The sequence below is a fragment of the Arachnia sp. genome, from assembly GCF_057238465.1.
In genome coordinates, this window is the sequence record NZ_DBHHFZ010000002.1 from 150,734 (window position 1) to 362,836 (window position 212,103).

Below are 212,103 nucleotides of genomic sequence, written 5' to 3' on the forward strand. Positions count from 1 at the left end.
AGTCCCGGCCCGCCGAGCGAGATGGTTCGGTTTCCCGCCGCAGCGGGAATCAGACGAGGGCCTCGGCCACGTGCTGGGCCAGTTTGGGAACCGGCACGTAGCGCGTGAGCTGGGTGATGTGGCGGGGTTCGAGTTCGGCGATGCTGGAGACGCCCAGCAGTTTCATGGTGCGGACCAGTTCCTCCTGCAGGATCGCGATGGCGCGGTCGACTCCCGCGCGTCCGCCGGCCATGAGACCGTACAGGTAGGCGCGACCGATGAGGGTGAAGTCAGCACCCAGCGCCATGCAGGCCGCGATGTCGGCACCGTTCATGATGCCGGTGTCCACCATCACGGCGGCGTCCCTGCCGATTTCCCGGACCACGTGCGGCAGCAGATGGAAGGGCACCGGGGCGCGGTCGAGCTGGCGGCCACCGTGGTTGGACAACAGGATGCCGTCGACGCCAGCGTCGACGAGTTTCTTGGCGTCGGTGACGGTCTGTACACCCTTGATGATGATCTTCCCGTCCCACATACCACGGATGACGTCGAGATCCTGGTGGCTGATGGTGGGATCCATGGCGGAGTCGAGCAGCTCCCCCACCGTGCCGCCAGTGGAACTCAAGGACGCGAACTCCAGCTTCGGGGTGGTCAGGAAGTCGAACCACCACCAGGGGCGCGGCAGGGCGTCGAGCACGGTTCCCAGGGAGATCTGCGGCGGGATCGAGAAACCGTTGCGCTTGTCGCGCAGACGAGCGCCCGCGACGGGGGTGTCGACGGTGAACATCAAGGTGTCGAATCCCGCCTGCTTGGCCCGTTCCACCAGGCCGTAAGAAATCTCCCGCTTGCGCATCACGTAGAGCTGGAACCAGTTCCGGCCCAGCGGATTGGTGGCCTTGACCTCCTCGATGGAGGTCGTGCCGAGGGTGGAAAGCGTGAACGGGATGCCCGCGGCCCCGGCGGCCCCCGCCCCCGCGATCTCGCCCTCGGTCTGCATCAGGCGGGTGAATCCGGTGGGAGCGATTCCGAACGGCATGGACGATGGTCCGCCGAGGATTTCGCAGGAGGTGTCGACGTCCTCCGCGGGGTGGAGGATGTCTGGATGCAGTTCGATGTCCTCGAAGGCGTGACGAGCCCGGCGGAGGGAGAGTTCCCCCTCCGCTGCGCCGTCGGTGTAGTCGAAGGCAGCTTTCGGGGTGCGGCGTTTGGCTATCTTCCTCAGGTCCCAGATCGTCAGGGAGTCCTGAAGACGCCGCTTCTTGGCGTTCAGGGTTGGCATCTTGAAGTGCAGCAGGTCGAATATCTCACTGGGCTTCGGGAACTGGCGCTTGACCATGAAGACCTCTTCCTCGGGGCTGGTTGCTCTATCGCTTGCGGCAACGCCCTCTCGACATCACCGCCGGAATTTATGGTAATCAAATATAGCGTAATTCACTGAGGGTGGCCTCCCTGGCCCGACGCCCTGCCCCTCCGCAACAGTGTCGTGACCTTCCGCGGGAACCGCCGCACGGCATGATGGCATCGGAGAGGAGACCACCAATGACCGGACAAGAACCGACGATCGCCATCACGGGGGTCACGGGGAAGCTCGGCGGTGCCGTGGCGAGCGGACTGCAGGACCTGGCTCCGCGGCTGAGGCTGCTGGTGCGCGACGCCGGCAGGGCGCCCCGGCTCGAAGGGGATGTGGCCGTGATGGAATACGGCGACGCGGAGGCTTCCCGTAAAGCATTGACCGGGGTTGACGTGCTCTTCATGGTTTCCGCCGGTGAGAACCCGGACCGGGTGCGGCAGCATCAGGTCTTCGTGGAGGCCGCAGCCACCGCGGGGGTCGGGCACATCATCTACACGTCCTTCCTGGCGGCCGCCCCGGATGCCATCTTCACCTTGGCCCGTGACCACTGGTACACCGAGCAGCACATTCGCGAATCGGGAATGGCGTGGACCTTCCTGCGTGACTCGTTCTACCTGGATTTCTTCCCCGAGATGGTGGACGAGCAGGGGGTGATGCGCGGCCCGGCCGGTGATGGCCGCGTCGGCGCGGTCGCGAGGCAGGACGTGGCACGATCGGCCGTGGCGGTCCTGCGCGACCCGTCATCCCACGCGGAGCGCACCTACGACATGACGGGCCCAGAGACGCTCTCGCTCAAGGACATGGCCCGGATCATCGGTCAGGCCCGGGGACGGGAGGTCACCTATCGGGAGGAAACCGTGGAGGAGGCCTACGCCTCACGCGCCCACTACGGTGCCCCGGCCTGGCAGGTCGACGCCTGGGTGTCCACCTACACCGCGATCGCATCCGGGGAGCTGGACGTGGTCTCCGACAGCGTCCGGGCCCTGACCGGGCGGTCTCCTCTGAGCATGGTGGAACTTCTCGGGCAGGGCCGACCCGGTTGGGCCCGGCTCCCGTGAAGCTGGGCTGGGGCTGTGAAACAGTGGGGCCATGCAGAACCCACTGATCACTGTTTCCCGGCTGGCGACCCTGCTCGATCAACGAGACGTCACCCTCCTAGACGTCCGGTTCGCGGGGCCGGGAAGTTCGGGCGGCCGGGAACAATACCTCGCGGGACACATCCCCGGGGCGGTTCTGGTGGACATGGACACGGCGCTGGCCTCCCCCGAGGCCGACACGGGCGGGCGGCATCCGCTCCCCAGCCCCGCGGCCTTCGAGGCCGCGATGCGGGCCGCGGGGGTCAGCAACGACCGGCCCGTCGTGGTCTACGACAACTGGAGGTCCATGGCCGCTGCCCGGGCGTGGTGGCTTCTGCAGCACCACGGGCACCGTGACACATTCGTCCTCGACGGCGGTCTCGGGGCCTGGCTGTCCGCCGGTCTTCCGGTGGAGCAGGGGCACATTTCTCCGGCGCCGGGGGATTTCCGGCTGGGGAACAACCCTTCCTTCGCGGTGCTGGATGCCGATGGGGCGGCTGGGCTCGTCTCGGCCGGGGTGCTCCTGGACGCCCGCCCCGGGGACCGTTTCCGGGGTGTTGGTGAAACCGTTGACCCCGTGGCGGGGCACATACCCGGGGCCCGTTCGCTGCCCGCGCTCGAACTCGCCGACGAGCACGGATTCCTGCTGCCGGCCGGCGAGCTGCGGGAGAGATTCGAGGCCCTCGGCGCCGGTGAGGGCAGGGTCGGGGTCTACTGCGGCTCCGGTATCCAGGCGGCACACGTCGCCCTGGCGGCGATGGTCGCGGGGCTGCCGCTCCCGGCCCTCTACCCGGGGTCGTGGAGCGACTGGATCACCGATCCGACACGCCCCATCGCCACCGGGCAGTGAACCCCGCAACGCTTCCCGCGGCATTTGGCCGGCAGAATCGCAGCCCGCGACGACAGCGCACGGCGCCGGCGCGACCCGGGTTCTGTCCGGTCCGAGGGTCTCAGCGCGACCTCGGAGTTCCGCTCCAGTGGTTCACTACCGATTCCTGTGTTTTTCCCTGGCCCGGATCTCCATGTGGATGGGTGAACCGACGAACCCGAATTCCTCGCGGAGACGGCGTTCGATGAAACGCACATAGGTGGCGTCGAACTGGCCGCTGGTGAACAACGCGAAGGTGGGTGGGCAGTTGTGCGCCTGCGTGCCGAAAAGGACGCGTGGCTGTTTGCCGCCGCGCACCGGGTGCGGGTGGGAGGCGGTCAGGCGTCCCAGGAAGGAGTTCAACCTGCCGGTGGAAATACGCGTTTCCCAGCCCTTTGCCGCAGCCTCGATGGCCCTGCTCAGCTTGTCGACGTTGCGTCCGGTCAGCGCCGAGATGTTGACCGTTGGCGCCCACCGGAAGGCCACCAGATCGCGTTCCATCTCCCGCTCCAGGTAGCGGCGGCGTTCCTCGTCGGTGAGATCCCACTTGTTGAAGGCGATCACCAGGGCCCGGCCCGTTTCCTCGACATTGGTGAGGATCCTCAGGTCCTGGTCGGTGACCGGGGTCGAGGCGTCGATGACCACCACGCAGACCTCCGCGCGTTCGATTGCGGTCTGGGTGCGCAGGCTGGCGTAGAACTCGTGCCCCGAGGCCTCCCTGACACGTTTGCGGATACCCGCGGTGTCAATGAGCCGGTACGTCGTCCCGCCGACATCCACGATCTCGTCGACGGGATCGACGGTGGTTCCGGAGACATCGGAGACCACCGCCCGCTGCTGCTGGGCCAGCTTGTTCAGCAGCGAGGACTTGCCCACGTTCGGTTTCCCGACGATCGCGACCCGGCGCGGCCCGCCGATCTCTTCAAAACTTTCCCGGGGAGCTTCCGGCAGGACCGCGAGCACCGCGTCCAGGAGATCACCGGAGCCCCGGCCGTGCATGGCGGAGACGGGGTACGGCTCCCCCAGCCCCAGGTTCCACATGGTGGCGGCCATGGCCTCGTGGCGCTGGTCGTCCACCTTGTTCGCGGCCAGCACCACGGGTTTCCTGGAACGTCTGAGCACCTTGACCACGGCCTCGTCCTCGTCGAGGGTGCCCACGGTGGCGTCGACGACGAACAGCACCGCATCAGCCATCGAGATCGCGAGCTCCGCCTGCTCCGCGATCTGCTGCGCCATGCCCTTGGCGTCCGAGACCCAGCCGCCGGTGTCGACCAGCACGAACTCGCGACCATTCCAGTTCGCGTCGTACGAGACACGGTCACGGGTGACGCCCGGAACATCCTGCACCACGGCCTCCCTGCGGCCCAGGATGCGGTTGACCAGCGTGGATTTGCCGACGTTCGGACGCCCCACCACCGCCACCACGGGCTTGATCGTGGATTCCTCGCTCATGCTTCGCCTCCTATCGCGGACCAACGCATCATCGTAGCTGCCCACCCCCAAATTCCGGTGTTCCGCTACACTGGTGGCGCCCTGTTCCCGACGAAAGGCCCGGAAATGACAGGCTCGCTGCACCGCTGACCCCGCGCTGCACCGTAGAGCCAGTTCCGCGCTCCGGTTCGGCGCATCCAGCCGTTCCCAGGAGCCCCCATGCCTTCGTCCATCGTTTTCTCCGGCGTCTCCTACGCCTTCAACCACTCCCCCGCGCCCCTGCTGCACGACCTCGACCTGACCATTCCGGCGGCCCGGGTCGGTGTCGTCGGACGCAACGGTTCCGGCAAATCCACCCTGCTGCGGTTGATCTCAGGGGATCTGCAACCGACCGCGGGCACCATCACGGTTCCCGGCAGGACCGCCCGGCTGCCGCAGAACCTCCTGCAATGCGGCGAACACACCGTCGCCCAGCTCCTCGGGGTCGATGCCCGGCTCCGTGCCCTGCGCGCCATCGAGGCCGGAAGCATCGCAGAATCCGACTTCGAGCTCGTGGGGAACGACTGGGACGTCGAGGCCCGCTCGCTGGCCCTGCTGGCGGCCCGTGTTCCCGGCCTGTGTGGTGAAGATCTGCTCTCCCGCAGGGCCGAGACCCTCTCGGGAGGGGAACTCGTATTGGTCGCCCTGGCCGGACTGGAACTGGACGGGGCACATGTCCTGCTCCTCGATGAGCCGACGAACAATTTGGACGCCACCGCCCGGACAAAGCTGTACGACTGGATCCGGGGATGGCGCGGCGGGCTGGTGGTGGTCAGCCACGACGTCTCCCTGCTCCGCCTGATGGAGATGATCGTGGAGATCCACGACAGCACCGCTACCGTTCACGGCGGCAACTTCGATGCCTACCGGGATCAGCTGCGAACCCAGCAGGAGGCCGCCGAGCGGGCCGTCAGAACCGCCGAGCAGAAGCTGCGGGCCGAGCAGCGGGAACGGATGCGGGTGCAGGTGGCGACCTCCCGCCAGGACCGCAAGGACCGGCAACGGTTCACCACCATCCGGCAGGGTCCGCGGCTGTCCGATCCCGAGTCCAAGTCGAGTGCCGAGGGGCGCCGGAGCCGGGCGAACAAGCTGGCGGCCCGGAAGGTCGACGAGGCCCGGGACGCGCTTCGAACCGTGGAGAAATCCGTTCGCCGCGAGCAACGGATCAACATCGATCTCCCGGAGCTGAGATCGACACGGAGCAGGAGACTCGCGGAACTCGTCGGCTCCAACCAGAACATCCACGTCACCGGTGGGATGCGGCTGGGGCTGGTCGGTGACAACGGCGTGGGAAAGTCAACCCTGCTCGGCCGGATGGTGCGGGAAGCGGTCTCCGGCCGGATCGGTTTCCTGGACCAACGCCTCGAGCTGGACGATGAGCTCCCGGTGATCGAATGCGTCAAACGGGGCTGCCCATCGGCCCCACCCCACGAGATCCACGCCCGGCTGGCCCGGTTCCTGCTGCGCGGAGACGTGACGGAACGTCTCGTCGGCGCCCTGTCCGGGGGTGAACGATTCCGGGTGGCGCTGGCCCGGGTGTTGCTCGCCGATCCCCCGGTGGAGTTGCTGGCGCTGGACGAACCCACCAACAACCTGGACCTCGAGAGCATCGATGCTCTGGTGGATGGCCTCACCACCTATGCGGGAGCTCTGGTGGTCGTGAGTCACGACACCGATCTGCTGGGGCGCCTCCGTCTGGACCGGGTGGTGGAGTTGTCGCGGGACGGTGAACTGCACGACCGGGATGGTGTGGTGTCATGACCGCGACCGCACCCGGGCTCCAGCCCTGGTGGGCCAGTGCGCGATCGATCCGCGATGACGTCGCCGAATGTCTGATCGTGGCGACACCGGCACGGCCCTGCGATTGCTCATCGACGGCGTCAACCGCAGCCCGGAAAAAACCGACGACGTCCGCTCACCAGAATCCCCGCAGCGGGCCGCCGCGATTCACGACCGGCTGTTCGGCGGGAGCGCCATCGGATACCTGCCCGAGAACGAGGTGCGGTACGCGGCGGAGCTGGTGCCGGCCCGGATTCAACAGTCCTGGGCCGCGTTCTCCACGACGTGAAAAGCCGGTTCCTCGTAGGGGTGTGCCCGCCGCAGGGCGGCTACGACGGTGGCTCGCAGGCTTCTCGGGAAGGTGACCTCCACTCGGTTCTCCGCCACCATTTCCAGGTCACCGACCTTGCCGATGGTGGGATCGGCCCCCTCCAGGGGCCGGAACCGGCCCGTCCCTGAGGCCACGAAGGCACAGGAGTCGTAGTTTCCGATGTGTCCGGCCCCGACCGTGAAGAGGGCCTCCAGCACCTGGTCGGTGTCCGGGATGGGCACGTAGAACACGAGAACGTCGAGGGGCTCACGCATCGGCACCAGTTTCAGGATCTCCGCCACGACCTCGTCGAGTCCCAGGTGCGTGGAGTCGATGACGCTCACCCCGTCGGCCGCTTCGGTGAAATTGGAGACCGTGGAGTCGTCGCGGTCCCGTCTGAGGATCGAATCCGTCACCGTGACCTGATCGACCCGTTCCCCCAGCTCCGCGGCCCGCCTCCCGACGCGCGCCTCCGCGTCGGCGGTCAGCAGCACCCGCACCTCGGCGTCGGGGGCCACCACCGTGGTGATGTCGCGTCCCTCCACGACCATGCGGCGGTCGTGTTCCGCGATGATCCGGCGCATGCGCTCGATCAGCACCCGGCGCACCTCCGGGACGACGGCCACCGCCGAGACGATCGCGGAGATCTCCGGTTTCCTGATTTCCTCGGTGACGTCGCGACCGTTGATGTACACGCGGGGCGCATCCGGGTTCGTGATCATCCGCAGGTCTGCTGTTCTTGCCAGCTCCCCGATCCCGGTTTCATCGTTGCGATCCAGACCCTGCCGGGCGAACTCGCAGGCCACGGCCCGGTACATGGCTCCCGTGTCGAGGTAGGCGAGCCGGAGCTTTTGCGCCACCAGTTTCGCGGTCGAGGATTTCCCGACCCCGCTCGGCCCGTCCAATGCGATCACCAGTTCATCCATCAGATTCCCTCCCGGTCCAACCAGGCCCGCCAGCCGCGCGATTCCAGGTCCTCCCGGAACCGTTCCGCCTGGGGGCGTTCCACGGAGATGGACAGGTAGCCCACCTCTCGGACAGCGTCATGGGTCAGTTCGAAATCCTCCACGTTGAACCCGAAGTCACCGACATCGCCGAACAACCGGGTCAGCGCGCGCGGCTCGTCGGGGATCTCGACGGTGACCACCGCGAGTTCCTTCGGCGCCTGCCCGTGCTTGCCACGTAACGCCATGGCGCCGTGCTGTCCGAGGGCCAGGAAGGCCTCAAGGGGTTCGGCCTGGTCGAGCACCCCGATCAGGTACTCGAGGTCCGTGGCCACCTCCTTCAGTTCCCTCCGGATGGCCGCGGAGTTGGTTGTGATGATCTGCTGCCACAGTCCCGGATCGGAACCGGCGATGCGCGTCACGTCCCGGATGCCCTGCCCCGCCAGGATCAGGTTCTCCCCCGGCACCCCGCGCAGGTGCGAGGCGGTGAGGATGCTCATCAGATGCGGCACGTGACTGACTTGGGCGACGGCCTCGTCGTGGAGATCCGCGTCGAGCTCCACCACCCGCGCCTCACAGAGACGGGCCAGCCGGTGGACCAGGGCAATGTCCTCGGGGCTGTTGCCGGCCTGCGGGGTGATCACCCAGGTGCGATCCGTGAACAGTTCGGCGGAGGCGGTCAGGGGTCCGGTGAACTGGGAACCGGCCATCGGGTGGCTGGGCACGTACCTTTCGGGATTCTCGCTGGCGGCCGTCACCGCCCGGATGATGGAGGATTTCACCGATCCGACATCGGTGATCACTGCCTCCGGGTGACGCTCCAGCATCCGCGTCACGACCTCTGCGATCGTCGCCGGGGGCGAGGCCACCACAACGACGTCGACCGGTTCGTCATCCGTGGCCACCCGTCCCGCCCCCAGCCCGGCGGCGACCCTGGCGTGTGAGGAGTTCAGGTCCTCCAGCAGGACATCGGCCCCGGCCCTCGTCAGGGCCATTCCGAGCGAGGAACCGATCAGGCCGGTCCCGACGATCCTCACCCTCATCGGTCGGACTCCGGCATGTTCAAAGGCCGCGGCCCCTGGTAGTCGGGTCCGTAGGCCCCCGGTGCGGGGCGTCGTTTGCGGATCGGTGCGCTGACCCCGGGGGCGAGGCGGCGGGAGAGCACCAGGAAACCGGTGTGGGCGGAGGTGCCGTGGCCGGGGCGGATCGCCAGGCCCTCGGCGTGCCAGTCGCGCACCGTCGTCTCGGTCGCGGTCGGTTCGGTGAAACCACCGTGGGCACGGAAGGTGTCCATCACCCGGCCGAGTTGCGTGGTCGTCGCGACGTAGCAGCAGATCACCCCGCCCGGGATGAGCCGCTCCCCCACCGCGTCCACGCACTCCCAAGGAGCCAGCATGTCCAGGATGGCGCGGTCGATGGGTTCGTCCGCTATCACATCCACCAGGTCACCCACGGTCAGTTCCCACGCGGGATGTTCCCCGTCGATGAAGTTCCGGACGTTCCTGCGAGCGACGTCGGCGAACTGCTGCCTGCGTTCGTAGGAGTGCAGTTTCCCGCCGGGACCGATGGCCCGAAGCAACGCCAACGACAGGGCTCCCGAACCGACCCCCGCCTCCAGGACCCTGGCCCCGGGAAAGATGTCCGTCCACATCACGATCTGGGCGGCGTCCTTCGGGTAGACCACCGCCGCTTCCCGGGGCATCGCCACCATGTATTCGTTCAGCAGGGGCCGCAGCACCAGGTATTCGGTGCCGCCCACGGAGCGCACCGTCACCCCCTCGGGACCGCCGATCAGGTCGTCGTGCCTGACCGCCCCCTTGGTGGTGTGCCAGACAGCGCCCTCCTTCAGAACCACTGATTTCCTTCGCCCCTTGGGGTCGGTCAGCGTCACCCGCTCCCCCACCACGAGCGGTCCGGTCCGGACCCCCGACAGATTCACCACTGGCTCCTCCAGATCTTCTCCAGGCCCGCGAAATCCAGGCCCCTCAGTCCGCCCTCGCGCAACACCCTTCGCGGCGCCGCCCCGGGACGCCCCAGCAACGGCACGGCCAGGACCACCGCCCCTGTGGCGGATGCCGCGTCGGTTCCCGGCACCGAATCCTCGATGATGACAACCTCCTTGGGTCCCACCCCCAGACGCCGCATGGCCTGGAGGTATCCCTCCGGATCCGGTTTGGGATTCTTCACGTCATCCCCGTCGACGATGAACTCGAACTCGGGCACCACCCTCGCGATCACAGACATGATCCGTTTGTTGCTGGAGGTGCACATGGCGCACGGCACCCCGTGGGCGCGGATGTCGGTCAGCAGCTCGCGGGCGCCGGGCAGGAACGGGATCTCACCCGCCTCGAAGCGGGCGCAGATCCGCGCGTGCAGTTCCTCATAGGCCTGGGCGACGGTGATTGCACCCGCGCAGGACTCAGAGATCCGCTGCGCCGTGACGGCCGCGGGCTCCCCGATCTGGGCCCTGAACTGCTCCTCGGGCCACGCTGCGCCGTGCCGGGCGAGCATGTCCTTCTCGTGTTCGATCCACATCGGTTCCGAATCGACCAGGGTGCCGTCGAAATCCCACAGCACCGCACGCAGTCGTCGCTGTTCCATGATCCCTCAGTTGGCGTTGAAGTACTTGGCCTGCGGATGGTGCACCACCATCGCATCGGTGGACTGCTCGGGATGCAGCTGCAGCTCCTCGGAGAGCTCCACCCCGATGCGTTCGGGTCTCAGCAGGGCCACGAGCTTCCTCCGGTCCTCCATGTTCGGGCACGCCGGATAGCCGAACGAGTACCGCGACCCGCGGTAGGACTGGTCCCGGATGGCTGCGTCCACCGTGGATTCCTCGGCGGCGAAACCCAGCTCCGTGCGCACCCGGTGGTGCCAGAACTCGGCGAGGGCCTCGGTCAGCTGCACGGAGAGGCCGTGCAGTTCCAGGTATTCGCGGTAACGGTTGGACTCGAACAGCCGCTGGGTGCCCCTGGCGACCTCGGCGCCCATGGTCACGAGCTGCATCTCCAGCACGTCGGGACCGAGTTCCCGGGTCTCGTCCGCGTCGCGGAAGAAATCGGCCAGGCAGAGCCGGGAATCGCGGCGCTGCCGGGGGAAGTCGAAACGCGTCAACTCCCGGGACGGATCGTCCGGGTCCCCGACGATGAGGGTGTTTGCCTCGCTGTGGACGGGGAAATAGCCGTAAACCACGGAGAAATTCGCCAGTTGTTCGGTGGTGATCCGGTCCAGCCACATCCGCAGGCGCGGCATGCCCTCCGTCGCGACGAGCTCCTCGTAGCCCGGGCCGTCCTTGACGGGTTTGAGTCCCCACCTACCCAGGAAGGTGGCGCGGTGATCGAGCCACTGGGCCACATCCGCGACGGGCAGCCCCTTGACCACCCGGGTTCCCCAGAACGGTGGGGTTGGCACTTCGATGCGGCGTTCCACGTCGTCGGAGCGGCGGGTGTCGACCTCCTGCTGCTCCACCACCTCGACCTTCTTGTAGCGGCGTTTCTTGGGTTCCGGGAGTTTCGCGCCCGGCACTCCCTGTTTCACCGCCATCACGGCGTCCATCAGGGCGAGCCCCTCGAAGGCGTCCTTCGCGTAGCGCACCTCCCCGTCGAACATGTCGTTGAGGTCGTGTTCCACGAAGGCTCGGGTCAGCGCCGCCCCGCCCAGCAGCACCGGGTACTTCTCCGCCAGGCCGAGGCGGTTCAGTTCGGCGAGGTTGTCCTTCATGACGAGCGTGGACTTCACCAGCAGACCCGACATGCCGATGGCATCCGCCCCGCTGGCCTCGGCGGCGTCGATGATGGCCTGGATCGGTTGTTTGATGCCGATGTTGATGACGGTGTAGCCGTTGTTGCTGACGATGATGTCGACGAGATTCTTGCCGATGTCGTGAACGTCACCCCGCACCGTGGCGAGCACCAGGGTGCCCTTCCCGCTGCTGCCCTCGACCTTGTCGATGTGCGGTTCGAGGTGGGAGACAGCGGTTTTCATGACCTCTGCGGACTGGAGCACGAAGGGAAGCTGCATCTGCCCGGAGCCGAAGAGCTCACCGACCACCTTCATGCCGGCGAGCAGGTCCTCGTTGATGATGTCGAGGGCCGCCTTCCCGGTCAGGGCCTCGTCCAGGTCGGCCTCGAGCCCCTTGGCCTCCCCGTCGATGATGCGGCGCTGCAGCCGCTCCGCCAGGGGCAGGGCGGCCAGTTCGGCGGCCCGGGATGCCCGCACGGAGGCGGCGGTGACCCCTTCGAACAGTTCCAGGAAGCGGGTCAGCGGGTCGTAGCCTTCGCGGCGGCGGTCCCAGACCAGGTCGAGGGCCACCTCCCGCTGCTCCTCGGGGATGCGGTCCATCGGGATGATCTTCGCCGAGTGCACGATGGCCGAGTCCAGTCCGGCGGCGACGCATTCGTGCAGGAACACCGAGTTCAGCACCATCCGGGCCGCGGGGTTGAGGCCGAAGGACACGTTCGAGACCCCGAGCGTGGTTCGCACCCCCGGGTAGCGGCGTTTCAGTTCGCGGATGGCCTCGATGGTCTCGATGCCGTCGCGGCGGGTTTCCTCCTGCCCGGTGGCGATCGGGAAGGTCAGGCAGTCGACGAGAATGTCGCCGATGTCCATGCCCCAGGTCCCGGTCAGCTCGTCGATCAGGCGCGAGGCGACCCGCAGCTTCCACTCGGCGGTGCGGGCCTGCCCCTCCTCGTCGATGGTCAGGGCGACCACGGCGGCGCCGTGTTCCGCCACCAGCGGCATGACGCGGGCGAAACGGGAGGTGGGGCCGTCGCCGTCCTCGTAGTTGACGGAGTTGATCACGCAGCGCCCGGCGAGTTTCTCCAGGCCCGCCTGGAGGACCTGCGGTTCGGTGGAATCCAGCACGATCGGCAGCGTCACGGCCGTGGACAACCTCCCGGCCAGCTCATCCATGTCGCTGATGCCGTCGCGGCCGACGTAGTCGACGCACAGGTCCAGCACGTGTGCCCCGTCGCGCGCCTGCCCCTTGGCGATCTCCACGCAGTCGTCGGTGTTCCCGGCCAGCATCGCCTCCCGGAAAGCCTTGGAACCGTTCGCGTTGGTGCGTTCCCCGATGTTGAGGTAGCTGAGGTCCTGGTGGAACGGCACCTCCACGTACAGCGACGAGCAGGTTCGCTCCGCCGTGACCTCGCGGGGACGCACCTCGCGGCCCCCGAACCGTTCCGCGAGCAACCGGATGTGGTCCGGGGTGGTTCCGCAGCACCCGCCGATCACACACAACCCGTAATCGTCCAGGAAGGTAGCCAGGGCATCCGCCAGCGCCCCGGGGCCGAGCGGGTAGACCGCACCCTCCGGGGTCAGTTCGGGCAGGCCCGCGTTGGGCATGGTGCCGATGCCGCAGGACGCGTTGCGCGACAGGTACCTGAGGTGTTCGCTCATCTCGGCCGGCCCGGTGGCGCAGTTCAATCCGATCACGTCGACGCCGAGAGCCTCCAGGGTGGAGCGGGCCGCCCCGATCTCGGAGCCGAGCAGCATGGTGCCGGTGGTCTCGACGGTGACGTTGACCAGGATCGGCAGATCCACCCCGAGCCTGGCCCGGGCGCGTTTCGTGGCGATCACCGCTGCCTTGGCCTGCAGGAGGTCCTGGCAGGTCTCGATCTGCACGGCATCGATGCCACCCGCGATCATGGCCTCCACCTGGGCCTGGTAGGCGTCGCGGATGTCGGCGAAGGTGATGTGCCCCAGGCTGGGGAGTTTCGTCCCGGGACCGACCGAGCCGAGTACGAAACGCGGTTTGTCGGTGAATCCGTCGGCGGTTTCCCTGGCGATGCGGGCCCCGGCCCCGGCCAGTTCCGCCAGGCGATCCACGATGCCGTACTCGGCGAGCGCGGCCAGGTTGGTGCCGAAGGTGTTGGTCTCCACGCAGTCGGAACCCGCCTCCAGGTAGGCGCGGTGAACCGCCGAGACCACATCGGGCCGGGTGATGTTCAGGACCTCGTTGCAGCCCTCGAGGCCCTGGAAGTCGCGTTCGAGGTCGAGATCGCCCTGGGCCTGCAGCATGGTGCCCATGGCCCCGTCGGCCACCAGGACACGGGAGTTCAGCAGGTCACGAAGTTTGGTCACGGCGGGTCATCCTACCCGCCGCGCGCCAGCCAGGCCTCGATCAACTGGCGCGCCAATGAGACAGACCCGGGAAGAGCGAGTTCTCCCCCCGCCACGGCCCGCCGCAGTTCCTCTCTCGTGTGGAAGGCACCCCAGGAGAGCTCCTCGCCGTCGAGGTTCGGTTCCGTGCCGTCGGTTCTCGCCTCGAAACCCAGCATCAGGGAACGCGGGAACGGCCAGGGCTGGGTTCCGAAGAACCCGAGATCCCGGATCATCAGACCGGTTTCCTCACGTATCTCCCTGTGACAGGCCTGTTCCGCCGATTCCCCCGCTTCGATGAAACCGGCCTGCACGGAGACGCGATTCTCCGGCCAGCCCCGGGCATGCGTGAGCAGCAGGCGGTCGGAGGGATCGGTCACGGCGAGTATCACCGCGGGATCGGTGCGCGGAAAAAGTTCCCTGCCACATTCCGGGCAGCGGCGTGCGGTTCCCGCGCGGTCGTGGACGGTGGCCGCCCCGCACCGGGGACAGCCGGGGTTGCTGCGGTGCCACTCGTAGAGGGCAGTCGCCATCATGGCGAGCTGGGTCTGGCCCGGGGGAAGGTCGAGGGCACGCAGATCCGTCCCTCCCTCACCGTCGTTGCGCGCCCACCAGATGTGGCCGTCCAGCCGGCCCAGCAGCAGGTCGTCCGGTCTCCGTTCGCCGTCGAAGGTCTCGGAGACCAGTTCGCCATCCGCCACGGGGATCTCCAGCCCGGGGCCGAGCCTGAGGCACCGGGACAGCGGGTCGCGGGCCAGTTCCGTGAGTGCCTGCTCGTGGCCGCGTGAGTCCGCGAGCCGGTCCAGGGCCGCCCGGGTGTTCCAGTGGTTCACCCCTCGAGATTATCCGCTTCCCCGGCCGGCTCCCCGTCATCCCGGCCGCCCGTGGATTCCACCTCCGGTGTGGGGTTTTCCCGATTGTCGGTGATCGTTTCCTCGTGCTCCACGGCAGGGCACTCGTCCCCGGGCGTGTCGGTGACCTCCGAACCGGCGGTTTCCTCCGTCTTTTCCGTCCCCGCCGCGACCGCGGCCTGGTGGAGCCGGGCATCGCGGCGTCCGGCCAGCCAGAGATAACCGATCACGGTGACGACACCGCCACCGGACAGGAACAGCCACCACGGGAAACGCGGCAGGTCGGAATCCCGCAGCGCCCTGTCCACCTCGTCCTGGGGAGGTGGGATCACCCGTTCCCCGGTGACGAGGATCCGGTGGGTGTTGACCCCGAGCGGGGTGCAGGTGACCAGTGTCAACAGGTCGCGGCCCTCCTGCGGGTACAGGGCCTCCTGTTCCTCGGGCGCCACCACCTGCGTCTGGCGCACCTCGTAGACCAGCACCTCACCCATCACCTCGATGGTGAAGGTGTCGCCGGCGCGCATCCTGTCCAGGTTGGTGAACATGGTGGCCTCGGCGAGGCCGCGGTGGGCGGTGAGGACGGAATGGGTGGACTCACCGCCCACCGGGAGGGATGTGCCCTGCAGGTGCCCGGCGCCGCGGAGCAGCGTCAGGTCGGAGGTGCCGTGGTAGACGGGAAGGTCGACGTCGATGCCCGGGATCCGGATCCGGGCCATGAGCTCCGCCGGGCCCTTGAGCAGTTCGTGGTATTCGTTGTCGGCGGTCTCCCCGGCGCTCCGGGGAATGTTGGTGTTCGGGGCGAGGATCGCTCCGGATCTGAGTTTTTCGTTGTAGGCCTGGGCATCCGCCAGGGCCTCCCCGGCCGCCGTCTGTCCGGTTTCGTTCCCGGTCGCCTGTCCCTCCCGGCGCAGCGAGTCGTTGTAGGTGTCGATCAGCTGCGACTGCTGGTACTGGGAGAGCCACGAGGCGGCCGGGGTGTAGCTGAGCAGCACGATCCCCGTCAGCGCGCACAACGCGGCCAGCCACGTTGCAAGGCCCGGCCTCCAGCGTCGTGGACGCCGACGGGGATGTGATGTCACGGTTTACCGGTGTCCTTTCAGGCCTGCCTGCGACGGGTGGCCGCGCGGCCGATGATCATCACCGCGCCACCGATCACCAGCAGCCCGATGCCACCGGCGGCCAGGGCGACCTGACCGATGCCACCGGTCAGGGGCAGCTGGGGAACGGCCTGTTTGGTGTTGGCGACCGGTTTGTAGTTCTTGCCGGCGGAGGTGGGCTGTGCCGGGGTCTCGGTCACACCGGCCTCGACGGTGACCTGCTGGGTTTCGGCTTTGACGTAGCCCGCGGGGGCCTCCGTCTCGACCAGGTAGTAGGTGCCCGGCCGCACCACGGGGAAGAGGAGCTTGCCGTCGGGCCCGGTGGTCAGTTCCGCGAGGGCGATGTCCTGGTCCGGGCAGGCCTCGCTGGTGCAGAGCTTGAACTTGGCCCCGCTCAGGAAACCCTCGTTGCTTCCGTCGTACTTGTAGACGGTGAGCTGACCCCAGGTGGTGGTGGCGCTTTTCTCGGCCGAGTCGGTCCCGTTGATGGTCACCTTGGCCTTGTTGGTGAAAACCCCGTTGGTGGCCTGCGACACGTCGGTGACGTCGGTGATCAGGGTCAGGACCACCTTCTGTCCTCCGTTGGCCTTCAGTTTCGTGATGCCGTCCGGGGTGAAGGTGCAGGTCAGGTTGCCCGTGCACGAGTAGTCGTTGCCGTTCACGAATTGGGGGCCGTCCTTGAGACCGAGCGTGACCTGGCTGTTGTCGAGGGTGAGACCCGCCGGCAGGGTGTCGGTGATGACGTAGCTTGTGATCTCGGTGCCCTGACCGCTGCGCGGGATGTCGGCGGTGATGGTCCATTTCACGTTGTCGCCGTTGTACTTCGCCTGAGGGATCGAGTCGTCAACGGTTTTCTCGATGCCCGCCACCGAGTTCTTCGGGTACACGTGGACGTCGTAGTTCCACTGGTTGTCGTCGGTGTAGTAGGGCAGGGTGACCAGGAACGGTTTGCTGCCGAGCACGACCTTGGTGTCGGGGGAACCGGTGTTGGTCTCGATCACCAGGTAGAGCCCGAGATCAAGGCCCTGCCAGTTCGCGATGCCCCCGCCGGTCGTGGTGATGGCCGAGATCTCGGTGGAGGTGTGACCGCCGACGACGGTTCCCGTTTCCGGGGCCGTCAGGCCCTTGGCCGCTTCCCAGCCGCCCGGGGTGGCCAGGTCGATGTCGTTCACCTTGTAGAGCGTGAACGTGACCCCGTCGATCGGGGTGCATCCGATTCCTGCTTGTTCCTTGCCGTTCGCCGGCGTCCCCGGGGTGTCGGGTTGGACGCACTTGTGCAGCGTCAGGTTCGCCTTCTGGTTCGGATTGATGTTGGCCGAGTCGGCGTGCGCCGGGGTCGTGAGCCCCAGCAGGCCGACGGCCAGCGCCGCGGCCAGCGACAACAGCCGCCTGCCGGGCTTGTTCCGAGTGGTCATCTGATTCCCTCCATCTGTTTTGTCGAGTTCCTCGACGGTTTCGCGTGTGGCCCCGTTCGGGTCACGGGATCACTAGTGCTTGTTCCTCCGGCGGCGTTTGAGGAGGACCAGCGCGGCTGCGACGATCAACAGGCCACCCCCCAGGTAGTGGTAGATCTCGCTCGGTGTGCCCCCGGTCAGCGGCAGCACCGGGACCGGAGAACGGGTGTTCTCGAACGGGTCCTCCACCGTCTGGTGCAAGGCCTGCGAACCGATCTGGAGGGTTTCCTCCCGTGTGGTCAACAGGTAGCCCAGCGGCGCGCCGGTCTCCATGAGTGTCCAGGTGCCCCACGACAACCTCTCGACCCGGAACGAACCGGGTTCGGGATCCCGGTCGGGTCCCGCGCAGCTGCCCGGAGCGACGCAGTCCGTGATGTCGGTGATGGTCGCCCCCGAGGCATTCGTCAATTTCCAGACGGAACCGGCCAGCGGGATCGTCGTTCCCGATTCCGTCTTCCGCCAGGAGATGGATCCCGGCAGGCGATCGTTGGGGATCGCGCCGATCTCGAGAGGCTCGGATCCGGTGTCGGTGCTGCTGAGCCGGATGATCTGCTCGGAGAGGTTCGACAGCGTGTACCCGGGTGGTGGCGTGACCTCGGTCAGTGTGTGCTCCCCCCATTTCAGTTCCTCCAGCAGGAAGGAACCCGCCCCGGGATCCTTGTCCGGTCCCGTGCACAGGCTGCGATCGGCGGCGACGCAGTCGGTGATCACCAGTCCGCCGGGGGCGGTGGGACCTTTCAGTGTCCACTCGGATTCCCCGATCAGTTCGCCGGTTTCGCTGTCGGTCTTGGTCCATTTGGCGGAGGCGGGTTTGTCCTTGTTGACGAGTTCCACCTGGCTCCCACCCACGGCGGTCAATCCGGGGTTCAGGAACTCGTATCCCTTCATGACCTCCGGAGCCGCCTTTTCCTTGAACTGGAAGGATTCCCCTACTGGCACCACGAAGGTGTTCGCGTCGGTGACGGCGGTGTTCCCCGGGACGACGCGTTCGGTGTCGCCGGTTTCGCCACCGAAGTTTCCGGTGGCGGTCAGCGTCCAGTCCGCGGCGTTCGGGGCCGGGTCGTAGTTGTTCTGGAAGGTTTTGAGCAGCGACATCAACTGGTACTGCTCGGCGGCGCAGGGGTGCTTCGTCACTCCGTCACGTCCCTCGGCGGTGCGGTTCTCGCAGGTCACGTTCGTCGCCGGGGTGGCAACACCCGCCTGTCCCCAGGCGACGTTGCGCAGGTCACGGTCTCCCCCGACCTTGAGGCGCACCCGATAGGTCAGGGTGAGTGTCTCGTTGGGGGCCAGCGTGCCCCGCCAGGAGATCCTGCTCTTGTCCGGGTCGAAGATCACGTCACCGCGTCTGCTGTTCCCGACGGTTGCCTGCAGGGAGTTCGTGATCACGGTGGCGTCGTCGACCACCCCGCTCAGGTCGTCGAAGACGTAGGCCGGGCTGGTGTTGGTGAAGGGGGTTCTGCTCGGGTTCTTCGCGGTGACGGTGTAGGTCACCTCATCGCCCGCGAATTTTTTCCCGGCCAGGGCGTCGGAGGCCTTGGAGATCTCGAGTTCGTAGGTGCTGATCTGCACCTTGTGGTCCTCTACCTCCCCGGTGACGGTCAATCCCGTGGGGCTCGTCAGGGAATCCGCCGTGGCGGCGGCACGCAACCGCAGGTAGCTGTTCCCGGTGGCCGCATCTCGCGGAATGGTCCAGGTCAGGGTGGCGCTGCCCCCGGCGCACTGCACCGTGTCGGATGCCTCCTCCCGGTCGAAGACCCCGTTGCGGTTCCAGTCCACCCAGCCACGGTTGTGGCCGCGGCCCGTGCAGACGATCTCCTGGGTGGCGGTTCCCCCGCCCTGCATCACGTGGTAGAGCGGTGTTTCCGATATGGCGTCCTCGTCGTTCGGGCTGGTGGGGTTCTTGTCGTCCTGGGTGCCGTCACCGTTCACGGGGTTGACCGGTTCGGGGTCTATGCGTCTGCCCAGCATCACTTCGGGGTTCCTGGGTGGCCATGCCAGTCTGGTGCTGAAGGCATCGGTGGTGCCGTCGGGAAGTGATGAAGCGTTCCAGCCCGTCAGGTACTGCGCGGCCGCGGCTCCGTAGCTGATGGGGGCATCGCCGTAGTCCAGGTTGATGATGGCGCCCACGGCTACTGCCGCTTGTCCCTGACCGAACATTGTGATGGTTGCCTCGGAGACGTTGCTGGCGGCCATGGCGACGGTGGGGCCGGTGTTGGGACAGGTCACGCCACCCGGGAGAAGCGTCAGGGTTCGTGATCCTCCCGATGTGCTCTGCTGGGCCAGCGTCGTCGATGTGCAACCGGTGTCGCGGATCCGATCCAGGACCCGCCACTGGGCATTGCTGCTGGTTTCCACCTTGATGTATTCGTCGGGATTCGGATCGCTGGACTCGGCATCGGCCACGACCATTCCGTCCACCGGGACACGCTGCCCTCCCGCGGGGAAACCCGGACCGGAAACGATGGCCGAACAGGAAACCTTGAAACTGACCGTGGTCTTGCTGTATTTGGTGTGAATGGCGCTGGTCATCTGGTTGTTGGTGCCCGTGCCACCACGGTTGTACAGGTCGTCCAAACCGTCCTTCCGCCAGCTTCCCGCGGTCCAGACATCCAGTGTGGTGTTTTTATTGTATCCGTACCCATTGCCGGAATCCGGTTGTGACAGGGTGCATTCGAGGGCGATCGTCGTGCTGCCGACCTTCGTGTACTGGGTTTTCGTGAGTCCCGAAGCAGGGATGATGTCGCCCTTTTTCCCCCACTCGGCCCAGACCACGGAGTTGACGAAATAACCCCGGCCGCCGGTGGCGTAGTCGGCCTGCGCCGGCCGCGGGATGAGAACAATGCCGCCCACGGCCGCGACAAGGGCGGCGAGCATGCCGAACACGATGCGCTTCAGCAAATTCATGGGCGCCTTTCCGGCTCGGCATCGAACATTGTTCGGAAAATGACGGAATACCCCATGTGACAGAGTTGATCCCCCCAAACTCCTCGGTGAGCATAAATCCCGATCAACACCTCTGTCAATCGTTGCCGACCCGCCCGGTTTGAGGTCACCGGCAGGGCCAATAGACTGGAGGGATGCAGCACCCCCGGCCCGAGGACCTCAAAAACCCGGCCGTCGTGATCGCCTTCAGCGGCTGGAACGACGCGGCCAACGCGGCCAGCGACGCGTTGCTACACCTGATGGAGCACTACCCCTCGTCCGAGCTCGAGACCATCGACGACGAACACTACTTCGACTTCCAGGTGACCCGTCCGATCCTGCGTCGTTCCCCCGACGGACCCTGGATCCAATGGCCCCACATCACCCTCCAGCGGGTGCGCCTCCCGGAACGGGACCTGATCATCGTGGTCGGTCCCGAACCCAACCAGTTGTGGCGCAGCTTCTCCCGTGAGCTGGTTCAGCGGTTGAAAAGCTACGACCCGTCGATGGTGTTGCTGCTGGGAGCCATGCTCAGCGACACCCCGCACTCGCGTCCCCTTCCCGTCGCCATGTACACCTACGACTCGCAGCTGAGGGGCAGCCTCGCCATCGAGGAACTCACCTACGAGGGGCCGACCGGCATCACGGGCGTGGTCAACCAGATGCTGATCGCCGAGGGATTCCCCAGCGCATCCATGTGGGTCTCCATTCCCCACTACGTAGCCACTCCCCCGAACCCGAAAGGCCAGCACGCCCTGCTCAGCCGCATGGAGCAGGTCCTGGGTGCCAGCCTCGGGGCCGGTGACCTGCTCGGTGAGGCCGGCAAGTGGGTGCAGGCCGTGGATGAGCTGAGCGCGGAGGATCCCGACGTGGCCGAGTACATCGAACAACTGGAGGAGGCCCGCGACGCCTCCGATGTGGAGGGAGCCACCGGCGACTCCATCGCCGCGGAGTTCGAACGCTACCTCCGCGACCGGGGCAACGAACCGGGCTGATTCAGCAGTGCCGCGCGGAGTCGGCCAGCTCGCGCAGCTCCCGCACCATGGCGTCCGGATCAGGGGCGTTGTAGACCGCGGAGCCGGCCACGAAGGTGTCGGCACCCGCCTCGGCGCAGCGCCCGATCGTTTCCACCGAGACCCCGCCATCGACCTGCAACCAGATCGGGCGATCCCCGATCAGTTCCCGGGTCCGGCGGATCTTCGGCAGCACGAGGTCAAGGAATTTCTGCCCGCCGAAACCGGGTTCGACGGTCATGAGCAGCACCATGTCCAGTTCGTCGAGCATCTCGGCGTAGGGCTCGATCGGGGTGGCGGGTTTGAGGGCCATCGACGCCCTCGCCCCACGGGCCCGCAGCTCCCGGGCCAACCGGATCGGGGCGTGGGCCGCCTCGACGTGGAAGGTCACCGACTCCGCCCCCGCCTCGGCGTAGGCCGGGGCCCAGCGGTCCGGGTCTTCGATCATCAGGTGAATGTCCAGGAGTTGATCGGTCACCTTGCGCAGGCATTCGACCACGGGAAGCCCGACCGTCAGGTTCGGCACGAAATGGTTGTCCATGACATCCACGTGCACCCCGTCCGCCCCCGGTATCCGTCCGATCTCGTGGGAGAGGTTTGCGAAGTCGGCGTTCAGGATGCTCGGGGTGATGCGCATGCCCGAAGCCTAGCGATGTTCAGGATGTGCCACGAAGCAGCGCCAGGAACATGGCGTCGGTTCCGTGGCGGTGGGGCCACAGCTGCACGTACCCGCCCCGGGCGGCGCCGGGCACCTCGGGAAGCAGGGCTGCTGCATCCAGCAGTTCCAGCTGCGGGTTGCTGTTCAGGACCGCCTCGACGATCGCGGCGGTCTCATCCGCGTGGGGTGAGCAGGTCACGTAGGCGATCACTCCCCCGGGAACCAGCAGCCCGGTGGCGGTTTCCAGCAGGGCGCGTTGCAACGAGACGAGTTCCGCCAGGTCGGCCGGTGTGCGGCGCCACCGGGCCTCGGGGCGGCGACGCAGCGCCCCCAGGCCGCTGCAGGGGGCGTCCACCATGATCCTGGCGAAGGGACCGTGCTGCCTGACCGGTTCCGGGTCACGCCCGTCGGAGCAGATGACGCTCGCCGTTCCAGGTGGGTAGACCGCCAGGGCCTGTTCAACGAGTTCCGCACGATGCGCGGCCACCTCGTTGGCGACGAGGTGCTCCCCCCGCTGCCCGGCCAGCCCCGCCAGGAGAGCGGACTTCCCACCGGGACCGGCGCACAGATCCAGCCACGGCCCGCTCGGCGCCTCCACCCGGGTCAGGGCCAGGCACACCAGTTGCGAACCCTCGTCCTGCACTCCGGCCCGGCCTTCCCTGACCGCCGCCAGGTCGCCCGGAGCCCCGTCGAGAACCGCCCCGAACGGCGAGTACACGGTGGGGACGGCGGGAGCGAGTTCCCCGACCTGAGCGAGTCCGGGACGCACCACGAGGGTTGGTCTCGGCGCCAGGTTGTTGGCCTCCAGGGCCTGGGCGAGTTCGTTTTCCGGGAGCACTTTCTCGTAGGCCGCCACGATCCAGCGGGGATGATGGGTCATCACCGCCAGCCTGCCGGTCTCGTCGAGACCCGCGCTCAGCAGCTCCACCCATTCCTGGAGGTCGTGCGCGGCGATCCGGCGCCCGACGGCGTTGACCAGGCCGGTGACCCGCTGCCCGACGGTTTCGCGGGCCAGTCCCACGGTGGTGGCGACGGCCGCCCGCGCGGGCACGGCCATGCTCAGTGCCTGATGAGAGAGCAACCGCAGCAGGTCCACCACCGCGGGTTGCATGGTTTTCAGGCCTCGTCCCGAAGCGGACTCGATGATCGCGTCATAGGTGCCCCGCATGCGGCAGGTGCCGGCCACGAGTTCCGTGACGAAGGCCGCGTCCCTGGTTTCCAGGCCCGCCCGGGTAAGCCTTTTGGCGAGCGCCAGATTCGCGTAGGCGCCCTCGCCGCTCACCTGCCTCAGCACGTCGAACGCGACCCTCCGGGGAGACACACCCCCGCTCACACGAGCCTCCCCGAGGCGGCACCGGAACGGGCCCAGTCGATGGCCGCCATTCGCCGTTTGCCCGGGGCCTGGACCTCCAGCAGCTCGAGAACACCGTCACCCGCTCCGACGAAGACCTGGCGTTTGGTCACGTGCAGTTCCCCGGGCGCCGGGATGAACTGGACATCGGCGAGCCGCGCCCGGTACAGCTTGAGTCGTTTTCCGTTCAGCTCGCACCAGGCCCCCGGGTCCGGGGAGCAACCGAGGATGTGGTTGCGGACCTCGGCCGCCGGCCGGGTGAAATCCACCCGCGCCTCCTCCACCGTGATCTTCGCGGCCCGGGTCACCCCGACGGTTTCCTGGGGCACGGGGATCTCACCCGCCTCGACGGCGTCGATGGTCTCGACGAGCTGGGCGGCCCCCGAGACCGCGAGCAGTTCGAGCAGCTCCCCCGCTGTGGCCTCCGGCATGGGGCGGGCGGCGATCCGGTAGACGTCCCCCGCGTCGAGTTCCCGGACGATGCGGAAACAGGAAGTTCCGATCTCGGTATCGCCGGCCATCACGGCCCGCTGCACCGGGGCCGCTCCCCGCCACCTGGGCAGCAGGGAGAAATGCAGGTTGATCCAGCCCTGGGCCGGGATCTCGAGGACCGAGGTGGGCAGCAGGGCACCGTATGCGACCACCGCACACACATCCGGGTTCAACTCCCTCAACCGGGACCGGAACTCCGGGTCCCGGGGATGGCCGGGTTTGAGGACCTCGAGCCCGAGTTCCGCCGCCCGGATCGCCACCGGCGAGGGAGTGAGCCGGCGTCCCCGGCCCGCCGTGGCGTCCGGCCGGGTGACCACCGCCACCACCTCGTGTCTCGAACCCACCAGGGCCTCGAGGCTCGGCACGGCAATCCCGGGGGTGCCCGCGAACACCAGTTTCATGGTTTCCTCCTCACGTGAGGGTCATCGGGTCGACCTGCAGGAACAACCGGCCACCCTCCTTGCGGGCCGACCGGATGGCGGCCGCGTGTTTTACCGCCCTCACCAGTTCGCGACCCTTCTCCAAGGGGCAGCGCAGCAAGGACATGGCCTCCGGATCGGGATCCTCCCGCACCAGGGTGGGCCCCAGCACCTCGGCTCCGGTGAACGGGTCGTTGTCCAGGAAGGCCGCCACCGCATCCGGGTCGCCACCCACCTGAACCGCCTTGACGGCAGGGGGCAGGCCGGCCGCGGCGCGATCGGCCAGTTCCCGGGCGGCGAATCCCCCGGGGTCGGCCCGGAGCAGCGCCTGAACCACGGGGTCCTCCGAGGGACCGACGATCAGGATCCCGCCCCCGTCGAACGCGGGTCGCACCAGACAGGCCACTTGGCACCAGCGGCGCAGGGTTTCCTCACCAACCCGCAGATCCGCGCGGGACAGGGCCAGTTCCGCGTCGAGGATCAGGGCTCCCGCGTATCCGCCCGGGACCGCGGGCTCCCCCCCGGGGGTGGCGACGACAATCGCCGGTTCCCCCGATACCCCGGAACGGATCCGTTCCGCCGAGGAGTTCATCACCCGTACCCCGGGAAAAGCCTTCCCCAGTTCCTCCGCGGTGCGTTCCGAACCCGCGATCGGGGCCCGCAACCCGGTGGCATGACAGCGGGTGCACTCGAACCTGACCGGGGTGTGTCCGCACAGGCGGCAGAGCAGCCGGTCCCGCGACGGCCGGATCAACGGACCACCGCACCTGGGGCAGGTCGCCCTCCCCCGGCAACGCTGGCAGCGAAGACCCGAGGAATGCCCGGCCCGGGCCACTGAGACCAGCACCGGCCCGGAGGCCAGCCGGATCCGCAGGTGTTCGAAGGCCTGGCGGGGAAGCCGCATCCGGGTCCCACCGGGATTGCTCGCCTGGGTTCCGGGCACCGACCGGAGCGCCGGGCCGATGCGGCGCATCTCCCGCGGCGGCAGGGCCAGTTCCCGGAGCCATTGACGCTCGATCAGCCCCTGCGCCTCGCAGGAGCGGGCATGTGAGGCCAGAAGCAGCGCGCAGCCTTCCTGAACGGCCCGGATCATCGCCACCGAACGCACATGCGGGCGGGGGAACCGTTCGAAGCAGTGCCCCTCGTTGCCGTCGTCAACCACCACTATCAGGCCAGGGTCGGACAGGGGGGCGAAAACCGCCGACTGGGTTCCCACCACGACCCTGGCCCGGCCGCGCGAACACGCCAGGTAGTTCTCGTAACGCAGCCCCCTGCTGAGTTCCCAGCTGAGCCGCGCCACACAACCCTGCCCCAGAAGCCGCTCCAGCCGGGCGGCGCCGGCCTCCATGCCCCGGATCGTCGGGAACAGGACCAGCGCCCCGCGTCCCGAGGCCAGGGTTGCCGAAACGGCCTCCAGCACCCCTCCGGTGAGATCCCCCGGCGGGCCGGCGACGCACGGAACCTGCCAGAAGGCACGCGGAGCGCCACCTTCCGCCAGTGCTGTGAGCAGTTCGGAACCTCCCGGGAAACCCGGCAGGATCTCCGCCGTTCCCCCGGGCCCGGGAACCGGCCAGGCACGTTGTTCCTGCTTCTCGATTTTCGAGTGGCGGGGCGGGATCGCCAGGCGCGCCACATCCCACCAGGTGCCCGCATAGTGGTCGGCGACCGCCCGGATCAGCTCAAAGAGCCCCGGGGTCAGGATCCGTTCCGGGGAGATCACCGAACGCAGATCGGCCAGTTTCCCGTCGGTCTCCGGGTCACCGACGGAAACCAGCCAGCCATCCACCACCTGCCCGGCGAAGGGCACGGTGACCCGAACCCCCGGGCGGGCTTCCTCGAGGAGTTTCCCGGGGATGCGGTAGTCGAAGAGACGATCCAGATGCGCGAGCGGGACATCGACCGCCACCTTGGCGACCTGTTCGGCGGCCGGAACCTCGAACAGCGTGGCCGACACGCTCAGCCCTTAACCGCCCTCGCCAGCGCCTCCGCGCGGTCGGTGCGCTCCCACGTGGCGTCCGCCTCGGTGCGTCCGAAATGCCCGAGGGTGGAGAACTGCCGGTAGATGGGGCGCAGCAGGTCGAGGTCGGCGATGATGCTGGCGGGCCGCAGGTCGAAGGTGGTGTTCACCGCTTCCACGATCTGCTCGTTGGGTACTTTCCCGGTTCCGAAGGTGTTCAGGTGGAAACCGACCGGGTGGGCCCGGCCGATGGCGTAGGCGACCTGGACCTCGCAGCGCTCGGCCAGCCCGGAGGCCACCACGTTCTTGGCCACCCATCGGGTGGCGTAGGCGGCGGAGCGGTCCACCTTGGAGGGGTCCTTGCCGGAGAACGCGCCTCCGCCGTGCCGGGCCATGCCCCCGTAGGTGTCGACGATGATCTTGCGTCCCGTGACTCCCGCGTCACCCATCGGGCCGCCGATGACGAACTTCCCCGAGGGGTTCACGAAGATCCGGGGCGTGGCCCCGTCGTATCCGTGCTCCCCCAGCACGGGAAGGATGACCTCGCGGGTGATCTCCGGGGTCATCACATCCGTCAGGGAGACCCCCTCTTCGTGTTGCGTGGAAACCACGACGGTGTCGATTCCGACGGGTTTGCCGCCCTCGTAGCGGACCGTGACCTGGGTTTTCCCGTCGGGACGCAGATAGTCGAGCACCCCCTGCTTGCGGACATCGGTCAGGCGGGCCGCGAGCCTGTGGGCCAGGTGGATGGGCAGGGGCATCAGCTGCTCGGTCTCGTCGCAGGCGTAGCCGAACATCAGCCCCTGGTCACCGGCCCCCTGACGGCTGGCAGCGTCCCCGTCCTCGTGGTTGCGGACCTCCAGGGAATCGTTCACACCACCGGCGATGTCGGGTGACTGGGAGCCGATGGCCACCGTAACCCCGCACGACGCCCCGTCGAAACCGACCCGGGAACTGTTGTAGCCGATCTCCAGGATGCGTTGCCGAACCATGGTGGCCACATCCGCCCACGCGGTGGTGGAAACCTCACCGGCGACCACCACCAGGCCGGTCGTGATCAGGGTTTCGACCGCCACCCGGGCAGCCGAGTCCTCCGCGAGGAGAGCGTCCAGGACGGCATCGGAAATGGAATCGGCGATCTTGTCGGGATGCCCTTCGGTTACCGACTCGGACGTGAACAGGCGGCTCAATGCTGAGCTCCTTCCCGGGGTGTGTTGTGAGGATCAGGAGGGGGAATTGGCTTCGAGCTCTGCGAACGGGTCCACGAAGGTGAAGGCCGGGTCGGCCTCGGCGGCGGCGCGTTCGGCGGCCTCGGCCTCCGGGTCGATCTGGGTGTACTGGAGCAGGTCGTCCTGCAGTTCGCGCAGGGCGACGGAGAGCGGTTTCTCCTGGGGCGCGACGCTGACCAGAGGACCGACGTTCTCCAGAAGTCCCTCACCGAGCTGGGAGTAGTAGGCGTTGATCTGCCTTGCCCGTTTGGCTGCAAAGATCACCAGCCGGTACTTTGAATCCACCTTCTCCAGCAGATCGTCGATCGGGGGGTTGGTGATGCCTTCAGGATTGGTGCTCAAGATCTACCTCTGCAGAGTCGAGTGATGGCTTGCGGTCACAAGCCCATCAAGACTATCAAAGCCTGGGCGGTGTTCTCGATCCGATCATTCACGACCACGAAATCCGCTTCCTCCCGGGCCTCCAGTTCCACCCGGGCCGTCGTGAGCCTGCGTTCCACCTGGGAGGCGTCCTCGGTGCCCCGGCCCTCGAGACGCCTGACGAGTTCCTCCCACGAGGGTGGCGCGATGAACACGAGCTTCGCTTCCGGGAGGTTCTGCTTCACCTGCCGCGCACCCTGGATGTCGATCTCCAGGAGCACGTCCCTGCCCGAGGCGATCGCATCGCAGACGTCTCTGCGGGGTGTGCCGTAGCTGTGTCTGCCGTGAACCACCGCGTGTTCCAGCAGCTCACCGGAAGCCGCCATCTCCCGGAATCTGTTCTCGGACACGAAGTGGTAACTGATTCCGTCGATCTCCCCCGGCCGTGGCTGCCGGGTGGTGAGGGAAACGGGAATGTGGATGCCGGGGCGTAGTTCGCGCAGCTTCGCACACACGGTGCCCTTGCCGACGCCACTGGGACCGGAGATGATCCAAACCGAGGGTTGTCTGGGTGAACGCACCCGACGATCCTAGAGGCTACGCAAAAGGAAGATGGCGCAGCGAGGACCGTCATGTCGGTACCTCACCACGCCACCCCCTCCTGACGTGAACTCCACAGAGCCCCTGGGGCCGGCTAGGAGAAGAGCTCCTTCAACCGGTCGATCTGATGTCGCCCCAGACCGCGGATACGACGGTTCGGGGCGATGTCGAGGCTTTCCATGATCTCCTGGGACCGCGTCATCCCGACGCGGGGTAGGGCGCGCAGCAGATCCACCACTTTCACACGGGAAAGGACCTCGTCCCCCGTCGCCCGGTCAAGAGCCTGGGGAAACGTGAGGGCACCAGACTTGACCTGATCCTTGAGCTGCGCCCGGGCGCGCCTCGCCTCCGTCGCTGCGGCACGTGCTGATTCGAGCTGTTCAGTGCTCAGTTGCGGAATGGCCATCGGTCCTCCTTCGTGGATAAGTGACCGGCCTAGCGGGGGCTCATGCCCCTGCTTGACAAATCTACCCTTCTTGTGTTCCCGATACTTGAAGAACTGAAAAATCGATGGCCCGGAGAAGGTCACGGTTTCATCAACGACACCTTCTCCAGCAGCCTCGTGGCCCGGGTGTGGAGTTCGTCACGGCCACCGCCGATCACCTCACGGCTGGCGGTCGGCAGCACGTGTTCCAGAGCCGGTCCGAAAGTTGCCGCCAAACCCTCGACGGTGCCGCCCTGGGCGCCGATGCCGGGCGCCAGGATCGAGGCGTTGAAACCGGAGAGGTCGCAGCCCAGGTCACTGTGGGTGGCGCCCACCACCAGCCCGATCGCGTGGTCCCGGCCCGGGTTGAGTTCGGTGATCTCGTCGATCACCACCTGGGCCGCGTGATGCTGGATCCTCGTTCCCTCCGGATTGGAGGTGCGCGCCAGCACGTAAACCCCCCTGCCCTGCGCGACGGCCAGGTCGATTGCCGGAAGCAACGCCCCCACCCCGAGGTAGGGGCTGAGTGTGACGGCGTCCGCCGCCAGTGGTGAGCCTTCCCCCAGGTAGGCGGTCGCGTAACCGGTCATGGAGGAGCCGATGTCGCCCCGTTTGATGTCCAGCAGGCTGATGGCACCGGTCTCGCGGATGTCCGCCAGCACCCGTTCCAGCACCGCGACCCCTCGGGAGCCGAAGGCCTCGAAGAAGGCCGACTGCGGTTTGAACACCGCGATCCGCTCCCCCAGTTCCTCCACGATTCCCCGGGCGCAGGCCTCGAGCCCTTTCACATCCGTCGGCAATCCCCAGGCGGCCAGCACCGATGGCATCGGGTCGATGCCGACGCAGAGGTTCCCGCGTCGCCTGACTGTCTCTGAGAGTCTTCTCGTGTAGCTCATGCGCACCTCAGGAGGTCGTTGAGACCCCGCACCAGGGCGGGGCCGGCATAGATGAATCCCGTGTAGATCTGGAGCAGTACGGCCCCGGCCTCGAACATCCGCATCCCGTCGCGCGGCGACATGATGCCCCCGACCCCGATCACGGGAAGGTCGGTGGCGGAAACCACCCGTTCGACGAACGCCAGGGCCTTGCTGGTCAAGGGGGCTCCGCTGAGTCCCCCCTCCTCGCCGGCGAGGTGTCTGTCCTCCGCGGCCAGGCCATCCCTGCTCAGGGTGGTGTTGGTGGCTATGATTCCCGCCGCGCCGCAGTCGTTGATCACGGCGAGGGTCTCGGTCAACCGGCCGGGTTCCAGGTCGGGGGCGAGTTTCACGAAAACCGGAACGGGATCCGTTCCCTGTGACGCCGATTCGACGATGCAGCCGAGTAGCTGTTCCAGTTCCTTCGCGGCCTGGAGGGAACGCAACCCGGGGGTGTTCGGGCTGGAGACGTTCACGGCGAAGTAGTCGGCGTGGTCCCGCAGCGCATCCAGGGAGGCCAGATAGTCCGAGGCGGCGTCCACCAGCGCGATGGCCTTGGTCTTGCCGATCGAGACGCCGAGTGGGATGCCGAGTCTGCGGTTGCCGCGCTGCACCCCGAGCTTCAGGAGCCGGTCCGCCAGGGCATCGGCACCGCGATTGTTGAACCCCATCCGGTTGATGACGCCCTGCGAGGCCCTGGCCCTGAACATCCGAGGCCTGGGGTTGCCGGGCTGTGCCTGTCCCGTGACGGTTCCCAGTTCCGCGTGACCGAAACCGAATCGCGCCCAGGCCGCGGCGGCCACCCCGTCCTTGTCCAGTCCCGCGGCCACCCCGACCCGGTTCGGGAACTCGATTCCAGCGACGGTCACGGGGTTGGCCACCTGGGCGGAGCGGGTGGCGGGCACGTGGCCGAGCCAGGAGATCATGGCCTCGTGGATCGCCTCCGGATCGCCCCCGGCCCAGCGGAACAGGATCGGTCGCAGCAGCTTCTGGTAGGCGGCCAGCTCGGCACGGGTGAACAGGCTCGTCACGACCGGGCCGCCCAGTCCTGGAGGGAACGGACCTCGAGATGTCCGGCCCGTTTCGATTCGATGCTCTGCACGATCGCCGCCATCGTCGGGACCGTGGTGATGCAGGGGACGTCGGCCAGGATCGAGGCCGCACGAATCAGGTAGCCGTCCTTCCGCGGGTTCGTGTCGGCGCTGGCGCCCTGCGGGGTGTTGAAGATCAGGTCGATCCCGCCGTCCTTGATCAGGTCGACGATGGAGGGGGTGGCGTCCCCCTCCACGCGCTGGCTGAGTTTCATCACCTCCTGCACGGCGACGCCGTTGCGGCGCAGCACCGAGGCGGTCCCGGAGGTCGCGAGGATCCGGAACCCCAGGTCCGCCAGGCGTTTGATCGGCCAGATGGCGTGGCGTTTGTCCCGGTTCGCGATGGAGACGAACACGGTTCCCTCGCTGGGAACCGGGAACCCGCCAGCGCTCTGGGTTTTCGCGTAGGCGGTGCCGAAACTGAGGTCGAGGCCCATCACCTCACCCGTGGAACGCATCTCGGGGCCGAGGAGGGTGTCCACGAACGCCCCCGAGGCGGTGCGGAACCGGTTGAACGGCATCACGGCCTCCTTGACGGCCACGGGAGAACCAGGACGCATGTCGGTGCCGTCCCCGGTGGGCCTCAGCATGCCCTCGCCGCGAAGATCCCGGATCGAGGCCCCCAGCATGATCCGTGCCGCGGCCTTCGCCAGCGGGGTGCTGGTGGCCTTGGAGACGAAGGGAACCGTCCGGGAGGCCCGCGGGTTCGCTTCCAGCACGTAGAGAATGTCCGATTGGAGGGCGTACTGGATGTTCAGCAGGCCTCGCACCCCCACTCCCTCGGCGATCAGGCGTGTGGAGTTCCGGATGCGTTCGATCATCTCGTCGCCCAGCGTGATCGGCGGCAGCGAACAGGCGGAATCCCCGGAGTGGATCCCGGCCTCCTCGATGTGTTCCATCACCCCGCCCAGGTACAGTTCCTCACCGTCGTACAGGGCATCCACGTCGATTTCGACGGCGTCGTCGAGGAACCGGTCCACCAGCACGGGGGCACCGTCGCTGACCTCCGTCGCCCCGGCGATGTAGCGGTCCAGGGCGGCGTCGTCGTAGACGATCTCCATTCCGCGCCCGCCCAGCACAAAACTGGGCCGCACCAGCACCGGATACCCGATCTCCGAGGCGACCTGTTTGGCCTGCGCCGCCGATGCGGCCATTCCGTGTTTCGGGGCGGGCAACCCGGCGTTCGCCAGCACGCTCCCGAAGGCGCCCCGGTCCTCGGCGAGGTTGATGGCCTCCGGTGAGGTGCCGACGATCGGCACCCCGGCGTTCTTCAGGGTCTGTGCGAGTTTCAAAGGGGTCTGGCCGCCGAGCTGACAGATGACACCCGCCACGGGACCGGCCAGGGTTTCGGCGTGGTAAACCTCCAGGACATCCTCGGCGGTGAGCGGTTCGAAGTAGAGCCGGTCCGAGGTGTCGTAGTCGGTGGAGACGGTCTCCGGGTTGCAGTTGACCATGATCGCCTCGTACCCGGCGTCGCGCAGCGCCATGGTCGCGTGCACGCAGGAATAGTCGAATTCGATTCCCTGGCCGATCCGATTGGGCCCGGAACCCAGGATCAGGACGGCCTGTTTGGTGCGGGTCGGCACCTCCGACTCCTCCTCGTAGGTGGAGTACAGATACGGGGTGAGGGCCTCGAACTCGGCGGCGCAGGTGTCGACGGCCTTGTAGACCGGACGGATGTCCAGGGCCCACCTGAGCTGCCGGATGACGCTCTCGTCGAGTCCCCTGAGCCGTCCGATCTGGACATCAGACAGGCCGTGGCGTTTCGCGTGGCGCAGCAGCTCCGGGGACAGGTGGTCGGCTTCCCGCACCTCGACGCCGACCTGCTGGATCAGGGCGATCTGGTCGAGGAACCAGGGATCGATCCGGGTGGCCTCGTGGAGCTGCTCCACCGTTGCACCAGCGTCGAGGGCATTCATCAGTTTCAACACCCGCCCGTCGTGCGGGCGTTTCAGCTCGGTCAGCAGGGTTTCCAGGTCCCGGTCATCCTGCCCGAGCCAGAACCCGGTACCGGTCTCGGTGGAACGCATGGCCTTGCCCAGGGCCTCGGTGAAGTTGCGGCCGATGGACATCACCTCCCCGACCGATTTCATGTGGGTGGTGAGGGTGGAGTCCGCCACCGGGAACTTCTCGAAGGCGAACCGGGGAACCTTGACCACCACGTAGTCGAGCGCGGGTTCGAAGGACGCGGGGGTGACCCGGGTGATGTCGTTGGGGATCTCGTCGAGGGTGTATCCGACCGCGACCTTGGCGGCGATCTTCGCGATCGGGAAACCGGTGGCCTTGGATGCGAGCGCGGAACTCCGCGAGACGCGGGGATTCATCTCGATCACGATCATGCGGCCGTTGCTCGGGTTGATGGCGAACTGGATGTTGCAGCCACCCGTGTCCACCCCGACCGCGCGGATGATCGCGATCCCGACGTCACGCATCCGCTGGTACTCGCGATCCGTCAGGGTCATGGCCGGGGCCACCGTCACGGAGTCACCGGTGTGGACACCCATCGGGTCGAAGTTCTCGATGGAGCAGATGATCACGACGTTGTCGGCCTTGTCCCGCATGACCTCCAGCTCGTACTCCTTCCAACCGAGGATCGATTCCTCGATCAGCACCTCGGTGACGGGGCTGGCGGCCAGGCCGGTTCCTGCGATCTGCCGCAGCTCCTCCGGGTCGTGGGCGAACCCGGAACCGACTCCTCCCATGGTGAAGGAGGGACGCACCACCACCGGATAGCCGAGCTCGTCGGCCGCGGCCATCACCTCTTCCAGGCTGTGGCAGATCCGGGAACGGGCCACCTCGGGGGCGCCCCCGGGAATGTCGGTCAGGGATTCGACGATGGCCTTGAACTGTTCCCTGTCCTCGCCACGCTGAATCGCCTCGAAGGAGGCGCCGATCAGTTCGCAGCCGTACTTCTCAAGAACACCGTTCTCGTGCAGTGCGACGGCGGTGTTGAGCGCGGTCTGGCCGCCCAGGGTCGCCAGGAGGGCGTCGGGGCGTTCCTGGGCGATGACGCGTTCCACGAACTCCGGGGTGATCGGTTCTATGTAGGTGGCGTCCGCGAAGTCGGGATCGGTCATGATCGTGGCCGGGTTCGAGTTGACCAGAACCACCCGGAATCCCTCGGCCTTCAACACCCGGCAGGCCTGGGTGCCGGAATAGTCGAACTCGCAGGCCTGGCCGATGATGATGGGGCCGGAGCCGATGACGAGAATCGAAGAGATGTCAGTTCGACGGGGCATGGCTCTCCTGAGGTGACTCGGTGGGGGTGAGGATCCGGTTCTCGTGCCGCTCAGCGCGCATCCCTGCTCCTCATGAGGTCGGCGAAGCGGTCGAAGAGGTGGTTGGCGTCGTGCGGCCCTGCCGCGGCCTCCGGGTGGTACTGGACGGAGAATGCAACCAGTTTCCCGTCCCGGTGCAGTTCGAGACCCTCGACGACGTCGTCGTTGAGGCCCGTGTGGGAGACACTGGCCTGCCCGAACTCGGTGTCCACCACCCGGTCCAGGGGGGCATCGACGGCGAACCCGTGGTTCTGCGAGGTGATCTCGACCTTCCCGGTGGTGCGGTCCAACACCGGCTGGTTGATGCCCCGGTGACCGAACTTCAGCTTGTAGGTGCCGAACCCGAGGGCGCGCCCGAACAGCTGGTTGCCGAAGCAGATCCCGAAGTACGGGATGCCCGCGGCGAGCACCTGCCTCAGCACGGCCACCGGGCCGTCGGCCGTGGCCGGGTCGCCGGGACCGTTGGAGAAGAAAACCCCGTCGGGTTCCAGAGCGGAGATCTCCTCGAAGCTCGTCAACGCGGGCAGGATGTGCACCTCCATGCCGCGGGCCGCCATCTGCGCAGGTGTCATGCTCTTGATACCGAGGTCCACGGCCGCCACGGTGAAACGCCGCTCCCCCACCGCGGGAACGATCCTGGCCTCGGGTGTGGAAACCTCACCGCACAGGTCGGCGCCCGCCATCACGGGCTGCTCCAGTACCTTGGCGCGCAGCCTGTCCGGGTTCAGTTCGCGGGTCGAGATCCCGACCCGCATCGCCCCCAGAGAGCGGATGTGCCGGGTCAGGGCCCGGGTGTCGATGTCACGGATCCCGACGATTCCCTGGTTCGCGAGCTCCGCGTCGAGGCTTCTGCGGCTGCGCCAGTTCGACGGCCGGGGTGCCGGGTCGCGCACCACGTAACCCGCAACCTGGATCCGGGCCGATTCGTCGTCCTCGTCGTTCCAGCCCGTGTTCCCGATGTGCGGGGCGGTGGCCAGCACCACCTGGCCCCGGTAGGAGGGATCGGTCAGGGTTTCCTGGTAGCCGGACATCCCGGTGGAGAAGACCAACTCCCCGAAGGTCTCCCCCTCCGCGCCGAAGGATCTTCCAAGGAATGAACGCCCATCCTCTAGAACCAGCAGCGCGGGAAGGGAATTCATGATCGCTCCAAATCAGGGGTCAGGAGTTTGTTTCTTTGATTGACAGGGCCTTGCTGAGCAGGCCGTTGAGGAAGCCGGGTGAACCGTCGGTGGACAGTTCCTGCGCCAGCCGCACCGCCTCGGCGATGATGACGGGCCCGGGGGTGTCGGTGTGATCCATCTCGAAGACCGCGATCCTCGCCAGGTTGCGGTCGACGGCGGGCATGCGTTCCAGGGTCCAGGATTTGTCGAGAGCGGCCGAGATGCGCGCATCGATCTCATCCTGGTGTTCGGCCACGCCGTGAACGATCCTCGTGGTCAGTTCACGCACGGTGATCGCGGTCAGGTCCCTGGCCTCGATGAACGTCTCGACGATGCCCCGGCCTCGCAGCTCGGCGGCGTAAAGGATGTCGAGAGCGACTCGCCGAGCCTTCGTCTGGGTGCCGTAGCGGACTGTCTCAGCCATTCACCCGGGAGATGTAGGACCCGTCGCGGGTGTCGACCTTGATCTTCTCGCCCGTGGTGATGAACAGGGGAACCTGGATCTCCTTGCCGGTTTCCAGGGTGGCGGGTTTGGTGCCTCCGGTGGACCGATCCCCCTGCAGGCCGGGTTCGGTGTAGGTGATCTCGAGTTCCACGCTGGCGGGCAGTTCGATGAAAAGGGGAATACCCTCGTGCATGGCCACGGTAGCGGACTGGTTGTCGAGCAGGTAGAAGCGGGCCTCACCCACCACATCGGCGGAGATGTGGACCTGGTCGTAGGTGGTGTTGTCCATGAACACGTAGTCCTCACCGTCGAGATAGAGGTACTGCATGTCCCGGCGGTCGATGGTTGCGGTGTCCACCTTCGTGTCGGAGTTGAAGGTCTTGTCGATGATCTTGCCCGAGAGCACGTGCTTCAGTTTCGATCGCACGACGGTGTTGCCCTTGCCCGGCTTGTGGTGCTGGAACCACTGCACCTGCCACAGCTCACCGTTCAGGTCGAGCACCATTCCGTTCTTGAGATCATTGGTGGATACCACGCCTGTCGCCTTTCCGACTCTGTTTGCACGGGCCGTCGCGGAATCTTACCCGAGCCCTACCCCCGCCCGGAAACCACGGCATAGGACTCGGCGAGTTCGCTCTCATCCGGGTTTTCCAGGATCACCGGCCGCCCCTGGGCGGCGAGTCCCACCAGGCGCAGGTCGTCGCCGCGGGACTTCTTGTCCAGGCTCATGAGACGACGAAGCCCGGGCCAGGCTTCCGGGTCGTGGGTGACGGGCAGGCCGAGCGCGCCGAGCAGCCGGGAATGATCAGCGGCCAGGGCGGCATCCAGCCCCAGCAACCGCCGGCTGACCTCCGCGATCCAGACCATGCCGATGGAAATGGCCTGGCCGTGGCGCAACCGGAACCTCTCTTGCGCCTCGATGGCATGCCCCATCGTGTGCCCGTAGTTCAGGGCCTCCCTGCCGACGATCCCCCCGCGGGAGGTGCGTTCGGTCAGGTCCGTGGCCACCACCCCGGCCTTCACCGCGACGGCACGGCCCACGAGTTCCGCGAAGGTCTCCGTGGTGACGTCCAGGGCGCCACGAAGATCGGAATCCACCAGCCGCAGGATCTCGGCATCCGAGATGAAACCGCACTTGACCACCTCCGCCAGCCCGGATGCCACCTCCGCGCCGGGTAGTTCCCGCAGCAGGTCGAGGTCGCAGATCACGGTCCGTGGCTCGTGGAAGGCGCCGACCAGGTTCTTTCCCGCCGCCAGGTTGATGCCGGTCTTCCCCCCGACGGCCGCATCGACCATGCCGAGCACGGTGGTCGGGACGCTGATGAAACCAACCCCACGAAGCCAGCTGGCGGCAACGAAACCCGCGAGGTCGGTGGCGGTGCCACCACCCAACCCGACCACCAGGTCACTGCGCGTGAACCCGGCCGCGGCCAGCTCGTCCCAGCACCTCGCCAGCACCGCGGGGGTTTTGGCGGCCTCGGCGTCGGGAACGGTGATCGTGGTCACCCGTCGGTCCGGGCAGCGTCTCCGGACCCGTTCAGCGAGGACCTTCAGGGGCTCGGGAACGATCACCGCCACCCGAGCGGCATCGCCGAGCGATTCACCGAGTCGTTCCAGCGCGCCGGGGGCGATGTGCACCTGGTAGGGGGCGACGCGGCTGTTCACCGGCACGATCACGGCTGTCTCCTGGTCTCGGCGAGTTCCGCGGCGATCTCCTCGGGGTCACGCCGGTCGGTGTTGACGCGGGTGGTTGAAACCGCCTCGTAGACGGGGGTGCGTTCCCGGAGCAGCTCTATCAGCCTTCCCCGGATGTTGCCGAGCGACAGCGGCCGCGCGGTGTTGAGCCCGATGCGGCGGGCGGCCTGCTGGATGGAAACCTCCAGCCAGATGACGTCGTGCCCCGCCAGGGCATCGCGGATCCGGGGGTTCATGACCGCTCCCCCACCCAGGCTCACGACCTCCCCGGTCTCCAGCAGCTCGAGGGTGGCCGATTCCTCCAGGGCACGGAAACGGGCCTCACCGTCATCCGCGAAGATCTCGGCGACGGGTTTGCCCACCACCTCCTCGATCCGGGCATCCACGTCGACGAAGGACTTCCCGAGCAGGCCTGCGAGTTCCGCCCCGACCGTGCTCTTTCCCGCTCCGGGGGCGCCGACGAGCACGATGCTCACCGCCGCACCCCCAGGCCGCGGGCAGCGACATCGGCGAGGTAGGCATCCCGGTTGCGGCGGGTCTCCGCGACGGAGTCGCCGCCGAACTTCTCGAGGGCCAGTTCCGCCAGCACCAGTGCGGTGACGGCCTCGGCCACCACCCCGGCCGCCGGTACCGCACACACGTCGGAGCGCTGGTGATGGGCCACCGCGGGTTGCCCCGTCGAGACGTCCACGGTGCGCAGCGCCCGGGGGACGGTGGCTATCGGTTTCATCGCGGCACGCACCCGGAGCACCTCGCCGGTGGACATGCCGCCCTCCACACCTCCTGCGTTGTGGGTGGCTCGTGCGATTCCTTCGCCGGTGGGGAGGATCTCGTCGTGTGCTGCCGAGCCGCGGCGCCTGGCCAGCTCGAAACCGTCACCGAACTCCACCCCCTTGATGGCCTGGATGCCCATCAGGGCCCCGGCGAGCCGGGAATCGAGGCGGCGATCCCCCTGGATGTGGGAACCGAGACCGGGGGGCAGACCCCACACGACCACCTCGACCACCCCGCCGAGGGTGTCTCCCGCCTTGCGGCACTCCTCCACCTCCGCAGCCATGGCCACCGCCGCATCCGTGTCGAAGCAGCGGGTGGGGTCGGCGTCGATGGCCGCGAGGTCCGCGGCCCCGGGCAGATCGGTGCGTCTCGCGCGAACCCCGCCGAGTTCGACGACATGGCTGACGATGCTGACCTCCAGCGCCTGGTCGAGGAAGGCCGCGGCCACCGCGCCAAGCGCCACCCGCGCCGCGGTTTCACGGGCCGAGGCGCGTTCCAGGATGGGCCGTGCCTCGGGGAAGACGTATTTCTGCATCCCGGCCAGGTCGGCGTGGCCGGGTCTGGGTCGGGTGAGAGGGGTGTTTCGGGCCTGGATGGCGAGCCGTTCGGCATCCACCTCACCGGGCGCCATGACGGTCTCCCACTTGGGCCATTCCGTGTTCCCGATCATGACGGCGACCGGTGAGCCGAGGGTTTCACCGTGCCGGAATCCGCCCAGCAGGGTCACCGCGTCCGCCTCGAATTTCATGCGTGCCCCGCGCCCGGCCCCGAGCCGCCTCCTGGCCAGGGCGGCTGAGATCTCGGGTTCTCCCACGCGAACATGGGCCGGGATGCCCTCCATCGTCGCTATCAGGGCCTGGCCGTGTGATTCCCCGGCCGTGAGGTAACGCAGCATGGGGGCAATTGTGTCAGCTGCGCCGACGGGCTTCGAGTTCGGCCGTGGCGGCGGACAGAGCTTCCTGGAAGCCCAGCTCGCATCCCGTCAGGAGCCGGAACTGGTCCACGGCCTGCCCGGCAAGCAGCTCCAGCCCCGTGATCACCGGCTGATCGGGGTCGGCAGCACTGGCCAGGGGTGTGGGCCAGGGATCGTAGACGGCGTCGAACAGCACCTCGGCCCGTTCGGCCCAGACACCGGCCCACTTCTTTGTCGCGGAGGTCGGAACGGTGCTGGCCAGCAGATCGACGTCGCGGAACGAGGCGTCCATCGGCTGCGCGGTGATGTCGATCCCGAGGGCGATTCCCAGCTCACACAGCGCCGCGGCCCGGGATGGCACACGGGCCAGCACCGTGACTTCCCGAACCGACAGACCCGACAACGCGACCAGCAGGGAACGCGCGGTGGCGCCGTTGCCGACGATGACCGCCGTGGAAATGCCCTCCAGACCACGATTCCGCCAAGCCTTGATGAACCCCGGCACGTCGGTGTTGTACACACGGGGTTCGTCGCCCAGGAGAATCGTGTTGCCCCCTTGGACCATGAGGGAGATCGAGTCCGGTTCGCCCAGCCCGAGCAGGTCCTTCTTGTGGGGTGCCGTGACGCTCAGCCCGACCCATCCGGGATCCGTCAGGGATGCGACGAACTCCGGCAGCGTTCCGGGAGCGACCCGAATCGCCTCATAGCTCCAGTCGAGGCCATTGGTCCGGTAGCCCGCGCGATGGATCGCCGGGGACAACGAATGCTCAACCGGATCCCCGATGACGGCACAGCGCATCAGACGCAACGCCCCTGATGTGACTGGCACCACTGCTGGAACAGTTTCACGTTCTCCGCGTGACCTGCCTCGTCATTCGAGTACCTGGTCTCGCCGGTGTCCAGGTCGACGGTGGTGAAGAACAGGGATTCCTCGCCGCTCGGCGCCAGGGCGGACTCGATGGCGGCCTGTCCCGGGTTCGATATCGGTGTTGGGGGCAGGCCCTTGACCTTGTAGGTGTTGTAGGGCGAATCCGTGGCCCGGTTCTCCGGGGTCGTCGTGACGCGGTTGAACTCCCCGATCGCGTAGTGCACCGTGGAGTCGAACTGCAGGGGCATGTTCTTCGCCAACCGGTTGTAGGCCACCTGCGCAATCCTGGGTCTGTCCTCCGCGCGTGCCGCCTCCTTCTCCACGATGGATGCGACGATCAGGACCTCGTACGGGCTTCTGCCGATGTCCTTGGCGCGGGCCTCCAGACTGATGGCGCCCGTCACCTTGCTGAACTGCTCCACCTGCTGTTTCAGGACTCCGAGCGCGGTCACCGGCTCGGCCACCTCGTAGGTTTCCGGGAAGAGGAATCCCTCCAGTTTTCCGTCACCACCTGCCCAGTCGGGCAGCTTCAGTTCGCTGGACTTCGACGCCTCGGTCAGCTGCTCCTCGGTGAGCCCCAGTTCCTTGGCCAGGATCTCCCACTGCTGCGCCTGGACCCGTCCCTCGGGGAGAGTCACCTTCAGGGCCACCCTGTTGGCCGGGTCAAGCAGCATCTTCAGAGCGGTTTCGGCCGGAATCTCGCTGCGCAGCCGGAAACGCCCCGCCTGGAGCTTGGAGTCCGATCCCGTCTGGCGCCCGACCACCGAGCGGAAGGTGCGGGTGGATTTGATGACGCCGCTTTCCACGAGCACGTCGCCGATCTGCGTGACGGTGGCGTCCTTCGGGATCACCACGACCACCTCGTCCTTGCCATCACCGATGTAGTCGCTCTCGGTCCGCCAGGAGACCCAGGCCTCGTGGGCCTTGTGGACGACGAACCAGCCGCCTCCGAACAACACCACGGCCGACAGCAGAACCGCGAACGCGCTGCGGGCGTGATACCCGATTTTGCGCCAGTCCGGTTGACCGTCGTTGTCGACGAAAGTGGGACTCACAGATCCTCCTGTTCCAGTGGTTCCCCGGCCAGCCGACCGGAGGCCGTTTCCAGGTCCAGTGCGCGCTGCAGGATCTCCACGGCAGCGGCCTGATCTATGATCCGCCGTTGCTGCCGGGAGTTGCGGCCCGCTCCCCCAAGATTACGTGACGCCCCTGCCGTGCTCATCCGCTCGTCGACCAGCCTGATCGGAACTCCCGGTACCGCCGCTGCGAGCAGGGAAGCCCTCTCGACCACGAACAATGCCGCGAAGGAACGCTCCCCCGACAAGGTCAGGGGCAACCCGACGTAGACCACCTCGGGTTCGTACTCCTCGATCAGTTCCCTGAGCCGTTTCATTTCCGAACCGTTCGCGCGAACCGTTTCGACGGGGTAGGCGAACGAGGTGCGCGGATTGCTGGCCGCGACGCCTATCCTCGCCTTGCCCCAGTCGATCCCGAGGCGTCCCAGCTCAGCCACGATCAGTCAACATCGCCTCGACTGCGGAGATCGCCTGCGGGGCCGCCGCCGGATCGGAACCACCGCCCTGGGCGAGATCGTCCTTGCCGCCCCCCTTGCCGCCCATGGCGCGGCAGGCCGCGGAGATCAGCTGGCCGGCACGGATGCCCAGTTCGCGGGCCGCCGCGTTGGTGGCCACCACACCGGCCGCCTTCCCGTCCCCGCCGCCGAACAGCGCCACGACCGCGGGTTCCGTTCCCAGCCGTTCCCGGATGTCGAGGGCGAGGGTACGCAGGTCGCCGCCGGCGATGCCGGGCAGGGACTCGGCCACCAGCCTGACGTTGCCGACCGGGCGCGCCGCTGCGGCGAGTTCGCCGGAGCGGGCCAGCAGCTTCTCCGCCTGGAGCGCGGCGATCTGTTTCTCCGCCGACTTCAACTGGCCGAGCAGTTTCTCCACCCGTTCCGCGAGCTGCTCCGGCTGCACTCGGAGGCTGTCGGTGAGGGTGGCGACGAGGGCCCGTTCGGCGGCGAAACGTTCGAACGCGTCCTGAGCGACGAGGGCCTCCACGCGGCGCACCCCGGATCCGATGGAGGATTCGCTGAGCAGGTTCAGCACCCCGATCTGGGCGGTGTTGGCGACGTGGGTGCCGCCGCACAGTTCCCTGGACCAAGGGCCCGCGAGCTCCACCACGCGCACGATCGACGGGTATTTCTCGCCGAACATGGCCACTGCCCCCATGGCCCTGGCGTCCTCCAGTTTCATCTGGCTGGCGGTCACGTCGAAGGAATCCCGGATCGCCTGGTTGGCGCGTTGCTCGACCTCCAGTCTCAGGGCCTCGCTCATGCCGTGGGTCGCCGAGTAGTCGAAACGCAGGTAGCCCGGTTTGTTGTAGGAACCGGCCTGGGTGGCGGTCTGGCCCACCAGCTCCCGCAGCGCGGCGTGAACGATGTGGGTGGCGGTGTGGGCCTGCGATGCGGCGTGCCTGGCCGCAGGGTCCACGGCGGCGTGCGCCACCGCCCCCTCGCCGAGCTCGCCTAGCAGCTGCACCCGGTGCACGACCAGGCCCGGAACCGGACGCTGGACGTCGAGCACCTCGGCGGACCAGCCGTCGCCGGTGATCCGTCCCGCATCGGAGTCCTGACCACCGGATTCGGCGTAGAAGGGGGTTTCGGCCAGCACCAGTTCGACGACCTGCCCGTCGCCGGCGGAGGTGACCACCCGGCCGTCGGAGACGATGCCGATCACCTTCGTCTCGTGTTCGAGTTCCCGGTATCCGACGAAGGGGGTTTCGTGGCCCTCTCGAATCTCCTTGTAGGCCTCGAGGCTGGTGGCCCCGCCCTTCTTGGCCTTCGCGTCGGCGCGGGCCCGTTCCTTCTGCTGGCGCATCAGTTCGGTGAACCGGGCACGATCCACCCCGAGCCCCGCCTCGGCGGCCATCTCGAGGGTCAGGTCGATCGGGAAACCGTAGGTGTCGTGCAGCTGGAACGCCTCGTCGCCGGGCAGTTCCTTCGCCCCGGTCTGCCTGGCGCGTCCCACCGCGAGATCGAAGATCTGCGTTCCGGCGGACAGCGTGCGCCGGAACGAGGTCTCCTCGTGTTCGCTGATCTCGGCGATCCTCGCCCAGGAGTCGTTGATCTCCGGGTAGGAGACGCTCATCACGTCCCGGCTGACGGGCAGCAGCTCACCGAGAACCGGGGCGTCAACTCCCAGCAGCCGCATGGCTCGGATGGAGCGGCGGAGCAGGCGCCGCAGGACATAGCCGCGGGCCTCGTTGCCGGGGGTGACGCCATCGGTCATCAGCATCAGCGAGGAACGTATGTGGTCGGCCACCACCCGGAACCGCACGTCGTCATCCGGGTCGGCCCCGTATCTGCGTCCCGAGAGTTCCGCCACCTTCGCGATGACCGGGTAGACCTCGTCCGTCTCGTACATGTTCGCCACGCCCTGGAGCAGGTAGGCGATGCGTTCCAGGCCGCTGCCGGTGTCAATGTTCTGCGTGGCCAGGGGTTTGACCACGTCGAATTTGTCCTTGGCGGTGACGTTGGTGATCTCCTCCTGCTGGAAGACCAGGTTCCAGATCTCCAGGAAACGGTCCTCGTCGGCCTCCGGCCCGCCGTCGGGACCGAACTCGGGTCCGCGGTCTATGTAGATCTCGGAGCAGGGACCACCCGGGCCGGGCACCCCCATGTGCCAGTAGTTGTCCTTGCAACCACGCTCCTGGATGCGGTCGCGCGGGATCCCGGCCTTCTGCCACAGGGCTATGGTCTCCTCGTCGCCGTGCAGTGCGGTCACCCACACCTGGTCGGGCCGAAAACCGAGACCACCGTTGTGGATCTCGGTGGTGATCAGTTCCCAGGCGTAGTTGATGGCGCCTTCCTTGAAGTAGTCGCCGAATGCGAAGTTCCCCATCATCTGGAAGAACGTGCCGTGCCGGGTGGTCCTGCCCACATCGTCTATGTCCAGGGTGCGCACACACTTCTGAACCGAGACCGCGCGGCGGTAAGGGGTGGGTTCCTCCCCCATGAAATAGGGTTTGAAGGGCACCATCCCGGCGTTGACGAACAACAGGGTGGGGTCGTTGTAGAGAAGCGATGCGCTCGGCACGATGGTGTGGTCGTGGCGCGCGAAGAAGTCGATGAACCGGCTCCGGATCTCGGAGGTTTTCATTGGTGGGTTTTCCTTGGAGTTGATGGTTTTCAGGCCTTCCGGGGCATGTCGAGTTCCTCGCGGAGCTCGGCTTCCTTCTCCCGCATCGCGGTGGTGAAGGTGGCGCGGAACTCGCTGAATTTGTTCACGGCCTGCTGCCCGGAGGCCTCCACGCGTTCGGCCACCCCCTTCGGGGTGAACTGGTGCAGCCATTTGCGGCCGCGGAGCACCAGCACCACGGCCACGGCGGCGCCGACCAGGACCCAGAACAGGCGCCTCACTTCTTGCGTCCCTTCAAAGCGGTCCGCAGACCGTGGACGATCGCCGCGCCGCGAACCAGAGGGCCGCCCAGGGTGGCCGCGAACAACTGCGACAGGTTGGCGGCGTGTTCGCTGACCACGGTGGCGTGTCCGGAGACGCGGGCCACGTCGTCGGTGACCAGGGAAAGTTTCTCCAGTTCGGCATTGGTGCTCTCGACGGTGCTCTTCAGCTCCATCAGGACGGGAACTGAATTGTGTCCGAGGTCACGCACCGCGATGCGGACCTCGTCGAGAGCTCGGCCGGCCTTGATCAGAGGGACGGCCGCCAGGGCCACGAGGACGCAGAGAGCAATGGCTGCGAGCAAACCTGCCAGCTCACCGACGGACATTTGAGGTCGCCTCCTTGAATCGAAGTATCGCCGTAACTCTAGCCGACCCGTGTCCTCAACGGCCCAGCAACTTTCGAACCGCCGCCATGCGCTCGGAGATGGCCGCCTCCGCCCCGTGGCCGGTCGGCTGGTAGTAGCTGGCCCCCGCGAGGTCGTCGGGAAGGTACTGCTGGGCCGCCACCCCGGAGGGCAGGTCGTGGGGATAGACGTACCCCTCACCGTGCCCGAGGGCCTTGGCCCCGGCGTAGTGGGCATCCCTGAGGTGAGCCGGAACCGCCCCTCCCCTGCCCGCGCGCACATCGGCGACGGCTTTCTCCAGAGCCATGTAGGCGGCGTTGGACTTCGGGGCGGTGGCTGCGGCCACGGTGGCGTGGGCGAGGGTGATGCGGGCCTCCGGCATCCCCAGCAGCTGCACCGCCTGGGCCGCCGCGACGCAGGTGCCCAGCACCCCGGAGGCGGCCATGCCGATGTCCTCGCTGGCCGAGATCATCAGACGGCGCGCGATGAATCGCGGGTCCTCCCCCGCCTCCAGCATCCGCGCCAGGTAGTGCAGGGCCGCATCCACGTCGGAGCCGCGCACGGATTTGATGAAGGCGGAGATCACGTCGTAGTGCTGGTCGCCGTCCCGGTCGTAGCGCACGGCGGCCCGGTCCACGGCGTGGGCGAGCACCTCGGGGGTGATCTCCCCCAGCCCGAGCGCCTCAGCGGAGGCCGCCGCCTCCTCCAGGTAGGTCAACGCGCGGCGGGCGTCCCCGCCTGCCAGGCGCACCAGGTCGTCCCGGGCCGCATCGGCCAGGGAGATGGCGCCCGCCAGGCCCCGTTCGTCGACCAGCGCGCGGGAGACCAGGGCCGCGATGTCGGTGTCGGTCAGGGGTTTGAGTCGCAGCAGCAGCGAACGCGACAGCAGAGGGGAGATCACGGAAAAGCTGGGGTTCTCCGTGGTCGCCGCGATCAGGGTGACGATCCGGTTCTCCACCGCGGGCAGCAGCGCGTCCTGCTGGGTCTTGGAGAAGCGGTGCACCTCGTCGATGAACAGTACGGTCGAGATACCCCGTTCCAGCTCCCGCCTGGCCGCATCGAGTTCGGCGCGCAGTTCCCTGACCCCCGCGGTCACCGCCGAGAGTTCGACGAACCGGGCCCCGGATGCCCTGGAGACGATGGATGCCAAGGTGGTCTTGCCGACTCCCGGTGGCCCCCACAGGAAGACACTCATCGGCTGTCCCGCGACCAACCGGCGAAGTGGCGCACCCGGGCCGAGCAGGTGCTGCTGCCCGACGAGTTCATCCAGGTTCGCGGGACGCATCCTGACGGCCAACGGCGCCCCCTCGCCGCGGGCGTTCCCCAAGGAACCGCCCGCCCCGGTGGGCACGGGGTCGGGGTTGCCGAACAGGTCAGGACTCACACGAATTACAGTAGCGGGAGATTCCGGGCTCCTGCCGTATCATTTGTTTGCTCTTGACGTCCCTGCATCCGCGGAGTTCGAATGCCACAACCACTCGGGGACCGGTTCAGTGTGCGCCGGAGGGTGGCGACCATCGTCACCCTCGGCCTGTTGACCGGGCTCGGCCCGTTCACCATAGACCTGTACCTGCCCACCTTTCCAACCCTCAAGGCCGACCTGGCGATCACCGATTCCCAGGTTCAGGTGACCCTCTCGGCCACCACCCTGGGGTTCGCTCTCGGGCAGTTCGTGGTCGGGCCCCTGAGCGACCGGCTGGGACGCCGGCTCCCGTTGATCGTGGCGGCCAGCCTGCACGTGACCTCGTCGGTGCTCGTGGCGGTGGCACCCAACGTCGTTTTCCTGACCACCATGCGGGTTCTCCAGGGGATCGGGGCGGCGGGCGGGGCCGTGGTGTCGATGGCAATGACCCGGGACCTGTTCGCGGGGAGGCGGCTGGTTGTGATGCTCTCCCGGCTGGCGCTCATCAACGGACTGGCCCCCATCATTGCTCCTCTGGTGGGTTCTTGGATGGTCACGGTCATGAACTGGCGCGGGGTTTTCTGGGCGCTGGCCAGCTACGGTGCCGTTCTGCTGGTGCTGATCCTGTTCCTGATCGTGGAGACCCGCCCGCCCGGTGAACGCACCGCGGGTGGTCTCGCACCGCTCCGGGCCGCCTACCGGCGGGTGCTGGGCGACAGGGTGTTCGTCGGCATCTGGCTGACCGCCTCCTGCTGCTTCGCCGGTTTGTTCTCCTACATCTCCACCTCGTCCCTGCTGCTGCAGGAAACCTTCGGGCTGCGCGAGACCGAGTTCGGTGTCGTGTTCGCCATCTGCTCCGTGGGGGTCTTCATCGGGGTGCAGCTGGGAAGCCGCCTGGCTGCACGTTTCGGCCCGCAGAAGGTGCTGGTTGTCGGTACCGCGGGAATGGTCGTCGCCGCCTCGGCGTTGCTGGGGCTCGACGCGATGCGCGGCGGCCACATCCCCTTGATACCGGCGATGTTTGCCTACACCCTGACCTTCGGGGCGTGCAATCCCGCGGCCCAGGTGCTGGCGCTGCAGAATCATCGCGCGGACTCGGGGGTGGCCGCTTCCTTGATGGGGGCCCTGAACATGACCCTCGCCGCCGTGGTGGGGCCCGTCATCGGTCAGTTCGAACTGACCTCGGCTGCGCCGATGGCGATCGCGATGCTCTGCTGCGCCACCGCCGCTGCGCTGTGCCTGTGGCTGATCGCCCGGCCGAGACAAATCGAGTTCGCGCTGTGAGGCGAGGATTCCCCCCGGTCCTGCTGGTGTTGATGGCAACCACCTCGGTGCAGATCGGTTCCTCCCTGGCCAAGGGACTGTTCGCCGTGACCCCACCGCAGGTGGCGGCCTGGTTGCGCATCCTGTTCGCCGCCGTGATCCTGGGCATCGTGTTCCGCCCCACCCTGCGCGGCCGCAGCCGGGAGCAGTGGCTCTCGGCCGCGGGATACGGGGTTGCGCTCACGGGCATGAGTACGATCTTCTACCTGTCGATCCAGCGCATTCCCGTCGGAATGGCGGTGACCTTCGAGTTCCTGGGTCCGTTGACCGTCGCCGCGTTCGGTTCCAAACGCAGACGTGACCTGATCTGGGTGGCTCTCGCCGCCCTGGGGGTGGTTCTCCTCGGGATCAGCCCGGCCCCGCTGGAACCCGTGGGCGTGGCTCTGGCTCTGCTGGCAGGGGCCTGCTGGGGCGCCTACATCCTGCTCACCCCCACCCTGGGTGCCCGTTGGGAGGGTTTCTCCGGGTTGACCGTGGGATTCTGGATCGGGGCCATCCTGCTGCTTCCCGTGACCCTGGCCACGGCCGCCTCGGGCGAGTACTCCTGGGCTCTGGACCCGGGTGTCTGGGGCATGGGCGTGGTCCTTGGTCTGCTCAGTTCCGCCGTCCCGTTCCCCTTGGAGATGCGGGCCCTGCAACGCATGTCCCGGGCCACCTTCGGAGTCCTGACGAGCCTTGAACCGGCGGCCGCCGCGCTCGTCGCCTTCCTGCTGCTGGGCGAACAGCTCGGAGCCTTGGAACTGGCCGCCATGGCGCTGGTGATCCTCGCGAGTGTCGGATCCATCCGGAGCTCCGCGGAGGGCAAAAGCCCCGATAGCAGCTGAATGAGCCTGGGGAATCTCCCTGAAGAACGGTGCCGGGCCCGCCCGGGTTGCTGTTCTCGGAATTTCTGTGAAGAACCTGCTCCTCCCGGATGAGGACGGCAGTTCCTCGGCGAGTTCCGGCACCGAGTCAACAAAACCCGGCAGGCCGATACGGGTGACCTTCGGGAAGTGATGCAGCAGCGACGTGGAAGGCCGGGGTCTCAAGAACTCGACCCGGTGGGCGAGGCGAATCCACCCGGCCCACCGGAACCATCATCAGCCGACACACCCGATTCGTCAGCGGCCGTACCTCACGATTCCGCTTTTTCCTTCCGCGGTTTGGCATCGACCCCGGCCTCCCTGCGCTGCTGGGCGGTGATCGGGGCCGGCGCAGCGGTCAGCGGATCATAACCGCCACCCGACTTCGGGAAGGCGATGACCTCGCGGATCGACTCCGCGCCGCTGAGCAGGGCGACGATCCGGTCCCACCCGAAGGCGATACCGCCGTGCGGCGGAGCGCCGAAGGCGAACGCGTCCAACAGGAAACCGAACTTCTCCTGGGCCTGTTCCTGCGTGATGCCCATCACCTTGAACACCCGCTCCTGCACGTCGCGGCGGTGGATACGGATGGAACCACCGCCGATCTCGTTGCCGTTGCAGACCAGGTCGTAGGCGTAGGCGGTGGCCTCACCCGGATGTTCGTCGAAGCTGTCGAGCCATTCGGGTCTGGGAGAGGTGAAGGCGTGGTGCACGGCGGTCCAGGCCCCCTCGCCGACGGCGACATCACCCTCCGCCTTGGCCTCGGAAGCGGGTTTGAACAGGGGCGCGTCAACCACCCACAGGAAACTCCAGGAGCCCTCCTCGATCAACCCGCAGCGACGGGCGATCTCGTCGCGGGCCGCACCCAGGAGGTTCTGGGAGGCGGTGCGTTCCCCGGCCGCGAAGAAGATGCAGTCACCGGGTTTCGCCCCGGTGCGTTCCGGCAGCGCGGCCAGTTCCGCATCGGAGAGGTTCTTGGCCACCGGCCCGCCCAGTTCCCCCGACTCGGAGACGGTGACATAGGCCAGGCCCTTCGCGCCGCGCTGCTTCGCCCATTCCTGCCAGGCATCGAACTGGCGTCGCGGTTGCGAAGCGCCGCCGGGCATGACCACCGCGCCCACGTACGGAGCCTGGAACACGCGGAACCGGGTCTCGGAGAAGACATCGGTCAGTTCCGTCAGCTCCAGGTCGAAACGCAGATCCGGTTTGTCCGAGCCGTAACGGTTCATGGCGTCGGCGAAACTCAGGCGCGGGAAGGGGGTTTGCAGTTCGATCCCCTTGATGGCCCAGATCTCCTTGACAATGGCCTCCCCCAGTTCGATCACATCCTCCTGGTCGACGAAACTCATCTCGATGTCGAGCTGGGTGAACTCCGGTTGCCGGTCGGCGCGGAAGTCCTCGTCGCGGTAGCAGCGGGCGATCTGGTAGTAGCGTTCCATCCCCGCCACCATCAGGAGCTGCTTGAACAGCTGCGGGCTCTGCGGCAGCGCGTACCAGGAGCCGGGATTGAGCCGGGCCGGCACCAGGAAGTCACGGGCCCCCTCCGGGGTGGAACGGGTCAGGGTGGGGGTCTCGATCTCGACGAAGTCGCGTTCCCCCAGCACCTTCCGGGCAGCCTGGTTCACCTTGGAACGCAGCCGGAGCGCGGCGGCCGGTGCTGGCCGCCTCAGGTCCAGGTAGCGGTGTTTCAGACGTGCTTCCTCACCGACGGTGACGCGTTCGTCAATCTGGAAGGGCAGCGGCGCCGAAGGGTTGAGCACCTCCAGCTCGGAGATCGCGACCTCGATCTCCCCCGTCGGCAGGTCCGGGTTGGCGTTGCCCTCGGGGCGGATCTCGACCACGCCGGTGACCTTGATGCAGAACTCGTTGCGCAGGTCGTGTGCGCCGGAGGAGTCCAGCACCTCGTCCCTGACCACCACCTGGGCGATGCCGGAGGTGTCCCTCAGGTCGATGAACGCGACACCGCCGTGATCACGCCGCTTCGCCACCCAGCCGGCGAGCACCACCTCTTGACCCACGTTCGCGGCCCTCAGCTCACCCGCGTGGTGTGTGCGCAACATGCAGTTTCCTCTCTAGTTCCGGCTGCATGGACGGTGCAGCCCGCCAGCGACGAATCCTACCCGGGAAGGTTCGCCACGTCGTGTTCCCTTCCCGGGTCCTCCGGTCCCGTTTCCGGGTGATCAGCCCCGGATCACCCGCGGAGCGGCGTCCTCGACCGGTGGCAGCCAGGCATCCGGGTCGGCGGGCAGCTGCTCCCCCGACCGGATGTCCTTGACCGAGTCGTCGAGATCCGCGCCGAACCAGACGAACGGGATTCCCCTGCGTTCGGCGAACCGGATCTGGCGCCCGAACTTGTCCGCCTTCGGGGCCACCTCGCAGGCGATGCCGCGTTTCCTCAGCCTGCGCGCCACGGCTATCGCCCGGTCCCGGGTCTCCTCCGAGTCGACGGCCACCAGGACCACCGAGGGGACGCTGCGGGTCACGGTCAACACTCCCCTGCCGATGAGCGGGGCGAGTATCCGGGTGATGCCGAAGGAGTATCCAACCCCGGGGAAGGTCGTTTTCCCGTCGCTGGCCAAGGAGTCGTAGCGGCCACCCGAGGCCACGGAACCGAGCTTCTCCGAACCCAGCAGCAGGGTTTCGTAGACGGTACCCGTGTAGTAGTCGAGTCCCCGCGCGATCCTGAGGTCCGCCACCACCCGGCCCGGTTCGGTTCCGCGCGCGATCCGGATGAGCGATGCGAGATCCGCCAGGCCCTCGTCCAGCAACTCGTGGGTGACACCCAGGGAGCGCACCTGATCGACGAAGGACTCGTCGTCGGCGCTGATCCCCGCCAGGGCGACACAGGCGCGGGCCTGGGATTCGCTCAGCCCCACCTGCTCGGTCAGCAACTCGACGACCACATCCGGCCCCACCTTGTCGTACTTGTCGACGCGCTGGAGCACGGCTGCGGTGTCCTCGATCCCGAGGCCCCGGTAGAACCCCTCCGAGAGTTTCCGGTTGTTGACCCGGATGCTCACCGGAGGCAGGCCCAGGTCGCGGTGCAACCTCCCGAAGACGTCCAGGGCAACCAGGGGGATCTCGGCATCGTGGTGGTCCGCGAGCCGGTCCCGACCGACGATGTCGATATCGGCCTGGGTGAACTCCCGGTAGCGCCCCTCCTGCGGGCGTTCACCACGCCAGACCTTCTGCACCTGGTAGCGGCGGAAGGGAAAGTTCAGGTGCCCGGAGTTCTCCAGCACGTAGCGGGCGAAGGGCACCGTCAGGTCGAAGTGGAGGCCGAGTTCGTCCGTCTCCTCGGCCTGGGCGTGCAAGCGCCTGACGACGTAGATCTCCTTGTCGATCTCCCCTTTGCGGGACAGCTGGTCGAGGGGCTCGACGGCCCGGGTCTCGATGGGAGCGAAGCCGTGGAGTTCGAAGGTGGAGGTGATGGCGGCGAGCACCTGATTCTCCACCAGACGCCCGGCGGGAAGGAATTCGGGGAAACCAGAGATCGGTTTGGGGCGTGCCATGACTCAGTCCTTCAGGAAATCGGCTTGCAGGTAGGGGTTGTGGAGTTTCTCGGCCCCGACGGTGGTGGGTTCCCCATGACCCGGCAGCAGCACGGTCTCGTCGGGAAAGGCCTCGATGATTCCCCGCAGGGTGGCGCGCATCTGCTCCAGGTTCCCTCCGGGCAGGTCGGTGCGCCCGATGGTGCCCCGGAAGATCACGTCCCCGGTCAGCAGCACCTTCCCGGTCGCATCACCGACCTCCAGGAGCGTGGATCCGGGGGTGTGCCCGGGGGCGGCGTGGGGTCTGACCTCGAGTCCGCAGGAGGTCCGGAAGGTCTCGTGGTCCCGGAGATCCTCCGGAAGAGCCAGCTCGTCCTCGCCGATCAGCTGCCGGATCAGCGGCACCAGCCCGGGTCCCAGCCCCGCGGAGGGCCGGGAGAGCATCCCCTGGTCGGCCTTCGCGCACCGGACGGGAACATTCCACACGGCCGCCAGGGTGGCGGCGTCGCCGACGTGGTCGAGGTGTCCGTGCGTGCACAAGATGGTCTCCGGGGACCAGCCGAGCCGGTCCAGGGCCGCGGAGACCGGTTCGGATCCCGTCACACCCGGATCGACGACGAGGCACCCGCTGCTGGCCGGGTCGGCCGCGATTAGATAACAGTTGGCGGTCCATGGGGAAACTGGGATGGTCTCGATACGCACCCGCCCACTGTATGGCAGCGATCCCGGGCTCGCACGGGGAGGCGCCACGGAACCTCACACCCAATCTGTCCCCTGACGGGTTTGCCCGCTAGATTGTGTGCATGAGCCAACAGCAAGCGCCCTCGGACTTCGGTCGCGTCGATCCCGACGGCACCGTCTACGTCCGTGTCGGTGACACAGAAAGAAGTGTCGGGCAGATCCCCGACTCCACCCCCGAGGAAGCCCTGGCGTTCTACACGCGGCGCTACGAGAACCTGGCCGCAGAGGTGACGTTGCTCGTTTCCCGCGTGGAAACCCAGACCATGTCCCCCGAGGAGGCGCGCAAGGCCATCGCCACCGCCCGCACAAACGTCACGGAGGCCAACGCCGTCGGTGATCTCGCGGCCCTCACGGCCCGGCTGGATACTCTTGAGGAGTTGCTCCCGGCGCAGATCGAGGCACGCAAGGCGGCTCGTGCGGAACAGAACGCGAACACCATAGCCGCCAAGCAGGCGATGGTGGACGAGGCCGAGTCCCTGGCGAGCGGCAACGACTGGCGCCACGGTGTCGACCGGTTCCGGGAACTCCTGGAGGAGTGGAAGGCCCTTCCCCGCGTCGACCGCACCACCGACAACGAACTCTGGCACCGCTTCAGTTCGGCCCGCACCCAGTACACGCGCCGCCGCAAGGCCCATTTCTCCGAACTGAACGCCCGGCGCGACGAGGCGAAACGCCTGAAGGAGCAGATCATCGAAGAGGCCACCCCGCTGGCCGAATCCACCGACTGGGGCCCCACTGCGGGTGCTTTCCGTGACCTGATGGCCCGTTGGAGGGCCGCCGGATCCGCGCGGAGGGCCGATGACGAGTCGCTGTGGGCCAGGTTCCACGCCCTGCAGGACCAGTTCTTCAACGCCCGTTCCGCTGCCCAGCACGCCGTGGACGGTGAGCAGGCCGAGAACCTCGCGGCGAAGACCGCGCTCCTCGAGCAGGCGGAACGAGACCTCGCCGGCGTGACGGATGTCAACAACGCCAAGAACACGCTTCGCGAGTTCCTCTCCAAGTTCTCCGAGATCGGGCACGTGCCCCGGGCGGCCATGCGGGACCTCGATTCGCGGGTCAGGAAACTCTCCGACCAGGTCGGCGAGTTGGAGGCCGAGCGTTGGCGCCGCACCGACCCGGAGGCCCGCAAACGCGCCGAGGACACCGTCGCCTTGTTCCAGTCGCAGGTGGACAAACTCACCGGGGACCTTGCAGCGGCGGAGGAGGCGGGTGATTCCCGCAAGGCCAAGGACGTGCGCAAATCACTGGAGACCTACGCCTCCTGGCTGGACCAGGCCAAGCAAACCCTCCAGGACTTCCAGGACGCGTGAGCGGATGCCGGTTCTGGTGTCTCCCCGGGCACGGGGAAGCACCGGAACCGGTGTTCCGGGTCAGGAATTCGTGCGGAAGGCGTCGTAGACCCCGGGAACCCGGCGCACCTGCTTCAGGACGTGGTTCAGGTGCCTGGGGTCCGGGGACTCGAAGGTGAGCCGCCCGGAGAACTTCTTGTTGCGACCCGAGGTCAGCGTGGCCTCGAGAATGTCGACGTGCAGGTCCGAGATCACCCTGCTGACGTCAGCGAGCAGCCCCGCCCGGTCGATGCCCTCGACCTGGATCGTGACTGGGAACTGCCCGCCCTCCGCTTTGTCCCAGGCGACCTTCACCAGGCGCTCAGGGGTTTCCTGCAGCGCGGGAACGTTCGTGCAGTCGCCGCGGTGCACCGAGACCCCGTCGGTCCGGGTGACGAAACCCGTGATCTCATCCCCCGGGATGGGATGGCAGCAGCGCGCCAGTTTCACGGCCATGGTCGAGTCGCCGTCCACCAGCACGCGGGGTTCCGTGGTCGCCCGGGGACGCCTCCGGGAGTTGCGCACCCCCTCGTCCTCCGTGATGGTGTCGACGGCCTCGTCCTCACCCCCGACGAGTTCTATCAGATGGGTGACCACGGACCGGGCACCGACCTGCCCCTCCCCTATCGCCTTGTAGAGGCTGGAGACATCCGCGTGGCGCAGCTCGTTGGCGACGGCGGTGAGGTTCTCCAACGTGAGGAGACGCTGCATCGGCAACCCGGTGCGCCGAAGCTGCCTGGCCAGCATCTCCTTGCCGTCCTCGATCGCCTCGTCGCGCCGCTCCCGGGAGAAGTACTGCTTGATCTTCTGGCGGGCCCTGCTGGTGGCGACGAACCCGAGCCAGTCGCGGCTCGGACCGGCGTTCGGGGATTTCGAGGTGAGAATCTCCACCTTGTCGCCCTGGACGAGTTTTGTCGACAACGCCACCAGACGGCCGTTCACCCGGGCACCGATGCAGTGGTACCCGACCTCCGTGTGCACCGAGAAGGCGAAGTCGACCGGGGTCGCCCCGACCGGGAGGGCGTTCACCTCACCCTTGGGGGTGAAAACGTAGATCTCGTCGGAGTTGATCTCGAACAGCACCGAGTCGAGGAACTCCGTGGGGTCCTCGGTTTCCTTGCTCATCACACCGAGCTGGTGCATGGCACGCAACCCGGCTTCCTCGGGGGTGACCCCGTCGCGCAGGTTCTCCTTGTACTTCCAGTGCGCTGCGACGCCGTACTCGGCCCGGCGGTGCATCTCGTGGGTGCGGATCTGCAGCTCGACGGGTTCTCCCCGGTCCCCGAGCACGGTGGTGTGCAGGGACTGGTACATGTTGAACTTGGGGTTCGCGATGTAGTCCTTGAACCGGCCCGGGATCGGCTTCCACTTGGAGTGCGCAACCCCGAGCACGCCGTAGCAGTCCCGCACGTTGTCGACCAGCACCCGCAACCCGATGAGGTCGTAGATGTCGGCGAAGTCACGGCCCCGGACCATCATCTTCTGGTAGATCGAGTAGAAGTGTTTGGGGCGGCCGTAGATGGTCGCCTTGATCTTGTTGTCCGCCATCAGCTGCTTGAACTGCGCGATCAGGTCCCGCAGGTAGCGTTCCCGTCCCGGCGCCTGCTGCGCCACCAGATCCGCGATCTCCGAGTAGACCTTGGGTTCGATGGCCTGGAAGGACAGATCCTCCAGTTCCCACTTCACGGTGTTCATGCCCAGCCGATGGGCCAGCGGAGCGAAGATGTTGAGGGTCTCCGTGGCGATCCTGACCTGTTTGTCGGGGCGGAGGAAACCGATGGTCCGCATGTTGTGGAGACGGTCCGCGAGTTTGATCACCAGGACCCGCACCTCCTCGGAGGTGGCCATGATCATCTTCCGGATGGTCTCCGCCTTGGCGGTTTCCCCGTAGGTCACCTTGTCCAGTTTCGTGACCCCATCGACCATCCGGGCCACTTCGTCGGTGAACTCCTCACGCAGCTGATCGAGGGTGTAGTCGGTGTCCTCGACGGTGTCGTGCAGCAGAGCGGCGACCAGTACGGGTTCGGTCATGCCCAGCTCTGCGAGGATGGTGGCCACCGCCAGCGGGTGGGTGATGTAGGGATCCCCGGATTTGCGTTTCTGCCCCCGGTGCAGCTGTTCCGCAGTGCGGTAGGCGCGTTCGATCAGTGACAGATCGGCTTTCGGGTGGCTGGCCTTGATGATCTTGAACAAGGGATCGAGCACGGCGGAACGGGGCCTGACCGCCCCGAGCCGGGCCAAGCGATGCCGCATTCGCAGTCGCGGTTGCTCCGGTCCGCTGGTCAGGCGTTGCAATGCTCCTTGTTGCGTCACCTGCTCAGCCATGGTGAAAGTTTAGTGCTATTGGAGCAGATACCTGAGTCAGTCATCGGTGTCTCGCAGCTCGGGTCGTTCCGCGCGACGCACGACGATCAGTTGATCACCGGTTTGGATCCTGGAGGCCGTGGAATCGTAGAAACGCCGCAGCGTGCCGTTGCGGATGATTCCGATCACCTGCTCCCCCTTGACATCGTTCGGGGACTGCCCCACCTCGCTGGGTCTTGCCTGCCTCTGTTGGACCTCGAGGCCCGTCCCGGCGGTCAGCAGGTCCTGGATGATGGCGCCGAGTTCCGGACCGACCGCCGACAGGCCCAGCAGGCGCCCCACCGTGTCCGACGAGGTCACCACGGATGTGGCCCCGGACTGGCGGACCAGGGCGACGTTGTCCTTCTCGCGGACGCTGACGATGATGCTGGCCCCGGGGTTGAGCTGCCTGGCGGTGAGTGTGGTGAGGATGGCGGCGTCGTCGCGGGACAGGCAGATGATGATCTTCCGGGCCTTGGACACCTCGGCCCGCCGCAGCAGATCGCGGCGTGTCGCATCCCCCAGGAAGGCGGCCAGCCCGTCGAGGTTGGCCTCGTTCACCGCGACGTCATTGCTGTCGATGACGACGATCCGGTCGTCCGGTTCCCCGTGGCGACGAAGGGTGTTGATTGCGCTGCGGCCCTTCGTGCCGTAGCCGATCACGACGACGTGGTTGCGCATTTTCTGCCTCCACTGCAGGTCACGGATGGCGCGGCTGCCCTCGTCAGCCAGCACGGCGATGGTGGTGCCGACCAACAGCACCAGGAAGCCGACGCGCATCGGGGTGATGAGGATCGCGTTCAGGAGCCGGGCGTGTGGGGCGAGGGGGGTGATGTCGCCGTAGCCCGTGGTGGTCATGGTGACCGTCGAGTAGTACAGGGCGTCGATGAAACTGACCCCGTCATCGCGGATGTTGTCGACGTAGGAGTCGCGGTCCAACCAGACGACGAGGGTGCTGATCATCAACAGCACGAGCGCCAACAACCCGCGTTTCCCGAGTTCGCGCAGCGGCCGCACCTGTGGACGGGGCATGCTCACCATCGAGGTGGCATACCCCTTGGGGACCCGCTTCCTCAGCCTACCCACGGCCCTAGCTCGTCAGAACCGCCGAACAACTGCTGATGCCCTGACCGGCGAGCCGTTGCCTGCCCCCGAGGGCGGTGAGCTCGAGGAGCACGCTCACGTGCACGAGTTCAGCGCCGAGCCGTTTCAACAAAGCTGCCGTGGCCGCGACGGTGCCGCCGGTGGCGAGCACGTCGTCCACCACGAGCACGCGCGCCCCCGTGACGAGGGCGTCCGCGTGCATGGTCAGGGTCGCGGTGCCGTATTCGAGGTCGAAGGACTCGCTCAACACGGGACGCGGTAGCTTCCCGGGTTTGCGGACCGGCACGAAACCGGCCCCGAGGGCCAGGGCGACGGGGGCGGCGAAGATGAATCCCCTGGCCTCCATTCCGACCACCACGTCAATTGCCTCGGGGGCCGACGCCACGATGGCGTCAACCGCCTGCCGGAAACCCTCGGGGGAGGCCAGCAGCGGGGTGATGTCCTTGAAGACCACCCCGGGTTTGGGCCAGTCCGGGACGTCCGCGATCAGGGAGGAAATCAGGTTCATCGCCTCTGACGCTTCCTCTGCTCGCGCGACAGGTTGCTGCGCTGTTGCCTGCGCGTTCCCGAGGAGACGACGGTCTCGGTCTCCGATGCTTCCTCCTCGTCGCCGGCTGTCTTCCCGGAAGGTCTGCGTTCGGCCTTGGCGGCCGCACGTTCGGCCTTGCGGGCCAGCGATGCGCGGTGGGCGATCTGGTCGGGTTCCCGTTCCTTCATCTGCACCAGCAGCGGGGTGGCGATGAAGATGGAGGAGTAGGCGCCGGCGATCATGCCGATGAACAGCGCCAGGCCGAGATCGGCGAGGGGGCCGCTGTGGAGCATGGCGCCGCCGATCAGCAGAGCCGTGACCGGCAGGATCCCGATCAGGGTCGTGTTCAGGGACCGGATCAGCACCTGGTTGATGGCCAGGTTGGCGGCCTCCCCGTAGGTCTTCCTGCTCTCCTTCAGGTTCTTGGTGTTCTCCGAGACCCGGTCGAAAACCACCACTGTGTCGTAGAGCGAGTAGCCGAGGATGGTCAAAACACCGATGACGGTCGCCGGCGTGACCGTGAAACTGCTCAGGGCATAGATTCCGACGGTCACCACCAGGTCGTGTGCCAGGGCTATGACGGCCGCCAAGGACATCTTCCAGTTGCGGAACCAGAAACCGATCAGCACCATGACGAGCGCGATGAACACCCCCAGGGCTATCAGGGCCTGGCGGGAGATCTGCTCACCCCACGAGGCACCGATCGCGGTGTAGGTGACGTCCTCGGGTTTCGCGTCTGCCAGTTCGGCGATGGCGGCGCGAACCGAGACGGTCTCCTCGGGGTCGAGGGAGCGCGTCTGGATCCGCACGGCGCTCTCCCCGAGGGAGAAGACCTGGGCCTCCAGGTTCTTGACCTCGAAACCGGCCACCTTGGTGCGTACGTCGTCCACGGTGGTCTCGGTGACGGGAAGCGCGACCTGGAAGTCGGTTCCACCCCGGAAGTCGATGCCGAGCGCCAAACCCTTGAAACCCACCGCCAGGAAACAGATGGCGAGCACCACGGCCGAGAACGTGTACCAGAACTTCTTGTGGCCGACGAAGTCGTAGGAGATCTGACCCGTGTAGAAACGGTGGGCGAGCCCGTGTTTGGTGGACATCAGGCCTCCTTGGCGCGGTGGGTGCGGCGGCTGCGACGGCCCAGCAGGGATTCCCGGCTGACGCCCATGTGGCTGGCGTCGAGCCCGGAGAGCCGGTGCCCCTCACCGAAGAACTTCGTGCGGCCCAGCAGCTGCACGAGGGGTTTGGTGAAGAAGAAACAGACCGCCAGGTCGAGCAGGGTGGTCAGGCCGAGGGCGAAGGCGAAACCTTTCACGCCGCCGACCGCGAGGATGAACAGGACGATTGCGGAAAGGATCGAGACCATGTCCGCAACCAGGATCGTCGGTCTGGCCTTGACCCAGCCCGTCGTCAGGGCGGATCTGAGACTTCGCCCGTCGCGTATCTCGTCACGGATGCGCTCGAAGTAGATCACGAAGGAGTCAGCCGTAACGCCGATCGCCACGATCGCACCGGCGATGGCCGGGAGGTTCAGGGTGAATCCCATGGCCTCGCCGAGCACCACCATGGATGCGTAGGTCGCGAGCGCGGCCACACCGAGGGAGCCGATCACCACGAGCCCCAGCCCACGGTAGTAGGCGAGGCAGTACAGGATCACGAGTGCGAGACCGATGCCGCCTGCGAGCAGCCCGATGCGGAGCTGTTCACCGCCGAGCGTGGGAGACACCGTCTCCACCTGGGAGGGTTCGAAGTTGAGGGGCAGCGCACCGAATTTCAGGATGTTCGCCAGTTCGGCCGCGGACTCCGCGGTGAAGTTGCCGGTGATCTGGGCCTGGCCGTTGGTGATTGCGGTCTGGACCCGCGGCGCGGACTGAACCACGCCGTCGAGCACCACCGCGAACTGGTTGGCGGGTGCCTGTTTGGAGACCATGGCCGTGGTCATCTGGCTGAACGTGCTGGTACCCGCCTCGTCGAACTCGAGGGTGACCACGTGGGAAACCTGCCCCTGCGGAATCCCGGAACTGGCCCTGACGACGCGCTCACCGATGATGGCCGCGGGTCCGAGGAGGTACTTCATCTGGCCCGTCGGGTCGCAACCCACCGTGGTCCTGTCCAGTCGGGCCTCGATCTTGTCGTTGCACTTGAACTCGTTGAACGCGTTGGTGTCCTGCTCCGTGGCTTCGTAGCCCAGGACCTCTTCGACGCTCAGGATGTTCCCGACCTCGCCCGGTTCCGGGGTGGGGGTGGGCAGGCCCGGCAGGTTGGGATCGGTGTTCTGCTGTCCAACATGACCGGTGCGGAGCACGGGACGGAAGGTCAGCTGGGCGGTGCTGCCGATCAGCTTCACCATGTCGTCGCGCTGGACGTTGGGAGCGGAGACGACGATGTGCCTGTCACCCGAGGTGGTCACCGAGGCCTCGCCGATTCCCAGCCCGTCGACACGCTTCTGGATGATGTTCTTGGCCAGCTCAAGCGAGTCCTTTTCGACCGTCGAGTTCGTCGCGGTCAGGGTGATGGTCATGCCACCTTGCAGGTCGAGACCGAGTTTCGGGGACCAGGTGCCTGCGGATGCCATGATCCCGAACATCGCGCCGATGGCGAGCAGGAAGATGAACAGCCTCAAACCGGGCCGGGGTTTACGGGATACCGTTGCCATACGGGCTCGATTCAGTGTTTCTCGGAAACGGGCTCTTCGGTCGCGGCGGTGTCCTCCGGCTCGGAGGGATCAGCACCGTCCACGCTCTCCTCGTTCTCCTCACCCTTGGTGGTCTCCTCCACCTCATCGGTGAATTCGAACTCTTCCTCATCGTCCTTCGCGACGCGTGCAATGGCCTGCTTGAGGATGGTCACCTCGACACCGGGAGCCAACTCCACGATCGCCTGCGTGTCGGCGACGTGGGAAAGGGTGGCGAAAACACCGGAGCTGAGAATGACGCGGGCTCCGGGCTGCAGCGCGTCGATCTGGGACTGATGCTCGCGCATGCGCTTCTGCTGGGGCCGGATCATCAAGAAATATGCAGCGCCCACGAAAACGACGAGCATAAGGAGCATTTCCATCTGTTCATTCCTTAACGAGGCGGTTGGCGGGTTTGCCGTGGGTCAGGATAGCTCACTCGAACAACGAAGGCTCACCGGCCGGAGGACGCAGACCGAGATGCCGCCAACCCGCGGCGGTGGCGATCCGGCCACGCGGGGTGCGCATCATCAGGCCCTCACGGATCAGGAAGGGCTCGGCCACCTCGGAGACGGTCTCGGTTTCCTCCCCCACGCTGAGCGCCAGGGTGGACAGGCCGACGGGACCTCCGTTGAACAGGGTGCACAGGTTGCGCAGCACTCCCCTGTCGAGCCGGTCCAGGCCACGTTCGTCGACCTCGTAGAGTTCCAGGGCGGCCCGGGCGTGTTCGAGTTCCACCTCCCGGTGTCCCCCCACCTGGGCGTAGTCCCGGACCCGGCGCAGCAGCCGGTTCGCGATCCGGGGGGTGCCGCGGGACCGGTCCGCGATCTCCTTGGCGGCCACCTCCTTCAACCGGATCCCCAGTTTCGTGGCCGAAGCCGCGACGATGCCGGCCAGATCGGCGGCCTCGTAGAACTCCAGCTGCGCGGTGAAACCGAACCGGTCCCGCAACGGCCCCGGCAGCAGACCCGCCCGGGTGGTGGCCCCGACCAGGGTGAAGGCGGGCAGGTCTATCGGAATGGCAGTCGCACCCGGTCCCTTGCCGACCACCACATCGACCCTGAAGTCCTCCATGGCGAGGTAGAGCATCTCCTCGGCGGGGCGGGCGAGCCGGTGGATCTCGTCGAAGAACAGCACATCCCCCTCGTCGAGGCCCGAGAGTATCGCCGCCAGGTCACCCGCGTGCTGGATCGCGGGGCCGGACGAGATGCGCAGGTTCACTCCGAGCTCCGCGGCGATGATCATCGCCAAGGTGGTCTTCCCCAGTCCCGGAGGGCCGGACAGCAGCACGTGGTCCGGGCTGCTGCCCCGGTGCCTGGCCGCGGCCAGGACCAGACCGAGCTGGTCGCGGACCCGGGGCTGCCCCTCGAACTCGCTCAGGCGCTTGGGCCGCAGGGCAGCCTCGAAGTCCTTCTCCTCGGCGCGGCCGACGGGATCCACCTCAGAGAAATCCACGGTCTCCTCCTCAGCGTCTCGCCAGCGATCCGAGGGCCGCCCTCATCAGTTGGGCGACACCGGCGCCCTCCTCAGCCAACTCCGCGACGGCATCGCACGCGGTCCCGGCCTCCTTGGCGGACCAGCCGAGCCCTTGGAGACCCTCCACGACCTGGTCACGCCACGATTCGTTCGCCACCCCGGGGCTCGTGGTCTCCGGTTCCGCATCCCCCAGGGCGAGCAGACCGGCCTTGTCCTTGAGCTCCAGCACCAGTTTCTGGGCGCTCTTGTTACCGATCCCGGGCACCCGGCACAAGGCACGCAGGTCACCTGCGAGGATTGCCCGTTTCAGGTCTCCCGGTGACAGCACGGAGCAGATGGCCAGGGCGAGCCTGGGCCCGACCCCCGATGCGCTCTGCACCAGTTCGAAGGCCTCCCGCTCGGCATCGCTGCCGAAACCGAACAGCGTCAGCGAATCCTCTCGCACGACCAGGGAGGTGTGGATGGTTCTCGTCTCCCCCGGGCGCAGCGCGGCGGCCGTGGCCGGTGTGCAGTGCCCGCGGAAACCCACCCCCGAGACATCGATCACGAACCAGGCGGCCCCCGCGGCCGTCACGGTACCCGTCAGCTGGGAAATCATCGTTTTCCTCTCGCGGCCGCGACCAGCGCCGCATATCGATTGGTGTGGCCGCCCCGCCAGGCATGACAGACGGCCAGGGCCAGGGCATCGGCCGCGTCCGCCGGCCTGGGAGGCGCGTCGAGCCTCAGGATCGTGGTGACCATGGCGGTCACCTGGGACTTGTCGGCCCGTCCCGAGCCGGTGACGGCGGCCTTGACCTCGCTCGGGGTGTGGAACGTGACGGGAAGCCCGCGCCGGGCCGCGACCAGGGCGGCGACCCCCGCGGCCTGCGCCGTGTCGATCACGGATGTCGTGTTGTGCTGGGCGAACACGCGTTCGATGGCCACCACGTCGGGGGTGTGTTCGGTGAACCACCGTTCGAGTCCGGCCTCCACCTGGAGCAGCCGGTGGGCCACGTCCAGGTCCGGGCTGGTGCGCACGACCCCGACCGCGATGAAGACGGGGGGACGCCCCACGGCGCCTTCCACCACGCCGATACCGCAGCGGGTGAGGCCGGGATCAATCCCCAGAATGCGCTTTTTCTCGAACATCAGTTCGGATTATAGACGATCAATCCTCGGATTCGAGGGCCGCCGCCACCTCCGGGGTGAGGTCCAGGTTGGTGAAGACGTTCTGCACGTCGTCGGAGTCCTCGAGGGCGTCGATGATGCGGAAGATCTTCTGGGCGAGCTCCACGGTGTCGACCTCCTGGTCGAAGGATGCGACGAACTGCACCTCCGAGGAGTCGTAGTCGAACCCCGCCGCCTCAATGGCCTTGCGGACCTCCACGATGTCGCCGGGATCGCAGACCACCTCCCAGGCCTCGTCCTCGTCATTGACCTCTTCGAGACCCACCTCCAGGGCGGCCTCGAGCAGGTCGTCCTCCGTGACCTCCCTGTCCTCCTGCTGTTTGGGAACCACGACGACCCCCTTGCGGGCGAACAGGCGCTGCACCGACCCGACATCGGCCATGGTGCCGCCATTGCGGGTGACCGCGACACGCACGTCCGAGGCGGAGCGGTTCCGGTTGTCGGTCAGGCATTCGATCAGGATCGCGATCCCGGAGGGCCCGTAGGCCTCGTACATGATCGTCTCGTAGTCGGCGCCACCGGATATGGCACCGGAGCCGCGTTTCACCGCACGGTCGATGTTGTCGTTGGGGACGCTGGACTTCTTGGCCTTCTGAATGGCGTCGTAGAGCGTCGGGTTGCCGCTCGGATCCCCGCCGCCCAACCGGGCCGCCACCTCCACGTTCTTGATCAGCTTGGCGAACAACTTGCCGCGTTTGGCGTCAATGACCGCCTTCTTGTGCTTGGTCGTCGCCCATTTGGAGTGTCCGCTCATGCATCCCGCCCTTCGGGTAGAGGTCAATTTTGCTTGAGCGAGCTTATCTCAAGCAGCCGGAATGCTCTTTCCCAACAGGGTCACGCTGTCGCGTTCCTCGTATCCCAGCACCCGGTGCAGCCAGTCCGCGACGGCACGGTTTCGGGTGTCCACCCCGATCCCCGCGGCGGGACAACCCGAGTCGGCCATCGAACGCAAAGACCGCGCCAGCAGGGCCTCGGCAACCCCCTGGTGCCGGTGCGCCCTGGCCACGCCCAGCCGGTCGCACCACCCCTCCATCACGCCGTCCAGTCCCGCCGCGTCGTCGGTTCCCGACAGGCAGTACCCGACCACCTCATCGCCCTTGACCGCGACCCATGACCAGTCGGCGCGGAAGGTTCCCTTCGCCAGCGATTCCGCCCATGCGTCTTCGTCGATCCGGGCGCTGAAGCACGAGTTGTGCAGCTGCAGCACCTGGTGGCTGCGTTCCGGGGTGAAGTTCTCGAAGACCAGTCCGGGAATGTCGTGCGGCCTGGGCAGGTCGAACAGTTCCCTGTGCATGTCGAAGAAGTAGCGTTCCGCCAGGAAACCCCGTTGCAAGAGCAGGTGGCGCAGGCAGGTCTGGTCCGCCTCCACGTAGGAACCGAGCCAGATCGGTTCCCCGGGGTGATGTTCGTCACGCCAGGCGAGCGCCCGTTCCTCCTGCCAGGCCAGCAGCGCCCGCCCGATTCCCTGGTACCTGTGGGTCGGATGAACCCCGCCGAGCAGGAAAACCTTCGCGGGATGGCTTCCCGGTTCCGGGATGTTCCATCCGAAGGCCGACAGGTTCCCGTAGGAGTCCCAGCCGCCGATGGCATCCCCGACCGTTATGGTCTGCGCGGCTCCCTCGATCACCCGATCGGTGGCGGGCAGCACGAGATCGTCCAAGGCCTCCAGCTGGGCCCTCAGGGAGAGCAACTCATCCCAGTCGTCGGGAGTTAGGAGACGCCAGGTTAGATGGTTCTCGATGTAGAGTTCCACTGCTCCTCCCTCACCCGTTGTTCTTCCAGATGCGGCGGCCCCGGTCGGGACGCGGCGCCGTCTGCTGCCAGAGCCTGCGCCAGCGGGGCATGGGCTCGCCACTTGCCATGGGGGCGTGGCTCTGAACCGCCCACCAGGAGAGCTCCCCACTGTGGAAAAGCGCCCCGACCGCGCCCTGCACCACCTCGGTGGCCTCCTTGATCGACTGGCCGCGAACATACACGGGCGAGCCGAAACGCACGGAGACCCGGGGTCTGCGTTGCAGGGCGAGCCTGAGCACCTCGTTCAGTTTGAAGGTCCCGACGATCGCCACGGGAATGATCGGCACTTTGTGTTCGGTCGCCAGTTCCGCGGGCAGCGTGGTGAACTCCCCCACCCCGCCGTCGACGAGCGAGGGCTCCGAGAAGACCACGATGCTGCGTCCCTTCGCCAGCGCGCGACCGACACCCCGGTTGGTCGTGCGCAGCCTCGCGGGGAGCACGGCCCTCAGAACCTGCCAGTCGAGGACCCCCTGCTCGTTGACGGCGAAGATGACCGGTCCCTCCAGTCCCTGCAGCGAATCGAGCCCCGCCACCTGGTATTCCAGGCGCCAGGTCAGGGGGTTGAACAGGTCCGGGGTCTCGCTCAGGTCCGAGCGCGCCAGGCGGTCACGCCGCCGCCCCGCCGGTTCCGGGGCGCCGGCCGGGCGGCGCCGAACCAGCCCGAACCCCGTCCGGGCGAACCCCAACATGTCCGAGAACCAGGTGATCACCGCGGCTCCCCGAAGATCCGTCCGGGCCCGTGCAGGTAGGTGGCGTCCTCCCGGTCCCCGGTGATCTGCCGGGCCAGTTCGAGCGCGTCGTCCAGGGTGGTTGCGGCCCGCTGCCCGAGGACGCCGGTGGTTTCCCGGTCGGCCCCCACCCAGATGACGTCGGCCAGCCGCTCGGTGGCGCGGCGGATCCCGTACCAGGTGTGGAAGACGGCCAGCGGATGCCAGGCGTTGTGGTCGCGGTAGAGCTTCAGGTACCAGTCGTCCGCCAAGGCCTGGCGTTCGAATCGTTCGTGGATCTCGGCCGGTTCCCTCGTTGCGGGCAACACCTTGGTGAAGAAATCGGCGGCCGGGGCGAGGGTCCGGTTCGGGAAGACCCGGCTGAGCGGGTGGAAGGCGATCAGTATCCCGCCGTCGCGCAGGAGGGAATGCTCCGCGTCGGCTCCCGCGTTGCGCAGCGCCTGGTGGGTTGCGTTGACGGGCGAGCCCACGGGGTCCCCCGGGTCGAAGCCGCCTCCCCACACCGAGGTCATCAGGATCCCGGTGCGTGGCGCAGCAACGGCATTGGCCGCCCGCCACACCTCGGCGGCGCGGCTCGCCACCTGCTCCGGATCGCCGCCGACCACGTCGCAGAGCTCGTAGTCCGCGCGCGGTGCCGCGTAGAGTTTCTGGGTTCCCTGCCGGGGCAGGAGCGCGGCGAACTGGCGTGCAGTGGCGTAGGCGACCTGTTCCGGAAGCCGCCATTCCCACTCGCAGTGGTTCAGGAAGCTCAGGTGGCGCCCAAGGTAGGGCTGCCCGAGCACCGCGGTGACGGAGAAGACGGGAATGGCCCTGTGAATGGCCGCGGCGACCTCCCGGCACGCAGATTCGCCGCCACCGAACCCGCCGATCCGGTTGATGGTGGCGAGGTCCGTCGTCCCGGTCGCGAGCAGCCTTCGCTCCCCGGGGCCGTGGCAGACATCCACCGAGACCACCAGGTCCGACTCCGCGATCCGCGCGTTCATCTTTACCGGTTCCCCGGACAGGGTGGCCACCGTGACCAGGTCCTCCGAGGTCACGTCGTGGCTGGTGATCCTGCCCTCGGGCAGGAAGGAAGTGGCCACCCGGTCGCCGAGGGCCTCGACGATTTCCTGACCACCCCACCGGGGTCCAAGACCACCGGCCACCACGATGGCGACGTCATCCACCCGCGCCCTGGCGGCGTGTTCGAGGACACGTTCGACGATGCTGCGTCTGATGTCGAACCGCATGCAGGGTTGCACCGGGTCGACGTTTCCCACCACGACGGTCAGCTTCATCCCTGGGCGCAGCAGCCCAGCCAGGGGGGCGCTGTCGACGGGGTTGGCGAACGCCCCCTCCACCAGCGCGACGGGGTCGGAGGAGGGCACGGGCTGCGGCGGGTAGATCACGCCGGTCCCGGTGGGGAAACGCCGCAGGCTGATGTTGCCGCCTGCGAGGGTCAGCAGCGGCGGGGTGCGTTCGTCGACCTTCAGGACGAAACCGGGACGGGTCACGACGGCAGCTTCCATCTGGGCTGCAGCGCGTGGGAGGGCCAGTCGATGATCGACCAACCGGATTCCTTGGCGGCACGCATCAGGCCGATGTCCGGGCTGACCGCGACGGGATTGCCGACGGTGCGCAGCATCGGTAGGTCGACGTGGCTGTCGGCGTAGGCGAAGGAGGCCGGCAGGTCGATGCCGTGGAGGCCCGCGTAATGGGTGAGCCACGCGGCGCGGGAGTCCCCCACCATGGGGGGACCGGTCAGGAAACCGGTGCACACCCCGTCCGCGTCCGTGGCCAGGTCGGCGGCGACGATGTGGTCGAAGAGCCCCTCGAAGGGCCTGGTCAGGGGGCGGATGACGCCGGTGAGCAGGATCGTGGTGTGCCCGGCCTCCCGGTGTTCGCGAATGCGCCGGACCGCTTCGGGGGAGGTCCGGTCCAACACGAACGGGGTCAACCGCTCGTCGACGAAACGTTCCAGCTCGTCCAGTCTGGCTCCTTCGTAGCGGCGGTACACCTGCCGCAGGAAAACCCCGCGGTCCTTGCGTTCGGCCCCCAGGTAATTGGGCAGCTGGGCGGCGACCTTCATCAGCTCCCCCGCGCGCTGCGTCAGGGACAGCTCGGGGAGCCGCAGCCACAGGTAGGTTTCGATGACGTTGGTGGTCATCACCGTGCCGTCCAGGTCGAAGGCGGCCAGCACCGTCCCGGGCTCGGTGGGTTTGAGGCTCCGGTAGGTGGCGGAATGGGCCTTGCGGCGGCGCCGGGCGGCCTCGAGGCGGCGCACGGGGTCCGTGATCGCCGGGGCGTGCACGTTCTCCACGTAGTGGGTCCAGTCGAGGTTGCCCGAGTCGAACCCGAAGGTTTCGCGGTCATCCTCGTGGAGGCTGTTGTGCAGCGCCAGGGTGCAGTCGTCGACGAAGTGCAGTTCGGATTGGAGGTATTCGCCGTAGAGACCCAGGTACCTGTTGAGGAAGTCCAGCTGTTTGGCCGTCTTGTCGAGGGCCCGGGCGGCGGCACGGGTCTTCTTGCCGCGCGGGGCGAAACTCAGCAGGCGATTGCCGATCGCGACCCCCTTCTCCGCGAACCAGAGTTTGCGTTCCACCGGTTCCGGTCCGGGGAAGTTCCACGTGGCCAGCTGGTGGGATCCCTGCCCGTCCCGGTACGGGTGACGGGAGAAGTAGGAGCGGATGTGTTCGTAGATGCCGCGGAAGGTCAGGGGGTTCCTTGCCCCCGACGAGCAGTGGTAGAACTCCGGTTCCCCCACCTTCGGCTGGGTGGCGCACACCGCGACGATGGTGTTGACCACGTAGTCGCAGGGGATGATGTCGATCACTGCGTCCGGGGAGGCCGGGAACTCGGGCAGTTGCCCCCGCCCGTAGGCCAGGATGATCGGGTCGGCCATCTTGAAACCCTCGATCCATCCCGGATACGGGTATCGCAACGACGACTCCACGATCGCCGGGCGGACGATGGAGACCTGCATGTCGCGGCACAGGTCCGCGACGACCGCTTCACCCATTGCCTTGGCGAAGGTGTAGACGTCGGTCCAGCCCAGCGAACGGGCCCGTTCCGTTCCCGCGGCCACCAGTTCCTTCTTCACCCAGGCGAGCCGCCGCCGTTCGGTGTCCTCGCTGGTGGTGAGGTACCCGGCGCGGCGGTGCAGTTTCTCTGCTTCCTTGCGCAGCGCCGTCAGCTGCTCGGATGTGCGGGACCGGGCCTCGACGATGTCGGCCATCGCCAGCGCCGCCCGGGTCTCGGCCTCGTAGTCCACATCGTGGGGATGGGCGGCCTCCGGGATCGGTCCCCTGCGGCGCCCCGCCGTGTAGGCCGTCGAGATGTGGACGTAGTGCGGGACGCGCACCAGGTTGCCGTTCTCGTCGGAACAGGAATCGCGGAATCGTTTCAGCAGCGCCTTGACGCCGAGCACGTTGGTCTTGAACGCCGCATCGATGGGCGGGTCGAAGGAGACGTCCCCTGCGCAGTGCACCAGCACGTCGATGTCGCGCGGCAGTTCCGGGGCGTCCGGGAGGTCACCCTCGATCACATCGACGCGCGCGGCCATCAGTTCCTCGACGGAACCGGCCTCGGCGACGACATCCTTGAAGATTTTCTTCTTCAGCAGCGAGGCGACCCGTTGGGTGGCGGACAGGGAACCCTTGCGGCGCACCAGCACTGCGGTGGTCGTGTCCGGGCACTCGGTGAGGAATTTCCAGAGCATCTGTTCGCCGATGAAACCGGTGACACCGGTCATGGCGATCTTCTTGCCCGCGAGCAGTTCGGCGATCCGTCCGGTCAGCAGCGGCGGGGTGTGGAGACGGGTCGACTCCGAGGCTCCGAAACTGGTGCGTGGCGCGGGGCTCATGCCACCTCTCCGATCTGCTGCGGGCCGGCGACCTCGATGGCCTCGGCCAGGGTGAATCTGCCGAGGTAGAGGGCGGTGCCGACGATGGCCCCCTCCACGCCGTCACGGGTGAGCTCCCGCAGGGCACGCAGATCGTCCAGGGTGGAGATGCCACCGGATGCGATCACGGCGGCGTCGGTGCGGGCACAGACATCGCCCAGCAGGTCGAGGTTCGGTCCGGTGAGCATGCCATCGGAGTTGACGTCGGTGACTACGAAACGCCGGCACCCGGCCGCCGCCAGCCGGTCGAGGGTCTCGACCCACGGCCCCCCCTGCGTGGTCCAGCCCCGGGCGGCGAGCCGCTCCCCACGCACGTCCAGGCCGATGGCTACGCGGTCGCCGTGGGTTTCGATGATCCGTTCGCACCACTGGGGCCGTTCCAGCGCGGCGGTGCCGATGTTGACCCTGCGGCACCCGGTGCCGAGGGCCCGCTCCAGGGACACGTCGTCCCGGATCCCCCCGGAGAGTTCGACATCCACGTCCAGCCTGCCGATGATCCCGGCGAGCAGGTCGGCGTTGGAGCCGCGCCCGAAGGCGGCGTCGAGATCGACCAGATGGATCCAGGACGCCCCCTCCTCCTGCCATCTGAGGGCCGCGGACAGCGGATCCCCGAACTCCTTCTGGGTGCCCGCCACGCCTTGGACGAGTTGGACGGCCTGGCCGTCCTGGACGTCCACGGCGGGCAACAACTGCAATGCTTCCACGACGCGAACCCTACCGTGAAGCCGGCCTGTGGGACAGAGAACCATCAGCAGGGGTTAAAAGCCCAGGAGGTCCTAGTCGAGTTCCCCGTCAGCGAAGTGGATCTCGGGAACGTCAAGGCGTCCCAGGGCCGCTCTGAGGCCCCGTTCCTGGGAGTCGAGGTCGAGGACATCCTCCGGGGGGACGTGGATGAAACCGCATCGCGGCCCGGGTTCCCGGGGCAGGGTGGCGGCCTCGTGCAGCATCAGGTAGAACAGCGCGTTGCAGGCGTAGCTGCCGGCGCTGAGGGACAGCTCCCCGGGTACCCCGGTCTCCTGCACGGCACGCAACATGGCCTTCACGGGCAGGGTGACGAACCGGGCGGCGGGGCCGTCGGGAACCACGGGCAGATCCACGGGACGCTCCCCGGCGTTGTCCGGGATGCGGGCGTCGATCAGGTTGACGGCCACCCGTTCCAGGGTCAGTCCCGTTGCGCGGCCCGACAGTCCCAGGCACACCACATGGGTGGGTTGATGCTCCGCCAACAGCTCCGGAACCAGTTTCCGCAGCGCCTCGAACTCCACCGGCAGCACCGCGGTCACCGCATCGGCCCCGAGCCTGGCGGTCAGCTCCGCGGAGGGATTGCGGTCGGAGCCGCCGAAGGGTTCGAATCCGGTCACCAGGGTTTTCACCGGGTCAGGATATTCCCACCCCACGATAGGGGTGGTTCACCGGGTGCCGACCATATGCCGGTCCTGCACCCCGCTCCCATCGGCAGTCCCCATTGCCGCCCACCGGGTCCACGCGCCGTGGGTCCTGTGCAAGAGTGGGAACATGAACCACCAGAAACTGGAACCGCTTCCCCCAGAGTTGCTGGAACGGGCACGCTCCGCCCGCAGGGTCCTGGTGTTGACCGGTGCGGGCATGTCGGCGGAGTCGGGGGTTCCCACCTTCCGTGACGAGTCGGCCGGGCTGTGGGCCCGCTACTCCCCCGAGGCGATGGCCACCGAGGAGGGCTGGCGCGCCGATCCCGAACTGGTGTGGGCCTGGTACCTGTGGCGCATCGGGATCGTGAATTCCACCTCCCCGAACGCGGGGCACGAGGCGCTGGCCCGCTGGGCGGGTCTGATCGGCGAAGGGCTTCCGCTGCAGCGCGTGGACATCGTCACCCAGAACATCGACGACCTCCACGAGCGGGCTGGCTCAGCGGTGCTCGCCCACCTGCACGGCAGGCTCGACCGTTTCCACTGCATTGATTGCGGTCTTCCCGGCCAGCCTGACCTGTCGATGGCCTCCAGGGAACCGGTCCTGCACGTCCCACCCTCCCCGTGTGAATCCTGCGGGGGTGACCTCAGGCCTAGCATCGTGTTCTTCGGCGAACCCTTGGACGCGACCGACATCGACGCGTCCGTGGAGGCCGCCCAGCGGGCCGACCTGACCCTGGTGGTGGGGACCTCGTCGATCGTCTACCCGGCAGCCGCCCTGCCGGGGCTGGCGGCACGCGCTGGGTCGTTCGTGGTGGAGGTCAACCCGAATCCCACCAGCCTGGACTGCGACCTGCACTGGTGCACCACCGCGGCCATCGGATTGCCTCAGCTGGTGGATCAGCTGGCGGCCTGAGGGTTTCGCGGATCCAGCCAGTTGCGCAGCAACCGGGCGCCGGCCCTCCCGGATTTCTCGGGATGGAACTGGGTGGAGCAGACGTTCCCGCGTTCCACGGCGGCAACGAAGGGAACCTCGTGGGTGGCGGTGGTCACCAGGGTGCCGTCGGTTCCCGACATCCGGGTCGCTGCGTAGCTGTGAACGAAGTAGAACCGCTCGTCCTCGATGCCGGCGAACAGGCGGCTGCCCGGGGGAACCTCGACGCGGTTCCAGCCCATGTGTGGGAGCCTGCGGGCCGCCAGGGGCTGCACTGTTCCCGGCCAGAGACCGAAACCGGGGGTGCGGATGCCGTGTTCGGTGCCCTCCTCGAAGAGGATCTGGTGCCCCACACAGATACCCAGCAGTGGTTTCCCGGTGGGCAGCCAGTCCGCCAGGAGTTCCACTCCCCCGGCCGCCCGCAGCCCCGCCATACAGGCGGCGTAGGCCCCGACACCGGGAACCACCAGCGCATCGCATCCCGCCAGTTCCCGGATGTCCCCGGTCAGCACGACCCTGCCCCCGGCCGCCGCCAACGCCCGTGCCGCGGAGTGCAGGTTGCCCGAGCCGTAGTCGAACAACCCCACCCGGCGGTTCAGAGCGCCCCCTTCGTGGAGGGCACATCCACGACGCGCGGATCGAGGGCGACGGCGTCGCGCAACGCACGGGCCAGGGCCTTGTACTCGGCCTCGACGATGTGGTGCGGATCGCGGCCCGCGAGAAGCCGAAGGTGAATGCACAGGCCTGCATTCAAACCAAGGGACTCGAAAACGTGGTAGGTCATGGAACCCGCGTAGGCGACACCCGAGCCGCCGATGCGGGCGTAGGCCTGTCCCTCGGGCTCGCCCGAGCACACCACGTAGGGGCGTCCCGCCACGTCGACCACGCAGTGCGCCAGGGCCTCGTCGAGGGGCACGGTGGCGTCCGCGTAACGCCGGATGCCGCGTTTGTCCCCGAGGGCCTCGCCCAGCGCCTGGCCGAGCACGATCGCGGTGTCCTCGACGACGTGGTGCCCATCGATGTGCACATCCCCGCTGGCCTGGATGTCGAGGTCGATCAGGGAGTGCCTGGACAGCGCGGTGAGCATGTGGTCGTAGAAACCGACCCCGGTAGAGATCCGGCTCAGGCCGGTTCCGTCCAGGTTTAGGGTGACGGTGATCTCGGATTCGCTGGTGATCCGGGACCTGGTTGCGGTGCGGCTCATGAATGACGTCCTTCCGGATTGATCTCGGCGAGTGCCCGTTTCAGGGCCGCCATTTCCCGGGGGGTGCCCGCGGAGGCCCGCAGGAACCCCTCGGGTCCGGTCTCGCGGATCAACACCCCGCGATCCAGCAGCCCCTGCCACACGGCGTGGCGGTTCTCGAAGCGCCCGAACAGCACGAAGTTCGCCTCCGAGGGCACCACCTCGTAGCCGTGGCCCCGCAGCCAGTCCTGGAAGGCCCGGCATTCCTCGGCCAGCTCCTCCACCCGGGCCAGCAGTTCGTCCCGGTGCGCGAGGGCCACCCGGGCCAGGACCTGGGTCTGGAGGCTCAGATGGTAGGGCAGCCGCACGATCCGGCAGGCGTCCACGACCTCCGGAGCGGCCGCCAGGTATCCGACGCGCCCACCGGCCATGGCGAAGGCCTTCGACATGGTGCGGGTGATCACGAGTCCGGGATGCCGCGCCAGCAGCGGCAACGCCCCGGGGGTGCGGGAGAACTCCTGGTAGGCCTCGTCGACCACGACGATCGCATCCGTGGCGGAACAGATCTCATCGATCACCTCCGCTCCGGTGCAGGTGCCGGTCGGATTGTTCGGGGTGGTGATGACCACCACGGTCGGGGCGTGGCGTTCCACGGCGGAGAGCACCAGGTCGGCGTCCACGGTGAAGTCAGGGTTGCGGGGCTCGGTCACGTAGCCGGTGCAGGTGTTGCGCGCGTACTCGGGATACATCGAATAGGTGGGGGTGAAGGTCAGCATCCTGCGGCCCGGCCCTCCGAAAGCGGTCAGCAGCTGCCCCATGATCTCGTTGGACCCGTTCCCCACCCAGACGTTGCGGGCGGTCAGGCCGTTGCCGAGGTAGGAGGCCAGGTCCTCGCGGAGCGCCACCGCCTCCCGGTCCGGGTAGCGGTTCATCGTCGCGGCGGCCTCCTGGATGGCCTCCCCCATGGCCCGGCTCAATTCACCGGAGGGCGGATAGGGGTTCTCGTTGACGTTGAGGACCACGGGCACCTCGATCTGCGGTGCTCCGTAGGGTTCCTCCCCCACCAGGTCATCCCGGAGCGGCAGGCCTGCGAACCTGCTCATCGTCTCGTCCTGACCGTGATCGCCGCGGCATGCCCGGGCAGGTCCTCGGCCAACGCGAACCGTTCGATCCCGTCGGCGATTTCGGCCAGGGCCTGCGCCGAGTAGTCGATGACGTGCACGGTGCGCATGAAGGAACGCACGCTGAGACCCGATCCGTGGCACGCGCAGCCCGCGGTCGGCAGGACGTGGGTGGAGCCGGCGGAGTAGTCACCGAGGCTGACGGGCGAGTGGTCGCCGACGAAAATGGCGCCGGCGTTGCGGATCCGGGCGGCAACTTCTCCGGCGTCGCGGGTCTGGATCTCCAGGTGCTCGGCGGCGTAGGCGTCGGCCACCTCCACCGCCTGGTCGAGGTCGCGCACCAGCAGCACCGCCGATTGCTGACCCGTCAGCGCGGTGCGGATCCGTTCCCGGTGTTTCGTGACCGCCACCCGGGGTTCCAGCTCGGCCGCCACCCGGTCGGCGAGTTCCGGGGAGTCCGTGATCAGGACGGATGCGGCCATCGGGTCGTGCTCGGCCTGGGAGATCAGGTCGGCGGCCACGTAGGCGGGGTTCGCGGAGGAATCGGCGATGATGGCTATCTCGGTGGGTCCGGCCTCGGAGTCGATGCCGACGATTCCCCGCAGCAGTCGTTTCGCAGCCACCACGTAAATGTTCCCGGGGCCGGTGACCATGGCGACGGGTGTGCAGAGGCCGGTCACTCCGTGGGCGAACATCGCGATTGCCTGGGCCCCGCCGACTGCGTAGACCTCCTCGACGCCGAGCAGGTGGCACAACGCGAGGATGTTCGGGTGCGGCCAGCCACCGAAACCGGCCTGCGGCGGGGATGCGACGGCGATCTCCCGGACGCTGGCCACCTGGGCGGGAATGACGTTCATGATCACGCTGGAGGCCAGGGGGGCGAGTCCACCCGGAACGTAGAGACCGACCCGTTCGACGGGGATGTTGCGCAACCCTACCCGGGCGCCCTCGGCCAGCACCGCGGGGGCGGGGTCGGAATCGCGTTCCAGGGTTTCGGCGACCGCGCGGCGACGCCGGATGGATTCCTCGAAGGCCTCCCGAAGCTCAGGGGCGAGCTGCTCGGCGGCCTCGGCCAGCACCCGTTCCGGCACTCGGAAGGATTCGGGAACCACGCCGTCGAAACGTTGCGAGCACTCGGTGAGCGCCTCGATTCCCCGGTCACGAACCGCGTCGCACACCCCCCGCACCGCGTCCATGGCCCCTGCGACGTCCAGCGCCGCCCTGGGAACGTGGACGCGGTAGTCGCCATCGACGCTTGTCAGGTCAACCGTTCTAAGCACGGTCGGTCAGTCTACCGCCGCGATTCTCCGGGGTTCCGGCGGTGGTACCGGAACGGAGGACGGTGGTTCGGGCCAGAATGCGGCGAGCAGCATGACGGGGGTGATTGCGCAGAAGGGCCCCACCAGCAGGGCGGACATCGAGCGCAGGGTGAGATCGATGGGCACGATCTCCCCGGCGGACGCGGCGGCGAGACGGGAATCGAAGCTCGGGGGCAGGATCCACATTCCGCCCAACCAGGTGAGCAGGCAGACCACCAGCGCACCGCCGACGGCAGCCACGCAGACCCACCACCCGCGGTCCTTGAACCACCACCAGGAGATCAATCCGATCGCGAGCCCGCTCACGGCGGCGAGCAGGACGAACAGCGCGTCCGTGGAGAACACGTCCGCGAGGCCTCGTTCCGACAGGCTCGCCCCGAGTTCCTGGGACACCAGGTAGCCGGGCCGGTGGGCGAGACCCGCCCAGGCGAAGGCGCACAGCGTGGCCAGGCCCAGCAGCACACCGAGGAATTGGAGCACCCGCCACAGCAGGCGGGGCAGGGCGCGGGAGGGATGGGCTTCAGCCATTCGCCGCTCCCCTGCCGAAGGACACCGCGCTCGGTCCCAGGAGCGCTTTCAGGTCCGCGAACAGCGGCGAGCTCGGGGTGACGTGGAAGCCGTTGCCGAGCCGGAAGGTGGTGAGCCGGTCGCCGTTGCGGAGCTGCAGGTGCACCTCCGCCGATCCGGGATGCTCCGACAACACCTGTTTGAGGTTACCCACCACCCTCGGGGTGCAGCGCACCGTCGGCAGGGTCAGCACCACCGGTCCCAGGCCGCCGTCCGCGCTCACCTGCGGGGCGTTCACGTCCTGGGCCCGCATCCGCGCCCGGTCCTCCGAGTCCTCGACCACACCCTTGACCGAGACTATGGTGTCCGGGGCCAGGTACTGGGCCACCACGTCGTAGACCTTCGGGAAGACCGTGACCTCAATGCTGGCCTCCAGGTCCTCCAGCATGAGGACCGCGTAGAAGGCACCCTTCTTGTTGACCCGCCTCGTCACCGAGGTGATGAGCCCGCACACGGTGGTCTCGCCCCGGAATCCGCCCTCCGCGGCGAGGCTCGAGACGGAGTGTTTGCCGTGCTGGAGCAGCACGTGTTCCAGGCCGTTGAGCGGGTGATCGGAGACGTACAGTCCCAGCATCTCCCGTTCGAAGGCGAGCTTCGTGCGCTTGTCCCATTCGTCCAGGTCGGGGATGGGCTGCTTGTCGAGACCTCCCTCGTCGCCGCCATCACCGAAGTCCCCGAAAAGGTCGAACTGGCCGTGTTCCTCGTTCTTCTTGAGTTCGATGACCGAGTCGACGGCATCCTCGTGGACGGTCATCAGCGACCTCCGGGTGTGGCCCAGTTCGTCGAACCCGCCGGCCTTGATCAGCGACTCGATCACCCGCTTGTTGCACATCAGCAGGGGCGCCTTGTCGAGGAAGTCCTGGAAGTCCTTGGCCTTGCCCACCCGGGCCCGTTCCGCGGTCCACGCGGAGACCACCTTGTCGCCGACGTTGCGGACGGCACCCAGCCCGAAACGGATGTCCTTGCCGACCGGGGTGAAGGCGATCTCGGAGGAGTTGACATCGGGCGGCAGGACGTGGATCCCCATGCGCCGGCACTCCGCCAGGTAACCGGCGGACTTGTCCTTGTCGTCGCGGACCGACTGCAGCAGCGCCGCCATGTACTCGGTCGGATAGTTCGCCTTCAGGTAGGCGGTCCAGTAGGAAACCACCCCGTAGGCGGCCGAGTGGGCCTTGTTGAAGGCGTAGTCCGAGAACGGCAGCAGAATGTTCCAGAGCACGTCGATGGGTTCCTGGTTGAACCCCCGCTCCTGCATGCCCTTGCTGAAACGCTCGTAGTGGGCATCCAGCTCCGCCTTCTTCTTCTTGCCCATGGCGCGGCGGAGCATGTCGGCGGCACCCAGCGTGTACCCGGCGAGCTGCTGGGCGATCGCCATCACCTGCTCCTGGTAGACGATCAGACCGTAGGTCTCCCCCAGGATCGGTTCGAGGGCTTCGGCGAGCTCCGGGTGGATCGGTTCCACCTTCTCGCGCCCGGTCTTGCGGCGCGCGTACTTGTTGTGCGAGTCGGCCCCCATGGGGCCGGGACGGTAGAGCGCACCGACGGCGGAGATGTCCTCGAAGCAGTCGGGCTGCATGGAACGCAGGAGCTGCCGCATCGGGCCACCGTCGAGCTGGAAGACCCCCAGGGTGTCGCCGCGCTGCAGCAGGTCGTAGGTGGCGGGATCGGTCAGCGGAAGATCCTCCAGCACGATGTCGATGCCGCAGTTGATCTTGATGTTGTTCACCGCGTCGGCGATCACCGTGAGGTTCCGCAACCCCAGGAAGTCCATCTTGATCAACCCGAGGGATTCGCATCCCGGGTAGTCGAACTGGGTGATGATGGCGCCGTCGGATTCCCGTTTCATCACCGGGATGACGTCCTGCAGGGGGGCGTTCGACATGATCACCCCGGCGGCGTGCACGCCCCACTGGCGTTTCAGGCCCTCGATTCCCTTGGCCGCCTCGACCACGGTTTTGACGTCCGGGTCCGAGTTGTAGAGGTCACGGAACTCCTGGCCCTCGGCGTAGCGTTTGTGTTCCGGGTTGAACAGCTCCGGCAGCGGAACTCCCTTGCCCATGACATCGGCGGGCATGGCCTTGGTGATCCGCTCCCCGACGGCGAAAGGCATGTCCAGCACCCGGGATGCGTCCTTGACGGCGGCCTTCGCCTTGATGGAGCCGTAGGTGACGATCTGGGCCACCTTGTCGGAGCCGTACTTGTGGGTGACGTACTGGATCACCTCGCCGCGACGGCGATCATCGAAGTCGATGTCGAAGTCCGGCATGGAGACGCGTTCGGGGTTGAGGAACCTCTCGAACAGCAGGCCGTGTTCGAGGGGGTCGAGGTCGGTGATGCGCATGGCGTAGGCGCACATGGATCCGGCGCCCGATCCGCGTCCGGGACCCACGCGGATGCCGTTGTTCTTGGCCCAGTTGATGAAGTCCGCGACCACCAGGAAGTAGCCGGTGAATCCCATCTTGGAGATGATTTCGGATTCGAACCTGGCGCGTTCGATGACCTCGTCGGGAATGCCGTCGGGGTAGCGCTGGTGGAGTCCCTTCTCCACCTCCTTGTGGAACCAGGAGTCCTCGGTTTCGCCGGCGGGACAGTCGAAGCGGGGCATGTAGGTGCCGATGCCCTCGTCGAAGACGGTTTCGATGCGTTCCGCGATGGCGAGGGTGTTGTCGCAGGCCTCGGGGATGTCCTTGAACAGGGCCCGCATCTCCTCGGGGCTCTTGAGGTAGTAGCCGGAACCGTCGAACCTGAACCGGTCGGTCTGGGCCTTGCGGGAACCCGCCGAGACGCACAGCAGGGTGTCGTGGGCGTCGGCGTCCTCGGCGTGCACGTAGTGGAGGTCGTTGGTGGCCACCAGGGGCAGGTTCAGGTCCTTGGCGATGCGAAGCAGGTCGTTTCGCACCTTTCTTTCGATCGACAGGCCGTGATCCATCAACTCGACGTAGAAATTGCCCTCCCCGAAGATGTCGCGGAACTCCGCCGCCGCGGCCCGGGCGTTTTCGTACTGGCCGAGCCGGAGGAAGGTCTGGACCTCACCCGAGGGGCAGCCCGTGGTGGCGATCAGTCCCTTGCCGTATTCGTTCAGGAGCTCCCGGTCGGCGCGGGGCTTGTAGAAGAACCCCTCCAGGGAGCTCCGGGAGCTGAGCTTGAACAGGTTGTGCATGGCCTCCTTGTCGGAGGCCCACATCGTCATGTGGGTGTAGGCGCCCTTCGAAGCGACGTCGTCGCCGGTGCCGTCACCGAACTGCACGCGCTTGCGTTCGGTGCGGTGGGTGCGGGGGGTGAGGTAGGCCTCCAGGCCGATGATGGGTTTGACGTCATAGTTCTTGGAGGCCTTGTAGAACTCGTAGGCTCCGTAGAGGTTCCCGTGATCCGTGATCGCCAGCGCCGGCATGCCCATTCGTTCCGCGCCCTTGAACAGGTCATGGACGCGCGCGGCGCCGTCGAGCATCGAGAACTCCGTATGGCAGTGCAGGTGCACGAACGTATCCCCCACTGCTGCTCCTTCCATCCGACCCGAACGGGCACCAACCCTACCCCCGGATGCGGATCGGGACCGCAAAGGTGGGTGGGAAGCGCGTAAGCTGATTCCCATGCCCCAACCGGACCACCTGCGCTGCTCGGACGCGGATCGCACTGCCATTGAACAGTTGCTGACCGATGCCTACTCCGACGGCCGTCTGACCCGTGAGGAACACGACGAGCGCCTCAACAGGACCTGGGAGGCGAAAACCTTCGGGGATCTGCGGGAGATCACCACCGACCTGGTGCCCACCGATCCCCAACCCGCTTCTTACCTGGTGGAGAGAACCCGGGACGACCGGTCGCGTGCGCTGGTCGATCCTGCGGGGGCGGGACCGGGAAGCGAGAACATCGTCGCGATCTTCGGGGACGCGAAACGGGGCGAGGGCTGGCGGGTGCGCGCCAACACCCACGTGAACACGGTCTTCGGTGATGTGAAACTGGACCTGACCAAGGCCGTGTTCGATTCCTTGTCCTCCCAGTTGAACGTCATGGTGGCCATGGGCGACGTGGTCCTGCGGGTGCCCGCCGGGGTCAGGGTCCGCAACGAGACCGCCTGCATCTTCGGTGACGTGAAGGTGGCTGGTCTGGAGCCTGACGGAAACGGCCCGGAGCTGGTGCTGACCGGTTTCTGCATCTTCGGGGACGTCAAGGTGTACGGCCCGAATCACAAATCTTTCTTCAAGAAGTTCAAGGAGTTGCTCTGAAACTGTCGGGCCAGCCCCACCCCGGGTCTCGGGCCAGCGGGATGGGAACACGGCCCGCCGGGGTGAAGAGTGAAACCATGAACACGACATCCACCTTCCGTCCCCCGCTCGCGGGTACCATCGCCTACCTCCTGCTCGGCTGGCCCATCATGTTGTTCGCCTTCGTGATGGTCGTGACCTTCACTGCACTCGGGATCGGTACGGCCGTCATCTGGGTTGGCCTTCCCATCCTGGCTTTCGCCCTACTGATGGCCCGCGGCTTCGCCACCATGGAACGACATGTCCAGGCGGGACTCTTCGGACGCGAACCGGCAGCACTGCACTACCGACAGCGCCGGGAGGGGGATTCCTGGTTCAAGGCGATGCTCAACGTCATCGCCGACCCCCAATCATGGCTCGATGTCCTGTGGGTGTTCGTGGGATTCATCACCTCGACGATCACGTGGTCGCTGGCCTTGGTTTGGGCGGCTCTGTGCACGGGGCCGGTGACAGGCCCCATTCTCGCCCTGCTGGCCGAGATCTTCCACACGAATGGCGGCGGTCTCGCCTATCTCTACTGGGAGATCTCGGGTTTCACTCCCATGTTGAACACGACCCTCGTGAGAATCCTCGATGGGGCCATCCCCATAGTGGTCGGGTTGCTCGCCATCAAGCTGGCGCCACCGGTGTTCCGCGGACTGGCGTGGTTGCACGGCTCGGTGGGCGATGCCCTGCTGAACCTGAGGGCCCGCAACAATGCCCGGATCACTCAGCTCCGCGACTCCCGGGCCGCGGTGCAACGCGCCGAGACCGGGGCCCTGCGGAAACTGGAACGCGACATCCACGACGGCCCGCAGCAGCGACTCGTGCGACTCAACATGGATCTGGCCCGCACCCGCAGGCAGCTGGACCAGGACCCGGAACGGGCCCGCGAGCTGCTGGGGGAGGCCATGGCCCAGACCCAGGAAACCCTCGCCGAGCTGAGGCAGCTGTCCCGCGGCATCGCACCGCCGGTGCTGGTCGACCGTGGGCTCGAGGCCGCCATTGACGAAACCGCTGCCCGTTCCGCCATCCCGGTGACCGTCTATTCCAGCATCCCCGGGAAACTACCCGATCACGTCGAGCAGGCGGCCTACTTCGTGATCTCCGAGTCCTTGGTCAACGCCAACAAACACTCCGGGGCCACCGCTGTTGATCTGATCACCGCGGTCCAGGACGGTTGGCTGTACATCACCATCACCGACGACGGCATGGGCGGCGCCTCGACGGCCAAGGGCCACGGCCTGGCCGGTCTGGAGGAACGTCTCCGGGGAGTCGACGGAAGGTTGTCCATCACCTCCCCCACCGGGGGGCCGACCAAGATTGAGGCGGTGATCCCTTGCGGGTCCTGATAGCCGACGACTCGGTCCTGCTGCGAGAGGGCCTGGCGTTGATCCTGGGCGACGGCGGTCACGAGGTGATCGCCGCCGTCGGGAGCGGAACCGAACTGGTGCCCCGCGCGCTGGAGTTGCGTCCCGAGTTGATCATCACCGACATCCGCATGCCCCCGTCGAACACCGACGAGGGCCTGCGGGCCGCCGTCGAGATCCGCAGCCACTGGGGTGAGGCCCCGATCCTGTTGCTGAGCCAGTACGTCGTGGCCGCCTATGTGCAGGAGCTGCTCGCCGACGGCGGCACCCACCTCGGCTATCTCCTCAAGGACAGGGTCGCCGACATCGACACCTTCCTGGAGGCTGTGGATCGTGTTGCGGAGGGCGGTCTGGTTCTCGACCCCGAAGTGGTGGCGCAGGTTCTGGGGCGTGGCCGCAAGGCCGACCCCGTCGCCCAGCTGAGCTCCAGGGAAAGAGAAGTCCTGGGACTGATGGCCGAAGGTCACACCAACGCCGGCATAGCGAAACGCCTGGTGGTGACGGAAGGGGCGATCGAGAAACACACCCAACGCATCTTCTCCAAGCTCGGGCTCCACCCCGACCCGGGTGTTCACCGCCGGGTGAAGGCCGTCCTGACCCTGCTCTCCAGTTGATCCCCCGCCCCGCGGAGGCTCGAGAATTCAAGAAACTCGAAGTTCACTCACAGCTATCCCCGGGTTCACCCCGACCGAGAATCCCGCCGCTGTTTCGCCGGCCCTGGTCACATTCGTCCGTGCTGGGGAGCCAGCAAACTTCAGCAAGGTCGGCAAACAAGCGGTAGGTCAGCATGAATCACCTCTGTACCTGCCCCTGGACTCGTCTCAGGAGGAGAAGAAGGTCTTCAGGCTGGTCTCGGGGGCATCCTGCAGGTCGGAGGGAATGCTGAGGGTGACCTCTTGGGTCTCATCGGAGGTCATGTCCACCTTCAAGTCCATTTTCGCCTTCTTGCCCTGAACGGTCACATCGGCGTTCAGTTCCATGGTGAAGTTCTTCATCCGGTGGGTGTTCTTGTCGACGGTCAGGGTGAGCAGGCAGTAGCTGTTCGACAACTCATCGATCCGGCCGCCGGATCCGCTCCGGTTCAGGATCTTCATCAGCGATTCGTGTGATGGAACCAGTTCCACGACATAGGTTCCGTTGTCCTCCTTGGCACCTATTTTCTCCGGGTTCTCCGCATACATCTCCACCGACGCCATCGAGGATTCCTGCACCTGCCCCAGGAGATCCTGTATCCCCTCCTCGGAGAGCACCTCCTGGCCCCGTTTGCTGCCGGAAACCCCGTTCTCCAGCCGAGCGTAGGCGTGGTATTCCTTTTCCTCCTGCTGGAAGAGCACATAGAATTTGGCGGCGTTGCTCTTCCCGGCGCCGGCCGAAACCTTGATTTCGGCCGCGACCTCACTCATTCGCTGTTCGCCGGATTGTTTGGAGTCCAGGCTCATGTTCAACGTCACGGTTGTGCCGTCCATCGACGTGTCGAGCACGGTGTTCATCTTCACGGTTTGATCGTGATCGGGGATGAGCTGCTCCGATTCCCCCTGGTTCAGCGCCCTGCTCAGGATGTCCTGGGCGTCGAGAGCGGGATCGGATTCGATCTTTGGCGCCGCCCGCCCGCAGCCAGCGGTGACGAGCGCCGCACAGATCAGGACTGCCAGAAAACAACGCCGCACCATGGGTGAACTCCTTCGTTCCGTCGGCCGCTGGTCAGCCTACAACACGGAGAGCTCACCGAAGGCCTGCAGCGGCCCGCCCGGGAACCGCCGGCCTTCATTCGTCCTGCCCGGGTGAGGCGCTGACGGGTCAGCTCCCAACCGCGGAACCCGGCGGCGCGGATTCCCCGGCCCGAGCCCGAGACCGGTTTCGATGACGAACCACCCCGAACGGGATCCGGCGCCGCGGATCGTCCTCAGCACCGACCCCGACCGTTTCGTGAGCCGGGGCTGCGGGGTCCCGGTCATCACGCACGTGTTCCCATCGCCCCCCGCAAGGGTGGCCGTCCGGTCAACGGCCCTTCCTGACACCTTCCAGGAGTTCCGCCGCCAGGGCGCCCAACCTTTCCAGGTCTCCCGGCATGTCCGCCCCGTCACTCGCCAGGCAACGCACCAGGGCGGAGCCGACGATGACCGCGTCCGCGTAGGCACCGACCTCCGCGGCCTGGTCACCGTTGCCGACCCCCATGCCGACACCGACCGGCAGCCCCGGGTCGATCTCCCGGGCTCGGGCGGCGATCACCGGGGCGGCCAGCGAGGTGTTTTGGCGCACACCGGTCACCCCCATGACGCTGGTGGCGTACACCCAGCCCCGGCAGGCCGCCATGGTCATGGCGATGCGCTCCGGGGTGCTGGAGGGGGCGATCAGGAAGATCCTGTCGAGGCCGTGGGCATCGGTGGCGGCGATCCATTCGTCGGCCTCGTCCGGGGTGAGGTCGGGGGTGATGACGCCCGCTCCCCCGGCGGCGGCCAGGTCACGGGCGAACGCATCGGGTCCGTACTGTTCGATCAGGTTCCAGTAGGTCATCACCACCGGGATCTTGCCGCACGAGGCGACGGTCTCGGCGGCGGTGAAGGCGTCACGGGTGCGCACCCCCCGGGCGAGGGCCCTGGTGGTGGCGTGCTGTATGACAGGGCCGTCGAGGAAGGGATCGGAGTAGGGCATCCCGATCTCCACCATGTCGGCCCCTTCGCACAGGACGCGGTAGGCCTCGCAGCTCTTCGCGACATCCGGGTAGCCGACCGGCAGGTAGCCGACGAAGGCGGCCCTCCCCTGGGCACGGCAGGCGGCCAGGGTCTTGCCGGAGATCCCCAGACGGGTGGGATCCGTGAAGTTGCTCATTCCATCTCTCCCACGACTCGATCGGGTTCACCGGACATTCCGAACCACTTGAAGGCAGTGGAAACGTCCTTGTCACCCCGCCCGGACAGGCACACAAGGATGCGGGGGCGTGTTCCGGGTTGCTCCCCGGTCAGTTTCAGGGCCAGTCGCCTGGCACCCGCGACGGCGTGCGCGGACTCGATCGCGGGAATGATTCCCTCGGTCCGGGTCAGCAGCTGGAAGGCGTCCATCGCCTCGACATCGGTGACGGGTTCGTAGCTGGCCCTGCCGGTCTCGGCCAGCCAGGCGTGTTCGGGGCCGACCCCCGGGTAGTCGAGTCCGGCGGAGATCGAGTGCGATTCCATGGTCTGCCCGTCCTCGGTCTGGAGCACGAAGGTGCGGGCGCCGTGCAGCACCCCGGGGCGGCCTGCACCGATCTTCGCCGCGTGACGCCCGGTCTCGATGCCCTCACCCGCGGCCTCGATGCCGAGCAGGTGCACGGATTCGTCGGGGATGAAGTCGGCGAACGCGCCGATGGCGTTGGAGCCACCGCCGACGGCCGCCACCACCCAGTCGGGGAGGCCGCCGTGTTCCTCGAGCATCTGGGCGCGGGCCTCGGTGGAGATCACCCGCTGGAGCTCCCGGACCAGGTAGGGGAAGGGGTGCGGCCCGCCGACCGTCCCGAGCAGGTAGTGGGTGTTCTCGACGCTCGACACCCAGTCCCGCATCGCCTCGTTCATCGCGTCCTTCAGGGTGCGGGAACCGGATGCGACGGCGTGGACCTCAGCTCCCAGCAGTTGCATCCGGGCCACGTTGAGGGCCTGGCGTTCGGTGTCCAGCTGCCCCATGTAGATGCGGCACTCCAGTCCGAGCAGGGCGGCCGCCGTGGCGGTGGCGACGCCGTGCTGCCCGGCCCCGGTCTCCGCGATCACGCGGGTTTTCCCCATCCGTTTGGTGAGCAGCGCCTGGCCGAGCACGTTGTTGATCTTGTGCGCGCCGGTGTGGTTCAGGTCCTCGCGTTTGAGGAGGATCGTGGCGTTCCCGCAGTGCTTGGAGAAGTTCTCGGCCACCGTCACAGGGGTCGGTCGGCCCGCATAGTTGCGTTGCAGGCCGGCGAGTTCGGCCCGGAAGACCGGATCGGCCCGGGCGGCCTGGAACTCGGTGTCCAGCTCCGCCAGGGCTGCGTGCAGCGCCTCCGGCACGAACGTTCCGCCGAAGCGGCCGAAATGGCCTCGGGCATCGGGAAGTGCGGTCATGCGCAGCAGCCTACTGGTTCCCGCAGGCGTGGAGATCGCCTTTCCAAATCGCCGAGATTCATCGATGCCGCCCCGGTTCCTGTTCTCCTGCGACGGATCACTCGGTCCGGGCCGTCCCCCCGGTCCGCCGGAGAACCAGAACCCACCGGTCGGCACGGTCAGTCGATCGAGGCGAACTCCTCCACGGCGGCGCGGGGATCACCGTGAAGAACCAGTGCCTCCCCGACGAGGATGGCGTCGGCTCCCTCCTGACGTACCCTGCGGGCGTCGTCGAGGCTGAGGATCCCGGATTCGGCAACCTTGACCCGGTCGTCGGGGATGAGGGATGCGAGTTTCCCGAACTGGTTGAGATCCACCCCGAGGGTCTTCAGGTCCCGGTTGTTGATCCCGATCACCTCGACCCCTGCGTTCACGGCCCGTTCCACCTCCTCCTCGGTGTGGGTCTCCACCAGCGCGGTCATGCCCAGCGCGTCGGTCAGGTCCAGGAAGGCCCGCAGCTCCACGTCGCTGAGGGCGGCGGCTATGAGAAGCACCAGGTCGGCGCCGTGAACCCGTGCCTCGTAGAACTGGTAGGGATGCACCATGAAGTCCTTGCGGAGCAGCGGGGTCTCCACGGCCTCGCGGACCGCCTCGAGATCCGTCAGCGAGCCGTTGAAGCGCCGTTTCTCGGTCAGCACTGAGATCGCGGCTGCTCCCCCTGCGGCGTAGTCGGTGGCGAGTGCCGCGGGATCCGTGATCTCGGCCAGGTCCCCCTTGGAGGGCGAGCGGCGTTTCACCTCGGCCATCACGGCCAGCCCGGGGGCCCGCAGGGCGGGGACCACGGGGCGCGCCGGTGGCACCTGCCGCGCCAGCTCGAGCAGTTTCTCGAAGGGCTGATCGGCTTGGCGAACGGCCAGATCCTCTCTGACCCCGGTGATGATCTCGTCGAGCACGGTCATGCGGTTTCTCCCAACTTTGCAGCGCGGCGGAGCGCGGTGATGACGGCGGCCGCCTTGTGTGAACACTCGGCGTCCTCTCTCCCAGGAACGGAGTCGGCGACGATGCCCGCACCCGCCTGGACGTGGGCGATGCCGTCCTTGAGCACAGCGGTGCGGATCGCGATGGCGACGTCCGAGTTGCCTGCGAAGTCGAAATAGCCGACCACGCCGCCGTAGAGACCACGGCGGCTGACCTCCAGTTGATCGATGATCTCCATGGCACGCACCTTCGGCGCCCCGGAGAGGGTGCCCGCGGGGAAGCAGGCCAAGGTGGCGTCCAGCGCGGTGCGTCCCTCGGCCAGACGTCCGCTGACTGCCGCTTCCAGGTGCATGATGTGGCTGTAACGGTGGATCTGCATGAACTCGTGGACGGTGACGCTGCCCGGTTCGCAGATCCGCCCCAGGTCGTTGCGTCCGAGGTCCACCAGCATCAGGTGCTCGGCCCGTTCCTTCGGGTCCGCCAGCAGTTCGGCGGCCAGTTCCCGGTCCTCGAACTCGGTGCTGCCCCGCGGCCGCGAACCGGCGATGGGCCGGGTGGTGGCCAGGCCGTCCTGGACCGTCACGAGAGCCTCGGGGCTGGAACCGATGACCGCGAACCCGGGCAGCCGCAGCAGGTAGAGGTAGGGGCTGGGGTTGGTCAGCCTGAGGGCCCGGTAGACCTCCAGCGCATCGGATTCGGTGGGCACGTCGAAGCGCTGCGAGACCACCACCTGGAAGGCCTCCCCCGCTTCGATCTCGGCGATGGTGTCCCGAACCGCCTGCTCGTACTCGGCCGGGGTGCGTTGCCGCCTGACCTCGAGGTCGGCCAGGCCGTCGCGCGCCGGTTCCACCAGGGAGGGGGCCGGCTCGGCGAGCCGCCCGGCCATTTCCTCGATGCCGACCAGCGCCTCGTGATAGGCCCGTTCCACACCCTCGTCGGTGCCGTCGTAGTTGATGGCGTTGAAGATCAGGTGCACCTCGTGTGTTCTGTGGTCCAGCACCGCGACCTGGGAGGCGAGCATCATCACCAGTTCGGGAAGCCCGAGGTCGTCGATGCAGGTGTCCGGCAGCTTCTCCAGTCGCCGCACCACGTCGTAGCCGAGATAGCCGACCATCCCGGCGTGGAACGGCGGCAACCCCTCGGTGGCCGGGGTGGCGAGTTCGGCGAGGGTCTGGCGCAGGACATCGAGCGGGTCGCCGTCACCGATGCCGGTCAGTTCGCGGCCCAGCCAGACGGCCTTCCCGCCGCGCTCCGTGAGGGTGGCGGCGCAACGCACCCCGACGAAGGAGTACCGGGACCACACCCCCTCCGATGCGGATTCCAGCAGGAAGGTTCCTTCACGCGCCCCGCACAAGGTGGCGTACAGGCCGATCGCGGTGATGTGATCGGCCAACAAACGGGCGTGGACGCTGATCACACGGCGGGTTCTCGCCAGCTCCGTGAACTCTGCAAGGGTTGGCGAGATTTTCAGCATTCGACGTCACTTCCGGTCAGCTCGGTGAAGAAACAGCTTGGATTGCCCGTGTGGCAGGCGGCCCCGGTCTGTTCGACGCGCAGCAGCACGGTGTCACCGTCGCAGTCCAGATGAACGGAGACCACGCGCTGGTGGTTGCCGGAGGTTTCTCCCTTGACCCAGTAGATCTGACGGCTGCGGGACCAGTAGGTGGCCCGGCCGCTCGTCAAGGTGCGGGCCAGGGCTTCCTCGTCCATCCAGGCCAGCATCAGCACCTGCCCGGAGGCGACGTCCTGGGCGACTGCCGGAACGAGCCCGTCGGAGTTGAACCGCACCCGGGCGGCCACGTCCTCACGCAATCTCATGGAGCCATTCTTCCCGCAACCTCTTGGCCTGACCAACCCGAAAGGCCGTGGAGGGGTCACAGAAATTCCGAGACCCCCGCAGAGTTCCGACCTTGCGAACCCCGTCAGTGATGCGGGAGCCGAGGTCGGCAGGTCGTGGTCGGATTCGTGAGGCCAGGCATCAACGAATGCCCCTCCCGGAGGGATCGGTGGGGTTGGGTTTCGGGCGGCGGGTCAACCGGGCCAGGACGAGAACGCCCCACGCGACCAGGATCACGGATGCGAGGACGATGCCCGCAACCGGGGGGAGAAACCCCAGGACGACTTCCTGGCCCCGCGCGCTCAGGCAGATGATCAGCAGGGCACCCGCCAGGGTCCCGATCAGCCAGCCCGCCAGGTACAGGGGCGTGTCGCCAGGGCTTGCGGTGGTGGCAGGAGTGAAGGTTCGGGCGTAGTCCCGGGGGCTCCCGAAGGCCTGCCGCGGCGAGGTGCCACTGTCGGCGGTGTGGGATTCGACGGTCCAGACGGCCTCCTGGACCTGTTTCTCGTCAACGCCCCGGATGCGAAGGTGGCGTGCGAGTTCTGCCGTGTACTTGTCCGTTTTCTCATTCATCGTGGTCGGCCTCTCTGCCAAGGATCCGTGTCATCGACCGGGACAGTGCGTCCCATTGGGTTCGTTGCCGGACCAGGAGCTCCAGGCCGGCCTGCGTCAACTGGTAGTACTTCCTTGCCGGGCCCCGTTCGGCGGTCCGCCAGCTACCCGTCACGAGCCCCTTGGTCTCCAGGGCCCGCAGGGCCGGGTAGAGAGTTCCCCCGGGGATGACACCCCAGCCGTGTTTTTCGAGTTCCTGTGCGATGCCGTACCCGTGGAGGGGGCGGCGGCCGAGGATTCCGAGGATCGCCGCTGGGAGCAGGCCCCGTTGCCACTCCGGGGGCCATGCACTGGTTGCCATGCAACCAGTGCACCACCTCACTATGTAGATTGTCAATCTATTTCGAAACCAAATCTTCTTGGTTGTTGTCAACGGGGACACGGAGGCGCGGGCCGGCCCACCCCGCTCACGGACGGCCCGGGTGGCCCTCGCCGACAAGTTGCGTTTCGGCGGTGAATTTGCCATGCTTCTCCGCGGCGTCAAGGAAGGCGCCGGGCCCGGTTCACCGGGTGAGCGAGAGGTTGGATCATGAGGGAAAAGCAGTTCGGTCGCGGCACCGCGGCGCGTCTACTGCGTCCTGCCGCCTCAACCCGTCCCACGAACTCCGCGCAGTCCCGCTGAGTTCCGGGGCACGGAGCCCTCTCGCCGGTTTTCTCACATGCCTCGTCTCCGAGAGGTCTCTGGTTGCCCCTGTCAACATTTCGAGGCCCCGCGGATGGGTGCTGCCCATCACGGATCCTCTCGATTCAGGAGAACCATCATGTCCATCTACCCGGTGCCGCTGAGCGGCACCGTGAACACCCTCATGTGGGCCGACGAGACCGACATCGAGGAGCCCGCGATCAGGCAGCTCCGCAACGTCTCCGCCCTTCCGTGGACCCACGGGCTGCGCGTCATGCCCGATGTCCACTACGGGAAGGGAGCCACCGTCGGATCCGTGATCGCCATGCACCAGGCAGTGGCTCCCGCCGCGGTCGGTGTCGACATCGGCTGCGGCATGACCGCGGTGCGCACCAACCTGAGTCCTGACCGGCTTCCCGACGGTCTCGGCCGGCTTCGCCGCACCATCGAGCGGGGCGTCCCGGTCGGGAACGGGGCGCACAGGGATCACTCCCCCACCATTGACCGGCACGGCAGGCTGAAGCGCCGGTTCAGGGAGATGCGGGAGGGTTTCGAGTCGCTGCAGGCCCGCAGGCTCGCGCGTTCCTTCAGGAAGCTCGAGATCAAGGCCGTGAACCAGATCGGCACGCTGGGTGGCGGCAACCACTTCATCGAGCTGTGCGCCGGGGACGACGACCGCATCTGGGTGACCCTGCACTCCGGCTCCCGCGGCATCGGCAACCGGCTGGCGCAGGAACACATGGAGGTCGCCCAGTCCCTCACCCACAACAAGGGCCTGGTGGACCGGGACCTGGCCGTGTTCCTGAGCCACACCCCGCAGATGGAGGCCTACCTTCACGACCTGTGGTGGGCGCAGTCCTACGCGCTGCTCAACCGTGACGTGATGCTCGCCAGCATCTGCGACGACCTCTCACGGCACATCCCCCGGATCGCCTTCGAGGATCCGATCCGCTGCCACCACAACTACGTGGCCGTGGAGACCTACGACGACCTGGAACTGATCGTCACCCGGAAGGGGGCGATCCGGGCAGGAAAGGATGATCTGGGTGTGATTCCCGGCTCCATGGGAACCGGCTCGTACATCGTGCGGGGGCTCGGCAACCCGGCCTCCTACGAGTCGGCCTCGCACGGCGCGGGCCGGAGGATGTCGCGGAACCAGGCCAAGCGGCGGTTCACCGCCGAGGACCTGGCCGAGCAGACCAGGGGAATCGAGTGCCGCAAGGATCCCGGCGTGATCGACGAGATCCCGGCCGCCTACAAGGACATCGACGAGGTGATCCGGGCGCAGTCCGATCTGGTCGAGGTCGTGGCAAGGCTCCAGACCCTGCTGTGCATCAAGGGCTGAAGCGACCTCACCTCGGATGCCATCCACCGAGGCGGCTCATGCCCCGAGCCCGTAGGCTTGGGGCATGAGCCTTGCTTCCCGGCAGCGCGAGTCGCTGTGCGATCTGATGTCCGAACTCGGGCCGCTGGCCCCCACCAGGTGCGACGGCTGGAACGTCGGCGACCTGGCCGCGCACCTGTGGATCCGGGAACACAAACCGGCTTCGCTGCCCGGGATCGGTTCGAAACGGTTCGCCGAGCTCACCGGACGTATCCAGGTCGAGGCCCTGCACTCGAAGGGATTCCCGGCCCTGGTCAGGGAGCTGCGCCGCCCGGGTTGGGTGATGCGCCCGCTCGACGGCATCGTCAATGCGGTGGAGTTCTTCATCCACCACGAGGACGTGCTGCGCGCGAACGGCCGGAGCCAGCACCTCACCGACAAGGATCAGGCGGAGTTGCTGCGCACCGCCCGGGTGCTGGCATTCCGGGCGCAGCGCGCCTGGGGTGGGCAGCTCATCCTGGTTCCCACCATCGGTGAGGTCATCCGTCACGGCAGGGGAAACCGGCCGCTGCGTCTCGCCGGCCCACCCTCGGAGTTGCTGCTGTTCCTGACGGGCAGGGAAGCCAACATCGAGATCACGGCCGAACCCGAGACCGTCGAGGAGTTCCGGAAAGCCGTCGGCGGCCTGTAGCGGCCCGGGCCCGCCCGGTCAGGTCAGTTTCTCCATCAGCAACTCCCGGACCCGGGCGGCATCCGCCTGGCCCCTCATGGCCTTCATGACCTGCCCGATGAGCGCCCCCACCGCCTGGTGCTTGCCGCCGCGGATCTTCTGGGCCACATCCGGGTTCGCGGCGATCACGTCCTCGACGGCCGCGCTCAGCGCGCCGTCGTCGGAGACCACCTTCAGGCCACGCGTGGCGACCACGTCGCCGGGCCTGCCCTCGCCCGCTATCACACCGTCGAACACTGCGCGCGCCAGTTTGTCGGTCAGCTCTCCCGCATCCACCATCGCCTGGGTTTCCGCGACATCGGCCGGGGTGACGCCGAGCGCATCCAGTTCGACGCCGGCCTCGTTGGCCCGGCGGGCCAGTTCGCTCAGCCACCATTTCCGGGCCGACTGCGGGGAGGCCCCCGCGGCCACCGTCGCCTCGATCAGGTCCAGGGCCCCGGCGGCCACGACGGCTGCCATGGTCCTGGCGTCGATGTCCCATTCCTCGGCCAGGCGCCTGCGACGCTCGGCGGGGGGTTCGGGAAGCGTGGCGCGCAGTTCCTCGATCCATTCCGCGCTGGGCGCCACGGGCACGAGGTCCGGTTCCGCGAAATAGCGGTAGTCCTGCGCCTCCTCCTTGGAGCGGCCGGGGCTGGTTGAGCCGTCGCCCTCGTGGAAGTGCCGGGTTTCCTGCGTGACCCGTCCCCCGTCCGCGAGGATCGCGGCCTGGCGTCGCATCTCGAAGGTGACGGCCCGTTCGATGGAGCGCAGCGAGTTCACGTTCTTGGTTTCGGTGCGGATTCCCAACTCCGCCGATCCCCTGGGAGCCAGCGACACGTTCGCGTCGCAGCGCAGCGAACCCTGTTCCATGCGCACGTCCGAGACGTCGAGGGCGCGCATCAGATCACGCAGGTGGGCGACGTAGGCGCGCGCCACCTGCGGGGCCTTCGCCCCGGTGCCGAGGATGGGCCGGGTGACGATCTCGATCAGCGGCATGCCGGCCCGGTTGTAGTCGATGACGGAGTGATCGGCCCCGTGGATGCGTCCCGTCGCCCCGATGTGGGTCAGTTTGCCGGCGTCCTCCTCCATGTGAGCGCGTTCGATCTCGACCACGAAGCTCTCCCCGTCGACCTCCAGTTCGACCCGGCCGTCGAAGGCGATCGGTTCGTCATACTGGGAGGTCTGGAAGTTCTTGGTCATGTCCGGGTAGAAGTAGTTCTTCCGCGCGAACCTGCCCCACGGCGCGATCCGGCAGCCGAGCGCCAACCCGATGCGGATCGCGGATTCGACGGCTTTCGCGTTGACCACGGGAAGCGCACCCGGCAGGCCGAGGCACACGGGGCAGGTCTGGGTGTTCGGTTCCGCCCCGAACTCGGTGGAGCAGCCGCAGAACATCTTCGATTTCGTGTTGAGTTCGACGTGCACCTCCAACCCGAGCGCCGGGTCGTAGTTCTCGATGACCTCGTCGAAGTCCATCAGGTCCGTCATCACCACACCGCCCTTGTTCCGTCGAGGGGTTTCGCCCGTTTGAGCAGCGGCCCCTCCAGCCTGTCCTCCAGGGTTGCCTCGATGAAACCACCCACCCGGTAGAGCCGGTCGTCGGCCAGCGGGGGTGCGATCACCTGCAACCCGACGGGCAGTCCCTCCTCGCTCAGCCCGACGGGGAAACTCGCCGACGCGTTGCCTGCGAGGTTCGACGGGATGGTGCACAGGTCCGCCTTGTACATCGCCATCGGATCGCTGGTGCGCTCCCCCAGCCTGAACGCGACGGTGGGTGTGGTGGGTGAGACCAGCACGTCGCACTCGGCGAAGGCCGCCTCGAAGTCGCGGGCCACGAGGGTGCGGACCTTCTGGGCGGATCCGTAGTACTGGTCGTGGTAGCCGCTGGAAAGGGCGTAGGTGCCTATGATGAGCCGGCGTTTGGCCTCGCGTCCGAAACCCTGTCCTCTGGTGAATGAGGTGACTGCCTCCATGTCGCGGGACCCGTCGTCGCCTAGCCGCAGCCCGTAGCGCACCGCGTCGAAGCGCGCGAGGTTGCTGGACAGTTCCGCAGGCATGATCAGGTAGTAGGCGGCCAGGGCGTATTCGAAGTGCGGGCAGGACACCTCGACCACCTCGGCACCGCCGTCGCGCAGCCACTGGACGGCCTCGGTGAAGCGGGTCTCGACGGCGGCGTCGTAGCCCTCACCGCCGAGCTCCTTGACCACGCCGATCCTCAACCCCTCGACCTCGCGGCGGCGCGCCGCCTCCACCAGCGGGGGCAGCGGCTGCGCGATGGATGTGGAATCCATGGGGTCGTGGCCGCCCATGGCTGCGTGCAGCAGCGCGGCGTCCAGGACGTTGCGGGTGACGGGGCCGGGCTGGTCCAGGCTGGAGGCCATCGCCACCACCCCGTAGCGCGACACCCCGCCGTAGGTGGGTTTCACCCCGACGGTGCCGGTCACGGCACCGGGCTGGCGGATGGAACCGCCGGTGTCGGAGCCCAGGGCGAGCGGGGCGAGGCAGCCCGCCACCGCGGCGGAGGATCCTCCCCCCGAGCCGCCGGGAATCCGGTCGAGGTCCCACGGGTTGCGGGAGGGACCGAAGGCGGAGGTCTCGGTGGAGGATCCCATCGCGAACTCGTCCATGTTGGTCTTGCCGAGGATGATCAGCCCGGCCTGTTTGAGGCGCGCGATGACCGTCGCGTCGTAGGGCGGGATCCAGCCCTCCAGGATGCGGGAACCGCAGGTGGTGGGCATCCCGGTGGTGCAGAAGTTGTCCTTCACCGCGATGGGGATTCCCGCCAGCGGGCCGAGTTCCTCACCTTTGGCCCGGCGGGCGTCGATCGCGGCCGCGGCGGCCAGGGCGCCTTCGGCGTCGACGTGCAGGAATGCGTTGAGGGCCGGGTCAACCGCCTCGATCTGGTCGAGATGGGCGCGGGTCAGTTCGACGGAGCTCACCTCGCCCGCCGCGAGCAGGTCGGCTTGTTCGTGGGCCGTTCGTGTGATGATCTCGGTCACGGCTCAGTCCTCGCTCAGGATCCGGGGAATGCGGAAACGGTCGTCCTCGACGTCGGGGGCTCCCGCCAGCACCGCCTGCTGGGGCAGGGATTCGCGTACCCGGTCGGGGCGCATCACGTTGGTCAGCGGAAGCGCATGAGTCATGAGGGGGACGTCATCGCCCGCCACCTCGCCCACCCGGGCCACGGAGCCCAGGATCACTTCCAGTTCGGGGGCCAGTTCAGCGCATTCCGACTCGGTCAGTTCGAGCCGGGACAGCGCTGCCAGCCGCGCCACCTCCTGAGGGGTCAGGGCCACGGTTTCTCCTAGTTGGTCTGCAATCCCGCTGCCGCGGGCGTGGCCAATCCTAGCGCCGGAACCTCTCGAGAAGGGGTTCGTAGTGTTTGCAGACCGCTCGCCGGTAGCCGTTCACGTCCCCGGCCTCGGCTGCCCCGAGGATCTCCGTGTGCGCGCCGGGCAGGTCCGTCACGGTGCCCGGTGGGAGCTTCGCCAGTGTCATGGCCTGGACATCCCAGAAGGCCGCGACCAGGTCCGCGATGATCTTTCTGCCCGCGCGGCGCATGAGGGTGACGTGGAAGCCACGGTCCAGCTCCGCGAAGGATTTCTCCTCCCTCCTCGCCTCGGCGATCTGGTTGACCAGCCGGTGGAGTTCCTCGTCGCCGGTTCCCCGCAGCGCGGAACAGACCTGCCCGGCCTCACCCAGCTCGATTCCCCGCCGCACCTCGACCACCTCGCGGAGCGCCTGTTGGTTCTCCCCGGGGAGCATGTCGATGCGGAAGGCCAGCGTTTCCACCAGGGGATGGAGGGTGACGTTCCCGACGAAGGTTCCCCGGCCGTGCTGAACCTCGACGATGTCCAGGCTGCTGAGGGTCCTCACGGCCTCCCGGACCGAGCTCCGGGAAACACCGAGCCTGTCGCACAGGTCGGATTCGCTGGGCAGGCAGTCACCGGGTTGAAGCCCGTTGGTCGTTATGAACTGTTTGATCCGCTCGACGGTCTCCGTTGCCCTGGTCACCCCTGTGCGCGGGCGGCGCTGCCCGTCTCCCAATCTCCGCATTCAATTTCCTGTCCACGGCCCCCAGAAACAACCAGAGAATTGGGGAAGATCGTAACGGAATCGGCTTTGAACCCTCCAGGCACTCCCCTCCAAGCCGTTTCGGTCCCCCCAGGGGGACAGTTGTCGCCGACGGGGTGCGCAGGAAACCGGCCGCGGGATCCCATGGAGTCATGAACACGACAGAAATGACGCCGGCTCCGGCCCGGATCGATCCACGCGGAGCACGCTGCCCGCACCCGGCGAGGAACCTGGTGGTCACCACGGAGGCATTGACCAAGTCCTACAAGGATTTCAACGCGGTGGACGGAATCAATCTGCAGGTCCCCCAGGGTGGTGTCTACGGTTTCCTGGGCCCGAACGGGGCGGGAAAGTCAACGACGATGAAACTGCTCCTGGGCCTGGTGAAACCGACATCGGGAAGGATGAGTGTGCTGGGTCATCCGGTGGGAACCGGGTCGCCGCTGCCATCCGGGGCCATCGGGTCGCTGATCGAGGGGCCGTCGTACTACCCGAGCCTGTCGGGCAGGGAAAACCTCACAATGCTCGCGGACTACCTGGGATTGCCCGGGCCCCGGGTGCAGCACGCACTGAAGACGGTCGGCTTGACGGGTCAGGAGTCCAAACTGGTCAAGCGGTACTCGATGGGCATGAAACAACGCCTGGGATTGGCGATGGCGTTGCTGGCGGATCCGCGACTGATCCTGCTGGATGAGCCGACCAATGGTCTGGATCCGGCCGGCGTGGCCGAGATCCGGCAGCTGATCGTGGCCCTGGCCCGGCAGGAGGGGGTGACCGTGATCGTCTCCTCCCACATCCTGTCGGAGATCGAACAGATGGCTGACTCGGTGGGCATCATCTGCGCCGGAAGATTGCGCTACCAGGGACCGTTGTCGGGGTTGCGGGACGAGGGGGTCATCGAGTTCACGGTCGCCGATCCCGCCGGGGTTTCCGCCCTGTTGAGGGCGCACCGGATCGGGCATCGGGTCACCGGTGGCGTCATCCGCACCCCGATGCTCCCCGACCCGCTCGTCGGGGACCTGGTGACCCGGATCGTCCAGGCCGGCCAGACCCTGTTCCGGGTCCAGACGGTTCGCAAGAGCTTGGAACAGGCCTTCCTGGAACTGACCGATCCCCTCGCCGGACAGGAGGTACAGCGATGACCGCCGTCGGCATGGAGTTCCGCAAGATGAAACGCAAACACTACTGGCTCATGGCCTCCGGGGCCATCGCGCTTCAGCTGCTCTGGCTCGCAGCCATGACGCTCAAACGCAGCACGGGCGTGGTGGAGGCGCGCCTGATGATTCTGAGCCTCACCGAGCCCCTGTACCTGGGACTGCTGCTGATGCCCATCGTCGCTGCCCTGCTGGCCTCCAGGCTGGTCACGCTCGACACGGAGGAACGCATGGATCAGCTGCTCACGGCCTTCAAGCAGCGGGCGGCCACACGGTTCACGGCGAAACTGGTGGTTGGTTCCGCGAGTATCGCGGCAGGTGAGTCGCTTTTCATCGGGCTCCTCGCTTCTGCCGGGCCGGGGCTCGGGCTGAGGAGCGACGCAGGATATCAGGAAGCGCTCTGGCCGGGGCTGGTTGTGCTGCTGGCGGCCTCGGTGGCCACCGTGGCGGTGCAGCTGGCGTTGGCGGCCTGCCTGGAGAAGCAGGCGATCGGCCTGGGGGTGGCAGTCGTGGCCGGGATCACTTCTTCGGCCCTGCCCTTCATGGATCTGGCCCCGCTGGGCTGGGCGCTGCCCTGGGGGCTGCCGGCCGCGGCGAATCCGGTGAGCACGCAGCTGCTCAGACAAACCGGGATGGAAACCGCGCTCGTCGCCCATCCCTGGGTGAACGCGCTCGGGGCGGTTCTCGCAGCCGCCGCCTGGGTTTGCATCTCCCGGTCTGTCGTCAAATACAAGGAGAATCACCGATGAGCACCAAGACAATCGACCGTCTTCCCACCGGGCACCGGAGACCGCCCCGGCCCCGCCCCTCGGTGCGGGCGGCCTGGCTGTGGGAGAACCGCAAGGCCTCAAACCTCTGGTACTGGCCGGCGCTGGCCCTGCTGTGCGCGGTCGGTCTGCTCTCCGGATACGCCCACTTCATGGAGTACCGTGCTGAGTTCTTCGCCCAAGGGGCCACTTGGGCCGTCATCTGGGGGCAGGGTTCGTTGATGTCGTCGATGCTCTTCATCCCCTTGGTCATCGGCGCCTTCACCGCCCAGAGCGCCGCCGGTGAGCACGAGGGCCGGAACTGGCAGCGCATGTCGGCCTCCGGGCTGGCGGGCGCCATGGTCGCGGGCAAGTTGTTGCACACCGCGCAGACGGCGTTGGTGACCGCTCTGGTGTTCCTCACCGAGTTCGCCGTCACCGGGTTGCTGCTCGGCTTCGACCCGGCGGAACTCGGCCCGTACCTGGCCCGCGTCGTACCCGTCGCCCTGTCGGTTTGGGTCGTCGAGGTGTTCGTCATGTGGGTCGGGATCATCGCGAGTTCCTTCGCCGCGATCATGAGCATCCTGCTGCTGACCACCATCGGGGGATTCGTCCTGAGCCTGGCGGCTCCGTCACTGGCCGGTCTGTATCCGCTCTCCCTGATCACCTCGGCCTTCGCCTCCCGCCAACCCGATAGCATCACATCCGTGGGTTCCATGCTGGTGGCCGGTGCCATAGCGGTGGTCTGGGTGGTGTTCTGGACGAGTGCGCTGCTGCGCAGGATCACCCGCACCCCATGAGCGCGCCGCAGCCGCCCGTGGCCCCGAGGACCTTCATCGATCAGGTCGCCGGGGCCTGGCACGCCAGTTCTGAACCCGTCTGGATCGGCGCCGGCATGATCGGTTTGTTCCAGTCCTTCATGACCTACCGGCTGCTGGATCTCAAGGGCGCGGGAAGCGTGCTGCCCGTCCCTTGGTGGGTGGCGTTCACCGCGATCAGCATCGCCTCCTTGTTGTTCCGGCGCCGCTGGCCGCTCGTCACGGCCGTCACCACCGGTCTGGTCCTGCTGACTGCGGGCCTCGTGCTGGCGGGGGCCCACAGCTACTACGCCCTTCCCATGCTGATGGGCGCCTACGCCCTGGCCTCCCGGGCCGGTGTCCTTGCGTGTTGCACCGGGATCAGCACGGCAGCCGCATGCCTGATCATCCCCGAGGTTCTCGAGGGCGGACCGAACGCGGGTTTCGCCGGCGGGACGATCTCGTCATTGTTCGTTCTCACGGCCGTGGTCGCCGTGGCCCTGACCTTCCGGGCGCGCCGTGACCTGCTGCGTCATCGCGACGCCGAACTGGCGGCACGGGCGCGGCAGAGTCAGCTGACCGATCAACGCGACGCCGCCCGCCGCCAGGCGCGGATCGCCGCCGAGCTCCACGACAGCGTCGGCCACGACCTGACCGCCATCATCGCCCTGTCCGAGGGGCTGCGGGAGACCACGGGGAATCCCGTACTCGAGGACGCGATCGAGACCATCAACGCCCTGGCCCGGGAGGGACTGGCAGATACCCGGCGCGCCGTTGACGCGCTTCATCCCGCATCCCCCGCCGACGAGTTCCTGGCTGCGACGACCACCCGCACCTGGGATGATCTCGATCCGCTGCTGGCGACCGCCCGGCGGGCCGGCCTGGCCGTGGCATCGACCAGGACCGGCACACGTCCCGCCGATCCGGCCCTGGCCGGGCTGGCCTTCACGATCGTCCGCGAGGCCCTGACCAATGTCATGCGCCACGCCGCGGACGCCACCCGGGTCACCGTCGCGATCGACCACACACCGACCGCCACGACGATCACCATCACCGATGACGGCCGGACAGAGGGTCCGGGTGCACCCGGCCACGGCCTGGCGAACCTGACCCGTCTCGTCGCATCCCGCGGCGGCACCCTGACCGCGGGGGTCACCGCCGGCGGCTGGTGTCTGCGCGCCGTCCTGCCCGAGGAGCGGCCATGACCACGACGGTGATGATCGTCGACGACCAGCGGGCCACGCGCATGGGGCTCGCCCTCATGATCGGCAAGGCCGATGATCTCCGGGTGGTCGCGCAGGCCGAGAACGGGCGGGACGCCCTCGACCAGCTCGCATCCCTCGAACGGCAGCACATGCCCCGGCCCGACGTGGTCCTGATGGACGTCCGGATGCCGGTCCTGAACGGCATCGACGCCACGGCCGCCATCACCGGAAACCATCCCGGTGTCAAGGTGCTGGTGCTGACCACCTACGACCAGGACGACTACGCCTTCGGTGCGCTCGGGGCGGGCGCTTCCGGTTTCCTCCTGAAGGACACCCGGACCGCTGATCTTCACCAGGCGCTCCGGGCGGTCGCCGCGGGCGACGCGATCCTCACCCCACGCATCACCCGGCAGCTGCTCGAACGACACATGCCGCACTCCACCACCCCGCAGCAGCGCGCGGCGCAGGAACGCCTCGGGCAGTTGACCCCCCGGGAACGCGACGTGGCGGGGCTCGTCGCCCAAGGAATGACCAACGCGGAGATAGGTGAGCGGCTTTTCATCCAGCCCGAATCCGCCAAGAAAACCGTCACCCGGATCCTGGCGAAACTCCAGCTCCGGGATCGGGTGCAGCTGGTGATAATCCTGCGCGATGCGCAGTCATCCCGCTGATTCCGCCCGATTCGGGCCACATGATTCCATAGAGTTGTGACCATGAACCAAGCTCTGGTCACAGATGGTCTTCTCAAACGTTTCGGTCCCAAGGTGGCCGTGGACAACCTGAGCCTTCAGATCCCCCAAGGGCATCTGTTCGGCCTGGTCGGCCCGAACGGCGCGGGCAAGACCACCGCGATGTCCATGATCTGTGGCCTGCTCCGGCCCGACTCCGGAACGGCCATGGTGCTCGGCAACGATGTCTGGTCGGATCCGGTGACCGCCAAGAAACACATCGGGGTGCTGCCCGACGGGGTGCTGCTGTTCGATCGCCTAACCGGCTCCGAGCTGCTCCGCTACAACGGCCGGTTGCGTCGTCTCGCCCCCGAGGTCGTCGAGGAACGTTCGCGGGAGCTGCTGAACGTGCTGGATCTCGCGGATGCCGCCGACAAACTGGTCGCCGACTACTCAGCCGGCATGACGAAGAAAATCTCGCTGGCCAGCGCCCTGATCCACGCCCCCAGGCTGTTGATCCTCGACGAACCCCTCGAAGCCGTGGATCCGGTTTCCGGCCAGGTCATCCGCGACCTGCTGCGTGACTACGTGGACGGTGGTGGCACGGTGCTGCTGTCCAGCCACGTCATGGAGCTGGTGGAGAGCATCTGCGACGGGGTCGGGATAATGGCGGCCGGGCGCATCCTGGTCTCGGGCACCGTGGACCAGGTCCGGGGTGACGCGAGCCTTCAGCAGAAATTCGTGGAGCTGGTCGGTCAGGGACGGATGACCGGGGAGGAGACGCTGCAATGGTTGCGCCGCTCGTCGCTGTGAGGCTTCGCTCCCAGCTCTCCTCTCTCAGGAGCAGCCCGTGGGCGACGGTCGGATACCTGCTGCTCGCCTTGATGATGCTGCCGCTGTTCATCGGCCTGACCGTGGGACTGGCGTCCCTGGGGCATCTGCCCGATGCGCGTTCCCCATTGATGCTCGCGGCGGGCGCCACCCTGGTCCTGGTGTGGACCTTCGGGTCGGTGTTGTTCTTCGCCATGGACGATTCCGTGTCCCCGCAGCGCCTGGTGTTGTTCCCGCTCCGGTCCCGTGATCTGGTGGCTCCCCTGCTGGTCTCGGACCTGTTCACCCTACCGGGGGCCTTCACCCTCCTGGTCTGCTGCGGTTTCGTGATCGGCTGGGCCACCGACCCGCTGCTGGCGGTCGCAGGTATCGCGTCCACGGTCCTCGGCGTGGTGACGGGAATGCTCGCCGGCCGGATCCTGGTCACCGCCCTGTCGCACTGGCTGGCCGCCCGCAGGAGCCGGGATCTCTTGTACGTGGTGCTCCTGCTCGGCCTGATCGCGGTCAGTTGGGGTATCCCGCTGCTGGGTCGCGGAATGTTTGCTCTCGGCATGAACTGGGAAACCGTCGAGATGTTGGGCGGCGCCACCGGCTGGACCCCCATGGGCTGGGTCTGGAGCTTGCCCGTCGACCTGGCGGCTGGGCAATTCGGGTTGGCGGCGCTGCGCCTCGCCCTGGCCCTGGTGCTGCTCGCGGCGATGACCTGGTTGTGGTCCCGGCAGCTGGACCGGGCCCTGACCAGTCCCCTGCCCAGCGCCGGCAGCGGCGCCGAGACCGTGTCCTCGCCCTGGCTGGACCGCTTGTTTCCCCCGGACCCCGCCGGGGCCATCGCCGCCCGGAACCTGCGGTATCTGCGACGCGACCCCCGCAGATTCACCTCGGTGTTGGTGATCATGGCCACGCCCTTCTTCGTGGTTTTCGCGAACATGGTCCGGGACGAGAAACTGACCCCCGAGTTCCTCTGGTTTGTGGTTGCCCTGGCCGTCTGGCTGGGAGGCATCGGTACGTTGCAGGACACGCCCATGGACGGTTCGGCGTTGTGGCTGCACGCGGTCTCCGGGATCCGGGGTTTCGAGGACCGGTTGGGTCGTCTCATGGCGACTTCCTTGACCTACGGGGGCACGTTCGCGCTGACCACGGTGCTGGCCTCGGCACTGCTGGGGGCGTGGAATGTTTTCCCGTTCGCCTTCGGGCTGGGCCTGGGCGCCCTGATCGCCAACCAGGGAATAAGCCTGTTGATCAGTTCCTTCCTGAATGGAACCGCTCCCCCGCCGGGCACCAATCCGTTCGCCAGCACGTCGAAGGGGCAGGGGGCGGCTTTTCTCGCCAGCATGCTCCAGATGATCGGGTCGGTGATCCTGTTGCTGCCGGTGGCGCTGATGGTCTTCGCTTCCTATCGTTTCCCGCTGCTCGGCTGGGTGTTCCTGCCGGTGGGGCCGGTACTGGGTGTCCTGGCCGCCCTGGGTTTGATCTCCCTGGGTGGGCGGCGGCTGGACCTGACTTGGCCGGAGGTGTTGAAGGCCGTCACCTACGAGAAGTAAGCGCTGGCCGCGTCCCCGGTGAGCATCAGGTAGAAGGTGCGGGCCAGGAAGAACACCCCGACGGCCAGGCCGATCGCGATCATCGGAACGAGCACCCGGGCCCATTTCTTCCAGCGGGTGGAGGGCACCATTTCCGGCCCCCACTCCCCGACCCGGGGCTGTGCACGAAGCGGAGTGGGTCCGTTCAGGTTGAGGTCGGAGAAGAAGCGCACGGACAGAAGTCTAGGGGTTGTCCCGGTGCAGGGCCTCAGCGGCGAGTGCGCCTGCCCTCCGCAGCGAGGCCAGCTGGCCCGGCACGTCCGTCACCTTCCAGGAGGCCATGCCGCAGGCCGTGGTGAGCAGCACTCCGGAGTCGACGCTCGGGGTGGGAAGCTCCAGGGGACGCAGCACCCGCAGGGTTTCCCGGACCAGTTCGTCAACTCCCTGGACGCGCCCGGCCGCGGTTTCGACGACCCCCAGGGCCAGGTTCCTTCCCGCCTGCGCCCACTGCACCAGGGCGTCGATCTCCGCCGGTTCCCGGAACAGCCGGGTGTCGACGGCGGCCGCCGCGAATCCCGCGCGTTCCGCCACCGGCAGCCAGTTCCCGGGGGCGCAGCAGTGCAGCCAGGCGCCATCCGCCAGGGGTTTCAGGGCACCGACCAGTTCCGGAACCTCGACGCGGCGGTGTTTGCCGAAACCGGAGGCCGTGGGAATGGTGCCGGCACTGACGGCCATCAGCGCTGGTTCGTCGAGCTGCAGCAGCACCTTCGCCCCCGGGATGCGGCGCCGCAGCTCCGCCCGGAGCCGGAACCAGCTCTCGGTCAGCGCCTGCGCCAGTTCCCTGCGGGCCCCGTGATCGGCCAGCAACCGGTCTCCCCGGGGGCGTTCCACCGTGGCCGCGAGGGTCCACGGCCCGGCCAGCGCGACCTTCAGCACACCGTCGAAACCCTGGAGCAGTTCCTCGGCATCGTCCAGGTCGTGGCGCCATCGGGCCTTCGCCCTGCGATGATCCGCTCCGGGCGCGGCGGTCAGGCGCCACCCGGCGGGTTGGATGTCGAAACCGAGGCCGTCGATGATCCCCAACGCCCTGCCGGTCATCTCGGATCCCACGCCCCGCGCGGGCAGTTCTGGGAGGGGAAGCACCTCCGGGAGGGCTTCCGTCATCGCGGCCAGGGCCCCGCGGAAGTCGTCCCCGGGCAGGGAACCGGCGGCGGTCACACGCATCATGAGGTCTCGCTGATCGTCGCGGAGCCGACCACCCGGGTGGCGTCGAAGAACACCATGGACTGTCCCGGCGCCACCCCTCGGGTCGGTTCGTCGAGTTCCACCCGCACCTGGTCCTCCCCGGTGGTGGTGATGGTGGCGGGCAGCGCCGCCCCGTGGGCCCGGTACTGCACATGTCCCCGCCAGCTTCCGGGCACCCTGCGCTGGGTCCAGGTGAGGCGGATGCCCGTGAGGTGGGTGACCAGGAGTGATTCCCCGGGGCCGACGACCACGCGGTTGTCGGCGGGTTCGATCCGCAGCACGTAGCGGGGGTTGCCGTCCGGCGCGGGGACGCGCAGATCGAGTCCCTTGCGCTGCCCGATGGTGAAACCGTGATGTCCCCTGTGTCTCCCGAGTTCGTTTCCGGCGCGGTCCACGATCGGCCCCGGGGTTTCGCCGAGATGGGCCCTCAGGTAGCCCTGGGTGTCGCCGTCGGGAATGAAGCAGATGTCGTAGGAGTCGGGTTTGTCCGCGACCCTGAGACCCAGCGAGTGGGCCTCCGCCCGCACCTGTGGTTTCGGGGTGTCGGCGAGCGGGAACAGGGAGCGGCGCAGCTGGTCCTGGTTCAAAACACCGAGCACGTAGGACTGGTCCTTGTCCGGGTCGGCGGCGCGGTGCAGTTCCAGTTCCGACCCGTTGTCAACGACCCGGGCGTAGTGTCCCGTGGCGACGGCATCGAAGCCGAGAGCGAGTCCCCGGTCCAGCACGGCCGCGAACTTGATCTTCTCGTTGCACCTGAGGCAGGGGTTCGGGGTGCGGCCCGCACGGTACTCGGCGACGAAGTCGTCAACCACCTCCGTTTGGAACTGTTCGGAGAAATCCCACACGTAGAAAGGAATGTCCAGCAGGTCGGCGGCGCGCCTGGCGTCGTGGGCGTCCTCCAGGGAACAACAGCCGCGCGACCCCTCCCGGTAGGGCTGCGGGTTGCGGTTCAGCGCCAGGTGCACACCCGTCACGTCGTGTCCGGCGGCGACGAGGCGCGCCGCGGCGACGGCGGAGTCCACTCCGCCGGACATGGCTGCCAGTACCTTCATCTCCCCTCCTCCGGATCTGCGGCCGAAGAATTCTACCCGGCCGCCCGGGCCCGTTCCACGGCCACCGGCAACACCTCGCGAAGCCGGGCGATGTCCTGCGGGCCGCTCGTGTGGCCGAGGGAGAACCGGACCGTGGCCATGGCCTCGTCCTCGGGGGCACCCATCGCCAGCAGCACCTCGCTGGGCCGGTACACCCCGGCGCGGCAGGCGGAACCCGCCGAGGCGTGGATGTCCTCGGCGTCCAGCAGGAACAGCAGGTCCTGGGCCCGCAGCCCGGGGAAGGTGACGTTCACGACGTGCGGAGCGCAGTTCTCACCATTGATGCGCCCCCCGCAGTCCGACGCGATCGCACGAATCCGTTCCTGGAGCGCGGCGAGTCTTCGGGACTCGGTCTCGAGTCCCGCCACGGCCGCCGTCGCGGCAGCCGCGAAGGAGGCCGCCAGGGCAACCGGGGGCGTGCCGGAACGCAGACGCCCCTCCTGCCCGCCGCCGAGCCCGATCGGCGCCGGGGTGATGCCGCGCCGCACCGCGAGGGCCCCGATTCCGACAGGGCCGCCGATCTTGTGGGCGGAGACGCTCATCAGGTCCAGGTTCATGGCGTGGAAGTCCAGTGGTATGTGCCCGAAGGCCTGCACCGCGTCGCTGTGGCTCCACGCGCCCGTCCTGGAACTGGCGGCGACCAGGCCGTCGAGGGGCTGGATCACCCCGGTCTCGTTGTTCACCCTCATCACGGAGATCACGGCCACTTTCTCGTCCACGACCTCCCATGCCGTGTCCTCGACGAGGCCGTCGTTTTTCACCGGAAGCACCTCGGCCCCCCTGCCGCGGGCCTCCTGCACGGCCGGGTGCTCGACCGCCGAGATCAGGCTCCGTGGCCTCCCGGGCCGGGCCGCGAGGGAACCCAGAATGGCGATCGAGTCCGCCTCCGATCCCCCCGATGTGAAGATCACCTCCCCGGGGTGGGCGCCGAACGCCGCCGCCAGTTCCTCCCGCGCCTCCTCGAGGCGGCACCTGGCCCGCTGCCCCGCGCGATGCTGGGATGAGGGGTTCCCGACCCGTCCGAGCTCGGTCAGCAGCGCTTCTCGTGCTTCGGGGCGCATCGGCGAGGTGGCGGCGTGGTCCAGGTAGGTGCTCACCGGTTCACCATAACCATCCGCGGCTCCGGTCAAGCTCCTATCGCGCGGGGATTTCCGCGAGATCAGACGACATGTGGCAAAATGGTCCGGCCCTCGGGGCGGATGCCCACCGGGGGCCGGAAGGCGAAACATGTTCATTGAGCCGCTCGACACCAGCCGCCTGGGAGCGAAGGTCGAGAAGGACGGTGTCAGCTTCGGTCTGTGGGCCCCCCGCGCCAAACGCGTGGAGCTGTCGCTCGTGGACCTGATGAAGAACCAACGAAACGTGGAGATGAAGGTGGACGACCAGGGAATCTGGCACGCCTTCGTTCCCGGTATCGGTGAGGGACAGGAGTACGGCTACCGTGTCCACGGGGACTGGGACCCGAGCCGCGGCCGGCGTTTCAACCCGGCCCGGCTGCTGCTCGACCCCTACGCCCGGGCCGTTACCGGCGGCGTGGACTACCGGGGGCCGATCCACGACCACCTGGCGCACGACGATTTCCGTCCCGATGCCACCGATTCCTTCGGGGCCGTGCCGCTCAGCGTCGTCGTGGCCGACACTCCTCCGCCCCCTCCGGTGGCGGGCGGCAGGCGTCCGATGGCCGAGTCGGTCATCTACGAGATGCACGTGCGCGGTTTCACGAAGTTGCACCCGCTGGTTCCCGAGCACATGCGCGGCTCGTACGCGGCCCTGGCCTACCCGGATGTGATCTCCTACCTGCTGGACACCGGCATCACGGCGGTCGAGCTGCTGCCCATCCACCACTACGCCTCCGAGCCCTTCATCGCCTACAAGGGATTGCGCAACTACTGGGGCTACAACACCCTCAGCTATTTCGCCCCGCACGCCTACTACGCCACCAGAGGCACCCTCGGGAACCAGGTGACGGAATTCAAGGCCATGGTCGCCGCCCTCCACGAAGCCGGCATCGAGGTGATCCTCGACGTCGTCTACAACCACACCGCTGAGGGCGGGCACGAGGGACCGACGCTTTCCATGCGCGGCATCGACCACGCGGGCTACTACCGCCTCACCGATGACCTGAGGGACGACTACGACGTGACCGGCTGCGGGAACTCGGTGAACTCCTCCACACCGATGGTCCGGCAACTGATCATCGATTCCCTGCGCTACTGGGTGGAACACATGGGGGTTGACGGATTCCGTTTCGACCTGGCCCCCACCCTGTTCCGCAACGGCCAGCACCATTTCGTCCATGACCATCCCCTGAAACAGCAGATCGACTCCGACCCCGTGCTCGCCGGGGTGAAGCTGATCGCCGAACCCTGGGACATCGGCCCCTACGGGTACCAGCTCGGCAGTTTCGGTCTCGGCTGGTCCGAATGGAACGACCGGTTCCGCGATCACGTCCGCGACTACTGGAAGAGCACCGTCCACGGGGTCCAGGAACTCGCGACCCGGCTGTCCGGTTCCTCCGACGTGTTCCAGCGCAGCGGTCGTCCCCCACAGGCCTCGATCAACTTCGTCACCGCCCACGACGGATTCACGATGCGCGACCTGGTCAGCTACGACGTGAAACACAACTCCGCAAACGGTGAGGGCAACCGCGACGGCAGCGACAACAACCGTTCCTGGAACCACGGTTTCGAGGGTGACAGCGACGATCCCGCCATAAACGACCTGCGGGCCCGGCAGGTGCTCAACATGCACGCCACCCAGGTTCTCGCGACCGGAACCCCCATGATCCTCGCCGGCGACGAATTCGGGCGCACCCAGAAGGGCAACAACAACGCCTACTGCCAGGATTCTCCGCTGAGCTGGGTGGACTGGACCCCCGATCCCCGCTGGCAGGCGGTCCGGATCCGCCTGGCCGATCTCCTGCACCTGAGAGCGGAGCATCCCCTGCTGCGCCCCGACCGCTACCTGCACCACACCGATGTCATCAACGCACACGGGGAGAACCTCGGACGCGTCGACCTCACCTGGCTCAACGACCACGGCACCCAGATGACCGAGCAGGACTGGTGCGACGGTTCCCGCCGCCTGTTGGGCATGTACGTCTCCGACGAGGCGAATGCCTTCCTGACGTGGTTCCACTCGGGGGCCGAGCCCATCGATGTGACCCTTCCCGGCCTGCCCTGGGCCGCTCAGCTGAGGATCATCTGGCATTCAGCGGGACCTGATGAGCTGTCAGCCGATGAAATGTCTCCCGGTTCCGTGCTGAGGGTCCCGGGGCGTTGCGTGGTGCTGATGCGCTGTGACGTGCCGACCACCGCTGCCGAGCTGCTGGGCATGTCCCCGGTGCTCATTCCCTGAGCCCCGGGACACCACCGGGCAACAGGCACGGAAAAGCCCCCGCGGGTTCTTTCTCCCGCGGGGGCTTTCCGATTCCGGGGGCGTGCCGGTGGGGCGTGGGCTGGTCCCCGCCTGCACGGCCCGGCTCACCTGATGACGGCGGACAGCCCCATCTCGGAGTCGCTGGCCAGCAGCGGATGCGAGGGCACCATGCGGGCCAGGCAACCGATCTGTCCCGCGTAGCGAGTGGGGATCTCGGCGACGAACCGGGTCACCCCGTCGGCCTCCCCGACGGGAACCGTCGGGTACTTGCGGATGTCGTGGAGCCTGTCCTCGTTGTCGACATCGCCGAAGATCAGCTGCACCGCGACGTCCTCGGCCCTCAGGGCACCGAGCCGGACGTCGACGGTCGGACGCAGGACGGTGCCGGTTTCGAGCTGCCCGATGACACCGACGTCGAGGCCGACGACCTGGGCGGTGTGCCAGTCGCGGCGGACCCGTTCCTTCCACTTCGCCAGGTCGGCGGCGACGTCGTCATCGTTCCGGGCGGCGAGGGAACGCGCAGCCGGGGTGTAGTAGTCGGTGACGTAGTCGCGGACCATGCGGGAGGCGAGGATCTCCGGGCCGAGCTCGGAGATGCAGTCGCGCATCATCTTGAGCCACTCGGTGGGGTTGCCGTTCGCGTCGAGGGTGTAGAAGCGTGGGATGATCTCGTTCTCGATGATCGAGTAGAGGAACTCGGCCTCCGCGGCGTCACGCTCGGCCTGGTCCGTGATGCCCTCCGCCGAGGGAATCTCCCAACCGAACCTCGGCGAGTACAGTTCGTCCCACCAGCCGTCGCGGATGGACAGGTTCGCGGCGCCGTTGAGGGCTGCTTTCATGCCGGATGTGCCGCAGGCCTCGTAGGGGCGCAGCGGGTTGTTGACCCACACGTCGCAGCCCGGGTACAGGGGACGCGCCAGGGACATGTCGTAGTCGGGCAGGAAGACCAGTTTTCCGCGCACGTCGTCCTGGTCGGAGAACTGCACCATCTGCTGGATCAGCGACTTGCCGATGTTGTCGGCGGGGTGGGCCTTGCCCGCGATCACGATCTGGATGGGCGTGGTGGGGTGGTTGAGGAGGGCCTTCAGGCGCTCCGGGTTCGACAGCATCAGCGTCAGGCGCTTGTAGGAGGCGCCGCGGCGGGCGAAACCGAGGGTCAGGACCCGCGGGTTCAGTGCCTCGGAGGTCCAGTCGGCGGGGATGCCCCGGGCCTTGCAGGACTCCGCCAGGCGTTTGCGCGCCATCTGGATCATGGAGGAACGAAGCTGCCGTTTCAGGCCCCAGAGGGTGTCGTCGTCCACTTCCTGGATGGCGGCCCAGTCGTAGCCGTCGACGACCGTGCTGGCGTCGTCGGTGTGCGCCTTCAGGATCTCCAGGAGCTCCGGGTGGATCCAGGTGCGGTGGTGGACGCCGTTGGTGACGGAACCGATGGGCACCTCGGTGGCGTCGAAGTCCGGCCACAGGCCGTTGAACATCTCCCGCGAGACCTCGCCGTGAAGCTTGGAGACACCGTTGGCGCGTTGGCCGAGCCTCAACCCGAGGACGGCCATGTTGTAACGCGACGGGTCGCCGCCGTGGTAGGTCTCGGAACCGAAGGACATGATGGCATCCAGCGGCAGCCCGGGATCGAAGTTCGCGAACTGGTGCTCCACGAGGCTCTTGTCGAAACGGTCGATTCCCGCCGGCACGGGGGTGTGGGTGGTGAAGACGGTTCCGGCGCGGGTCAACTCGATGGCAGTGGGAAGGTCATGCCCATCGGCCAGGTACTCGCGGATGCGTTCGAAACCGAGGAACCCGGCATGGCCCTCGTTGCAGTGGTAGACATCGGGCTGGGGACGACCGGTGATCTCGCAGTAGCGGCGCAGTGCCCGGACACCACCGATGCCAAGGACGACCTCCTGCGCGAGACGATGCTCGGTGCCGCCGCCGTAGAGCCGGTCAGTGATGTTGCGGGCCTCGGGGTCGTTGTCGTCGCGGTCGGTGTCGAGCATCAGCAGCGGGATGCGGCCGACGGAGGCCACCCAGATGGAGGCGAAGACCTCCCGCCCGGAGACCTCCACGCTGATCTCCTGCGGGTTCCCGGCGGAATCCAGCAGGCGGGCCACGGGCATTTCGTTGGAGGGCAGCACCGGGTAGCGTTCCTGCTGCCACCCGGAGGCGTTCAGCCACTGCCGGAAATACCCGAACCGGTAGAGAAGGCCGACCCCGATCAGGGGCAGGCCGAGGTCGGAGGCCGCCTTCAGGTGGTCGCCGGCGAGGATTCCCAGGCCACCCGAGTACTGGGGAAGCACCTGGCTGACGCCGAACTCGGCGGAGAAGTAGCCGATGCCCGCGGGCGCTCCCTTGTTCTCGGCGGCATAGCGCTGGAACCACAGGTCGGCGGAGAGGTAGTTGACCAGATCGTCGTGGAGGAGACCCACGTTACGGGCGAAGACGTGGTCGGCCGCGAGCTGCTGGACCCGTTCGGGACGCACCGCGGACAGCAGTTTCACGGGGTCCTCTCCCACTTCCTCCCAGAGTTTCGGGTCGATTGCCCGGAAAAGATCCCGGGTTTCCTGATGCCACGACCAGCGAAGATTCTTCGCCAGCGCATCGAGCTTCGCGATGCGTTCGGGCAGCACAGGATGAACGGTGAATCGTCGGAATGCACGCACGAGCATAAATTACATTGACTCACCCCGGCACACGAAACCCTGAAGAAGATAGGGTGGTTCCTGTGAACCACCCCACACCAGCCAGAGCACACCTGCGACGCACCGAAGGCGGTTTCGGCCGCATCCCGGTAACGGGGGTTTCCCCCGTGATAGCCGACGGCGCCTACCCGGTAAAGGCCGTGGCGCATGAACGAATCCTGATCAGCGCGAACGTGTTCCGCGAGGGCCACGACGCCGTGAACGCATCGGTGATCCTCACCGCCCCGCACGGAACCCAGCGCCGGATCGACATGACCCAGGTCGAACCCAAGGGGCTCGACATCTGGCAGGCCCATGTCCGCATGGCGACCGAAGGGGACTGGACCTTCCGCGTCGAGGGCTGGTCCGATCCCTGGGGCACCTGGCGCCACAACGCGCTTGCGAAGCTGCCGCTGGGCATGGACGTGGAATTGCTCTGCCTGGAGGGCCGGGAGCTCTTCCACGAAGCGGCCGAGACCGCCGAGCAGTCCCGTGTGATGGCGGCATCCCACCTGCTACGCGCCGCGGCCGAGGCGCTGAACCCAAACACCCCCGTCAACGAGATCGAGGATCTGATCAACTCGCGTCCCATCGAACGCGCCATGGCGCGGTTCGGCCCCCGGGAAGCGATCTCCGCCACCCAGGAATACCCGATCCGCGTAGAACGCCGCCGCGCCCTCTACTCGTCCTGGTACGAGTTCTTCCCGCGCTCCCAGGGGGCCATGCGCGACGAGGAGGGCAACTGGATCTCGGGTGGTTTCGACTCCTCGCACTCGCGTCTCGAGGCGATCGCGGCGATGGGTTTCCACGTGGCCTACCTGCCCCCGATCCATCCCATCGGTTCGGCCTTCCGGAAGGGGAAGAACAACAGCCTCGACCCGACCCCCGACGACCCGGGGTCCCCGTGGGCCATCGGCTCTCTCGACGGCGGGCACGACGCCATCCACCCCGACCTGGGTGACCTCGAATCCTTCGAGCGGTTCGTCGCGAAGGCGAAATCCCTCGGACTGGAGCTGGCCCTCGACCTCGCCCTCCAGGCCTCCCCCGACCACCCCTGGGTGCAGGAACATCCCGAATGGTTCACCACCCGCCTGGACGGGACCATCGCCTACGCGGAGAACCCGCCCAAGAAGTACCAGGACATCTATCCCCTGAACTTCGACAACGACCCCGAGGGCATCTACCAGGAGGTGCTGAGGATCGTGCGGCTGTGGATCGACCGCGGCGTGACGATCTTCCGGGTGGACAACCCCCACACCAAACCCGTGGAGTTCTGGGACTGGTTGCTGGAGCGGGTGCACGAAACCAACCCGGAGGTCATCTTCCTGGCCGAGGCCTTCACCAAACCGCAGATGATGGCGGCCCTCGGTAAGGTCGGTTTCCAGCAGTCGTACACGTATTTCACCTGGCGTGTGGCGAAGTGGGAGCTCACGGAATACCTGACGGAGCTGAGCCGGGACATGGCCCCCTACTACCGGCCCAATTTCTTCGTCAACACCCCGGACATTCTGCCCTTCCACCTGCAGTCCGGGAATCCCGCGATCTTCGCCATCCGCGCGATCCTGGCCGCCACACTATCGCCCTCGTGGGGCGTCTACTCGGGTTTCGAGCTGTTCGAGCACACCCCCCTGGCCCCGGGACGTGAGGAATACCTGAACTCGGAGAAGTACGAGTACCGCCCACGGGACTTCACCGAGGAACCGAACCTGAACCTGCTCCTGGGGACCCTGAACGGGATCCGCGAGAAGCACCAGGCCCTGCAGCAGCTGCGCGACATCCACTTCCACCACGCCCCCCACGACTCGGTGATGGCCTACTCGAAACACGACGGGGACGACGTCATGCTGATGGTCTGCTCACTGGATCCGGACAACACCGTGGAGTCCGAGGTCTACCTGGACCTCCCGGCCCTGGGGCTTCCCCCGGGAGCTGCCGTCGAGGTCCACGACGAGCTGTCGGGCGACACCTACATCTGGGGTGAGAAGAACTGGGTTCGCCTTTACCCAGGCAGGCCCGCCCACATCTTCCACGTCACCTCACGCTGAACCATGAACCGCAACCACGACCCACTGCTCGGGGCGCTCTGGAAGCTGGCCGAAAATGCCCGGTGGTTCTCCGGGCGTTCCCGCGGCGGGGTTCCCCGCCAAGTAGAACTCACCGACTGGTTCCGGCCGCCGGGAGAAGCCGGCCCCGGGCTGCGAAGCGCCCTGCTGGAGGTGGCCTACCCGACGGGGGAAACAGAGAGGTACCACGTGCCACTGGCCTTCCACGCCGCCGGGGACTGCCCCACGGAACCCTTGGCGCGCATCGAATTGGAAGGAACCGGTTTCGATGTCGCGGAGGTCGCGGACGAACCCGCCGCGATGACCGCGCTGCTCGACTGCCTGTCCTCCGGCGCACCGGGTTTCGTGGCCACCCGGGAGGTTCCCTCCGGGCTCCCGGGCCGCCGCTACCGCGGGGAACAGTCGAACACGTCGATTTTCTTCGGGGACCTGATCGTCGGAAAGATCTTTCGTCGCATCGAGAACGGCCCGAACGTCGATGTCGAGATGCACCGGGCCCTGTCCGGTTCCGGTGCGGTGGCGGAGCTTTTCGGCTGGTGGGAGTGGCGTGGGGCGCACCTCGGGGTGTTCCTGGAGGCGCTGCCCGATCCGCGCGACGGGTTCGTCGAGGCCTGCCGGGCCGCCGGGACCGGAACTGGTTTCACCGAGCAGGCCCGGGAACTGGGCCGCCAGCTGAACCGGGTGCACGACCTTTTGGCCAGTCGTTTCCCCACCGGCAGACTGCACGGGCGGAAACTGGTGGCCCAGTTCCGGGCACGACTGGACGCCGCCGCATCTGAGGTTCCGCTGCTCGAGAGGTTCCGCGGCCCGGCGCTGCGGGCCTACTCCGTCATCGAGGAACTCGAGTTGCCGATCCAGCGCATCCACGGGGACTGCCACCTCGGTCAGGCGCTGTCGACCCGGAACGGCTGGCGCTACGTCGACTTCGAGGGCGAGCCCATCAAATCGTTGCAGGAGAGACGCGAACCCGATTCCCCGCTGCGGGACGTGGCCGGCATGTTGCGCTCCTTCGACTACGCCGCGGCCAGCGGAGGCGCCCCCGAGGGCTGGCGGGACGATGCCCGGGCGGCCTTCCTGGAGGGTTACGACGGCACCGCCGGAATCCTGGCGGAAGCCCTGCTCGCCTACGAGGTGGACAAGGCCGTCTACGAGACGGTCTACGAATCCCGGAATCGCCCCACTTGCCTCCGTATCCCGGTAGATTATCTGACAGGCATCGAGTCTTGAGGAGCTGACAATGGCGCATGATCCGTTTGGCGGGCTGACCGGCTGGGACCTGGAAGGATTCCACAACGGTGGCGACACCGAACTTTGGAAGCGTCTCGGCGCCTTCCAGTGCACGGTCGAGGACGACGAGAGGGGGCCCATCGAAGGCGTCAGGTTCGCGGTCTGGGCGCCCAATGCTCGCGCGGTGCAGGTGATCGGTGACTTCAACTGGTGGACCGGCGACCCGATGCAGCTGATTCCCGGTTCCGGGGTGTGGGGCACCTTCATCGAGGGACTCAAGGAGGAAACGCTCTACAAGTTCCGCATCCAGGGACCCGACGGTGTCTGGCGGGAGAAGGTGGATCCGATGGCCCGGTTCTCCGAGCAGGCCCCGGCCAACGCCTCGATCGTCTACGAGTCGAAGTACGTCTGGTCCGATGACGAGTGGATCGCGAAACGGGAGCAGTCGAAGCTCTACAAGGAACCGATGAGCATCTACGAGGTGCACCTCGGCGGTTGGCGGCGCGGCAAGAGCTACCTGGACCTGGCCGAGGAACTCGTCTCCTACGTCAAGTGGCAGGGCTACACCCACGTCGAGTTCATGCCCCTGGCGGAGCACCCGTTCGAACCGAGCTGGGGCTACCAGGTGACCGGTTACTACTCCCCCACGAGCCGTTTCGGCAAACCCGACGATCTGCGTTTCCTGATCGACAAGCTCCACCAGGCCGGGATCGGTGTGATCCTCGACTGGGTGCCGGGACACTTCCCGAAGGATGACTGGGCTCTGGGTCGTTTCGACGGTACCGCCCTGTACGAGCACGCCGACCCCCGTCAGGGCGAGCACATGGACTGGGGAACCTACATCTTCAACTACGGCCGCAACGAGGTGAAGAGCTTCCTGGTCTCCAACGCCTTGTACTGGCTGTCCGAGTTCCACATCGACGGCCTGCGGGTCGACGCCGTGGCCTCCATGCTCTACCTCGACTACTCGCGCGCCGAGGGCCAGTGGGTGCCGAACAAGCACGGGGGTCGCGAGAACCTGGAGGCCATCGACTTCCTGCGCTACGTCAACCGGCACATGTACGAACGCCATCCGGGGACGATGATGATCGCCGAGGAGTCCACCAGTTTCCCGGGGGTCACCAAACCCGTCGACAAGGATGGGCTCGGTTTCGGTTTCAAGTGGAACATGGGCTGGATGAACGACACCCTGCGCTATTTGGCGCTGGATCCGGTCTACCGCCAGTACGAGCACAATCTTTTGACGTTCGCGATGGTCTACCAGTACTCGGAGAACTTCATCCTGCCGATCAGCCACGACGAGGTCGTGCACGGCAAGGGTTCGATGATCAACAAGGTGCCCCAGGACGACTGGCGCAAGTTTGCCACTCTTCGCGCCTTCTACTCGTTCATGTGGAGTTTCCCCGGCAAGCAGCTGATCTTCATGGGTTCCGAGTTCGCCCAGCGCCCCGAGTTCAACGAGGCCACCAGCCTGGAGTGGTGGGTCACGGAACTCTGGGGTCACGGAGGCCTGCAGCGACTGTTCCGCGACCTCAACACGATCTACCGCGACAATCCCCCGCTGTTCGAACTGGACAACGCCCCGGAGGGTTTCACCTGGATCAACGCCGACGACAGGGGGCACAACGCCTTGAGCTGGGTGCGCAACGACTCCCGGGGAAATCACGTGGCCTGTTTCACCAATTTCTCCCCCGAGCCGCTGCGTGACTACCCCGTCGGGCTGCCCATCGACGGCGAATGGGAGGAAATCCTGAACACGGACTCGGAGGCCTACGACGGCTCCGGGCAGTTCGGCAACCTGGGTGTGGTCACCGCACACGACGAGCCGTGGGGACATTTCCCGGCCAGCGCCGAGGTGACGATCCCCCCGCTGGGTTCGATCTGGTTGCGGCGCAACGCCAAGTGAGCGACTTCAGGGTCCAGGTGGACATCGTCGGCGGGGTGGGCCAGCTCCGCTGGGAGGAACAGGTGGTGGACGCCGCCACTCTGGAGCGGGCGGTTTCCCTGGCCGCCGACGACGCCATCCTGGCCCACGACCTGCGACGGTTGCAGTGCGACATACCGGCCACTGACCGGGCCGCCATGGTCGCGCTGCACCGCTGCGGTTTCCGGCGGGAGGGCAGGTTGCGTTCGGCCCTGCTCACCCCGTCGGGGCGCTTGGTGGACGTGCTGATCTACGCCCGGCTGGCCGTGGATCCGGTCTACGGCCCGCACGGTTTCTCCGGGGTGATGAACTCGGTGCTGCCGACGAAACGCGTCATCGCCCACGTCGTCTTCCGCGACGAGACCGGCCGGGTGCTGCTGACCGAGACGACCTACAAGGACGACTGGGAACTCCCCGGCGGGGTGGTGGACCCGGATGAGTCACCCCGCGCGGGGGGCCGCCGCGAACTGCTCGAGGAAATCGGCCTCGACATCGATCCCGGTGAGCCCGCCATCACCGACTGGATGCCACCCCACCTCGGCTGGGGCGATGCCATCGAGTTCATCTACGACGGCGGTGTCCTGCCCGGCCCGGTCGCCCGCCGCATCGCTCCCCGGGACCGGGAACTCAAGGCGATCCACTGGGTCCCACGCGAGGAGCTCCCGGACAGGGTCAGCGAGTTGTCGGCCCGGAGAATCAACCTGCTTCTCGACGGTTACCGGGGTGCCACGGAGAACGGGATGCGGATTCCCTGATCGGGTGGCCGACACACCACCCCTTACCTTTTCGCAAAAGATAGGGTTGACTTACCTTGCCCGAATCCGGCAACCGCATAGGAGAACCGTGAGTATCCCGAAGACCCGTCTGTTACCCGCCTTGGTCGCCCTCGTGAGCGTGAGCATCGGCCTCACCGCCTGCGGCGGCGCGAACTCGCAGCCGAGCGACCCCGCCAACGCCTCACAGTCCGCCGGGGCGACCACCGTGACCATCCAGGACAACCGTGGCTCCGTGACCGTCCCGGTGCCCGCCAAGAGCGTCATAGTCACCGACAACCGCCTGTTCCAGCCCCTCCAGGAATGGGGGGTGAAGCTTTCTGCCGCCCCGCAGGAGATCATCGCGAAGGGATCCCCGTACAAGACCGACAGTTCCATCGTGAACCTCGGGGACCACCGGGAACCCAACATGGAGGCCGCAGTCGGGGTCCAGCCCGACCTGATCATCAACGGGCAGCGTTTCAAGGACAAATACGACCAGTTCAAGCAGCTGACCCCCGAAGCCGCTCTCGTGGACATCGACATCCGCGACGAGAAGGACGAAAACGGGAAGCCCAAGTACAAGTTCGACGAGGAGTTGAAACGCCAGGTCACCGTGGCCGGGGAGATCTTCGGCAAAAAGGACGAGGCCGCCAAGCTGGTGAGCGATTTCGACGCCTCGATCGCCCGGGTGAAGGCCGCGTACAAGCCGGGTTCCAAGGTGATGGCCGTCATCGTCTCGAAGGGCAAGGTCAACTACGCGGCTCCCGGTTCCGGGCGCACGCTCGGGCCCGTCTTCGAGATCCTCGGTCTCACCCCCGCCCTGGAGAGCCAGGGCAGCAGCGACCACCAGGGCGACGAGATCTCCGTCGAGGCCATCGCCCAGTCCAACCCGGACTGGATCCTCGCGATGGACCGCGACGGCGCCATCACCGCCGAAGGGGAAACCGTCACCCCGGCCTCCGAGGTGATCGCGGGTTCCGCTCCCCTGCAGAACGTGACGGCAGTCACCAAGAAACAGATCGTCTACATGCCCGCCGACACCTACCTCAATGAGGGCATCCAGACCTACACCAAATTCTTCAACGACATGGCCGACGCCATGGAGAAGCCTGCGTGACCGAACCGAAAACCGCCGGGGACGAAACCGACAGCCGAGTCCCCGGCGGTGTCACATCCCGGCAACGACTGTTCACCGCTCCCCTGCTGCTGGGTCTTCTCGGGCTCCTGGCACTGACCGTGCTGTCCCTGCTGGTCGGTGTCTATGACGTGTTCGGTTCCCCGGACGGCGCCTACATCTTCGCCCTGACCCGCATTCCCCGCACCGTTTCCCTGCTGCTGGCGGGCTCCGCCATGGCCATATCGGGCCTGGTGATGCAGCAGATCTCCCAGAACCGTTTCGTCGAACCAACCACCACCGGAACCACCGAGTGGGCGGGTCTTGGACTGCTCTGCGTGCTGATCCTCTACCCGGAGGCACCTTTGATGGTGAAGATGGTGGCCGCCATCGTCGCCGCCTTCGGGGGCACGATGGTGTTCTTCCTGGTTCTGAGGCGCATCCAGTTGCGTTCCGCGATGATCGTCCCGATCGTCGGCATCATGCTGGGCGCGGTGGTCGGCGCCGTTTCTTCCTACCTGGCGCAGGCCACCAGCATGCTCCAGACCCTGGGGATATGGTTCCAGGGCTCGTTCTCCGCAGCGATCCAAGGACAGTACGAACCGGTGTGGGCCGTGGTGATCGTGGTCATCGGGGTCTTCCTGGTGGCGGACCAGTTCACGATTGCTGGTCTCGGAAAGGACGTCGCGACAAATGTCGGGCTCGATCACCGGAAGGTCGTGCTGCTCGGCACCGGAATGATCGCGGCGGTCACCGGCATCATCACCGTGGTGATCGGCAACCTTCCCTTCCTGGGATTGGTCGTCCCGAACATCGTCTCCCTGCTTCGGGGCGACAATCTGCGTTCCAACCTGCCGTGGGTCTGCCTGACCGGGGCCGCGATGGTCACGGCCTGCGACATCGTGGGCCGCCTCGTGATCATGCCCTTCGAGGTTCCCGTCGGCACCATCCTGTCGGTGGTCGGGGCGTTCGTGTTCGCCTTTCTCCTGTTGAGGAGGCGGAGAAATGCCTGAGACGATGACGCGCACAAGGCATGGCGCCTTCGCCGGTCCCCGGGAGGCGCGGCGCTACTGGGCCGCCCTGGCGGTCCTGGTCCTCCTGGCCCCGGGCGTCTGCTACTGCATTCTCGCCTGGCACAATCCCATGCCCGTGGGCTCGCCCGGTTTCTGGCGGATCGCCCAGGTGCGAGCCACATCCGTGGCCGTGATCCTGGTGGTCGCCTGGTGCCAGGCACTGGCGACGGTCGCCTTCCAGACCATCACCAACAACCGGATCATCACACCCTCGATCATGGGTTTCGAGTCGCTGTACCGCCTGCTCCAGACCAGCATCGTGTTCTTCTTCGGCATCACGGGGTTGACCAGCATGGACAGCACGGGACAGTACCTCATGCAGGTCGGGCTCATGGTAGCCCTGGCGGCGCTGCTCTACGGCTGGATGCTTCGGAACGAGCGCGCCAACATCCACCAGACGCTTCTGCTGGGCATCGTCATCGGGACGGGACTCGGCGCCCTGTCCACCTACATGCAGAACCTCCTGAACCCGTCGGCGTTCGACATCCTGAGTGCCAGGCTCATCGGCAACATCTCAAATGCCGACGTGTCCCAGCTGCGGGTCGCGATTCCCCTGGCCCTGGTCGCTGGTGGATTGCTGCTGGCGATGTCACGAACCCTCGACGTGCTGGGGCTGGGACGCGACACAGCCATCGGCCTGGGCGTGGATCACCGCCGCAATTCGCTGGTGATCCTGATGTTGACGGCGGTGTTGATGGCCGTCAGCACCTCGCTGGTCGGCCCCATGTCGTTCCTCGGTTTCCTGGTGGCGATGACCGCCTATCAGCTGTCCGACACCCACGAGCACCGGTTCGTCCTCCCGATGGCGTGGCTGGTCGGTGTGGTGATCCTCGGTGGCGCCTATTTCACCCTGCGGCACATCTTCTACGCCACCGGCTCCGTGGGCATCATCATCGAGGCGGTGGGTGGCACCTTCTTCCTCATCCATCTACTGAGAAAGGGACGGCTGTGATCCTCGTAGACTCGGCCCTGAAAACATACGGCTCCACGACGACCATCGGTCCCTTGGAACTCAAAATCCCCAAGGGCGGCATCACCGCCCTGGTGGGTCCCAACGGGGCCGGCAAATCCACGCTGCTGACCATGATCGGGCGCCTGCTGGGAATGGACGCCGGCACCATCGAGGTGGCAGGCATGAACGTGGCGACGGCCAAGTCCAAGGACCTCGCCAAGGTGCTGTCCGTGCTTCGTCAGGAGAACCATTTCGTGACCCGGCTGACGGTTCGCCAGCTGGTTGGTTTCGGTCGTTTTCCCCACTCGCGGGGACGCCTGGGCGTCGAGGACATCGAGATCATCGAGCAGGCCATCTCCTTCCTGCGCCTGGAGGAGATCGCGGACCGTTTCATCGATGAGCTCTCGGGGGGTCAGCGGCAACGCGCCTACGTGGCCATGGTGCTGGCCCAGGACACCAAATATGTGCTGCTGGACGAGCCCTTGAACAACTTGGACATGGCCCATTCCGTGCAGATGATGCAGCACCTGCGCAGGGCCGCGAAGGAACTGGGACGCACGATCGTGATCGTGCTGCACGACATCAATTTCGCCGCCACCTACGCCGACACGATCATCGCCATGAAGAACGGGCAGGTGGCGGCCAGCGGCAAACCGGAGGAACTCTTCCGCGAGGAGGTTCTGACGGGGATCTTCGAGACCCCGGTGGAGATTATCCCGGGGCCGCACGGACCCGTGGCCGTCTATTTCTGATCCCGGTTCGGGCGAAGGCTCGGATACCGGCGGCTTCAGACCAGCCCTACACCCTCGATTGTGAAGAGCCTCGAAAGGGACTTCACGGCTGATGCTCCAGTTCTGGAAACTGGTGGGTGACATCACCTATATTCACACCCGGGAAGGATTCGTGTACCTGGCAGGCCGTGATGGGGCCACTCTGCTCAAAAAGAATTGTTGGCTACGCCATAGCAGGGACACATACGAACCGAATTGGTCCAAAACTCTCTGGAAATGGCGGTTCGGAACTGCCATCCCATCAAGGGTATGACGATTTTTCATGTCGAGTCCGGGGATTGCAGTACGCGTCCACTGACTACACCGCCACCATGAACAAATATAGCATCCACTGCTTCGGTGGGAAGAAGCGGCGTGTACCACGTACAGCGCAGCAGCAGATATCATTCAACGCCACCCGCGCAGGAAAGAAATCGTCAACCAGCAGGATCTACCGCACCAGAAGAAAAGCAATCAAAGAGGTGACATCATGGATTGAACACTGACTGCGATCAGACCAGGCTTCATTCCTCGCTCGGGTACCGCACCCCGAACGAAGTCCATCAAGACATGGGGGGAAACCAAGACGGCAGCCTAAACCATAATCCAAGTTTTTCACTACCGTCCATAAAACCTATAGCAGTCCACGACACTAAATGACTCAACTCAGGTGACGATGAGCGAATGCTAACCCCATCGGGACGCGCTACGCCTCGATATCTGATCTACCTGATTCGGGAAACAGGCAACGGATGCATGGAGGAAGACATAGCCGTGACCATTGCCAAGTCAACGTTGCACAGGCGCGCATTACGAATTAGCTGAAATGCGCTCAGCTGGCGGACTGGATGACATCTCGGTCTCCACGCGGTTGGCCCAAGTCGATCGTGGTCGTGCTGGTAAGGGCGATCGCCGGGCAATTGACACTTCCTGGAAGTGCACCCTGCATCAGATCGATGGTGATGTCATTTGTGGTTTCAACAACCGTTGCATGAATGCCGGTGCATGACGCAGGCCCTGACAGAAAGGTGACCTCAATGGTGGTGGGTGCGGTTTCTCGCCACGAATCCCAAGCGAGCGGGGTGGGCGATTGTAAGTCGTCGCGTGAGCTCATGACCTGAGGCGCAGCGCTGCCACTTTGAAGGGGGTGCGTGGCGGTGGACCCTGCATCCGGGGAGGTTCTGGAACATGAGCAGCCTGAGGAGGAAGACGCGATCATCATGATCCCAGTGATTGCTCCGATAGCCGTGGTCCACCGCCTGCGCATTACCAGTCCCCGTTCGTCGCGTCTTTCATCGCTTTCATGTCATCGGTAAAGTAGGGGGCCCAATTCTGTCCAGTTCCGGGGGACCACGACGAAGTCACAGATCTGACGTAGCCGAGCCCCGATGCGTTGCTAAATTCATGCAGCCAAGGTCCTCCTGACGCACCTGGGCCGAATGCGCAACCGTTGATCGAGACCCAGTGATCCGATCGAAAGGTGGTGCCCCAGCAAGCCCACATGGTGTATCGTCCGTCTGGGTTGGTTTTGTTGCTCGGGTATCCGAATATTGACACGTCGAAGGCATACGAGCCGTTCCAGCGCATTCCGTGACCGCCGACCGCGTCAACAATGCGTTGACCGTTGTCTCCGCCATTGTTCAGCGTGGCCATACCGACATCATGGGTGTAGTAGTGATTACTGATCCACACGTTGAAGGCGCGCAGTGTATGCACTGTCCAGATCCCCACCGGATCGGGGTCGGCGTTGCGCTTGTCATAGTTGGGAACAAAAACGACATTCTGCATCCATGCACCATTATCATAGACGCAGTGGCCCGCCGTGATGATGACCCGCTTGGTATCCGTGTTCAAGGCGGAGGCAGAACAGTATGCATTGCCCGTACCGTAGCCGTTGAAGAACAGCTTTCCGTTCGTGTTCGGGAAATTCGTCACTGGGGTTGCTTGGGGAGTGATCCCCATGCTGGAGTCGGAAGCGAGGACTGTTGTCTCTGAACGCATTTCGGAAGGTGACACCTTCAGCGGTTCGGCTGGGGGCGTTGACCCCTCGGGACCGGTTGGGGTGCCGCCCATCGATTCCTCAGCGGTCGGGGTCGTAGAAGGCTCATAGGGGACGGCAGAAGCAAGACGCTCCGGCGTCCAGTAGGCGAGGACCTCCTCATCTTGGGCGGTCAGATCGGCTGCTCGGTCATCAGGTGAGGAATCGGGGCTGATGATCTCGGCAGACCGTCCAAATGTGGTGGGGGCCACAACAGCTGTCGAGGGACTGGTAGCGCCATCTGGTTCCTCCGGTGAAGGCGTAGCAAACGCTGGCGTCGCTGCCGAGGCAAGTAGGATGGCCGCTGAGGCAAAGGATGCGAGGGAGAGATTTCGGGATGCTGTCATGTCAATACCTCCGGGGTAGAAGGTCTTAGTGGGGTGGATGTATCACCTACTCGCTGATGGGGATATTCATTTCGTGTGCCCGATAGGGGCATAGCATGCCCGACTACACGAGAACCCTACGACAGCCATGCAGTGCTGGGCAACCCCTCGACTTGACTCATCTAGAACCTTCGCCTGGGCGGGGGCGTTGCCTCACGTGTTTTCTCCAGCTGCTGGGGTCGTTGCCTCGCGTGGGAATCTCCGACTGGGCATGATCGAACATGGAGTTGACGATGAGTCAGCGGCAGGCCGTGACGAAGAAAGAAGGCGCTGACGTATCGCAGTGCTGACCGGGCGGGCAAGACCCGTATCTTGGACGAGTTGGTCGACTTGACCGGCTGACACCGTGACTATGCCCGCGCAGCGCTGCGTCAGGCGCTGGTGGCCAAACCGGTACGGCCCCGCAAGCCGCGTGCCAGGGTCTACGACGATGACTTGCTGCCGGCTCTGGTCCGCTGCTGGGTGTTGCTGCGGGCCCCGGCAAGCGAGATCCTCGCGCCGTTCATGCCAGTGTTGGTGCCTCTGCTGCGGGCCGAGGGGGAGATCACCATCCCTGATGCCCAGGCCGACCTCCTGACGCGGATCTCAGCAGCCACGATCGACCGGATGCTCGCCAACCAACGATCACGGATGACGTTGCGGGGCCGCACCCATACCAACCCCGGATCGTTGTTGAAACACCAGATCCCGATCCGCACCTTCGCGGACTGGGACGACGCCACACCAGGATTCGTGGCCATCGACCTAGCCGCCATCGCCACCGGCTGGACCATCAACCGATCGGTGCCCAACCGGGCCCGCCGATGGATTGTCGAGGCCATCGACCACGCCGCCGGGCAGTCCCCGTTCCCGATCCGCGGTATCGACTCCGACAACGGCAGCGAATTCATCAACCACCACCTGCTTCACTACTGCGAAACCCGCAAGATCACCTTCACCCGAGGCCGCTCGGGCAAAAGAACGACGGCTGCTACGTCGAGCAGAAGAACTGGGCCAGAGTCCGCGAACTGGTCGGCTACTACCGCTACGACACTGCCGCCGAAATGGACCCGCTGAACCAGATATGGACCCTCGACGACGCGTTCGGCAACTACTTCCTGCCCAGCCTGAAGCTCAAATCCAAGCATCGCAACGGAGCCAAGGTCGTCAAGAAATACCACCAAGCCGCCACCCCACACCAATGACCCCTAGGGCGTGTTGCTAAATGCTTTGGTTGGGTAGTCGGGTGATCCTTGAGGGGTGTTGCGAGATGTCATCACGGACGAGGTCTGGGAGCTGATCCGGGACGTATTCCCGCAGGTGAGGACGCGGGGTCGTCCTGCGGTGGATCGACGCATGGTGGTCGAGGCAACCGCGTGGCGGTTCCGTACGGGATCGGCGTGGCTGACCTTTCACTGCTAGCCGGGCGTGTCTACGAGCCAGGCTCGATCAGTATCGATGTCTCGCCCACCCGGACCAGTAGACGATATTGCGCTCCTTCATGGACGCGAGCTGGGGCAGGATCTCCGGGGAATGGGTCAGCAGGAACCTGAAACCCTCCGGTGCTCCTTTCAACGCCCGGTCGAGGTGGGCGTGATCGGTGTAGGCGTCACCTGCCCCCACCAGGGTGAAGCTTCCGAACTCCCCGGTGATCACCTCGTGTTCGTTGTCGATCAGTTTGATCCCGTGGCGGGCGTACAGCTCGATCAGCTGCGGCAGGTCCTCCGACCAGTGGTCGTGGTTTCCCAGGACCGCGTACATGGGGACTCCCAGTTCCGAGAGCCGGGAGAACAGTTCGTGGAGCGGGTCGAGGGTTTCGTTGCGGGTGTTCAGGGTGTCCCCCGCGATGACGATCAGGTGCGGTTCGGCCTCACGCACCCGGGTCACGATGCTCGCCAGCTGGGCGGGGTCGTCGCGCACGTGGATGTCGCTGAGCTGCATGATCCGCAGTTCCCCGGTCAGCTTGTCCGTGACGGTGGTCTCGGTGACCAGCCGGGTGGTGTGCACTTCCCGGCACACCTCGGCGGCGACGGCGGCAGCCACGCACGCTGTGATGGCGAGTGCCCACGCCAGCCGTCTCCGCGAAGATTTCCCGCGTTCAGGCATGGGCGGCCCGGTTGAGCGCCGAGAGGATGGCCTTCATGGATGCGCTGGTGATTGACGGATCCACCCCGACTCCCCAGAACACCTGCGCATCGTCCCCGGTGCCGAGTTCGCACTCCACGTAGGCCGCGGCCTTCGCATCCCCCCCGGATTCGAGGGCGTGTTCCGAGTAGTCGAGGACCCGCACCCGGGCCCCCGTCTCCGCCAGGGCGTCGACGAAGGCGGACACGGGTCCGTTGCCCTCGCCCTCCACCTCGATGTCGCGGCCCGTGGGGTCGTTGATGGTGGCGGTGATGCGGAACTGCCCGTTCTGCGACGACGAGCCCGCGGAGGTGAGCGCCCAGGCCCCCTCTGACAGGTACTCGGACGAGAAGATCTCGACGATGTCCTTCGGGGAGAGTTCGCCGCCCTGGGCGTCGGTGCGCTGCTGCACCACGCGGCTGAACTCCATCTGGAGGCGGCGCGGCAGTTCCATCTTCGCCTCGGTCTTCATCAGGTAGGCCACCCCGCCCTTGCCGGACTGCGAGTTCACCCGGATCACCGCCTCGTAGTTCCTGCCGACGTCGTGCGGGTCGATGGGCAGGTAGGGGGCCTCCCATTCGATCTCGGTGACGGACTTACCTGCTGCTGCGGCCTGTTTCTCCAGGGATTCCAGGCCCTTCTTGATGGCGTCCTGATGGGATCCGGAGAAGGCGGTGTAGACCAGGTCCCCCGCGTACGGTTGACGGGGGTGCACGGGCAGGCCGGTGCAGTACTCGACGGTGCGGCGCACGTGATCGATGTCGTGGAAGTTCAGCTGCGGGTCGACACCCTGGGTGTAGAGGTTCAGGGCCAGCGTCACCAGGTCGACGTTGCCGGTGCGTTCGCCGTGCCCGAACAGGCAGCCCTCCACCCGGTCTGCTCCGGCCATCTGTCCCAGTTCCGCGGCCGCGACGGCAGTTCCCCGGTCGTTGTGCGGGTGCAGCGAGACCACCACGAACTCCCGGTTCTTGACGTTGCGGCAGAAGTACTCGATCTGGTCGGCGTAGGTGTTCGGGGTGGAACGCTCCACGGTGGCGGGCAGGTTGAAAATAATCTCGCGGTTCTGATCCGGTTGCCAGATCTCCGCCACGGCGTTGCACACCTCGACGGCGAAATCCGTCGGGGTCTGGGTGAAGATCTCGGGGCTGTACTGGTATCCGAACTCGACCTCATCCAGGTATTTGTCCGCGTATTTCATGACCAGCTCGGTGCCCCGCGCGGCCAGGTTCACGCACTCGGCCTCGTCGATGCCGAAGACCACCCGCCGGAACAGCTCGGCGGTTGCGTTGTACATGTGGATGGTGGCGCGGTGCGCCCCGATCAGGGACTCGGCGGTCCTGGCGATCAGATCCTCCCGGGCCTGGGTCAGCACCGAGATGGTCACGTCCTCGGGTACGTGACCGCCGGTGATGAGCTGCCGGACGAAGTCGAAATCGGTCTGGGATGCCGACGGGAAGCCGATCTCGATCTCCTTGTAGCCCAGGGCGACGAGCAGTTCGAACATCCGCATCTTGCGGTTCGGGGTCATCGGGTCGACGAGGGCCTGGTTGCCGTCGCGCAGATCGGTTGACAACCAGCGGGGTGCTTTGGTGATGCGTTTGGTGGGCCAGGTGCGATCCGGCACCACCACCGGTTCGAAGGCGCGATAGCGCCCAACGGGCATGGTGGTGGGGGTCTGCACGGGTTTGGGCTGGATGCGGGTCATTGGTTTCTCCTTGCTGGATGACAGCCAGGCACACGAAGGCTCCGCAGCGAGGAGGCTGGCCGGTTCAGAACTGGGCCCCGCCGCGGCAGCGAAGGAGAAGGAATCGCTCTGCCATGCCTGGAAGCCTACTAGAAACCGAGCCTGTTCAGATATTTCGTGTCACGCTGCCATTCGCGCAGCACCTTGACGTGCAGGCTCAGGTGGACCGGGGTGCCCAGCAGCCGGTTGATCTGGAGACGGGCGGCCGTCCCGATCTCCCGCAACCGGCTTCCCTTGTGTCCGATGATGATTCCCTTCTGGGAGTCACGTTCCACGATGATGGATGCGAACACGTCCAGGAGGGGTTTGTTCTCGGGACGGTCGGGGCGTGGCAGGATCTCATCGATCATCACCGCTATGGAGTGCGGAAGCTCGTCACGCACCCCTTCGAGGGCGGCCTCCCGGATCAGCTCGGCGATCAGCGTCTCCTCCGGTTCGTCGGTGACCTCCCCGTCGGGGTAGTACATCGGTCCTTCCGGCAGCAGGCGCAGCAGCACGTCACGAACCGTGTCCACCTGGTCGTTGTTGATCGCGGAGCAGGGAACCACCTCGGCCCACTGGATGCCTAGCTCGTCCGCTAGCGCCGAGATGTCCACCAGGTGGGAGAGCACCCGTTCCTTGCTGACGAATCGGTCTTGGTTGCCAACGCCACCAGCAGGGGACGGTTGGACAGCTCGGCGATCTGCGAGACGATGTAGCGGTCGCCGGGACCGATCCGCTGGTCGCAGGGCAGGCAGACGCCGACGATGTCCACCTCGGACCAGGTTTCACGCACCAGATCGTTTAGGCGCTCCCCCAGCAGGGTGCGGGGACGGTGCAGCCCGGGGGTGTCGATCAGCACCAGCTGCCCCGAGTCACGGGTGACTATGCCCCGCACCACGTGCCTGGTGGTCTGGGGTTTCGAGGAGGCGATCGCGATCTTCTGACCCACCAGGGCGTTGGTCAGGGTGGATTTTCCCGCATTGGGCCGCCCGACGAAACAGGCGAAGCCGGAGCGGAACGGCTGGTCAGTCACTGATTTCCTCCTTGTCCTCCTGGGATTTCTCTGGGGCGAGACGCACCAGGACGGTCCCTATCTGGTGGCGGCGCCCCACGGCGCGGTCAGCCACCATCTCGATGCCTTCATAGGTGATGCTCGAACCCGGGATGGGAACCACGTTGAGGAGTTTCGCCATCAACCCGCCGACGGTGTCGACCTCCTCGTCATGCAGCGGGATGCCGAACAGCTCACCCAGCTCATCCACGGGCAACCGGGAGCTGACCCGGTAGTGCCCGGGTTCCGGGAGTTCGGCGATGGCGGGGATCTCCTGGTCGTACTCGTCGACGATCTCACCCACGATCTCCTCGACTATGTCCTCCATCGTGCACAGGCCCGCGGTGCCGCCGAACTCGTCGATGACGATCACCAGGTGGGAGTGCCGCAGCTGCATGTCGCGCAGCAGCTCCGAGGCGGGTTTTGAGTCGGGCACGAAACTGGCCGGGCGCATCAGGTCACCGACGGTTTCGTTGCGTTCCGCGTCGGGGTAGTCGTAGATGCGCCTGGTGACGTCCTTCAGGTAGACCACGCCGAGCACGTCGTCGATGCCGCCGTCGCCCACCACGGGGATGCGGGAGAAACCGGATCGCAGGGCCAGTGACAGCAGCTGCCTGAGGGTGCGGTCCCTGGGAACCCAGACCATGTCGGTGCGCGGGACCATCACCTCCTTGACGAGGGTGTCGCCCAGCTCGAACACCGAGTGGATCATCTTCGATTCACGCGCCTCGATCACCTCGTTCGCCTCGGCGATGTCGACGAGGTCCCGAAGTTCGGCCTCCGATGCGAACGGCCCATCCGAGAACCCGCGCCCGGGGGTCAGCGCGTTCCCGAGCAGGATCATCAGCTGTGCGACCGGCCCCAGCACCGTGGTCAGCAGCGAAACCAGGGGCGCGAAGGACCTCATGATCCGTTCCGGGTGCTGTCTCCCGATCGTTCTCGGGGCCACCCCCCACAGTATGAAGAACACCACCAGCAGGATCGTCACGAGCGTCACCAGCCGAGGTGCCGTGCCCTCGATGTTCTGGAAGACCACCAACGCCACGAGCGCCATCGCCGTCGCCTCGAAGGACATCCGGGTGAACATCACGGCGTTGATGGAGGGGGCCGGGTCCTGGGCTATCAGCCGGATCCGCTCAGCCCCGCGCGCCCCCGATTCGACCAGTTTCTCGGCCCTTCCCCGGGAGAACCCCGTGAGGGCGGTTTCGACGGCGACGAGCAGGGATGCGACGATCGCGCAGACGAGTGCACCCGTCAGTTCTATCCACTGGGACTGGAGCATGTGGAGGTGATCAACCAACCTTTGAAAGGAAACGCTTGGGCAACCAGTCTAGTGGCGGTCCGCGGCTGGGTCGCCCGGCGCGCTGTCACCTGTTTCCCGGTCGGTCGCTCCGGCGGTTGTTGCGGGCCACCTCCCAGGCGGCGATGATCTTGTCGTTGAGGCCGAACATGACGGCCTTCTCCTCCGGTTCGGCGTGGTCGTGCCCCAGCAGGTGGAGCAGGCCGTGGATCAGGAGGTACTCGGCCTCCGCCGCCGGCTCCCGGCCGTTCTCGGCCGCCTGCCGGGCGGTCACCTGCGGGCAGAGCACGATGTCACCGAGCAACCCGAGGGGTGGTTCCTCGTCCTCGGCGGGTTCCCGCAGCTCGTCCATCGGGAAACTCATCACGTCGGTCGGGCCGGGTAGATCCATGAAACGCTGGTGATACTCGGCCATGGTGGCCTCGTCCACCAGGAGAATGGACAGATCCGCCTGGGGATGGATCCGCAGGCGGCTCAGGGCGAACCGGGCCAGGGCCACCAGACCCAGCTCGTCTGCCTGAACCCCGGATTCGTTGTTGATGTCGATCATCTGCCGCCCCTGCCCTGTTGGATGCTGTCATAGGAATCGTAGGCGGCAACAATCCTGCCGACCAGCCGGTGACGCACCACGTCGCGGGCGGTGAGGGTACAGAAAGCGATGTCGTCGATTCCGTCGAGGATCTCGGTCACCTGCCGCAACCCGCTGCGCACCCCGCCGGGAAGATCGATCTGGGTGATGTCACCGGTCACCACCACCTTGGATCCGAACCCGAGCCGGGTGAGGAACATCTTCATCTGCTCCGAGGAGGTGTTCTGGGCCTCGTCCAGGATGATGAAGGCGTCGTTGAGGGTGCGGCCGCGCATGTAGGCCAAAGGCGCGACCTCGATGGTGCCGGAGGTCAGGAGTTTCGGCACCGAGTCGGCCTCAACCATGTCGTGCAACGCGTCGTAGAGGGGGCGCAGATAGGGATCGATCTTGTCGTTCAGGGTGCCCGGCAGGAATCCCAGCCGCTCCCCCGCCTCGATCGCGGGGCGGGTCAGGATGATGCGGCTCACCTGTTTGGACTGCAGGGCCTGCACCGCCTTCGCCATGGCCAGGTAGGTCTTTCCGGTGCCCGCCGGACCGATGCCGAAAACCACCGTGTGCCGGTCGATGGCGTCCACGTAGCGTTTCTGGTTGAGGGTCTTGGGCCGCACGGTCCTGCCGCGAGCGGAGATGATGTCGGCGGTGAGGATCTCGGAAGGTTTCAGGTCCTCGGCAGCCAGGTTGATCACCCGCTCCACGGTTTCCTCGCTCAGCCCCTGGCCGGTGCGGATTATGGTGATGAGTTCCGTCAGGATCTCGACGGCGGAGGCCACGTCCTCCGGTTCCCCGGTCACCGTCACCTGGCTGCCACGAACGTGGATGTCCGCGGCGAGCCGGTCCTCCAAAACCTGCAGGAAGGCGTCCCGGGGACCGAGCAGCGTCACCATGTCGATGGAGGCCGGGACCGCGATCACCCGGCTCGCCCGCTGAATTTCGTCTCCCACAGATTCCCTTTCACGACCCGGACGACCCGAGCCCATGGCGATCCAGCTTAGATGCTCCGGGCGGGAACCGGTCGGCCGGGTACCCGGACCCGGCCGACCGGTCTCGGGTCACCCGGCCCGGAAGGCCGCCCAGGCCGATTTCAGAACGTCGGCAGCCACCTGGAGTCCTTCGATGCGTCCGAGTTCGGTGTCCTCGTGCTCAATGTTGAGGCACATGTCGGGATCCACGTCGTGGAGGGCCCGGATGAACTCGGTCCAGTAGGCCACGTCGTGTCCCTTGCCCAGCGCGACGAAGTCCCACGACGAGTCCTTCGGCCACTCGTTGGCCCATTCGTCGCCGCCGAGGTTGACCCGCGGTTCCTCCGGGGACAACCGGCGGAACCCGTTGTCCAGGACGCCGTTCAACCTGGCGTTCTCGACATTGATCCGGACGTCCTTCGCGGCGGCGTGGAAGATCAGCGGCCCGAGCTCACGAACCACGGCCACCGGGTCGGCCTGCTGCCAGAACAGGTGTGAGGCATCCATCTCGACCCCGATGTTCGTCGCGCCGGTCAGCTGCACCAGTTTGCGGATGTCGCGGGCGTTGAACACGAGGTTCTGGGGATGCAGCTCGAGCGCCACCTTGACCCCGTGGTCCCCGGCGAGCTGGTCGATCTCGCTCCAGAACCTGGCGGCGATCTCCCACTGGTAGTCGAGCACGTCGAGCGCGGCCGAGTTCCAGGCGTTGACGATCCAGTTCGGATAAAGGGTTCCGGGCTCACCACCGGGCAGCCCGGACATGGTCACCACCCGGTTCTGCCCGAGCGCGGCGGCCGCCCGGATGGAACGGCGGACGTCCTCGGCGTGCCTGTCCCCGATGACCGGATTGGGGTGGAGGGGGTTGCCGTTGCAGTTGAGGCCCGCGATCTCCACCCCGGTGCCGTCGAACCTGGCCAGATAGGCCTTCGCGGCCGCCGGGTCGGCGATGATCTCATCGATCTCGGGGATGTGCACCGGGGGCAGGAAACCGCCGGAGTTGATCTCGATGCCGTTCAACCCGAGATCGGCGATCACCTTGACCGCATCCTCCAGGGGACGGTCGTGCAGAATCGCGTTGTAGACGCCGAGTTTCACAGGTTCACCTGCTTTCCGTTGTCCGCGGCCGAACGGGCGACGGCCGCGAGGATTTCCATGTTGTGGACGCCTTCGTCGAAGGACGCGTTGCGGGGCAGGGATTCCTCCTCCGGGATTCCCGCGACCTCCTCCAGGAAGGCCCGGGCCTGGTAGGTGAAGCCCTCGTTCTGGCCGAAACCGACACCGGAGACGTCGATCGGCATGCCGCCGGCCACGTAGGGGTGGTCCGCTCCGAGGTTCACGGTGCGGTAGCCGTTGCTGCCGGGATGCTCGTCGTTCAGGTACAGGCGGACCTGTGAGGGCGTGTCCTGGTGGAAACTGGCGGCACCGTTCTCGCAGAACACCTCGAAGGCGAGGCCGTTCGGGTAACCGGCCGCGACGCGGGAAGCCTCGAGGCTGCCCCGGACCTCCCCGAAGAACGCGGTGAAGGTGGCGTAGTCGTCGTTCTCCACGGTCTCCTTCCGGTCGGAGACGGCGGCCAGTCCGTGCCCGACCACGGCCCCCAGGGGCACGGGACGTTCCTTGATCGTCGTGGCGAAGGCCCCGCCGGATACGGCCGTGATCTCCCCGCAGAGGAACTCGGACAGGTAGGTCAGGTGGCTGCCGACGTCAGCGAGCGCACCGGAGCCCATCGGGCCCTTGTAGCGCCAGCTCATCGGCGCCATCGGGTTGCAGCCGTAGTCGCACCAGTAGCGACCCGAGAAGTGCAGCACCCTGCCGAGGGTCCCGTCCCGGATCCAGTCCCTGATCGCCGCCACACCGGGCTGGCGCCGGTAGGTGAGACCGATGCGAGCAACCGAGGAGGCCTCCCGGGCCAGGTCGGCCATTTTCCGCGCCGAGGCCAGGGTGTCGGAGAGCGGTTTCTCGCACAGCACGTGCTTGCCGGCCTCGAGGAGCCCCCTGACCACCTCGAGGTGCAGGCTGTTCGCGATCACGACGCTGACCACCTGGATGTCGGGATCATCGGCGATGACCCGCCAGTCCGTTCCGCTGTGTTCGTAGCCGTAGCGTCGGGCTGCCGCCCGCCCGACCTCGGCGTTCACGTCAATGATGGAGACGTAGCGCAGGTCCGGGAGCGTGGATTCGTAGAGCGTTGGCGCGACCCGGTAGGCCGCGGCATGGGCCTTGCCCGCCATACCGGCTCCGATGACAGCGATTCCTATGGTCATGCATCCTCCTCGATCACTACTTGGAGCGCTCCAAGTGGTTTGAGTGTAGAATCCTACGAGCGCTTCGTCAACGCCCGAGAAGGAGAAAGATGACCCCGCCGTCATCCACGCCCAGGCCGACCATCTACGACGTGGCGCGTGAGGCCGGGGTCTCGAAATCGCTGGTCTCCCTGGTGCTGAACGACTCCCCCCTGGTTGCCGAGGCGAAACGGGAGGCGGTCCGGAACGCGATCCGGAAACTCGGTTACCGGCGCAGCCAGGCGGCCTCCTCCCTGGCCAGCAACCGGACACGGACCATCGGCCTGGTGATCGACGACTTCCGCAACCCGTGGTTCGTCGAGCTGCTGAACGGCCTGCGCACCACGATGGGACCACACGGTTTCCACGTCGCGGTGAGGGAGCACTTCACGCTGGACGGCACCACCATGAACGCCGTCGACGGGTTCCGCGACACCCAGGTCGACGCCCTGGTCGTGGCGGCGGAACCGGGACGGGACTTCGAGGACCTGGGTGTTCCCACGGTGCTGGAGGGCACGCGGTGCAACACCATCGAGGGGGCCGACCTGATCGGCAGCGACCAGGCCCGGGGAGTGAACCTCCTGATGGAACACCTGCGTTGCCTGGGACACGAACGCATCGGCCACGTCACCGGTGCCGGTGGCTCCGCCGACATCCGCCGCAGGGCGTACTCGGATTTCATGGAATCGGCGGGCCTGGAGCCCCTGATCCAGGGATTCAAGAACCCGACCAATGAGGAGGGCGGTTATCTGGGAACCACCGAGCTGTTGCGGACACATCCCGGGTTGACCGCGGTTTTCGCGGCCAATGACACCATGGCCCTGGGGGCGCGCGCCGCGCTGCGCGAAACCGGATACGAGGTCCCGGGCGACATGTCACTGATCGGCTTCGACAACTCACAGCTCGCCCGGAGCCGTTTCCTGGACCTCACCACCGTGGACAATCACGCCTTCGATGTCGGAGTGGCCTGCGCCGAGGCGTTGCTGCGCCGGATCGCCGACCCCGGCGCCTCCCCGGGGCGGGTCACCATCCCGACCAGCCTGGTGGTTCGCACATCGTCAGCGGCACCCAGGACGCGCCGGAACAAAGGAGCCGAACCGCCGGTCCCCACCGTGGGGCAATGACCGGCGGGGAGTCCGGGAACAGCGACCTCGCCGTGGCTGTCCCCGATCAGAAATCGTCTTCCTCGTCCTGATCGTCACGGATGATGTGCATGGCGGCCTCCTCGGCGCTCGCCGCCCCGCCGGCGAACCCGACGTCCACACCGAGTGTGTCCTCACCACCCGAGCCCTGCACCCGCATCAGCCGCCCCGCGCGTTCCCGCCCGACCTGACGATCCTCCCCTCCCGGATTCCACGGCGTGTCGTCGCGGACGACCTCCGGTTGCTCCTGACGGATACGTTGCTCGATGGTCTCCCCTCGCTGCATCTCCGCGAGCGTGTTTCCGAATCCCTGGCCCACCGACCACCGTTCGGGGGCGGTGTAGCCCTCATCGAGCACATCGTCCACGCCGCGGTTGATCAGGGAGTCCCCCTCCTGCAACTGATCCAGCTGCTCGGCTTCCTCGGGAACCTGGGTGTTTAAGTCGACGATGTCTTCCATGAACCAATACTGCCACCACTACGCCTTCAAGACGTAAACCGCATTTGAACTCATCCCCCGGCCGCGACGTAAGATTCCACGGTGACCCAGCCGGATACCTTCTCCCGCGCCCGCGGCAACTACGACCTTGTGGTGGCGTTGTTCGTCTCGCTGCTGCTGATCTCCAACGTCGCCGCCACCAAGCTGATCGCCTTCGGCCCCGAGTGGTCGCCAGTCGGGCTGCCGGTTCTGCCGATCATCACCGACGGTGGAGCGCTGCTGTTCCCCCTCACCTACGTGCTGGGCGACGTCCTGGCGGAGGTGTTCGGGATGCGAGGGGCGCGGCGTGCCATTCTCCTGGGTTTCGGGGTCTCGCTGCTCGCATCGCTCACCTTCCTGGCGGTCGGCGCCGCCCCTGCGGCACCCGGCTACGAGAACCAGGACGCGTTCGTCGCCGTCCTCGGTTTCGTCCCGCGCATCGTCGCGGCCTCCCTGGTGGGATATCTGGTCGGGCAGTTCCTGAACGCCTGGGTGCTCGTGAAACTGAAGCAGCGGCGGGAGAAAGGTGGCCTGTGGAAGCGCCTGTTGGGCTCCACCGTGGTGGGTGAGGCGGCCGACACCACCGTCTTCTGCCTGATCGCCTTCGGCGGGCAGATCGACGGCGGCACCATGCTGAACTACATCGTCGTCGGTTACCTGTTCAAGGTCGGTGTGGAGGCCGCTCTGCTGCCGCTCACCTACCGGGTGATCAGCCTGGTGCGCAGTCACGAGCCCGAACTCACCAGGGTTTGAGGAACCACCTCAGCCCAGGCCCTCACTCTGCCGGCACTGCTCATAGCGGGCGCACAGATGTTCGATGGCACCCGGCCGAGCCCGCTCCAGCGATCGCCATTGCCCGACCCATTTCGTGAATTCCCGGCGGGTGCGATCAGCTCATCCTGCCGAGGTGGAGCAGTCCCAAACTCGTCTTCGGCGCACCTGGTTTCCTCAGTACAACACCGTCACTGCCTTTTCCGGGCGCTGTAGCGGCCCATGAACTCGCTGCGGAAGAGGTCGAACTCACCTGCCTCCAGGCTGGCGCGGATCCGGTCCACCAGGCGCACCGTGAAACGTTCGTTGTGGATGGTGGCCAGGGTGGAGGCCAGCATCTCCTTCGCCTTGAACAGGTGGTGGAGGTAGGCACGGGTGTAGTGGGTGCAGGTGTAGCAGTCGCAGCCCACCTCCAAAGGTTCGAAGGCACGCCGGTTCCTGGCGGTGTTCACGTTGTACCGCCCATCAGCGGTGTAGATGGCGGCGTTGCGGGCCACCCGGGACGGATTGACACAGTCGAAGGTGTCCGCCCCGAAGGACACGGCCTCGAACAGATCCTCGGGTTCGGAGATCCCGAGCAGGTGCCGGGGCCGGTCCTCGGGAAGTTCGTCGACCATCCATCCGATGATGCGCCCCAGGTTCTCCTTCTCCAGCGCCCCGCCGAGCCCGAACCCGTCGAACCGGGAACCATCCACCTCGAGGGCCGTCAGGTCCGCGGCCGCTCTTTTGCGCAGGTCCTCGTACTGGGCGCCCTGGATCACCCCGAACAGGGCCTGGTAGGGCTTTCCGACACGTTCCTCGGTCAGGCTGGCGTGGGCCCGCAGGCACCGGATCGCCCACCGGTGGGTGCGCGCCACGGAGGCCTCCTGGTAGTCGCGGGTGTTCATCAAGGTGGTGAGTTCGTCGAAGGCGAACATGATGTCCGCGCCGAGCTGGTGCTGGATGGTCATCGAGACCTCCGGGGTGAACCGGAGGCGGTTGCCGTTGAGGTGGCTGAAGAAGGTGACGCCGTCCTCGTCGACGTGCGCGCGCCGCGTCTTTCCCTCGGCTATGACGTCGTCGCCCACGAGCCCCTTGGTGTCCATCGCCAGCACCTTCTTGAAACCGGCGCCGAGACTCATCACCTGGAATCCACCCGAATCCGTGAAGGTGGGGCCGGGCCAGTTCATGAAACGCCCGAGCCCACCGGCCTCGTCCACCAGGTCGGAACCGGGTTGCAGATACAGGTGATAGGCATTGGCCAGCAGCGCCTGGGCGCCGAGATCGGCCATGGCCTCCGGCAGCACCGCCTTCACACTCGCCTTCGTTCCGACGGGTATGAAGGCCGGGGTGCGGATGTCGCCGTGGGGGGTGTGGATCGTGCCGGTACGCGCCCGCCCACCGGAACGCACAGCCACTTCAAATCCGAAACTCACCGGGCAAGGTTACCGTTGGCGCATGCCCTTCACCGCGCTGATCCTGAACCCGATCCATCCGGGAGCGGCGATGGCGGCACGAGAACTGGGAGCTCTGGGTGAGGTCCGCACCTACCCGACCACCCCCGACTCCCCCGGACCCGAACAGGTGGTGCAGGCCCTGTCGGAGGGGGCCGGTTCCGTGGTCGTCGCGGGCGGGGACGGTACGCAGCGGCTCGTCGCAGGGGCACTCGCGGGCACCGGGGTGCCCCTCGGGATCCTCGCGACGGGCACCGCCTGCGTCTACTCCAGGAATCTCGGGATCCCCCGCGGCCTGGCGGGTGCGGCCCTGGCCATGACGGGCGTCCCCCGCTCCTTGGATCTCGGATGGGCGAGTCTCGATGGTGGCTCCCCTGAACCCTTCCTCGTGGCCACCGGCATGGGGCGGGATGCCGAGACCCTCCTCGGGGTCCGGAACAACTTGAAGCAGCGGCTCGGCTGGGTTGCCTACATCCGGGCCGGGCTCAGGACCATGGGACGCCGCAGGTTGCCCCTGCGGATAAACGGGCAACCGATCGAGGCGTGGACCGTTCTGGCGGGCAATGTCGGGAGGGTTCCGACGGCCTCCCTCTTCCCCGGGGCGCGCCCCGACGACGGGAGATTGCACGTCATGCACCTCGGGGTTGACGGCTGGCGGGACTGGTGGCCGGTGCTGTTCACGGGAGTGACCCGTTCCCGCCGTGACATCGGCAAACTGCTCCGCTGGGAGACGGCCCACGTACTCATCGGGTCGGACATCCCGAGAGCCGTTCACCTGGACGGTGACCTGCGCCCGGCGGCGTGTTCACTGGAGGTGTGGATCGACCCCGGGGCCCTGCGGATTCGTTGCCCGGCAAACGTTGATTGATGCCATTCCCGGTCAGGACACCCCGGGTGGGAAGGGATTCCGCTCCGCGTCATGTCCCCGGGTGTGGCGGTCCGGATGTCGAGCGGCAGTTCTCGTGGACCGGAAATGAATTCTCAGCGCTCCCCCAGAACCGTGAGCTGCCCGAGGGCGATGGCCCCCGCCGTGGAGGTGCGCAGCACGCCGTCGCTGATCCGCACCGGCACCGCCCCCGCCTGCTGGAAACGTTCCAGCTCATCCGGGCTGATACCTCCCTCCGGGCCCACGACCAGCAGGATCTCTCCCGCCTCGGGGAGGTTCACACGGGACAGGGTTTTCTCCGCCGACTCGTGCAGGACCAGGGCGAGTTCCGCCGCCCTGATCCGCTCCGCCACCCTGGTGGTGTCTGCGGCCGAGACCTCGGGGATCCGGAACCTCCTGGACTGTTTGGTGGCCTCCCGCGCGGTGGCGGCCCAGCGCCCCAGGGCTTTCGCCCCGCGTTCCCCCTGCCAGCGCACGATGGAACGCGACGCCTGCCAGGCGAGGATCTCGTCCACGCCCAACTCGGTCATGATCTCCACCGCGAGTTCCGAACGGTCGCCCTTGGCCAGCGCCTGGGCGACCACGAACCGGTGGGCCCGGGGAGGCGATTCCAGGATCTCGGTCACCTCGACCGCCAGGCGGTTCTTCTCCGCGGCGACGACGTGCCCACGCACGGCCCGTCCCGCGCCGTCGGCCAGCAGCACGCTTTCCCCCGGCCTCGTGCGTTTGACGACCACTGCGTGCCGGGCCTCGTCCCCGGTCACCTCCACGATCCCGCCGATCCGCACCTGGTCGAACCGCGCGAGGAAGAGCGCGTCGCTCACCCGAAGGTTTCCTTGAACCAACCCCTGACGCCCTTGTGACCGGGATGTTTCGCCTCCACCGTGGTCTCGTCGCGCAGCTCGGCGAGCTGGCGCAGCAGGTCGCGTTGTTTCTCGTCCAGTTTCCGTGGGGTCTCGACGACGATGGTGACCCCCAGGTCACCCCTACCGCCCCCGCGCAGCCTGGGCACGCCCCGGCCCTTGAGCGGGATCCGGGCCCCCGACTGCGTCCCGGCCGGCACGTCGACGGTGACCTTCCGGTCCGCCTCATCCGAGCCCTCCCATTCGGCCTCCAGGGTGGCCAGCTCGACGCTGGTGCCCAGAGCGGCAGCGGTCATCGGCAGGGTCATCACCACTTCGAGGTTGTCACCGTCACGGCGGAACCGCTCATGCTCGGCGACGACCAGCTCGACGTACAGGTCGCCGGCGGGACCGCCGCCCCGGCCCACCTCGCCGCGGCCCTCCAGGTGGATCCGGTTGCCCGTCGACACCCCCGCCGGGATGCGCACGGAGATGTCGCGGGAGCTGCGCACCCGCCCCTCCCCGGAGCATTCCCCGCAGGGATTGGGGATGATCGTCCCGAAGCCCTGACAGGTGGGGCACTGCTGCGCGGTGCGGATGTCCCCGATGAAGCTGCGCTGCACCGTGGTCACCTCACCCTGGCCACGACACGTGCTGCAGGTCACGGGTCTGGAACCGGCCTCCCCACCCGATCCCTGGCACTTGGGGCACACCACGGCGGTGTCTATCCTGACGGACTTCGTGCATCCGAAAACCGCTTCGTGGAGTTTCAGACCGGCCCTGACCAGCGCGTTCTGGCCCTGCTGGACCCGGGACCGGGGGCCCCGCCCGGCGGCCTGCCCCCCGAACATGGCGTCCATGATGGTGGAGAAATCGAATCCGCCGAAACCCGCGCCTCCGAAACCACCCGCTCCCCCGACACCGCCGCGTCCGAGCGGGTCGCCACCCTGGTCGTAGACGGCCCGTTTGTTGGGATCGCTGAGCACCTCGTAGGCCTCGCTGAGTTCCTTGAACTTCTCGGCGGCATCCTCACCCTGGGCCACGTCCGGATGCACCTTCATGGCCTTGCGGCGGTAGGCCTTCTTGATCTGCTCAGTCGTGGCGTCCTCGTCGACCCCGAGGATGTCGTAGTAGTCCTTGCTCAATGCTCAGCCTTCCGTGAGGATACGGCTCACGTATCGCGCCACGGCGCGTACGGATGCGATGGTGGAGGGATAGTCCATGCGGGTGGGGCCGACCACCCCGAGTGAGGCGGCGCGTTCGCTGCCGACCGAGTAGCCCGTGGCGACCAGGGATGTCGATTTGAACCCCTCAGCGGTGTTCTCGGCCCCGATCCGCACCGTGACGTCGTCGCTGGCGGCCTCGTCGAGGAGGCGGAGCAGCACCACCTGTTCCTCCAGCGCCTCCAGCAGCGGACGAAGCCCCGTGGTGAAGGAGTGTCCGGCGAGATTGGGCACGCCGGCCACCAGGACCTGGGCGGTGGGCTCGGCCCCGAGCAGCTCGAGGGCGACGGCGAACACCGGGTTGAGCTGGGCGCGCCGTGCCGGGTCGAGCTCATCCAGGGCGACGACCATGCGGTTCGCGGCGTCGGCCGCGGTGTGACCGATGGCGGCTTCCCTGAGCCTCAGGTTGGCCAAGTGCACCGCCTCCACATCCAGGCCGGGAAGCTCCAGGAGCTGCTGGTCCACCCGGCCCGTGGAACTGACCACGATGACGAGGAGCCGTCCCGGGGTCAGCTGCACCAGTTCGGCGTGGGCGATGGTGCTGCGTTGCGTTGAGGGATACTGCACGATCGCGACCTGGTGGGTCAGCTGGGCCAGCAGACGGACGGTGCGGGCGACCAGGTCGTTGACATCCAGGGCGCCGGCCATGAAGGCGTTGATCGCTCTCCGCTCCGCCGCCGAAAGCGGTTTTATGGTGGCGAGCTTGTCGACGAAGAGCCGGTAACCCTTGTCGGTGGGGATGCGCCCGGCGCTGGTGTGAGGCTGGGCGATGTAGCCCTCCTCCTCGAGGACGGCCATGTCGTTGCGTACCGTCGCCGGGGAGACCCCGAGCTGGTGTCGCTCCACGAGGGCCTTGGAACCAACCGGTTCCCGGCTTGCCACGTAGTCCGTGACGATGGCGCGCAGCACCTGCATCTTCCGCTCGTCGAGCATGGTCACCTCCTCATTGGCACTCGAAGCATGCGAGTGCCAGTGTAGAGCACGCCGGAGGATCCGGCCCGCAGCTGTAATCTCGGCCCATGAACAAGTCGTCCATCGGTGCGTGGCAATCCGTGAGCCCCGCCATCCACCTCTGTGTCCTCCAGCCCCACGGGGTGAGCGTAGGCCTGGTCGCCGGTGAACAGCGGGCCGCCCTGATCGACTGCGGTTCCACCCCCGAGCAGGGCGCGGCGCTGCTGGAGCAGGCCCGCGGCCTCGCCGGGGTGCCCGTCAGCCACGTGGTGGTCACCCACCCGCATCACGACCACTGGTTCGGCCTGGCAGGGATGGTGGGGATCACCTCAATCGCCCACGAGGACCTGCTCCGCGACCCGGAGGCCGAGGTACTGGATGCCGCGGCAGCCATCGAGCTCTCGCGGCTGCCGGCACCGGATGAGACGTTCTCCCTGGCGAAATTCCTGGACCTGGGGGGTGTTCGTCTCGAGATGCTCCATCTGGGTCCCGCGCACACCCGGGCAGACATCGTCGTGGTGGTTCCCGGGGAGGATGTCATTTTCATGGGCGATCTCATCGAGAGCGCAGGCGATCCCCAGTTCGGGCCCGCCTCCGATATCGGCAGCTGGCCGAAGGTCCTCGACGACGTGATGGGGGCCTCCACCGAGACGACACGTTTCGTTCCCGGGCACGCCCCGCCCACCGGGGATGCGTTGACGGTGGACCGGGAGTTCTGTTTCCGGCAGCGGGCCGAGATCGCCATGGTCCAGGGTACGGTCGAGAACCTCGTGTACCGGGGTGTGGCGCTGGAGGATGCCCTTGGATCCGCGGACTGGCCCTTCGGTGAGGACACGATGCGGGTCGTGTTGCCCCTGGTCTACCGGGGGTTGGCCGAGAAGGGGATCGTGCCCAGGCGGCACCTGCCGCTGGTCTGATCAGCCGAACATCCCGGCCAGACACCGGTGGGCGGTCTCCCAGACCCCGGGGTCGCGGGCGACCAGCAGGCCGCTGGCCTCGCTGGCCGCCGTGTAGTCGGTGCCGTCCATGGTCCTGGAAACCCCGCCGCTCTCGACCACCATCAGCGATCCCGCCAGATGGTCCCACGGCATCACCTTGGTGTAATGGATGAAGTCGAGTTCCCCGTGCAGCACCCTCGGGTAGTCGAACGCGCAGGCGAAGAGGGAACGGACCACCGGGGAAAGTTCACCGTCCCCGGTGAACCCCTGGACGTGGGTCTTGGACGAGGCCCCGAGAGGTGGCCGGTCGTGTCGTTCCGGGGTGATCGGCTCGTCGTTGAGGCGCACCCCGGCGCCCTTCTCGGCGACGTACCCGCGACCGGTTCTCGGCTGCCAGATCCATCCCCGGGTGGTGATCCCGTTTCGGGTCTCAGCCAGCATCACCCCGTGTTCCTGGCGTCCCTCGACGAAATTGCGGGTTCCGTCGATCGGGTCAATGACGAAGGCATGCTCGGCTCCGGGAAGTTTCCGGCGCAGCTCCGGGTTGGCGAACACCGCCTCCTCCCCGATCACCAGGGCGTCCGGGTGGATCCGGCGCAATGCGGAGGAGAGGAGGTTCTCGGCCTCCCTGTCCGCGATGGTGACCAGGTCATCCGGCGATGTCTTCGCCTCCACGTCCGCCCGCTCCAGCGCCCGGAACCGGGGATTGATGACCTCTTCGGCGGTCTCCTTGATCAACTCCAGGATGGCTGCGGTGTCCATGGGGCCACACTATCCAAGGTCGAGGTGATCCTGCGTGACGAAATCGATCAGCAGTTCCATGCGCTGGTTCAGCTGGGGTTCGAGATCACGCCAGGTCCGCACCCGGGCGAGCATCGCCCGCCACGCCCGCGCGATGTCGGCCTGGTCGGCGTGGGGCAGGCCCAGGGCCTTGAGGGTCCCCTTCTTGAAGTCCTGGTCCCTGGGAACCTGCGGCCATGCCTTGCGCCCGATGCGTTCGGGTTTGATGGCATGCCAGATGTCTATGAACTCGTGTCCGGTGACGAACACGTGGTCGCGGTATCCGGCTCGGGCCACCTGTTTCGCGATCCGTGATTCCTTGCTGCCCGCCACCAGGTGGTCGACCAGCACCCCCAGCCGGCGCCCCGGACCGGGGTTGAACTCGGCGACGATGGCGGGCAGATCGTCGATGCCACCCAGATATTCCACCACCACCCCCACGTGGCGCAGGTCGTCGCCCCAGACCTTCTCCACCAGTTCGGCGTCGTGGCGTCCCTCGGCGTAGATGCGGGACGGCAGCGCCACCCTCGCCGGTTCCGGGGTTTCCGATGCCCGGGACCCGGAGGCGGTGTAGCGGGGTTTCGGGGCCGCGGTCCGCAGGGGTGGGCGGAGGGCCACCGGTTCCCCCTCGAGCAGGAATCCCGGTCCGAGGGGGAAGCTGCGTTTCTTCCCCTTGCGGTCCTCCAGCACGACGATGCCGTTCTCCCAACCGACCACGGCCCCGCAGAAGTCGTCGAACTCGACCACGAGATCCTTCTCGACGGGAACGTCACGGGTTTTCTTCAGGTGGGCCCTCTGCCAGCCGGGGCGCAGCACGTCGTCACGGTACCGATCCATTCGCCACACGATAGACGCGGCGGGCCCCGGCCGCGTCTGGACACGACCGGGGCCAGGGGGTTCTGGGTTCACCGGAGCGAGATCCTGCGATTCCAGTTGTGGACCATCCACGGGATGAAGGCCGCAGCAAGAACCACCATCGCGACCACCCAACCGAGGGGGATGATGTTGTTCTCCTGCACCTGGTAGGCGTGCAGCGTGTCCACGAGACCGAGTTCCAGGCCCCCGCCCGCATATGTCAGACCTATGGGAAGGAAGATCGCCCCGAAGCACAGGATGCTGGTCACCAGATAGCTGGCGATCCAGGCCAGAATCGGCCCCACGAAGCCGAGCCCGGCCAGTTTCGGATCGCTGCCGATCGTGGCGGCGAAGTAGAACGTGACGAGGTAGAACCAGCCCAGGAACAGGGCCAGCAGCACCACCAACACCCATTGCCACCAGGGCAGCAGCTCACCCAGCGAGGCCAGGAACCGCGGGATCGCCTCCTCCATGGCCGGCCCGTCTCCCTGGAAGACCGGGCCGCCCAGGTAGGCCATCGCGAGCGAGGCCAACACCGTCCACGCCAGGGCGATCACCTGAACCGCGGCACCCCAGACCAGTCGCGCGCCGAGGATCGCCGAACCCCTGACCGGGAGGCTGTGGGTCAGGTATCCCATCCTCCCCCAGGATGTGCGCCAGAAATCGACCGCGAGGACCAGCTGGACGAAGGGCCACATGCCCCCGACGAGGAAGAGGCCGAAAACCCCGAACACCACGGAAACCACGGGAACATTGAGATGGGTCAGGAATCCCGATCCCAGCAGCACCAGGGTGCCCACGCCGAGGATCAGGCCCACCATGGGGCCGGTGCGGAGGACCTCGTGTTTGATCAGTGTGCGGACCATGAGTAGACCTTTCGGAAGAGCGCGTCGATGGACAGCCCGTGTTCGGCGCGGAGATCGTCCACCTGCCCGGTCAACAGGACCTTGCCGTGGCGCATCATGACGACGGCGTCGAGGACCGCTTCGAGATCGTGGATGAGGTGGGTTGAGATGAGGACCAGGGCGTCCGCCTCCAGGTTGCGCACGATTCCCTTGAGGATCACGTCTCGCGCGGCCGGGTCGACCCCGGAGATGGGTTCGTCGAGCAGGAAGACCCTGGCGTCGCGCGACATGGCCAGGGCGATCTGTGCCTTCTCACGCATGCCCTTGCTCATCTGCTTCAGTTTCATGTCCTCTGCGAGGCCGAAGAACTTGATCATGTCGCTGGCCTTGTCGGCCCGGAAATCCGAGAAGAAGTCCGAGAACATCTTGATGCACTGCGAGACGGTGGCCGAGTCCTTCAGATAACTGGCATCGGGCAGGAAACTCACACACGCCTTTGTTTCGGGACCCAGTCGCCTGCCCGCGATCCTCACATGCCCGGCGTGGTCCTGCATGACCCCGGCCAGTACCTTCAGCAGCGTGGTCTTGCCGCATCCGTTCTCCCCGAGCAGACCGACGACCTGCCCGCCCGCGAGTTCCAGGTCCACACCCGCGAGCGCCGGGACCGGCCCGAAGTTCTTGTTCAGGCCGCGGACCTCGATCAGTGGCCCGTTGCCCCTGGGGCCGCCCTCATTCATTGCTGGTTCCACCTTTCTGTGATCAGTGCCACGGCTTCGGCCTCGGTCAGCCCGAAACCCTTCACCCGGGTTGTGAACTCGTCCGCCGCTCCCGCCGCCAGGTCGCACCGGAGCCGGGAAATGCGTTCCGCGTCATCGGTGATGAACCGCCCCACCGCTCTCTCCGAGCGGCACAGGCCGTCGCGCTCCAGCTCGGCGAGGGTTCGCTGGACGGTGTTCGGGTTTACCCCGAGTTCGACCGCGAGCTCCCGGACCCCGGGGATCTGCTTGCCCGGAGGCCATCTCCCGATGACGATCCGTCTGGTGAACTCCTCTCGGAGCTGGAGCCAGATCGGGCGACTGGCATCGAAATCCATGCATCCTCCGTCTTGCCGTATTAAGTGCTTAATACACTAGCACAGCGGTGGTGTGAGTCAAGTCACCGGGACCGACGCACGGCGCCGCCCGGACAGGGGCGCGGCGAAGCCGGCTCAGGAAACGCTGGGGCGGATACTCAGCTGCTCGATGGTGGCGTTGTCCGGGGTGTCGACGGCCAGCCGCACGGCAGCCGCCACCGATTCGGGCGCAACGTAGCGCGCACCGTCGTAGTGTTCATTGCCCATTGCCGCCTGCAGCTCACGCTGCATGTCGGTGTCGGTCCGCCCCGGATGGATGGAGCAGACCCGCACCTTTCCGCGCATCTCCTCGCGCAGGGCGTCGGTCAGCGCCCGCAGGGCGAACTTGGATCCGGCATAGACTCCCCCGCCGGGGCTCGAGAAGAACCCGGCCCCGGAGTTGATTGCCACCACGATCCCCCGGGTGGCCTCGAGGGCGGGCAGGAGAAGACGGGTGAGATCGGCGACGGCGAACACATTCGTCTCGAAGACCTCGCGCCAGAGCGCCCGGGATGCGGTTCCGATGTCGTTCGAGCGCCCGATGCCGGCGGAGTGGACCAGCACGTTCAGCTGTCCGATCCCGGCACAGGCCGCGGCGACCGCGTCCTCGTCCGTCAGATCACAGGCGAAGGGCGCCGCGTCATCCAGTTCGGCGACCAGCTCCCCGACCCGGGTGGCGTCGCGGCCACCCACCAGGATCCGGTGCGTCGAGGAGAGCTCGAATGCGATGGCACGGCCGATGCCGCGGGTTGCTCCGGTCACGAGGGCTACAGGGCGATTCATCATGAAGAGAATCTACTTCAGGCACATGAGTTTCAGTCCCCCCTCGGCCTTCCGCACGGTCAGCCCCTGTCCCCATTCGAGGCGCAGGAAATCGCGTTCGATGCCGTCTCCGAAGACCACGAGGGCGGAGCGGGCCGAGAGCTCCAGCCCCTCCCCCTCCGGGAGCAGCCCTGCGGTGAGGGATGTGCCGGTGGTCTCCGACGGCCAGGCCTCCCGCACGAAATAGGCGAGTTCACCGGAGGTGGCCCCCGGCAGGCCGAAACCGGGGCGGTTCTGCCCCCACAGCGATGCCAGCCATCCGCCGGCACCGGTCCCGGTCCCCACCACCACTCCGGAGGAGGACTGCGTCTCCGCGCGTTTCCCGATCCTGAGGTCGTAGCGCGCCGACTGGTGGCCGCGGTCCCCGGCGAAGATCTCATTGAGGGCCCGGAGCCGCTGCCCGTCGTCGACGATCGCCTCGACCATCGTCCGAACCTCGGTTTCCGGTCTGGTTCGACCCGCCAGCAGGTCCCGCAGGTCCCCGGGCGAGTGACGGCACAGGACCCCCGGCGTGCCCGGGCCGATGCCGAGCACCGGCTGGTCGCGCAGGTATTTGCTGACATTGGGAATCAGGCCGTCCTGCCCGACCACGACCACCAGGTCATCGGGTTCGAAGAGGAACCGGGAGAGCTGCCCCCGCTCGACCTCCGCGTGACGCCACTGGGCCGGGACCGCGTTCGAGACGGCGTCGAGCGTTCGCCGCTGCGCCTCGTCGGCGGCCCGCAGGGCCTCGATCCCCAGCCCACGGCCGCTCAGGAAGAACTCGACGGCACCGAGCGTGGAGTGAACCTCGAGCAGCTCGGCCAGCCGGGTGCGCCGATGCACGACGACGAGGCGCGGCGCGCTCATCCCCGGACCTCCGCGAGGAGCTTGGAAACCCCGCCGGCGAGCAGGTCGGGGGTGAGCGTGAGCGAGTCGATCCTCGGCAACGCGGACAGCACCTCCGGGGCCACGGCGGCCAGCACCGCGGCCGGCTCCCCTGCGGAGAACGCCGCCAGCCTGGCCTGGAGGGCGGTGTTCTCCGCCTCCGCCATCCGGGTCACCTCACCGGCCCTGGCCTCGGCCATCAGGGTGACCTCGTCGGCCTCGGCCTCCACCCGGAGTCGCCTGTTCGCCGCTTCGGCCTCGTTGCGGAGCCGGTCGCGTTCGAGTTCCTGTTCGGTGCGGCGGCGTTCGTTCATTCCCTGGAGTTCCACGAGCTCGGCCTCGCGGCGGGCCAGTTCGGTGCGGTTGTTCAGTTCGTTCTCCTTGATGGCCCGCTCCCGGTCGACCGCCTGCGCCCGCCGGTCGTAGGTGGCGCGATCCGCGTCCGCCTGCGCCTCCTCCCGGATGCGGGTCTGGAGGGCCCGTTCGAGCTCCTCATCAGCCCTGACCGCGACGACACGGACTCCGATCACCTCGATGCCGGCGCCACCGAGCTGGCCTTCCCCGGTCAGACCCTCGGCGATCGCGTCGCGAACCAGCCGCAGCCCGTCGTCGAGGATCGTCCTGAGGGGTTCCCGCGCCGCCACTTCCGCCGCGAACTGTTTCGCGGATTCGGCGAGGCGGTTCTGCAGGTTCTGCAGGGGCTGGCCGGTCCATTCACCGGTTCGCTGGTCGATCTCGAAGTCCACCCTCCGGGCGGTCAGCTCGGGGGCGGCGATACGCACGGTGAGCGCGGTCTGGACGCTGACCTCCTGGCGGTCGGAGGTGGTGACCCGGAAGATGTTCCCGAACTCCATGTCGTCGACCGGCACCTCGGAGAGGCTGGTGTCGAGCGGGCGGAACCAGAACGAGGCCCCTGCGCCGCGGTTGACCAGTTTTCCGCGCCTTCCCTGGAAGAGCGCCCTGGTGGCCGAGCTGGTGGCGTGGGAGAAGAACGGGTAGCGATGAATGGTGGCCATTGGAACCTCCTGATTTAATGTGCTTCTGACAATAAAGACTTCTGGAGATCCTGTCAATTTGACGTTAATCTTGGTGCATGGAACTTCCCGTCATGACCGTCGCCGTCGACATCGTCGTGCTCACCATCGCGGACGGTCGTCTGCAGGTGGCCCTGGTCGAGCGGGGCATCCCCCCGTACGAGCGGAAACAAGCCCTGCCGGGCGGTTTCGTCCTGCCCGAGGAGTCGGTGATGGACGCGGCCCGGCGCGAGCTGGTGGAGGAAACCGGCCTGGGTCTCGACGCGACCCACCTGGAACAGCTCGCCACCTTCGGCGAACCCGGGCGCGACCCGAGAGGCCGCGTGGTCTCGGTCGCCCACCTCGCTCTGGCCGCATCCCTCGGCGGCCTGACTCCCGGGTCGGATGCGTCCGGGGCCCGCTGGTGCCCGGTCGATGACCTGCCCTCCTTGGCCTTCGATCACGACGAGATCCTCCGGACCGGGATCGAACGCGCCCGGGCGAAACTGGAATACACGACGGTGGCGACCCGGTTCTGCGGACCCCGGTTCACCATGACCGAGCTGCGGCGGGTCTACGAGGCGGCCTGGGGCATCGAGGTCGACGCCCGGAACTTCTCACGCAAGGTTCTGGGCTCGCGGGGATTCGTCATCGAGTGCGGAACCCGCAGCGGCGGTCGAGGAAGACCCGCTGCCCTCTACCGCGCAGGAACCGCGGGCGGCCTCCACCCCCCGATCATGCGTGAGGGGTGAGGGATCGCACCCGTGAAGCACTCTGGCCGGGTCCTGTTGGGTTTTGATCTCGCCCCGATCCATGGCCGCTGGGCCGAGCAACACCCGTGACCCGGTTGGGGACGCCGGCTTCCCGGCGCCCCCCCCCCCCAATCAGACCGGGTCATTTCTTCCAGGGCGTTACGAACTTGTTGGCGGGTCGACCCTCCACGGCCGCGTTGAGTTCCGCGGCCTTGGCGCCGTCGATCTGCTCCCGGATGATGTCCGCGTGTCCTGCGTGCCGGGCGAACTCCGCCAGGTTGTGGACGACGAGGTAGCGCATGGTCGCCTCATCGGATTCGTTGCGTCCGTACCAGGGAGCGGGCGGGACCTGCACCACCTGATCCAGATCGGTCTCCTCCACCAGCTTCAGGTACTGTTCGCAGAGCCTGTCGTAGTCCTCGAGGAGCGTGGTGAGATCCTCATTCTCGTCTGGGGTGAAACTGGCCATGAAGTCCTCGTAGCCGGGCTTCGCGTCCAGGACACCGGCCGCCGCGAGCCGGCTGCGCAGGACGTAGGAGCAGTGCTTGATCACCCCGGAGACGGAGAACACCGAGGCCAGGGGTTGCCGCCGGGCCTGTTCATCGGTCAGCCCGTGAGCGGCGTCCCGGACGGCCTGCAGCTGCACCTGCAGGTAGTTTCGCAGCGTGGTGCGTTCATCGTGGATGGCCGGGAAGTACATGTTTCCTCCTGTTTGATTCGGTCGACACCAACGTTGCCGCACAATCCGGACAGATCCTGTCCGCTACCCGTGCGAGGCTTGGGTCATGAGCGAGATCACCCACCGGGTACTGCGGCTGCTCGGGCTGCTCGAGTCCCGCTCCACGTGGACGGGATCCGAGCTGGCGGAACGGCTCGGGGTCACGCAGCGAACCGTCCGGCGTGACGTCATCAGGCTCCGGGAGCTCGGCTACCAGGTGGACAGCGTGCAGGGTCTGGACGGTGGGTACCGCATGTCGGGTGGCCGCGCCCTGCCCCCGCTGGTGCTCGACGACGACGAGGCCATCGCCTTGACGGCTTGCCTGAGGATGGCCGCCATGGACGGCAGGGACCAGATCGGCGAGGCCGCGCTGCGGGCCCTGGCGAAACTCGACCAGGTTTTGCCCGCGCGGATTCGTCCCGAGGTCGCGGCGGTTTCGGATGCCGTGACGACGTTGCCAGCCACCCGCCCCGGGATTTCCTGGCGGCCCCTGGCGGCGCTGGCGAAGGCCAAACGCGATCACTGCTTGGCGCGGATCAACTACGTGCGCGGCGACGGGGAGGAGTCCGAGCGGGATGTCGAACCCGCCCAGCTGCTCACCCAGGCCGGGAAGTGGTACCTGATCGCCTTCGACCGGTTGCGTGCCGACTGGCGGATCTTCCGGCTGGACCGCATGAACCGGGTGCGTGTGCTGACCTTCACCTTCACTCCCCGCACCCCACCCAGCCCCCGCGACATGCTGCTGGGCCGCCGCCCGGACCACTGGCCGCATGAGGCGGTGGTGACGCTCACCTGTCCCGCACGGGTCCTGAAGGAGAAGATCCCGGGACGCCATTTCGAATTGTTGGAGGAGCACGACGGGGTTTCGACGCTGCGGGTGGGGGCCGACGACCCCGACCACATGGCCTGGCATCTCGTCGGTCTCGCGCGCTCGCTGGGAGCCGAGCTGCGCGTGGTTTGCGGCGACTCCCTGCGAACCGCCCTGGCGGGCCTGGCCGCGGAGTTCGCCAAGGCCGCTCAGTCGAGCAGCCGCAGCACCACCCCGTCGGCCAGGAGCCGGCCACGCAGGGTGAGCGCGAGCCGGCCATCCGCCACGACACCCAGCCCTTCGGCGACGATCCCGTCGACCCGGGCGGATTCGGTTTCGGTGAGCACCCCCAGGGGCAGCCCTTCGGCCAGCCGGAGTTCGAGCATCACCCGCTCCACCCGGCGATCCTCCGGAGACAGCGCCTCTCTGCCCTGAGCCGGGGTGTGGCCGTTGGCCAGGACGGCCGCGTAGCTGCGCGGGTGTTTGCGGTTCCAGAACCTGACTCCCCCGATGTGGCTGTGGGCACCCGGCCCGATGCCCCACCAGTTCCCGCCCCGCCAGTAGGCCAGGTTGTGCCGGCAGCGCGCCGCCTGGCCGCGGGCCCAGTTGCTGGTCTCGTAGTTGCGGAATCCCAGCGCCGTCAGGTGTTGCTCGGTCATCAGGTATTTCTCGGCGAGTTCGTCGTCGTCCGGCATCGGCACCTCTCCCCTGCGGACCCGCATCGCCAGGCGGGTTCCCTGCTCCACGATGAGGGAGTAGGCGGATACGTGGTCGACGGGTGCCGCGGCCACCGCTTCGAGGCTCTCCTTCCAGTCGGCCGTGGATTCACCCGGGGTCCCGAAGATCAGGTCCAGGCTGATGTGTTCGAAGCCTGCCTGGTGGGCCCAGCGTGCCGCATCGATGCCGCGTCCCGGGGTGTGTGCCCGTTCCAGGACCTCCAGGACGTGCGGCACCGCTGACTGCATTCCCAGCGATATTCGCGTGAAACCAGCTTCCCTGAGTCGTCGGAGGTATTCCGGGGTCACGGTCTCGGGGTTGGCCTCGGTGGTGATCTCGGCGTCGCGGGCCAGGCCGAAACGCTCCCGGACGGCGTCCAGGAGCCGCGACAGCTCCGCCGCCGGAAGCATGGTCGGGGTGCCGCCGCCGACGAAGACCGTGTCAGCCTCGGGTGCCCCGTCCCCGAGAACCCGGGCGGCCAGATCGATCTCCTGCAGCGCCGCCGTGAGGTAGTCGTCCGTGGACATGCCCCGCAGCTCGGATGCGGTGTAGGTGTTGAAGTCGCAGTACCCGCAGCGGCTGCGGCAGAAGGGAACGTGCAGGTAGACGGAGAACGACCGTTCCGGCAGCTCGGCCAGCGCGGAACCTGGCAGGGTCCCGTCGGGGGGCACCGGGTCTCCGGCAGGCAGCTGATTGGCCACCGGGAAAATATACAGTGCTCAAATTCCCTCCCCTGCCCCAAACCGGGGGCGTTTGGTGAAAGACTTTGGGCATGAACCTGACTCGTCGAAGCGTCCTCGGATTTGGCGGCCTCGCCGCGGCGGCCGCCCTCAGCGCCTGTGGCTCCAACACCGGGCTCGGCGGCAAAGAGTCGTCGGGTGGCGGCCCGACCCTGACCCAGTGGTACCACCAGTACGGGGAGGAAGGGGTGAAGGAGGCAGTCGAACGCTACGCCGCCGAGTACACCGCCGCGAAAGTCGATGTGAAATGGAATCCCGGTGACTACGGAAGCATTCTCGCGGCCCAGTTGCTCACCAACGACGTTCCCGATGTGTTCGAGGTGGAGCAGGGCGGTTCCCTCGACATGATCCGTTCCGGGCAGCTGGAGGACCTGACTGCGCTGATCGCCCCGGTGCGTGATGACTTCAACGAGGCCGTCATCAAGCGTTTCACCTTCGACGGGAAGATCCACGGCATCCCGCAGACCATCGACATGCAGCTTCTCTATTACCGGCCCTCCCTGCTGCAGGCCGCGGGGGTGGCCGCCCCTGCGACCTTCGATGACCTGGTGAAGGCGGCGAATGCCGTTGCCACCTCGGACATGGGTGGGTTCTTCGCCGGCAACAAGGGCGGGGTGGATGTGCTGGGGCCTCTGCTGATCTGGGCCTCAGGCCACGACCAGCTCGATGCGGAACGCACCGCCGCGGCCTTCCTGACCGATGATTTCTACACAGCCCTCTCCGCCTACAGGGACTTCTACCAGTCCAACGGATTGCTGAAGGCCGCCTCGGCCGAATGGTTCTCCGGTGCCGCCTTCATCAACGGCGAGACGGCGATGCAGTGGGGTGGTTTGTGGTCACTGCCCGAGATCATCGCCGCCCACGGCGACGACGTCGGTGTGCTGCCGTTCCCCGCCATCGGCGCGAAGGGACGGGTCGCCGTGCCGTTCGGCGCTTTTGGTTCCTGCGTCGCCGCCAAGGGCAAGAACGTCGCGGCCGCCAAGGAGTTCGTGAAGTGGCTCTGGATCGATCAGACCGACAAGCAGCTGGACTTCTCCGATTCCTATGGCACCCACATCCCGGCCCGTAAGTCGCTCGTGGCCACGGCCAAGAAATTGCAGTCCGGTCCCGGGGCCAAGGCCGCCGAGTTCGTCGGGAGCCATGGCTTCGCCAACGACATCATGTGGTCGGGTTCTCTGGGAGACACCTATTCCGCGGCCATCAGCAATGTGGTGGTGCAGGGTCAGGACCCGGTTCAGGCCTTCGCGGGTTTCGCGGAACTGGCCGCCACCGAGCTCGCGAAACTGAAGGGGTGAATCTGATCCGGCGCCGGGAACTCTGGTTCCCGGTATTCGTGGGGCCGTTCGCCCTGGGTTTGCTGGTGTTCGTCTACATCCCGATCCTTTGGAGCGCCTGGCTGTCCCTCCACGAGGCCCACCAAACGCTCACCCCGACGCGTTTCGTCGGTTTCGACAATTACGCGCAGCTGCTGGGTGATCCCCTGTTCCGGGATTCGCTGCTGGTGTTCGCCGCGTTCGCTGTGTTCATCGTGCCGCTCACCTACGTGTGCTCGCTGGGGTTGGCGCTGCTGCTGAACGGGCTGAGGTGGGGGCAGGCCTTCTTCCGTTCCGCCTTCTTCATCCCGACCGCGGTCTCCTACGTGGTTGCGGCCCTGGTGTGGCGGTTCGGGTTTTTCTCCGGAACCCGTTTCGGTTTGTTGAACTCCTTGATCCGGGCCTTCGGCGGGGATGCGGTGAACTGGCTCGGTGGTGGCGACAACCTTTACTGGATCGCCCTGGTCACGGTGCGCCTGTGGCTGCAGGCCGGGTTCTACATGATCCTGTTCATCGCAGGCCTGCAACGCATCCCACCCGAAACCTACGAGGCGGCAGCACTCGACGGGGCGCACGGCTGGCGGATGCTGCGTCACATCACCCTCCCTCAGCTGCGCGCCACCTCGGCAGCGGTGATCATGCTTCTGCTGATCGGGGCCTTCCAGGCCTTCGACGAGTTCTACAACCTGCTGGGCTCCATCGGCTCCTACCCGCCCTACGGTCGTCCACCGCTGGTGCACCTGTACCTGACCGCCCTGGGGGGCGGGCAGCAGGACCTGGGGGTCGGGGGTGCCGGGACGATGATCCTGGCGAGCATCATCGTGGTTTTCGGTCTGTTGCAGAACTGGGTGTTGGGGAGGCAGCGCGGATGAGATCCTCCCGGCTCGTCACGGCGCTGCGTTACGGATTGGCCACGGCGCTGGCCCTGCTCTTCCTGCTGCCGTTCTACGTGATCGTCCGGAACGCCTTCTCGACGAACCAGAACATCACCGCTCCCCGCTGGAACTGGCTGCCCGACCAGCTCAACCTGGCCAATCTGGAATCGATGCTGTCCTCCGACTCGACGGGTGTGTTGAAAGGGTTGTTGAACTCGGCGATCATGACCATCCTGCAGACGGTTGGCACCGTAGTGATCTCCCTGATGGCCGGATATGGGCTGGCGCGTTTCACCCACCGGCTGTCGAGAATGGTGCTGGGGCTGACGGTGTTCACCCTAATGGTGCCCGCGGCCACCACGTTCGTCCCGATGTTCATCATCACTGCACAGTTCGGTTGGATCGACTCGTTCCGGGGACTGGTGATCCCGGGCATGTTCTCGGCCTTCGCCACCTATCTGTTCCGGCAGGCCTTCCTGGATTTCCCGGCCGAGCTGGAAGACGCTGCGCTGATGGACGGGTGCAACCCGTTCACGGCCTTCTGGCGGATCGTGGTGCCCAATTCCAGGGGTACCGTCGCAGCGGTCGGGACGATCGTGCTGATCGGGTCGTGGAACGCTTTCCTGTGGCCCTCGCTGGTTGGCCGCGAGGCGACGCGCACCGTTCAGGTGGCGCTCAGCCAGTACATGACCAGTCAGAACGTGCGCTACCCGGAGCTTTTCATGGGTTCGCTGATCGCGATCCTGCCGATGCTGGTGGTCTTCTTGTTCCTGCAGCGTTTCCTGGTCCAGGGGCTGACCACTTCCGGGCTGCGCTGAACCGGCCTCACCTCCGGTGTAGGAATACTCGTCGTGCCACGGCAGCGGTTCAGTGTGTTCCCAGTAGGGCACAGTTCCACTGACGGGGCCGGTCAGAGCCAACCACTTGGGAGATCCACGAGAGATCTGCCACCTTGTCAAGGGCGTAACCTCTCGCGCTGAGATGAACGTCGGCGCGAGAGTCCCAGTTGTCCCGGTTGATCGCCTGGTAGTCCATGAGCCCCGGATCTTACTTCTTGGTGGTCTCCGATGTGGACAGGGCGGCCACGAAGGCTTCCTGCGGAACCTCGACGCGACCCACCATCTTCATCCGCTTCTTGCCCTCCTTCTGTTTCTCCAGAAGCTTGCGTTTGCGGGAGATGTCGCCGCCGTAGCACTTCGCCAGCACGTCCTTGCGCATGGCCCGGATGGTTTCCCGGGCTATGACCCGCGACCCGATGGCCGCCTGGATCGGCACCTCGAACTGTTGACGCGGAATGAGTTCCTTGAGTTTGCCCGCCATTTTCAGGCCGTAGGAGTAGGCCTTGTCCTTGTGAACGATCGCGGAGAAGGCGTCGACGGGGTCGCCGTGGAGGAGGATGTCCACCTTCACCAGATCGGCCACCTGCTCGCCCTCGGGTTCGTAGTCGAGGGAGGCATATCCCTTGGTGCGGGATTTCAGCGCGTCAAAGAAGTCGAAGACGATCTCGGCCAGCGGCAGGGCGTAGCGGATCTCGACCCGGTCCTCGCTCAGGTAGTCGAGTCCCTGCTGCAAACCGCGCCGGGTCTGGCACAGCTCCAGTATGGTGCCGATGTACTCGGCCGGGGTGAGGATGGTTCCGCGAACCATCGGTTCGTGGACCTCCGCTATTTTCCCCGCCGGGTATTCCGACGGGTTCGTGACGGTGTGTTCGGTGCCGTCCTCCATGACGACGCGGTAGACGACGTTCGGCGCGGTGGAGATCAGATCGAGGTTGAACTCGCGTTCCAGGCGTTCCCGGACGATCTCCATGTGCAGCAACCCCAGGAAACCGACGCGGAACCCGAAACCGAGAGCACCGGAGGTCTCGGGCTCGAAGGTGAGGGCAGCGTCGTTGAGCTGGAGTTTCTCCAGGGCCTCGCGCAGCTCGTTGAAGTCGTCACCGTCGATCGGGTACAGGCCCGCGTAGACCATCGGGTTGGGGTGCCGGTAGCCGCCGAGGTCCTGCATGGCGGAACGCGCCGCCCCGGTGATGGTGTCACCCACCCGCGACTGCCGCACATCCTTGACGCCGGTGATCAGATATCCCACCTCACCCACACCGAGAGCGTCGGATTTCTTCGGTTCCGGGGAGATCACCCCCACCTCGAGAAGGTCGTGTTCGGCCCTTGTGGACATCATGAGGATGCGTTCGCGATGGCTGAGTTCCCCGTCGACCACGCGGACGTAGGTGACCACACCGCGGTAGGTGTCGTAGACGGAGTCGAAGATCAGGGCCCTAGCAGGCCCCTCGGGGTTCCCGACCGGAGCGGGGATCTGGGCGACGATCTGGTCCAGCAGCTCGGCGACACCGACGCCGGTTTTCGCCGAGACCTTGAGCACCTCCGACTCGTCACAGCCGATGATGCCGGCCAGTTCGGCGGCGTACTTTTCCGGGTTCGCGCCGGGCAGGTCGATCTTGTTCAGCACCGGGATGATGTGAAGGTCGGCCTCCAGCGCCAGGTACAGATTGGCTAGGGTCTGCGCCTCGATCCCCTGGGCCGCGTCCACCAGCAGGACGGCACCCTCGCAGGCCGCCAGGGAACGCGAAACCTCGTAGGTGAAGTCGACGTGCCCGGGGGTGTCGATCATGTTGAGGACGTGTTCGACCCCGTCGACGCTCCACGGCATCCGCACCGCCTGCGACTTGATGGTGATGCCCCGTTCGCGTTCGATGTCCATGCGGTCCAGGTACTGCGCCCGCATGGCGCGCTCGTCCACCACCTTCGTCAGTTGCAGCATCCTGTCGGCCAGCGTCGATTTGCCGTGGTCGATGTGCGCGATGATGCAGAAATTACGGATGATCGCCGGATCGGTCCTGCCGGGGGCGGGCATTCATCCTCCTTCAAGGGCCGGGAGCGGGACGAGTCATCTTCTCACGAGTGGGCTCCTGGGCACGAGCCCGACGCGACCGGGCCGGGTGGGGTCAAGATTTTGCGGCCGCCCCGGGGCTCCGCTAGTCTGGACCGTCGCGTCATCACAACGCACCCAGAATACCGAGTAACCCAGACTAGTGAGGCAAGCCCAAGTGGCAAACATCAAGTCCCAGAAGAAGCGCATCAAGACCAACGAGAAAGCACGCCAGCGCAACAAGGCCATCAAGTCGGAGCTGCGCACCCACGTGCGCAACTTCCGCGCCGCGGTCGCCGAGGGCGACAAGGCCAAGGCTGTCGAGCTCTCCCGGGTCGCCAACCGCGCCCTGGACAAGGCCGTCACCAAGGGCGTCATTCACGCGAACCAGGCTGCCAACCGCAAGTCGGCGATCAGCCTCACCGTCAACACCCTCGACTGAGCCCAGGCCGCAAGGGCCAGCCCAGCGCCCGGACCCACTCGGTGGTCCGGGCGCTGTTTCGCGTATGCTTCGGCAGTCACAAACGAACGGGGAACAATGCACAAAGTTGGATTCGACAGGGAAAAATACCTGACTCTCCAGGGGGAACGCATCGAGGCCCGGCGACGGCAGTTCGGGGGCAAGCTCTACCTGGAGTTCGGGGGGAAACTCGTCGACGACATGCACGCCTCCCGTGTATTGCCGGGTTTCACCCCGGACAACAAGATCGTGATGCTGGCCGGCCTCGCCGACGAGGTGGAGATCGTGGTGGTGGTCAACGCCCGGGACTTCTCCCGCCACAAGGTCCGCGCCGATCTCGGGATCTCCTACGAGGATGATGTGCTGCGCCACATCGACGCCTTCCGCTCCTATGGCCTCTATGTGGGGAGCGTGGTCATCTCCCACTGGTCCAACGACAACCGGCAGGCCGCGGCATTCAAACGGAAACTGGAGCGGCTCGGCATCAAGGTCTACCGGCACTACGTGATCCCGGGTTACCCGCACGACGTGACACGCATCGTCTCCCCGGAGGGGTACGGCCACAACGAGTACATCGAGACCGAACGCGACCTGGTGGTGGTGACCGCCCCCGGCCCGGGGTCGGGCAAGATGGCCACCTGTCTGTCGCAGCTCTACCACGACCACCAGCGGGGCATCCGCTCCGGCTACGCGAAATTCGAGACCTTCCCGATCTGGAATCTTCCCCTTGACCATCCGGTGAACATCGCCTACGAGGCCGCCACCGCGGACCTCGACGACGTGAACATGATCGACCACTTCCACTTGGCGGCCTACGGGGAACAGACGGTCAACTACAACCGCGACATCGAGATCTTCCCCGTGCTGAAACGCCTGTTCGAGCAGCTTCTCGACGAATCCCCGTACCAGTCGCCCACCGACATGGGGGTCAACATGGCGGGCATGTGCATCAGCGACGACGAGGTGTGCCGGGAGGCCTCCCGGCAGGAGGTGATCCGCCGCTACTTCAAGGCCCTCACCGCGGAGCACCGGGACCAGTCGGAACCGATCCAGTCGGACCGCATCGCCTTGTTGATGAGCAAACTGCAGATCTCCAGCGAGGACCGCCCGGTGGTGCTTCCCGCGCTGGAGAAGCAGAAGGCCACCAAGGGACCGGCCGCAGCGATCCAGCTTCCCGACGGCCAGATCATCGTGGGCAAGACCTCACCGCTGCTGGGAGCCTGTTCCGCGATGCTCCTGGACGCCCTGAAGGCCCTGGCCGGCATCGATCCAGATGTGAAACTGCTGGCCACCGAGACCATCGAACCCATCCAGACGCTGAAGACGAAACATCTGGGCAGCCGGAATCCCCGGCTCCACACCGATGAGGTCCTGATCGCCCTGTCCGTCAGCGCCACCCACAGCGACTTCGCCCGCCGCGCGCTGGCGGAACTTCACAACATCCGGGGCTGCGACGTCCACTCGACCGTGATCCTCGGCCCCGTGGACGAGGCCATCCTGCGCAGTCTGGGGGCCTATGTCACGTGCGAGCCGGTGTTCCAGTCCAAGAGGCTGTACCGGAAACGCTGAACCCGCGGGGTTTCAGGTTCGTCTCTGCCGGAGGATGCCGAGCACCATGCGTTCAAGCGCGTAGTCCGGGTTGGTGGCCGCACCCTTGACGTCCGCGTCGGCCCGGGCGACGATCCCGATGGCGGCGGCCACCCCGGCTGGCTGCCAGTTCCGGGATGTGCGCTGGTACTCCTTCAGTTTGAACGGTGGCACCCCGATTCGCCGGGCCAGATCGGCGCCGCTCCCCCGCGCCTCCAGGTATTTGCCCATCCCGCGGAAAGCACCGGCCATGGCGGAGGTGATCAGCACCGGGGCCACGCCGGAGCCGAGGGCCCAGCGGAGACGCTCCAGCGCCAGCGACGCGTCACCGGCCAGCACGGCGTCGGCGACCGCGAACGAGGTGACCTCCGCCCGGCCCGCGAAGTACTTCCGCACCATGGTCTCATCCACCGGCGCCCCGTCGGCGTCGGAGGCGAGCTGCGCCACCGCCGAGGTGAGCGCCCTCAGGTCGTTCCCGACCGCCGCCACGAGCGCCCCGGCCGCGTCCTGGGAGAGTTTCACCTTCCGGGACCGCGCCTCCTCCACGCAGAACTTAGGCAGCTCCCAGGGTTTGGGGGCCGCCACGGCGATCGTCTCGATCCTGGCCTTCTTCAGCTTGTCGATCAGCCCCCTGCCCTTGTTCCCACCCTCGTGCGACAGGATCAGGCACAGCTCGTCGCCGGGGTTCTTCGCCAGGGCCACCAGGGTGTCGACGACATCGGGTGGGGTGGAACCGACGTCGTCGATGATGGCGATGATGTGGTTCGAGAACAGGGAACCCCCCGTAACCTCCGAGAGCATGGAATCGGCCAGTTCCGCCCCACAGATCCGGTTGACCTCGGCATCGGGTTGCTCCGCCAGGGCGGCCCGGCGCCTGTCGTCGATGGCGCGGGCGGCCAGCAGCGATTCCGACCCGGTGACGAGCAGGGTGCGTCCGAAACTGTTCACGGGCCCAGCATGCCAGCTGGCCCCGACATCAGCCACGCCAGCGACGCACACCGAGTCGCCCGTCATCACCCGGGGAGACCGCGATGCTGCCCTCCGTGTCGGTGCGCGCCACCGCCATGCCCAGCGCGGCCACCCTGCTCAAGGTTTTGGGGCTCGGGTGCCCGTAGTCGTTTCCCAGTCCACAACTCGCCACCGCCAGCTGCGCCGACGAGGCCTCCAGGAATTCCGGGGACTGCCGGGAGGAGCCGTGGTGGGGGATCTTCAGGACGTGCACGGACAGCGGGATACCCAGGTTCCGGGCCCTCCGGATCGCCTGTTCCTGCCCGCCGGGTTCCGCATCCCCCGGCAGCAGGATCCGCATGCCCGAGACCTCCGCGATTCCCACGACGGAGGAGTCGTTCTGAACCGAGCTCTCGTTCTCCCCGGCGACGGACGTCCCGCCCGGCTGCCAGGCCGAGACCGTCACCCAGTCCACCTCCCCCACCCTCATGCGCTGCCCCGGTTCCGCCACGAGCAGGCGCGCCCCGTGCGCCTCCACCGCGGCCTCGACGGATGCCGCCGCGAAACCGGGGGAACGCAGCGGGCTGACCAGCACCAGTTCCGGATGGAACCGGGACAAAACGGCCTCCGTTCCCCCGATGTGATCCGCGTGGAAGTGGGTCAGGACCAGCAGCGGGACGCGTTCGATACCCAGGGATTCCAGGCAGGCGAGGGTGGGGCCGGGTTCCGGTCCGGTGTCCACCAGGACCGCCGTTGCTCCACCTGCCCGCAGCACCGTGGCGTCTCCTTGGCCGACGTCGCAGAAAACCGCCTGCCACCGTCCCGGCCAGTCCAACGGGACCGGACGGATCCACCCCGCGAGCAGCAGCCCGAGGGCCAGCAGCAGGAAACCCGCCCGCCGCCGGAACCCGGCCCGGGCCAGCACCGCGACCGCCCCCGCCAGCAGGGCGCTGGTCAGTATCCCGAGTGGGGTGGTGGGCCATTCGAGGACGGCCCCCGGCATTGCAGCGCCGAGGTGGGCGATCCAGAGGATGGGTTGCACCACCCAACCGGCCGCCCATGCCACCGCTGCGGCGACCGGTGGGACCCAGATCAGGACGGTGGCGGCCAGTCCGAGCACGGTGGCGGGACCGACGAAGGGACCCGCCAGGGCATTGGCGATCACCCCGACCACCGACACCTGACCGGACAGCGCCGTCGTCAGGGGAACCGTGGCCAGCTGGGCGGCCAGGGGCACCGCGACGGCCTCGGCGAACCAGGCGGGAGCCCAGCCCGCCATGATTCCGGCAAGTGGTTCCGCTCCCAGGCTGATGCCGAGACAGGCCGCCGCGGAGAGCGCGAATCCCCAGGAACGCGCCAGCCAGGGATCCAGGGGCAACAGGACGAGGACCGCGATACTCAGGTTACGGATGCTGCTCCTGCCGCGCCCGATTCCCGCGGCTGGCAGGACGATGAGCCCCATGGCGGCCGCCCGCAGTACGGAGGGTTCGGCCCTGCACACCAGCACGAACAACGCCACTCCCCCGGCCGCGATGCCCCTAATCGCCCAGCCGCGAACCCCCAGGGACCGCACGAGGAACAACAGCACACCCAGCAGCAGTGTCAGGTTCGAGCCGCTGACGGCGAGCAGGTGACTCAGCGATGTGGCGCGGAAGATCTCGGTGAGTTCCTTGGTGATCCCGCTGCGGTCCCCGACCACCAGGGAGGGCACCAGAGCCGCCTGTTCGGGTGGCGAGTGGCAGGCCGCCTCGCGCAGCCCCGCGTGGATCGTGCTCACGAAGGCGTTGAAGACATCCGGGGCCCGCACCTGACCGGAGATCCTGCTCACCCGCACGACGAAGGCCTCCTGGGAGTCAGGTTCCGATGCGCCGAGCCGACCCAGAACCCTGTGGACCGCGCCGGGCGCGATACCGGCCAGTTCGGTGGCCAGTTGGTCCCCGGCCAGCAGCAGAACCGGCTGCGAGGTGCTGAGGCTCTTCTTCCTCACCTCCAGTTGCAGCAACGTGGCCCTGACGATCGCGAGGCTGCGGCCCGAATGTTTCACCAGGGTTGGTTCTCCCTCCAGGCGAACCAGCGCGGAGGCCAGCGGTTCCTCCGCGGCCCATCTGGCGGGCATGCCGTCGTGGAGCCCCGCGGAGCGCATCCCGGACGCGAGGACGGTCACCACCAGGGTGCAGACGGCGAGCCCCACCCAGACGCGTCGCACCAGCAGGGCACACACCACCAGAAGCCCCGCACCCCCGATGAGCACCCCCGGTTCGGGACGCCATCCCGAGGTTCCCAACCAACAACCAGCCCATGTGACAACCGCCAGCGGGGCGAGACGCCAGTCGTGTTTCCTCACAGGGTCACCAGCGGTGACAGTTTCTCGAACAGTTTCGGTCCGATCCCCGAGACCTGTCGCAGCTGCGAGACATCAGTGAAGGAGCCGTTGTCGGTGCGCCACTTGATGATGGCCTCGGCCAGGACGGGACCGACCCCCGGGAGCTCCTGAAGCTGTTGCGAGGTGGCCCTGTTCAGGTTCACGAGCCCCGCCCCGGAAGCCGTCGCCGACCCCGGGGCCGGGTTGCCACCGGGATCCACGACCTCCCCCCGCGGTGACGCCGAGGTTCCCACTATGACCTGTTGCCCGTCCCTGACCGGGGCCGCGAGATTCAGCTCCCCGGGATCGGCTCCCGGGGCCAGCCCCCCGGCTGCCTCGATCACGTCCTGCACGATGGCCCCCTCCGGAACCGACACCACCCCGGGTTTGACCACCGCCCCGAGGACGTGAACCCGCGCCAGGCCGCGGCTCGCGGAAGCCTCGGGGCCGGATGAGCCGGCCGCGGCCGGGACGGAAACCACACCGGGAGATGCGGCCGGCAGTTCCGTCGCGGAGCTCTGCCCCAGCGCGTGGACGGTTATCAACAGCCCACCGACCAGCAGGGCCGCCACCACGACGACGTGCTCGCGGCCGAGCATCACCACCCGTCGCCACCCCTTTGGCGTCTCCTGCCCGGGGGGCACCTGCGGCTCCTCCTTCCCGGGCCCGTCGTTCTCGGGCGGGACATCATCCGCTCGGCGCGCCGCACCGAGTGGGGTCTGCCCCGAGGCGACGAGCGCCAGTCGCGCCCGTTCGATCTGCTGCTGCTCCGTAAGACTCCCCATACCGACACTCTGGGCGTTTCGGGATCGGATCCTCCACAGGTTCGTGAACCTGTTGGAAACTCCGATCAAATTACCGGTCGATTAACCCTGAGTTAACAAAAGATTAACTCCTTGACTGGGCCGGGGCCCACGCCGGAAGGTGACCTCGGAGGGATCGACAACAGCGTCGACCGGAGAACACTGGAGTTGCTCATGATTCCGCTCAGGAAACGTTTCACCGCCGGGCTGACAGTCCTGTGTCTGGGGCTCGCAACCCCCCTCGTGGCACAACCCCACGCTGCGGCCGACCCGGCCGGCTGCACACCCACCAGCACCGTCTCGATGTTCACCTACAACGACTTCCACGGCCGGTTGGCGAACGCCGCTGCCCTGTTCACCCCGGTTGAGAAGGCCCGCGCCTCCCAGGGGGACGCGAACGTCGCACTCATCAGCAGCGGGGACGACATCGGGGGTTCCACGTTCGAATCCATGGCCGACGACGACAACCCCACCCTGAAGGTGATGGCCGCTGCCGGGCTCAGCGCGCGGACCGTGGGCAACCACGAGTTCGACAAGGGCTGGCAAGACCTCGCGGGGCGCGTGAACCCCGCGGTGCCCGGGGTGGACCAGCTCGGGGCGAACGTCTACCGCAAGGGAACCAAACAGGTGGCCTCCCCACTCAAGCCGTACACGACCTTCAAGGTCGGGGAACTCGACGTCGCCGTGATCGGCGCCGTGACCGGGGATCTACCCTCCCTCGTCTCCCCCGCCGGAATCTCGGACCTGACCATCGGTGACCCCGTGGAGGCCGTGAACGAGACCGTTTCCCAGCTTCCCGAGGGAATCGACCTGGTGATCGCGTCCATCCACGAAGGAGCGCCGAACGGAAACAGCACCGGTGACGAGCAGGCCGCCGCCAACCCGAATTTCCGGAAGATGTGGACGGGAATCGACCCGAGGATCCGCGTGGTGCTGGGCGGACACACCCACCAGACCTATTCGTGGACCAACGGCAAGGGGCAGCTGTTCACCCAGGCCGGTTCCTACGCGGCGGCCCTCAACGAGCTCAAGGCCGGGGTCACCGGCGACGGCGCCCTGTGCGGGATCTCCAACACCACCACCAAGATCGACCCCAAGGCATTCGACACGAGCCTGCCACGCATCCGGGAGATCACCGACATCGTCTCAGCCGCCGTCGCCAAGGCCGATGAGATCGGCGCCCGGGTGATCGGCCAGGCAAGCGAGGCCATCTCGACGCCGACCGGCAACTCCGATGTCCGGGACGTGGAGTCGCCCATGAGCAACATGGTGGCCCAGATGTTCCGAGAGGTACTGAGCAACGACGATCCGTATTTCATCGGTGTCCAGAACCCGGGTGGCACCCGCGACAGCTTCAATGCCGGGGAGATCACCTACAAGGAGGCCGCGCTCGCGCTGCCGTTCGCCAACACCCTGATGACCACCCGGCTCACCGGAGCCCAGTTCAAGACGGTCCTGGAGCAGCAGTGGCAGCGCAACGACAAGGGCGAGATCCCCTCACGCCCGTTCCTGCGCCTGGGTCTGTCCAGCAACGTCTCCTACACCTATGACGAGTCCCGCCCGGAGGGGGATCGGATCACCTCGGTCTTCGTGGGGGGCTCCCCGCTCAATCCGGAAAGGCTCTACACCGTCGGCTCCACTTCCTTCCTGATCGCGGGCGGGGACAATTTCCGGGAGTTCGCGAAGGGCACCGGGACCCGGGACACGGGGCGCGTCGATCTGGAGGCCTGGACCGATTGGGTGAAGACCCGGCAGACGCTCTCCCCCAGCTACGTCAAGCGCGGCCTGTCGTTGGTCGATGCCCCCACCGAGATCAACCGGAACGGCGGAACCGCCACCTTCAACTTCGATGTGCCGGGTGGCGACGCGAAGGCGCGGGAGGGCATCGACTTCCTGCTGGGTGAGGCGGCCGGCGCATCCCCGAAGGACCCGGCCAAGGTCAGCCCGACGCTCGTGAACAACGGCGTCGAGGTTTTCCTGGGCGATACCAGGGTGGGCGGCGGTGCCGTGGCCGACGGCAGGGCGAAGGTCGATGTCACACTGCCCGGCGCCTGCTCCGCACCGACCGGCACCCAGACGCTGACCTTCAAGTTCACCCCCTCGGGGACCCTCGCCCACCGGCAGGTGAACATCACCGGGGACGATTCGTCGTGCACCCCGACCCCGACGAAACCGGCTCCGACGAGAACGCCGTCACCGGCTCCCGTAAGGCCCGGGCTCCCCAGGACCGGTTCGTGACGAAACATGAGGGGACGGGAGCAATCCCGTCCCCTCACCATCACCGCCCGATCAGCGCACCCGGCGCGGGTAGCGCCTGCCGTTGAGCCAGGCACCCAGCCAGGTGTGCCGGACCAGCAGTTCGTAGGTGGCCAACAGGACCGCGGTGGTCACGGCCCACGTGAGCAGGAGCTTCACCAGGATCGGCCATCCCATATCGGCCAGCGGGATCTCGAACAGCACCAACAGCGGCAGGTGGACCAGGTACATCCAGTAGGAGGCGTCCGCGAGGTAGCGGATCCAGGTGTGTTCCCGGTCCAGGAACCGCACCGCGGCGCCCAGCAGACCGAAACCGAGCAGCCAGCCCGCCAGGGCGACGGCGACCATCAGCACTTCCCGCGGCACGCCCGGGAGCCACACGACCACCGTCGCGATGAGACCCAGCACGAGCATCGAGAGCCAGTTCCCGGCGATCCGTCGCATGGATTCCGGGGATGCGTGCAGGAACCAGCCGGTCAGGAACGCTCCCAGGTAACCGAGCGTCGATGCCGGTTCCGGGACGATGGTCGTCGGGGCGATGATCCCACCCGCCGGTTCCCCACCCTGGAGCAGCAACGCAGCCACGAAGACCATGGCCGGGAGGAGAACACCGGCCGGGTGGGACAGGACCTCACCGATCCGGGTGGCGGCCCGCCCGGCGCACTCTGTCCCCAGGAACCGGAGCAGCGCGGCCCGGGCGAGAAGCACCAGGGTGGCGAGCTCGAACAGCACCAGCAGGAACCAGAGCTGCCCCGGGGTGAACATCATCAGAGGTGAGACCGGCTCCGAGGCCATCGGTGCCGGCAGGCCCCGGACCGAGGCCCCGTACATGGCTAGGAAACCGAGCGGGATGACCGTGAACGGCCAGAAGACGACAGCGGGCAGCAGGATCCGCTTCGCACGGTCCCGGAAGTAGCTGCCGGACCCGCGCCGCAGAGTGACCATTCGCCCGAAATAACCCGCCAGCAGCATGAACAAAGCCATCCGGAACAGGTGGATCGTGCCGGATACCCACAAGGCGACGATGCTGCGCTCGGAGTCGTTGATCATCCAGACGATGTCGGTGAAGGGCAGCAACGAGTGCAGGACCACGCCGAGCAGCAGGGCTCCGGAACGGACGGCGTCGAGGCCGTGGAGGCGTTGCGGGAGGGCATCGCAACGAGCGGTGCCGAGTTCGTGAAGGCATTTTTCGGTGGTCATGGTTCGAAGTTACGATTCCGGACTCGCCTCCACCATCGTCCGATCGGTGGATGGTGGTTGCCTCCACCGGACCGGGACAATGGTCCGGTGGAACACTACGAGAACCCGATCGCGATCCGGGCGGCACGCTGGGGGCCCTTCGTGTTGCTCGCCGTGTCGGTGATCATCGGCTGGGCCCTGACGGGCCGGCTCATCGACCCCGGAGGGATGCTCATCTCCCTGTGTCCCGCTGTCCTGATCCTGCTCGGCCGCGTGTTCGTGGCGGCCCGGCCACCGTCCGCGGGAAGCCCGGCGGCACTCGCTTTCGTGGTGGGAAATCTGCTGCTCGCCCTGGCGGCCTCCCTGTTCAACCCGTTCATGTGCATCTACGCGTTCTCGAGCTATCCGGATGTTGAACGCCTCCTGGCGAGCTCCTTCCGGTTGCCCGCCACCATCGCCACGGGGCTGGTGATCGCGGTCGGGCAGGCCGGCGGAATCCCCGGGGCCTCGGCGACTCCTTGGCTTTTCCCGCTGCTGGCCCTGGTGAACATCGGGGTAGCCTTTCTCATGCTGACCCTGAGCCGGGAACGCGAACGTCAGGTGCGGATCCGGGAGGAGACCGCAGAGCGACTGGCGAAGGCCAATGCGACCAACCTGGCCCTGCACGAGGAACTGATGGCACAGGCCCGCCAGATGGGTATCGACCAGGAACGGGCGCGATTGTCGCGGGAGATCCACGACACCGTCGCGCAGGGACTGATCGCTGTGATCCGCCAGCTGGAGGCTCTCCCCTCCTCCTTGGACGACCCCGCCCGGGAAAGGGTCCGGCGAGCCGAACACGTGGCGCGGGACTGCCTCACGGAGGCCCGGCGGGCGGTGCAGGCCCTGGCGCCGCGCCAGTTGGATGACGATCCTTTGTCCGATGCCCTGCACGAGATCGTCAGGGGTTGGGGACGGATGAACCGTATCGTCACCGAACTGGATGCCGACGACGCCCCAACCACCTCGCCGCACGACGGGGTGCTGGTCCGCGTCACCCAGGAGTCCCTGGCCAACATTGCCCGGCACGGTAATGCCAGCCGGGTGTGGGTGCGCCTCGACGGCACACCGGCCGGACCACGGATCCGCATCACCGACGACGGTGTCGGGTTCACACCCGTCTTCGCAGCCGGACACGGGCTTTCCGGCATGCGTGATCGCCTGACAGAGATCGGCGGCAGTCTGAGAGTGGACAGCGCGCCGGGGAAAGGATGCACGGTGACAGCAGTGGTTCCCTCATGAGCCTCCGGCTGGTGGTGGTGGACGACCACCCGATCGTCAGGGACGGCCTCGCCGGGATCTTCGCCCTGGAGGAGGACATAGACGTGGTCGGGCAGGCCGGGAACGGCCCCGAAGCACTTGCCGTGGTGGCCGAGCGCGATCCCGACCTGGTGCTGATGGACCTCAGGATGCCCGGCGGCGACGGGTTCGCGGCCATCAGGCAGCTTCGGGAACGGGGCGGGCGTCCCCGGATCCTCGTGCTCACCACCTACGACACGGAACGAGACATCCGCAGGGCGATGGCGGCGGGGGCCGACGGATACCTGTTGAAGGATCTGCCGCGCGATCAGCTCGTGGCCGCCGTCCGGGAACTGATGAACGGCTCCCCTCGAACACACATCGACGCCCCCCACGGGTCGCAGTTGTCACTCACCGACCGGGAAACCGAGGTGCTGGCGCTGGTGGCGGACGGCCTGACCAACCGGGCTGTCGCCAGGAAACTCGGGATCAGTGAGGCCACCGTGAAGACGCACCTGGCCCACGTCTACACCAAGCTGGAGGTGCTGGACCGGGCGGCCGCGGTACGCGAGGCCTGGGAGCGGGGGCTGGTCTGAGAACCAGCCCCCGCGCCAAGTTCAGGGACGCGTGGCCTGCTCCACGAGTTCGAGGATGTGGACGTAGGGTTTGCCCGTCGCCCTGCCGATACCGATCTCGCAGGTGCGGTTGAGCGAGGCGTAGGCGTCGAAGTGGCGGGAGTTGATCTCCGCGGCCTCCCGTTTCGCGGCCGATGCGTTCAGCTCCGGGTGGAGCATTCCGCGGTCACCGGCGAAGGCGCAGCAACCCCAGTCCAGCGGGACGTAGGCCTCGTCGGCTATGGCCTCCGCCAGGCCCTTGAGCGCGTCGTTCAACCCGAGGTGGGTGGACGAGCAGGTGGGGTGCAGGGCGATGGAACCCAGGCGACGGGTCACCTTCAGGTGCGGCAGAAGCCATTCATGGGCGAACTTGACCACATCGACGAACTGAACGGCCTTGAACTCCTCGCTGGAGGATTTCGACTGCATGACGTGGAAACCCTCGGTGCAGCTGGCAGCATCCACCACGATGGGAACCGCACTGCCGCCAAGACGCTCCTCGGCCCGTTTGAGCTGGGTTTCGTATCCCTTGAGGAAGCCCTTCGACTTCCACGGGGTGCCGCAGCACAGGCTGCCGGTGTCCAGTGTGGTCACCGGCACCCCGGCACGTTCACACAAGGCGGTGAACGCCTTGGGAACGCCGCTGGCGAACATGGTCTGGATGCAGGCCGGGAGGTAGAAGGCCACCGGGGCGGCCGCATCTCGGCTCTTGGGACGCTTGCCACCCTTGGGGAGGTCCTTCGAGTACTGCGGCATGACGTCCGGGCTGATGATCTTGCGCGCCACCTTGGTGATGCCCGATGCGACCGGGGCGACGGCATGCGCCGTGGTCATCGCGACACTGGCGCCCTTGGTGAACGGCCCCCAGGCCTTGGCGGCGGCCCCCCACACCCCACCGAGCACACGGTTGGCCTGCTCGGCGCGCAGCCTGCGCACCAGGTCACCGGTGTTGATGTGGAGGGGGCAGACCTCCCCACACATGCCGTCTACGGCGCAGGTCTGGATGGCGTGGTAGTCGTAGTCCTTGTCGAGGTCCTTCAGGAGCTGCTCGTCGGGCTGGTTGGAGGCCATTTCCCGGCGCAGCGCTATCCGCTGCCGCGGCGTGAGGGTGAGTTCGCGGGAGGGGCAGACGGGTTCGCAGAAACCGCACTCCACGCAGCGGTTCACCTCTTCCTCGACGCTGGGCACCAATTTGAGATTCTTCAGGTAGCCCTGCGGGTCGTCGGTCAGCACCACACCCGGGTTCAGGATTCCCGCCGGATCGAACAGGCGCTTGATCTCACGCATCACCTGGTGGAGTTCGTCCCCGTACTGACGGGCGACGAACGGGGCCATGATGCGGCCGGTGCCGTGCTCGGCCTTGAGGTTTCCACCGTGCCCGATCACCAGTTCAACCATGTCCTCGGTGAAGTGGATGTAGCGCTCCATGCACGCCGGGTCCGTGAAGTTCTCGTTGAGCATGAAGTGGACGTTGCCGTCCTTGGCATGACCGAAGATGACGGAGTTCTCGTACTGGTGCTGCCCGAACAGCTTGATGAGTTCGGTGCAGGTTTCCAACAGCGTCGGCACGGGCACCACGATGTCCTCGAGCAGCGCGGTCGCACCGGGGTTGCGGTGTCCGGCGACCGTGGTGTAGAGGCCCTTGCGGATGTGCCACAGCCGGGCGCGTGTGGGTCCGTGGCTGGTGGCCTGGGTAGGGCTCGTCAACGGAAGCGAGGTCAGCAGGGGGGCCACTGCCTCGATCTTCCCCTCGACCCCCTCGGCGGTGGCGTCCTGGAGTTCCAGGAGCAACGCGGCCTGGCCGGTCACGTCCAGTTCCAGGATCTCGGGGGTGGCCTCGGGAAGCGTCTGCGCCACCCTGAGCGACTGCGCATCCATCAGCTCGATTGCGGCGAAGCCGGCGGCCACCAGGTCGGGAAGCGCGGCCGTGGCTTCCCGGAGGGTCGGGAAGATTGCCAGGGCGGAGGCCGCGTGGGGTGCCACCGGAATGGTTCGGAAGGTGGCGGAGGCCACGAACCCGAGGGTCCCCTCGGAGCCGATCATCAGGTGCCTGGCTATCTCAAGGGGGGTTTCGAAATCCAGCAGGGAGTTGATCCCGTAACCCATGGTGTTCTTCATCGCGAATTGGCGACGAATGATGTTCACCGAGTCCGGGTTGTCCAGGATCCGTTGACGCAACCTCATCAGCCCCGCGGCAAGTTCGGGTTCGGCCTCGGCGAACTTCCGGGCGGCGTCCGGGGCGGCCGTGTCGATCCGGGTACCGGAGGCCAGGACGAACTCCAGCGAATCCAGGGTGGCGTAAGAGTTCTCGATGGTGCCGCACTGCATGCCGGAGGAGTTGTTGGCCACCATGCCGCCGATGGTGCAGGCGATCTCGCTTGCCGGATCGGGGCCGAGTTTGTATCCGTACCGGGCCAGGCGAGCGTTGACGGCGCGAATGGTCTCCCCCGGGGAGACCTTCACCCGACGTCCCTCGTCGAGGATCTGGATCCCGCGGAACCCGCGTCGCGCATCAACGAGGATTCCATCGCCGGCGGACTGCCCGGACAGGCTGGAACCGCCGGCCCGGAAGGTCAGCGGAGAACCCTCGCGACGAGCGTGAGCGAACAGGTCCAAGATGTCGTTGACGTTCTGCGGCCTCGATACCTGTATCGGGGTGAAGGCATAATGAGAAGCGTCGTGAGCCATAGCGAGACGATCTATCGCTTTGGAAGAAAGCATCGTTGCCATGTCCCAAAGCCTAATCTCCCTTTGGCTCACACAACGCCTGCAATTAGGTTAACCTAACCAACCTTATTGCGAATACAGAAAGAGTTTCCTAATCAATTTTCTTCCTCGGCGAGGAGAGAAATTCCTCCAGTTCGGCACGGGTCGGGGGATTCGCACCCTGCCTGGTGCAGACCAGCGCGGATGCCCCGGCACCCCAACGAAGGGCCCGCTCGACATCATCCGGACGCCTGGCGTAGGAGGCCAGGAATCCCGACATGAAGGTGTCCCCGGCCCCAACCGTGTCCACCAGCCCGATGGCGTGGCCCGGGACGCGGAACTGCCGCCCGTCGGGTTTGATGGCGACGGCGCCATCGGGGCCGAGAGTGACGACGCACAGGGCCAGGCCGTACTCAATGCACCACGCCTCCGCGTAGGGCAACGGATCCGGGTCGTCCACGAGCCAGCAGATGTCCTCGTCGCTGGCCTTGACGATCCCGCCGCCGGCCCCGACGGCGGCTATCAGCTGTTCAACGCGCTGGAAGTACTCCACGCGGTCGGGAAGCACGGTCGGACGCACGTTTATGTCATAACTGAGCGAGGCGGGGGTGGAGCGCACGAAATTCAGAACGGCCCGCGCCCCCGGACCGGAGATGGTTCCGATCGATCCGAAGTGCAGCCAGTCGTTTTCCCTGAGTTCGGGGAACTCCCCTGCCCGCCAGCCGAAATTCGACGTGTTCTGGAAGTGGAAGGTGTAGGAGGCCCTGCCCTCGGTATCGAGCGAGACGACCGCAACGGACGTGGGCTCCCCCGTCCTGACCACCAGGTCGGTCGCGACGCCGTTGTCCTGGAGGTAGCGTTCAATCTGACGCCCGAAGGCATCACCACCCAAACGCCCCAGGAAATGACTGTCCTCCCCGAGCCTCGCGAGCCCGAGTGCCGTATTCATTGGACCACCACCGCACAGCGCTGACCAGTGGGTCTCGGCCGAGGAAACCTGTTCTCCCGGCAGCAGGTCGATGAGAGCCTCTCCGCACACAACGAAACGCATGTCCTTACTCTAGTGGCCCGCCATGCCGGTGGGGAATGAAACGGGAGGTTTCACCGCCAGCGCCTTCAACCCCCGCAGCAGCGGCAGGAGCCGGTGTCCGGGAGCGAGTTTCTCCAGCTGCTCCAGGCATTCGGTCTGCTGCGCCCCCTGGTTGTCGAACCAACAGACCAGGGACAGCAGCGCGAGCACCTCGGGGGCGTGCGAATCAGAGCACATTCGCCTGGCGTAGGCGATCCGGGGACGCAGCCTGGCCGCACCCTCGCGGTCGAGATTCGCCACCACGGCCCCCGCGATCCCGGGGTCGGAAACCAGGACGGCCAGCTGCGCCCCCTCAATGGGAAGCAGGGGTTCCCCACAATCCAGCAGCCTCTCCGCCAGTTCCGTCCGCTGCTCGCAATCGAGGCCGCTCACGTGGTCGAGGGCCAATTCCGTCAGGTACTCGGCTTCCTCGCGTTCATCGGGGGGCCGCACCTCGGCGATCACATCCGCCCGGCTCGCGGCGACCGGGATCCCCAGATAGACGGCCTCCGCGGAGAGGTTCGTCACCGAAGGATCCCAGCCACGGCCGTCAGGAGGTTCCAGTCCCAGCGGGGTGACGATCCAGTAACGATCCGGGGTGGCCACGAGCACGTCGGTCACCCTTCCCCGGAGCTCCAGGGCAAGGCGTATCAACCGTTCGCAGTTTCCCTCCGGGTCCATCGTGTATCCGAGGATCACGAAGCTGCAGGACATCACCGGTTGAGCGGCGGCCTCGACCTGCCGGATCAGGTTGCATCCGTCCTCGTCCAGCCAGTCAAGGTCCGCGCGGGCACAGAACTCCACACGATTCTCCGAGATTCCCAGGACGACACAGGACTCCGTCGGGTGGAACCCGAGACAGATCCCGGGCACGCAGAGAAGATCCTCATCGGTGCGGCTGCGCAGGGTGGCTTCGAAAATGTTCACATCATCGTTATGGGAGCCAACGGGCCGGATCCTCCGTTTCTGGTTGAACCGCCGCGTTTGTTGACAAGTTCCACAGGTATGGTGTGAGCCACCATGAACGTTCCACAGTGGCAGAACAACCACCCGCAGTTTCCCTCCCAGCAGGGACGCGACCCACGGAAGCCTTTCGGCTCCCCCGCCCCCGGTCCCCTCAACGCACCCACCCAGATCGAGGCCTACCAGCAACCCCGTGGTGGTGCGGCACGCAGCATACTGATCGGGGTCGTGGCCCTCGCCGTGGTCGCTGCCGTTCTACTGTGGTTGCAGTTCGGGACGAACCAGGATGGGGCCACCGGCGGCCCCTCCAGCGTGGTCCCGTCCGCGAACGCGTCATCACTGGGTGCGCAGGAAAGCAAAGCACCCTTCGATGCGAACGGCGGGGGAACCTTCGAACTTCTCTCCCACAACTGGACCAGCGACAGCGAGGTGGAGGTTCAGGTCCGCATCACCTTGAACGAGGGCTCCGCGTCCTTCGACATCTACCTGCTGTCGAGCAGGAACATGAAGAGCTACCCCCCGGTCAACTCCCCTTCCCTGAGGGCCGGAGCAGGGCGGCCCCTGGAGACCACCCTCAAGTTCGCGGCGCCCAGGGACAGGAGCACCGTCGTCCTTTCGACCGAGAGCGGGAGAGGCCGGGGACTGGCCGCGCTGACGCTCAATCCTTGAGGGCGGCCGCGGTTTCCTTCGCCGCCTTCTCACGCTCCGCCACGGCATCGGGGTGATCCTTGGACAGCATCACCACCCCATACACCGCCACTGCACCAGAGATGATCATGCCGGATGCAGGACCGATCCCCATTCCAGCCCCTTCACCGAGGACGAACAACCCGAACAGGACGGCGACGAAGGGATCGACCGTGGTCATGGTGCCGACCGTGATCTCCGCGGGACCGGATGCGTAGCCCTGCTGGATCATCCAGGCCCCGAGGCAGTAGCAGGCGAGCATGTATCCGATGACCGCGAGGGTCGTGGGGTGCAGCAGGTGGAATTCCCCGGACTGGACCATGTTCATGGCGGCCTTCATCATGCCGGATGCCAGGCCGTAGAAAATTGCTCCGACCGATGACCACATCACCGCCTTGGCCCAGGGAGCGGTCTTCTTGGCTGCGAAGAAGGAGAGCACCGCGCAGATCACGCAGACCGCGACGAAGGACCACGTGATCGGCATGAAACCGAACTGTTTCTCCCCGGTCGCGAACAGGGACGAGAACACCGTGAATCCGACCACGCCGATCACGGTCACCAGGACGGCCCGCCACACCCGGAAGGGGATCTGATGGCCATGGATCCGGGAGCTCAAAACCACCGACCACGGGACCGCCAGGATTCCGACCGGCTGGACGACCGCCACGGGGGCCATGGTCAACGCCCACAGGTGCAGGCCGGCCCCGGAGAACACGCAGAGCAGACCGAGCAGCCATTTGGGGATCAGGAGCAGTTTCAACATCCCGATCAACGTGAGGCGGTTGGAGGACGCCGTCGCGTTGGGATCGAACGTGGACTTCACGCCTATGTGCTGCAGGGTCGCCCCGCTGGCGAACAGGAAAGAAGAGATCACCTGCAACGTGATGGCCAAGGGGATGCCCACGCGCGTCACCTTTCACTAACTGACAAGAACTGCAAAGGACACCCTAGTAGGTGGTTCTCCCCGAACCATCAGACCTGGGGCTGGTTCTACCCGGGATGTCAGTTGGCGTAAACCACTACCTTGTCCCCGACCTGCACCTGGCTGAACAGCGACGCGATGGCCCCCTTGTCACGCACGTTGACGCAACCGTGGGATGCGCCGTTGTAGCCGTTCTGGGCGAAGTCGGCGGAGTAGTGGACGGCCTGCCCGCCCGAGAAGAACATGGCGTAGGGCATGGGGGTGTGATAGAGCGTCGAGACGTGGTCACGGGACTTCCAGCCCACGGAGAAGACCCCGTTGCGGGTGGGGGTTTCATCCGATCCGAAACGCACGGAGAGCGTCATCTGGACCTGACCGTCGATCACCCAGGCGAGTTTTCGCTGCGCCTTCGAGATGCACAGCACCCGGCCCTGCAGGCAGCGGTCGTCGAGAGTCATCCCGCTGTCCGCGGGTTTCCGGGTGGGTTTGACATTGTTCAGCTCGTCCTGGGTGGGTTTGCGGGTCATGGAGTTGATCCGGTCCAGCGTGCGCTGATCCACCTCGCCCGTGACGGGGAGCTGTCGTTTGCCCTGGAAACCCTTGACGGATTCGACCGTGGTGTCGTCGTACTGCCCGTTGACATCCGGGCCGTACCAGCCGATCTGCTTCAGCCGGGCCTGGATGTCCTTGACCTTGTCCCCGCTGGCACCCTTGGCCATCAGGGCGGGACCGGGCTTCAGGACGTTGTTCTTCTCGTCCTCGGTGGGTTTGCGGGTCATCGAGGTCAGGCTGTCCATCGTCGCCTGATCCACGGAACCCAGAACCGGGAGCCCGCGTTTGCCCTGGAAACCCTCGACCGCCAAACGGGTCTTGTCATCGAACTCCCCCGAGATCTGTCCCTCGAACCACCCGAGTTGGAGAAGCCGGTGCTGAAGTTCCCGGACCTTGTCACCGCTGTCCCCGGGGGAGAGCAGGGCCGCGACGGAGGCCGTCGGTTCCGGTGTGGGGCTGGCGGCCTCATCCGGCCCGGCCGAGGCGGAACCCGACTCCGAGGGGCTGGGGGTCACAGAGCTCGAGGCCTCGTCAGGGGGATTGCCCTGATCGACGTTCGTGATGATTTCCTGACCACATCCCGAAAGAAACAGCAGTGAAATCACAGAGACAAGCGCAAGACGTCTCACTATCAGGCTCCCGTTTTGACTTGGACTCGCGTCCCACCTTTGCCGCTGGGGATTCATGGTACGGCATGGGACTCAGGTCGTGCAGGCGTTGAGCAGCCTTCTCCGTTCGGCGTGGTCCGGGAGGGCAGCCGCCACCAGGGACCAGAATCCCCGGCCGTGGTCGGGATGCCTGAGGTGGGCCAGCTCGTGCACGATCACGTACTCGAGAGCGGTCACGGGAAACCTCACCAGGGCCGTGTTGAGGGTGATCGCCCGGGTGCGGTGATTACAGGAACCCCACCTGGTGCGCATGGTGCGATACCGGATCACCGCTGGCCGCGGCACCCCCATGACCGGCACCCACGAGTCGAGCAGCGGCCGGGAAACGCGTTCCATCTCGCTGCGCCGGAACCTGGCGACGGCACGCGCCCTGGCCGCCTCGTCGTCACCCGTGACGACCAGTCGCTGGTCGGTGATCCAGGCGCGGGCCCGGCCTCCCCTCCGGTGTTCCACGTCGTGCCATCCGCCCCACAGCCTGACCCTCCCCCCGTCCTCGAACCGGTCCGCGTCGAGGGCCGCGCCCCGCAGTTGAGCGCGTTTCCGGTCTATCCAGGCCCGTTGTTCCCGGATGAAACGGCTTATCCGCTCCGGAGGAACACCGAACGGGGCCGAAACCTTCACGTCTCCCCTAGGTGGAACGATCCGCAGGCGGATATTCCTCATCCTTTTCCAGGTTATCGACACCGCGAGATCGTCCACCTGCATCAAACGGTCTTCCACCATGTTTGAAACTCGTTTCCGCTATCAGGATCCCTGCGGGGCGGGCAGCACGGGGCTGCGTCCGCTCAGGGTGGAGAACAACGTCCCCGTCACGGCGGCGCTGACGAGGATGGCGGAGAGCATGGTCAGCTGGAACATCGCGGCCTCGACGGGACTGGACCCCCCGAAGAGCGCACCGATGAATGCCCCCGGCAGGGTCACCAGGCCCGTGTTGCGGGTCTGGTCGAGGTTCGGAAGCAGGGATTCCCGCACCGAGCTGCGCCGGAGCCAAGCGGTCGCCCGGGACGGGGTGGCCCCCAGGGCCAGCCAGCCCTCCACCTCGCCCCGGTGGGCGTCCAGATCGGCCCGGATCCTGCGCGAGGTCAGGGTGACCATGTTCATGGAGTTGCCGATGACACTTCCCGCGATGGCCACCACGTGCTGGGGCGTGTACGAGATCAGCCCGACCAGGAGGGTCAGCAGCAGGGAGGACATCCCTCCCGCCACGACGGAGGCCACGGCATTCCACCTCCCGCCGGGCAGTCCCTCGGCCCTGGAGGCCCCCGTCCAGGATGCGGTGGAGAGCATCAAGGCGATGAACCCCAGCACCAGCCAGGGCCATTGATTGACGCCGCTCAGCAGCACGGAGATCGCGGCCAGCTGCATCGCCGCCCGCAGGACCGCAGTGAGCGGCAACCAGCGCAGCGCCACCCCGTGTAGCCGAAGCAGAAGAATCGCGGTGGCGACGAGTGCCAGAATCCCCCCGCCGAATCGCAGCCAGTCCCACACGCTCACACCCGGACTGTATCGCCGCTCACCCTCCGGTCAGAGACGTATCACGTGCGCGCCCCCGATCTGGTCGAAACGTTCCGGCTGGCAGGTGAGGATGATCGTCTGGACATCTTCCCCGACCCGGTTCAGGACCGCCCCCAGGCGCGTCAGGCGGTCGGGGTCGGCGAACCCGAGGGCGTCATCGATGATCAGGGGCACTCCCTCACCGGGTTGGACGAGCTGCGCACAGGCCAACCGGCCGAGCAGGGAGAGCTGCTCGCGAGCCCCGCTGGACAACGACTGGAAGGGCACCGTCTCGCCGGCCAGGGTGCGGGAGGCGATGTTCAGTTCCGGTGTCACCTCGACCGCCAGATCCGGACCGAAGACGAGCCGCCCCAGGGCCTCGATGCGTTCCCGGAACGGGGCGACGTAGCGCAGCTGGGCCTCGGCACGGTGACGGTTCAGTGTCTTTCTGAGCAGGCTCACCGCATCAGCCGCGCGCTGCCGGGAGGCCTGACGCGCCTGAGCCTGTTCCAGCCGGGCACGGGCCTCGGACAGCCTGTCGTAGGTGCCCCCGGCGAGCCGGTCGTCGAGCAGCGTGGAGAGCCTGGTCAGTTCCTCATCCAGGTCCCCGTTCTCCTTCATCAACCGGGTCACCACCGCGCGGGCGTTCCTGAGGCGGGCATCCAGGCCGGCGGCATCAGCGAGCTCCAGTTCCTTGTCCACGGCGTCCTTTTCGATGACGCACTTCTCGAAGGCGGCGGTGGTCTCGGTCACGGCCGCCCCTATCTTTTCGTCCGGGGTGTCGGCCCGAGCCGCCTCGAGCCTGGTCGAGGCGTCATCCCCGCGGGCCTTGAGGTTGCGCAGCTCGGTTTCCTCGCGGATCAGGTCCTCGCGAGCCTGCTGCTGGGTGGCCCGTGCGGATTCCAGCGCCACGCGCGCGGCCGCGGTCCGGACCGCGGCCGCCTCGACGGTCGCGGTGATCCCGGAGCGTTCCTCCTCCACGCCGGCCAGTTCCCCGGCGGCCACGTCCCCCACGGATTCGTCCAGCGCCTCGGCGCGGGCCCGCAGCTCGGTGTCGTTCTCGCCCCTGAGGATCATCCGGATGGCCTCGTTGGCGGCTTCCCGTTCCCGCCCGGCCCGGTTGTGCTCCTCCGCCATCGCCCGGGCCGAGGCGATATCCGGGACGCCTTGGCTGGCCAGCGCCTCGGCCAGGGCGTTCTCGGCCTCGCGGGCCCTGCGTTCCACATCGTCGGTCCCGTCGCCGGGAGAAACCGTGATCCTCGCGTGGCCGGGAATCTCGACGACGAGCGGGGCCTTGACCGGGATCGGGCCGTGGGTTCCGGGTTCGAGGGTTTCTCCGTCCAGGAGGGTCTTGTCCGCCACCTCGATGGCGACCCGGGCGGCCCTGGTCTCCCAGGTCTCCCGGGTGATCCGTGCGGTGACCTCGAGTTTCTCCAACATGCGGCAGGCATCGTCGTCGACGGTGTTGGCGTTCAGCACCGTCACCGCATCATGCAGCCGCCGTTCTGCTTCCGCGAGGCGTTCCAGTCGTTCCTTCAGGGCCTCGAGCTCCGCCACGTCACGGGCCTGCCGGATACGGTTGTCGATCTCACGCAGTTGGGCCCGGAGGGTTCCTTCCTCCTCCTCCGCGTTCCGGGTCTCCTCGGCGCGGGCCGCCAGGGTGTCCTGGGCGCGGCTCGCGCGTTGTCGTGTCTGCTCGATCCCGGTCAGGGTCTCCGCCAAGTTGGCGTCGAGTTCTCCCACCAGCGCCTTGGCGTCCTCCCGGTCACGGGCCAGCCGCTCCGCGGTTTCCCTGGCCGCGGTGGCCTCCGCGACCTGTTTGGCCGCCCGGTCCGCGCGCTGGCGGAGTTCGTCGAGGGCCCTGCTCGACTCGACGAGTTCCGCCTCCTGTTCCCGCGCCTGTTCAAGGCGTTTTCCCTTGGCGTCGCGGGCGGCGATGGCCTCTCCGTGTCTCTCGGTCAAGGAGTCGATCTCCCGACTCACCTTCTCAAGGGCGCGCACCTGCTCGGCCAGGGCCTCCGATTCCTTCTGCCCACGGGCCAGATCCCCGGTCGGTTTTCCCGTCTGCGTGAAGTACCGCAGGTATTCCTTCTCGACGGCCTCCAGGAGGGCATCGTGTTCCCCGGTCGAGGGGCCGGCGCCGTCCAGTGCCCTGCGGAGCGCGGGCAGCCGGGCCAGGCTGGCCTGTCCCAAGGAGTTGCCCTGCAGCACCTCCAAGGCCTCGAAGAGCCCCTCATCCGTGGTCTCCGCGAGGACCTGGAGGAAGCGTTCGTGCGCATCATCCCCGCTCAGCCTCTCGGGGTTCGGGGCCGTGATGTTCAGCTCGGTCCTCTTCCCCCTGAGCCACTGCTTGCAGTAGGTGAGGCGGTATTCACCGGTGCTGAGCTCCACCTCCACCTCTGGGCCGACATCCCGTCCCACCGGCTGGGTGTCACGCACCTCCTTCCGGAGCGTGGTGGCCTTGTGGATGCGAAGGTGTCGCAGCGCCTCGACGAGGGTGGACTTTCCCACCTCGTTTCGACCCTCGATCACGGTGACCCCGTCGAAGAACTCCAGGGTGCGTTCCGTGGTGCCGCGGTAGTTGCGCAGGGTGATCCGGTGAATCCTCATGCCAGGCCTCCTGAAAGCCGGTAGAGCAGGGACAGGGCGTCCCTCGCGGTGGCGCTCTCGGCGCCCAGCCCGACCAGCTCCTGCAGGGCATCGGAGGCGAAGCCGGTCAGTCCCAGATCCGCGAAGTCGTGATCGTCGGGGAGAACCACGAGATCGGTGTGGCGTTTCCACGTGTCGAGCCTGGCGAACAGGGGCCCCAGTTCGGTGAGTTCCGCATCGAGTCGCGCGGATTCCGTGACCGACAGGGTGCCTCGCAGTTTCAGCCAGACCGCGGTGCGTTCCTTGTTGGGCAGTTCCTGCAGGCGGGCGATCAACCGGTTCACGTCAACGCTGGATGAGAGGTCCTCCTCCAGCACGGTGAAGCTCCAGCGACCGGTCCGGATCGCCTCCACCTGTGGGGAAGCACCGGAGATCTCCACGAGCAGGACGTTGCCGGGGGCGGTCTCGCGGCGGGCGGTCACCTCCGGGGTGCCCGGGTACCAGATACCTGGAGCCACCTCGGTGAGGGAATGCCTGTCCCCCAGAACGGCGAAGTGAATCAGGCCCTCGCGGATCCTCGCCGCCAGGGCCGCATCGTCAATGGTGGCCAGCGATTCCCGGTCAGGGTTCAGGCTGGCCACCGCGCCGTGCCCCACCAGGATCCGGGTCACGCCCTCGGCAGGGGGCGCCAGGTCGGCACAGGCCGCGGCCAAGAGATCGGTCTCCGGGTGTTTCGAGAACCAGGGTGCCGCCACCACCTCGACCCCGGGCACCGGCTCGATGGGTTCCGAGTTCTCCGCGACGAGGACGTGGGAGGGGCACCTGTCCACGAACGCCCGCGACCGGTAGATGGAGGACGCATCCAGGGGGTCGTGGTTGCCGGGGACCAGCAGCACCGGGACCGGGCAGGCGCGCAGGGCCTCGAAGGCCCGGAGCAGGATCGAGCGGTCGAGCTGATTCGACTCGAACACGTCACCGCCGACCACCACGAAACCGGCGTCACGCCGCTCGGCGATCCGGCCGATCTCGCCCACTGCGTCGAGCCGGGCCTGATGGAACCGCGCTCGGGCGTCGTCATCCAGGAAATGGGCGGTCATTCCCAGTTGCCAGTCTGCGGTTGCGATGAACCTCATGGTCTTCCCTTCGTCGCATCTCAGGTATATCAGCCGCCACCGACAAAACTCGCAGGCTCCGGGACACCCTTGACCCACACATCCGCACATGTAATTATCTGCACATGAATGCAGATAAGCCCGCCCTTGGTTCCCCCGACCCGGAGTACATCGACCTCGCCGTTGCGGTCTTCTCGATGCTGGCCGAGCCGACGAGGGTGCGCATCATCCTGGCGCTGCGGGATCGTGAACTCTCCGTGGGGCAGATCGCCGAGGCCGTCGACAAGGCTCCCGCCGCCGTTTCCCAGCATCTCGCCAAGCTGCGGCTGGCCCGCATGGTCGCCCGCCGCCAGGAGGGACAGTACATCTTCTACAGCCTCACCAACGAGCACGCCCGCCAGCTGGTGGCCGACGCCCTGCTCCAGGCCGAACACGCAGTGGACGAGCACCCGGCGCACCACGGAAGGCCGTGATGCTGACCGCGCTGCGCAATCGCACCTATGCGCGGTTGTTCGCCGCGCAGGTGCTGGCCCTGGTCGGGACGGGACTGCTGACGGTTGCCCTCGGCCTGCTGGCCGTGGATGTCGCGGGGAACGAGGCCGGAATCGTCATGGGCACCGCGCTGACGATCCGCATCATCGCATTCGTGACGATCTCGCCGGTGATGTCCGCCCTGGTGAACCGGCTGCCACGGGTCACGGTGCTTGTCGGCTCCGATGCGGTGCGTGCAACCATGGCGCTGTGCCTGCCGTTCGTCACGGAGCCCTGGCAGATCTACCTGCTGGTCTTCGGCCTGCAGGCCGCCTCCGCCACCTTCACACCCGCCTTCCAGGCCACCATTCCGCAGGTCCTGCCGGACGAGGACGAGTACACGGCGGCGTTGTCGCTGTCGCGGCTGGCCTACGACCTGGAGTCGCTGCTCTCCCCCGCCCTGGCGGCCATCCTGCTGACCGTGATGAGTTACCACAACCTGTTCGCGGGCACCGTGTTCGGTTTCCTGGCCTCGATCGCGCTGGTGCTCTGGGCGCGCCCGCCCGCCCCGGCGCCCGACACCCAGTCGCCCTTCCTGGACCGGCTGACCCGCGGGGTCCGCATCTTCCTGCGCACCCCGGACCTGCGTGCCCTGCTCGTGCTCAACCTGGTGGTTGCCTGCGGCACAGCGATGGTCCTGGTCAACACCGCGGTTCTGGTGAAGACCCGGCTGGGTGGCGACGACTCCGGGGTGGCATGGCTGCTGGCCTCCTACGGCGCCGGGTCGATGCTGGTTGCGCTGGGCCTGCCCCGGGCCCTCAAACGGCTTCGGGACCTTTCCGTGATGAGGGGCGGGGCCGTTCTGCTTCCCGTGGGCCTGGTGCTGGCCGCCGCCGCCATCCACATGCCACCGGGTCCGGTCCACTGGGTGGTCCTGGGTCTCGTCTGGTTCCTGCTGGGAACCGCCACGTCGCTGATCGCGACGCCTTCGTCACGCCTGCTCCGCCGCTCGGCCGGGATGAAGGACCAGCCGGCCGTGTTCGCGGCGCAGTTCTCCTTGAGTCACGCCTGTTATCTGGTCGCCTACCCGGCCGCCGGTTGGCTGGGAGCGTGGCTGAGCCTGCCCGCGATCTCGCTCCTGCTGGCCGCGGTGGCCGCCGCGGCGGTCACGGCCTCATGGCCGCTGGCCCGCTCCCGAACCGTCTAGGAATCGATTTTTGGCAATGCTAATCTTGCGCAAGTGAACACAGGTCCTGAATCGCTTCCCTTCGCAAATCGGCCAACCGAGACGGCTCCGGGGCACTGGGTGCTGGCTCGCGCGGGCAAACGGGTACTGCGACCCGGGGGGTTGGGTCTGACCCGCGCCATGCTCGGGCGCTGTTCCCTCGGTGACAAGGACGTGGTCGAGTTGGCCCCCGGGCTCGGGCGCACCGCGAAGGAAATCCTCGCAGCGGCCCCCAAGTCGTACACGGGCGTTGACAGCGACCCAACGGCAGCGGCGCGCGTCAACGAGGTGGTGGGACCGGCGGGCGGTTCCTGCCGCCAGGGAGATGCCGCGAAAACCGGGCTCGACGACGCCTGCGCGGACGCAGTGATCGGCGAGGCCATGCTCACGATGCAGAGTCCGCGAGGCAAGGCGGAGATCGTCGCCGAGGCGGTCCGAATCCTGCGGCCCGGCGGTATTTATGCGATCCACGAGCTGGGATTGGCGCCGGACGACATCGACCCGGAGATCGGCTCGGAGATCTCGAAGGCCCTCGCCAGATCCATCCACGTCAACGCCCGGCCCATGACCCTGGCTCAGTGGAGCGAGTTGCTGACCGACCACGGATTGGTCGTCGAGTGGACCAGCACCGCCCCGATGGCCCTGTTGAAGCTGGGCCGCAACATCGCGGACGAGGGAGTCACCGGGGTGTTGCGCATGGCGAAGAACCTGATCGCCCAGCCCGACCTGCGTCGCAGGGTCATGTCGATGCGGCGGACCTTCACCAAATATGAATCATCAATGCGCGGGGTCGCGCTGACGGCCCGCAAGCCCCTCTGAACCCGGAAGGAAAACATGACCACCAATCCCGTCCTGAGTTACGTCCATGGCATGGCCCCCATGATCGAGATCAACGAGGCCGCAACCGTTTCCCGCACCATCATGAAGGCGGAGACCTGCCGCGCGGTGTTGTTCTCCTTCGACAAGGACCAGGCCCTGAGCGAACACACCGCTGCGATGCCCGCCGTGGTCCAGGTACTCGAGGGCCGGCTACGAATCGACGCCGACGGGCAGAGCGTTGAGCTCGTCCCCGGGGACATCCTGCACTTCGGTACCCGCCTCCCCCACGCCGTCTTCGCCCTGGAACCCAGCAAGATGCTGCTGCTGATGCTCGACCCCAACGAGAAGGGCGGCAAGAAGGAGGAGTGACCTCCGGTCAGAAAAGCCCTCGCTCCTGTTCCTCACCCGGCGTCTCACCGGAGAAGAACAGGAGCGAGTCGGTGAAACCCGAGATCACCGAGGCGAACGCCCTGGGCTGTTCGACCCACGGGTAGTGTCCGCAGTCATCGATCGCCACGAATTCGCCCCGGGCAAAAACATCGGACAATGCATGCACCGTTGAGCAGCCGACCAGGGCGTCCTTTTCCCCCGCGATGGCCAGGACGGGAACCTCGATCTGGCCGAGCCGGTCGAGCAGATCGCCGGGGGGCTCGGCCTCAAGGTAGGCCAGGGCCGCCTCCAGTCGGCATTCCCCGACCTTGGAGTGGGCCTGCTCCGTCTCCCCCCAGTGGGCGTAACCCGCCGGGGCGATCGCCCGTTGCCACTGGTTGAACGTCGGTTCGTCGTGATAGCCCCTGGGACCGGTGACGAACTGCCACGCTCCGCTGAAGGCCTCTTCCTTCATGCGTCGCGCCGCGATCTCCGGTCTGTCGGAGACGGTGCGAACCAGCCAGTCGACGGCCGGGGTGATCAGCACGAGGCCCTTGACCCGCGAGGGGTTCTGCTGGAGGTACCGGATGGCGACCCGGGCCCCCGCCGAGTGGGCCAGCACCAGCTTGGGTCCGCCCCCGAGCGCCTGATCCAGCAGGGCGATGTCCTCGGCCTGCCCCACCCAGGTGGCGCGCCCGGGTTCCTGCGCGACGGGAGATTTCCCCACTCCCCGCAGGTGCGGCAGGACCAGCCGGTTGCTCCCACCGAGCCCGGCTAGGTCGCCCAGGTAGGCGGGATGGCGGGCGGGCCCACCGGCCAGCACGATCACCGGCTCGGCATCGGCCGGGCCGACCTCGTCGAACCACAGTCCGGTCCCGTCAGCACCTCTGTAAAAGGTCATGGCGCAACCCTATGTCCTTTCTCAAAGGCCCCGGGGCGGCCGCACCCCTCAGTTCTCCCGGAACACCCGACCCAGGGCGGACAGCCCGCGGTCCATGCATTCCTCCAAGGAACTCGACGCCCCGTCCTGCTGCCAGCTCAAGATGGCGGACAGCATCCCGTTCACCAGCGCCGCCACTATGAATCGCGCCTCCATCTCGTCGTAACGCCCTCCCGTCACGACGGCCTCGACCACCCGTTCCGAGAGTTTCGTCAGGTACAACCCGACGGCCACCCGGATGCCCTCGTGCGACGCCCACAGCTTCGTCCTGGCCAGGGTGATGTCGCGGTCGTGGTGGAAGTGTTCCTCGATAACGCCACCAATGCCCTTGTTGAGAGCATCCAGGATCGTCGCTCCGGATTCGAGCTCCGCCAGTATCGTCCCGAAGACCGCATCGTCGTACTCGTCCCGGAACACGAGCCCTTCCTTGGTTCCGAAGTAGCGGTAGATGCTCGACTGCGACACATCGGCGGCTTCGGCCACCTGTTCGACCGTGACGTTGTCGAAGCCCTTCTCCTCGAACAAGGCGAAAGCCGTGTGCTGGATGTGCCGCATGGCGGCCTGTTTCTTGCGCTGTCTGAGTCCTGCCACCGCGGCCCCTTCCCCGTTCTGGTCCACGATCCTGCCACAGGTCGGCACCGCGACTGAGGAGGTGTACCATCACCATATGCGACAGTTACTTTCAATTGAAACTGACTTTCCCATCGTGTTGGAGAATGCGACCAAGCGTTTCGGCAGCGTCCAGGCGCTCGCAGGCCTCGACCTGAGGGTCCGGCGCGGCACCGTGCACGGTTTCCTCGGGCCGAACGGCGCGGGAAAGTCGACCACGATCCGGGCCCTTCTGGGTCAGATCCGCCTGAACGGCGGCAGGGCCGCGGTGTTCGGGGCCGACCCCTGGCGCGCCGCCCCGCTGATCCACGAGCACATCGCCTACGTTCCCGGCGACACCGTCCTGTGGCCCGGGCTCACGGGCGGCGAGTGCATCGACCTGATGGGGCGTCTCCAGGGCAGCCAGGACCGGAGCCGACGCGACCAGCTGATCGAACGCTTCGAGCTCGATCCCCGGCGCCGGGTCGGTGGTTATTCCAAGGGCAACAGGCAGAAGGTGGCCCTGATCTCGGCTCTGGCGACCCGGGCCTCCCTGCTGCTGCTGGACGAGCCGACCTCCGGCCTGGACCCGGTGATGGAACGCCGTTTCGTGGAAACGATCCGGGAGATCGCCGCCGAGGGTCGCACGATCCTGTTGAGCAGCCACATCATGAGCGAGGTGGAATTGCTCTGTCACGAGGTGACGATCATCCGGGCCGGGCGCGCCATCGTCACCGATTCCCTCGACAATCTCAGAAACCATGCCCACGTGCGCATCGGGGCGCGGCTCGATCGCCCGTTGCCCGACGGAATCCTCCCGGAGGGAACGGTGCATGCGACGAACGACGACCCGCTGCGGCTGGATCTCTCGGTGCCGTCCGATGACGTGATGCCGGTCGTCTCGGCGCTCGTGTCATCGGCTCCCCGTGGGTTGACCATAACCCCTGCGAACCTGGACGACCTGTTCTGGCAGCGCTACGAGGGGAGCCTTGGATGAGGGCCGGGTCGGGGGTGTGGGCCCTGTTCAGGATGCAGTGGCGCACCGCATGGCTCTGGTTGCTCCTGTCCCCCACCCTGCTGGCGGCCCTGGTCGTCGCCATCGCTTCCGGGGTGAAGGATCTGTACGGCGAGGAGACCGAGCGGACGATCTATGCAGCGACCATGGGGGCCTCTCCCGCTCAGATCACCATGAACGGCCGTGGTTACGACCTTGACGTTCTGGGCGGTATCACCGCTTATGAGGTCGGTTTCATGGGGCAGTTGCTCCTTCCCCTGGTCGGTGTGCTGCTGGCCGTCCGCCTCACCCGCACCCCCGAGTCCACCGGCGTGCTGGAGCTGCTGACCTCCACCCGCATCCACAGGACCGCGGTGCCGGCCGCGGCGTTCGTGACCCTGATCATCTCGTGGACGGTGTTCGATTTCGTCAGCTGGGCCGGTTTGGTGATGCTGGACTACCCGGTGACGGGTAGTGGTGAATATTCACTCGCCATGACCAGTTTTGGTCTGGCCTGGTCCGGAGTGGGTTTGCTGACCGCCCAGGTGGCCAGCACACCGCGGGCCGCGAATGGCCTGGGTCTGCTGCTGGCCCTTGCCGGCTACCTGACCAGGATGATCGTGGACTCGCAGGACTGGTCCGGTGTCTGGGTCTCCCCGATGAGCTGGGTGGTCGAGGTCCGTCCCTGGGACGACCTGCGCTGGCCGCCTCTGCTCTCGCTGTTGCTGCTGGCCACGGGAAGTGCGGCCGTCGCCGCGCTGGGAGCGGCCAATCGCGACCTCGGCTCCGGGCTGCTTCCCGCCCGGCTCGGCCGCCCCGGGGCGGGGCGTCTGCTGTCCCGGCCTGCCGGGCTCGCCTGGCGTTCCACACGCGGGGCGGTGCTGGGCTGGCTGCTGGGATCGGTGATCTGGGTCGCGCTTCTGGGATTGATGACCGACGACTTCGCCAGCACGATCGCGGCGAATCCCGGCCTGCTCGCGGCCTTCGGTGGGAAAGCGGACGACCTGGCCCCGCAGATCGGTCTGCTGCTCGCCTCGGTCCTGGCCGCCGCCGCAGGGCTCTCGGTGGCCCTGAGGTTCGCCTCGGAGGAGTCCCGGGCCCGTTTCGGGTTGCTGCTGTCCGGCAGGACCAGCCGGTGGGGTTGGTGGCTCGGGTGGCATGCTCTGGCGTTGTTCGTCACCGCCGTGGTGCTGCTGCTCTCCGCCGCCACGCTCGGGCTTTGTCAGTGGTGGGTGACGGGCGATTCCGCGGCGCTGAGTGACGACCTGGCCGCAGGTTCCGCCTTCCTTGCCCCTGCACTCGCCATGGTGGGGTTCGGTTCCCTGCTCATCGGAGTGGCTCCAAAATCGGGTTTCCTGTCCTGGGGGTTTCCCATCTGGGCATTGGTCGTCGGGATGCTCGCGGAGATTTTGCAGTTGCCCGGTTGGGCACGACGGTTCTCCCCCCTCGATTGGGTCGGTCAGCTCCCGGGTGATGAGGCAGATGGTCTCGCGGTGCTGCTGCTCGCCACGGGCGCCGCGGTCGCGGTCCTGGCCGGAGGGTGCGTGCTCGACCGCCGTGATCTGCTGCGTGGTTGAACGGCCGGTTCACCCGGGCACGCTGAAATCCACCCGCGAGAAGCGGCTGGGAGAGCGTCGTCTTCGCTCGGGTGAGCCTTCCCGACGGCGGGCGTCGGTCAGTAGCCGTTCTGCCCGTAGCCTCCCTGCTGTCCTCCAAAACCTCCCGGCTGTCTCCCGTAGCCGCCCTGGGGGCCGTAGCCTCCCTGGCCGTGTCCGCCCTGGGGTGTTCCATATCCGTCCGGGACCTGCTGCCCCGGCATCCCCTGCCCCTGGTATCCCTGCTGTCCCCCCTGATGCTGGTACGGACCGCCGGGTCCCCCGAAACCGGGGTGGGCACTGGCTCCGCGATTGGCGTTCACCATCTGGATCACGTGGATGGTGGCCAGCACCATGACGGCGATGGAACTGATCAGCAACAGGATCAGGCCCCACCCCATGTTCGCCCGGACCAACCCGTAGTACTGCCCGTTTCCCTTGCCGACGTTTGCCATGGCACTGAAAACCATGATCAGGTTGATCAGCCCCAGGATCCCCGCCGGGGCCATCGACCAGGACAGTCGTTTCATGGCCGGCAGGAACCCGGACAGACCGGCCAGGACCACGATGGCGACGCTGAGCAGGAGGGCAACCACCCCGAGGCCACCCCACGCCCTGGTATCCACACCGCTTGCAGTGGCTTCGACCCCGAAGGTTTTGGCTGTCGCCCATGGCCCCACCGAACCGATGAGCGACAACACACCGGCCCCGATGGTCAGGATCGCGAACAACGGGACCCCGGATCCGGGAGGCTGGATGCTTCCCGGCGTCCCGTGGGCCGGGGTCTGGAATCCGGAATGCTGCCGTTGTTCCCATCCACCTTGGGGCTGGTTCGGGCCGTATCCCTGTGGGGGTGTCTGGTATGGAGGCTGAGAGGACATCGCGGGCCTTTCATCACGTCTGTTGTCAGGGATCACTCTGCACCTTTTGCGTCGACCCGCCAACCCCTTCCCTGAAACCATCCGGTTCACGGCGCAGCTCCGCTCCGGACACCTCACCGCCCCATCCCATTCGCCGGGACACCGGTGTGGGGTGGCGCGGTTTTCCCCGGTTTTCTGGCTCTGAGCGTCTCCAAGTGGAACAATTGAGTGATGCAATCGCTCTCGGTATCAGCGACGAGACCGGCCTCGTCGGTTTCCCCACGCCCGCTCTCCGTGGTCGATCTGTTCCGCGTGGGCATCGGCCCCTCCTCCTCCCACACGGTTGGCCCGATGCGCGCCGGGGTGGCCTTCGCCTCGGAACTGGCGGGCTCGCCGCGGGCGAACGAGGTCAGACACATCACCGTCAACCTGTTCGGTTCCCTGGGGGCGACGGGTCGCGGTCACAGCACCGACCGGGCGGTCCTGCTGGGGCTCGGAGGCCACGCCCCCGAGTCCGTCTCGATTCCCGAGGTCGAATCCCTGCTGCCTGCCCTTGCCTCCTCGGGTCGGCTACCCGTCGCGGGGATCGGACAGGTGCCGTTCGACATGGCCAAGGACATGCGTTTCGTCCCGAGAACGGTGCTGCCGTATCACGTCAACGCCTTGACGATCACCGCCTGCGACGCCGCTGGTGGGACGTTGCTGCGCCGCACCTATTACTCGATCGGCGGCGGGTTCGTCATGGAACAGACCAACGACGACCCCCAGGCCCCGGAGGTGCGTCCCCTGGACCAGCCTGTCGGGGACGACGGGGATGATGCCGAGGCCGTGCTTCCCCATCCGTTCGGCAAGGCCATGGAGTTGCTGAGCGCCTGCGACAGGTCCGGCCTGTCGATCGCCCAGCTGGTCTACGAGAACGAGGTCGCCGTGCGACCCGAGGAAGAGGTGGATGCCTATCTGGATCTCGTGGCGAACACGATGTTCGACTGCATCGACGCGGGACTCCAGGAACACGGGATCCTGCCCGGTGGTCTCAATGTGCTGCGCCGCGCCGGAATCCTGGCGAAACGGCTTCGTGAACGCGAGACCTGCCAGCCTCGCGAACTCCCGGACTCCATGGAATGGGCCGCCACCTACGCGGATCCGATGCGGGCAATGGACTGGGTGAATCTCTACGCCCTGGCGGTCAACGAGGAGAACGCGGCCGGCCACCGCGTGGTCACCGCCCCGACGAACGGCGCGGCCGGCGTGATTCCCGCCGTCCTGGGGTTCCTTATCTGCTACTGCCCGGATGCGGGAGTGCCCTTCGGAATGTTCACTCCTCTCGACCAGGATGGCCGTTTCCCCTTCCGTCTCTCCCCCGAGGACCGGGAGGGAAACAGTGCGAAAAGACGCCAGGCGGTGCATCGTTTCCTGTTGGCGGCCGCCGCCGTCGGTTCCCTCATCAAGATGAACGCCTCCATCGCGGGGGCGGAGGTCGGCTGCCAGGGTGAGGTCGGTTCGGCCTCGGCCATGGCGGCCGCGGGTCTCGCGCAGGCCCTGGGCGGCACGCCCCGCCAGGTGGAGAACGCGGCGGAGATCGCCATGGAGCATTCGCTGGGACTCACCTGCGACCCGGTCGCCGGGCTGGTGCAGATTCCCTGCATCGAACGAAACGCCATCGCCGCCAGCAAGGCCATCAACGCGGCCCGCATGGCCATGTGGGGGGATGGCCGCCACACCGTGAGCCTGGATGTCGTGATCGAGACGATGCGCCAGACCGGCAAGGACATGCTCTCGAAGTACAAGGAGACCTCGGAGGGCGGACTGGCCGTCAACGTCGTGGAGTGCTGAAACGCGCCCTCCGGGCCATCTCCAGCGGCCGGGAGGGCGAAAATGTGGTCCTGGGTGGATGATAGGGCTCATGACGCCTGCACGATCCGACTCCCCCGCGACGAAGAGCCCGGTTTCTTCCCGGGTTGGGAGGGTGCTCCCCGGGTGTGTGTTGTGCCTGGCCGCTGCCGGAATCGGCTACGGGGTCAACCTGTTCCTGCCCGGTGTCAGCGCGTTGATCATCGCGATCGTGCTGGGGGTGCTCCTGACCAATGTCGTCCGCCTGCCGGATGCCCTCTCCCCCGGCATTGATTTCTCGGCGAAGAAGCTGCTGCGCGCGGGAATCATCCTTCTCGGGCTCAAGTTGTCGCTGACCAGCATCATCGACCTGGGTGTGCCGATGCTGCTGGTGGTCGCGTGCATAGTCACGGGCGGAATGCTGGGAACGGTTCTGTTGGGAAGGCTGTTGCGGGTTCCCCCGGGTCTCTCCTTGTTGATCGCCTGTGGTTTCTCCATCTGCGGGGCCGCCGCTGTGGCTGGGGCCGCCGGGGTCACCGACCCGGACGACGAGGCCGAGGAGGACACCATCACGGCGGTGGCGCTGGTGGTGATCTTCGGAACCCTGATGATTCCCCTCGTGCCGCTCGTGGCGGGCCTGCTCGGCCTGGATGTCGTGACCGCCGGGAAGTGGGCGGGCGGCTCCACCCACGAGATCGCCCAGGTGGTGGCGATCGGGGGTGTGATCGGCGGTGGGGCGCTGGCCGTCGCGGTCGTCGTCAAACTCGCTCGTGTGCTGTTGCTGGCGCCCGTGATCGCGGTCCTGAGTTTCCGGCAGCGCCGACTTCAACGATCGGAGGTGCCCGGGCGGCGGGCGTCGCGCACGAAACTTCCCCCGATCGTGCCGCCTTTCATCCTCGGATTCCTGGCGATGGTGCTGCTGCGTTCCTTCGTGGCGTTGCCTGGGACGGCGCTGGGCGCCGGTGAGACGTTGCAGGTCCTGCTGCTGGCGGCCGCCATGTTCGGTCTGGGATGCGGGGTGAGGGTCAGGAACCTCCTGAAGGTCGGCCTGCGGCCCTTTGTCCTGGCGGCCGCATCGACGCTGCTGGTCGCGGTGATCGCCCACACCGGGGTCGCGCTGACCGGCTGAGACCAAGGGTCAGGTCAATCCCCTACGCGTTTTCCCGCCACGTGGGAGACGGGTCGCAGCAACGACCTGTCCTTCCTGTGTTCGCCGATCACCTGTTGTTCCCTCGTCAAGGCCTTTCCGCCCCGGCCCGCAGCCCGGGGATCTCAGCTTTTCCTGCCCAGGAGTTTGAGATGCACGATGATCGTGCGGCGTTTGCGGTCGGCCACCATCATTGCGATGCGTGATCCGATCTTGAGTCTTCTCCTGACACCGGGCTCCATGTCCTTGAAGAAAGGACGTTGTTCGAGCAGTTCCGCACCGCATGCGCGGGCGAATGCCTCCGGGTCGTTGATGTAGAAGTTCATCGGGGCGGTGGTGTTCCCGGTCTTCTCGACGTATCTGTTGGCGTACCTCACACCCACCTCGTCCGTGGCATCGAACACCAGTTCACTGCCCAGCAGGGATTCCCCGAGTTTCCGGGCGAGACCGATGACGTCGTCCTCGCGGAAGTACTGGAACACACCCGAGGCCATGAACAGCGTCGGGATCGATGAATCGATGCGTGGAAGCCAGTCGAGGGAGAGGACATCGCAACCGATCAGGACCTCGCCGGGGCCTTTGGGAATCACCTTCTCCCTGGCCTCGATGACCTCGGGCAGGTCGATCTCGTAGAACCTCGCGCCGCAATCCGCCAGCCGGAAGGCGGCTGTCTCCAGCCCGGCCCCGAGGTTGACGACGTTGCATTCCCCATTTCTTCCGGCGAATTCCCTGACGATCCGATCCAAATTGCGGTACCGCGCCACCGAGGCCAGGTACATGTACTCCGAGGACGATCTCCGGATGCCCTCGTCGGGAACAAAGTTTTCGAGCGACAGCGCCTTCTCGTCGTAGAAATACTCCGGGAATCTCCTGGACACGTGGATCCGCGCGACCAGCGGAATGAACAGCGTGTCGGCAACACCTTGCAGATCGCGCATCACGCACTCCTCTTCGTCCACCCCATGGTAGGAACAAACGTCTCGCCTGTCGATACCCGCTCAAGACCGGACTCCCCGACCCCTCCCGCACGTGAGCTTCACGGCATCTGCCAGGACACCGAGGTCATGAGGTGGAGTTATGCCCGAACGCTTGAGCATCGAGGGCCTGCGGTATGCCCGGGCGGTCGCCGAGACGGGATCCTTCAGCGCAGCTGCGAGCCGAGAAGCAGGCGCGTCGGCGTGTCCCCTCTGAGCAATTCCACGCCGATGGCGACAATCTGCAGCACCGTCACGACCCTTCCATCCTTGGTTGAGGCATGCCCGCTCTCCCGGGCGGCGCGTCACCTGTCGGCATCAATGTCAATGCCGTCGAACAATTCAAGTTCCGCGCGGAGGAAATCGTCGATGCTCTCCACCTCATCAGCGGCTGTGGCCAGCATGTCGGCAATCTGGTCCTTGGTCGCCCCCGCACCCATGCACCACGAGGCGCGGGCGATGACGTCATCCAGGAAATCATGGAACTCCGTGGAGCTGGAATCGGCGGCACTCGGCCGGTTTTCCTCCCCGGTGGCTGCCGCCTCACCCACGCGACCGGTCAAGCCGCTGTGCAGCGTCAGCGCATGATTTTCCACATTCCACTCGTTGAGTGTCAGCGGTCCTGAAATGTCATGGGCGTTCCAGTCCACGCCGTCCCACCGAGAGGTCACGACGAGTTCCGTACCCTCCACCGCGACCATCATCTCCTGTCCGTTGTCCCCGATCGAAAGCACGGCGGCCCCGTTCTTCTCGGTGAAGTCGTAGTCGTCACTCAGCGCATCCAGGACGAGCGGGAAGGTGATCCGGGGAAGGCCGGACGCGGCGGAATCGGCGTTTCCCGCCCCGAACAGGCGCAGCATCTCGTCCTCCAGATCCTGGATTTCCCGGATCCCGTGGTCGTGTTGATGCCCGCCCTCAGGAACCGCCGGTCCCCCGGTCACCCCCGAGAACGGCTCGTCGCCGTCCTGTTCCCGGCTCTCCGTCCTGAGCACTTCGAGCACGGCCTGGCCGAGAGCGGCTTCCTGGGTTCCCTGGATCCCCGGGTGGTCGAGGGTTTTCTCCATCATGGCGGCGAAAACATCGTTGATGCCGGTTGACACCGGATCCAGGTCGGCTGCCCTGGCGATCTCGGTTGCCTGCGACAGGAGCGTCACCGCCTGTTCCATGTCGGTGCCGGCGACCGCACGCGCCTGTTCGACCAGCTGGGCCACGACATCCTCGGGCTGCCCGTCGAGCTCGGCGAGGATCTCCTCCGCGGGGTCCGGGATCCGGATCCCGGCTTGCTGGGCCAGGGCGTCGAATCGCGTCTGCGGGAATGTTTCCTCCAAGAACCGCTCGAAGAACCCGCATCCGTCAATGGCGTCACGAAGGAAGTGTTCGAGCTGGTCATCGGTCAGCCCGACCTCCACCGGCAGCCTCATGGCCCCGCACAGACGCGCCATGTCCTCCTGCGGCGAGACGATGATGCCGGCGGTCACCGTGCTGTCGTTCACATTCCACGAGTCGGCCACAACGCACAACGTCTCTTCCAAATGGCTCGAGGCGTTGGACATCCACTGGATGGAGACGTTCAGCATCCCTGCGAAGACGAAGAAGGAGATGACGCTGTTGTCGGTCAGGATCAAGAGGGAACCGTCCGGCCGGTCACTCGCCTTCACACCGATGTCGGCCAACGCTCGTTTGATGCGGGGCACCGTCACCTTCGTCGGCCTGAGGGCGCCCTTCGAGGAGGTACGGGTTACGGTCGGCCCGGTGTTCTTGGATGCGGTCTTCTTCTTGCGAGGGGACATGGAAACTCCTGTCATCAGTGAGCGGACCTTGTGAATCGGCACGGGTCGGGGTCGGAACGTGCGACGACGTCCGGGCCCCACATCCTCCACCGTAGCGATCTGCCTTGAGAGTCATTCGGGTACGACACACCCCGCCCTCGCCAAGTGGGAGCACTCGACACCGAGCAGCAGCCCACCCCGGCAAGCTGATCCACATCGCGACATCGGCCCACGATTGCCGAACACACGCGCATCAAAGCTTGTCGGTTTGCCACCAGATCAAAGCCTGATGGCATATTGCAGCACTTTTGTTTCGCCGTCAAAAGGAGTTTTCCTGTAGAAAGCTATCACATCTTCGTTGTCATCTTGTTCGGTGTCGACAAAGATCTCGTGAAAATTATTATTCCTCGCATGGTCCATCAAATGACCTATCAGGCTTTTCCCCACCCCTTGGCCTTGAAAGCTTTTCTTCACCCCCAGGTCATGAACATAAACACTGGGCCTCGCCACTTCATAACCAGGAAGAACGTAGGCCGTCAATCCGCCGACCACTTCGTTTCCGGCCTTGGCAACCACGACCAACAGGTTGTCATCCTTCAACAGGCGCAGGAGATACTCCTCATCGGGGTGATCATGATCACCCCAGTCAAATACGTCCCGGAAAACATCGAGCAAATTTTTGAATTCTTCAATGTCCGCGTCGATGAGTTTGATGTCGAATTCTCGTGCACGCATTTTGCTCTCTCCCGGAGTTGGGTCGCTGTTTTCTTGCCTCAAAGCGGCGCCCGCCGCTCAGCCCGCGCGGCATTCAGGTCTTCGCCGCTCCAGGGTTGCTCCTTGTCGTGGAAAGCATAGGGGACGGTCCTGCCAGCGGAGTGGGTGGGGTGGATCACGTTTCGTTTCCGTTCTTGCGGAGCTACGTAGAGAGTTTGACAACTTTGGCTCGGCGCACGAACCGTGTGTTCTCGCGGGTCGCGAGGGGTTTACCGGACATCGAAGCGATCGCCGGAACCCTGTGTTGTGGACTCCCGGGGCCAGTCTGTCCACTCCGTGAGATGGCTCAAACTTTTCTGACGGACAACCGAAGCCGACCAACTGGTCGCTGCCTACGAGGCCGGCGCGACCCTGCGCGGGCTGGCCAAGTAGTTCCATATCCACCGCCTGACGGCGGCTGCCCATCTCGCACGCCGCGGCGTTCCCATTCGCCGCGCGGGTCTGGACTCTGCACAGACCAAGGAAGCCGCCCGGCTGTACCAAGCTGGTTGGCCCTCGTGCAGCTGGGCCGCCGGTTCGAGGTGGACGCGCAGACCGTGCATCGAACCATCGCACGTCAGGAAGTGTCGATCCGGCCATGTGGACGACCACGCCGGCATGATAAAAAGAGGCAGTTCAGCAGCGTGAGTTGGTGGAGACCCGCACCCGGTCCTTCGGACGCACCGCCTGGGCCATCATCTGCTCACGCATGACCGCTCGCACGAGACGGAACAGGCTGACGGGACCGTTGAGAACGAACTTGAAAGCGTTCCAGAGGCCCCACAGCACGACCAAGTGCAGCCACTCGGGCGGCCCCACGGTCGGATCAGGATCGTGCACACGTTGGCGGTGCGAGGTAGGGGACGCTGACGAGCATCGCCGGGATGCCCCACTGCAGCCCTCGCCGGGGTCCGTCTGGTCACGGCCCACCGGTTGCTCTCCAGATCGGTTTGTGCGGCTCGGTGCGTTGGTTTTTGTTAGGGCTGACGTGGGTGCTCGGGTTCCTGCCGGGTCGGTCATACGACAACAAAGCCAATCTGGTGTGTCGGTCTGGCACCAAGCGGAGGGGTCGGGCTGTGGAACGCCATAATTCAGCGGCCCTGGCTCCACATCCCAACCACAGCATCCGGAGATGCCGGGACAAGGGAATCCCGGCTATGAGCGCTCTTACGGAGAGACGAGCCGACTGTGGCTCTCCGAAATCGGAAATGGCGATCTCGTCTTGCCTTAGGACTGGCCGGAGTAGCTGTCACAGCTTCGTAGTGCCGCTTTCGCTGGCCGGCTTCTCATCGGTGAGCAGGCCCTTGAGCAGGTCAACGGCCAGAGCCGGTTTGGAGGGCGCATTCCAGTACTGGGCCGTCTCACCATGAACGACGAGCACGACTTTGGAGGTGTTCTGGGGGGTCTCATCCTTGTCGGACCAGGCTTGGGTCCCGATGCCCCACAGTTGTTCGAGTTTGTCCCTATCGTGGAGGATTTCACCTGTGCCTGCCACGGAGGCAAAGGCCATGTCGTGGCTGAAGCCGAGGTTCACCTCGGCACGGTCGGCCTCGCGGGCCGCGTCCCCGTCGCCGGGGACGATGAAGTAGATGTCCCCCTCCTCTGTGACCTCTTGGACGGTCAGCGGACGCGAGATCATGGTGCCCTCCGCGGTGCGGGTGGTGAGCATGGCAAAGCGGGACCTTTTGACAAGGTCGATGACTGTCTGTCGATGGCCGTCCTCTCGTCGAGTGTGGTGGCTGGTGTTTGTGATGTCATCGGGGTGGTCGGCCTGAGTTTCGGTCACGCCTCGTTGTTGCGAGCGGCCGCGCGCCGGCCCCAGTGGGTGAGTCTCTGCACGACAGGTGGCACGCTAAGCTGCGATCCCTTGACTGGCACCGCATTTCCCGTCGCCCTGGGCAGAAACCTGTTGGCGATCCCCATCGCCCGGGTCGTGGTGCCCGGCATCAGGCCGCGCACCCGATACGCCATCCACGCCAGCGGAGTGACAGTCACCAAGGGCTTCCCCGCCAAGACACCATCGACCATGCGCCGAGCGGCCCGCGTGGAGTCAGCCGAGATCAGAGGCGCTGAGGCTGCCACGCTAAACCAATTGTGTTCGGCAGCGGCGTCACCAGTAAAGGCGGCCTGGTCGTGGGAACCGGTACGCATGAGTCCGGGAACGACGCTCGTCGCCGTCACGCCAGTGCCCACCAACTCAGCGGCCAGCCCGTCAATGAAGCCCAGGGCTGCGAACTTGGCTGTGGAGTATGGCAGCAGATGGGGCGGGCTCACGACGCCACCCACGGAGGCGACCACGCCGATGCGTCCACGACGACGCTCCCGCATCGACGGAAGAACGCTCCACGCCATGTTGATGGGCCCCTTGGCCATGATGTCGAGCGCTTGATCGAAATGCTCCAATGCTACGTCTGCGGCAGGCCCCACCTGAATGATGCCGGCCACGTGAATCGCCACCTCGATGGGGCCGTAGCCATTCGAAATCTCGTCGACCACGCGCTGCACGCCCTCGCGGTCAGTGATGTCCATGACATGGATGGATACACGTTCCTCGAACTCGGACGCTGCACGCTGCACGCTGCACGCTGCACGCTGCACGTTGCAGAGCAGCCTCATCACGAGCGCACAAAGCTACGTGATGGACACGCCGATGAAGCTGGCGAGCAATCTCCAGTCCGAGGCCACGCGAACCGCCAGCAACAAGAGCAACGGGCACGACGGTCATCAGGGGTTCCCTCGCTGTTCTGCCATGACTTTCAGGACGGTCCTCATGTTGCCGTCATCAAGACCTAACTTGATCCATCGTCCCCACACCTGTGTCCCGGGCGCGCACCTTCTGGCTCAACCTCGCCGCACGATTGCTGCGGCGGCCTTGAGGCCGGAGGCCGCTGCGCCGTCCAACGACGCATTACCGAACTGGTCCCCGCACACCAGCGCGCGCCCACGGCGCTCGATGCCGGCGGTCGACCTGTGCCGCCCGGGAGCCACGGCTGGGACGGTCTCGGCCAGATCATGGCGGGCGACCAGGCGCCAAGCGGCCGTGTCGGTCTGGTAGATGTGGGCGAGCTGCGAGCGCACGGCTCCCTCGTCGACCTCGGGAGGGTCGCTGCCGGGAGCGTCTGCCAGAGTCAGCGCGGCCACCAGATGCTGACCGGCGGGGGCATACTCGGGTGCCAGGTTGCTGACCACCGTAGTGGTGGCCACCTGGGCCTCACCTGAGCCATCCAGGTGGATGGCCGCGGTGTCACTTGGAGATTTAGTCGTAGCGAACCAGAAGGTGCACGTGGCATTCACCTCAGGGACGGGGCCTCCGGCGAGCTGAGCTGTCGCTGTGGGGCCCGCCGCCACGACCACGTGACGCCCGGCAAACTCACCTGCGCTGGTGGCGAGGGTTCCTGTCTCTAGATCGACGTGCTCGACAGTCGTACCCAATCTCACGTCAAGACCCTCGGCCATCAGCCGCGGCAGGGTGCGCATCCCACCGCTGGGGAGGCCCGGGGTCCCGACTGCGAACATCGCGAGCAGCCAGGACACGAATCGCGCCGAGGTGGACTGATCACGCTCGCACAGGACGCCTGCCAGGAAGGGGTCAATCACCTGCCGCCGCAGGGGCCCGGTGAAACCGCTGGAGTCAAAGTTCTCGCCGCGTGGCCTGTCCCGGACCACCGACCGCGCCACGGCTGCCAGCAGGGCGAAGTCTCCCGGACGGACCAGCCCTGACGCCAGAGCGGCAGGCAGACGGCCGGGGCGGCGACTTGGGTCATTCAGTTCCACCAACCTGTCGCCGGTGCGCACCCGCACCTGTCGCGGGAAGGAACGCAGACCGAGCCGGCCCATCGGGACCACCTTGCGCAGATTGGGGTAGGCAGGGTTCAGGACCTGGAATCCACGGTCCACAACGAAGCCGTCCACGTCGTCGCTGGTGACTCGACCTCCTACCCGTTCGGCTGCCTCCAACAGCACGACATCCAGCCCGAGGCGGGCCAACTCACGGGCGCAGGACAAGCCAGCGACGCCGGCACCCACCACCACCACATCATGTGCGCTCTCGGGCATCAGTCCTCATCCTGTCCTGTCGCTCGTTTTCTTCATGATAGTGGCCCTCGATGTGATCCGGCTGGGTCACTGGTTCATCGTCGGGGGTTCCTGCGCAGAAGCTCAGCGGTGAGCGCGGCCGCGAACCCGGTCCAGGCCGCATAGGGTGCCAGCACGACGCCGCGCTGGGTTCGGGACTTCCATACTCGCCGCACCAGATCGGCTGAGCTGGCTGCTAGCGCTGCCGCGACGCCAGTGGCCAGCGGAAGATTGCGGGAGCGGAAGAAAACCCAGGACCAGTTCGCGTTCAGGGCCAGGTTGGCGGCCAATGCTGCGGCGTAAGGTTTGACGTCATCGTCCTCGAAACCCTCCAGACGGTCGGCCAAGTGCAGGGCGGAGACGAAGGCGATGTCGGCGTGCAGCATGGTCCATACCGGGCCGAAGGCCGCTGCCGGCGGCTGCCAGCACGGCTTGCGCAGGCTGCGATACCACAACGAGTTGGGACAGGTGGCGATGCCACCGGCCACGGCAGTGGCGGTGACTACCGCGCCCACCACCGCGATGGTGCGAGCAAATTTCCACGAGTCAAGATCGCGGGACGCCTCGCGTACTGAGTCGTCGAAACCGGTGGTGCCGCCCTTCGGGGGCCCACCAGCAGGTCCAGATCGTTCTCCTTGACCACGGTGTCGTGCAGCATCGACCCCACCAGCGGTGCGGCGAGCTTCGCCTCAATTGGCGTGATCAGGCCGATCCAATGACCAGCCAGCCGCGGGGTCATGACCGGAGCTGTGGCCACCGGGCGCGGCCCAAGGCCCCTCACCCGGGCATAGCGCTGCATCATCTCGGCATAGCTGAGCCGGTCGGGGCCGCCCACGTCGAAGGTGCGGTTCACCTCCGCCGGGAGGTCCGCAGCAGCCACGAGGTAGTGCACGACATCGGCGGCGTCGATGGGCTGGATCTGGTTGCGCAACCAGGCCGGGCCGCCAGCAGCGGGGAGCCGCTCGGTGAGCGTGCGCAGCATGTCGAAGGATGCGGAGCCGGCACCCATCACCACGCCGGCGTGGATGGCGGCGGTCGGCACGCCGCTGCCCATCAGAACCTCGCCGACCGCCACCCGGCTGGCCAGGTGTTCGCTGAGATCCTCCTCGCCGGGGTGCAGGCCACCCAGATAAACGATCCGCTCCACACCGCTGCCCGCAGCAGCTTTGGCAAAAGCCTCCGCAATGGAACGCTCGGTTTTGGCGAAGTCCCCGTCGCCGCCCATTGAGTGCATCAGAAACCAGGCCACCTTGGCCCCCGCCATGGCGCGAGCGAGGTCCTCGTCCGACTCGGCGTCGCCCTCAACCACCTCAACGCGCTGCCGTACAGAGGCCTCCAGCTTCGACGCGTCGCGGACCAGCACCCGCATCGACCAGCCCTCGTCCAGCAGGCGCTCCAGCACCAGACCTCCGACGTATCCTGTGGCACCAGTCAGCATTCCCGTACGATTGCCCATGGTGACGAGAATGCATGAACACAACACTCTGCGCCCGGGTTCGGGTGAACCGCTTACTCGATCGAGAGCAGCCGATGACCTCCCCACCCTTCGCCAACAGGATCGCCAGCGCTGGCCCCGTCGCTTCCAATGCGTTGCAGGATGCCAGCCCGCGGCGCCGGGTAGTCAGTGCCGCCAGCCGACTCCTGCACTGAACCCTCTCCAGGACCATCCATGACCACACTGATCTGGCTTCGCGACGACCTCCGTCTGGCTGACCACCCGGCCCTGACGGCCGCCTGCGCGGCAGCACACGGACCCGTGGTGGCACTGTGGATCCACGAAACCCGCAGGACCGATGAAGAAAACAATCGGCACGGCCCGCGCCCGCTCGGTGCGGCCACCCGGTGGTGGTACCACCGCAGCCTGCAACAGCTGGCACCACGGCTTGCCAACCTGGGCATTCCACTCGTCCTCGCCCGGGGTGATGCCGCGAACGTCATGCGCCGAGTCGTGGACACCGTAAAACCCACGTGCGTGCACTGGACACGACGCTACGCCCCGGCAGCCTGCCGATTGGACGCCGCCATCAAGCACGAGTTGAAATCCCGCACCGAAGTGCACAGCCACCCCGGCAGTCTGCTCGCCGAACCCTGGCTGATGAGGACGGCCAGCGGCTCCCACTACCAAGTTTTCACACCTTTCAGCCGTGCCGTAGCCGACCTGCCCCTCGGTGCCCTCCTGCCCGAGCCCTCACCGGTCGACGCACCGGACGGTGCGGCCACAGCCCTGGCCACGTTGCGGGAGGATGGTGTCCTGCAGAACTTGGAGGACCTTGGCTTGCTCGACGACGGCCCCGCCTGGTGGGACGACACCCTCGAACAGCACTGGGAGCCCGGTGAATTGGCAGCCCGGCAGCAACTGGACGCCATCGACGGCTGGTTGCCCGGCTATGCCAAACGCCGTGACCTGCCCGGGGAGGAAAGATCCACCAGCAGAATCTCGCCGAGGCTGCGGTGCGGGGAATTATCGCCGCGCCAAGCCTTGACCGCAGTCCGTAGCAGCACGGCCGCGGGCGAGGACATCGCCGCTTGGACCAGGCAACTCTACTGGCGCGAGTTCTGCTGGCACCTGCTCCACTACCGCGGAGATCTGGAGGACACCCCCATGCGTTCAGCTTTCGCGGAATTCCCCTATCGTCCCGACGACCACCTGGCGCGGGCCTGGCGACAGGGCCGCACCGGCATCGACCTCGTCGACGGCGGAATGTGGCAACTATGGCAGGCCGGCTGGATGCACAACCGGGTGCGCATGGTCGCTGCATCGCTGTTCACCAAGAACATGCTCCAGCCATGGCAAGACGGCGAGCAGTGGTTCTGGGATACTCTCGTGGACGCAGATGAAGCCAACAATCCTGTCTCTTGGCAGTGGGTGGCCGGCAGCGGCGCGGACGCTGCGCCCTACTTCCGCATCTTCAACCCTGAACTCCAGCGCTCCCGGTTCGACCCGCGCAACTGCTATGTCAAGCGCTGGATCCCGGAGGGACTCGATCGGCCTATCGTGCCTGTCGTCGACCTGGCCGAGTCGCGACGCGAGGCGCTGGCCGCTCACCAGCAAGTAAGTGCGGCATCCGCAGCCGATGCCAGGCCTGAACGTGGTTGAGGTGGGTGTCCACGGGATGACACGGTTCGTGGTGGAGTTTGAATCGGCCCTGCCACCCGAAGAGCTATGGAGAAAACTGTGGGAACTGTCGCGGCACAGCACGGCAGTGCCCTTCACCAAGGTGAGCAGCGACGATGGCTCCGCCTTGCGTGCAGGAAGCCATTTCGTGGCGCGTACCGCTCTGGGCCCGCTGCGGTTCGACGATCACATGCTCGTGAACAGGTGGCAGCCACCGAACTACGCGGTCATCATCAAGACCGGACCGGTACTCACCGGCACCATCCACGCGAGCATCGAGGCAGTGGGCACCGGAAGCCGTCTCCACTGGGAACAAGACTTCAGCATCCGCGGTGTGCCGGACGTCCTGGCAACGCTCGTGAGAAAGCCGGTGGCCGTAGGCTACTCCCGGGTGCTGCGTCGTATCACGGGCTGAGGTCTGACGGCACTAAGGCCACTGGGAGCCTTGTGTGTGGGTGGCCCTGGCTCAATACACCCCCAACACCCCTGTTGAGCTTCGTCCGCCTGCCGCTCGACTCACTGGCAGGCCCGTCATCAAGAAACGTCGCGCGACCAAGCGTGTCCGCCAACGCGTGGTGGAGCTGTACCAGTCGGGACGCTCGGCCCGATACGTGGCGGGCGAGGTTGGCGTCAGCCGCACCACGGTGCTGAACATTCTGATCCAGTCTGGAGTTGAGCGCAGACCTGTCGGTCCTGTGCCGCGAGCTATTTGATTTCCAATCAACGCCACACCACATTTCAGCGTGGATACCGCGCATCACAGGACATGAATCCCACCAAGCCACTTGCCCTATAGCGCCAGGGACGGGTGGCTTCTGGCAACCTCAGTCCACCAACTCCCCCACCCTTACCTCCAAGGTCTCGGCGAGGGCCAAGAGGGTGCGCAGCCGCGGGTTCATGGGTGTGCCGGGTTTGGATTCACCCTTCTCGAACTTCTGGTAGGTGAACGTCGAGATGCCAGCAGCGTGAGCAACGGCTTCTTGACTCATGCCCTTGGCCAAGCGAGCACGTTGGAGCTTGACTCCGAGAGCGCGGGCGAACTCCCACCATTCCGCGTCGGTTCGGTCGGGTCCACCCATGCACCCCAGCGTTCCCGCGTCCCGTCCTTGCCGCCACCATACATGTATGGCAATATTTAGAGGACAAGATCAATACCGCCAAGACCGAACCCCACCGAGACGGAAAGGAGACCACCATGGGTGGCTGCTGAGATGCTGAAGTATCTGGTTAAATCGTGCTAGACAAGTCGCCCGCTATACCGCTTGGCGGTGGCGGGCGTCCCTCTTGATCTTCGACGCAGTGTGCACATCACCTTTGTGCGCTGGGTTGGTGCGAGCGGTCGGCACGGAACGTTTCGGCGCTTCGGGGTGTGAGGCTTCGACTGCGGCTTGTGGCCTGGCGATCGAGCCTTCGTCCGCCAACGTCCAGGCGAACACCAAGCCGGCACGTGGGAACAGCCAGCCGTCGTAGCGGTAGCGGACCACCGGTATCTCCGACTCTGTAATAATGCGACCACCGTCACCACGGGAAGCGAAGTCCATCAGGCGCACGCGCCGGATAGCAGCAGCGTTGTAGGTCAACTCGACTTCTAATCCCTTGGTTGGACGATCAATGTCGATGTGAACCACGTGCCCATCCCGAGGCACCGGCGTCCGGAATGCGAACGACACCACCACCGGCTTCTCATCCCGCACCACCTGCTCACCAAGGTCTACGATGTAGACCTGTGAGACATCATCAGCTTGGCGAGTGAACGGAATAGCCTTCCCATTGATGGTGAACTGCTCCAACGCAAACACTGCCGGGTCAGTGACTGCTACGCCAGGTACCGGTCGCCGAAACCACACGCTCGTCTCCCCGCGCTCAGCCACCATCTGGTCATACCGCTGCCGGTCTGAGACCACAGCAAACTTCCGGAAGCGGTGCTTGGGCACGACGGTGTATTCCCAGCGGACGAGTAAGTCAAAGAAAGGGTTAGGAGCTACGCTCCTAACCCTAGGTATACCTAGGGTCGCATCAACTCGCGCGTCATACCAGCGTTCCTCAGCCGTAATTGCTTGGTGCTTAATATCCCCATACACCTCCCGCCCGAAGGCCGTATCACCAAAGCGCATACCCAGACTGTTGACCGCCAGCTCATCCAACAGCCGGGGCGTGGCAATCCGCTCTAGATCGTCAGTGTTGAACCGAAACCCCTCGATCACCGCATCCCGCATCGCCGGCGCCTCATCGTGAATGATCTGGCGGAACTGGCGAGCGGTGGCGGCTTCTTGGTCTTTGCGAAAGGAATACTCAAACAGCGTACCGAGGAGCCCGGCACCAAACAGCGTGCCGCCCAGCTCCCCGAGTGGCAACGCATGCAGCCAGGCCCAGTCACCGAGGTTGATACCAGAAAGCCAGCCATTCAGCATGATGAGGAGCACACCAGCCAAGGTCAACGCTGTCGCCAGAAACGCCGCCTTGGTCTTGCGGAGACGAGCGTGAAGCGATGGCTTGTTGTCGGGATTTGGGTGCGGCATTGCTGGTTATGATTATATCGCAAAATGCCGCGAGTGGCTAGAGCCAGATATCGCCGATTAATCTAGTCAATGCATGACAACAGGTAAGTCTCAATGCTTTATGTTAAACCTTGATTTATACATCCATTTTTCTTATACTAATTAGCATGAATGATGAACAAGCGCTCAAGCTCTACCACCTCATCAAAGATGATATGGATGCCCTTGAGAAGCGTATGAATAGTCGGTTTGACGCAGTCGAGCAACAGATTGATGATGTACGCGGGCATATTGATCATCTGTATGGTGAGCAACAGACGCGCGAAATTGAAGAGAGTGCCATTGGTCATCAACTTGGTCTCCATGAAGAATGGATCGAACAGGCTGCGCCTAAGGTTGGGGTAGCGTATCGGCGGGCAGTGTAGGTCGGCAGGAGGTTTGGCCACACCCCACGAGCCCTGCCCCTCTTACTCTTCCAGCCGCAGCGCTTCTTGCAACTGCTCCACTCGGATAGGTGCATAGCCTTGGCCGGGGATGCGAGCGCCTTTGAACAGCTTCATGAACTGATCGACCGTTTCCTCATCCAGCAACGCGGTGTCCGATTCCAGCAGACGATTGATGCCATCCGCAATCCGCTGGGTCGAGAGCTGTCGTATCGCTCCTGAGAGCAACTCCACACACTCACTATCCTCTGACTCAATACGGGCGCCCGAGAGCGCACGAATTTGCTCAGCGATATAGGCCGCGGCAATGAGGATAGCGAAGAGACGCTCTTTCGCCTCTGCCTGACTCATCGAGGTGCCGGGCTCACCGGAGAGAGCATCAACCTGGTCGACGAAGACTGCACATGCAACATCCGTCGGCGTCAGCGGGAGGGCCGGAGCATCTGTGGCTTCAGCCGTTTCGTCCTGGAGCGCGCCCCGCTTACGCCGCTTGCGCCGGAACAGGTTGCGCACCCACGACTGCATGCCCGGCAGCATCCGATCGTTCCACGTAGGAACGATCCGCTCATTCCACCAGCTGACAACGTGCGGAGTAAATTTGACGGCAGCAGCGCCAAGCGCAACGCCACCAAGCGCAGCACCACCAACCAACACGAAGCGCGACAGGTCGAACCCCGTATCATCATCGATGATGGGATGGAGCGTCGCGTGGTCTACGAGAGCGCCGGTCTCATCATCCCGAGCAAGGCCCCTAAGCCCACCCGGATCTTGGCGTGACTGCGACAGATGTGTTCCGTCTGGGTAATCAACCCACATCTTTTCGCGTGGCATGAGGGGTATGCTACCAGCCAGGAGTTAGGGGATCTGCGTGGAGACTGGGGTGGTTGTGAAGCTGTGGGTGCTAGCGAGGAGGCTATGAAGATTATTCACAGCCACCCTCAACTGCGCTCTGGCTAGGAGTTTTGTCAGCGGATACGTCGTCCGTGAATAAGTCTTTTACATCTATTATCCCAAAAGCTTTATAGTCGTCCTTGCCCTTGTCGGGAATTTCGATAAGTTGCGACCCCGTCTTGGTGGTGCATGATATCTTGGGATCTTTGCATTTGCTACAGTTCTTTTCGTGAACTGTGTAAGATAGTATATATATTGAAAATATGCGAGCGGCAAGATAAGCTATTTGAAGAAGCATCATGCATATAGTAATTGGCCAATATTGCGATGCAAGAGTAGAGGTGGGAATCGCAAAGGCAAGGCACCCCGCCTCTACGCCAGCCAGCATAATAAGCCAGTTGATGTTAAGGCGTCTGGATTCTATAGAGAAATATTTTTTTACATACACCAAAGATAGTATATTCAATCCGAATCGAACAGTTATTATTATGAGCACATGTCCTATTGGAGCGCCAAAGCATACTTGCCCGATGGTAGTGATAACTGGCGCTAGTGTCGATATGGCACCCCAGAGCGGTAACTGGTTTATCTTTTTGCGAAAATTGCGCAGACAGCGCAATCGTTGAACATAATAACTATTATGCTTCTGCTTGGTCGCATCCAAAAATACTATCAAAATAATGACAGAAGTTGTCAGGCCAAGGTTAAGTAATCCTAACGCAACTTGCTTAAACAGTGCAGCTAAGCCTATGGCAACCAATTGCAATAAAGTCCCCCATATCAATATGAGCCTGTATGGCTCTAATAACCTGCTCAATAAAACATGTCTGGACGTTGAGGCATATGCCAATACAATAAGTGGGACTATAATCGCAATACCGCCGATCAATGGGGCTTCAATGTCAGCCCCACCCTTCGCAGTATTGCTAATCTTATTGTCAGTTATACTTAGAGATATCAGTATGTGTATAAGCATGTATGCTTGCGATAATAACCCCAGTGAGGCCAGTATTAGACCGGGAAATATTAGATTTGCGCGTCTAGCCACGACATCGACCATCCCCTTGCGAATCTCGATTCTTGATCCTCGAACACATCCATCATCTTGGATTCCTTGCTTATGATATGCCCACGCGCCATCTTCTTGCACTTTGAGGCGGATTGGATCAGTTTGATCAGCCGGAGGCGTTGGCGAGTTGAACAGTATTGTTTCGTCAGATGGCGTAGGGGCGAAATGTGCATAGTCCGGAGGAAGACTTTTTATCATGTTGGCATCGGCAGGCATGTCGACATTTATAGTTCTTCGAATGGTAAGATTCGCTGGATCTGCTTGTAGCCATAATGCATCAGGAACAGACGATCGAACTTGCTCAAAGGGATTGCTCGCAACTACCTCTTTAGTCTTAAGTATACTGATTCCATTACTGGTAATAGGAATTTCTATGGCGCGTACATATCCTAATGTAAAAGCTGCCAGAACCTTCATGAACAGTTGATTTTTTCGAAGCAAGTTCCACACCTTGCTCCCAATGCAGTTCTTGCCGCATAGCTCGGCGCACAAATTAGACTCTTTGCCGTTTATATCGCTTGACTCGTCACTTTTATCATTTAACTTTAATGTGTATAAATAGTTCGATATCCTGGATCCGTCAAGTCTTTGTTCCAAGAGTTCATCTGGAGACTTTTTAACAAGAATTTCAAAAAGGGTTTCTATGCATGTTGGCAAATTACCAAGTTTCCCCAAAATTCCATGTGCTTCCTCATCTAATACTGCGACTGCGATAGATTCCAGAAGTGCAAGAGCAGAGTTCTGGCATATGGCCCTTGAGACAACATGACCAGCCATATCGTCGGAGCAGACGTCTAAGGACATGATGAGGCCTTTAGGGCGCCACTCTATAGGGATGGCGACTCGATCCCCAATTTTGATATTTACTGCGGATAAAATCTCTTGGAGGTCAGCATCTAAAGTAGTTTTTTGCATATACTCTCCAGAAACTGCCTGAGAAAAGTCGTGAACAACTTGCTTGCGGACTTGCCATTGCGGATTCTCCCACAATCTAACAATGTCATCACGTCTACGCTCTCGCCTACTGGCGCTATAGCTTGACGAGGAGGCATCTAATTTAGAAACCTTTAGGCTTTTTCTTTGCCACTTAAAACAACGCATTGCACCCTAACGACAAGGCTAGTCCATGACCATCTTCAAGTACAGCCTGCCACGAGGCCTACCTGATAGACACACCGCCTGCGAATGACCCTCATGAAGAATCATGCATTACTTACCGATTCTTGTGCTTGTTCACTGGTATCTTCAAGCGTGGTCTTAACAAGGGCTGCGCCAGCTTGAGAACTTCACGCATATAAGGCCTCCATACCTATCGGCAAAAGTCATATCCGACAGGAAATCACCCTTCAATATTGTAGAGGGTCATGAAATCTGGGAACCTCAGGAAGGCTGTTGTCTCTAGGCAGCTTCCGGTTTCTGCCGATGCGTTCTCGCTCACCACGCTCCCATTCAGGCGAGAATCTATTTCGGATCTTAGCTGCCCATTCAGGGTTTCGTTGAGAAAAATCATATGCAATTTCTTCGGGTGTTGCGAATCGTCGTTTTGACACTCTAGGTATCTCCTCTACGTCCATTTTCAAGGCTCTCTTCCCAAGCTCTCTCGTGCGTCCATATGGCCGTCCGCATCCCTCGCACACTGTTTCCTCGTGAGATATTTCCTCCGGGACTGCATCTGCGCCAGGTATAGCCTCCGCCTGCTGAGCTGCTGGATGCTCTTGCTCTGGTGATTGTGGTGATGAACGCCATCGGTCCTTCATACTGCTTTTTAATATAGCACAGGCGTTCGAAAATTGGTAGATGTGGGCTCACTCTCTGTGCGGTGTGGCGTTGTGCCATCCGCGTCACTGTCCACGTTGCCGTGACCATGAGGGTATGAGGGCTCCCCGTACGTCTCTCTGGGACGAGTCCTGCCCGCTGTCGCTTCAGGACTCGCGTCGGGCTTTCCGACGGTGAGAGATGAGTCGAGGGTAGCAACGAGGAGGTTCGGCAACAATGGAGGTTAGTTAATATTCTGCCAAAACTAGCTAACTTTCGGCGAAAATAGTCTTCGGAACTGGCTTCTGCGGATGCCTCAGCCGTCAGTGCGTAATACCTTGTCACTGCTCCCACGCCACCCTGTAGCGCCGCCTGCCGTTGGTGCCGTCAAAGTCTGCGGTGATGGCGTTATGGCTTGTCAACGGCCAGTTGCCGTCCCCGACCAGCTATACAACCTCTGTGTCTGGCGCGGCTGTGCTACTGGGCAGGGGTAGTCCAGCGCTTGGATGCGCGGCGCGCATCGGGAGTTCGGTAGTGGCTACTCCGTATCCACCACTGTCACCGCACAAGCTGCCCCTAGTGTTTGGCTCTTGACCATGCGAGCGTGGATGTTGCCGGTGAGGACGATGGTGAACTTGGGCCAGGTTTCGCCTCGCCAGACGAGGCGGATGGTGGTCTCGCCTTGGAGCTGGACAACGGCTGGCTCAGCCAGCTCCTGCTCGTGCCACAGGGCTTCTGGTTGGGAGCTGGTTGTCCAGGCTGGGCTCAGGGGCATGGCTTGGGGTTCGTTGCCTTGCCACAGGCTGAGCTGTGGTGGGTGCATGTGGATGTGGCGTTGGCAGCGCAGCTGGATGGTGAAGCCGACTTGGGTTTCATCCAAACCGATGACGATGAGGGTGGCTTCAGGGACGGTTTGGGTGGTCCAGTGAGTGGAGATCAGCCGGGCGAGTTGGGTGAGACCCCGGTCGCTGTAGCGGCGGGCTTGGCGTTGGTCGAGGAAGTGTTTGGCCCCGAATTCTTCAAGCCGGGCGAGGTGGGTATCGGCGTCGGTACACAGCCCGAGGGAGTAGCTGGCGGCCTCCACGGCGGTGATGTCGTCGTCGGAGTCGATCAGTTCCATGATCTTGTGGTTCAGCTCCACCAAGGCGACTTCGGGGTCGCCATTGCCGAGTAGGTCGCACATGACCGGGCACTGGGCCATGGTCTGCGGCGACAGGCCGCCGGGGCGTTTGCGGGCAGCGCGGAGTTCCTGGTGGATGGCATCTTCGGCGGCGCGGCTGCTCCCTTCAGCACTGTCGCTGCTGCTCATCTGGGCAGCCTAGCCGAGGAACACCAGGGGCTGTTTCCTGGATTGGGAGAAGGAGCGCGCTGGTTTCTCGGGGCTTGAGGGGGCTTCTGGTGCTCGGGGGATGTCACTTTCATGTCACGACAGGCCCCGGGGTTGTGGGTTGGACTTGGGGTGTGAAGTCAAACCGGCTTCTAAACGAGATACACCGGATTCCGCTGCTTGGTGGTGGCGGGTGGTGTGGAAGGAGTTATGTCATGTCGGATCTCATCCCTGCTTCTGGGTTTGGTGCTGGATCGGCTCGGGCGGCTGGGTCTGGGTTGGTGTCGTCGGTGACTGGGTCGGGTGGGCGGCCGCGAGGGCTGGCTCGGTCGGTGCAGCGAGAGTTGGAGTGGACGGCTGGTCGAGGTGATGTAGTCAGGGCGGTTGACGCGGCTCGGGCGGAGCTGACGAATCAGGCGATGGGCAATGTCGGCAATCTGGTGATGACTGGCCAGGCGTTGGTGCAGGTTGCGCCGGAGAGTGCGCCGTACTTGGAGGCGTTGTTGGGTGCGTATGCCACTGGTGCGGCGCAGGCTATTGCGAGGTTCCAGTGACCGGCCTGGGAGTCCTTGGGGTGGTTGGCATGGCGGTCCTTGGGCTGGTGAGTTTGGGAGTGGTGGTGTGGGGGTTGGTGGAGGTTTGGCGGGAACGCGATCGTGCCCGGAAGCGTCGGCAGTATTGCGAGCAGCTCCGTATCCACCACGATGCTCGCCATCTCGCTAGGCAGCTTCAGTGTGAGGCTTTCCGTGTCCGAACAGAGATGCTCCGCCATGTCATGCAGCGTATGGACCAGTCGCAGCGCCCGCACCGACGCCCGGGAGGACGCCATGGCTGAGACTCCTTTCTCGTTGGCAGACAAGCTTCTTGGGTGGTGCTTCACCGTCCTGTTGGCCGCCCTCGCTTTGAAGATTGCGGTCGACCTCATTTCCAGTATCTGGCCCTGGCTCGTTGTTGGACTGGTGGTGACCGGGTTCGTTGCCTTGGCTGGGTGGGTGGTGGTGCGGTGGTGGCGTTGGCGTTGAGCCGCCACCTGTCCATGCACAATCCAGTACAAAATCAGGCCCGATGCGCCCGTGGCGCGCCTGTTCCATCCGGTGTTGTGAAATACACCAAACCCATTGAGGCTTATTCATAGGGGTGTTTCGGTTTTCCTCAGCTAGCGCTTTGTCCTGAGG

At 66.3% G+C, this 212,103-nt stretch carries 192 protein-coding genes and 3 pseudogenes; 61 read left to right on the plus strand and 134 right to left on the minus strand.

Annotated features, from left to right (window positions below):
• Window positions 1–49: 49 nt before the first annotated feature.
• On the minus strand, window positions 50–1,315 hold the full coding sequence (locus tag ACO6D6_RS02965; protein ID WP_484783113.1) for an alpha-hydroxy acid oxidase: 1,266 nt from the start codon (window positions 1,313–1,315) through the stop codon (window positions 50–52).
• Window positions 1,316–1,518: 203 nt separating this feature from the next.
• Between ACO6D6_RS02965 and ACO6D6_RS02970 the strand changes: the two genes are divergently transcribed.
• Window positions 1,519–2,388, plus strand: a complete 870-nt coding sequence (locus ACO6D6_RS02970; protein ID WP_484783115.1) for an SDR family oxidoreductase — start codon at window positions 1,519–1,521, stop codon at window positions 2,386–2,388.
• A gap of 31 nt (window positions 2,389–2,419) precedes the next feature.
• Window positions 2,420–3,256: a sulfurtransferase gene (locus tag ACO6D6_RS02975; protein WP_484783117.1), complete on the plus strand. Its 837-nt coding sequence runs from the start codon at window positions 2,420–2,422 to the stop codon at window positions 3,254–3,256.
• Between the two features lie 135 nt (window positions 3,257–3,391).
• Here the strand turns inward: ACO6D6_RS02975 and der are convergent, their stop codons facing one another.
• Window positions 3,392–4,726, minus strand: a complete 1,335-nt coding sequence (gene der, locus ACO6D6_RS02980; RefSeq protein WP_484783119.1) for a ribosome biogenesis GTPase Der — start codon at window positions 4,724–4,726, stop codon at window positions 3,392–3,394.
• 198 nt (window positions 4,727–4,924) lie between these two features.
• Between der and ACO6D6_RS02985 the strand changes: the two genes are divergently transcribed.
• Entirely contained in the window at window positions 4,925–6,505 is a 1,581-nt protein-coding gene (locus ACO6D6_RS02985; protein WP_484783120.1) for an ABC-F family ATP-binding cassette domain-containing protein, read from the plus strand.
• A gap of 67 nt (window positions 6,506–6,572) precedes the next feature.
• Window positions 6,573–6,812, plus strand: a complete 240-nt coding sequence (locus ACO6D6_RS02990) for a hypothetical protein (protein ID WP_484783121.1) — start codon at window positions 6,573–6,575, stop codon at window positions 6,810–6,812.
• A gap of 293 nt (window positions 6,813–7,105) precedes the next feature.
• Here ACO6D6_RS02990 and cmk read toward each other — a convergent pair.
• The 9 genes and pseudogenes from cmk to ACO6D6_RS03035 form a co-directional block, all read right to left on the minus strand.
• Window positions 7,106–7,759: pseudogene (gene cmk / locus ACO6D6_RS02995) on the minus strand ((d)CMP kinase); the annotation flags it as partial.
• Window positions 7,759–8,820 carry a prephenate dehydrogenase gene (locus ACO6D6_RS03000; protein ID WP_484783122.1) on the minus strand — a complete coding sequence of 354 codons (1,062 nt, stop codon included), beginning with the start codon at window positions 8,818–8,820 and terminating at the stop codon, window positions 7,759–7,761. The pseudogene cmk and the gene ACO6D6_RS03000, both read right to left, overlap by 1 nt.
• The gene (locus ACO6D6_RS03005; protein WP_484783123.1) at window positions 8,817–9,716 is read right to left on the minus strand and encodes a tRNA (adenine-N1)-methyltransferase; all 900 of its coding nucleotides are present in this window, start codon (window positions 9,714–9,716) and stop codon (window positions 8,817–8,819) included. Before ACO6D6_RS03005 ends, ACO6D6_RS03000 begins: the two co-directional genes overlap by 4 nt.
• Window positions 9,713–10,378, minus strand: coding sequence for an HAD family hydrolase (locus tag ACO6D6_RS03010; protein WP_484783124.1), 666 nt, complete (start codon window positions 10,376–10,378; stop codon window positions 9,713–9,715). Before ACO6D6_RS03010 ends, ACO6D6_RS03005 begins: the two co-directional genes overlap by 4 nt.
• Window positions 10,379–10,384: 6 nt before the next feature.
• Window positions 10,385–13,804 (minus strand): methionine synthase, encoded by a 3,420-nt coding sequence (gene metH, locus ACO6D6_RS03015; protein WP_484783409.1) that lies wholly within the window; start codon window positions 13,802–13,804, stop codon window positions 10,385–10,387.
• A gap of 65 nt (window positions 13,805–13,869) precedes the next feature.
• On the minus strand, window positions 13,870–14,709 hold the full coding sequence (gene nudC / locus ACO6D6_RS03020; protein WP_484783125.1) for an NAD(+) diphosphatase: 840 nt from the start codon (window positions 14,707–14,709) through the stop codon (window positions 13,870–13,872).
• On the minus strand, window positions 14,706–15,806 hold the full coding sequence (locus tag ACO6D6_RS03025) for a class C sortase (protein WP_484783126.1): 1,101 nt from the start codon (window positions 15,804–15,806) through the stop codon (window positions 14,706–14,708). The genes nudC and ACO6D6_RS03025 overlap by 4 nt, the downstream gene beginning before the upstream one ends.
• A gap of 17 nt (window positions 15,807–15,823) precedes the next feature.
• On the minus strand, window positions 15,824–17,239 hold the full coding sequence (locus tag ACO6D6_RS03030; RefSeq protein WP_484783127.1) for a SpaH/EbpB family LPXTG-anchored major pilin: 1,416 nt from the start codon (window positions 17,237–17,239) through the stop codon (window positions 15,824–15,826).
• Window positions 17,240–17,311: 72 nt separating this feature from the next.
• Complete coding sequence (locus tag ACO6D6_RS03035; RefSeq protein WP_484783128.1) at window positions 17,312–20,182, minus strand: CshA/CshB family fibrillar adhesin-related protein; 2,871 nt, start codon at window positions 20,180–20,182, stop codon at window positions 17,312–17,314.
• Window positions 20,183–20,355: 173 nt separating this feature from the next.
• On the opposite strand from ACO6D6_RS03035, the gene ACO6D6_RS03040 reads away from it, so the two are divergent.
• Window positions 20,356–21,195 (plus strand): PAC2 family protein, encoded by an 840-nt coding sequence (locus ACO6D6_RS03040; protein ID WP_484783129.1) that lies wholly within the window; start codon window positions 20,356–20,358, stop codon window positions 21,193–21,195.
• A 1-nt stretch (window position 21,196) separates the two neighbouring features.
• On the opposite strand, the gene rpe is transcribed toward ACO6D6_RS03040, so the two are convergent.
• The 24 genes from rpe to ACO6D6_RS03160 all read right to left on the minus strand — a co-directional run bounded on the left by rpe (window position 21,197) and on the right by ACO6D6_RS03160 (window position 46,031).
• The gene (gene rpe / locus ACO6D6_RS03045; protein ID WP_484783131.1) at window positions 21,197–21,850 is read right to left on the minus strand and encodes a ribulose-phosphate 3-epimerase; all 654 of its coding nucleotides are present in this window, start codon (window positions 21,848–21,850) and stop codon (window positions 21,197–21,199) included.
• A gap of 19 nt (window positions 21,851–21,869) precedes the next feature.
• A complete protein-coding gene (locus ACO6D6_RS03050; RefSeq protein ID WP_484783133.1) occupies window positions 21,870–23,204 on the minus strand; it encodes an RsmB/NOP family class I SAM-dependent RNA methyltransferase in 1,335 nt (444 codons plus the stop codon).
• Window positions 23,201–24,115 carry a methionyl-tRNA formyltransferase gene (gene fmt / locus ACO6D6_RS03055; RefSeq protein WP_484783135.1) on the minus strand — a complete coding sequence of 305 codons (915 nt, stop codon included), beginning with the start codon at window positions 24,113–24,115 and terminating at the stop codon, window positions 23,201–23,203. The genes ACO6D6_RS03050 and fmt overlap by 4 nt, the downstream gene beginning before the upstream one ends.
• A gap of 10 nt (window positions 24,116–24,125) precedes the next feature.
• Window positions 24,126–26,087 carry a primosomal protein N' family DNA-binding protein gene (locus tag ACO6D6_RS03060; protein ID WP_484783137.1) on the minus strand — a complete coding sequence of 654 codons (1,962 nt, stop codon included), beginning with the start codon at window positions 26,085–26,087 and terminating at the stop codon, window positions 24,126–24,128.
• Between the two features lie 2 nt (window positions 26,088–26,089).
• A complete protein-coding gene (gene metK / locus ACO6D6_RS03065; protein WP_484783139.1) occupies window positions 26,090–27,280 on the minus strand; it encodes a methionine adenosyltransferase in 1,191 nt (396 codons plus the stop codon).
• A gap of 33 nt (window positions 27,281–27,313) precedes the next feature.
• Window positions 27,314–27,664: a DNA-directed RNA polymerase subunit omega gene (rpoZ, locus tag ACO6D6_RS03070; RefSeq protein ID WP_484783411.1), complete on the minus strand. Its 351-nt coding sequence runs from the start codon at window positions 27,662–27,664 to the stop codon at window positions 27,314–27,316.
• A gap of 32 nt (window positions 27,665–27,696) precedes the next feature.
• Window positions 27,697–28,260 carry a guanylate kinase gene (gmk, locus tag ACO6D6_RS03075; protein WP_484783140.1) on the minus strand — a complete coding sequence of 188 codons (564 nt, stop codon included), beginning with the start codon at window positions 28,258–28,260 and terminating at the stop codon, window positions 27,697–27,699.
• 113 nt (window positions 28,261–28,373) lie between these two features.
• Window positions 28,374–28,685, minus strand: coding sequence for an integration host factor, actinobacterial type (mihF, locus tag ACO6D6_RS03080; RefSeq protein ID WP_484783142.1), 312 nt, complete (start codon window positions 28,683–28,685; stop codon window positions 28,374–28,376).
• A 119-nt stretch (window positions 28,686–28,804) separates the two neighbouring features.
• Window positions 28,805–29,599 carry an orotidine-5'-phosphate decarboxylase gene (gene pyrF, locus ACO6D6_RS03085; RefSeq protein WP_484783144.1) on the minus strand — a complete coding sequence of 265 codons (795 nt, stop codon included), beginning with the start codon at window positions 29,597–29,599 and terminating at the stop codon, window positions 28,805–28,807.
• On the minus strand, window positions 29,596–30,648 hold the full coding sequence (locus ACO6D6_RS03090) for a quinone-dependent dihydroorotate dehydrogenase (protein ID WP_484783145.1): 1,053 nt from the start codon (window positions 30,646–30,648) through the stop codon (window positions 29,596–29,598). Before ACO6D6_RS03090 ends, pyrF begins: the two co-directional genes overlap by 4 nt.
• Window positions 30,645–33,947 carry a carbamoyl-phosphate synthase large subunit gene (gene carB, locus ACO6D6_RS03095; RefSeq protein WP_484783147.1) on the minus strand — a complete coding sequence of 1,101 codons (3,303 nt, stop codon included), beginning with the start codon at window positions 33,945–33,947 and terminating at the stop codon, window positions 30,645–30,647. The genes ACO6D6_RS03090 and carB overlap by 4 nt, the downstream gene beginning before the upstream one ends.
• A 50-nt stretch (window positions 33,948–33,997) precedes the next feature.
• Window positions 33,998–35,125, minus strand: a complete 1,128-nt coding sequence (gene carA, locus ACO6D6_RS03100; protein ID WP_484783149.1) for a glutamine-hydrolyzing carbamoyl-phosphate synthase small subunit — start codon at window positions 35,123–35,125, stop codon at window positions 33,998–34,000.
• Window positions 35,126–35,144: 19 nt separating this feature from the next.
• On the minus strand, window positions 35,145–35,570 hold the full coding sequence (nusB, locus tag ACO6D6_RS03105) for a transcription antitermination factor NusB (protein ID WP_484783150.1): 426 nt from the start codon (window positions 35,568–35,570) through the stop codon (window positions 35,145–35,147).
• Complete coding sequence (efp, locus tag ACO6D6_RS03110) at window positions 35,563–36,126, minus strand: elongation factor P (RefSeq protein ID WP_014846648.1); 564 nt, start codon at window positions 36,124–36,126, stop codon at window positions 35,563–35,565. Before efp ends, nusB begins: the two co-directional genes overlap by 8 nt.
• A gap of 56 nt (window positions 36,127–36,182) precedes the next feature.
• Complete coding sequence (gene aroB, locus ACO6D6_RS03115) at window positions 36,183–37,268, minus strand: 3-dehydroquinate synthase (protein WP_484783151.1); 1,086 nt, start codon at window positions 37,266–37,268, stop codon at window positions 36,183–36,185.
• Window positions 37,265–37,762: a shikimate kinase gene (locus tag ACO6D6_RS03120; protein WP_484783153.1), complete on the minus strand. Its 498-nt coding sequence runs from the start codon at window positions 37,760–37,762 to the stop codon at window positions 37,265–37,267. The genes aroB and ACO6D6_RS03120 overlap by 4 nt, the downstream gene beginning before the upstream one ends.
• On the minus strand, window positions 37,759–38,955 hold the full coding sequence (gene aroC, locus ACO6D6_RS03125) for a chorismate synthase (RefSeq protein ID WP_484783154.1): 1,197 nt from the start codon (window positions 38,953–38,955) through the stop codon (window positions 37,759–37,761). The genes ACO6D6_RS03120 and aroC overlap by 4 nt, the downstream gene beginning before the upstream one ends.
• A gap of 13 nt (window positions 38,956–38,968) precedes the next feature.
• Window positions 38,969–39,802: a shikimate dehydrogenase family protein gene (locus ACO6D6_RS03130; protein ID WP_484783156.1), complete on the minus strand. Its 834-nt coding sequence runs from the start codon at window positions 39,800–39,802 to the stop codon at window positions 38,969–38,971.
• Window positions 39,772–40,896: an endolytic transglycosylase MltG gene (mltG, locus tag ACO6D6_RS03135; RefSeq protein WP_484783158.1), complete on the minus strand. Its 1,125-nt coding sequence runs from the start codon at window positions 40,894–40,896 to the stop codon at window positions 39,772–39,774. The genes ACO6D6_RS03130 and mltG overlap by 31 nt, the downstream gene beginning before the upstream one ends.
• Complete coding sequence (ruvX, locus tag ACO6D6_RS03140; protein WP_484783159.1) at window positions 40,893–41,354, minus strand: Holliday junction resolvase RuvX; 462 nt, start codon at window positions 41,352–41,354, stop codon at window positions 40,893–40,895. Before ruvX ends, mltG begins: the two co-directional genes overlap by 4 nt.
• Entirely contained in the window at window positions 41,347–44,001 is a 2,655-nt protein-coding gene (gene alaS / locus ACO6D6_RS03145) for an alanine--tRNA ligase (protein WP_484783160.1), read from the minus strand. Before alaS ends, ruvX begins: the two co-directional genes overlap by 8 nt.
• Window positions 44,002–44,030: 29 nt before the next feature.
• A complete protein-coding gene (locus tag ACO6D6_RS03150; RefSeq protein WP_484783162.1) occupies window positions 44,031–44,261 on the minus strand; it encodes a hypothetical protein in 231 nt (76 codons plus the stop codon).
• Window positions 44,258–44,629: a DUF948 domain-containing protein gene (locus ACO6D6_RS03155; protein WP_484783164.1), complete on the minus strand. Its 372-nt coding sequence runs from the start codon at window positions 44,627–44,629 to the stop codon at window positions 44,258–44,260. Before ACO6D6_RS03155 ends, ACO6D6_RS03150 begins: the two co-directional genes overlap by 4 nt.
• A gap of 55 nt (window positions 44,630–44,684) precedes the next feature.
• Entirely contained in the window at window positions 44,685–46,031 is a 1,347-nt protein-coding gene (locus ACO6D6_RS03160) for a replication-associated recombination protein A (RefSeq protein WP_484783165.1), read from the minus strand.
• Window positions 46,032–46,112: 81 nt separating this feature from the next.
• Here ACO6D6_RS03160 and ACO6D6_RS03165 point away from each other — a divergent pair, with 81 nt between their 5' ends.
• On the plus strand, window positions 46,113–47,333 hold the full coding sequence (locus tag ACO6D6_RS03165; protein ID WP_484783167.1) for a multidrug effflux MFS transporter: 1,221 nt from the start codon (window positions 46,113–46,115) through the stop codon (window positions 47,331–47,333).
• The gene (locus ACO6D6_RS03170) at window positions 47,330–48,196 is read left to right on the plus strand and encodes an EamA family transporter (RefSeq protein ID WP_484783169.1); all 867 of its coding nucleotides are present in this window, start codon (window positions 47,330–47,332) and stop codon (window positions 48,194–48,196) included. Before ACO6D6_RS03165 ends, ACO6D6_RS03170 begins: the two co-directional genes overlap by 4 nt.
• A gap of 290 nt (window positions 48,197–48,486) precedes the next feature.
• Here ACO6D6_RS03170 and aspS read toward each other — a convergent pair whose 3' ends face one another.
• The 3 genes from aspS to ACO6D6_RS03185 form a co-directional block, all read right to left on the minus strand.
• Window positions 48,487–50,274: an aspartate--tRNA ligase gene (aspS, locus tag ACO6D6_RS03175; protein ID WP_484783170.1), complete on the minus strand. Its 1,788-nt coding sequence runs from the start codon at window positions 50,272–50,274 to the stop codon at window positions 48,487–48,489.
• 120 nt (window positions 50,275–50,394) lie between these two features.
• Window positions 50,395–51,726 (minus strand): histidine--tRNA ligase, encoded by a 1,332-nt coding sequence (gene hisS, locus ACO6D6_RS03180; protein WP_484783171.1) that lies wholly within the window; start codon window positions 51,724–51,726, stop codon window positions 50,395–50,397.
• A gap of 3 nt (window positions 51,727–51,729) precedes the next feature.
• The gene (locus tag ACO6D6_RS03185) at window positions 51,730–52,407 is read right to left on the minus strand and encodes an MBL fold metallo-hydrolase (RefSeq protein WP_484783173.1); all 678 of its coding nucleotides are present in this window, start codon (window positions 52,405–52,407) and stop codon (window positions 51,730–51,732) included.
• Between the two features lie 101 nt (window positions 52,408–52,508).
• Between ACO6D6_RS03185 and ACO6D6_RS03190 the strand changes: the two genes are divergently transcribed.
• Window positions 52,509–53,756: a DUF349 domain-containing protein gene (locus tag ACO6D6_RS03190; protein WP_484783174.1), complete on the plus strand. Its 1,248-nt coding sequence runs from the start codon at window positions 52,509–52,511 to the stop codon at window positions 53,754–53,756.
• Between the two features lie 60 nt (window positions 53,757–53,816).
• Here the strand turns inward: ACO6D6_RS03190 and ACO6D6_RS03195 are convergent, their stop codons facing one another.
• From ACO6D6_RS03195 to ACO6D6_RS03270, 16 genes are all read right to left on the minus strand, one after another.
• Window positions 53,817–56,099, minus strand: a complete 2,283-nt coding sequence (locus ACO6D6_RS03195; RefSeq protein WP_484783176.1) for a RelA/SpoT family protein — start codon at window positions 56,097–56,099, stop codon at window positions 53,817–53,819.
• A gap of 36 nt (window positions 56,100–56,135) precedes the next feature.
• Window positions 56,136–57,158, minus strand: a complete 1,023-nt coding sequence (locus ACO6D6_RS03200) for a potassium channel family protein (RefSeq protein ID WP_484783178.1) — start codon at window positions 57,156–57,158, stop codon at window positions 56,136–56,138.
• A 49-nt stretch (window positions 57,159–57,207) separates the two neighbouring features.
• On the minus strand, window positions 57,208–57,729 hold the full coding sequence (locus tag ACO6D6_RS03205) for an adenine phosphoribosyltransferase (RefSeq protein WP_484783179.1): 522 nt from the start codon (window positions 57,727–57,729) through the stop codon (window positions 57,208–57,210).
• Window positions 57,726–58,847: a protein translocase subunit SecF gene (gene secF, locus ACO6D6_RS03210; protein ID WP_484783180.1), complete on the minus strand. Its 1,122-nt coding sequence runs from the start codon at window positions 58,845–58,847 to the stop codon at window positions 57,726–57,728. The genes ACO6D6_RS03205 and secF overlap by 4 nt, the downstream gene beginning before the upstream one ends.
• Window positions 58,847–60,334: a protein translocase subunit SecD gene (gene secD, locus ACO6D6_RS03215; RefSeq protein WP_484783412.1), complete on the minus strand. Its 1,488-nt coding sequence runs from the start codon at window positions 60,332–60,334 to the stop codon at window positions 58,847–58,849. Before secD ends, secF begins: the two co-directional genes overlap by 1 nt.
• Before the next feature lie 80 nt (window positions 60,335–60,414).
• Window positions 60,415–60,804: a preprotein translocase subunit YajC gene (gene yajC, locus ACO6D6_RS03220; RefSeq protein WP_484783181.1), complete on the minus strand. Its 390-nt coding sequence runs from the start codon at window positions 60,802–60,804 to the stop codon at window positions 60,415–60,417.
• A gap of 52 nt (window positions 60,805–60,856) precedes the next feature.
• A complete protein-coding gene (gene ruvB, locus ACO6D6_RS03225) occupies window positions 60,857–61,876 on the minus strand; it encodes a Holliday junction branch migration DNA helicase RuvB (RefSeq protein ID WP_484783182.1) in 1,020 nt (339 codons plus the stop codon).
• A 10-nt stretch (window positions 61,877–61,886) separates the two neighbouring features.
• Window positions 61,887–62,495 (minus strand): Holliday junction branch migration protein RuvA, encoded by a 609-nt coding sequence (gene ruvA, locus ACO6D6_RS03230; RefSeq protein WP_484783183.1) that lies wholly within the window; start codon window positions 62,493–62,495, stop codon window positions 61,887–61,889.
• Window positions 62,492–63,004 carry a crossover junction endodeoxyribonuclease RuvC gene (gene ruvC / locus ACO6D6_RS03235; protein WP_484783414.1) on the minus strand — a complete coding sequence of 171 codons (513 nt, stop codon included), beginning with the start codon at window positions 63,002–63,004 and terminating at the stop codon, window positions 62,492–62,494. Before ruvC ends, ruvA begins: the two co-directional genes overlap by 4 nt.
• A 40-nt stretch (window positions 63,005–63,044) precedes the next feature.
• Window positions 63,045–63,818 (minus strand): YebC/PmpR family DNA-binding transcriptional regulator, encoded by a 774-nt coding sequence (locus ACO6D6_RS03240; RefSeq protein WP_484783184.1) that lies wholly within the window; start codon window positions 63,816–63,818, stop codon window positions 63,045–63,047.
• A 48-nt stretch (window positions 63,819–63,866) separates the two neighbouring features.
• Window positions 63,867–64,817 (minus strand): GNAT family N-acetyltransferase, encoded by a 951-nt coding sequence (locus tag ACO6D6_RS03245; RefSeq protein WP_484783186.1) that lies wholly within the window; start codon window positions 64,815–64,817, stop codon window positions 63,867–63,869.
• A 10-nt stretch (window positions 64,818–64,827) separates the two neighbouring features.
• Window positions 64,828–65,568 (minus strand): lysophospholipid acyltransferase family protein, encoded by a 741-nt coding sequence (locus ACO6D6_RS03250; protein WP_484783188.1) that lies wholly within the window; start codon window positions 65,566–65,568, stop codon window positions 64,828–64,830.
• A complete protein-coding gene (locus tag ACO6D6_RS03255) occupies window positions 65,565–67,094 on the minus strand; it encodes a lactate racemase domain-containing protein (protein WP_484783189.1) in 1,530 nt (509 codons plus the stop codon). Before ACO6D6_RS03255 ends, ACO6D6_RS03250 begins: the two co-directional genes overlap by 4 nt.
• The gene (locus ACO6D6_RS03260; RefSeq protein ID WP_484783191.1) at window positions 67,076–69,427 is read right to left on the minus strand and encodes an SDR family oxidoreductase; all 2,352 of its coding nucleotides are present in this window, start codon (window positions 69,425–69,427) and stop codon (window positions 67,076–67,078) included. The genes ACO6D6_RS03255 and ACO6D6_RS03260 overlap by 19 nt, the downstream gene beginning before the upstream one ends.
• Window positions 69,424–70,215 carry a bifunctional 1-(5-phosphoribosyl)-5-((5-phosphoribosylamino)methylideneamino)imidazole-4-carboxamide isomerase/phosphoribosylanthranilate isomerase PriA gene (priA, locus tag ACO6D6_RS03265; RefSeq protein ID WP_484783193.1) on the minus strand — a complete coding sequence of 264 codons (792 nt, stop codon included), beginning with the start codon at window positions 70,213–70,215 and terminating at the stop codon, window positions 69,424–69,426. Before priA ends, ACO6D6_RS03260 begins: the two co-directional genes overlap by 4 nt.
• 27 nt (window positions 70,216–70,242) lie before the next feature.
• A complete protein-coding gene (locus tag ACO6D6_RS03270; RefSeq protein WP_484783195.1) occupies window positions 70,243–70,839 on the minus strand; it encodes a pyroglutamyl-peptidase I in 597 nt (198 codons plus the stop codon).
• 142 nt (window positions 70,840–70,981) lie between these two features.
• On the opposite strand from ACO6D6_RS03270, the gene ACO6D6_RS03275 reads away from it, so the two are divergent.
• Window positions 70,982–71,767, plus strand: coding sequence for an SIR2 family NAD-dependent protein deacylase (locus ACO6D6_RS03275; protein ID WP_484783197.1), 786 nt, complete (start codon window positions 70,982–70,984; stop codon window positions 71,765–71,767).
• On the opposite strand, the gene hisH is transcribed toward ACO6D6_RS03275, so the two are convergent.
• The 6 genes from hisH to dnaE are packed head-to-tail and all read right to left on the minus strand — an operon-like array spanning window position 71,752 to window position 79,483.
• Entirely contained in the window at window positions 71,752–72,372 is a 621-nt protein-coding gene (gene hisH / locus ACO6D6_RS03280; protein WP_484783199.1) for an imidazole glycerol phosphate synthase subunit HisH, read from the minus strand. The genes ACO6D6_RS03275 and hisH overlap by 16 nt on opposite strands.
• Before the next feature lie 8 nt (window positions 72,373–72,380).
• Window positions 72,381–72,989, minus strand: coding sequence for an imidazoleglycerol-phosphate dehydratase HisB (gene hisB / locus ACO6D6_RS03285; protein ID WP_484783201.1), 609 nt, complete (start codon window positions 72,987–72,989; stop codon window positions 72,381–72,383).
• Complete coding sequence (locus tag ACO6D6_RS03290; RefSeq protein WP_484783203.1) at window positions 72,986–74,071, minus strand: histidinol-phosphate transaminase; 1,086 nt, start codon at window positions 74,069–74,071, stop codon at window positions 72,986–72,988. Before ACO6D6_RS03290 ends, hisB begins: the two co-directional genes overlap by 4 nt.
• On the minus strand, window positions 74,068–75,369 hold the full coding sequence (gene hisD / locus ACO6D6_RS03295; RefSeq protein ID WP_484783205.1) for a histidinol dehydrogenase: 1,302 nt from the start codon (window positions 75,367–75,369) through the stop codon (window positions 74,068–74,070). The genes ACO6D6_RS03290 and hisD overlap by 4 nt, the downstream gene beginning before the upstream one ends.
• Before the next feature lie 6 nt (window positions 75,370–75,375).
• A complete protein-coding gene (locus ACO6D6_RS03300; protein WP_484783206.1) occupies window positions 75,376–75,936 on the minus strand; it encodes a hypothetical protein in 561 nt (186 codons plus the stop codon).
• Complete coding sequence (gene dnaE, locus ACO6D6_RS03305; RefSeq protein WP_484783208.1) at window positions 75,929–79,483, minus strand: DNA polymerase III subunit alpha; 3,555 nt, start codon at window positions 79,481–79,483, stop codon at window positions 75,929–75,931. Before dnaE ends, ACO6D6_RS03300 begins: the two co-directional genes overlap by 8 nt.
• Window positions 79,484–79,565: 82 nt before the next feature.
• Between dnaE and ACO6D6_RS03310 the strand changes: the two genes are divergently transcribed.
• The 3 genes from ACO6D6_RS03310 to ACO6D6_RS03320 all read left to right on the plus strand — a co-directional run bounded on the left by ACO6D6_RS03310 (window position 79,566) and on the right by ACO6D6_RS03320 (window position 82,203).
• Window positions 79,566–80,201 carry a DUF1707 SHOCT-like domain-containing protein gene (locus ACO6D6_RS03310; RefSeq protein ID WP_484783209.1) on the plus strand — a complete coding sequence of 212 codons (636 nt, stop codon included), beginning with the start codon at window positions 79,566–79,568 and terminating at the stop codon, window positions 80,199–80,201.
• A gap of 77 nt (window positions 80,202–80,278) precedes the next feature.
• Complete coding sequence (locus tag ACO6D6_RS03315; protein ID WP_484783210.1) at window positions 80,279–81,571, plus strand: sensor histidine kinase; 1,293 nt, start codon at window positions 80,279–80,281, stop codon at window positions 81,569–81,571.
• Window positions 81,559–82,203, plus strand: coding sequence for a response regulator transcription factor (locus ACO6D6_RS03320; protein ID WP_484783212.1), 645 nt, complete (start codon window positions 81,559–81,561; stop codon window positions 82,201–82,203). The genes ACO6D6_RS03315 and ACO6D6_RS03320 overlap by 13 nt, the downstream gene beginning before the upstream one ends.
• Before the next feature lie 207 nt (window positions 82,204–82,410).
• Here ACO6D6_RS03320 and ACO6D6_RS03325 read toward each other — a convergent pair whose 3' ends face one another.
• The 8 genes from ACO6D6_RS03325 to ACO6D6_RS03360 form a co-directional block, all read right to left on the minus strand.
• Window positions 82,411–83,259 carry a DUF6612 family protein gene (locus ACO6D6_RS03325; RefSeq protein ID WP_484783213.1) on the minus strand — a complete coding sequence of 283 codons (849 nt, stop codon included), beginning with the start codon at window positions 83,257–83,259 and terminating at the stop codon, window positions 82,411–82,413.
• Between the two features lie 328 nt (window positions 83,260–83,587).
• The gene (gene trpA / locus ACO6D6_RS03330; protein ID WP_484783215.1) at window positions 83,588–84,418 is read right to left on the minus strand and encodes a tryptophan synthase subunit alpha; all 831 of its coding nucleotides are present in this window, start codon (window positions 84,416–84,418) and stop codon (window positions 83,588–83,590) included.
• Window positions 84,415–85,653, minus strand: a complete 1,239-nt coding sequence (gene trpB / locus ACO6D6_RS03335; RefSeq protein ID WP_484783216.1) for a tryptophan synthase subunit beta — start codon at window positions 85,651–85,653, stop codon at window positions 84,415–84,417. Before trpB ends, trpA begins: the two co-directional genes overlap by 4 nt.
• A 158-nt stretch (window positions 85,654–85,811) precedes the next feature.
• Entirely contained in the window at window positions 85,812–86,591 is a 780-nt protein-coding gene (trpC, locus tag ACO6D6_RS03340; protein ID WP_484783218.1) for an indole-3-glycerol phosphate synthase TrpC, read from the minus strand.
• A complete protein-coding gene (locus ACO6D6_RS03345; RefSeq protein ID WP_484783220.1) occupies window positions 86,588–88,084 on the minus strand; it encodes an anthranilate synthase component I in 1,497 nt (498 codons plus the stop codon). Before ACO6D6_RS03345 ends, trpC begins: the two co-directional genes overlap by 4 nt.
• The gene (gene hisI / locus ACO6D6_RS03350) at window positions 88,078–88,428 is read right to left on the minus strand and encodes a phosphoribosyl-AMP cyclohydrolase (RefSeq protein ID WP_484783222.1); all 351 of its coding nucleotides are present in this window, start codon (window positions 88,426–88,428) and stop codon (window positions 88,078–88,080) included. Before hisI ends, ACO6D6_RS03345 begins: the two co-directional genes overlap by 7 nt.
• 160 nt (window positions 88,429–88,588) lie before the next feature.
• Complete coding sequence (locus tag ACO6D6_RS03355; RefSeq protein ID WP_484783224.1) at window positions 88,589–89,020, minus strand: HAAS signaling domain-containing protein; 432 nt, start codon at window positions 89,018–89,020, stop codon at window positions 88,589–88,591.
• On the minus strand, window positions 89,013–89,360 hold the full coding sequence (locus ACO6D6_RS03360) for a PadR family transcriptional regulator (RefSeq protein WP_484783226.1): 348 nt from the start codon (window positions 89,358–89,360) through the stop codon (window positions 89,013–89,015). Before ACO6D6_RS03360 ends, ACO6D6_RS03355 begins: the two co-directional genes overlap by 8 nt.
• Before the next feature lie 460 nt (window positions 89,361–89,820).
• Between ACO6D6_RS03360 and ACO6D6_RS03365 the strand changes: the two genes are divergently transcribed.
• Both ACO6D6_RS03365 and ACO6D6_RS03370 read left to right on the plus strand, forming a co-directional pair.
• Window positions 89,821–91,026, plus strand: a complete 1,206-nt coding sequence (locus ACO6D6_RS03365; protein WP_484783228.1) for an RtcB family protein — start codon at window positions 89,821–89,823, stop codon at window positions 91,024–91,026.
• A gap of 64 nt (window positions 91,027–91,090) precedes the next feature.
• A complete protein-coding gene (locus ACO6D6_RS03370; protein ID WP_484783230.1) occupies window positions 91,091–91,696 on the plus strand; it encodes a maleylpyruvate isomerase family mycothiol-dependent enzyme in 606 nt (201 codons plus the stop codon).
• A gap of 18 nt (window positions 91,697–91,714) precedes the next feature.
• Here ACO6D6_RS03370 and gatB read toward each other — a convergent pair whose 3' ends face one another.
• The 4 genes from gatB to ACO6D6_RS03390 are packed head-to-tail and all read right to left on the minus strand — an operon-like array spanning window position 91,715 to window position 95,770.
• Window positions 91,715–93,202: an Asp-tRNA(Asn)/Glu-tRNA(Gln) amidotransferase subunit GatB gene (gatB, locus tag ACO6D6_RS03375; protein WP_484783232.1), complete on the minus strand. Its 1,488-nt coding sequence runs from the start codon at window positions 93,200–93,202 to the stop codon at window positions 91,715–91,717.
• Entirely contained in the window at window positions 93,202–94,713 is a 1,512-nt protein-coding gene (gene gatA / locus ACO6D6_RS03380; RefSeq protein ID WP_484783233.1) for an Asp-tRNA(Asn)/Glu-tRNA(Gln) amidotransferase subunit GatA, read from the minus strand. Before gatA ends, gatB begins: the two co-directional genes overlap by 1 nt.
• 3 nt (window positions 94,714–94,716) lie before the next feature.
• Complete coding sequence (gene gatC / locus ACO6D6_RS03385) at window positions 94,717–95,010, minus strand: Asp-tRNA(Asn)/Glu-tRNA(Gln) amidotransferase subunit GatC (protein ID WP_484783235.1); 294 nt, start codon at window positions 95,008–95,010, stop codon at window positions 94,717–94,719.
• Between the two features lie 49 nt (window positions 95,011–95,059).
• A complete protein-coding gene (locus ACO6D6_RS03390) occupies window positions 95,060–95,770 on the minus strand; it encodes a FadR/GntR family transcriptional regulator (protein WP_484783236.1) in 711 nt (236 codons plus the stop codon).
• Between the two features lie 170 nt (window positions 95,771–95,940).
• On the opposite strand from ACO6D6_RS03390, the gene ACO6D6_RS03395 reads away from it, so the two are divergent.
• The 7 genes from ACO6D6_RS03395 to ACO6D6_RS03425 are packed head-to-tail and all read left to right on the plus strand — an operon-like array spanning window position 95,941 to window position 102,730.
• The gene (locus ACO6D6_RS03395; protein ID WP_484783238.1) at window positions 95,941–96,930 is read left to right on the plus strand and encodes an ABC transporter ATP-binding protein; all 990 of its coding nucleotides are present in this window, start codon (window positions 95,941–95,943) and stop codon (window positions 96,928–96,930) included.
• Window positions 96,927–97,691, plus strand: a complete 765-nt coding sequence (locus tag ACO6D6_RS03400) for an ABC transporter permease (RefSeq protein ID WP_484783240.1) — start codon at window positions 96,927–96,929, stop codon at window positions 97,689–97,691. The genes ACO6D6_RS03395 and ACO6D6_RS03400 overlap by 4 nt, the downstream gene beginning before the upstream one ends.
• Window positions 97,688–98,488 (plus strand): ABC transporter permease, encoded by an 801-nt coding sequence (locus tag ACO6D6_RS03405; RefSeq protein ID WP_484783242.1) that lies wholly within the window; start codon window positions 97,688–97,690, stop codon window positions 98,486–98,488. The genes ACO6D6_RS03400 and ACO6D6_RS03405 overlap by 4 nt, the downstream gene beginning before the upstream one ends.
• Entirely contained in the window at window positions 98,485–99,690 is a 1,206-nt protein-coding gene (locus tag ACO6D6_RS03410) for a sensor histidine kinase (RefSeq protein ID WP_484783243.1), read from the plus strand. The genes ACO6D6_RS03405 and ACO6D6_RS03410 overlap by 4 nt, the downstream gene beginning before the upstream one ends.
• Window positions 99,687–100,361 (plus strand): response regulator transcription factor, encoded by a 675-nt coding sequence (locus ACO6D6_RS03415; RefSeq protein WP_484783246.1) that lies wholly within the window; start codon window positions 99,687–99,689, stop codon window positions 100,359–100,361. Before ACO6D6_RS03410 ends, ACO6D6_RS03415 begins: the two co-directional genes overlap by 4 nt.
• Window positions 100,362–100,403: 42 nt before the next feature.
• Window positions 100,404–101,171 (plus strand): ABC transporter ATP-binding protein, encoded by a 768-nt coding sequence (locus ACO6D6_RS03420; protein WP_484783248.1) that lies wholly within the window; start codon window positions 100,404–100,406, stop codon window positions 101,169–101,171.
• Window positions 101,147–102,730 carry a hypothetical protein gene (locus tag ACO6D6_RS03425; RefSeq protein ID WP_484783249.1) on the plus strand — a complete coding sequence of 528 codons (1,584 nt, stop codon included), beginning with the start codon at window positions 101,147–101,149 and terminating at the stop codon, window positions 102,728–102,730. Before ACO6D6_RS03420 ends, ACO6D6_RS03425 begins: the two co-directional genes overlap by 25 nt.
• Here the strand turns inward: ACO6D6_RS03425 and ACO6D6_RS03430 are convergent.
• From ACO6D6_RS03430 to ACO6D6_RS03445, 4 genes are read right to left on the minus strand one after another with little or no spacing between them, the layout of a single operon-like run.
• Window positions 102,718–102,942, minus strand: a complete 225-nt coding sequence (locus tag ACO6D6_RS03430) for a hypothetical protein (protein WP_484783251.1) — start codon at window positions 102,940–102,942, stop codon at window positions 102,718–102,720. The genes ACO6D6_RS03425 and ACO6D6_RS03430 overlap by 13 nt on opposite strands.
• A 10-nt stretch (window positions 102,943–102,952) precedes the next feature.
• Window positions 102,953–103,936, minus strand: a complete 984-nt coding sequence (locus ACO6D6_RS03435; protein WP_484783253.1) for a uroporphyrinogen decarboxylase/cobalamine-independent methonine synthase family protein — start codon at window positions 103,934–103,936, stop codon at window positions 102,953–102,955.
• The gene (gene mnmA / locus ACO6D6_RS03440; RefSeq protein ID WP_484783255.1) at window positions 103,933–105,006 is read right to left on the minus strand and encodes a tRNA 2-thiouridine(34) synthase MnmA; all 1,074 of its coding nucleotides are present in this window, start codon (window positions 105,004–105,006) and stop codon (window positions 103,933–103,935) included. The genes ACO6D6_RS03435 and mnmA overlap by 4 nt, the downstream gene beginning before the upstream one ends.
• Window positions 105,007–105,038: 32 nt before the next feature.
• On the minus strand, window positions 105,039–106,142 hold the full coding sequence (locus tag ACO6D6_RS03445) for a cysteine desulfurase family protein (protein ID WP_484783257.1): 1,104 nt from the start codon (window positions 106,140–106,142) through the stop codon (window positions 105,039–105,041).
• 130 nt (window positions 106,143–106,272) lie between these two features.
• Here ACO6D6_RS03445 and glgX point away from each other — a divergent pair, with 130 nt between their 5' ends.
• Window positions 106,273–108,402, plus strand: a complete 2,130-nt coding sequence (gene glgX, locus ACO6D6_RS03450; protein ID WP_484783259.1) for a glycogen debranching protein GlgX — start codon at window positions 106,273–106,275, stop codon at window positions 108,400–108,402.
• A gap of 125 nt (window positions 108,403–108,527) precedes the next feature.
• On the opposite strand, the gene glgP is transcribed toward glgX, so the two are convergent.
• Window positions 108,528–111,083 (minus strand): alpha-glucan family phosphorylase, encoded by a 2,556-nt coding sequence (gene glgP / locus ACO6D6_RS03455; RefSeq protein ID WP_484783260.1) that lies wholly within the window; start codon window positions 111,081–111,083, stop codon window positions 108,528–108,530.
• Between the two features lie 56 nt (window positions 111,084–111,139).
• On the opposite strand from glgP, the gene ACO6D6_RS03460 reads away from it, so the two are divergent.
• The 8 genes from ACO6D6_RS03460 (at window position 111,140) to ACO6D6_RS03495 (ending at window position 120,955) form a co-directional block, all read left to right on the plus strand.
• A complete protein-coding gene (locus ACO6D6_RS03460) occupies window positions 111,140–113,140 on the plus strand; it encodes a maltotransferase domain-containing protein (protein ID WP_484783416.1) in 2,001 nt (666 codons plus the stop codon).
• 3 nt (window positions 113,141–113,143) lie between these two features.
• Complete coding sequence (locus tag ACO6D6_RS03465; RefSeq protein ID WP_484783261.1) at window positions 113,144–114,385, plus strand: maltokinase N-terminal cap-like domain-containing protein; 1,242 nt, start codon at window positions 113,144–113,146, stop codon at window positions 114,383–114,385.
• A 10-nt stretch (window positions 114,386–114,395) separates the two neighbouring features.
• Window positions 114,396–116,291 carry a 1,4-alpha-glucan branching protein GlgB gene (glgB, locus tag ACO6D6_RS03470; protein ID WP_484783262.1) on the plus strand — a complete coding sequence of 632 codons (1,896 nt, stop codon included), beginning with the start codon at window positions 114,396–114,398 and terminating at the stop codon, window positions 116,289–116,291.
• Window positions 116,267–117,064 (plus strand): NUDIX hydrolase, encoded by a 798-nt coding sequence (locus ACO6D6_RS03475; RefSeq protein ID WP_484783418.1) that lies wholly within the window; start codon window positions 116,267–116,269, stop codon window positions 117,062–117,064. Before glgB ends, ACO6D6_RS03475 begins: the two co-directional genes overlap by 25 nt.
• A gap of 88 nt (window positions 117,065–117,152) precedes the next feature.
• The gene (locus tag ACO6D6_RS03480) at window positions 117,153–118,181 is read left to right on the plus strand and encodes a siderophore ABC transporter substrate-binding protein (RefSeq protein ID WP_484783264.1); all 1,029 of its coding nucleotides are present in this window, start codon (window positions 117,153–117,155) and stop codon (window positions 118,179–118,181) included.
• Window positions 118,178–119,191 (plus strand): ABC transporter permease, encoded by a 1,014-nt coding sequence (locus tag ACO6D6_RS03485; protein ID WP_484783266.1) that lies wholly within the window; start codon window positions 118,178–118,180, stop codon window positions 119,189–119,191. Before ACO6D6_RS03480 ends, ACO6D6_RS03485 begins: the two co-directional genes overlap by 4 nt.
• Complete coding sequence (locus ACO6D6_RS03490; RefSeq protein WP_484783268.1) at window positions 119,184–120,203, plus strand: iron chelate uptake ABC transporter family permease subunit; 1,020 nt, start codon at window positions 119,184–119,186, stop codon at window positions 120,201–120,203. The genes ACO6D6_RS03485 and ACO6D6_RS03490 overlap by 8 nt, the downstream gene beginning before the upstream one ends.
• Window positions 120,200–120,955: an iron ABC transporter ATP-binding protein gene (locus tag ACO6D6_RS03495; RefSeq protein WP_484783270.1), complete on the plus strand. Its 756-nt coding sequence runs from the start codon at window positions 120,200–120,202 to the stop codon at window positions 120,953–120,955. The genes ACO6D6_RS03490 and ACO6D6_RS03495 overlap by 4 nt, the downstream gene beginning before the upstream one ends.
• Before the next feature lie 1,284 nt (window positions 120,956–122,239).
• Here the strand turns inward: ACO6D6_RS03495 and ACO6D6_RS03500 are convergent.
• Entirely contained in the window at window positions 122,240–123,358 is a 1,119-nt protein-coding gene (locus ACO6D6_RS03500; RefSeq protein ID WP_484783272.1) for a trypsin-like serine peptidase, read from the minus strand.
• A gap of 420 nt (window positions 123,359–123,778) precedes the next feature.
• On the opposite strand from ACO6D6_RS03500, the gene ACO6D6_RS03505 reads away from it, so the two are divergent.
• Genes ACO6D6_RS03505 through ACO6D6_RS03515 form a run of 3 tightly spaced genes read left to right on the plus strand, consistent with a single transcriptional unit; the run spans window position 123,779 to window position 124,798 of the window.
• Window positions 123,779–124,453, plus strand: coding sequence for a hypothetical protein (locus tag ACO6D6_RS03505; RefSeq protein ID WP_484783274.1), 675 nt, complete (start codon window positions 123,779–123,781; stop codon window positions 124,451–124,453).
• Window positions 124,441–124,581: a hypothetical protein gene (locus ACO6D6_RS03510; RefSeq protein WP_484783275.1), complete on the plus strand. Its 141-nt coding sequence runs from the start codon at window positions 124,441–124,443 to the stop codon at window positions 124,579–124,581. Before ACO6D6_RS03505 ends, ACO6D6_RS03510 begins: the two co-directional genes overlap by 13 nt.
• Window positions 124,582–124,636: 55 nt before the next feature.
• Window positions 124,637–124,798 (plus strand): transposase, encoded by a 162-nt coding sequence (locus ACO6D6_RS03515; protein WP_484783276.1) that lies wholly within the window; start codon window positions 124,637–124,639, stop codon window positions 124,796–124,798.
• A 27-nt stretch (window positions 124,799–124,825) separates the two neighbouring features.
• On the opposite strand, the gene ACO6D6_RS03520 is transcribed toward ACO6D6_RS03515, so the two are convergent.
• The 8 genes and pseudogenes from ACO6D6_RS03520 to ACO6D6_RS03555 form a co-directional block, all read right to left on the minus strand.
• On the minus strand, window positions 124,826–125,482 hold the full coding sequence (locus tag ACO6D6_RS03520) for a metallophosphoesterase (protein ID WP_484783278.1): 657 nt from the start codon (window positions 125,480–125,482) through the stop codon (window positions 124,826–124,828).
• A complete protein-coding gene (gene leuA, locus ACO6D6_RS03525; protein ID WP_484783280.1) occupies window positions 125,475–127,205 on the minus strand; it encodes a 2-isopropylmalate synthase in 1,731 nt (576 codons plus the stop codon). The genes ACO6D6_RS03520 and leuA overlap by 8 nt, the downstream gene beginning before the upstream one ends.
• A gap of 128 nt (window positions 127,206–127,333) precedes the next feature.
• Window positions 127,334–128,259 (minus strand): annotated as a pseudogene (gene era / locus ACO6D6_RS03530) (GTPase Era).
• On the minus strand, window positions 128,252–129,559 hold the full coding sequence (locus ACO6D6_RS03535) for a hemolysin family protein (protein WP_484783282.1): 1,308 nt from the start codon (window positions 129,557–129,559) through the stop codon (window positions 128,252–128,254). Before ACO6D6_RS03535 ends, era begins: the two are co-directional and overlap by 8 nt.
• An 85-nt stretch (window positions 129,560–129,644) precedes the next feature.
• Entirely contained in the window at window positions 129,645–130,127 is a 483-nt protein-coding gene (ybeY, locus tag ACO6D6_RS03540; protein ID WP_484783284.1) for an rRNA maturation RNase YbeY, read from the minus strand.
• Window positions 130,124–131,050: a PhoH family protein gene (locus ACO6D6_RS03545; protein ID WP_484783420.1), complete on the minus strand. Its 927-nt coding sequence runs from the start codon at window positions 131,048–131,050 to the stop codon at window positions 130,124–130,126. The genes ybeY and ACO6D6_RS03545 overlap by 4 nt, the downstream gene beginning before the upstream one ends.
• 165 nt (window positions 131,051–131,215) lie before the next feature.
• Entirely contained in the window at window positions 131,216–132,220 is a 1,005-nt protein-coding gene (locus ACO6D6_RS03550; RefSeq protein WP_484783285.1) for a sugar phosphate isomerase/epimerase family protein, read from the minus strand.
• The gene (locus ACO6D6_RS03555) at window positions 132,217–133,389 is read right to left on the minus strand and encodes a Gfo/Idh/MocA family protein (RefSeq protein WP_484783287.1); all 1,173 of its coding nucleotides are present in this window, start codon (window positions 133,387–133,389) and stop codon (window positions 132,217–132,219) included. The genes ACO6D6_RS03550 and ACO6D6_RS03555 overlap by 4 nt, the downstream gene beginning before the upstream one ends.
• 89 nt (window positions 133,390–133,478) lie before the next feature.
• Between ACO6D6_RS03555 and ACO6D6_RS03560 the strand changes: the two genes are divergently transcribed.
• Window positions 133,479–134,531, plus strand: coding sequence for a LacI family DNA-binding transcriptional regulator (locus ACO6D6_RS03560; protein ID WP_484783288.1), 1,053 nt, complete (start codon window positions 133,479–133,481; stop codon window positions 134,529–134,531).
• A gap of 46 nt (window positions 134,532–134,577) precedes the next feature.
• On the opposite strand, the gene ACO6D6_RS03565 is transcribed toward ACO6D6_RS03560, so the two are convergent.
• Window positions 134,578–135,009, minus strand: coding sequence for a DUF5709 domain-containing protein (locus ACO6D6_RS03565; RefSeq protein WP_484783290.1), 432 nt, complete (start codon window positions 135,007–135,009; stop codon window positions 134,578–134,580).
• Between the two features lie 81 nt (window positions 135,010–135,090).
• Here ACO6D6_RS03565 and ACO6D6_RS03570 point away from each other — a divergent pair, with 81 nt between their 5' ends.
• Entirely contained in the window at window positions 135,091–135,780 is a 690-nt protein-coding gene (locus ACO6D6_RS03570) for a queuosine precursor transporter (protein ID WP_484783292.1), read from the plus strand.
• 209 nt (window positions 135,781–135,989) lie between these two features.
• On the opposite strand, the gene tgt is transcribed toward ACO6D6_RS03570, so the two are convergent.
• On the minus strand, window positions 135,990–137,213 hold the full coding sequence (gene tgt, locus ACO6D6_RS03575; protein ID WP_484783293.1) for a tRNA guanosine(34) transglycosylase Tgt: 1,224 nt from the start codon (window positions 137,211–137,213) through the stop codon (window positions 135,990–135,992).
• A gap of 22 nt (window positions 137,214–137,235) precedes the next feature.
• On the opposite strand from tgt, the gene ACO6D6_RS03580 reads away from it, so the two are divergent.
• Window positions 137,236–138,099, plus strand: a complete 864-nt coding sequence (locus ACO6D6_RS03580) for a diacylglycerol/lipid kinase family protein (protein WP_484783295.1) — start codon at window positions 137,236–137,238, stop codon at window positions 138,097–138,099.
• A gap of 113 nt (window positions 138,100–138,212) precedes the next feature.
• On the opposite strand, the gene ACO6D6_RS03585 is transcribed toward ACO6D6_RS03580, so the two are convergent.
• Genes ACO6D6_RS03585 through hrcA form a run of 3 tightly spaced genes read right to left on the minus strand, consistent with a single transcriptional unit; the run spans window position 138,213 to window position 141,115 of the window.
• The gene (locus ACO6D6_RS03585) at window positions 138,213–138,941 is read right to left on the minus strand and encodes a 16S rRNA (uracil(1498)-N(3))-methyltransferase (protein WP_484783296.1); all 729 of its coding nucleotides are present in this window, start codon (window positions 138,939–138,941) and stop codon (window positions 138,213–138,215) included.
• Window positions 138,938–140,104: a molecular chaperone DnaJ gene (gene dnaJ / locus ACO6D6_RS03590; RefSeq protein WP_484783297.1), complete on the minus strand. Its 1,167-nt coding sequence runs from the start codon at window positions 140,102–140,104 to the stop codon at window positions 138,938–138,940. Before dnaJ ends, ACO6D6_RS03585 begins: the two co-directional genes overlap by 4 nt.
• Window positions 140,105–140,107: 3 nt before the next feature.
• Window positions 140,108–141,115 carry a heat-inducible transcriptional repressor HrcA gene (gene hrcA / locus ACO6D6_RS03595; RefSeq protein ID WP_484783299.1) on the minus strand — a complete coding sequence of 336 codons (1,008 nt, stop codon included), beginning with the start codon at window positions 141,113–141,115 and terminating at the stop codon, window positions 140,108–140,110.
• Window positions 141,116–141,201: 86 nt separating this feature from the next.
• Here hrcA and ACO6D6_RS03600 point away from each other — a divergent pair, with 86 nt between their 5' ends.
• The gene (locus ACO6D6_RS03600) at window positions 141,202–142,050 is read left to right on the plus strand and encodes an MBL fold metallo-hydrolase (protein ID WP_484783301.1); all 849 of its coding nucleotides are present in this window, start codon (window positions 141,202–141,204) and stop codon (window positions 142,048–142,050) included.
• Here ACO6D6_RS03600 and ACO6D6_RS03605 read toward each other — a convergent pair whose 3' ends face one another.
• The 8 genes from ACO6D6_RS03605 to ACO6D6_RS03640 form a co-directional block, all read right to left on the minus strand.
• Window positions 142,051–142,833, minus strand: coding sequence for an inositol monophosphatase family protein (locus ACO6D6_RS03605; RefSeq protein ID WP_484783303.1), 783 nt, complete (start codon window positions 142,831–142,833; stop codon window positions 142,051–142,053). It abuts the gene before it with no gap.
• 9 nt (window positions 142,834–142,842) lie between these two features.
• Window positions 142,843–143,688, minus strand: a complete 846-nt coding sequence (locus ACO6D6_RS03610; protein ID WP_484783304.1) for a DUF3097 domain-containing protein — start codon at window positions 143,686–143,688, stop codon at window positions 142,843–142,845.
• Between the two features lie 68 nt (window positions 143,689–143,756).
• Window positions 143,757–144,572, minus strand: a complete 816-nt coding sequence (locus ACO6D6_RS03615; RefSeq protein WP_484783305.1) for a hypothetical protein — start codon at window positions 144,570–144,572, stop codon at window positions 143,757–143,759.
• Entirely contained in the window at window positions 144,557–145,288 is a 732-nt protein-coding gene (locus ACO6D6_RS03620; protein WP_484783306.1) for an ABC transporter ATP-binding protein, read from the minus strand. Before ACO6D6_RS03620 ends, ACO6D6_RS03615 begins: the two co-directional genes overlap by 16 nt.
• Entirely contained in the window at window positions 145,285–145,644 is a 360-nt protein-coding gene (locus ACO6D6_RS03625; RefSeq protein WP_484783307.1) for a GntR family transcriptional regulator, read from the minus strand. Before ACO6D6_RS03625 ends, ACO6D6_RS03620 begins: the two co-directional genes overlap by 4 nt.
• A 114-nt stretch (window positions 145,645–145,758) precedes the next feature.
• The gene (locus ACO6D6_RS03630; protein WP_484783309.1) at window positions 145,759–146,448 is read right to left on the minus strand and encodes an SDR family oxidoreductase; all 690 of its coding nucleotides are present in this window, start codon (window positions 146,446–146,448) and stop codon (window positions 145,759–145,761) included.
• A gap of 9 nt (window positions 146,449–146,457) precedes the next feature.
• Window positions 146,458–147,333: a hypothetical protein gene (locus ACO6D6_RS03635; protein ID WP_484783310.1), complete on the minus strand. Its 876-nt coding sequence runs from the start codon at window positions 147,331–147,333 to the stop codon at window positions 146,458–146,460.
• A complete protein-coding gene (locus tag ACO6D6_RS03640; protein ID WP_484783311.1) occupies window positions 147,330–148,367 on the minus strand; it encodes an SPFH domain-containing protein in 1,038 nt (345 codons plus the stop codon). The genes ACO6D6_RS03635 and ACO6D6_RS03640 overlap by 4 nt, the downstream gene beginning before the upstream one ends.
• A 77-nt stretch (window positions 148,368–148,444) precedes the next feature.
• Between ACO6D6_RS03640 and ACO6D6_RS03645 the strand changes: the two genes are divergently transcribed.
• Window positions 148,445–149,116 (plus strand): NUDIX hydrolase, encoded by a 672-nt coding sequence (locus ACO6D6_RS03645; protein ID WP_484783312.1) that lies wholly within the window; start codon window positions 148,445–148,447, stop codon window positions 149,114–149,116.
• A gap of 142 nt (window positions 149,117–149,258) precedes the next feature.
• Here ACO6D6_RS03645 and ACO6D6_RS03650 read toward each other — a convergent pair whose 3' ends face one another.
• Complete coding sequence (locus ACO6D6_RS03650; RefSeq protein ID WP_484783313.1) at window positions 149,259–149,816, minus strand: DinB family protein; 558 nt, start codon at window positions 149,814–149,816, stop codon at window positions 149,259–149,261.
• Between the two features lie 85 nt (window positions 149,817–149,901).
• Here ACO6D6_RS03650 and ACO6D6_RS03655 point away from each other — a divergent pair.
• Window positions 149,902–150,513: pseudogene (locus ACO6D6_RS03655) on the plus strand (helix-turn-helix transcriptional regulator); the annotation flags it as partial.
• A 338-nt stretch (window positions 150,514–150,851) separates the two neighbouring features.
• Here ACO6D6_RS03655 and hemW read toward each other — a convergent pair.
• Window positions 150,852–152,060, minus strand: coding sequence for a radical SAM family heme chaperone HemW (gene hemW, locus ACO6D6_RS03660; protein ID WP_484783314.1), 1,209 nt, complete (start codon window positions 152,058–152,060; stop codon window positions 150,852–150,854).
• Between the two features lie 71 nt (window positions 152,061–152,131).
• Between hemW and ACO6D6_RS03665 the strand changes: the two genes are divergently transcribed.
• From ACO6D6_RS03665 to ACO6D6_RS03675, 3 genes are read left to right on the plus strand one after another with little or no spacing between them, the layout of a single operon-like run.
• Window positions 152,132–153,394, plus strand: coding sequence for an ABC transporter substrate-binding protein (locus ACO6D6_RS03665; protein ID WP_484783316.1), 1,263 nt, complete (start codon window positions 152,132–152,134; stop codon window positions 153,392–153,394).
• Window positions 153,391–154,284: a carbohydrate ABC transporter permease gene (locus ACO6D6_RS03670; RefSeq protein WP_484783318.1), complete on the plus strand. Its 894-nt coding sequence runs from the start codon at window positions 153,391–153,393 to the stop codon at window positions 154,282–154,284. The genes ACO6D6_RS03665 and ACO6D6_RS03670 overlap by 4 nt, the downstream gene beginning before the upstream one ends.
• Window positions 154,281–155,105, plus strand: a complete 825-nt coding sequence (locus tag ACO6D6_RS03675; RefSeq protein ID WP_484783319.1) for a carbohydrate ABC transporter permease — start codon at window positions 154,281–154,283, stop codon at window positions 155,103–155,105. Before ACO6D6_RS03670 ends, ACO6D6_RS03675 begins: the two co-directional genes overlap by 4 nt.
• Window positions 155,106–155,334: 229 nt before the next feature.
• Here the strand turns inward: ACO6D6_RS03675 and lepA are convergent, their stop codons facing one another.
• Entirely contained in the window at window positions 155,335–157,158 is a 1,824-nt protein-coding gene (gene lepA / locus ACO6D6_RS03680) for a translation elongation factor 4 (protein WP_484783320.1), read from the minus strand.
• 193 nt (window positions 157,159–157,351) lie between these two features.
• Between lepA and rpsT the strand changes: the two genes are divergently transcribed.
• Window positions 157,352–157,615 (plus strand): 30S ribosomal protein S20, encoded by a 264-nt coding sequence (rpsT, locus tag ACO6D6_RS03685; protein WP_484783322.1) that lies wholly within the window; start codon window positions 157,352–157,354, stop codon window positions 157,613–157,615.
• Between the two features lie 96 nt (window positions 157,616–157,711).
• Window positions 157,712–159,202: a DUF1846 domain-containing protein gene (locus tag ACO6D6_RS03690; RefSeq protein WP_484783323.1), complete on the plus strand. Its 1,491-nt coding sequence runs from the start codon at window positions 157,712–157,714 to the stop codon at window positions 159,200–159,202.
• A gap of 12 nt (window positions 159,203–159,214) precedes the next feature.
• On the opposite strand, the gene holA is transcribed toward ACO6D6_RS03690, so the two are convergent.
• Genes holA through ACO6D6_RS03705 form a run of 3 tightly spaced genes read right to left on the minus strand, consistent with a single transcriptional unit; the run spans window position 159,215 to window position 163,315 of the window.
• Window positions 159,215–160,168 (minus strand): DNA polymerase III subunit delta, encoded by a 954-nt coding sequence (holA, locus tag ACO6D6_RS03695; RefSeq protein WP_484783325.1) that lies wholly within the window; start codon window positions 160,166–160,168, stop codon window positions 159,215–159,217.
• A gap of 28 nt (window positions 160,169–160,196) precedes the next feature.
• Complete coding sequence (locus tag ACO6D6_RS03700; protein WP_484783326.1) at window positions 160,197–162,512, minus strand: ComEC/Rec2 family competence protein; 2,316 nt, start codon at window positions 162,510–162,512, stop codon at window positions 160,197–160,199.
• On the minus strand, window positions 162,509–163,315 hold the full coding sequence (locus tag ACO6D6_RS03705) for a ComEA family DNA-binding protein (RefSeq protein WP_484783327.1): 807 nt from the start codon (window positions 163,313–163,315) through the stop codon (window positions 162,509–162,511). The genes ACO6D6_RS03700 and ACO6D6_RS03705 overlap by 4 nt, the downstream gene beginning before the upstream one ends.
• Before the next feature lie 192 nt (window positions 163,316–163,507).
• Between ACO6D6_RS03705 and ACO6D6_RS03710 the strand changes: the two genes are divergently transcribed.
• Window positions 163,508–165,571 carry a bifunctional metallophosphatase/5'-nucleotidase gene (locus ACO6D6_RS03710; RefSeq protein WP_484783329.1) on the plus strand — a complete coding sequence of 688 codons (2,064 nt, stop codon included), beginning with the start codon at window positions 163,508–163,510 and terminating at the stop codon, window positions 165,569–165,571.
• Between the two features lie 51 nt (window positions 165,572–165,622).
• On the opposite strand, the gene ACO6D6_RS03715 is transcribed toward ACO6D6_RS03710, so the two are convergent.
• On the minus strand, window positions 165,623–166,789 hold the full coding sequence (locus tag ACO6D6_RS03715; RefSeq protein WP_484783331.1) for an acyltransferase family protein: 1,167 nt from the start codon (window positions 166,787–166,789) through the stop codon (window positions 165,623–165,625).
• A gap of 87 nt (window positions 166,790–166,876) precedes the next feature.
• On the opposite strand from ACO6D6_RS03715, the gene ACO6D6_RS03720 reads away from it, so the two are divergent.
• Together ACO6D6_RS03720 and ACO6D6_RS03725 are read left to right on the plus strand one after the other, a co-directional pair.
• Window positions 166,877–168,049 (plus strand): sensor histidine kinase, encoded by a 1,173-nt coding sequence (locus ACO6D6_RS03720; RefSeq protein WP_484783332.1) that lies wholly within the window; start codon window positions 166,877–166,879, stop codon window positions 168,047–168,049.
• Complete coding sequence (locus tag ACO6D6_RS03725) at window positions 168,046–168,642, plus strand: response regulator (RefSeq protein ID WP_484783333.1); 597 nt, start codon at window positions 168,046–168,048, stop codon at window positions 168,640–168,642. The genes ACO6D6_RS03720 and ACO6D6_RS03725 overlap by 4 nt, the downstream gene beginning before the upstream one ends.
• A gap of 21 nt (window positions 168,643–168,663) precedes the next feature.
• Here the strand turns inward: ACO6D6_RS03725 and ACO6D6_RS03730 are convergent, their stop codons facing one another.
• The 3 genes from ACO6D6_RS03730 to ACO6D6_RS03740 form a co-directional block, all read right to left on the minus strand.
• A complete protein-coding gene (locus tag ACO6D6_RS03730; RefSeq protein ID WP_484783334.1) occupies window positions 168,664–171,348 on the minus strand; it encodes an FAD-binding and (Fe-S)-binding domain-containing protein in 2,685 nt (894 codons plus the stop codon).
• Between the two features lie 130 nt (window positions 171,349–171,478).
• A complete protein-coding gene (locus tag ACO6D6_RS03735; protein ID WP_484783335.1) occupies window positions 171,479–172,417 on the minus strand; it encodes a carbohydrate kinase family protein in 939 nt (312 codons plus the stop codon).
• Window positions 172,418–172,426: 9 nt separating this feature from the next.
• Window positions 172,427–173,362: a DUF4192 domain-containing protein gene (locus tag ACO6D6_RS03740; RefSeq protein ID WP_484783336.1), complete on the minus strand. Its 936-nt coding sequence runs from the start codon at window positions 173,360–173,362 to the stop codon at window positions 172,427–172,429.
• Window positions 173,363–173,455: 93 nt separating this feature from the next.
• On the opposite strand from ACO6D6_RS03740, the gene ACO6D6_RS03745 reads away from it, so the two are divergent.
• On the plus strand, window positions 173,456–174,067 hold the full coding sequence (locus tag ACO6D6_RS03745) for a hypothetical protein (RefSeq protein WP_484783338.1): 612 nt from the start codon (window positions 173,456–173,458) through the stop codon (window positions 174,065–174,067).
• Here ACO6D6_RS03745 and ACO6D6_RS03750 read toward each other — a convergent pair.
• From ACO6D6_RS03750 to ACO6D6_RS03775, 6 genes are all read right to left on the minus strand, one after another.
• The gene (locus tag ACO6D6_RS03750; protein WP_484783340.1) at window positions 174,057–174,989 is read right to left on the minus strand and encodes a DMT family protein; all 933 of its coding nucleotides are present in this window, start codon (window positions 174,987–174,989) and stop codon (window positions 174,057–174,059) included. The two genes, ACO6D6_RS03745 and ACO6D6_RS03750, sit on opposite strands and share 11 nt — an antisense overlap.
• Before the next feature lie 98 nt (window positions 174,990–175,087).
• Window positions 175,088–176,164, minus strand: coding sequence for a peptidoglycan-binding protein (locus tag ACO6D6_RS03755; protein ID WP_484783343.1), 1,077 nt, complete (start codon window positions 176,162–176,164; stop codon window positions 175,088–175,090).
• Window positions 176,165–176,260: 96 nt separating this feature from the next.
• A complete protein-coding gene (locus ACO6D6_RS03760) occupies window positions 176,261–176,890 on the minus strand; it encodes a M48 family metallopeptidase (RefSeq protein ID WP_484783345.1) in 630 nt (209 codons plus the stop codon).
• A gap of 81 nt (window positions 176,891–176,971) precedes the next feature.
• Entirely contained in the window at window positions 176,972–177,721 is a 750-nt protein-coding gene (locus ACO6D6_RS03765; RefSeq protein ID WP_484783346.1) for an ABC transporter permease, read from the minus strand.
• Window positions 177,722–177,751: 30 nt separating this feature from the next.
• Window positions 177,752–180,331 (minus strand): AAA family ATPase, encoded by a 2,580-nt coding sequence (locus ACO6D6_RS03770; RefSeq protein WP_484783348.1) that lies wholly within the window; start codon window positions 180,329–180,331, stop codon window positions 177,752–177,754.
• Window positions 180,328–181,443, minus strand: coding sequence for a metallophosphoesterase family protein (locus ACO6D6_RS03775; RefSeq protein WP_484783349.1), 1,116 nt, complete (start codon window positions 181,441–181,443; stop codon window positions 180,328–180,330). Before ACO6D6_RS03775 ends, ACO6D6_RS03770 begins: the two co-directional genes overlap by 4 nt.
• A 104-nt stretch (window positions 181,444–181,547) precedes the next feature.
• Here ACO6D6_RS03775 and ACO6D6_RS03780 point away from each other — a divergent pair, with 104 nt between their 5' ends.
• The 4 genes from ACO6D6_RS03780 to ACO6D6_RS03795 are packed head-to-tail and all read left to right on the plus strand — an operon-like array spanning window position 181,548 to window position 184,306.
• Window positions 181,548–181,895 (plus strand): ArsR/SmtB family transcription factor, encoded by a 348-nt coding sequence (locus tag ACO6D6_RS03780; protein ID WP_484783351.1) that lies wholly within the window; start codon window positions 181,548–181,550, stop codon window positions 181,893–181,895.
• A complete protein-coding gene (locus ACO6D6_RS03785) occupies window positions 181,895–183,100 on the plus strand; it encodes an MFS transporter (RefSeq protein WP_484783353.1) in 1,206 nt (401 codons plus the stop codon). The genes ACO6D6_RS03780 and ACO6D6_RS03785 overlap by 1 nt, the downstream gene beginning before the upstream one ends.
• Window positions 183,101–183,133: 33 nt before the next feature.
• Window positions 183,134–183,937: a class I SAM-dependent methyltransferase gene (locus ACO6D6_RS03790; RefSeq protein ID WP_484783355.1), complete on the plus strand. Its 804-nt coding sequence runs from the start codon at window positions 183,134–183,136 to the stop codon at window positions 183,935–183,937.
• A 15-nt stretch (window positions 183,938–183,952) separates the two neighbouring features.
• Window positions 183,953–184,306 carry a cupin domain-containing protein gene (locus tag ACO6D6_RS03795; RefSeq protein ID WP_484783357.1) on the plus strand — a complete coding sequence of 118 codons (354 nt, stop codon included), beginning with the start codon at window positions 183,953–183,955 and terminating at the stop codon, window positions 184,304–184,306.
• Between the two features lie 7 nt (window positions 184,307–184,313).
• Here the strand turns inward: ACO6D6_RS03795 and ACO6D6_RS03800 are convergent, their stop codons facing one another.
• Entirely contained in the window at window positions 184,314–185,207 is an 894-nt protein-coding gene (locus ACO6D6_RS03800; protein ID WP_484783359.1) for an alpha/beta fold hydrolase, read from the minus strand.
• A gap of 48 nt (window positions 185,208–185,255) precedes the next feature.
• Window positions 185,256–185,837: a TetR/AcrR family transcriptional regulator gene (locus ACO6D6_RS03805; protein ID WP_484783360.1), complete on the minus strand. Its 582-nt coding sequence runs from the start codon at window positions 185,835–185,837 to the stop codon at window positions 185,256–185,258.
• A 76-nt stretch (window positions 185,838–185,913) separates the two neighbouring features.
• Here ACO6D6_RS03805 and ACO6D6_RS03810 point away from each other — a divergent pair, with 76 nt between their 5' ends.
• Entirely contained in the window at window positions 185,914–186,831 is a 918-nt protein-coding gene (locus tag ACO6D6_RS03810; RefSeq protein WP_484783362.1) for an ABC transporter ATP-binding protein, read from the plus strand.
• The gene (locus tag ACO6D6_RS03815; RefSeq protein WP_484783364.1) at window positions 186,828–188,405 is read left to right on the plus strand and encodes an ABC transporter permease; all 1,578 of its coding nucleotides are present in this window, start codon (window positions 186,828–186,830) and stop codon (window positions 188,403–188,405) included. The genes ACO6D6_RS03810 and ACO6D6_RS03815 overlap by 4 nt, the downstream gene beginning before the upstream one ends.
• A 98-nt stretch (window positions 188,406–188,503) precedes the next feature.
• Here ACO6D6_RS03815 and ACO6D6_RS03820 read toward each other — a convergent pair whose 3' ends face one another.
• Window positions 188,504–189,304, minus strand: a complete 801-nt coding sequence (locus tag ACO6D6_RS03820) for a hypothetical protein (RefSeq protein ID WP_484783365.1) — start codon at window positions 189,302–189,304, stop codon at window positions 188,504–188,506.
• Window positions 189,305–189,514: 210 nt separating this feature from the next.
• Here ACO6D6_RS03820 and ACO6D6_RS03825 point away from each other — a divergent pair, with 210 nt between their 5' ends.
• Entirely contained in the window at window positions 189,515–191,116 is a 1,602-nt protein-coding gene (locus tag ACO6D6_RS03825; RefSeq protein ID WP_484783366.1) for an L-serine ammonia-lyase, iron-sulfur-dependent, subunit alpha, read from the plus strand.
• A 70-nt stretch (window positions 191,117–191,186) separates the two neighbouring features.
• A complete protein-coding gene (locus ACO6D6_RS03830; protein ID WP_484783368.1) occupies window positions 191,187–192,242 on the plus strand; it encodes a YeiH family protein in 1,056 nt (351 codons plus the stop codon).
• A 143-nt stretch (window positions 192,243–192,385) separates the two neighbouring features.
• On the opposite strand, the gene ACO6D6_RS03835 is transcribed toward ACO6D6_RS03830, so the two are convergent.
• The 10 genes from ACO6D6_RS03835 to ACO6D6_RS03880 all read right to left on the minus strand — a co-directional run bounded on the left by ACO6D6_RS03835 (window position 192,386) and on the right by ACO6D6_RS03880 (window position 201,268).
• Window positions 192,386–193,198, minus strand: coding sequence for a class I SAM-dependent methyltransferase (locus ACO6D6_RS03835; protein WP_484783369.1), 813 nt, complete (start codon window positions 193,196–193,198; stop codon window positions 192,386–192,388).
• Window positions 193,199–193,539: 341 nt separating this feature from the next.
• Window positions 193,540–195,024 carry a type III secretion system chaperone family protein gene (locus ACO6D6_RS03840; protein ID WP_484783371.1) on the minus strand — a complete coding sequence of 495 codons (1,485 nt, stop codon included), beginning with the start codon at window positions 195,022–195,024 and terminating at the stop codon, window positions 193,540–193,542.
• A gap of 258 nt (window positions 195,025–195,282) precedes the next feature.
• Window positions 195,283–195,738: a GNAT family N-acetyltransferase gene (locus tag ACO6D6_RS03845; RefSeq protein ID WP_484783373.1), complete on the minus strand. Its 456-nt coding sequence runs from the start codon at window positions 195,736–195,738 to the stop codon at window positions 195,283–195,285.
• A 654-nt stretch (window positions 195,739–196,392) separates the two neighbouring features.
• Window positions 196,393–196,596 carry a hypothetical protein gene (locus tag ACO6D6_RS03850; RefSeq protein WP_164722952.1) on the minus strand — a complete coding sequence of 68 codons (204 nt, stop codon included), beginning with the start codon at window positions 196,594–196,596 and terminating at the stop codon, window positions 196,393–196,395.
• 409 nt (window positions 196,597–197,005) lie between these two features.
• Window positions 197,006–197,542, minus strand: a complete 537-nt coding sequence (locus ACO6D6_RS03855) for a pyridoxamine 5'-phosphate oxidase family protein (RefSeq protein WP_484783375.1) — start codon at window positions 197,540–197,542, stop codon at window positions 197,006–197,008.
• Window positions 197,539–198,372 (minus strand): SDR family NAD(P)-dependent oxidoreductase, encoded by an 834-nt coding sequence (locus ACO6D6_RS03860; protein ID WP_484783377.1) that lies wholly within the window; start codon window positions 198,370–198,372, stop codon window positions 197,539–197,541. The genes ACO6D6_RS03855 and ACO6D6_RS03860 overlap by 4 nt, the downstream gene beginning before the upstream one ends.
• The gene (locus ACO6D6_RS03865) at window positions 198,272–198,481 is read right to left on the minus strand and encodes an SDR family NAD(P)-dependent oxidoreductase (RefSeq protein ID WP_484783379.1); all 210 of its coding nucleotides are present in this window, start codon (window positions 198,479–198,481) and stop codon (window positions 198,272–198,274) included. The genes ACO6D6_RS03860 and ACO6D6_RS03865 overlap by 101 nt, the downstream gene beginning before the upstream one ends.
• 116 nt (window positions 198,482–198,597) lie before the next feature.
• Window positions 198,598–199,812, minus strand: a complete 1,215-nt coding sequence (locus tag ACO6D6_RS03870; RefSeq protein ID WP_484783380.1) for an FAD-dependent oxidoreductase — start codon at window positions 199,810–199,812, stop codon at window positions 198,598–198,600.
• A 74-nt stretch (window positions 199,813–199,886) separates the two neighbouring features.
• Window positions 199,887–200,345: a TspO/MBR family protein gene (locus tag ACO6D6_RS03875; RefSeq protein WP_484783381.1), complete on the minus strand. Its 459-nt coding sequence runs from the start codon at window positions 200,343–200,345 to the stop codon at window positions 199,887–199,889.
• The gene (locus tag ACO6D6_RS03880) at window positions 200,333–201,268 is read right to left on the minus strand and encodes an NAD(P)H-binding protein (protein WP_484783383.1); all 936 of its coding nucleotides are present in this window, start codon (window positions 201,266–201,268) and stop codon (window positions 200,333–200,335) included. Before ACO6D6_RS03880 ends, ACO6D6_RS03875 begins: the two co-directional genes overlap by 13 nt.
• Window positions 201,269–201,499: 231 nt before the next feature.
• Between ACO6D6_RS03880 and ACO6D6_RS03885 the strand changes: the two genes are divergently transcribed.
• The 3 genes from ACO6D6_RS03885 to ACO6D6_RS03895 all read left to right on the plus strand — a co-directional run bounded on the left by ACO6D6_RS03885 (window position 201,500) and on the right by ACO6D6_RS03895 (window position 203,658).
• Window positions 201,500–202,927, plus strand: a complete 1,428-nt coding sequence (locus ACO6D6_RS03885; RefSeq protein WP_484783385.1) for a cryptochrome/photolyase family protein — start codon at window positions 201,500–201,502, stop codon at window positions 202,925–202,927.
• Between the two features lie 16 nt (window positions 202,928–202,943).
• Window positions 202,944–203,360, plus strand: a complete 417-nt coding sequence (locus ACO6D6_RS03890; RefSeq protein WP_338571932.1) for a hypothetical protein — start codon at window positions 202,944–202,946, stop codon at window positions 203,358–203,360.
• A gap of 160 nt (window positions 203,361–203,520) precedes the next feature.
• Window positions 203,521–203,658, plus strand: coding sequence for a hypothetical protein (locus ACO6D6_RS03895; RefSeq protein WP_484783421.1), 138 nt, complete (start codon window positions 203,521–203,523; stop codon window positions 203,656–203,658).
• 111 nt (window positions 203,659–203,769) lie between these two features.
• On the opposite strand, the gene ACO6D6_RS03900 is transcribed toward ACO6D6_RS03895, so the two are convergent.
• Window positions 203,770–204,024 (minus strand): helix-turn-helix domain-containing protein, encoded by a 255-nt coding sequence (locus ACO6D6_RS03900; protein ID WP_484783387.1) that lies wholly within the window; start codon window positions 204,022–204,024, stop codon window positions 203,770–203,772.
• Window positions 204,025–204,198: 174 nt separating this feature from the next.
• Window positions 204,199–205,464, minus strand: coding sequence for a hypothetical protein (locus tag ACO6D6_RS03905; protein ID WP_484783389.1), 1,266 nt, complete (start codon window positions 205,462–205,464; stop codon window positions 204,199–204,201).
• A gap of 146 nt (window positions 205,465–205,610) precedes the next feature.
• Between ACO6D6_RS03905 and ACO6D6_RS03910 the strand changes: the two genes are divergently transcribed.
• Complete coding sequence (locus tag ACO6D6_RS03910; protein WP_484783390.1) at window positions 205,611–205,868, plus strand: hypothetical protein; 258 nt, start codon at window positions 205,611–205,613, stop codon at window positions 205,866–205,868.
• Window positions 205,869–205,910: 42 nt separating this feature from the next.
• Here ACO6D6_RS03910 and ACO6D6_RS03915 read toward each other — a convergent pair whose 3' ends face one another.
• From ACO6D6_RS03915 to ACO6D6_RS03930, 4 genes are all read right to left on the minus strand, one after another.
• Complete coding sequence (locus ACO6D6_RS03915; RefSeq protein WP_484783392.1) at window positions 205,911–206,717, minus strand: hypothetical protein; 807 nt, start codon at window positions 206,715–206,717, stop codon at window positions 205,911–205,913.
• Between the two features lie 91 nt (window positions 206,718–206,808).
• Window positions 206,809–208,761 carry a hypothetical protein gene (locus ACO6D6_RS03920; protein WP_484783393.1) on the minus strand — a complete coding sequence of 651 codons (1,953 nt, stop codon included), beginning with the start codon at window positions 208,759–208,761 and terminating at the stop codon, window positions 206,809–206,811.
• Between the two features lie 1,378 nt (window positions 208,762–210,139).
• Window positions 210,140–210,910 carry a hypothetical protein gene (locus ACO6D6_RS03925; protein ID WP_484783395.1) on the minus strand — a complete coding sequence of 257 codons (771 nt, stop codon included), beginning with the start codon at window positions 210,908–210,910 and terminating at the stop codon, window positions 210,140–210,142.
• A gap of 430 nt (window positions 210,911–211,340) precedes the next feature.
• Window positions 211,341–211,757: a hypothetical protein gene (locus tag ACO6D6_RS03930; protein ID WP_484783397.1), complete on the minus strand. Its 417-nt coding sequence runs from the start codon at window positions 211,755–211,757 to the stop codon at window positions 211,341–211,343.
• On the opposite strand from ACO6D6_RS03930, the gene ACO6D6_RS03935 reads away from it, so the two are divergent.
• Window positions 211,756–211,950, plus strand: a complete 195-nt coding sequence (locus ACO6D6_RS03935; RefSeq protein ID WP_484783398.1) for a hypothetical protein — start codon at window positions 211,756–211,758, stop codon at window positions 211,948–211,950. The two genes, ACO6D6_RS03930 and ACO6D6_RS03935, sit on opposite strands and share 2 nt — an antisense overlap.
• Window positions 211,951–212,103: the final 153 nt, after the last annotated feature.

What these genes read in the sequence shown, in the direction of transcription:
- trpA (WP_484783215.1), bottom strand. Translation starts at nt 84,418, where the DNA reads ATGAGCAACTTCACGGATCCCACCCGTCTGGGGATCTCCGGCAAGACC.
- ACO6D6_RS03870 (WP_484783380.1), bottom strand. Translation starts at nt 199,812, where the DNA reads ATGCCCGAGAGCGCACATGATGTGGTGGTGGTGGGTGCCGGCGTCGCT.
- ybeY (WP_484783284.1), bottom strand. Translation starts at nt 130,127, where the DNA reads ATGATCGACATCAACAACGAATCCGGGGTTCAGGCAGACGAGCTGGGT.
- ACO6D6_RS03625 (WP_484783307.1), bottom strand. Translation starts at nt 145,644, where the DNA reads ATGGATTTCGATGCCAGTCGCCCGATCTGGCTCCAGCTCCGAGAGGAG.
- ACO6D6_RS03915 (WP_484783392.1), bottom strand. Translation starts at nt 206,717, where the DNA reads ATGCCACGCGAAAAGATGTGGGTTGATTACCCAGACGGAACACATCTG.
- hisI (WP_484783222.1), bottom strand. Translation starts at nt 88,428, where the DNA reads ATGAGATTGCGTGAGGACGTGGCCGCCCGGGTGCGGTTCAACTCCGAC.
- ACO6D6_RS03885 (WP_484783385.1), top strand. Translation starts at nt 201,500, where the DNA reads ATGACCACACTGATCTGGCTTCGCGACGACCTCCGTCTGGCTGACCAC.
- ACO6D6_RS03830 (WP_484783368.1), top strand. Translation starts at nt 191,187, where the DNA reads ATGACGCCTGCACGATCCGACTCCCCCGCGACGAAGAGCCCGGTTTCT.
- ACO6D6_RS02965 (WP_484783113.1), bottom strand. Translation starts at nt 1,315, where the DNA reads ATGGTCAAGCGCCAGTTCCCGAAGCCCAGTGAGATATTCGACCTGCTG.
- ACO6D6_RS03900 (WP_484783387.1), bottom strand. Translation starts at nt 204,024, where the DNA reads ATGGGTGGACCCGACCGAACCGACGCGGAATGGTGGGAGTTCGCCCGC.
- ACO6D6_RS03835 (WP_484783369.1), bottom strand. Translation starts at nt 193,198, where the DNA reads ATGCGCGATCTGCAAGGTGTTGCCGACACGCTGTTCATTCCGCTGGTC.
- ACO6D6_RS03785 (WP_484783353.1), top strand. Translation starts at nt 181,895, where the DNA reads ATGCTGACCGCGCTGCGCAATCGCACCTATGCGCGGTTGTTCGCCGCG.
- ACO6D6_RS03665 (WP_484783316.1), top strand. Translation starts at nt 152,132, where the DNA reads ATGAACCTGACTCGTCGAAGCGTCCTCGGATTTGGCGGCCTCGCCGCG.
- ACO6D6_RS03315 (WP_484783210.1), top strand. Translation starts at nt 80,279, where the DNA reads ATGAACACGACATCCACCTTCCGTCCCCCGCTCGCGGGTACCATCGCC.
- aroC (WP_484783154.1), bottom strand. Translation starts at nt 38,955, where the DNA reads ATGCTGCGTTACCTCACGGCCGGGGAATCACACGGCCAGGCCCTGATA.
- ACO6D6_RS03345 (WP_484783220.1), bottom strand. Translation starts at nt 88,084, where the DNA reads ATGCTGAAAATCTCGCCAACCCTTGCAGAGTTCACGGAGCTGGCGAGA.
- ACO6D6_RS03905 (WP_484783389.1), bottom strand. Translation starts at nt 205,464, where the DNA reads ATGCCGCACCCAAATCCCGACAACAAGCCATCGCTTCACGCTCGTCTC.
- ACO6D6_RS03650 (WP_484783313.1), bottom strand. Translation starts at nt 149,816, where the DNA reads ATGTACTTCCCGGCCATCCACGATGAACGCACCACGCTGCGAAACTAC.
- der (WP_484783119.1), bottom strand. Translation starts at nt 4,726, where the DNA reads ATGAGCGAGGAATCCACGATCAAGCCCGTGGTGGCGGTGGTGGGGCGT.
- ACO6D6_RS03800 (WP_484783359.1), bottom strand. Translation starts at nt 185,207, where the DNA reads ATGACCTTTTACAGAGGTGCTGACGGGACCGGACTGTGGTTCGACGAG.
- gatB (WP_484783232.1), bottom strand. Translation starts at nt 93,202, where the DNA reads ATGACGGACCTGATGGACTTCGACGAGGTCATCGAGAACTACGACCCG.
- rpe (WP_484783131.1), bottom strand. Translation starts at nt 21,850, where the DNA reads ATGCGCATCACCCCGAGCATCCTGAACGCCGACTTCGCAAACCTCTCC.
- ACO6D6_RS03605 (WP_484783303.1), bottom strand. Translation starts at nt 142,833, where the DNA reads ATGGACACCGCAGCCATCCTGGAGTTGATCAAGGAGACCGCCGAAGAG.
- ACO6D6_RS03615 (WP_484783305.1), bottom strand. Translation starts at nt 144,572, where the DNA reads ATGGTCCGCACACTGATCAAACACGAGGTCCTCCGCACCGGCCCCATG.
- ACO6D6_RS03745 (WP_484783338.1), top strand. Translation starts at nt 173,456, where the DNA reads ATGAACGTTCCACAGTGGCAGAACAACCACCCGCAGTTTCCCTCCCAG.
- glgX (WP_484783259.1), top strand. Translation starts at nt 106,273, where the DNA reads ATGTTCATTGAGCCGCTCGACACCAGCCGCCTGGGAGCGAAGGTCGAG.
- fmt (WP_484783135.1), bottom strand. Translation starts at nt 24,115, where the DNA reads ATGAAACTGGTGTTCGCGGGCACCCCCGGGATTGCCGTGCCGAGCCTC.
- ACO6D6_RS03810 (WP_484783362.1), top strand. Translation starts at nt 185,914, where the DNA reads ATGCGACAGTTACTTTCAATTGAAACTGACTTTCCCATCGTGTTGGAG.
- ACO6D6_RS03535 (WP_484783282.1), bottom strand. Translation starts at nt 129,559, where the DNA reads ATGCTCCAGTCCCAGTGGATAGAACTGACGGGTGCACTCGTCTGCGCG.
- metH (WP_484783409.1), bottom strand. Translation starts at nt 13,804, where the DNA reads ATGGGCACCATGCTGCAGGCCCAGGGCGATCTCGACCTCGAACGCGAC.
- nusB (WP_484783150.1), bottom strand. Translation starts at nt 35,570, where the DNA reads ATGGCTGAGACAGTCCGCTACGGCACCCAGACGAAGGCTCGGCGAGTC.
- ACO6D6_RS03400 (WP_484783240.1), top strand. Translation starts at nt 96,927, where the DNA reads ATGACCGCCGTCGGCATGGAGTTCCGCAAGATGAAACGCAAACACTAC.
- ACO6D6_RS03825 (WP_484783366.1), top strand. Translation starts at nt 189,515, where the DNA reads ATGCAATCGCTCTCGGTATCAGCGACGAGACCGGCCTCGTCGGTTTCC.
- aspS (WP_484783170.1), bottom strand. Translation starts at nt 50,274, where the DNA reads ATGTTGCGCACACACCACGCGGGTGAGCTGAGGGCCGCGAACGTGGGT.
- ACO6D6_RS03815 (WP_484783364.1), top strand. Translation starts at nt 186,828, where the DNA reads ATGAGGGCCGGGTCGGGGGTGTGGGCCCTGTTCAGGATGCAGTGGCGC.
- ACO6D6_RS03195 (WP_484783176.1), bottom strand. Translation starts at nt 56,099, where the DNA reads ATGGCTGAGCAGGTGACGCAACAAGGAGCATTGCAACGCCTGACCAGC.
- ACO6D6_RS03795 (WP_484783357.1), top strand. Translation starts at nt 183,953, where the DNA reads ATGACCACCAATCCCGTCCTGAGTTACGTCCATGGCATGGCCCCCATG.
- ACO6D6_RS02975 (WP_484783117.1), top strand. Translation starts at nt 2,420, where the DNA reads ATGCAGAACCCACTGATCACTGTTTCCCGGCTGGCGACCCTGCTCGAT.
- carA (WP_484783149.1), bottom strand. Translation starts at nt 35,125, where the DNA reads ATGAATTCCCTTCCCGCGCTGCTGGTTCTAGAGGATGGGCGTTCATTC.
- pyrF (WP_484783144.1), bottom strand. Translation starts at nt 29,599, where the DNA reads ATGAGCTACACGAGAAGACTCTCAGAGACAGTCAGGCGACGCGGGAAC.
- ACO6D6_RS03780 (WP_484783351.1), top strand. Translation starts at nt 181,548, where the DNA reads ATGAATGCAGATAAGCCCGCCCTTGGTTCCCCCGACCCGGAGTACATC.
- ACO6D6_RS03710 (WP_484783329.1), top strand. Translation starts at nt 163,508, where the DNA reads ATGATTCCGCTCAGGAAACGTTTCACCGCCGGGCTGACAGTCCTGTGT.
- hisS (WP_484783171.1), bottom strand. Translation starts at nt 51,726, where the DNA reads ATGGCACGCCCCAAACCGATCTCTGGTTTCCCCGAATTCCTTCCCGCC.
- ACO6D6_RS03860 (WP_484783377.1), bottom strand. Translation starts at nt 198,372, where the DNA reads ATGAGGCTGCTCTGCAACGTGCAGCGTGCAGCGTGCAGCGTGCAGCGT.
- ACO6D6_RS03520 (WP_484783278.1), bottom strand. Translation starts at nt 125,482, where the DNA reads ATGCCTGAACGCGGGAAATCTTCGCGGAGACGGCTGGCGTGGGCACTC.
- ACO6D6_RS03035 (WP_484783128.1), bottom strand. Translation starts at nt 20,182, where the DNA reads ATGAATTTGCTGAAGCGCATCGTGTTCGGCATGCTCGCCGCCCTTGTC.
- dnaE (WP_484783208.1), bottom strand. Translation starts at nt 79,483, where the DNA reads ATGGAAGGAGCAGCAGTGGGGGATACGTTCGTGCACCTGCACTGCCAT.
- secF (WP_484783180.1), bottom strand. Translation starts at nt 58,847, where the DNA reads ATGTCCACCAAACACGGGCTCGCCCACCGTTTCTACACGGGTCAGATC.
- hisB (WP_484783201.1), bottom strand. Translation starts at nt 72,989, where the DNA reads ATGAGCCGCACCGCAACCAGGTCCCGGATCACCAGCGAATCCGAGATC.
- ACO6D6_RS03560 (WP_484783288.1), top strand. Translation starts at nt 133,479, where the DNA reads ATGACCCCGCCGTCATCCACGCCCAGGCCGACCATCTACGACGTGGCG.
- ACO6D6_RS03910 (WP_484783390.1), top strand. Translation starts at nt 205,611, where the DNA reads ATGAATGATGAACAAGCGCTCAAGCTCTACCACCTCATCAAAGATGAT.
- ACO6D6_RS03275 (WP_484783197.1), top strand. Translation starts at nt 70,982, where the DNA reads ATGAACCACCAGAAACTGGAACCGCTTCCCCCAGAGTTGCTGGAACGG.
- ACO6D6_RS03725 (WP_484783333.1), top strand. Translation starts at nt 168,046, where the DNA reads ATGAGCCTCCGGCTGGTGGTGGTGGACGACCACCCGATCGTCAGGGAC.
- ACO6D6_RS03370 (WP_484783230.1), top strand. Translation starts at nt 91,091, where the DNA reads ATGAGCCTTGCTTCCCGGCAGCGCGAGTCGCTGTGCGATCTGATGTCC.
- ACO6D6_RS03290 (WP_484783203.1), bottom strand. Translation starts at nt 74,071, where the DNA reads ATGAGCAGGTTCGCAGGCCTGCCGCTCCGGGATGACCTGGTGGGGGAG.
- ACO6D6_RS03690 (WP_484783323.1), top strand. Translation starts at nt 157,712, where the DNA reads ATGCACAAAGTTGGATTCGACAGGGAAAAATACCTGACTCTCCAGGGG.
- ACO6D6_RS03030 (WP_484783127.1), bottom strand. Translation starts at nt 17,239, where the DNA reads ATGACCACTCGGAACAAGCCCGGCAGGCGGCTGTTGTCGCTGGCCGCG.
- ACO6D6_RS03395 (WP_484783238.1), top strand. Translation starts at nt 95,941, where the DNA reads ATGAACACGACAGAAATGACGCCGGCTCCGGCCCGGATCGATCCACGC.
- ACO6D6_RS03465 (WP_484783261.1), top strand. Translation starts at nt 113,144, where the DNA reads ATGAACCGCAACCACGACCCACTGCTCGGGGCGCTCTGGAAGCTGGCC.
- ACO6D6_RS03715 (WP_484783331.1), bottom strand. Translation starts at nt 166,789, where the DNA reads ATGACCACCGAAAAATGCCTTCACGAACTCGGCACCGCTCGTTGCGAT.
- ACO6D6_RS03600 (WP_484783301.1), top strand. Translation starts at nt 141,202, where the DNA reads ATGAACAAGTCGTCCATCGGTGCGTGGCAATCCGTGAGCCCCGCCATC.
- ACO6D6_RS03365 (WP_484783228.1), top strand. Translation starts at nt 89,821, where the DNA reads ATGTCCATCTACCCGGTGCCGCTGAGCGGCACCGTGAACACCCTCATG.
- ACO6D6_RS03000 (WP_484783122.1), bottom strand. Translation starts at nt 8,820, where the DNA reads ATGAGGGTGAGGATCGTCGGGACCGGCCTGATCGGTTCCTCGCTCGGA.
- ACO6D6_RS03845 (WP_484783373.1), bottom strand. Translation starts at nt 195,738, where the DNA reads ATGCGTGCACGAGAATTCGACATCAAACTCATCGACGCGGACATTGAA.
- ACO6D6_RS03635 (WP_484783310.1), bottom strand. Translation starts at nt 147,333, where the DNA reads ATGAGCGCGCCGCGCCTCGTCGTCGTGCATCGGCGCACCCGGCTGGCC.
- ACO6D6_RS03165 (WP_484783167.1), top strand. Translation starts at nt 46,113, where the DNA reads ATGCCACAACCACTCGGGGACCGGTTCAGTGTGCGCCGGAGGGTGGCG.
- ACO6D6_RS03775 (WP_484783349.1), bottom strand. Translation starts at nt 181,443, where the DNA reads ATGAGGTTCATCGCAACCGCAGACTGGCAACTGGGAATGACCGCCCAT.
- ACO6D6_RS02970 (WP_484783115.1), top strand. Translation starts at nt 1,519, where the DNA reads ATGACCGGACAAGAACCGACGATCGCCATCACGGGGGTCACGGGGAAG.
- priA (WP_484783193.1), bottom strand. Translation starts at nt 70,215, where the DNA reads ATGGTTCTCTGTCCCACAGGCCGGCTTCACGGTAGGGTTCGCGTCGTG.
- ACO6D6_RS03705 (WP_484783327.1), bottom strand. Translation starts at nt 163,315, where the DNA reads ATGGGGAGTCTTACGGAGCAGCAGCAGATCGAACGGGCGCGACTGGCG.
- lepA (WP_484783320.1), bottom strand. Translation starts at nt 157,158, where the DNA reads ATGCCCGCCCCCGGCAGGACCGATCCGGCGATCATCCGTAATTTCTGC.
- ACO6D6_RS03820 (WP_484783365.1), bottom strand. Translation starts at nt 189,304, where the DNA reads ATGTCCTCTCAGCCTCCATACCAGACACCCCCACAGGGATACGGCCCG.
- ACO6D6_RS03410 (WP_484783243.1), top strand. Translation starts at nt 98,485, where the DNA reads ATGAGCGCGCCGCAGCCGCCCGTGGCCCCGAGGACCTTCATCGATCAG.
- ACO6D6_RS03300 (WP_484783206.1), bottom strand. Translation starts at nt 75,936, where the DNA reads ATGGCTGAAGCCCATCCCTCCCGCGCCCTGCCCCGCCTGCTGTGGCGG.
- ACO6D6_RS03355 (WP_484783224.1), bottom strand. Translation starts at nt 89,020, where the DNA reads ATGAATGAGAAAACGGACAAGTACACGGCAGAACTCGCACGCCACCTT.
- ACO6D6_RS03200 (WP_484783178.1), bottom strand. Translation starts at nt 57,158, where the DNA reads ATGGTGAGCATGCCCCGTCCACAGGTGCGGCCGCTGCGCGAACTCGGG.
- ACO6D6_RS03935 (WP_484783398.1), top strand. Translation starts at nt 211,756, where the DNA reads ATGGCTGAGACTCCTTTCTCGTTGGCAGACAAGCTTCTTGGGTGGTGC.
- ACO6D6_RS03040 (WP_484783129.1), top strand. Translation starts at nt 20,356, where the DNA reads ATGCAGCACCCCCGGCCCGAGGACCTCAAAAACCCGGCCGTCGTGATC.
- ruvA (WP_484783183.1), bottom strand. Translation starts at nt 62,495, where the DNA reads ATGATTTCCCAGCTGACGGGTACCGTGACGGCCGCGGGGGCCGCCTGG.
- mnmA (WP_484783255.1), bottom strand. Translation starts at nt 105,006, where the DNA reads ATGAAGGTACTGGCAGCCATGTCCGGCGGAGTGGACTCCGCCGTCGCC.
- ACO6D6_RS03260 (WP_484783191.1), bottom strand. Translation starts at nt 69,427, where the DNA reads ATGAGCCCCGCGCCACGCACCAGTTTCGGAGCCTCGGAGTCGACCCGT.
- ACO6D6_RS03645 (WP_484783312.1), top strand. Translation starts at nt 148,445, where the DNA reads ATGGAACTTCCCGTCATGACCGTCGCCGTCGACATCGTCGTGCTCACC.
- ACO6D6_RS03565 (WP_484783290.1), bottom strand. Translation starts at nt 135,009, where the DNA reads ATGGAAGACATCGTCGACTTAAACACCCAGGTTCCCGAGGAAGCCGAG.
- ACO6D6_RS03580 (WP_484783295.1), top strand. Translation starts at nt 137,236, where the DNA reads ATGCCCTTCACCGCGCTGATCCTGAACCCGATCCATCCGGGAGCGGCG.
- ACO6D6_RS03390 (WP_484783236.1), bottom strand. Translation starts at nt 95,770, where the DNA reads ATGCGGAGATTGGGAGACGGGCAGCGCCGCCCGCGCACAGGGGTGACC.
- ACO6D6_RS03420 (WP_484783248.1), top strand. Translation starts at nt 100,404, where the DNA reads ATGAACCAAGCTCTGGTCACAGATGGTCTTCTCAAACGTTTCGGTCCC.
- ACO6D6_RS03325 (WP_484783213.1), bottom strand. Translation starts at nt 83,259, where the DNA reads ATGGTGCGGCGTTGTTTTCTGGCAGTCCTGATCTGTGCGGCGCTCGTC.
- ACO6D6_RS03630 (WP_484783309.1), bottom strand. Translation starts at nt 146,448, where the DNA reads ATGATGAATCGCCCTGTAGCCCTCGTGACCGGAGCAACCCGCGGCATC.
- ACO6D6_RS03920 (WP_484783393.1), bottom strand. Translation starts at nt 208,761, where the DNA reads ATGCAAAAAACTACTTTAGATGCTGACCTCCAAGAGATTTTATCCGCA.
- yajC (WP_484783181.1), bottom strand. Translation starts at nt 60,804, where the DNA reads ATGGAAATGCTCCTTATGCTCGTCGTTTTCGTGGGCGCTGCATATTTC.
- ACO6D6_RS03545 (WP_484783420.1), bottom strand. Translation starts at nt 131,050, where the DNA reads ATGGTGACGCTGCTCGGTCCCCGGGACGCCTTCCTGCAGGTTTTGGAG.
- trpB (WP_484783216.1), bottom strand. Translation starts at nt 85,653, where the DNA reads ATGACCGCACTTCCCGATGCCCGAGGCCATTTCGGCCGCTTCGGCGGA.
- ACO6D6_RS03405 (WP_484783242.1), top strand. Translation starts at nt 97,688, where the DNA reads ATGAGCACCAAGACAATCGACCGTCTTCCCACCGGGCACCGGAGACCG.
- ACO6D6_RS03360 (WP_484783226.1), bottom strand. Translation starts at nt 89,360, where the DNA reads ATGGCAACCAGTGCATGGCCCCCGGAGTGGCAACGGGGCCTGCTCCCA.
- ACO6D6_RS03190 (WP_484783174.1), top strand. Translation starts at nt 52,509, where the DNA reads ATGAGCCAACAGCAAGCGCCCTCGGACTTCGGTCGCGTCGATCCCGAC.
- ACO6D6_RS03930 (WP_484783397.1), bottom strand. Translation starts at nt 211,757, where the DNA reads ATGGCGTCCTCCCGGGCGTCGGTGCGGGCGCTGCGACTGGTCCATACG.
- ACO6D6_RS03840 (WP_484783371.1), bottom strand. Translation starts at nt 195,024, where the DNA reads ATGTCCCCTCGCAAGAAGAAGACCGCATCCAAGAACACCGGGCCGACC.
- ACO6D6_RS03415 (WP_484783246.1), top strand. Translation starts at nt 99,687, where the DNA reads ATGACCACGACGGTGATGATCGTCGACGACCAGCGGGCCACGCGCATG.
- ACO6D6_RS03255 (WP_484783189.1), bottom strand. Translation starts at nt 67,094, where the DNA reads ATGGAAGCTGCCGTCGTGACCCGTCCCGGTTTCGTCCTGAAGGTCGAC.
- mihF (WP_484783142.1), bottom strand. Translation starts at nt 28,685, where the DNA reads ATGGCCATTCCGCAACTGAGCACTGAACAGCTCGAATCAGCACGTGCC.
- ACO6D6_RS03010 (WP_484783124.1), bottom strand. Translation starts at nt 10,378, where the DNA reads ATGGAACAGCGACGACTGCGTGCGGTGCTGTGGGATTTCGACGGCACC.
- ACO6D6_RS03865 (WP_484783379.1), bottom strand. Translation starts at nt 198,481, where the DNA reads ATGACCGTCGTGCCCGTTGCTCTTGTTGCTGGCGGTTCGCGTGGCCTC.
- ACO6D6_RS03500 (WP_484783272.1), bottom strand. Translation starts at nt 123,358, where the DNA reads ATGACAGCATCCCGAAATCTCTCCCTCGCATCCTTTGCCTCAGCGGCC.
- ACO6D6_RS03555 (WP_484783287.1), bottom strand. Translation starts at nt 133,389, where the DNA reads ATGACCATAGGAATCGCTGTCATCGGAGCCGGTATGGCGGGCAAGGCC.
- alaS (WP_484783160.1), bottom strand. Translation starts at nt 44,001, where the DNA reads ATGAAAACCTCCGAGATCCGGAGCCGGTTCATCGACTTCTTCGCGCGC.
- ACO6D6_RS03155 (WP_484783164.1), bottom strand. Translation starts at nt 44,629, where the DNA reads ATGTCCGTCGGTGAGCTGGCAGGTTTGCTCGCAGCCATTGCTCTCTGC.
- ACO6D6_RS03425 (WP_484783249.1), top strand. Translation starts at nt 101,147, where the DNA reads ATGGTTGCGCCGCTCGTCGCTGTGAGGCTTCGCTCCCAGCTCTCCTCT.
- glgP (WP_484783260.1), bottom strand. Translation starts at nt 111,083, where the DNA reads ATGCTCGTGCGTGCATTCCGACGATTCACCGTTCATCCTGTGCTGCCC.
- ACO6D6_RS02990 (WP_484783121.1), top strand. Translation starts at nt 6,573, where the DNA reads ATGTCTGATCGTGGCGACACCGGCACGGCCCTGCGATTGCTCATCGAC.
- ACO6D6_RS03490 (WP_484783268.1), top strand. Translation starts at nt 119,184, where the DNA reads ATGCCTGAGACGATGACGCGCACAAGGCATGGCGCCTTCGCCGGTCCC.
- ACO6D6_RS03735 (WP_484783335.1), bottom strand. Translation starts at nt 172,417, where the DNA reads ATGCGTTTCGTTGTGTGCGGAGAGGCTCTCATCGACCTGCTGCCGGGA.
- ACO6D6_RS03925 (WP_484783395.1), bottom strand. Translation starts at nt 210,910, where the DNA reads ATGAGCAGCAGCGACAGTGCTGAAGGGAGCAGCCGCGCCGCCGAAGAT.
- hrcA (WP_484783299.1), bottom strand. Translation starts at nt 141,115, where the DNA reads ATGCTCGACGAGCGGAAGATGCAGGTGCTGCGCGCCATCGTCACGGAC.
- ACO6D6_RS03890 (WP_338571932.1), top strand. Translation starts at nt 202,944, where the DNA reads ATGACACGGTTCGTGGTGGAGTTTGAATCGGCCCTGCCACCCGAAGAG.
- ACO6D6_RS03675 (WP_484783319.1), top strand. Translation starts at nt 154,281, where the DNA reads ATGAGATCCTCCCGGCTCGTCACGGCGCTGCGTTACGGATTGGCCACG.
- ACO6D6_RS03760 (WP_484783345.1), bottom strand. Translation starts at nt 176,890, where the DNA reads ATGAGGAATATCCGCCTGCGGATCGTTCCACCTAGGGGAGACGTGAAG.
- glgB (WP_484783262.1), top strand. Translation starts at nt 114,396, where the DNA reads ATGGCGCATGATCCGTTTGGCGGGCTGACCGGCTGGGACCTGGAAGGA.
- secD (WP_484783412.1), bottom strand. Translation starts at nt 60,334, where the DNA reads ATGTTCGGGATCATGGCATCCGCAGGCACCTGGTCCCCGAAACTCGGT.
- ACO6D6_RS03770 (WP_484783348.1), bottom strand. Translation starts at nt 180,331, where the DNA reads ATGAGGATTCACCGGATCACCCTGCGCAACTACCGCGGCACCACGGAA.
- ACO6D6_RS03880 (WP_484783383.1), bottom strand. Translation starts at nt 201,268, where the DNA reads ATGCTGACTGGTGCCACAGGATACGTCGGAGGTCTGGTGCTGGAGCGC.
- ACO6D6_RS03435 (WP_484783253.1), bottom strand. Translation starts at nt 103,936, where the DNA reads ATGATGCGTGTGACCGCCGCCGGTTCCCTGCCCGGGGACGACTTCCGC.
- ACO6D6_RS03510 (WP_484783275.1), top strand. Translation starts at nt 124,441, where the DNA reads ATGGACCCGCTGAACCAGATATGGACCCTCGACGACGCGTTCGGCAAC.
- ACO6D6_RS02985 (WP_484783120.1), top strand. Translation starts at nt 4,925, where the DNA reads ATGCCTTCGTCCATCGTTTTCTCCGGCGTCTCCTACGCCTTCAACCAC.
- ACO6D6_RS03205 (WP_484783179.1), bottom strand. Translation starts at nt 57,729, where the DNA reads ATGAACCTGATTTCCTCCCTGATCGCGGACGTCCCGGACTGGCCCAAA.
- carB (WP_484783147.1), bottom strand. Translation starts at nt 33,947, where the DNA reads ATGCCCCGTCGAACTGACATCTCTTCGATTCTCGTCATCGGCTCCGGC.
- ACO6D6_RS03620 (WP_484783306.1), bottom strand. Translation starts at nt 145,288, where the DNA reads ATGAATGAGGGCGGCCCCAGGGGCAACGGGCCACTGATCGAGGTCCGC.
- ACO6D6_RS03610 (WP_484783304.1), bottom strand. Translation starts at nt 143,688, where the DNA reads ATGGATCGGTACCGTGACGACGTGCTGCGCCCCGGCTGGCAGAGGGCC.
- ACO6D6_RS03310 (WP_484783209.1), top strand. Translation starts at nt 79,566, where the DNA reads ATGCCCCAACCGGACCACCTGCGCTGCTCGGACGCGGATCGCACTGCC.
- ACO6D6_RS03240 (WP_484783184.1), bottom strand. Translation starts at nt 63,818, where the DNA reads ATGAGCGGACACTCCAAATGGGCGACGACCAAGCACAAGAAGGCGGTC.
- leuA (WP_484783280.1), bottom strand. Translation starts at nt 127,205, where the DNA reads ATGACCCGCATCCAGCCCAAACCCGTGCAGACCCCCACCACCATGCCC.
- trpC (WP_484783218.1), bottom strand. Translation starts at nt 86,591, where the DNA reads ATGACCGTGCTCGACGAGATCATCACCGGGGTCAGAGAGGATCTGGCC.
- ACO6D6_RS03730 (WP_484783334.1), bottom strand. Translation starts at nt 171,348, where the DNA reads ATGGCTCACGACGCTTCTCATTATGCCTTCACCCCGATACAGGTATCG.
- ACO6D6_RS03640 (WP_484783311.1), bottom strand. Translation starts at nt 148,367, where the DNA reads ATGGCCACCATTCATCGCTACCCGTTCTTCTCCCACGCCACCAGCTCG.